The organism is Thermococcus pacificus, from assembly GCF_002214485.1.
In the GTDB taxonomy this organism is placed as follows: domain Archaea; phylum Methanobacteriota_B; class Thermococci; order Thermococcales; family Thermococcaceae; genus Thermococcus; species Thermococcus pacificus.
The window spans coordinates 1,044,002-1,264,461 of the sequence record NZ_CP015102.1 but is presented as its reverse complement, the minus strand read 5'-3'; the positions used below and the strand labels follow the sequence as shown (position 1 = coordinate 1,264,461).

General features: G+C 53.9%; 248 protein-coding genes, 1 tRNA gene and 3 pseudogenes (2 of these 252 running past the window's edge). 131 read left to right on the top strand and 121 right to left on the bottom strand.

The annotated features are described in order from the left end of the window. A protein-coding gene (locus tag A3L08_RS07030; RefSeq protein ID WP_088854342.1) for a glycosyltransferase crosses the window boundary here: on the bottom strand, positions 1-897 show its 5' portion. 153 nt of this gene lie to the left of the window's left edge; only the first 897 of its 1,050 coding nucleotides appear in the window; its start codon is at positions 895-897; its stop codon lies beyond the left edge, outside the window. 24 nt (positions 898-921) lie between these two features. Further along, on the bottom strand, positions 922-1,245 hold the full coding sequence (locus A3L08_RS07025) for a hypothetical protein (RefSeq protein WP_088854341.1): 324 nt from the start codon (positions 1,243-1,245) through the stop codon (positions 922-924). A 92-nt stretch (positions 1,246-1,337) separates the two neighbouring features. On the opposite strand from A3L08_RS07025, the gene A3L08_RS07020 reads away from it, so the two are divergent. Further along, positions 1,338-3,938 (top strand): ATP-dependent helicase, encoded by a 2,601-nt coding sequence (locus A3L08_RS07020; protein ID WP_088854911.1) that lies wholly within the window; start codon positions 1,338-1,340, stop codon positions 3,936-3,938. On the opposite strand, the gene A3L08_RS07015 is transcribed toward A3L08_RS07020, so the two are convergent. The 11 genes from A3L08_RS07015 to A3L08_RS06965 all read right to left on the bottom strand — a co-directional run bounded on the left by A3L08_RS07015 (position 3,930) and on the right by A3L08_RS06965 (position 20,119). Continuing rightward, positions 3,930-4,634: an RAD55 family ATPase gene (locus tag A3L08_RS07015; RefSeq protein WP_088854340.1), complete on the bottom strand. Its 705-nt coding sequence runs from the start codon at positions 4,632-4,634 to the stop codon at positions 3,930-3,932. The two genes, A3L08_RS07020 and A3L08_RS07015, sit on opposite strands and share 9 nt — an antisense overlap. Before the next feature lie 77 nt (positions 4,635-4,711). Next, complete coding sequence (locus A3L08_RS07010; protein WP_088854339.1) at positions 4,712-6,565, bottom strand: prolyl oligopeptidase family serine peptidase; 1,854 nt, start codon at positions 6,563-6,565, stop codon at positions 4,712-4,714. 285 nt (positions 6,566-6,850) lie between these two features. After that, positions 6,851-7,537 (bottom strand): SDR family oxidoreductase, encoded by a 687-nt coding sequence (locus A3L08_RS07005; protein ID WP_088854338.1) that lies wholly within the window; start codon positions 7,535-7,537, stop codon positions 6,851-6,853. 25 nt (positions 7,538-7,562) lie between these two features. Then, positions 7,563-10,754: a patatin-like phospholipase domain-containing protein gene (locus tag A3L08_RS07000; RefSeq protein ID WP_232461697.1), complete on the bottom strand. Its 3,192-nt coding sequence runs from the start codon at positions 10,752-10,754 to the stop codon at positions 7,563-7,565. A 39-nt stretch (positions 10,755-10,793) separates the two neighbouring features. Next, positions 10,794-11,816, bottom strand: a complete 1,023-nt coding sequence (locus A3L08_RS06995; RefSeq protein ID WP_088854336.1) for a glycoside hydrolase family 16 protein — start codon at positions 11,814-11,816, stop codon at positions 10,794-10,796. After that, positions 11,817-12,308, bottom strand: a complete 492-nt coding sequence (locus A3L08_RS06990) for a type II toxin-antitoxin system VapC family toxin (protein WP_088854335.1) — start codon at positions 12,306-12,308, stop codon at positions 11,817-11,819. A gap of 4 nt (positions 12,309-12,312) precedes the next feature. Beyond that, complete coding sequence (locus A3L08_RS06985) at positions 12,313-12,522, bottom strand: hypothetical protein (protein ID WP_088854334.1); 210 nt, start codon at positions 12,520-12,522, stop codon at positions 12,313-12,315. Beyond that, positions 12,519-14,027 carry a beta-galactosidase BgaS gene (gene bgaS, locus A3L08_RS06980; RefSeq protein ID WP_088854333.1) on the bottom strand — a complete coding sequence of 503 codons (1,509 nt, stop codon included), beginning with the start codon at positions 14,025-14,027 and terminating at the stop codon, positions 12,519-12,521. Before bgaS (A3L08_RS06980) ends, A3L08_RS06985 begins: the two co-directional genes overlap by 4 nt. A 2-nt stretch (positions 14,028-14,029) precedes the next feature. Further along, positions 14,030-15,526 (bottom strand): glycosyl hydrolase, encoded by a 1,497-nt coding sequence (locus A3L08_RS06975; protein ID WP_088854332.1) that lies wholly within the window; start codon positions 15,524-15,526, stop codon positions 14,030-14,032. A gap of 53 nt (positions 15,527-15,579) precedes the next feature. Beyond that, complete coding sequence (locus A3L08_RS10145) at positions 15,580-16,734, bottom strand: CGP-CTERM sorting domain-containing protein (protein ID WP_232461786.1); 1,155 nt, start codon at positions 16,732-16,734, stop codon at positions 15,580-15,582. A 184-nt stretch (positions 16,735-16,918) separates the two neighbouring features. Further along, positions 16,919-20,119: a tetratricopeptide repeat protein gene (locus A3L08_RS06965; RefSeq protein WP_157721595.1), complete on the bottom strand. Its 3,201-nt coding sequence runs from the start codon at positions 20,117-20,119 to the stop codon at positions 16,919-16,921. A gap of 372 nt (positions 20,120-20,491) precedes the next feature. Between A3L08_RS06965 and A3L08_RS06960 the strand changes: the two genes are divergently transcribed. Genes A3L08_RS06960 through bgaS (A3L08_RS06935) form a run of 6 tightly spaced genes read left to right on the top strand, consistent with a single transcriptional unit; the run spans position 20,492 to position 27,523 of the window. Beyond that, positions 20,492-22,327 carry an ABC transporter substrate-binding protein gene (locus tag A3L08_RS06960; protein ID WP_232461696.1) on the top strand — a complete coding sequence of 612 codons (1,836 nt, stop codon included), beginning with the start codon at positions 20,492-20,494 and terminating at the stop codon, positions 22,325-22,327. Between the two features lie 25 nt (positions 22,328-22,352). Next, on the top strand, positions 22,353-23,360 hold the full coding sequence (locus tag A3L08_RS06955; protein WP_088854329.1) for an ABC transporter permease: 1,008 nt from the start codon (positions 22,353-22,355) through the stop codon (positions 23,358-23,360). 9 nt (positions 23,361-23,369) lie between these two features. Next, positions 23,370-24,218, top strand: a complete 849-nt coding sequence (locus A3L08_RS06950) for an ABC transporter permease (RefSeq protein WP_088854328.1) — start codon at positions 23,370-23,372, stop codon at positions 24,216-24,218. A 4-nt stretch (positions 24,219-24,222) separates the two neighbouring features. After that, positions 24,223-25,245, top strand: coding sequence for an ABC transporter ATP-binding protein (locus A3L08_RS06945; protein WP_232461695.1), 1,023 nt, complete (start codon positions 24,223-24,225; stop codon positions 25,243-25,245). Continuing rightward, complete coding sequence (locus A3L08_RS06940; protein WP_088854326.1) at positions 25,238-26,056, top strand: ABC transporter ATP-binding protein; 819 nt, start codon at positions 25,238-25,240, stop codon at positions 26,054-26,056. The genes A3L08_RS06945 and A3L08_RS06940 overlap by 8 nt, the downstream gene beginning before the upstream one ends. 3 nt (positions 26,057-26,059) lie before the next feature. After that, positions 26,060-27,523, top strand: a complete 1,464-nt coding sequence (gene bgaS, locus A3L08_RS06935; RefSeq protein WP_088854325.1) for a beta-galactosidase BgaS — start codon at positions 26,060-26,062, stop codon at positions 27,521-27,523. Here the strand turns inward: bgaS (A3L08_RS06935) and A3L08_RS06930 are convergent. After that, on the bottom strand, positions 27,500-27,727 hold the full coding sequence (locus A3L08_RS06930; protein WP_088854324.1) for a hypothetical protein: 228 nt from the start codon (positions 27,725-27,727) through the stop codon (positions 27,500-27,502). The genes bgaS (A3L08_RS06935) and A3L08_RS06930 overlap by 24 nt on opposite strands. Before the next feature lie 555 nt (positions 27,728-28,282). Here A3L08_RS06930 and A3L08_RS06925 point away from each other — a divergent pair. Together A3L08_RS06925 and A3L08_RS06920 are read left to right on the top strand one after the other, a co-directional pair. Further along, the gene (locus A3L08_RS06925; protein ID WP_088854910.1) at positions 28,283-28,471 is read left to right on the top strand and encodes a hypothetical protein; all 189 of its coding nucleotides are present in this window, start codon (positions 28,283-28,285) and stop codon (positions 28,469-28,471) included. After that, positions 28,446-29,726 carry a sodium:solute symporter family protein gene (locus A3L08_RS06920; protein ID WP_232461694.1) on the top strand — a complete coding sequence of 427 codons (1,281 nt, stop codon included), beginning with the start codon at positions 28,446-28,448 and terminating at the stop codon, positions 29,724-29,726. The genes A3L08_RS06925 and A3L08_RS06920 overlap by 26 nt, the downstream gene beginning before the upstream one ends. Here A3L08_RS06920 and A3L08_RS06915 read toward each other — a convergent pair whose 3' ends face one another. The 4 genes from A3L08_RS06915 to thiC are packed head-to-tail and all read right to left on the bottom strand — an operon-like array spanning position 29,727 to position 33,188. Beyond that, positions 29,727-30,320 carry an IMP cyclohydrolase gene (locus A3L08_RS06915; protein WP_088854322.1) on the bottom strand — a complete coding sequence of 198 codons (594 nt, stop codon included), beginning with the start codon at positions 30,318-30,320 and terminating at the stop codon, positions 29,727-29,729. Continuing rightward, positions 30,284-31,249 (bottom strand): formate--phosphoribosylaminoimidazolecarboxamide ligase, encoded by a 966-nt coding sequence (locus A3L08_RS06910; RefSeq protein ID WP_088854321.1) that lies wholly within the window; start codon positions 31,247-31,249, stop codon positions 30,284-30,286. The genes A3L08_RS06915 and A3L08_RS06910 overlap by 37 nt, the downstream gene beginning before the upstream one ends. Next, positions 31,246-31,905, bottom strand: coding sequence for a phosphoribosylaminoimidazolesuccinocarboxamide synthase (locus A3L08_RS06905; protein WP_088854320.1), 660 nt, complete (start codon positions 31,903-31,905; stop codon positions 31,246-31,248). Before A3L08_RS06905 ends, A3L08_RS06910 begins: the two co-directional genes overlap by 4 nt. Further along, entirely contained in the window at positions 31,902-33,188 is a 1,287-nt protein-coding gene (thiC, locus tag A3L08_RS06900; RefSeq protein WP_088854319.1) for a phosphomethylpyrimidine synthase ThiC, read from the bottom strand. Before thiC ends, A3L08_RS06905 begins: the two co-directional genes overlap by 4 nt. Before the next feature lie 94 nt (positions 33,189-33,282). On the opposite strand from thiC, the gene A3L08_RS06895 reads away from it, so the two are divergent. Both A3L08_RS06895 and thiD read left to right on the top strand, forming a co-directional pair. Then, entirely contained in the window at positions 33,283-34,038 is a 756-nt protein-coding gene (locus A3L08_RS06895; protein ID WP_088854318.1) for a sulfide-dependent adenosine diphosphate thiazole synthase, read from the top strand. Between the two features lie 4 nt (positions 34,039-34,042). Further along, positions 34,043-35,329 (top strand): bifunctional hydroxymethylpyrimidine kinase/phosphomethylpyrimidine kinase, encoded by a 1,287-nt coding sequence (gene thiD / locus A3L08_RS06890; RefSeq protein ID WP_088854317.1) that lies wholly within the window; start codon positions 34,043-34,045, stop codon positions 35,327-35,329. Here thiD and A3L08_RS06885 read toward each other — a convergent pair. The 5 genes from A3L08_RS06885 to A3L08_RS06870 form a co-directional block, all read right to left on the bottom strand. Next, entirely contained in the window at positions 35,307-36,434 is a 1,128-nt protein-coding gene (locus A3L08_RS06885) for a hypothetical protein (RefSeq protein ID WP_088854316.1), read from the bottom strand. The genes thiD and A3L08_RS06885 overlap by 23 nt on opposite strands. Then, entirely contained in the window at positions 36,406-37,032 is a 627-nt protein-coding gene (locus A3L08_RS06880; RefSeq protein WP_157721594.1) for a hypothetical protein, read from the bottom strand. The genes A3L08_RS06885 and A3L08_RS06880 overlap by 29 nt, the downstream gene beginning before the upstream one ends. 25 nt (positions 37,033-37,057) lie before the next feature. Beyond that, positions 37,058-37,258, bottom strand: coding sequence for a heparan-alpha-glucosaminide N-acetyltransferase domain-containing protein (locus A3L08_RS10140; protein WP_232461693.1), 201 nt, complete (start codon positions 37,256-37,258; stop codon positions 37,058-37,060). A gap of 190 nt (positions 37,259-37,448) precedes the next feature. Then, complete coding sequence (gene mrtA / locus A3L08_RS06875; RefSeq protein ID WP_088854314.1) at positions 37,449-38,051, bottom strand: CPBP family archaeomyxosortase MrtA; 603 nt, start codon at positions 38,049-38,051, stop codon at positions 37,449-37,451. Between the two features lie 33 nt (positions 38,052-38,084). After that, positions 38,085-39,164, bottom strand: a complete 1,080-nt coding sequence (locus A3L08_RS06870; RefSeq protein ID WP_232461692.1) for an FKBP-type peptidyl-prolyl cis-trans isomerase — start codon at positions 39,162-39,164, stop codon at positions 38,085-38,087. 145 nt (positions 39,165-39,309) lie between these two features. Between A3L08_RS06870 and cysS the strand changes: the two genes are divergently transcribed. From cysS to A3L08_RS06855, 3 genes are all read left to right on the top strand, one after another. Further along, a complete protein-coding gene (cysS, locus tag A3L08_RS06865) occupies positions 39,310-40,740 on the top strand; it encodes a cysteine--tRNA ligase (protein ID WP_088854312.1) in 1,431 nt (476 codons plus the stop codon). Between the two features lie 89 nt (positions 40,741-40,829). Continuing rightward, on the top strand, positions 40,830-41,477 hold the full coding sequence (locus A3L08_RS06860) for a phosphoribosyltransferase (protein ID WP_088854311.1): 648 nt from the start codon (positions 40,830-40,832) through the stop codon (positions 41,475-41,477). Between the two features lie 12 nt (positions 41,478-41,489). Next, positions 41,490-41,825 (top strand): hypothetical protein, encoded by a 336-nt coding sequence (locus A3L08_RS06855; RefSeq protein ID WP_088854310.1) that lies wholly within the window; start codon positions 41,490-41,492, stop codon positions 41,823-41,825. Here A3L08_RS06855 and A3L08_RS06850 read toward each other — a convergent pair. After that, entirely contained in the window at positions 41,804-43,645 is a 1,842-nt protein-coding gene (locus A3L08_RS06850) for a DUF4932 domain-containing protein (RefSeq protein WP_088854309.1), read from the bottom strand. The two genes, A3L08_RS06855 and A3L08_RS06850, sit on opposite strands and share 22 nt — an antisense overlap. A 91-nt stretch (positions 43,646-43,736) precedes the next feature. Between A3L08_RS06850 and A3L08_RS06845 the strand changes: the two genes are divergently transcribed. Continuing rightward, the gene (locus A3L08_RS06845; RefSeq protein WP_088854308.1) at positions 43,737-44,723 is read left to right on the top strand and encodes a metal ABC transporter solute-binding protein, Zn/Mn family; all 987 of its coding nucleotides are present in this window, start codon (positions 43,737-43,739) and stop codon (positions 44,721-44,723) included. 62 nt (positions 44,724-44,785) lie between these two features. On the opposite strand, the gene A3L08_RS06840 is transcribed toward A3L08_RS06845, so the two are convergent. From A3L08_RS06840 to A3L08_RS06825, 4 genes are read right to left on the bottom strand one after another with little or no spacing between them, the layout of a single operon-like run. Beyond that, positions 44,786-45,679, bottom strand: coding sequence for an ABC transporter permease (locus tag A3L08_RS06840; protein ID WP_088854307.1), 894 nt, complete (start codon positions 45,677-45,679; stop codon positions 44,786-44,788). After that, a complete protein-coding gene (locus tag A3L08_RS06835; RefSeq protein WP_088854306.1) occupies positions 45,676-46,728 on the bottom strand; it encodes an ABC transporter permease in 1,053 nt (350 codons plus the stop codon). Before A3L08_RS06835 ends, A3L08_RS06840 begins: the two co-directional genes overlap by 4 nt. Then, positions 46,709-48,256, bottom strand: coding sequence for an ABC transporter ATP-binding protein (locus tag A3L08_RS06830; protein WP_088854305.1), 1,548 nt, complete (start codon positions 48,254-48,256; stop codon positions 46,709-46,711). Before A3L08_RS06830 ends, A3L08_RS06835 begins: the two co-directional genes overlap by 20 nt. Positions 48,257-48,302: 46 nt before the next feature. Further along, a complete protein-coding gene (locus A3L08_RS06825; protein ID WP_088854304.1) occupies positions 48,303-49,535 on the bottom strand; it encodes a BMP family lipoprotein in 1,233 nt (410 codons plus the stop codon). A 123-nt stretch (positions 49,536-49,658) separates the two neighbouring features. Here A3L08_RS06825 and A3L08_RS06820 point away from each other — a divergent pair, with 123 nt between their 5' ends. Beyond that, positions 49,659-50,108, top strand: a complete 450-nt coding sequence (locus A3L08_RS06820; protein ID WP_088854303.1) for a hypothetical protein — start codon at positions 49,659-49,661, stop codon at positions 50,106-50,108. A gap of 150 nt (positions 50,109-50,258) precedes the next feature. Next, positions 50,259-51,251: a signal recognition particle-docking protein FtsY gene (ftsY, locus tag A3L08_RS06815; RefSeq protein ID WP_088854302.1), complete on the top strand. Its 993-nt coding sequence runs from the start codon at positions 50,259-50,261 to the stop codon at positions 51,249-51,251. Between the two features lie 6 nt (positions 51,252-51,257). Here ftsY and A3L08_RS06810 read toward each other — a convergent pair whose 3' ends face one another. The 4 genes from A3L08_RS06810 to A3L08_RS06795 form a co-directional block, all read right to left on the bottom strand. After that, on the bottom strand, positions 51,258-51,710 hold the full coding sequence (locus A3L08_RS06810; protein ID WP_088854301.1) for a hypothetical protein: 453 nt from the start codon (positions 51,708-51,710) through the stop codon (positions 51,258-51,260). A gap of 103 nt (positions 51,711-51,813) precedes the next feature. Beyond that, positions 51,814-52,608, bottom strand: coding sequence for a 5'/3'-nucleotidase SurE (gene surE / locus A3L08_RS06805; protein WP_088854300.1), 795 nt, complete (start codon positions 52,606-52,608; stop codon positions 51,814-51,816). A 2-nt stretch (positions 52,609-52,610) separates the two neighbouring features. After that, positions 52,611-53,060 carry a type II toxin-antitoxin system VapC family toxin gene (locus A3L08_RS06800; protein WP_335755202.1) on the bottom strand — a complete coding sequence of 150 codons (450 nt, stop codon included), beginning with the start codon at positions 53,058-53,060 and terminating at the stop codon, positions 52,611-52,613. Then, entirely contained in the window at positions 53,024-53,242 is a 219-nt protein-coding gene (locus A3L08_RS06795) for an MraZ C-terminal domain-containing protein (RefSeq protein ID WP_088854298.1), read from the bottom strand. The genes A3L08_RS06800 and A3L08_RS06795 overlap by 37 nt, the downstream gene beginning before the upstream one ends. Before the next feature lie 97 nt (positions 53,243-53,339). Between A3L08_RS06795 and A3L08_RS06790 the strand changes: the two genes are divergently transcribed. From A3L08_RS06790 to A3L08_RS06750, 9 genes are all read left to right on the top strand, one after another. Then, positions 53,340-54,314 (top strand): archaeosine biosynthesis radical SAM protein RaSEA, encoded by a 975-nt coding sequence (locus A3L08_RS06790; protein WP_088854297.1) that lies wholly within the window; start codon positions 53,340-53,342, stop codon positions 54,312-54,314. A 150-nt stretch (positions 54,315-54,464) separates the two neighbouring features. Beyond that, positions 54,465-54,737, top strand: coding sequence for a 2-oxoglutarate ferredoxin oxidoreductase subunit delta (locus tag A3L08_RS06785; RefSeq protein ID WP_088854296.1), 273 nt, complete (start codon positions 54,465-54,467; stop codon positions 54,735-54,737). A 3-nt stretch (positions 54,738-54,740) separates the two neighbouring features. Continuing rightward, positions 54,741-55,931: a 2-oxoacid:acceptor oxidoreductase subunit alpha gene (locus A3L08_RS06780; protein ID WP_088854295.1), complete on the top strand. Its 1,191-nt coding sequence runs from the start codon at positions 54,741-54,743 to the stop codon at positions 55,929-55,931. Then, on the top strand, positions 55,931-56,785 hold the full coding sequence (locus tag A3L08_RS06775; protein ID WP_088854294.1) for a 2-oxoacid:ferredoxin oxidoreductase subunit beta: 855 nt from the start codon (positions 55,931-55,933) through the stop codon (positions 56,783-56,785). Before A3L08_RS06780 ends, A3L08_RS06775 begins: the two co-directional genes overlap by 1 nt. A 3-nt stretch (positions 56,786-56,788) precedes the next feature. Beyond that, positions 56,789-57,301 (top strand): 2-oxoacid:ferredoxin oxidoreductase subunit gamma, encoded by a 513-nt coding sequence (locus A3L08_RS06770; protein WP_088854293.1) that lies wholly within the window; start codon positions 56,789-56,791, stop codon positions 57,299-57,301. Then, a complete protein-coding gene (locus A3L08_RS06765) occupies positions 57,298-58,446 on the top strand; it encodes a 2-oxoacid:acceptor oxidoreductase subunit alpha (protein WP_088854292.1) in 1,149 nt (382 codons plus the stop codon). Before A3L08_RS06770 ends, A3L08_RS06765 begins: the two co-directional genes overlap by 4 nt. After that, positions 58,446-59,291, top strand: coding sequence for a 2-oxoacid:ferredoxin oxidoreductase subunit beta (locus A3L08_RS06760; RefSeq protein WP_088854909.1), 846 nt, complete (start codon positions 58,446-58,448; stop codon positions 59,289-59,291). Before A3L08_RS06765 ends, A3L08_RS06760 begins: the two co-directional genes overlap by 1 nt. Then, on the top strand, positions 59,288-59,848 hold the full coding sequence (locus A3L08_RS06755) for a 2-oxoacid:ferredoxin oxidoreductase subunit gamma (protein ID WP_088854291.1): 561 nt from the start codon (positions 59,288-59,290) through the stop codon (positions 59,846-59,848). The genes A3L08_RS06760 and A3L08_RS06755 overlap by 4 nt, the downstream gene beginning before the upstream one ends. A 51-nt stretch (positions 59,849-59,899) precedes the next feature. Then, complete coding sequence (locus A3L08_RS06750) at positions 59,900-60,388, top strand: DUF192 domain-containing protein (protein WP_088854290.1); 489 nt, start codon at positions 59,900-59,902, stop codon at positions 60,386-60,388. A 45-nt stretch (positions 60,389-60,433) separates the two neighbouring features. On the opposite strand, the gene A3L08_RS06745 is transcribed toward A3L08_RS06750, so the two are convergent. Continuing rightward, entirely contained in the window at positions 60,434-60,781 is a 348-nt protein-coding gene (locus A3L08_RS06745; protein ID WP_088854289.1) for a 6-pyruvoyl trahydropterin synthase family protein, read from the bottom strand. Between the two features lie 306 nt (positions 60,782-61,087). Here A3L08_RS06745 and metG point away from each other — a divergent pair, with 306 nt between their 5' ends. Further along, positions 61,088-63,322, top strand: a complete 2,235-nt coding sequence (gene metG / locus A3L08_RS06740) for a methionine--tRNA ligase (RefSeq protein ID WP_088854288.1) — start codon at positions 61,088-61,090, stop codon at positions 63,320-63,322. A 6-nt stretch (positions 63,323-63,328) separates the two neighbouring features. On the opposite strand, the gene A3L08_RS06735 is transcribed toward metG, so the two are convergent. The 5 genes from A3L08_RS06735 to A3L08_RS06720 are packed head-to-tail and all read right to left on the bottom strand — an operon-like array spanning position 63,329 to position 66,568. Continuing rightward, the gene (locus tag A3L08_RS06735) at positions 63,329-63,916 is read right to left on the bottom strand and encodes a helix-turn-helix transcriptional regulator (RefSeq protein ID WP_335755201.1); all 588 of its coding nucleotides are present in this window, start codon (positions 63,914-63,916) and stop codon (positions 63,329-63,331) included. A 10-nt stretch (positions 63,917-63,926) separates the two neighbouring features. After that, complete coding sequence (locus A3L08_RS10250; RefSeq protein WP_335755200.1) at positions 63,927-64,199, bottom strand: hypothetical protein; 273 nt, start codon at positions 64,197-64,199, stop codon at positions 63,927-63,929. Between the two features lie 29 nt (positions 64,200-64,228). Continuing rightward, entirely contained in the window at positions 64,229-65,446 is a 1,218-nt protein-coding gene (locus A3L08_RS06730) for a coiled-coil domain-containing protein (protein ID WP_088854287.1), read from the bottom strand. Positions 65,447-65,506: 60 nt separating this feature from the next. Further along, positions 65,507-65,788 carry a hypothetical protein gene (locus A3L08_RS06725; RefSeq protein ID WP_088854286.1) on the bottom strand — a complete coding sequence of 94 codons (282 nt, stop codon included), beginning with the start codon at positions 65,786-65,788 and terminating at the stop codon, positions 65,507-65,509. 45 nt (positions 65,789-65,833) lie between these two features. Beyond that, positions 65,834-66,568 (bottom strand): sulfite exporter TauE/SafE family protein, encoded by a 735-nt coding sequence (locus tag A3L08_RS06720; protein ID WP_088854285.1) that lies wholly within the window; start codon positions 66,566-66,568, stop codon positions 65,834-65,836. A gap of 70 nt (positions 66,569-66,638) precedes the next feature. On the opposite strand from A3L08_RS06720, the gene A3L08_RS06715 reads away from it, so the two are divergent. Next, positions 66,639-67,232 carry a hypothetical protein gene (locus A3L08_RS06715; protein ID WP_198362101.1) on the top strand — a complete coding sequence of 198 codons (594 nt, stop codon included), beginning with the start codon at positions 66,639-66,641 and terminating at the stop codon, positions 67,230-67,232. On the opposite strand, the gene A3L08_RS06710 is transcribed toward A3L08_RS06715, so the two are convergent. The 3 genes from A3L08_RS06710 to A3L08_RS06700 all read right to left on the bottom strand — a co-directional run bounded on the left by A3L08_RS06710 (position 67,149) and on the right by A3L08_RS06700 (position 69,988). Further along, entirely contained in the window at positions 67,149-67,913 is a 765-nt protein-coding gene (locus tag A3L08_RS06710; protein ID WP_088854284.1) for a sulfite exporter TauE/SafE family protein, read from the bottom strand. The genes A3L08_RS06715 and A3L08_RS06710 overlap by 84 nt on opposite strands. 67 nt (positions 67,914-67,980) lie before the next feature. Continuing rightward, entirely contained in the window at positions 67,981-68,976 is a 996-nt protein-coding gene (locus A3L08_RS06705) for a M42 family metallopeptidase (protein WP_088854283.1), read from the bottom strand. Between the two features lie 10 nt (positions 68,977-68,986). Beyond that, positions 68,987-69,988 carry a 2-hydroxyacid dehydrogenase gene (locus A3L08_RS06700; protein ID WP_088854282.1) on the bottom strand — a complete coding sequence of 334 codons (1,002 nt, stop codon included), beginning with the start codon at positions 69,986-69,988 and terminating at the stop codon, positions 68,987-68,989. 125 nt (positions 69,989-70,113) lie between these two features. Between A3L08_RS06700 and proS the strand changes: the two genes are divergently transcribed. The 3 genes from proS (at position 70,114) to A3L08_RS06685 (ending at position 74,536) form a co-directional block, all read left to right on the top strand. Continuing rightward, a complete protein-coding gene (gene proS, locus A3L08_RS06695; RefSeq protein WP_088854281.1) occupies positions 70,114-71,565 on the top strand; it encodes a proline--tRNA ligase in 1,452 nt (483 codons plus the stop codon). A 75-nt stretch (positions 71,566-71,640) separates the two neighbouring features. After that, complete coding sequence (locus A3L08_RS06690) at positions 71,641-73,272, top strand: carbamoyltransferase family protein (RefSeq protein WP_088854280.1); 1,632 nt, start codon at positions 71,641-71,643, stop codon at positions 73,270-73,272. 94 nt (positions 73,273-73,366) lie between these two features. Beyond that, a complete protein-coding gene (locus A3L08_RS06685; RefSeq protein WP_088854279.1) occupies positions 73,367-74,536 on the top strand; it encodes a pyridoxal phosphate-dependent aminotransferase in 1,170 nt (389 codons plus the stop codon). Positions 74,537-74,582: 46 nt separating this feature from the next. On the opposite strand, the gene A3L08_RS06680 is transcribed toward A3L08_RS06685, so the two are convergent. Both A3L08_RS06680 and A3L08_RS10295 read right to left on the bottom strand, forming a co-directional pair. Then, complete coding sequence (locus A3L08_RS06680; RefSeq protein WP_088854278.1) at positions 74,583-75,239, bottom strand: metallophosphoesterase; 657 nt, start codon at positions 75,237-75,239, stop codon at positions 74,583-74,585. A gap of 113 nt (positions 75,240-75,352) precedes the next feature. Next, a pseudogene (locus tag A3L08_RS10295) lies at positions 75,353-75,437 on the bottom strand (AAA family ATPase); the annotation flags it as partial. 126 nt (positions 75,438-75,563) lie between these two features. On the opposite strand from A3L08_RS10295, the gene A3L08_RS06670 reads away from it, so the two are divergent. Beyond that, complete coding sequence (locus A3L08_RS06670) at positions 75,564-75,785, top strand: hypothetical protein (RefSeq protein WP_198362100.1); 222 nt, start codon at positions 75,564-75,566, stop codon at positions 75,783-75,785. A 55-nt stretch (positions 75,786-75,840) separates the two neighbouring features. Here A3L08_RS06670 and A3L08_RS06665 read toward each other — a convergent pair whose 3' ends face one another. Beyond that, on the bottom strand, positions 75,841-77,058 hold the full coding sequence (locus A3L08_RS06665; RefSeq protein ID WP_088854276.1) for a methionine adenosyltransferase: 1,218 nt from the start codon (positions 77,056-77,058) through the stop codon (positions 75,841-75,843). Between the two features lie 327 nt (positions 77,059-77,385). Here A3L08_RS06665 and A3L08_RS06660 point away from each other — a divergent pair, with 327 nt between their 5' ends. From A3L08_RS06660 to A3L08_RS06640, 5 genes are read left to right on the top strand one after another with little or no spacing between them, the layout of a single operon-like run. Next, positions 77,386-78,024, top strand: coding sequence for a translin family protein (locus A3L08_RS06660; protein WP_088854275.1), 639 nt, complete (start codon positions 77,386-77,388; stop codon positions 78,022-78,024). 24 nt (positions 78,025-78,048) lie between these two features. Next, a complete protein-coding gene (locus A3L08_RS06655; RefSeq protein WP_232461691.1) occupies positions 78,049-78,642 on the top strand; it encodes an endonuclease V in 594 nt (197 codons plus the stop codon). Next, on the top strand, positions 78,639-79,277 hold the full coding sequence (locus A3L08_RS06650; protein ID WP_088854274.1) for a DUF120 domain-containing protein: 639 nt from the start codon (positions 78,639-78,641) through the stop codon (positions 79,275-79,277). The genes A3L08_RS06655 and A3L08_RS06650 overlap by 4 nt, the downstream gene beginning before the upstream one ends. Next, positions 79,274-79,801: a hypothetical protein gene (locus tag A3L08_RS06645; protein ID WP_088854273.1), complete on the top strand. Its 528-nt coding sequence runs from the start codon at positions 79,274-79,276 to the stop codon at positions 79,799-79,801. Before A3L08_RS06650 ends, A3L08_RS06645 begins: the two co-directional genes overlap by 4 nt. A gap of 41 nt (positions 79,802-79,842) precedes the next feature. Continuing rightward, on the top strand, positions 79,843-80,052 hold the full coding sequence (locus A3L08_RS06640) for a PRC-barrel domain-containing protein (RefSeq protein ID WP_088854272.1): 210 nt from the start codon (positions 79,843-79,845) through the stop codon (positions 80,050-80,052). Here A3L08_RS06640 and A3L08_RS06635 read toward each other — a convergent pair whose 3' ends face one another. Beyond that, positions 80,053-81,516, bottom strand: a complete 1,464-nt coding sequence (locus tag A3L08_RS06635) for a DHH family phosphoesterase (protein WP_088854271.1) — start codon at positions 81,514-81,516, stop codon at positions 80,053-80,055. Between the two features lie 111 nt (positions 81,517-81,627). Here A3L08_RS06635 and A3L08_RS06630 point away from each other — a divergent pair, with 111 nt between their 5' ends. From A3L08_RS06630 to A3L08_RS10000, 5 genes are all read left to right on the top strand, one after another. Further along, entirely contained in the window at positions 81,628-83,343 is a 1,716-nt protein-coding gene (locus A3L08_RS06630) for a hypothetical protein (RefSeq protein ID WP_088854270.1), read from the top strand. 198 nt (positions 83,344-83,541) lie between these two features. Beyond that, positions 83,542-84,411: a DMT family transporter gene (locus tag A3L08_RS06625; protein ID WP_088854269.1), complete on the top strand. Its 870-nt coding sequence runs from the start codon at positions 83,542-83,544 to the stop codon at positions 84,409-84,411. Between the two features lie 265 nt (positions 84,412-84,676). Then, positions 84,677-85,249 (top strand): CBS domain-containing protein, encoded by a 573-nt coding sequence (locus tag A3L08_RS06620; RefSeq protein WP_088854268.1) that lies wholly within the window; start codon positions 84,677-84,679, stop codon positions 85,247-85,249. A gap of 110 nt (positions 85,250-85,359) precedes the next feature. Further along, entirely contained in the window at positions 85,360-87,228 is a 1,869-nt protein-coding gene (locus A3L08_RS06615; RefSeq protein ID WP_088854267.1) for an ABC transporter substrate-binding protein, read from the top strand. A 57-nt stretch (positions 87,229-87,285) separates the two neighbouring features. Beyond that, positions 87,286-87,462 (top strand): hypothetical protein, encoded by a 177-nt coding sequence (locus A3L08_RS10000; protein WP_198362099.1) that lies wholly within the window; start codon positions 87,286-87,288, stop codon positions 87,460-87,462. A 460-nt stretch (positions 87,463-87,922) separates the two neighbouring features. Here A3L08_RS10000 and A3L08_RS06610 read toward each other — a convergent pair whose 3' ends face one another. The 23 genes from A3L08_RS06610 to A3L08_RS06500 form a co-directional block, all read right to left on the bottom strand. Continuing rightward, positions 87,923-88,753, bottom strand: a complete 831-nt coding sequence (locus tag A3L08_RS06610; RefSeq protein WP_088854266.1) for a Coenzyme F420 hydrogenase/dehydrogenase, beta subunit C-terminal domain — start codon at positions 88,751-88,753, stop codon at positions 87,923-87,925. Continuing rightward, the gene (locus A3L08_RS06605; protein ID WP_088854265.1) at positions 88,737-89,429 is read right to left on the bottom strand and encodes an NADH-quinone oxidoreductase subunit B family protein; all 693 of its coding nucleotides are present in this window, start codon (positions 89,427-89,429) and stop codon (positions 88,737-88,739) included. The genes A3L08_RS06610 and A3L08_RS06605 overlap by 17 nt, the downstream gene beginning before the upstream one ends. A 4-nt stretch (positions 89,430-89,433) precedes the next feature. After that, positions 89,434-90,612 carry a nickel-dependent hydrogenase large subunit gene (locus A3L08_RS06600; RefSeq protein WP_088854264.1) on the bottom strand — a complete coding sequence of 393 codons (1,179 nt, stop codon included), beginning with the start codon at positions 90,610-90,612 and terminating at the stop codon, positions 89,434-89,436. Between the two features lie 142 nt (positions 90,613-90,754). Continuing rightward, positions 90,755-91,999: an iron-containing alcohol dehydrogenase gene (locus A3L08_RS06595; RefSeq protein ID WP_232461690.1), complete on the bottom strand. Its 1,245-nt coding sequence runs from the start codon at positions 91,997-91,999 to the stop codon at positions 90,755-90,757. 222 nt (positions 92,000-92,221) lie between these two features. Further along, entirely contained in the window at positions 92,222-92,728 is a 507-nt protein-coding gene (locus A3L08_RS06590; RefSeq protein ID WP_088854263.1) for a 4Fe-4S dicluster domain-containing protein, read from the bottom strand. Position 92,729: 1 nt separating this feature from the next. Next, positions 92,730-93,788, bottom strand: a complete 1,059-nt coding sequence (locus A3L08_RS06585; RefSeq protein ID WP_088854262.1) for an FAD-dependent oxidoreductase — start codon at positions 93,786-93,788, stop codon at positions 92,730-92,732. Further along, the gene (locus A3L08_RS06580) at positions 93,785-94,108 is read right to left on the bottom strand and encodes a hypothetical protein (protein ID WP_088854261.1); all 324 of its coding nucleotides are present in this window, start codon (positions 94,106-94,108) and stop codon (positions 93,785-93,787) included. Before A3L08_RS06580 ends, A3L08_RS06585 begins: the two co-directional genes overlap by 4 nt. Continuing rightward, positions 94,109-95,641 carry a proton-conducting transporter transmembrane domain-containing protein gene (locus A3L08_RS06575; RefSeq protein WP_088854260.1) on the bottom strand — a complete coding sequence of 511 codons (1,533 nt, stop codon included), beginning with the start codon at positions 95,639-95,641 and terminating at the stop codon, positions 94,109-94,111. After that, positions 95,638-96,132 carry a Na+/H+ antiporter subunit E gene (locus tag A3L08_RS06570; RefSeq protein WP_088854259.1) on the bottom strand — a complete coding sequence of 165 codons (495 nt, stop codon included), beginning with the start codon at positions 96,130-96,132 and terminating at the stop codon, positions 95,638-95,640. Before A3L08_RS06570 ends, A3L08_RS06575 begins: the two co-directional genes overlap by 4 nt. After that, a complete protein-coding gene (locus tag A3L08_RS06565) occupies positions 96,129-96,512 on the bottom strand; it encodes a sodium:proton antiporter (protein ID WP_232461689.1) in 384 nt (127 codons plus the stop codon). The genes A3L08_RS06570 and A3L08_RS06565 overlap by 4 nt, the downstream gene beginning before the upstream one ends. Beyond that, complete coding sequence (locus A3L08_RS06560; protein ID WP_088854258.1) at positions 96,503-97,219, bottom strand: Na(+)/H(+) antiporter subunit B; 717 nt, start codon at positions 97,217-97,219, stop codon at positions 96,503-96,505. Before A3L08_RS06560 ends, A3L08_RS06565 begins: the two co-directional genes overlap by 10 nt. Then, the gene (locus tag A3L08_RS06555) at positions 97,220-97,468 is read right to left on the bottom strand and encodes a Na(+)/H(+) antiporter subunit B (protein WP_232461688.1); all 249 of its coding nucleotides are present in this window, start codon (positions 97,466-97,468) and stop codon (positions 97,220-97,222) included. Then, a complete protein-coding gene (mnhG, locus tag A3L08_RS06550; protein ID WP_088854256.1) occupies positions 97,455-97,787 on the bottom strand; it encodes a monovalent cation/H(+) antiporter subunit G in 333 nt (110 codons plus the stop codon). Before mnhG (A3L08_RS06550) ends, A3L08_RS06555 begins: the two co-directional genes overlap by 14 nt. Further along, complete coding sequence (locus tag A3L08_RS06545; protein WP_088854255.1) at positions 97,784-98,053, bottom strand: monovalent cation/H+ antiporter complex subunit F; 270 nt, start codon at positions 98,051-98,053, stop codon at positions 97,784-97,786. Before A3L08_RS06545 ends, mnhG (A3L08_RS06550) begins: the two co-directional genes overlap by 4 nt. After that, positions 98,046-98,240: a hypothetical protein gene (locus A3L08_RS06540; RefSeq protein ID WP_232461687.1), complete on the bottom strand. Its 195-nt coding sequence runs from the start codon at positions 98,238-98,240 to the stop codon at positions 98,046-98,048. The genes A3L08_RS06545 and A3L08_RS06540 overlap by 8 nt, the downstream gene beginning before the upstream one ends. Before the next feature lie 10 nt (positions 98,241-98,250). Further along, positions 98,251-99,012: an NADH-quinone oxidoreductase subunit B family protein gene (locus tag A3L08_RS06535; protein ID WP_088854253.1), complete on the bottom strand. Its 762-nt coding sequence runs from the start codon at positions 99,010-99,012 to the stop codon at positions 98,251-98,253. A gap of 2 nt (positions 99,013-99,014) precedes the next feature. After that, a complete protein-coding gene (locus A3L08_RS06530; RefSeq protein WP_335755222.1) occupies positions 99,015-99,500 on the bottom strand; it encodes a 4Fe-4S dicluster domain-containing protein in 486 nt (161 codons plus the stop codon). Beyond that, positions 99,497-101,131, bottom strand: a complete 1,635-nt coding sequence (locus A3L08_RS06525) for a hydrogenase large subunit (protein WP_088854251.1) — start codon at positions 101,129-101,131, stop codon at positions 99,497-99,499. The genes A3L08_RS06530 and A3L08_RS06525 overlap by 4 nt, the downstream gene beginning before the upstream one ends. A gap of 1 nt (position 101,132) precedes the next feature. Then, a complete protein-coding gene (locus A3L08_RS06520) occupies positions 101,133-102,014 on the bottom strand; it encodes a respiratory chain complex I subunit 1 family protein (protein ID WP_232461686.1) in 882 nt (293 codons plus the stop codon). Next, complete coding sequence (locus A3L08_RS06515; protein WP_088854249.1) at positions 102,011-103,792, bottom strand: proton-conducting transporter transmembrane domain-containing protein; 1,782 nt, start codon at positions 103,790-103,792, stop codon at positions 102,011-102,013. Before A3L08_RS06515 ends, A3L08_RS06520 begins: the two co-directional genes overlap by 4 nt. After that, positions 103,789-105,213 carry a hydrogenase 4 subunit D gene (locus A3L08_RS06510; RefSeq protein WP_088854248.1) on the bottom strand — a complete coding sequence of 475 codons (1,425 nt, stop codon included), beginning with the start codon at positions 105,211-105,213 and terminating at the stop codon, positions 103,789-103,791. The genes A3L08_RS06515 and A3L08_RS06510 overlap by 4 nt, the downstream gene beginning before the upstream one ends. After that, positions 105,210-105,704 (bottom strand): 4Fe-4S dicluster domain-containing protein, encoded by a 495-nt coding sequence (locus A3L08_RS06505; RefSeq protein ID WP_088854247.1) that lies wholly within the window; start codon positions 105,702-105,704, stop codon positions 105,210-105,212. Before A3L08_RS06505 ends, A3L08_RS06510 begins: the two co-directional genes overlap by 4 nt. Then, positions 105,701-107,572 (bottom strand): molybdopterin oxidoreductase family protein, encoded by a 1,872-nt coding sequence (locus tag A3L08_RS06500; protein WP_088854246.1) that lies wholly within the window; start codon positions 107,570-107,572, stop codon positions 105,701-105,703. Before A3L08_RS06500 ends, A3L08_RS06505 begins: the two co-directional genes overlap by 4 nt. Before the next feature lie 335 nt (positions 107,573-107,907). Here A3L08_RS06500 and hydB point away from each other — a divergent pair, with 335 nt between their 5' ends. From hydB to A3L08_RS06455, 9 genes are all read left to right on the top strand, one after another. Next, positions 107,908-109,011 (top strand): NADPH-dependent hydrogenase/sulfhydrogenase 1 subunit beta, encoded by a 1,104-nt coding sequence (gene hydB / locus A3L08_RS06495; RefSeq protein WP_088854245.1) that lies wholly within the window; start codon positions 107,908-107,910, stop codon positions 109,009-109,011. Next, complete coding sequence (gene hydG, locus A3L08_RS06490) at positions 109,008-109,895, top strand: NADPH-dependent hydrogenase/sulfhydrogenase 1 subunit gamma (protein ID WP_088854244.1); 888 nt, start codon at positions 109,008-109,010, stop codon at positions 109,893-109,895. The genes hydB and hydG overlap by 4 nt, the downstream gene beginning before the upstream one ends. A 10-nt stretch (positions 109,896-109,905) precedes the next feature. Then, entirely contained in the window at positions 109,906-110,703 is a 798-nt protein-coding gene (gene hydD / locus A3L08_RS06485) for an NADPH-dependent hydrogenase/sulfhydrogenase 1 subunit delta (protein ID WP_088854243.1), read from the top strand. A 2-nt stretch (positions 110,704-110,705) separates the two neighbouring features. Beyond that, a complete protein-coding gene (hydA, locus tag A3L08_RS06480; RefSeq protein ID WP_088854904.1) occupies positions 110,706-111,992 on the top strand; it encodes an NADPH-dependent hydrogenase/sulfhydrogenase 1 subunit alpha in 1,287 nt (428 codons plus the stop codon). Between the two features lie 47 nt (positions 111,993-112,039). Beyond that, positions 112,040-112,261, top strand: a complete 222-nt coding sequence (locus A3L08_RS06475; protein WP_232461685.1) for a hypothetical protein — start codon at positions 112,040-112,042, stop codon at positions 112,259-112,261. Continuing rightward, entirely contained in the window at positions 112,242-112,673 is a 432-nt protein-coding gene (locus A3L08_RS06470; RefSeq protein ID WP_088854241.1) for a type II toxin-antitoxin system VapC family toxin, read from the top strand. Before A3L08_RS06475 ends, A3L08_RS06470 begins: the two co-directional genes overlap by 20 nt. A gap of 81 nt (positions 112,674-112,754) precedes the next feature. Then, complete coding sequence (locus A3L08_RS06465; protein ID WP_088854240.1) at positions 112,755-112,970, top strand: hypothetical protein; 216 nt, start codon at positions 112,755-112,757, stop codon at positions 112,968-112,970. Next, a complete protein-coding gene (locus A3L08_RS06460) occupies positions 112,933-113,364 on the top strand; it encodes a type II toxin-antitoxin system VapC family toxin (RefSeq protein ID WP_088854239.1) in 432 nt (143 codons plus the stop codon). Before A3L08_RS06465 ends, A3L08_RS06460 begins: the two co-directional genes overlap by 38 nt. 4 nt (positions 113,365-113,368) lie before the next feature. After that, entirely contained in the window at positions 113,369-113,818 is a 450-nt protein-coding gene (locus A3L08_RS06455) for a hydrogenase maturation protease (protein ID WP_088854238.1), read from the top strand. Between the two features lie 42 nt (positions 113,819-113,860). Here the strand turns inward: A3L08_RS06455 and A3L08_RS06450 are convergent, their stop codons facing one another. The 3 genes from A3L08_RS06450 to lonB all read right to left on the bottom strand — a co-directional run bounded on the left by A3L08_RS06450 (position 113,861) and on the right by lonB (position 117,957). Next, positions 113,861-115,201 carry an SUF-like minimal system protein SmsB gene (locus A3L08_RS06450; protein ID WP_088854237.1) on the bottom strand — a complete coding sequence of 447 codons (1,341 nt, stop codon included), beginning with the start codon at positions 115,199-115,201 and terminating at the stop codon, positions 113,861-113,863. Next, positions 115,198-115,938, bottom strand: a complete 741-nt coding sequence (sufC, locus tag A3L08_RS06445; protein WP_088854236.1) for a Fe-S cluster assembly ATPase SufC — start codon at positions 115,936-115,938, stop codon at positions 115,198-115,200. Before sufC ends, A3L08_RS06450 begins: the two co-directional genes overlap by 4 nt. 114 nt (positions 115,939-116,052) lie before the next feature. Beyond that, positions 116,053-117,957, bottom strand: coding sequence for an ATP-dependent protease LonB (gene lonB / locus A3L08_RS06440; protein WP_088854235.1), 1,905 nt, complete (start codon positions 117,955-117,957; stop codon positions 116,053-116,055). Positions 117,958-118,072: 115 nt separating this feature from the next. Between lonB and A3L08_RS06435 the strand changes: the two genes are divergently transcribed. From A3L08_RS06435 to A3L08_RS06405, 7 genes are all read left to right on the top strand, one after another. Continuing rightward, on the top strand, positions 118,073-118,876 hold the full coding sequence (locus tag A3L08_RS06435; RefSeq protein WP_088854234.1) for a DUF2666 family protein: 804 nt from the start codon (positions 118,073-118,075) through the stop codon (positions 118,874-118,876). A 224-nt stretch (positions 118,877-119,100) separates the two neighbouring features. Then, entirely contained in the window at positions 119,101-119,499 is a 399-nt protein-coding gene (locus tag A3L08_RS06430) for a RidA family protein (protein ID WP_232461785.1), read from the top strand. Between the two features lie 45 nt (positions 119,500-119,544). After that, positions 119,545-119,916, top strand: a complete 372-nt coding sequence (locus A3L08_RS06425) for a Mov34/MPN/PAD-1 family protein (RefSeq protein ID WP_088854232.1) — start codon at positions 119,545-119,547, stop codon at positions 119,914-119,916. A 73-nt stretch (positions 119,917-119,989) separates the two neighbouring features. Then, complete coding sequence (locus A3L08_RS06420) at positions 119,990-120,367, top strand: ArsR/SmtB family transcription factor (protein ID WP_088854231.1); 378 nt, start codon at positions 119,990-119,992, stop codon at positions 120,365-120,367. A gap of 3 nt (positions 120,368-120,370) precedes the next feature. Continuing rightward, on the top strand, positions 120,371-120,685 hold the full coding sequence (locus A3L08_RS06415; protein WP_088854230.1) for a MazG nucleotide pyrophosphohydrolase domain-containing protein: 315 nt from the start codon (positions 120,371-120,373) through the stop codon (positions 120,683-120,685). A gap of 156 nt (positions 120,686-120,841) precedes the next feature. After that, positions 120,842-121,291 (top strand): Lrp/AsnC family transcriptional regulator, encoded by a 450-nt coding sequence (locus A3L08_RS06410; RefSeq protein WP_088854229.1) that lies wholly within the window; start codon positions 120,842-120,844, stop codon positions 121,289-121,291. Between the two features lie 76 nt (positions 121,292-121,367). After that, positions 121,368-122,081, top strand: coding sequence for a DUF92 domain-containing protein (locus A3L08_RS06405; protein WP_088854228.1), 714 nt, complete (start codon positions 121,368-121,370; stop codon positions 122,079-122,081). A 140-nt stretch (positions 122,082-122,221) separates the two neighbouring features. Here the strand turns inward: A3L08_RS06405 and A3L08_RS06400 are convergent, their stop codons facing one another. The 8 genes from A3L08_RS06400 to A3L08_RS06365 all read right to left on the bottom strand — a co-directional run bounded on the left by A3L08_RS06400 (position 122,222) and on the right by A3L08_RS06365 (position 128,303). Continuing rightward, positions 122,222-123,274, bottom strand: a complete 1,053-nt coding sequence (locus A3L08_RS06400) for an SPOUT family RNA methylase (RefSeq protein ID WP_088854227.1) — start codon at positions 123,272-123,274, stop codon at positions 122,222-122,224. A gap of 100 nt (positions 123,275-123,374) precedes the next feature. Next, positions 123,375-123,977: a 30S ribosomal protein S3ae gene (locus tag A3L08_RS06395; protein WP_088854226.1), complete on the bottom strand. Its 603-nt coding sequence runs from the start codon at positions 123,975-123,977 to the stop codon at positions 123,375-123,377. A 15-nt stretch (positions 123,978-123,992) separates the two neighbouring features. Beyond that, the gene (locus A3L08_RS06390) at positions 123,993-124,250 is read right to left on the bottom strand and encodes a KEOPS complex subunit Pcc1 (RefSeq protein WP_088854225.1); all 258 of its coding nucleotides are present in this window, start codon (positions 124,248-124,250) and stop codon (positions 123,993-123,995) included. After that, positions 124,240-125,667, bottom strand: a complete 1,428-nt coding sequence (locus tag A3L08_RS06385) for a DHHA1 domain-containing protein (protein WP_088854224.1) — start codon at positions 125,665-125,667, stop codon at positions 124,240-124,242. The genes A3L08_RS06390 and A3L08_RS06385 overlap by 11 nt, the downstream gene beginning before the upstream one ends. A 31-nt stretch (positions 125,668-125,698) precedes the next feature. Then, positions 125,699-126,154: a 30S ribosomal protein S15 gene (locus A3L08_RS06380; RefSeq protein WP_088854223.1), complete on the bottom strand. Its 456-nt coding sequence runs from the start codon at positions 126,152-126,154 to the stop codon at positions 125,699-125,701. Positions 126,155-126,221: 67 nt separating this feature from the next. Further along, positions 126,222-127,136: an LAGLIDADG family homing endonuclease gene (locus A3L08_RS06375; protein WP_232461784.1), complete on the bottom strand. Its 915-nt coding sequence runs from the start codon at positions 127,134-127,136 to the stop codon at positions 126,222-126,224. A 118-nt stretch (positions 127,137-127,254) separates the two neighbouring features. Continuing rightward, positions 127,255-127,332, bottom strand: a tRNA-Met gene (locus A3L08_RS06370). Between the two features lie 320 nt (positions 127,333-127,652). Then, the gene (locus tag A3L08_RS06365; RefSeq protein ID WP_157721593.1) at positions 127,653-128,303 is read right to left on the bottom strand and encodes a hypothetical protein; all 651 of its coding nucleotides are present in this window, start codon (positions 128,301-128,303) and stop codon (positions 127,653-127,655) included. Positions 128,304-128,975: 672 nt separating this feature from the next. On the opposite strand from A3L08_RS06365, the gene A3L08_RS06360 reads away from it, so the two are divergent. From A3L08_RS06360 to A3L08_RS06350, 3 genes are read left to right on the top strand one after another with little or no spacing between them, the layout of a single operon-like run. After that, the gene (locus tag A3L08_RS06360; RefSeq protein ID WP_088854221.1) at positions 128,976-130,136 is read left to right on the top strand and encodes an aconitase X catalytic domain-containing protein; all 1,161 of its coding nucleotides are present in this window, start codon (positions 128,976-128,978) and stop codon (positions 130,134-130,136) included. A gap of 9 nt (positions 130,137-130,145) precedes the next feature. Next, positions 130,146-130,547, top strand: a complete 402-nt coding sequence (locus A3L08_RS06355) for a DUF126 domain-containing protein (RefSeq protein WP_088854220.1) — start codon at positions 130,146-130,148, stop codon at positions 130,545-130,547. A gap of 40 nt (positions 130,548-130,587) precedes the next feature. Beyond that, positions 130,588-131,844 (top strand): site-2 protease family protein, encoded by a 1,257-nt coding sequence (locus A3L08_RS06350; RefSeq protein WP_088854219.1) that lies wholly within the window; start codon positions 130,588-130,590, stop codon positions 131,842-131,844. Here A3L08_RS06350 and A3L08_RS06345 read toward each other — a convergent pair. Further along, the gene (locus tag A3L08_RS06345) at positions 131,832-132,398 is read right to left on the bottom strand and encodes a BglG family transcription antiterminator (protein ID WP_088854218.1); all 567 of its coding nucleotides are present in this window, start codon (positions 132,396-132,398) and stop codon (positions 131,832-131,834) included. The genes A3L08_RS06350 and A3L08_RS06345 overlap by 13 nt on opposite strands. 282 nt (positions 132,399-132,680) lie before the next feature. On the opposite strand from A3L08_RS06345, the gene A3L08_RS06340 reads away from it, so the two are divergent. Beyond that, positions 132,681-132,866: a class III signal peptide-containing protein gene (locus tag A3L08_RS06340; protein WP_088854217.1), complete on the top strand. Its 186-nt coding sequence runs from the start codon at positions 132,681-132,683 to the stop codon at positions 132,864-132,866. A 47-nt stretch (positions 132,867-132,913) separates the two neighbouring features. After that, entirely contained in the window at positions 132,914-133,114 is a 201-nt protein-coding gene (locus tag A3L08_RS06335; RefSeq protein WP_088854216.1) for a class III signal peptide-containing protein, read from the top strand. On the opposite strand, the gene A3L08_RS06330 is transcribed toward A3L08_RS06335, so the two are convergent. From A3L08_RS06330 to A3L08_RS06310, 5 genes are all read right to left on the bottom strand, one after another. Continuing rightward, on the bottom strand, positions 133,115-135,322 hold the full coding sequence (locus tag A3L08_RS06330; RefSeq protein ID WP_157721592.1) for a glycosyltransferase family 39 protein: 2,208 nt from the start codon (positions 135,320-135,322) through the stop codon (positions 133,115-133,117). 1 nt (position 135,323) lies between these two features. Further along, a complete protein-coding gene (locus tag A3L08_RS06325; RefSeq protein ID WP_232461684.1) occupies positions 135,324-135,794 on the bottom strand; it encodes a class III signal peptide-containing protein in 471 nt (156 codons plus the stop codon). An 18-nt stretch (positions 135,795-135,812) separates the two neighbouring features. Further along, positions 135,813-137,321, bottom strand: coding sequence for a DUF2079 domain-containing protein (locus A3L08_RS06320; RefSeq protein ID WP_088854213.1), 1,509 nt, complete (start codon positions 137,319-137,321; stop codon positions 135,813-135,815). 140 nt (positions 137,322-137,461) lie between these two features. Next, a complete protein-coding gene (locus A3L08_RS06315; protein ID WP_198362098.1) occupies positions 137,462-138,277 on the bottom strand; it encodes a UbiA family prenyltransferase in 816 nt (271 codons plus the stop codon). Positions 138,278-138,457: 180 nt separating this feature from the next. Continuing rightward, a complete protein-coding gene (locus A3L08_RS06310) occupies positions 138,458-139,888 on the bottom strand; it encodes a B12-binding domain-containing radical SAM protein (RefSeq protein ID WP_198362097.1) in 1,431 nt (476 codons plus the stop codon). Positions 139,889-140,038: 150 nt separating this feature from the next. Between A3L08_RS06310 and A3L08_RS06305 the strand changes: the two genes are divergently transcribed. The 3 genes from A3L08_RS06305 to prf1 all read left to right on the top strand — a co-directional run bounded on the left by A3L08_RS06305 (position 140,039) and on the right by prf1 (position 142,159). Continuing rightward, the gene (locus A3L08_RS06305; protein WP_088854210.1) at positions 140,039-140,608 is read left to right on the top strand and encodes a hypothetical protein; all 570 of its coding nucleotides are present in this window, start codon (positions 140,039-140,041) and stop codon (positions 140,606-140,608) included. After that, on the top strand, positions 140,605-140,826 hold the full coding sequence (locus A3L08_RS06300; protein WP_232461683.1) for a hypothetical protein: 222 nt from the start codon (positions 140,605-140,607) through the stop codon (positions 140,824-140,826). The genes A3L08_RS06305 and A3L08_RS06300 overlap by 4 nt, the downstream gene beginning before the upstream one ends. Before the next feature lie 85 nt (positions 140,827-140,911). Next, positions 140,912-142,159, top strand: a complete 1,248-nt coding sequence (gene prf1 / locus A3L08_RS06295; protein ID WP_088854209.1) for a peptide chain release factor aRF-1 — start codon at positions 140,912-140,914, stop codon at positions 142,157-142,159. A 2-nt stretch (positions 142,160-142,161) separates the two neighbouring features. On the opposite strand, the gene A3L08_RS06290 is transcribed toward prf1, so the two are convergent. Both A3L08_RS06290 and A3L08_RS06285 read right to left on the bottom strand, forming a co-directional pair. Then, positions 142,162-143,043, bottom strand: coding sequence for a dihydrodipicolinate synthase family protein (locus tag A3L08_RS06290; RefSeq protein WP_088854208.1), 882 nt, complete (start codon positions 143,041-143,043; stop codon positions 142,162-142,164). A gap of 134 nt (positions 143,044-143,177) precedes the next feature. Continuing rightward, positions 143,178-145,106, bottom strand: coding sequence for an arginine--tRNA ligase (locus A3L08_RS06285; protein ID WP_088854207.1), 1,929 nt, complete (start codon positions 145,104-145,106; stop codon positions 143,178-143,180). Positions 145,107-145,178: 72 nt separating this feature from the next. On the opposite strand from A3L08_RS06285, the gene A3L08_RS06280 reads away from it, so the two are divergent. Next, positions 145,179-145,457, top strand: a complete 279-nt coding sequence (locus A3L08_RS06280; protein ID WP_088854206.1) for a lipoate protein ligase C-terminal domain-containing protein — start codon at positions 145,179-145,181, stop codon at positions 145,455-145,457. Positions 145,458-145,462: 5 nt separating this feature from the next. After that, positions 145,463-146,026 (top strand): stage II sporulation protein M, encoded by a 564-nt coding sequence (locus tag A3L08_RS06275; RefSeq protein WP_088854205.1) that lies wholly within the window; start codon positions 145,463-145,465, stop codon positions 146,024-146,026. Here the strand turns inward: A3L08_RS06275 and A3L08_RS06270 are convergent. After that, on the bottom strand, positions 145,958-147,088 hold the full coding sequence (locus tag A3L08_RS06270; protein WP_088854204.1) for a DUF354 domain-containing protein: 1,131 nt from the start codon (positions 147,086-147,088) through the stop codon (positions 145,958-145,960). The two genes, A3L08_RS06275 and A3L08_RS06270, sit on opposite strands and share 69 nt — an antisense overlap. Before the next feature lie 282 nt (positions 147,089-147,370). Between A3L08_RS06270 and A3L08_RS06265 the strand changes: the two genes are divergently transcribed. Next, positions 147,371-148,657, top strand: a complete 1,287-nt coding sequence (locus A3L08_RS06265) for a UDP-N-acetyl-D-mannosamine dehydrogenase (RefSeq protein WP_088854203.1) — start codon at positions 147,371-147,373, stop codon at positions 148,655-148,657. Beyond that, positions 148,654-149,787, top strand: coding sequence for a non-hydrolyzing UDP-N-acetylglucosamine 2-epimerase (gene wecB, locus A3L08_RS06260; protein WP_088854202.1), 1,134 nt, complete (start codon positions 148,654-148,656; stop codon positions 149,785-149,787). Before A3L08_RS06265 ends, wecB begins: the two co-directional genes overlap by 4 nt. Here wecB and A3L08_RS06255 read toward each other — a convergent pair. The 4 genes from A3L08_RS06255 to A3L08_RS06240 all read right to left on the bottom strand — a co-directional run bounded on the left by A3L08_RS06255 (position 149,773) and on the right by A3L08_RS06240 (position 153,070). Then, entirely contained in the window at positions 149,773-150,480 is a 708-nt protein-coding gene (locus A3L08_RS06255) for a hypothetical protein (protein ID WP_088854201.1), read from the bottom strand. The genes wecB and A3L08_RS06255 overlap by 15 nt on opposite strands. Further along, positions 150,477-151,058: a hypothetical protein gene (locus tag A3L08_RS06250; protein WP_088854200.1), complete on the bottom strand. Its 582-nt coding sequence runs from the start codon at positions 151,056-151,058 to the stop codon at positions 150,477-150,479. The genes A3L08_RS06255 and A3L08_RS06250 overlap by 4 nt, the downstream gene beginning before the upstream one ends. After that, on the bottom strand, positions 151,055-151,741 hold the full coding sequence (locus tag A3L08_RS06245; protein WP_088854199.1) for a hypothetical protein: 687 nt from the start codon (positions 151,739-151,741) through the stop codon (positions 151,055-151,057). The genes A3L08_RS06250 and A3L08_RS06245 overlap by 4 nt, the downstream gene beginning before the upstream one ends. A 69-nt stretch (positions 151,742-151,810) precedes the next feature. Then, positions 151,811-153,070, bottom strand: a complete 1,260-nt coding sequence (locus A3L08_RS06240) for a radical SAM protein (RefSeq protein ID WP_088854198.1) — start codon at positions 153,068-153,070, stop codon at positions 151,811-151,813. 188 nt (positions 153,071-153,258) lie between these two features. Here A3L08_RS06240 and A3L08_RS06235 point away from each other — a divergent pair, with 188 nt between their 5' ends. The 16 genes from A3L08_RS06235 to A3L08_RS06160 all read left to right on the top strand — a co-directional run bounded on the left by A3L08_RS06235 (position 153,259) and on the right by A3L08_RS06160 (position 165,262). Beyond that, a complete protein-coding gene (locus A3L08_RS06235) occupies positions 153,259-153,759 on the top strand; it encodes an ACT domain-containing protein (protein WP_088854197.1) in 501 nt (166 codons plus the stop codon). Between the two features lie 346 nt (positions 153,760-154,105). After that, entirely contained in the window at positions 154,106-154,636 is a 531-nt protein-coding gene (locus A3L08_RS06230; RefSeq protein ID WP_088854196.1) for a Na+/H+ antiporter subunit E, read from the top strand. Continuing rightward, complete coding sequence (locus tag A3L08_RS06225; protein ID WP_088854195.1) at positions 154,633-154,887, top strand: monovalent cation/H+ antiporter complex subunit F; 255 nt, start codon at positions 154,633-154,635, stop codon at positions 154,885-154,887. Before A3L08_RS06230 ends, A3L08_RS06225 begins: the two co-directional genes overlap by 4 nt. Further along, a complete protein-coding gene (gene mnhG / locus A3L08_RS06220) occupies positions 154,884-155,291 on the top strand; it encodes a monovalent cation/H(+) antiporter subunit G (protein WP_088854194.1) in 408 nt (135 codons plus the stop codon). Before A3L08_RS06225 ends, mnhG (A3L08_RS06220) begins: the two co-directional genes overlap by 4 nt. Then, positions 155,288-155,572, top strand: a complete 285-nt coding sequence (locus A3L08_RS06215; protein WP_088854193.1) for a DUF4040 domain-containing protein — start codon at positions 155,288-155,290, stop codon at positions 155,570-155,572. Before mnhG (A3L08_RS06220) ends, A3L08_RS06215 begins: the two co-directional genes overlap by 4 nt. 2 nt (positions 155,573-155,574) lie before the next feature. Beyond that, on the top strand, positions 155,575-156,282 hold the full coding sequence (locus tag A3L08_RS06210; protein ID WP_088854192.1) for a Na(+)/H(+) antiporter subunit B: 708 nt from the start codon (positions 155,575-155,577) through the stop codon (positions 156,280-156,282). Then, entirely contained in the window at positions 156,279-156,623 is a 345-nt protein-coding gene (locus tag A3L08_RS06205; protein ID WP_088854191.1) for an NADH-quinone oxidoreductase subunit K, read from the top strand. Before A3L08_RS06210 ends, A3L08_RS06205 begins: the two co-directional genes overlap by 4 nt. Continuing rightward, complete coding sequence (locus tag A3L08_RS06200; RefSeq protein WP_088854190.1) at positions 156,620-158,107, top strand: proton-conducting transporter transmembrane domain-containing protein; 1,488 nt, start codon at positions 156,620-156,622, stop codon at positions 158,105-158,107. Before A3L08_RS06205 ends, A3L08_RS06200 begins: the two co-directional genes overlap by 4 nt. Further along, the gene (locus A3L08_RS06195; protein WP_232461682.1) at positions 158,104-159,960 is read left to right on the top strand and encodes a proton-conducting transporter transmembrane domain-containing protein; all 1,857 of its coding nucleotides are present in this window, start codon (positions 158,104-158,106) and stop codon (positions 159,958-159,960) included. Before A3L08_RS06200 ends, A3L08_RS06195 begins: the two co-directional genes overlap by 4 nt. A 3-nt stretch (positions 159,961-159,963) precedes the next feature. Continuing rightward, positions 159,964-160,893 (top strand): respiratory chain complex I subunit 1 family protein, encoded by a 930-nt coding sequence (locus A3L08_RS06190; RefSeq protein ID WP_088854189.1) that lies wholly within the window; start codon positions 159,964-159,966, stop codon positions 160,891-160,893. Between the two features lie 11 nt (positions 160,894-160,904). Next, positions 160,905-161,486 (top strand): NuoB/complex I 20 kDa subunit family protein, encoded by a 582-nt coding sequence (locus tag A3L08_RS06185; RefSeq protein ID WP_088854188.1) that lies wholly within the window; start codon positions 160,905-160,907, stop codon positions 161,484-161,486. Positions 161,487-161,488: 2 nt separating this feature from the next. Continuing rightward, the gene (locus A3L08_RS06180) at positions 161,489-162,028 is read left to right on the top strand and encodes an NADH-quinone oxidoreductase subunit C (protein ID WP_088854187.1); all 540 of its coding nucleotides are present in this window, start codon (positions 161,489-161,491) and stop codon (positions 162,026-162,028) included. Positions 162,029-162,038: 10 nt separating this feature from the next. Continuing rightward, complete coding sequence (locus A3L08_RS06175) at positions 162,039-163,214, top strand: NADH-quinone oxidoreductase subunit D (RefSeq protein WP_088854186.1); 1,176 nt, start codon at positions 162,039-162,041, stop codon at positions 163,212-163,214. A 5-nt stretch (positions 163,215-163,219) separates the two neighbouring features. Next, the gene (nuoI, locus tag A3L08_RS06170) at positions 163,220-163,852 is read left to right on the top strand and encodes an NADH-quinone oxidoreductase subunit NuoI (protein ID WP_088854185.1); all 633 of its coding nucleotides are present in this window, start codon (positions 163,220-163,222) and stop codon (positions 163,850-163,852) included. A 122-nt stretch (positions 163,853-163,974) separates the two neighbouring features. After that, entirely contained in the window at positions 163,975-164,565 is a 591-nt protein-coding gene (locus A3L08_RS06165) for a DUF996 domain-containing protein (protein WP_088854184.1), read from the top strand. Between the two features lie 55 nt (positions 164,566-164,620). Then, positions 164,621-165,262, top strand: a complete 642-nt coding sequence (locus A3L08_RS06160) for a DUF996 domain-containing protein (protein WP_232461681.1) — start codon at positions 164,621-164,623, stop codon at positions 165,260-165,262. Between the two features lie 37 nt (positions 165,263-165,299). On the opposite strand, the gene A3L08_RS06155 is transcribed toward A3L08_RS06160, so the two are convergent. Together A3L08_RS06155 and A3L08_RS06150 are read right to left on the bottom strand one after the other, a co-directional pair. Further along, a complete protein-coding gene (locus tag A3L08_RS06155; protein ID WP_088854183.1) occupies positions 165,300-166,601 on the bottom strand; it encodes a uracil-xanthine permease family protein in 1,302 nt (433 codons plus the stop codon). Positions 166,602-166,687: 86 nt separating this feature from the next. Then, a complete protein-coding gene (locus A3L08_RS06150; protein ID WP_088854182.1) occupies positions 166,688-168,031 on the bottom strand; it encodes a leucine/methionine racemase in 1,344 nt (447 codons plus the stop codon). A 117-nt stretch (positions 168,032-168,148) separates the two neighbouring features. On the opposite strand from A3L08_RS06150, the gene A3L08_RS06145 reads away from it, so the two are divergent. From A3L08_RS06145 to A3L08_RS06135, 3 genes and pseudogenes are all read left to right on the top strand, one after another. Then, positions 168,149-168,610, top strand: a complete 462-nt coding sequence (locus A3L08_RS06145; protein WP_088854181.1) for an Lrp/AsnC family transcriptional regulator — start codon at positions 168,149-168,151, stop codon at positions 168,608-168,610. Between the two features lie 93 nt (positions 168,611-168,703). After that, positions 168,704-169,516: a hypothetical protein gene (locus A3L08_RS06140; protein WP_088854180.1), complete on the top strand. Its 813-nt coding sequence runs from the start codon at positions 168,704-168,706 to the stop codon at positions 169,514-169,516. 83 nt (positions 169,517-169,599) lie between these two features. Continuing rightward, positions 169,600-169,946: pseudogene (locus tag A3L08_RS06135) on the top strand (thioredoxin family protein). Here A3L08_RS06135 and A3L08_RS06130 read toward each other — a convergent pair. Then, positions 169,938-170,666, bottom strand: a complete 729-nt coding sequence (locus tag A3L08_RS06130; protein WP_088854179.1) for a cytochrome C biogenesis protein CcdA — start codon at positions 170,664-170,666, stop codon at positions 169,938-169,940. The pseudogene A3L08_RS06135 and the gene A3L08_RS06130 overlap by 9 nt on opposite strands. A 66-nt stretch (positions 170,667-170,732) precedes the next feature. Beyond that, positions 170,733-171,275, bottom strand: coding sequence for a glutaredoxin (locus A3L08_RS06125; RefSeq protein ID WP_088854178.1), 543 nt, complete (start codon positions 171,273-171,275; stop codon positions 170,733-170,735). Positions 171,276-171,390: 115 nt separating this feature from the next. On the opposite strand from A3L08_RS06125, the gene A3L08_RS06120 reads away from it, so the two are divergent. Beyond that, the gene (locus tag A3L08_RS06120; protein ID WP_088854177.1) at positions 171,391-171,855 is read left to right on the top strand and encodes a hypothetical protein; all 465 of its coding nucleotides are present in this window, start codon (positions 171,391-171,393) and stop codon (positions 171,853-171,855) included. A gap of 100 nt (positions 171,856-171,955) precedes the next feature. Then, positions 171,956-172,231, top strand: a complete 276-nt coding sequence (locus tag A3L08_RS06115) for a hypothetical protein (RefSeq protein WP_088854176.1) — start codon at positions 171,956-171,958, stop codon at positions 172,229-172,231. A 7-nt stretch (positions 172,232-172,238) separates the two neighbouring features. On the opposite strand, the gene A3L08_RS06110 is transcribed toward A3L08_RS06115, so the two are convergent. After that, positions 172,239-172,706 carry a YbhB/YbcL family Raf kinase inhibitor-like protein gene (locus tag A3L08_RS06110; RefSeq protein ID WP_088854901.1) on the bottom strand — a complete coding sequence of 156 codons (468 nt, stop codon included), beginning with the start codon at positions 172,704-172,706 and terminating at the stop codon, positions 172,239-172,241. 174 nt (positions 172,707-172,880) lie between these two features. On the opposite strand from A3L08_RS06110, the gene A3L08_RS06105 reads away from it, so the two are divergent. From A3L08_RS06105 to A3L08_RS06085, 5 genes are read left to right on the top strand one after another with little or no spacing between them, the layout of a single operon-like run. Next, positions 172,881-173,603 (top strand): SDR family NAD(P)-dependent oxidoreductase, encoded by a 723-nt coding sequence (locus A3L08_RS06105; RefSeq protein ID WP_088854175.1) that lies wholly within the window; start codon positions 172,881-172,883, stop codon positions 173,601-173,603. Positions 173,604-173,639: 36 nt separating this feature from the next. After that, a complete protein-coding gene (locus A3L08_RS06100; RefSeq protein WP_088854174.1) occupies positions 173,640-174,101 on the top strand; it encodes a DUF2284 domain-containing protein in 462 nt (153 codons plus the stop codon). A gap of 11 nt (positions 174,102-174,112) precedes the next feature. Further along, complete coding sequence (locus tag A3L08_RS06095; protein ID WP_088854173.1) at positions 174,113-174,565, top strand: hypothetical protein; 453 nt, start codon at positions 174,113-174,115, stop codon at positions 174,563-174,565. Then, the gene (locus A3L08_RS06090) at positions 174,562-175,047 is read left to right on the top strand and encodes a hypothetical protein (protein ID WP_088854172.1); all 486 of its coding nucleotides are present in this window, start codon (positions 174,562-174,564) and stop codon (positions 175,045-175,047) included. The genes A3L08_RS06095 and A3L08_RS06090 overlap by 4 nt, the downstream gene beginning before the upstream one ends. After that, on the top strand, positions 175,031-176,029 hold the full coding sequence (locus A3L08_RS06085; protein WP_088854171.1) for a PIN domain-containing protein: 999 nt from the start codon (positions 175,031-175,033) through the stop codon (positions 176,027-176,029). The genes A3L08_RS06090 and A3L08_RS06085 overlap by 17 nt, the downstream gene beginning before the upstream one ends. Here A3L08_RS06085 and A3L08_RS06080 read toward each other — a convergent pair. The 6 genes from A3L08_RS06080 to A3L08_RS06055 all read right to left on the bottom strand — a co-directional run bounded on the left by A3L08_RS06080 (position 176,024) and on the right by A3L08_RS06055 (position 180,094). Further along, positions 176,024-176,326, bottom strand: a complete 303-nt coding sequence (locus A3L08_RS06080) for a hypothetical protein (protein ID WP_088854170.1) — start codon at positions 176,324-176,326, stop codon at positions 176,024-176,026. The genes A3L08_RS06085 and A3L08_RS06080 overlap by 6 nt on opposite strands. Further along, positions 176,323-176,928 carry a hypothetical protein gene (locus A3L08_RS06075; RefSeq protein ID WP_088854169.1) on the bottom strand — a complete coding sequence of 202 codons (606 nt, stop codon included), beginning with the start codon at positions 176,926-176,928 and terminating at the stop codon, positions 176,323-176,325. The genes A3L08_RS06080 and A3L08_RS06075 overlap by 4 nt, the downstream gene beginning before the upstream one ends. A gap of 91 nt (positions 176,929-177,019) precedes the next feature. Continuing rightward, complete coding sequence (locus A3L08_RS06070) at positions 177,020-178,342, bottom strand: RuvB-like helicase (protein WP_088854168.1); 1,323 nt, start codon at positions 178,340-178,342, stop codon at positions 177,020-177,022. A gap of 157 nt (positions 178,343-178,499) precedes the next feature. Then, entirely contained in the window at positions 178,500-179,261 is a 762-nt protein-coding gene (locus A3L08_RS06065) for a 7-carboxy-7-deazaguanine synthase QueE (protein ID WP_088854167.1), read from the bottom strand. Positions 179,262-179,270: 9 nt separating this feature from the next. Beyond that, positions 179,271-179,531: a hypothetical protein gene (locus tag A3L08_RS06060; protein ID WP_088854166.1), complete on the bottom strand. Its 261-nt coding sequence runs from the start codon at positions 179,529-179,531 to the stop codon at positions 179,271-179,273. Between the two features lie 62 nt (positions 179,532-179,593). After that, positions 179,594-180,094 (bottom strand): hypothetical protein, encoded by a 501-nt coding sequence (locus A3L08_RS06055; protein WP_088854165.1) that lies wholly within the window; start codon positions 180,092-180,094, stop codon positions 179,594-179,596. A gap of 535 nt (positions 180,095-180,629) precedes the next feature. On the opposite strand from A3L08_RS06055, the gene A3L08_RS06050 reads away from it, so the two are divergent. From A3L08_RS06050 to A3L08_RS09905, 5 genes are all read left to right on the top strand, one after another. After that, entirely contained in the window at positions 180,630-180,890 is a 261-nt protein-coding gene (locus A3L08_RS06050) for a 50S ribosomal protein L37ae (protein WP_088854164.1), read from the top strand. Positions 180,891-180,917: 27 nt separating this feature from the next. Beyond that, positions 180,918-181,067, top strand: a complete 150-nt coding sequence (locus tag A3L08_RS06045; protein WP_014788082.1) for a DNA-directed RNA polymerase subunit P — start codon at positions 180,918-180,920, stop codon at positions 181,065-181,067. Positions 181,068-181,120: 53 nt separating this feature from the next. Beyond that, complete coding sequence (locus A3L08_RS06040; protein WP_088854163.1) at positions 181,121-181,768, top strand: ribosomal biogenesis protein; 648 nt, start codon at positions 181,121-181,123, stop codon at positions 181,766-181,768. Beyond that, entirely contained in the window at positions 181,705-181,989 is a 285-nt protein-coding gene (gene pcc1 / locus A3L08_RS06035; RefSeq protein WP_088854162.1) for a KEOPS complex subunit Pcc1, read from the top strand. Before A3L08_RS06040 ends, pcc1 begins: the two co-directional genes overlap by 64 nt. Before the next feature lie 125 nt (positions 181,990-182,114). After that, complete coding sequence (locus A3L08_RS09905; protein WP_157721591.1) at positions 182,115-182,264, top strand: hypothetical protein; 150 nt, start codon at positions 182,115-182,117, stop codon at positions 182,262-182,264. Positions 182,265-182,391: 127 nt separating this feature from the next. Here the strand turns inward: A3L08_RS09905 and A3L08_RS06030 are convergent, their stop codons facing one another. After that, complete coding sequence (locus A3L08_RS06030) at positions 182,392-182,811, bottom strand: hypothetical protein (RefSeq protein ID WP_088854161.1); 420 nt, start codon at positions 182,809-182,811, stop codon at positions 182,392-182,394. 303 nt (positions 182,812-183,114) lie between these two features. On the opposite strand from A3L08_RS06030, the pseudogene A3L08_RS06020 reads away from it, so the two are divergent. From A3L08_RS06020 to A3L08_RS05975, 12 genes and pseudogenes are all read left to right on the top strand, one after another. Next, a pseudogene (locus A3L08_RS06020) lies at positions 183,115-183,980 on the top strand (IS982 family transposase). Positions 183,981-183,983: 3 nt separating this feature from the next. Beyond that, positions 183,984-184,322: a hypothetical protein gene (locus A3L08_RS09900; RefSeq protein ID WP_157721590.1), complete on the top strand. Its 339-nt coding sequence runs from the start codon at positions 183,984-183,986 to the stop codon at positions 184,320-184,322. Positions 184,323-184,371: 49 nt separating this feature from the next. Further along, positions 184,372-184,725 carry a prefoldin subunit beta gene (locus A3L08_RS06015; RefSeq protein ID WP_088854159.1) on the top strand — a complete coding sequence of 118 codons (354 nt, stop codon included), beginning with the start codon at positions 184,372-184,374 and terminating at the stop codon, positions 184,723-184,725. Between the two features lie 33 nt (positions 184,726-184,758). Continuing rightward, positions 184,759-185,070, top strand: a complete 312-nt coding sequence (locus tag A3L08_RS06010; protein ID WP_088854158.1) for a DUF3194 domain-containing protein — start codon at positions 184,759-184,761, stop codon at positions 185,068-185,070. Between the two features lie 24 nt (positions 185,071-185,094). Continuing rightward, on the top strand, positions 185,095-185,274 hold the full coding sequence (locus A3L08_RS09895) for a hypothetical protein (protein WP_157721589.1): 180 nt from the start codon (positions 185,095-185,097) through the stop codon (positions 185,272-185,274). Next, complete coding sequence (locus tag A3L08_RS06005; RefSeq protein WP_088854157.1) at positions 185,267-185,482, top strand: HEPN domain-containing protein; 216 nt, start codon at positions 185,267-185,269, stop codon at positions 185,480-185,482. Before A3L08_RS09895 ends, A3L08_RS06005 begins: the two co-directional genes overlap by 8 nt. Then, complete coding sequence (locus tag A3L08_RS06000; RefSeq protein ID WP_088854156.1) at positions 185,479-186,462, top strand: DHH family phosphoesterase; 984 nt, start codon at positions 185,479-185,481, stop codon at positions 186,460-186,462. Before A3L08_RS06005 ends, A3L08_RS06000 begins: the two co-directional genes overlap by 4 nt. 1 nt (position 186,463) lies before the next feature. Then, a complete protein-coding gene (locus A3L08_RS05995; protein ID WP_088854155.1) occupies positions 186,464-186,805 on the top strand; it encodes a hypothetical protein in 342 nt (113 codons plus the stop codon). Positions 186,806-187,006: 201 nt separating this feature from the next. Beyond that, positions 187,007-188,110 carry a hypothetical protein gene (locus A3L08_RS05990; protein ID WP_232461679.1) on the top strand — a complete coding sequence of 368 codons (1,104 nt, stop codon included), beginning with the start codon at positions 187,007-187,009 and terminating at the stop codon, positions 188,108-188,110. Positions 188,111-188,218: 108 nt separating this feature from the next. Then, positions 188,219-189,412: a tetratricopeptide repeat protein gene (locus A3L08_RS10135; protein WP_232461783.1), complete on the top strand. Its 1,194-nt coding sequence runs from the start codon at positions 188,219-188,221 to the stop codon at positions 189,410-189,412. Further along, positions 189,318-189,995, top strand: a complete 678-nt coding sequence (locus tag A3L08_RS05980) for a tRNA-binding protein (protein ID WP_232461678.1) — start codon at positions 189,318-189,320, stop codon at positions 189,993-189,995. The genes A3L08_RS10135 and A3L08_RS05980 overlap by 95 nt, the downstream gene beginning before the upstream one ends. 551 nt (positions 189,996-190,546) lie before the next feature. Continuing rightward, positions 190,547-190,927 carry a hypothetical protein gene (locus A3L08_RS05975; RefSeq protein WP_088854153.1) on the top strand — a complete coding sequence of 127 codons (381 nt, stop codon included), beginning with the start codon at positions 190,547-190,549 and terminating at the stop codon, positions 190,925-190,927. Positions 190,928-190,967: 40 nt separating this feature from the next. On the opposite strand, the gene A3L08_RS05970 is transcribed toward A3L08_RS05975, so the two are convergent. Further along, complete coding sequence (locus A3L08_RS05970; RefSeq protein ID WP_088854152.1) at positions 190,968-192,824, bottom strand: aldehyde ferredoxin oxidoreductase family protein; 1,857 nt, start codon at positions 192,822-192,824, stop codon at positions 190,968-190,970. Continuing rightward, positions 192,824-193,660 carry an aldo/keto reductase gene (locus tag A3L08_RS05965; protein ID WP_088854151.1) on the bottom strand — a complete coding sequence of 279 codons (837 nt, stop codon included), beginning with the start codon at positions 193,658-193,660 and terminating at the stop codon, positions 192,824-192,826. The genes A3L08_RS05970 and A3L08_RS05965 overlap by 1 nt, the downstream gene beginning before the upstream one ends. Positions 193,661-193,754: 94 nt before the next feature. Here A3L08_RS05965 and A3L08_RS05960 point away from each other — a divergent pair, with 94 nt between their 5' ends. Continuing rightward, positions 193,755-194,360 carry an MBL fold metallo-hydrolase gene (locus A3L08_RS05960; RefSeq protein WP_088854150.1) on the top strand — a complete coding sequence of 202 codons (606 nt, stop codon included), beginning with the start codon at positions 193,755-193,757 and terminating at the stop codon, positions 194,358-194,360. A gap of 48 nt (positions 194,361-194,408) precedes the next feature. Next, positions 194,409-194,996, top strand: a complete 588-nt coding sequence (locus A3L08_RS05955) for an adenosylcobinamide amidohydrolase (protein WP_088854149.1) — start codon at positions 194,409-194,411, stop codon at positions 194,994-194,996. Between the two features lie 14 nt (positions 194,997-195,010). Here A3L08_RS05955 and cobT read toward each other — a convergent pair whose 3' ends face one another. After that, complete coding sequence (gene cobT, locus A3L08_RS05950) at positions 195,011-196,015, bottom strand: nicotinate mononucleotide-dependent phosphoribosyltransferase CobT (RefSeq protein ID WP_088854148.1); 1,005 nt, start codon at positions 196,013-196,015, stop codon at positions 195,011-195,013. A gap of 68 nt (positions 196,016-196,083) precedes the next feature. Between cobT and A3L08_RS05945 the strand changes: the two genes are divergently transcribed. Beyond that, entirely contained in the window at positions 196,084-197,535 is a 1,452-nt protein-coding gene (locus tag A3L08_RS05945; protein WP_088854147.1) for a cobyric acid synthase, read from the top strand. Here the strand turns inward: A3L08_RS05945 and A3L08_RS05940 are convergent. From A3L08_RS05940 to A3L08_RS05910, 7 genes are read right to left on the bottom strand one after another with little or no spacing between them, the layout of a single operon-like run. Beyond that, positions 197,532-197,975, bottom strand: coding sequence for a hypothetical protein (locus tag A3L08_RS05940; protein WP_157721588.1), 444 nt, complete (start codon positions 197,973-197,975; stop codon positions 197,532-197,534). The genes A3L08_RS05945 and A3L08_RS05940 overlap by 4 nt on opposite strands. A gap of 44 nt (positions 197,976-198,019) precedes the next feature. Then, on the bottom strand, positions 198,020-198,235 hold the full coding sequence (locus A3L08_RS05935) for a hypothetical protein (RefSeq protein WP_088854145.1): 216 nt from the start codon (positions 198,233-198,235) through the stop codon (positions 198,020-198,022). Next, entirely contained in the window at positions 198,232-198,771 is a 540-nt protein-coding gene (locus A3L08_RS05930; RefSeq protein ID WP_088854144.1) for an NTP transferase domain-containing protein, read from the bottom strand. The genes A3L08_RS05935 and A3L08_RS05930 overlap by 4 nt, the downstream gene beginning before the upstream one ends. Then, a complete protein-coding gene (cobS, locus tag A3L08_RS05925) occupies positions 198,768-199,463 on the bottom strand; it encodes an adenosylcobinamide-GDP ribazoletransferase (protein WP_088854143.1) in 696 nt (231 codons plus the stop codon). The genes A3L08_RS05930 and cobS overlap by 4 nt, the downstream gene beginning before the upstream one ends. Next, the gene (cobZ, locus tag A3L08_RS05920) at positions 199,460-199,876 is read right to left on the bottom strand and encodes an alpha-ribazole phosphatase CobZ (RefSeq protein WP_088854142.1); all 417 of its coding nucleotides are present in this window, start codon (positions 199,874-199,876) and stop codon (positions 199,460-199,462) included. Before cobZ ends, cobS begins: the two co-directional genes overlap by 4 nt. Next, a complete protein-coding gene (locus tag A3L08_RS05915) occupies positions 199,873-200,514 on the bottom strand; it encodes a PAB0415 family putative ATP pyrophosphatase (protein ID WP_088854141.1) in 642 nt (213 codons plus the stop codon). Before A3L08_RS05915 ends, cobZ begins: the two co-directional genes overlap by 4 nt. Next, positions 200,511-200,723 carry a hypothetical protein gene (locus tag A3L08_RS05910; protein ID WP_335755198.1) on the bottom strand — a complete coding sequence of 71 codons (213 nt, stop codon included), beginning with the start codon at positions 200,721-200,723 and terminating at the stop codon, positions 200,511-200,513. The genes A3L08_RS05915 and A3L08_RS05910 overlap by 4 nt, the downstream gene beginning before the upstream one ends. Positions 200,724-200,859: 136 nt before the next feature. Between A3L08_RS05910 and cbiB the strand changes: the two genes are divergently transcribed. Together cbiB and A3L08_RS05900 are read left to right on the top strand one after the other, a co-directional pair. Further along, positions 200,860-201,744: an adenosylcobinamide-phosphate synthase CbiB gene (cbiB, locus tag A3L08_RS05905; RefSeq protein ID WP_088854139.1), complete on the top strand. Its 885-nt coding sequence runs from the start codon at positions 200,860-200,862 to the stop codon at positions 201,742-201,744. Then, positions 201,729-202,709, top strand: coding sequence for an aminotransferase class I/II-fold pyridoxal phosphate-dependent enzyme (locus tag A3L08_RS05900; RefSeq protein ID WP_088854138.1), 981 nt, complete (start codon positions 201,729-201,731; stop codon positions 202,707-202,709). Before cbiB ends, A3L08_RS05900 begins: the two co-directional genes overlap by 16 nt. Positions 202,710-202,713: 4 nt before the next feature. Here the strand turns inward: A3L08_RS05900 and A3L08_RS05895 are convergent, their stop codons facing one another. Further along, the gene (locus A3L08_RS05895) at positions 202,714-203,949 is read right to left on the bottom strand and encodes a 2,3-bisphosphoglycerate-independent phosphoglycerate mutase (protein WP_088854137.1); all 1,236 of its coding nucleotides are present in this window, start codon (positions 203,947-203,949) and stop codon (positions 202,714-202,716) included. 91 nt (positions 203,950-204,040) lie between these two features. Here A3L08_RS05895 and A3L08_RS05890 point away from each other — a divergent pair, with 91 nt between their 5' ends. From A3L08_RS05890 to A3L08_RS05880, 3 genes are all read left to right on the top strand, one after another. Then, complete coding sequence (locus A3L08_RS05890) at positions 204,041-204,973, top strand: sodium:calcium antiporter (protein WP_088854136.1); 933 nt, start codon at positions 204,041-204,043, stop codon at positions 204,971-204,973. Between the two features lie 41 nt (positions 204,974-205,014). Further along, complete coding sequence (locus A3L08_RS05885) at positions 205,015-205,509, top strand: HIT family protein (protein WP_088854135.1); 495 nt, start codon at positions 205,015-205,017, stop codon at positions 205,507-205,509. Between the two features lie 73 nt (positions 205,510-205,582). Beyond that, entirely contained in the window at positions 205,583-205,807 is a 225-nt protein-coding gene (locus A3L08_RS05880; protein WP_198362096.1) for a TRAM domain-containing protein, read from the top strand. 5 nt (positions 205,808-205,812) lie between these two features. Here A3L08_RS05880 and A3L08_RS05875 read toward each other — a convergent pair whose 3' ends face one another. From A3L08_RS05875 to thyX, 3 genes are all read right to left on the bottom strand, one after another. Then, positions 205,813-206,499, bottom strand: a complete 687-nt coding sequence (locus A3L08_RS05875) for an STK_08120 family protein (RefSeq protein ID WP_088854133.1) — start codon at positions 206,497-206,499, stop codon at positions 205,813-205,815. Between the two features lie 93 nt (positions 206,500-206,592). Continuing rightward, entirely contained in the window at positions 206,593-208,287 is a 1,695-nt protein-coding gene (locus A3L08_RS05870) for a Na+/H+ antiporter NhaC family protein (RefSeq protein WP_088854132.1), read from the bottom strand. Between the two features lie 245 nt (positions 208,288-208,532). Further along, a complete protein-coding gene (gene thyX, locus A3L08_RS05865; RefSeq protein ID WP_088854131.1) occupies positions 208,533-209,270 on the bottom strand; it encodes an FAD-dependent thymidylate synthase in 738 nt (245 codons plus the stop codon). A gap of 242 nt (positions 209,271-209,512) precedes the next feature. On the opposite strand from thyX, the gene argF reads away from it, so the two are divergent. Together argF and A3L08_RS05855 are read left to right on the top strand one after the other, a co-directional pair. Then, the gene (argF, locus tag A3L08_RS05860) at positions 209,513-210,460 is read left to right on the top strand and encodes an ornithine carbamoyltransferase (protein WP_088854130.1); all 948 of its coding nucleotides are present in this window, start codon (positions 209,513-209,515) and stop codon (positions 210,458-210,460) included. Between the two features lie 199 nt (positions 210,461-210,659). After that, entirely contained in the window at positions 210,660-211,589 is a 930-nt protein-coding gene (locus A3L08_RS05855; protein WP_088854129.1) for an NOL1/NOP2/sun family putative RNA methylase, read from the top strand. Positions 211,590-211,591: 2 nt separating this feature from the next. Here A3L08_RS05855 and A3L08_RS05850 read toward each other — a convergent pair whose 3' ends face one another. Together A3L08_RS05850 and A3L08_RS05845 are read right to left on the bottom strand one after the other, a co-directional pair. Next, positions 211,592-212,566 (bottom strand): hypothetical protein, encoded by a 975-nt coding sequence (locus A3L08_RS05850; protein WP_088854128.1) that lies wholly within the window; start codon positions 212,564-212,566, stop codon positions 211,592-211,594. Beyond that, positions 212,566-213,144 (bottom strand): metallophosphoesterase family protein, encoded by a 579-nt coding sequence (locus A3L08_RS05845; protein ID WP_088854127.1) that lies wholly within the window; start codon positions 213,142-213,144, stop codon positions 212,566-212,568. The genes A3L08_RS05850 and A3L08_RS05845 overlap by 1 nt, the downstream gene beginning before the upstream one ends. 58 nt (positions 213,145-213,202) lie before the next feature. Here A3L08_RS05845 and A3L08_RS05840 point away from each other — a divergent pair, with 58 nt between their 5' ends. The 7 genes from A3L08_RS05840 to A3L08_RS05810 all read left to right on the top strand — a co-directional run bounded on the left by A3L08_RS05840 (position 213,203) and on the right by A3L08_RS05810 (position 219,753). Continuing rightward, the gene (locus A3L08_RS05840) at positions 213,203-214,291 is read left to right on the top strand and encodes a saccharopine dehydrogenase family protein (RefSeq protein WP_088854126.1); all 1,089 of its coding nucleotides are present in this window, start codon (positions 213,203-213,205) and stop codon (positions 214,289-214,291) included. Further along, positions 214,269-214,928 carry a 16S rRNA methyltransferase gene (locus A3L08_RS05835; protein WP_088854125.1) on the top strand — a complete coding sequence of 220 codons (660 nt, stop codon included), beginning with the start codon at positions 214,269-214,271 and terminating at the stop codon, positions 214,926-214,928. Before A3L08_RS05840 ends, A3L08_RS05835 begins: the two co-directional genes overlap by 23 nt. 99 nt (positions 214,929-215,027) lie before the next feature. Next, positions 215,028-216,407 (top strand): sodium-dependent transporter, encoded by a 1,380-nt coding sequence (locus A3L08_RS05830; RefSeq protein ID WP_088854124.1) that lies wholly within the window; start codon positions 215,028-215,030, stop codon positions 216,405-216,407. 70 nt (positions 216,408-216,477) lie between these two features. Then, positions 216,478-216,888 carry a translation initiation factor IF-5A gene (locus A3L08_RS05825; protein ID WP_088854123.1) on the top strand — a complete coding sequence of 137 codons (411 nt, stop codon included), beginning with the start codon at positions 216,478-216,480 and terminating at the stop codon, positions 216,886-216,888. A gap of 78 nt (positions 216,889-216,966) precedes the next feature. After that, positions 216,967-217,833, top strand: coding sequence for an agmatinase (speB, locus tag A3L08_RS05820; RefSeq protein ID WP_088854122.1), 867 nt, complete (start codon positions 216,967-216,969; stop codon positions 217,831-217,833). Positions 217,834-217,951: 118 nt separating this feature from the next. Next, entirely contained in the window at positions 217,952-218,446 is a 495-nt protein-coding gene (locus tag A3L08_RS05815; RefSeq protein WP_088854121.1) for a CBS domain-containing protein, read from the top strand. Beyond that, positions 218,434-219,753, top strand: a complete 1,320-nt coding sequence (locus tag A3L08_RS05810) for a cation:proton antiporter (RefSeq protein WP_088854120.1) — start codon at positions 218,434-218,436, stop codon at positions 219,751-219,753. Before A3L08_RS05815 ends, A3L08_RS05810 begins: the two co-directional genes overlap by 13 nt. Before the next feature lie 24 nt (positions 219,754-219,777). Here the strand turns inward: A3L08_RS05810 and A3L08_RS05805 are convergent, their stop codons facing one another. Next, positions 219,778-220,248: a hypothetical protein gene (locus A3L08_RS05805; RefSeq protein WP_088854119.1), complete on the bottom strand. Its 471-nt coding sequence runs from the start codon at positions 220,246-220,248 to the stop codon at positions 219,778-219,780. Between the two features lie 76 nt (positions 220,249-220,324). Between A3L08_RS05805 and A3L08_RS05800 the strand changes: the two genes are divergently transcribed. Then, positions 220,325-220,460: the 5' end (the start) of a chloride channel protein gene (locus A3L08_RS05800; protein ID WP_088854118.1), read on the top strand. The gene runs 1,583 nt beyond the window's last position; 136 of the gene's 1,719 nt are visible here — the first part of the coding sequence; its start codon is at positions 220,325-220,327; its stop codon lies beyond the right edge, outside the window.

The window sequence follows — 220,460 nt, the reverse complement described above, 5'->3', positions numbered from 1 at the left end:
GAACCACCAGAGGACGAAGAACTCCCAGAGACCGGTTAGGATGAGTATTGGGGGAATTAAAACGTCAAGGAATGCTATCACATCACCGAGGAGGAGAAAGGCCCAGTCCTTGGTGAAGCCGCCACCGAGGTTCTTAAGGTCACCTAGGAACCAGCGCTTCCTCTGGCGCCAGAGGGCTCCCAGCGACCTAGGCATCGTGGTCCAGACCCTGGCACTGGGGGCGTAGACGACCTTTCCAAACCCCTTCAGGACCTTCGTGGTGGCGTAGTCCTCAACCACGTCCTCAACGAAACCGCCTATCCTCTCAAAGGCCTCTCTGCGGAAGGCCGCTATCGGTCCCGGCGCGACGCTCAGGTCGTCGAGCTCTTTGGCCCTTCTAAACATCACTATCCTGAGGTGCTCCGCGTCCTGCGCTCTCTCCAGGAAAGAGCCCCCTTCAACGCGGACCTGCCCACCGACGGCGAGGACTTCTTCGGAATAAAACCTCCTCACGAGCTCTCTGAGGGCATCCTCCTCAAGGTAACTGTCGGCGTCGGTGGTGACTATCACCTCACCGGAAGCCTTCGAGAGGCCGAAGTTGAGGGCTCTTGCCTTCCCTCCGTGTTCCTTCCTGTAAACTTTCAGCCTCGGGTCGCTTACGGAGCTCGCGGCTTCGAACGTGCCGTCCCCACTTCCGTCGTCGATTACAATGACCTCGAAATCCGGATAATCCTGGGCGAGGGCGGCCTTTATCGCCCCCAGAATTCGCTCGCCCTCGTTGTAGGCTGGAATGAGGATGCTCACCTTCGGCTCCCATTCTCGAATTCTGTAATTCCTGAAAAGACTAATTATGTAATTGAAGAAGAAGTAGCCGTCCCAGAGGAAGATGGCGAGCAGTCCCAGGAGGAGCGGGTTCATGGGGAGAAATTCTCGGGAGGGCTTTTAACCCTTATCGGCCTTCCGCGGTATCGGGACGAGCATGGACTTTCTGCCCAGCCGGTACCTCACGACGTACCTTCCGTGCTCAAACTCGTCCTCTTCAGCCTCAATGACCTCGACCGGCTCGATTTCGAGTCCGAAGTCAAGAGCCTCCCACTTTATATCGTCGAAGTAGTCGTACAGCCCGCAGGTTGCGCAGAAGGAGCCCTCGAACTCGATAATGACCTCATTCCCGTCAACTGAGACTATACTTGACTCAGCCTCGCTGCCGTGGAGTCTGTTGAACTCGTCTATAACCCGCCGGAGCCTCTCAAACTTATCTCCCATCTCTCTCACCGTTTGGAGTTCATCCTCTGCACTTAAAAAGTTTGTTGGGGAAACCGAATAGTTTAAAAATCCAAGCCATGAAAGGAAGACCGATGAGCGCGGAGGGGATAAGGCGAGCCGAGCGCGAGTACACGGACGAGGAGATATTTGGGATACTCAGCGAGCCGGTTAGGGAGTGGTTTAAGCGGAAGTTTGGAACGTTCACCCCTCCCCAGCGCTACGCCGTTCTGGAGATACACAAAGGAGAGAACGTCCTGATTTCCTCCCCAACTGGCTCTGGGAAGACGCTCTCCGCTTTCCTAGCGGCGATAAACGAGCTCATTCTCCTCGGAAAGGAGGGGAAGCTTGAGGATAGAATCTACGTCCTCTACGTCTCACCTCTCAGGGCCCTCAACAACGACATAAAGCGCAACCTTGAGGGACCTCTGATGGAGATACAGGAAGTGGCAAAGGAGCTCGGCTACGAGCTTCCGGGGATAAGGGTCGGCATAAGGACGAGTGACACTTCCAGCTATCAGAAGAGCAAGATGGTGAAGAAACCGCCGCACATACTCATCACCACACCGGAGAGTTTGGCGATAGCTCTGAACGCCCCCAAGTTCCGCGAGAGGCTGAAGACGATTAGGTACCTCATAATCGATGAGGTTCACGCTTTGGCTGAGAACAAGCGCGGAACGCACCTTGCTTTGAGCGTCGAAAGGCTGGCGGAGATGGCGGAGGAGAAGTTCGTGAGGATAGGCCTGAGTGCCACAATCCACCCGCTTGAGGAGGTCGCCAAGTTCGTCTTCGGTTTCGACGATGAAGGGAAACCGAGGCCCGGCCTGATAGTCGACGTCAGCTTCGCGAAGGAGACCGAGATAAGGGTTGAAAGCGTTGTCGATGACCTCATCTACACCGATGCAGGAACGCTGAGCGAGGCCCTTTACAAGCGCTTAGCGGAGCTGATACGGGAGCACAGGACGACGCTTATCTTCACCAACACGAGGAGCGGTGCCGAGAGGGTAGCCTTCAACCTGAAGAAGCGCTATCCCGAGTTCGAAGGTTTGATAGAGGCCCACCACTCCTCGCTGTCCAGGGAGGTTCGTTTGGACGTCGAGGAGAGGCTGAAGAGGGGCGAGCTCAAGGCGGTTGTCACCTCGACGAGTTTGGAGTTGGGGATCGACATCGGTACAATAGACCTGGTTGTCCTCATCGGTTCGCCAAAGAGCGTGAACCGCGCGTTACAGCGCATCGGGAGGGCCGGCCACAGGCTCCATGACGTCAGCAAAGGGATCATCCTTGCCCTAGACAGGGACGACCTGGTGGAGGTAACGGTTCTGGCCCACAACGCGAGGAACAGACGTCTGGACCGCGTCAGGATCCCAAAGAACCCGCTCGACGTTTTGGTGCAACACCTTTTGGGAATGGCGCTCAACAAAGTCTGGGAAGTCGAGGAAGCCTATCGCGTCGTGAGGCGCGCTTACCCCTACCGCGACCTTCCCTTCGAGGACTTCATGAGTGTCCTCCACTATCTTGCTGGTGAATACGCCGGCTTGGAGGAGAGGAAGGTCTATGCGAAGATATGGCTCGAGGACGGTCGCTTCGGAAGGCGCGGCAAGATGACACGGGCGATATACTACATGAACGTCGGCACCATACCCGACGAAGCGAAGATACGCGTTTACACGATGGACAAACAGATGATCGGGACGGTTGAGGAAGAGTTTGCCGAGAGACTGATGCCCGGCGACATCTTCGTTCTGGCGGGCAGAACCTATGAATTCGTCAAGAGCAGGGGCAACAAGATATACGTCATCCCGAGGCAGGGCGCGAAGCCCACTATTCCGGCATGGTTCTCGGAGATGCTCCCACTGAGCTTCGATCTGGCCCTCGACATCCAGCGCTTTAGACGGGAGGTTTCCGAACTGGTCAACAACAGGAGAGCCAAGGACTTCCTGATGAGAAAGTACGGCATAGACGAGCGCGCCGCGAGGGCCATCCTGGCGTACTTCCGCGAGCAGGCGCGATACTCCACCGTGCCCGACGACGAGACGGTTCTCGTCGAGGTCGTCAGGGGAGAAAATAGGAACGAGTACTTCTTCCACACCCTCGTCGGCAGGCGGGCGAACGACGCGCTCAGCAGGGCCTTCGCCTATCTCGTGAGCCAGTGGAAGAGGTGCAACGTCGGTGTTGCGATAAACGACAACGGCTTCGCCCTTATCCTTCCGCCGGAGGCCGAGCTGACCGAGGACGAGATAAGGGGACTCTTCCAGGTTGAAGACCTCAGGGAGACGCTCAAGAGAGCACTCGACAACACGGAGCTCCTCAAGAGGCGTTTCCGCCACGTTGCCAACCGCGGACTGCTCATACTGAGACGCTACATAGGCAGGAGCAAGCGCCTCGGAAGGCAGCAGGTGATGGCGGTCGCTCTGCTCAAGGTGCTGAAGGAGAATCACCCGGACTTCCCGCTCCTGAAGGAGGTCTACCGCGAGATAATGGAGGACAAGATGGACGTGGAGAACGCGGAGCTGTTCCTGAGGTGGATCATGGAGGGGAAGGTAAGGGTGGTGGTTGAGGAGCATGACGTTCCGAGTCCCTTTGCATTCAACCTCGAGGCGATAGGTTCGAGCGATGTGGTGCTCATGGAGGACAGGCGCGAGCTGATAAAACAGCTGCACAGAAAGATAATGGAGATGATAGAGGCCTCAGGGTAACGAGATCATGCGGTCGTGGTAGACTACTATCCCCCTGTCCGTTATCTCGTAGGGCCTGATGGTGCCGTCGAAGCTGCTGCCGCGGAACTTGATTATCCTCACGCCCCGGGTCAGCCTGCCGCCGGCGTTAAAGGCCTTCAGCTCGATGACCCCGCTGACGAGGTACTCCTCTATGTCGGTCTTCTCGAGCTCGGAGGTCAGCAGGACTGTGGCCCTGAGGCGCATCATGCTCTTTATGAAGCTCAAAAAAGCCTTGCGATAGTCTATCTCCTTTGTGGCGGTCAGCTTGAGCATCGTTATCGGGTCTATGACTACCCTCGTATAGTTCCTCTCCTGGAACTGGCGCTTTATGGCGTCGGTCATCTTCTCGATGTTCCCTGCGAACTCCTCGAAGAAGTCCGTGATCAGGACGTAGCGCTCCGCTGTTGGGGTCGCATCGATGAGCGAGAACCTTGGATCGCGGAGGTTGAAGCCGAGCTTGCTCATATCGACCTTCAGGTTCTCAGCCGGCTCCTCAATGGTTACGTAGAGGACATCCTCACCGTTCTCAACGCCCGCCATCGCGAAGTGCATCGCCAAAGTGGTCTTTCCAGTTCCTGGGGCACCCTTAACTAGGTAAACCCTTCCGGGTATGAGACCCCCCTGGAGCATAACGTCAAGGCCCTGGATTCCGGTGGATATCCGTTGGATGGTCATGCTAACCCCTACATTAATTCGGCAATTTAATATAAGAACCTTTCGAGGAGGAGTGAGGGGCATAAAAAGGAAGAATACTAAGCCCCGAGGGTTTTCACAACGAATGCGAGCAGGTCAGTCAGCTCCCTCGCCCTCGTCTCCGGCGATGCACCCATGTGGCCACTCTTGGTCTCGACACGGAGGTAAACCGGTGCGCCGATTTCTTTCATCTTCATGAAAAACTTGAGGGCGTGCGCCGGATGAACCCTGTCGTCGTGCAGGCCCGTGTAGATGAGCGTTGGCGGGTATTTCTTGTTGGGGTCAATGTTGTGGTACGGTGAGTATTTAAGCAGAAACGCCCTGTCCTTCGGGTCGTCTGGGTTTCCATATTCGGGAACCCAGACGCTACCGATGTAGAGCTTGTGGAAGCGGAGCATGTCAATGACGGGGTAACCTATCAGTGCTGAGTCCATGACGTCGGGTCTCTGGGTAAGTGTTGCCGAAACCAAAAGCCCGCCGTTGCTCCTTCCCCACGCTGCAACCCTGTAGCCCTCCCCCTTAAGCTTGCTCAGGACGGCTATGAAGTCGTCGAAGACGTTCTGCTTGTTCTCCCTCATTCCAGCGCGGTGCCACTCCTCGCCGTACTCACTTCCACCGCGGAGGTTGGCCATCGCAAAGCTTCCGCCGCGCTTGATGAACGGAATCGCCTGCGGGAAGAAGCGAGGCGTCAGCGAGATGTTGAAGCCTCCGTAGCCGAAGACCCAGACTTTTTTCTCGTCCTCAGTTCCCTTCACGTGGAAGTAGTGGATTTTCGTGCCGTCCTTTGAGACCGCAAAGTCCTCCTCGACTCTGAAGTTGCCCTCAACTTCCTGCCTCTCGACGAGCTTAAGTTCCCCGTCGAACTCGTAGAGGCGATATGGTACTGTAAAGCTCTCGTAGCGGAGAAGGACCCTCTTCCCGTCGGTGTCGAGCGGGTAGACGCTTCCGGGGAGGTCGAAGGTTACCTCGTCGAGCTTTTCTCCGCTGAGTGAATAGACCTCCAGCCTGTGGCTCGCGTGCACGAGCCTGCCGGCGAGGATTTTGTCGCCAACGATTACCGCCCACTCCAGCGGGAACTCTCCTTCAGGAATTACCTCAGTGATGTTCTCCCCTTCGATGGCTATGACCTTCCCACGTCCTTTGCCCTCTCTTGTGAGGACGTAGAGCCTGCCGTTGACAACATCTATGGGCTCCGCCGGAACTTCAGCGGAGTAAACCTTCCCCCAGAGGTCGGGGGCGTCTATCGGTCCGATGTAGATATCCGCCTTGTTCCAGCCGAAGGTGACGGTGAGCATCGCCCACTTTCCGTCGGTGCTCTTCCTGAGTCCCATAAAGTAGCCCGAGCCAAGTCCCTTCCCAAAGACCATCCTCTCGCCGTTCTCGTCCTTCCAGAAGAGCCTAACAGCCGGAGCTTTAACCCCGTCCGGCGTCTCCCCGTGCCTGTAGAACCTGCTGAAGTAGTAGCCGTTCTCAAGGAACGTGACGTTCCAGACCGAGGGTTTAAACTCTTCCAGGATTTCGCCGGTTTCGAGGTTTACTATCCTGGTTATCCCCTCGTCTGCCCCTCCTATGGAAAAGCTGTAGGCAAGGAGCTTTCCAGATTTGTCCGCGGTGAACCCCTGGAGGAGAACCTCGTCGTTGAGCTCCTTCTCAAGTTCCTTTGAGTCGATTATGACATCTCCACCAAGCCACCTTATGACCTGTCTGTCTCGTTCCTTGTACATTGCGATTATGCCCTTATCGGTGAGCCTCGCGCCGTGAAGGGTCGGCATCGAGTAGTATTCCCAGACCTCCGGGAAGAGTTCGTCGCTGAGATCACCGATAAACTCCCTAAAGCGTTTGTTCTCCTCCTCAACGAGCTTTAAAACGCGCTCATCGTTGAGGTTCTCCATCCAGATATACGGGTCTTCCATGAAAATCACCGTCTTAACGTTCGAATGAGGGCATAAAAACTTTTTGTTGTTCCAAGTAAGGAACAAAAGATTTGAGGTTCTGGAACGAACTCCCACAACGTCCGCGAGAGGATCCAAAAGCTGAGAAAGAGACTTATGCCGTTAATGGGGGGCTTGGAAACGTAATCGCGGGTCAATAACATCTTTTTGTAATCACCCACTGACTTCCTCCCCGTCCTAAAGGGCGAGACTTTCAAAAGAAAAAAGTAACGGGGAACACCTAGAAAAATCAAAAAAGTGTTGGTGTTAGTAAATTGACCTGAACAGCACTTCCTCCACTAAAACGTGTTTTGGAAGCTTCAGCAGTGCCACAAGGAGCTCTGCAACATCTTCTGGCTTCATGAAGCCTTCCTCTATCTTCCTTCCTGGTTTGCCGTAGAAGTAAGTGTCCACCATGCCGGGGCGGAGTTCGATAAACTTCACTTCGGGGTTTTCCACCTGGAAGGTCTTCGTAAAGGCCCTCGCCGCCCACTTGCTAGCCACGTAGGCCCCTGCATTGGCCAGTATCATCGTTGAGATGTAGGACGTGACGACTGCTACTGTTCCCCGTCTCTCCTTTAGGCTCGGCAGGAAGAGTTTTATAGTCCTCCAGACACCGAGGGCGTTCACCTGGAAGACTCGCTCCATGTCCTCATCACTCACCTCGTCGAGCCTGCCGCCCATTGGTATCCCAGCGTTTACCACGAGAAGATCAACTCCCCTGAACTCCTCCAAAACTGCTTCAGCGAACTCCTTCAAGCTCTGGGGGCTTGAGACGTCCAGATAGCGGTGGAGGACTTTAACCCCGTGCTTTTCCTCCAGCTCCCTTGAAAGCCCTTCCAGGAGGTCAACGCTCCTCGCACCGAGGGCTAGGTTATAGCCCTCCCGTGCAAGGGCCTCCGCAATTGCCCTACCAATACCCTTTGAAGCGCCGGTAACGACGGCCACCTTCATTTTTCCACCTCCCAAAAATGGAAGATTAACTCGCCGGAAAATAAACGTCTATCGAGGCCACCTTTCCGTCCCTGACAGCCCTGGCAAGCTCTCCTCTAACCTTGTTGCCCTCTACCTCAACTTTCCTCCCGTCGTCGAGGTGGAGGAGGATCCTGGCTTTTCCGAGGTCCAGCTTCCACGTATCCACTTTGGCTGGGTTGTGGTAGGTAACCCTGCACCTCGAGAACAGCTTGAAGCTCACTTTCCCCTCCTCGTCAAACAGCCAGCCGGGAAGTGCGGGCCTGAAGGAGAGTACAAGCTCGCCGTTTTCTATATCGAACGGCTTCTCCCCTATGAACATGTTCTTCCAGATGCTCAGGAACTCCGCATTTGCCCCTGTAAGCCGGGCATAGAACCCCGCCCCGTGGAGGGACTCGTCAGGATAGGCGCTGCTGACTATGAAGGAGGTGTTTTCAAGGGGACTCCTTCCGTAAACGGCCGGGTCGAGGAAGGCAACGATGACGTTCCGGAAGTCCTCGTAAAACTCCTCGTAGAGTCCGCTCCTTATGAGTTCGAGCATGTATTTGTACTCCATGTGTAGCCAGATGGACTCGTTCTCAAGCCACCCCGGGGTGAAGGCCCTTGCCCTGCCTATCTCTATTGGCTGGTCTTTCAGGGAAGCGTTGAGCTTGTACATCTTCAACTTTTTGTCATAGAGGTCGCTCTCCTTGACCTTTTTGTAAACCTCCTTCAAAAGTTCCCTGTCATTCCTGAAGATTTTGAATTGCTTGACGGCACCTTCAAGGAAGAGCGGCATTCTCTTCTGCTCGAACTTTAGAATCCTGATCTCACCCTTTTCATTGACCTCATACTCCACCGGTTCATAGTAGAAATACATCGGCATTATGCCGCTGTTCTCCTCTATGGCCCTCTCGAGGCCTGCCCTGAGCTTATCACGGAGGAGCTTCAGACCATCGAGGAGTTCTCTGGCTTTAACTTCAACTTCTTTTCCGTCAAAACCGAGCCTTGTCCTATCCCTGTACCTTTCCCGGAGCTCTGAAAGGGACTCCCATAACCGGTGGTCCCTGTCTTCATCCTCCCTGCGGTTGTATTCTTCAACGAGCCTGGCTTCCTCCTCAAAGAGCTCCCATACCTCAACGGGGATTCTGAGCTCAATATCGGGAAACTCCTCAAGGGAATCTATTAAAAACTCAAAGAGCCTCACCAGCTCTGCAGCTTCTCCCACCGACGAGCCAAAGAGCCCCGGAAGCCCGTTGAGGGCATCGTACCAGCCCGGCTTCCCCGCTTCCATCTCTATTCCCATTCCAGCTGGATCGAGTGTCGCGAACTTGATGAATGCAAGGTTGAGGAGCTTGGTGATAAGGTTCGTGCGGTATACCTCTCCCCTTCCGTTCGCTGTTCTCATGAGGTGCCTGTACTCTTTCCGGGACTCAATGAGGGCCTTCTTCTCTTTGTCCTCGACGAGGGAGTTGTACTGTCTCACCCTGCCGTTTTCGAGCACGTACCTCTTTGACCTCGGGAGCACCACCATGGCGTTGTCGTAGTAGGTGTAGCTGTAATCCTCGAACAGAAGCTCCCTCTTCTTCTCAGGATACACTCCAAGGTAGCTCTCTATAAGGTCGAGGTTGTACGTCCAGTGGTCGCACCAGTAGCCCTCCCCGTGAACCGCATCAACCTCCTCCTCGCAGTGTTCGAGGACTCTGCGGAGGAACTCCTCTTCGGAGACCTTCAGCTCTATTCCCTTCTCCTCCACGAACATCATCAGTCTTCCGGGGGTGAACGGCTCCCTCAGGAACTCTTCAAGGGGTTCCGGATTGTCCACGAGCTCCTTCAGGAAGTCCGTCCTTTCGGTTTTCAGGCGGTATTTCACACCGTTGATCACGAGCGGGTTGTAGCCGTCGGCCTGTATGAGGTTCATAAAGAACTTGATGTCGTAGTCCCTTATCTCGGGGTGGAAGAAGACGTTCTCCCTCCTGTTCTGGTTAACGTCCCTGAAGTTCCCGTTTCCGGTAGAGTAGTACTCCGGAACGAGCACGAAGTAGTTGTAGTCCCTCTCCTGGTCGCCGTGCTTTCTCAGGTAGATGTAGTACACAAAGGGATTTTCTTCCTCAAGGAGCAGGGGATAGCCTCCCCTGAGGACGTTGTCAAGGTAGCACTGCTTCGAGTACTCGTCAAAGAGCTTGGAAGCGGTTTGCGTCCAGATGTCTTCAACAACCTCCTCTATTATCTCGCTGTTCTCGAGGTACTTCTTCTCAAGGTACTCCTCGCTGGCGAACTTCTTCTCGTATTCTTCGAGGAGGGCTATGTGTGGGACATAGCCTATAACGGAGTGTATTTTGACCTCCTCACCGGGCATGAGCTCTGTTTCGAGGGGCGTGAAGGCGGAGGGTATCTTGTTGAAGGTCACCTGCTTTTCACTGGCCAGCTCACCTAGGGGTTTCCTGATGAAGTTCTCAGGGGAGATTAACGAACTGTCAGTCCCGAAAACTATATCGGGGTCAACTATCGGCCTCACGAGCTCGCTCGTCTCACCCTTCTTCACGAGGGAGATGTAAAACGTCCCCTCCGTGAGCTCCGTGACCTTTGGGACGTCCTCCGTTGACGACTTCAGCTTGAAGAAGGGCATCTTTTTGTCGAGGTTGTAGACCTCCATCCAGGCCTTAACGAGCGTGTTCATGTGCTTTATGACGTAGTCGTTGACGCCATAGGGGATTATCATGGGCATTCCGTCAAGGAGCTCGATTCTTTTCGGGGAGTCGGAGATGTTCCTTATCCTGACCCTCCTGATGAGGGCGGGTATCCGCTCTCCTGGGAGCGTGTAGTAGAGCACGTTAATTTTGAGTCCCAGGTCTTTGTTTATCTCCTCTATTTCGAGCTCGTTTCTCCCTATGTACATCCTCTGCTTTACCCTTCCCTCCGAGGGAGTGAAGGCCTCGTAGGCAACCCCCTCATCCGGGAGCTTGATGAAAGTCCTGAAGCCGAGGGTTCTAACCGTCTGGTAGGCCCTTATCGCGGAGTTGAACTCCATTATCGGGTGATCCTTGTCCTGCACGCCAAAGGAGCTCACGCATTGTCCCCTGTTCACGTAAAATACCCACATGGGTATGCCTTTCTTCCCCGCTATTCCGGGTAAGAAGCTCGCGAAAGGCCTTAAGCGGTTGTAGTCCTCGATAACAAACCTGCCCTTTTCATCGAACCTGTACTTTTCCATGTCCATCACCTCCCGGGGTATTGAAAATAAAAAGGCGGAAGATATTCAGTCCTCAGCGAGCTTATAGACCCTCACGTAGTCAACGTACATCCTTGCCGGGAACTTTGTCGTGGCACCAGGCGGTCCCGGCCAGTTGCCCCCAACCGCCAGGTTCAGGATTATGTAAAAAGGCTTGTCGAAGACCCACTCCTTGCCCATGGCCTCGACCTGCTCCTTCGTGACCACGTGATAGAGTGTACCATCAACGTACCACTCTATCCTGTCCGGGAACCAGTCAATGGCAAAAACGTGAAAGTCCTCCGTGAAGTCCGGAACCCCTTCTGGAAGGGTATAGCTCTTGGTTATAGCGCGGCCTCCCGAGTATCCAGGCCCGTGGACGGTGCCGTGAACGGTCCTTGGCTCATGGCCGAGGAACTCCATTATGTCTATCTCACCGCACTGGGGCCATCCGACTTCTCTTATGTTGCTTCCCAGCATCCAGAATGCCGGCCAGAGTCCCTTGCCCTTCGGTAGCTTCATCCTCGCCTCTACTCTCACGGGCGGGGCAAATTCTGCCTTCCCCTCGGTTTTAAGCCTTGAGGAGGTGTACATATATGTGCCGTACTCGTCGGTAGCCCATTCCTTTCTGGCCTCTATCACGAGCATGCCGTTTTCTATCCTCGTGTTGTTTGGTGAGTAGTATTCGAGCTCGTTGTTTCCCCATCCAGGGATTCCGTATGCCCCTCCGTTCCCTATCTCGAACGTCCAGTAGTTTTCGTTTACCTTTTCACCCTCAAACTCATCGTGCCATATGAGTTTCCACCTTCTCCCATTCTCCTGGATTTCAGCGGGCACTTGTGCTGTGGAGGTGGTAGTCGTAGGGGTGGTTGTTTTGCTCGTTGTGGTAGTCGTCGCGGTAGTTGTGGTGGTCCGAGTTGTGGAACTATCTAAGGGAGCCATTGAGGTTGTTTGAGTGGTTGAGGTCCATGATGAAGAAGGTGTCGTCTGTGTTTCTCCCCCTATGCACCCGCTTATGAAACTGCCGAGCATCACGACCAGAATTAAGAGGCCCAGAAGTTTTTTGTCCATTCAAATCCCCTCCGAAAGCTGTTTTGAAATCGCCTCAGAGCTATCTTTTGAGAGCCCGAGGGCAAGCTGTTCAAGCTCCCCAATAAACTTCTCAGTGCTTATCACGTCCAGCCCGTATTTTTTGAGAGGATTATAATGCTCAGGGATGTCCGTTATCAGGAGGGCGTTTTTTACTATGGCCGTAACCCCGACGAGGATGTCGCTGGTGGCCATCTTAGTCCTGCTTTTCAGGAGGTTTTTCGTGATTATTGCGCTCTTGATGATTATCTCGTCATCTGGGGGAACTATATGGTAGAGCTCCTTTAACACGGCCATCACATGATCTGGATTTTTCCCCAAACATGCCTTCGTGAAGAGATATTCGTATACACTGATCTGCGGGACTAGGATTTCGAACCTCATCAGGGCAAGCTCGAGGAGGTCTTTGTTCCTTTTGGTGTGCATTCTCAGGAGGGCAGAGCTGTCGAGAATTATTCTTTTGGGCATTTTCATTACTTTATTCCTCCTTTAGCTTTTTCAGGATCTCCAGAGCAAGCTCGCTTTCCTCTTCGTCGAGACTTATTTCTCTGAGTTTTTTGTCCAGGTTCGTAGAGTGCCAGGTCTCTATCAGGATCTTGAGGACCTCGTCGTATGACCTTGCATCAAGCTTGGCCTTGAGCTTCTTTATCGCGTTCCAGGTCTCCTCATCGACGGCTATCGTCTTCACGGCCCCTCACCCCCGAGGTATTCTCTCCTAATCCTCTCGGTTAAGCCGCCGTTTTCAACAATCTCTCTGTAAACCCCCACGCTTTCCTTCCTCGGGATTCTCTCTTTTGTGATCATGTCAACGGAATACAGGCCAAACCTCATCCTAAAGCCCATCGCCCATTCGTAATTATCCGTAAGTGCCCAGTGGAAGTAACCCCTGACGTCGAAGCCAGACTCAAGAGCCCTCTCTATATAAGCCACGTGCGAGGCGATGAAGTAAGGCCTTAGCAAGTCTTTAGAATCGGCGATTCCGTTCTCCATTACATAAACTGGCTTTCCATACTCTAAAGCGGCCTTTATGCTGTTGTAGATGCCCTCCGGATACACTTCCCATCCAATGTCGCTCACGGGGTGCTCATCCTTTGAAAGCTCGTTTGGTGGACAGGAGTACCCATAGCCGGGAACACCCTTGAACCCCGTTATCGGGATTTCAGGGAATTTGGGCTTGGAATGGGTGACCACTTCCCTCGAGTAGTAGGTAATCCCTATCCAATCGAGCCTTTTGAGGTGAGGCACCTTTATCGTGGTCTCCATGTCGAACTCGATGTTGAGGTCACCCTTTGTTAATGCCTGGAGCAGGAGACCGCTGTGGAAGAAATCAGTCATCTGGGCCGCTTTAATGTCCTCAGGGTCATTGGGGTCCTTTGGATACGAGGTTCCAACGTTGTTGGCAATTATCCCGATAGGTGCTTCTTTCTTGAACTCCCTTATGGCGTCGTAGGCCCTTGCGTGGGCGTTTATTATGTTGATGATTGCTTCCTTTGCACGTTGCGGATTAACAACACCCGGGGGAAACCCTGAGTAGGGGGCAAGATATCCGAGCTCCACCATCACCATCGGTTCGTTAAAGGTCGCCCAGATGTCCACGAGGTGCCCGAACTTGTACGTGAGGTAGGCCGCAAACTTGGCGAACTCGAGAACGGACTTCTGGCTCACCCATCCGTTTCTCTCGTTTTGCAGGTTTGTATCGCGAGACGCGATGGGGTCGTGAAGCCATACGGGGTGGGTGTAGTGGGTAAGGGTCAGGGCGACCTTGAAGCCGAGCTTTTTCAGATTTGCAAGGACGCGCGTGTAGTGGTGGACCTCATTTTTGTTTGCTATCTCGTCAAGCTCCCTGAGGGTCTCCTTGGTTATTTTTACCCTCTTAATGAGTCCGTTGCCGTCGAGCTCGTAGTCAACTTCAACTCCATAGGTGGGGCAGGGGAATATCCTGCTCCACTCCAAGTTTAGAGAGTAGGCGTTGAGCCCGAGCTCCCTGGCCAGTGAATGGTCGAGAGGATAGAGTTCGTAGTTGTTGATGCCCTCCTCTGGCAGATCTCCACTTACAAGCTCTTTTTTCAGGTTAACGGGGTCTCTTACCCAGTGCCACCAGTCGCTTCTCGTGTCCAGGTTCCGGTTGAACCTGTCACCCATCTCAAACTGGAAACCCGATTGCGAAACTCCCCAGAGGAACTCCTTTTTCATTTCTAACCCTCCTCATAACCCTTCAGGTGTATCTCTTCAATGTTTCTATTCAGCTCGCTAAACATTCTGACCATTTCCTCGTAGGGCTCATCCTCGATGTTTACGAGACCGTAGTTGCTGTTTTCCCCGTCCCATCTCCCCTCTTTGGGCTGGTCAGACCATTTGAACCAGTGATATCCGACGGCATACGGAAGCTCCATAAAACTCTCTATGAAGCGCTTTGTGTATTCGGCCCTTTCTTTTTGAGTCTGAACGGTGATTCCTGCCCCAATAGTATTGGGAAGCCCGGAGTCCATCGCCCTGAACGAGAACTCGGTTATCATTATGGGTTTCCCCGTAATTTCATGTATGTGGTCCAAGTACTCCTTCGGTGCCACCTGGAAGTTATAGAGATTCAGTGAGATAACATCAACGTACTTTCCAGCGACTTCAAAGACAACATCGGGCGGCCTGATGAAAGGAGAAACCGCAAACCTCACTCCAAGTATTAGGTGGTTTTGATCTACCTTCCTTATGGCGGTTGTTGTCACGTTAAAATACCGCTCAGCGTATCTCCTCACAAACTCCTTTCTTGCTTCCATAAACAAGGGTGTTGATGGGAGGTCACCGGTATATGTAAGCAGGTCATCAAAAGATTCATAGCTTGTCTTGAGCTCCTCATTAACCCGGGTAATGTCTCCATTAAAGGTCTCTTTCAAAACTTCCACTGCCACTCTCTTTCCGGGGGCCTCAGGGGGTAACTTCATGAAATCATCCAAGAGGTGATTGCCCGACCTCCAGTCCGGCCCCCAGCGAAGTTCGTTGTCTGTAAAGAAGCCGATTACCATGGGGTTGTCCTTCAACGGTTCAACATTGAAGTACACTGCCTTTGCCACGTACTCCTCAAAATCATCCTTGAAAATGTCGGGCATGGTGCCGTGTTCCCAGTTAAACCCATATTTTGCCCCTATATCCAGAAGAACGGTATATGGGAAATATTCGTACAGTTCAGGAGAGGACCAGCTCCCCACAGTATTGAAACCCCACTCAACCATCCTATTAACTGTGACATTAATCCACACGCTTATGTCCCCATACTTCCTCAGTACATTGACGTAATACGGGGCATACCCTATTTTAGGAGAGTGATCACCCAGGTAATTTATAGCATTCACTCCCTTGGAGACAAAAAGGTAGCCTTCCGGATCAACAAGCCAGTATGTCCCATTCACAACTTCAACCCTAAAAAATCCTAACGATTCAACCTGCACCTTTTTCCATCCTCCAAAATCAGAATATTCCCCAGAAAAATTCGCTTTAGGTTTGGGGGAGTTGGTTACGGTAGATCCGGTGGGAGAGGGTGAATTCATACTCTCACTAGAATCGGTTGTGGCAGGTTGGGTGTAAGATGACGAATCTATACCCTCACTATTTGTCGGTGCGTTGTTTCCAATACATCCCAGGACCATTGTGGAAACAAGTATGAAACCAAGAACCTTGAGGAAGGACGTATTCCTCATCTTTTACCCCCCTTGGGCAAAATATAAAGCAAGGAAAATAAATAAAACTCAAATTAACGCCTCTTCCTGAGGAGGAGTGGGACTATTGCCAGGCCGATTATGGCTGCCGGGCCGCAGATTCCTCCACCGCCGGTGGTTTCGGTCTTAGTCTCTGTCTTGGTCTCCGTTTTTGTCTCGGTCACAGTTTCAGTCTTGGTCTCTGTTTTCGTCTCGGTTATGGTCATGGTCTCCGTTTTGGTTACGGTTTCGGTGGTTTTAATGATCTTGGGGGCCTCACTGGGGGACAGGATCCTTGCGTCGTGGAGTATCCAGCCGTAGTTGAAAGCGGTGCCTTCGCTTCCGCTGTAAGAGCCTATGGATATTGAAGTCCACTGCTGGCTGTCAACAGGTATGCCAAAGAAGCCATCGAGTTGTTCGATAACCTTGTCGATCATGGGCTTTATGTCAATTATGACTTCTCCGGAAGCTGGAAGCTGCTCCTGCGGCATGAAGAGAAGGACTCCCCATCCTCCTCCGGACAGAGCTCTCTGGATCGTGAATTTAATATTTTTCATCTCTCCGTTTAAGATCACTGTAGAGGTTACTTCTCCCACGTCTGTCCTGTCACCAACTATTCCTCCGAAGTCGTCAAAGAACGGAATGTAGATTTCCCCAATAGGTGCTCCTGAACCTTTGTCTTCAAACCAGATGTTTATACCGTATCTTACAAGAGTGTCATCTCTTCTGGCTACATCGTATTTCACTTTCACCCAGATGCTGTCGTGCGTGGATACATCAGAAGCTGGGAGCGGTAGCTGGAAGTGTGAATATCCCCCAACCGGTGGCTTGTCTCCCCACCACTGGGCCGGGGCCCTTCCATCTATAATAACCTCCGGTGTTGCCCAGGCTATTCCTCCCCACTGTGTCTGCACATCGCTTAGGTCAACGTAGAAAGCAACTTCTTCCGTGCTTTTAATGAACCTCATGTAAACTTCCCCTTGGCCGTCAACTATGTTCCAGAAGTTGGTCTGCATCCAGATGGTTCTTCCATCACTAAGCTGGATGGGGTTCTCAAGCCACTGGTCCCACCAGGTAAACTGAACATCACCCTCCTGAGCTGGAGCCGCTGCGATGCCCTTTATGTCTTCCAATGTCATTGCTGAAACAAACCCCAGAAACACTAACGACAGAACAAAGAAACTCACGGCTTTTATCATCCGTCTGCGCATGGAAATCACCAATCTGGAGTTGTGGATACAGTTATATATAAGCCTTTCGTCTTTTATATCCTTTCTTAAAATTATAAGGTATGAAGACAAATATAACCCCCACTACCGGGGCATTGGGACTTCAAGGGCATTCCCCACTATCCAACAGGAGGACAATAAATAGAGAAAAGAAAAAGTGTCTTACTCAGTCTAAGGTAGGTGCTTCTTCTGGGGGCAGGACTCTTGCGTCTTCGAGTATCCAGCCGTAGTTGAAAGCTGTACCCTCGCTTCCGCTGTAAGAACTTATGGATATTGAAGTCCATGTAATTTCTTGGTTGCTAAGTTGTCTGATGACCTCATCCACTACTGGCTTTATGTCAATTATGATTTCTCCGGAAGCTGGAAGCTGCTCCTGCGGTATGAACTCGAAGCTCCACCATTCCCCAGGGTTCCATCCTTTCTCGCCTTTCAAAGTGACCTCAAGGGTTTCTCCGTTGAGGTTAACCGTGGTATTGATTCCTCCAAGTGTTGTCTTATCACTGACCCCTACAAGCCCTCCAAAGTCGTCAAAGAACGGCACGTAGACTTCCGCAACCGGCCATCCCTCGGCATTCTCGAACCACAGGAGGAGCCCGAATCTTACTAAGCCTTCCTTCTTGACAACCTTATAGTCCGCCTTGACCCATATATGGTCATAATTGGAGATTTCGGACGATGGCATCGGGAGGTCAAAGAATCCGTAACCTCCGACTGGTGGTTTGTCTCCCCACCATACGGCGGGAGCTCTTCCGGCGATTATGACCTCCGGTGTTGCCCAAGCTATTCCGCCCCACTGCGTCTTTACATTTTCAAGATCAACGTAGAAGGCAAAGCTATCACTAGCATCGATGAACCTCATGTAGACTTCTCCCTGGCCGTCAACTATGTTCCAGAAGTTGGTCTGCATCCAAACAGTCGTTCCATCGCTCCTCTTTATGGGTTTCTCGAGCCACTGGTCCCACCAGGTAAACTGAACATCGCCCACGTCCTGTTCAGAAGCCAGATCTTTTATCTCTAGGACAGGTAGTGAAGTTATATAATCCCTTAGAATGCCTGTTGCATACTCTAGGAACCTGTAAGCTTCATTGACATGGTCTATTATCTCTGGATCCCCTGGTGGAAGCGAAAGGGCTTTTTGGTATTCATCCGCAGCTTTTTCCCCAGCATTCTCTGCCTCAGCGAGTACTTCATCACTCAAGTTCCTAGCTTTGGCTTCGTCTAAAAGTGCTTTGTATTCCTCTGCCAACTGTGAGTATTTTATAACTTTGTCAAGAATCTCTTCCGCATTTTTAATAGATAAATATGCTCTTCTAAGATATGCAAAGCTCCTTGGATTTGCAACCCCTCCGTAAAACGGCTGTGATGAAAGTTCAAACGCTCTCTGATAATCCTCTTCTGCACGGTTTCTAAGCTCTTCTGTAGTGTTCAATATGTTCTCTGGTATTTCATATGTAAGATTTGTAAGGAGTTTGTTATATGCCTCTCTTATTTTGTTATAGCGATAATAGTTATAATAGTTCCACATGACGTAGATCTTGTAAAAGATTTCTGATTCCCTCGATTCTACAGTTCCCTCAGATTTTGGAGGCAGAACCTTTGCCTCGTGGAGTATCCAGCCATAGTTGAAACCTGTGCCGTCGCTTCCGCTGTAGGTTCCAAACGCGAGAGAGCTCCATACTATGTCGTTCTCTGAATAGTCGGAGTATTGGTCGGCTATTATTTCCTCTATGACCTTGTCAACTATTGGCCTTAGGTCAATTGTGACATCTCCCGAGCCCTTTGCTATTGGTTCTGAGGGTATGAATTCAAAAGCGAAATTGTTCCAGTTCCACGCTTTCTGTACCGTGAACGTTACGTTCTTTTCAACGCCATTTATAGTTACGGTGGCTTCTATTGTTCCGACCTCCCAGGGGCCATATTGCGCACCTACTATTCCATTGTAATCATCAAAGAATGGGACATAGACCTCAGCCAGTTGGTAGTTGTCACTGCTCCTCTCGAACCACATTATAATCCCTGGTCTAACGAGGGTGCCTTCGCCTTTAACGAGTTCAAAGTCAATTTTGGTGAGTATCTTGTTGTAATTTGAAACATTCACGGCTGGCATGGGAAGTGAGAAGTAGTCATAACCGCCTGCTGAGGGTAATTCATTTCCATCAGTTACGCTTGGGGGCACCCTGCCAGCGAAAACCACTGCGGGGGTTGCCCATGCTATTCCTCCCCACCGTGTCTGCACGTTGCTTAGGTTAACGTAAAAGGCCACACTGTCCCCTGCTGAAATAAAGCGCATGTAGCTTTCACCGTCTCCTGAAACGATGTTCCAGAAGTTTGTCTCCATCCACAGAGTTGTCCCGTCTTCCCCGGTAACCAGCTCTCCTGGCCATGGATTATCAGGACTCCACTGAAGAACTATGTCTCCACTCTCAGCAGTGCTCGCAATTTCTTTTGCTACCTTGAGGGTTAGGGGGGACTCAACAAGCCTGGCGTCGTGGAGTATCCAGCCGAGTTCAAACTTGTCTGTGTTGCTTCCCGTGTAAGTTCCAAAGCCAATGGATGTCCACGTAATCTGGTCAGCAGTCCAAGAGGAGTAGGGGTCATCCACTATGCCCTGCACTGCCGCTTCTGCAAATTGTTTGACGTCAATGAAAATCGTTCCCTCAGGTATCTCCTGGTCAGGGATGAACTCAAGAACGAAATGGTCCCAGTTCCAAGTTCTCTGGATTTTGAAAACTACTTTCCTAGCCTGGCCGTTAATATACACTGTCTGTGTTATTGTCCCGATGTCCGTCGGGGGCCACTGAGTGTTCACGATTCCACCGTAGTCGTCCGAAAAGGCTATGTACACCTCGCCGAGGGGGGCACCGTTTGGCTGCTCGAACCACATTATTATTCCCGTTCTGGAGAGTGTTTCGGGACTTTTGGCGAGCTCGAAGTCAACCTTTGCCCAAACGCTACCCAGTGTGTTAATCTGGTCTCCCCCAAGCGGGAGGCTGAACCATGAGTACCCTCCCACTGTAGGCTTGTTCCCCCACCATTGGGCGGGAGCCCTTCCTGCAAAAATGACGTTTGGTGTGGCAAATGCGTTTCCGCCCCAGTTAGTGACAACGCCGCTCATATTGACGTAGAACGCAACTTCCTCTGTGTTTTTAATGAACCTCATGTAGTTTTCTCCACTACCCGATTGGATATTCCAGAAGTTTGTCTCCATCCACAGAGTTGTCCCGTCTTTCCTGGTAACCAGCTCTCCCGGCCATGCACCGGGAACCCACTGGAGGGCAACATCCCCACTTTCCGCATTGTCTGCAATTTGCCGAGCCTCAGGTAATGTAAGCCCCGAGACGTAGGTTCCCAGTATAATCAGTGCCATCCAAATTCCTAAAATCTTCCTAAAGTGTCCCATATAGCATCCCCGAGATATTTTTTGGGCTCTTAATATAAAACCTTTTTTGTTTTATAAAAATCCAATAAATTTATAAGGTCGTGCATAAATGATCATTACAGAAAATCATGTACACATGTACAGGGGGAAGCAAAGATGGTGAGCAAAAAGAAAATTAGCGGCATGTTTTTGCTTCTTGTTTTTGTGGGATCCTTTTGGGGACTCCAACCGGTAAGTGCACAGATTTCCCTTCCCAGAGAAGATACAGTCTTCGTAACCGGAGCCCAGTGGAGCCCGGCATCAACGTGGAACCTCTTTTCACCTTCCCAGACCTGGGGAACATACACCAGCGGAGGCTTCATGTACCTTCCACTATTCCAGTATATAGCCGGTCTGAACGTCTGGGTGCCGATTATAGGAGAAAGCTTTGAGCTTGTAAACGAGACCACTCTCATAATCCATCTGCGCCCAGAGGCCAAGTGGAGTGACGGAGAACCAATAACCGCGGAGGATGTAGTGTATACTTTCGAGCTTTCGAAGGAAGTTGGTTCCGGACCCGCGGCTGGTTCCGAGCCTTATATCGGGGACGTTAAGGCAATTGACCCACACACGGTTCAGTTTACAATAGGTCCTGAGAACAACCTCCCAATGTTCCTCCTCTATGCACTCCAGTTTGCCCCCGCTCCAAAGCACATAATCGAACAGGTTCATCAAAAAGTCGGAAACCAGATCATAGAGTGGAGGAACTGTGGTGGAACCTGTGACGATGTAATCTCTACTGACAGCGGGGACGTAACCATAAACGTTCCACAGGTGGTTTCTGGACCGTATAAGCTCTACTACTTCGACGAGCTCAGAATTGTTTACGAGAGGATAGACGACTGGTGGGGCAAGGACATCTTTGGCCTGCCAAGCCCAAAATACGTAGTTCACAGAATCTACCTGAGCAACGAACAGGCGTTGCTGGATCTCAGACAGGGAAACGTTGACTGGTCGGGTATATTTATCCCCAACGTTGGCAACTTTAAGGATATAGGAACATTCTACAAGGGCAAGCCCTATTTCAGGCCGGGAGCATTTGTCGTGCTTTACTTCAACCACAGGGAGCCGGTTCTCCAGGATCCCAATTTAAGAAAAGCTATTGCCTATGCAATAAACTACCAGGAAGTCCTCACAAAGGCATTCTATGACTACTCCCCACAACCCTCAATGTCACTGGTGTTTACGGTATTCCCCCACTACAGAACGTGGCTTAACACCACACTTGCCCAGGAGTACTTGGGGAACCCCGAGGGGAAGATGCCCTATGACCCAGAGCGTGCCAAGCAGATTCTTGCTCAGGCAGGATACAAAGATGTCGATGGAGATGGCTTCTTAGAGACCCCAAGCGGTGAGAAGATCGAGCTGAACATAATAATCCCGACTGGATGGACCGACTGGATGATAGCCGCAGACCTGATAGCCCACAACCTCCAGGAGATTGGACTGAACGTGGTGGCAAACCCCGTTGACTATGGCCAGTACTGGGGCATGATAAACGGCGCCGGATATACCCTTGCTCTGGGATGGACAAACTCACCGTCGTTCTACCACCCGTGGGACACGTACAGGTACGTCCTTGACCCGAGGCTCACACCCCCAACCGCAAACTGGGGCTTCTACAACAACTCCAAGGCCCTGGAACTTCTTGTTGAGGCAGCAAAGGCAAAGTCTTCCGAGGAGCTGATGAAGTACTACACTGAGATTCAGAAGCTCATATACGAGGATGTGCCAGTCATCCCAATTGCCTATTCAGTCCAGTGGTATGCTTACAGTGAGAAGTACTGGACTGGATGGCCCAACCAGGACAACCCCTGGTGGACGGAGGTGGCACCGTACAGGGAGTACTCCCTACCATTATGGCTACTCTTTGGACTCTCAAAGAAGGGAGAGCCCGTTAGCCCGCCGCAGTGGGCAAAGCCCAAGGACGAAGGAGGCATATTGATACCAAACAAGGAAGTTCTCTCCCAGCTCAGTGGAGCTTTCGTGCCCGAAGTCAACATAACCGAAACCTTCACAACTTCTTCAACCTCAGAAACTGAGACTCAGCCACAACCACAGGCACCAGCGAGCAGCTCAAGATTCATTGTTGGAATTTTGGGAATCGTAATAGCCGTTGTAGTCATTGTAATAGGAGCCAGAAAGCTGTCTAAGTGATAAATACCGGGGCAGGTGGTGAGGAATGCGACCAATATACAAATACCTCCTCATTAAACTTTCTTTTTTACTTGCTACCTACTTTGTGGCCGTCACAATAGCATTTGTCCTTCCCAGAATAGCACCGGGCAATCCAGTGCAGCAAATTGTGGCTGGACTTTCCCAGGGTTCGCTCTCTCCGGAGTTGCTGGACCAGTACCAAAAAAGACTTGTGGAGGAATTTGGATTAAACAAACCCCTCTACGTTCAATATTTGGAGTTCCTTAAAAATGCATTCTCAGGAGATCTTGGAACCTCCATCTCCTCTTACAGGCAACCGGTGACACAGCTGATAGCATGGCACCTTCCATGGACTCTGCTTCTCCTTGTGCCGGCTACTCTGGTTGCATGGACAATAGGAAATTACCTGGGTGCAAGGGCCGCGTACAGGAGAGGCACTCTCTTCGAGAAGACCGTTGTCTCAACGGGCATAATACTCTCCCAGATCCCCTACTACTGGATGGCGATGGTGCTCATATACGTCTTTGCAATTAAACTGGGTTGGCTCCCCTCCGGTTCGGCATATGATCCGACTTTAGCTCCTTCCCTCAACTGGGAGTTTATAAAAAGCTATCTGCGTCACTATATACTCCCCTTCCTTTCCATAGCCCTGGTTAGCACGGGCGGATGGATAATAGGAATGAGAGTCTTAGCGGCAATGGAGCTTGGGTCAACCTATGTCAAATTCTCCGAAATGCTCAATGTCGATGGCGAGATTATATTTAGGTATGTCCTCAGAAACTCCCTACTTCCGCAAGTGACAGGAATAGCTATTCAGCTGGGAACCGTCATGGCCGGACAGATAATCACGGAGCAGCTTTTCAACTACCAGGGAATGGGCATTTTACTCGCCAGAGCTCTCGGATCCAGGGATTATCCCATGATACAGGGAATATTCCTGATTCTCATTGGAACACTGCTCCTTGCCAACTTCATAGTCGAGTTCATCTACGTGCTGATAGACCCGAGAATACGCCTGGGGGCTAGGGAGTGAGGTGAGAACATGAACAAGGAAATATTTTATGTGCTCTTCAGGAACAAAAGGTTCGTGATAGGCTTCAGTATACTGGTATTCGAGATTTTACTGTCACTATTCGGGGCCTACCTCTATCCAGTTGACCCCTTTAGCCCCGCAGGGCCTCCGGCGTCTCCTCCAAACAGTTACTACCTCCTTGGAACGGACCAATTTGGTAGGGACATCCTTGCTCAGGTGGTAGTTGGCATTAGGAATTCCCTTTATGTGGGAGTACTGACTGGAATCTTTTCCATTGCCATAGGCCTTACAATAGGAACAATAGCGGGGATAAAAGGAGGACTCATAGATGAAAGTCTGATGGCATTCACCAACGTCGTCCTCACAATACCCAACGTGTTGCTGGCCATTATCATAGCCACCTACATGGGTCTTGAAAATGCGGGACTAACCCTTGTGGCAGTTATAATCTCCTTAACAGCCTGGCCATGGTTTGCAAGGGCAATAAGAGCGCAGTTCCTGAGCCTTAGGGAGAGGGACTTTGTGCATTTCTCCAGGATGACAGGATACGGAGACCTCAAGATAGCAGTTTTTGACCTGCTCCCCTACGTCACCACGTATACCCTAGTGTCGTTTGTGAATTTTATGAACATAGGAATAAACGCGGAAGTTGGCTTAAGCATACTGGGACTGACGCCAATACACATAATGACCCTCGGAAAAATGCTCTACTTCGCTGCAGTGACTCAATCATACTTCCTGGGCCACTGGTGGGTCTTCATACCTCCAGGAATTCTGCTCGTTGCGCTATCAACCTCCCTGCTTCTGATAGCCACCGGAATAGAGCAGGTGTTCAACCCAAGATTAAGGGAGATGTAAGGTGATGGCAATGAACAAAAGAATGGTGTTGGAAAATCTAAGGGCGTACTACCGACAGCTAAAGGGAACCACCGAGTATCTTGTAAAGGCGGTTGATGGCGTTAACCTGGAAATCTATGAGGGCGATATCTTGGGCTTAGTTGGTGAGAGCGGATGTGGAAAATCCACCCTCGCAAAAACCATGATGATGGACCTTACTCCTCCCCTGCAGTACATGGGAGGAAAACTACAGATTATAAGCAGGGATGGGACCGTATTCGACATAACCCAGTTTAAAAGTAAAGACCAAGTCAAGAGAACTTTATGGGGAAAGCACATAGCGTATGTTCCTCAGGATGCTTTGAACGCCCTTATGCCAACGATAAAAATTAAGAAAATAGCCTATGATGTCCTGAGGTCCAACGAGAGCGGCATTACCTTCCAAGAGGCTGTTAAAAAGGCAAAAGAAAGGCTAACCGAACTGGATCTCCCCGATTACGTGACCGAGCTTTACCCCTTCCAGCTAAGTGGAGGAATGAGGCAGAGGGCAGTGCTGGCTATGGCAACACTACTGAACCCCGAGATTTTGATAGTGGACGAGCCGACCTCGGCACTTGATGTGACGACGCAGAAAATAGTTCTGAAGTCTCTACTCAAGCTGAGGAAACTTGAACTCGTTGACAGCATAGTTTTCATAACTCACGATATATCCACGGTGAGGCAGATAGCAAACCGCATAGCCGTTATGTACGCCGGAAAAATCGTGGAGGCTGGGCCAACAGAATCAATCATCAAGGAGCCCCTTCACCCATATACCAAGGCCCTCATCGAGGCTGTGGCATCAATAGAACCGGAAGGGAGAGAAAAAGGCCTTTCTTACATTCCAGGACAGCCACCCAACTTAATAAATCCCCCGACAGGGTGCAGGTTCTATCCAAGATGCCCCTATGCCATGGAGGTTTGTAGAAAAGAGGAACCTGAGTTGGTAAAGATTGGTGAGACTCAGGTAGCCTGCTGGCTGTACAAAGGGGGTAGGGAAAATGTCTAAAGAAATGCTCGTCTGTGACCATGTCACCAAAATCTTCACTTCCGGTTTCATAAAAAAGATTGAGGTCAAAGCTGTTGATGACGTGTCCTTCACCGTGAGGGAGGGAGAGATAATATCACTAATAGGACAGAGCGGTTCAGGAAAAACGACCCTAGGAAAGATTATCCTCAGACTGATACCCCCTACTTCTGGAAGAGTGCTCTTCTACGGCAAGGACATATGGAAGGACATAAAAACAAAGGAAGAACGAAAAGAATACTGGAGACAGGTGCATGCAGTCTTTCAAAACCCCATGGGGAGTTTCAATGAGTTCTACAGGATAGACAGAGTTCTTGACCAGGCTTTAGAGCTTATAGGCGCTGACCCTAAATCAGAAGAGGGGATGCTATTAAAGGAAGAATCCCTAAAGGCAGTGGGCCTGAACCCCGATGAACTCCTGGGAAAATATCCCCACCAGCTTTCAGGAGGACAGCTCCAGAGAGTAATGATTGCGAGGAGCTGGATACTGAGACCCAAGCTCCTGATAGCGGACGAGGCAGTGTCAATGCTCGATGTCTCAACGAGGGGCAAGATAGTGGAAATTTTCAAGGAGCTCAGAAATAAGCTGGGAAGCTCCATCATTTTTATATCGCATGACATAGGCCTGTCTTACTTCATCTCGGACAGGATTTTCATAATGTACAAGGGGAAAATAATCGAAGAAGGGACTCCCCAGGAAGTAATTGACAACCCGAAGCACGAGTACACAAAAACCCTGGTGGAGAGTGTTCCGACGATATACAGAAAATGGGAGGACTTCCTGGAGGTGTGAAGAATGTATAAGTTTCCTAAAGATTTTCTCTTTGGATATTCCTGGTCCGGGTTCCAGTTTGAGATGGGACTCCCCGGGAGCGAGGTTCCAAACAGCGACTGGTGGGTATGGGTTCATGACATTGAAAACATAGCAACGGGTCTCGTTAGTGGGGACCTGCCGGAGAACGGGCCCGCTTACTGGGATCTCTATAAGAAAGACCACGATATAGCGGAAAGCCTCGGGATGGACGCGATTAGGGGAGGAATAGAGTGGGCGAGAATCTTCCCCAAGCCAACGTTTGACGTGAAAGCCCGCGTTGAGAAGGATGAAGAGGGCAACATAGTCTCGGTGGAAGTCCCTGAAAGTTCAATTAAGGAACTCGAAAAAATAGCCGACATGAAGGCCCTCGAGCACTACCGTGAGATCTACGCGGACTGGAAAGAGAGAGGAAAGACATTCATACTCAACCTCTACCACTGGCCATTGCCCCTGTGGCTCCATGATCCTCTTAAGGTAAGAAAACTCGGACCCGATAGAGCTCCAGCAGGATGGCTTGACGATAAGAGTGTTGTTGAGTTCGCCAAGTTTGCGGCATTCGTTGCATACCACCTCGATGACCTCGTTGACAGCTGGAGCACGATGAACGAGCCAAACGTCGTGTATCAGAACGGCTACACAAGGCCGACCAGTGGTTTTCCACCGGGATATCTGAGCTTTGAGGCCGAAAGAAAGGCAAAGATGAACCTCATCCAGGCCCATGCCCGGGCCTACGATGTTATCAAAGAGTACTCTGACAAAGATGTGGGGATAATATACGCATACACATGGCCCGACCCGCTCAGGGAAGAGGTCGAAGATGAAGTGCGGGCGATAAGGGAGAGGGAACTCTACAGCTTCGTTGATGCCGTCCACTTTGGGAAAGCCGCCGACATCGAAGAAAGGGACGACCTCCAGGGAAAGGTGGACTGGCTCGGCGTGAACTACTACTCAAGGCTGGCCTTTGACAGGGTGAACGGTCACGTCCTCCCTGTGTCGGGTTATGGATTCTCCGGAGAGAGGGGTGGCTACGCCAGGTCCGGAAGGGCCTGCAGCGACTTCGGGTGGGAGATTTACCCCGAAGGCCTTGAAAAGCTCCTTAAGGACCTTGCAAAAAGATACGGCCTCCCCATGATGATAACAGAGAATGGCATAGCCGATGCCGCTGACAGGTACCGCTCCCACTACCTTGTAAGCCACCTCAGGGCCGTTTACGAGGCCATGAAAGAGGGCGCCGATGTGAGGGGCTACCTCCACTGGTCGCTAACCGATAACTATGAATGGGCCCAGGGCTTCAGGATGAGGTTTGGGCTCGTATACGTGGATATGGGGACCAAGAAACGCTATTTACGTCCAAGTGCTCTTGTTTTCAGAGAAATAGCGACCAGAAAAGAGATTCCGGAAGAACTTGAGCACCTTTCCAGCTTAGACTTCCTCGTGAGGAGGTAGTCCAGCCATCTCTTCTCTTATCTTTCTCCGGATTTTTATCGCCGTCCCCACAATCCCCACCAGTGTTAGGAAAAATGTCGCCAGGGCGGCCTTGAAAGTCACTGTCCCGGTCTCTTCCCTCAATACTACAAGGGCAAACAGGCTCAGCACGAAAAACCAGGTCAGGAAAAAGAGCAGTTGTCTGTATTTATCAAATCCGTCCATAACTCTCCCCCGCAAGAGTTTAAGCATGGGAATATTAAACTTTCGATGTGTAGAGTGGTTGGGAAACAATTAAGGTCTGTCTGACTTTTTCCCTACCGTGAACGATGAGAATTCGGGCTTAACTCCTTCGCCAAAGGTGGAGATGTTGGGGGTAATCCTCACCACCCTCTTTGGAAGGGGTTCGGAGAACCCCTCTGGTCGGGGTTCTGAGCCAGTTACTCCTACCTCCCGACAATGCAGGGGGTCGAGATTATCGTTTTAACTGCCTTCATCAAAATATTTAAGGCACCGAGTAAGTCCGCTTTAACCACAAGCCCCTCCACGGAACACTTAAACCTTACGAAGGACATATACGAGCTCTACACGAAGGAATGCACCGGAATACCTTTCCCGCAACTGAACGTCCACGTGGAGGGGGATGTCAGCACCAGGGTATTTGCCATAGTGACAGATAACTGGAGGATCTTCTTATTTTTTTGCCACTTTTCCAATGATTTTGTGGAAAGATTTATATTCGCTTCCACATTCTTCCGGCGACACTCCGAGGTGTCGAAGATGGACGTGATGTGGACGACGATAGCGGTTTACATGGGAGCAATGCTAGCAGTTTCAGCATACGCGCGGAAGTACATCAAGACCTCGGCCGACTTCCTCCTTGCCGGAAGGAGGCTGGGACTTGGACTTACCGTAGGTACTCTGGCAGCCACCCACTACGGTGGTGGCTTTCATCCTGGGCGGAGCTAGCTGGGGAGCAACGTACGGGTTAGGTGGTATTTGGTACGGCTTCGCCTGCGGTCTCGGGCTTCTGGTCCTTGGACTGACGCTCGCGCGGCCAATGCGCGTTCTGGCCCGCTATACTGTCCCCGAAGTCCTTGAGATGCGTTACAAAAGCAAGGCGATCCGCCTGCTTGCGGCCGGCCTGTCCCTGCTCGCGCTCGTGGGCATTCTTGGGGCACAGGTCTGGGCGGCCTCGGCGGTGTTCGAGGCGATAGGCCTTCCGGGGACGGCTGGAGCTGTCTTCGCGACGCTCGTCTTCATAGCATACACTGCCCTCTCTGGACTGTGGGCTGTGGCGTTAACGGACTTTATCCAGATTATAATAGGGAGCATCGGAATATTCGTGGCGGTGGTCCTTGGCCTGGTCAAGGTTGGGGGTATCTCCGGCCTCAAGACGGCCCTGGACGGCATGAGCGGACTCCCGCAGCCTCCAAGCGAATACTTCAGCCTGACCTCGCTCGGCCTGTCACTGCTGGCGCTGACCCTGATAGCAACGGTCATGTACACCCTCATCGGCCAGGACTTCTACCAGAGGCTCTTCGCGGCGAAGGACGAGAGGACAGCCAGGAAGGGAGCGGTGTACGCGGGAGTACTGCTAATGGCGCTCTCGGTGCTGCCGGCCCTCGCGGGAATGCTGGCGGTGGCACTTTCGGGCAACCCCGAGGCGGTGATAGACTCGCCGAAGATCGCCGTCCCGATGCTGGTCATCTCGGTCTTCGATGGCACCGTGGGAGCGATATTCGTGGCGGCTGTACTTGCGGCCATCATGAGCACCGCCGATTCCCTGCTCTCCGCTGCGACCTCGCACATCGTTAAAGACTTCTACGAGGGAATCGTGGGGGAGAAGAGCGACGAGAAAAAGCTATTGAGGCTCTCGGTGCTCACCACGGTAGCGGTGGGACTCCTCTCCCTCGGGGCGGCGCTGGCGATCCAGGGCATAGTCGAGCTGCTCATCTACTCCTACGACGTCTACACCTCCGGGGTCTTCGTCCCCCTGGTGCTGGGCCTCTACTGGAAGAGGGCTACCAAGGAGGGGGCTCTGGCGGGGATGGTCGCCGGGTCGCTTGTGGCCATTTTAGGGGCCGCGGGAGTCCTGAACTTCCCGTACTGGGAGTACATCTACGTGAGCGGCGCACTGGTCTCGGCAATAGTCATGGTAATAGTCAGCGTCCTGACTGAAGTCGAGGAGATCGATGAGGAGCTTAAAGCGGCCTTCGGCTGATCAAGAGGCCGCTTCGATCTCCCACCCATCTTTCTTTTCTGCAATCCCTATTGAGATTATCTTGTGCTCAAAAGGAAGCTTAAGGATCTCTGTGGCGAGTTCTCTGGCAGAGCTGAAGTTGCTCAGACCGATTTTGATGAAGCCATCCACGTTGTATGTTGCCGTAACTAAGGCTTTGCCTTCCCTCAGCTCAAGCTCCCTCACCCAGAAGCCGTCCCTTCCGACGAAGCCGAGCCAGCCCCGCTCGCTCCCGCGCTCTACAACTCCGGCTATCCTCGGCGTGTTGTGGTCATCTCTCTCGTAGTCCATCGCGTCGAGAACGTGGATCAAAGCCTTCCTCGGCTTCTCCCATTCAAGGGCCTGGAAGATGAAGTCAGTGTGGAGGCCGTTGGTAACCACCGCGTACCTCTCGTTTACCCTAACCACTGGATAGCTCACGTAGGGGTTGTCCGTCTCGGTCTGGTTGATGATGTAGGCTGCATTTCCCCGAATCACGGCCTTCCTGTTCGGGAAGGAACGGGAGCAGAGGAGGTAGAAGGCGAAGGGCTTCCCGTTCATCAGGCCAATCCCGAGCGTCCTGCCTGTGTAGGCCAAGTTACCACCTCCTCAAGCCTCTCCTCCTCAAGGGCGAGCTTTATCTCCCGCGCTATCCTCCTTCCAGCGCTCATTGGCTCATCCCAGTAGAGCCGCCCGTACCAGTGGAGGGCGTTGCTCCCGCCGTCTATCCGCGAGGCGAAGCCGATGGCCTTGAACTCCCCGTCGTAGGCGAAGTGCAGGGCGAAAGGCCCGATTATCCCGGGCGGTTCAAGCTTTCTCATAGCCTCGACGAAGGCCAGGCCGTAGTCGTAGAGCCTCGGGAGGAGCGACTCCCTGAGGGCAACGCCAACGTTGCCAGCTATCGTGTAGGGAAGCGGTTTAACCGGCCAGCGAGCGTTTCCGTCCGCTATAACTACCCGCTCGTCCACGCCGAGGAGTTCGAGCCTATCCAAGATCGGCGAGTAGAAGAAGTGGACGTAGAGGTAAACGCCAGGAATAAAGCGCTCGACCCGGTAGTTCCCCTCAACTCTCTTCAGCCTTTCCTCAATCTCATCCCCACGGACGATGAAGTGCCCGCTGCCGCCCCTCGGCCCCTCAAGGCGGACGAAGTAGAGCTCATCTGACCTGATGTCCTCAGGCTCCACCACCTCAACGCGCGGTATCCCTGCCTTATCGAGGGCCCTGTCCTGCAGTTCAAAGGTCGTCTCCCACTTGAGGAAGCGCCTGTTGCCGAAGAACCTTACTTTTGCTTTTTCTATCGCCTCAAGGCCGAGGTAGGCAACGAAGGAGCCGTGCGGGACCACTATCCCCTCGTCGTTGAGTATCGCGTCCATGTTTTCGGTGACGACGAGCTCGTCGGCGAGCCTCGTCGAGGCGTAGAAGGCCTTTCTCCCGGGCTTCACGTAGAGCCTCGTCTTAAGGCCCTCGTCTTTAGCTCCAAGGAGAATCTGAAGGGAGGAGTGAGAAGCTATCGTTGAGATTATCATCCGACCACCTCCAGAAGCTCTTCCCGGGTTAGAATCCTCCCGTCTTTTGCAACGCGCATCGTGTCCCCGCTCAGCTCGTCTATAACCAGAAGCTCCCCGTTTAGTCTTCCAAACTCAAGCTTGAAGTCAACCAGCTGGAGGCCCTTCGATGCGAGGAATCCCCTGAGAATTTCGGCCACCTTCACCGTCGTTCTCTTCATCTCCTCGACCTCTTCCCTGCTCGCGATTCCGAGGGAACTTATAGCGTCTTCAGCTATCACTGGGTCGTCGAGGCGGTCGTCCTTCAGTGTGAACTCGACTATTCTTAGCCACTGAAAGGGCCTTACCCACCCATTGTATCTCCTCAGGAAGCTCCCGTAGGCCAGCTCCCGGTAGATCACCTCAAGCGGAATCCTCTCGGCCTTCAGGAGGCGGGCCTTCCTCCCGTCAATCCTCTCGACGAAGTGAGTCTTTACGCCGTTCTTTTCGAGCAGTTTGAAGAAGAACTCGGTTTGATCCAAAACGACGCTCCCCTTCCCGGCCTTTTCGCCAACAACCTCGTTGCCCCCGCTGTCCTCCTCGCCGTTCCTGCCGAGGACGGTGTCCTTGAAGTGAAAGATAAGATAAGGGCCGTCCTCGTAGACGTCCTTGGTCTTGCCGGAGTAGAGGAGCCTCATTCCTTCCCACCCGCGAGCATGTCGTTGATTATCTTTATCGCGCAGAGGTCGCCGCACATCGAGCAGGCCTCTGTCTTGGTCGGCCTCTCATTCCTTATCTCGATGAACCGCTCTTTGTCCTGGCTCAGCTCGAACTGCTCGGCCCAGTTGAGCCTTCCCCTCGCCAGGCTCATGAGGTAGTCTTTCCTGAAGTCGGCCTCGAAGCGGGTTAGGTTTACCGCGTGGGCCGCTATCTTCGCCGCTATGACGCCCTGGCGGACGTGCTCGACATCGGGAAGGCCGAGGTGTTCGGCCGGCGTTACGTAGCAGAGAAAATCCGCGCCGTTCAGGGCGGCTATTGCACCGCCTATGGCCGCGCTTATGTGGTCATAACCTGGAAAGATGTCCGTCACTATCGGCCCGAGGACGTAGAAGGGCGCGTTGTCCGTCGCCACCTTTGCCAGTTTCACCTGGGCCGCTATCTGGTCTATCGGCACATGCCCTGGCCCCTCGACCATCGTCTGAACGCCCGCTTCCCTCGCCCTCCTCACGAGCCTCCCGAGGGTGTAAAGTTCGGCTATCTGAAGCTCGTCGCCTGCATCTGGCAGTCCGCCGGGCCTCAGGCCATCGCCCAGGCTGAGGACAACGTCGTATTCCTTTGCAAGCTCGAGCAAATAGTCATAGTCCCTGTAGAACGGGTTCTCCTCTCCCCAGTGGAGTATCCAGGCCGCCAAAAACGTCCCGCCACGAGATACCATGCCGACTACTCTCTTTGTCCTCTTCATCTTCTCAACGACTTCCTTGGTGACGCCGACGTGGATCGTCGTGTAGTCAACGCCGTCCCTGAAGTGCTTCTCAACGGCCTTCCACATGTCGTCCTCGCTCATCTCGATGATGGCCTTTCCCTTAGCGAGCATCTCCTCCGCCGCCTGATAGATTGGGACAGTCCCTATCGGCACGTCAACGGCGTGCATTATGGTTTTTCTGATCTCGTCTAGGTCCCCGCCGGTGGAGAGGTCCATTATGGTGTCGGCGCCGTACTTAACTGCTACTTTGGCCTTCTCTATCTCGGCCTTGACGTCCACTATATCCCTCGACGTGCCTATGTTCGCGTTCACCTTGACCCTAACGACGTTGCCGACGGCGACGGGCTTAACCCAGTCGTGCCTCACGTTTCTGAATATGACGGTGTGGCCCTTCGCTATGCTCTTCCTGAGCTTTTCAGGGCTTATTCCTTCCCTTTCCGCGACGAACTTCATCTCTTCGGTTATCTCTCCCCTCTTCGCGGCTTCGAGCTGCGTCATGCCTATCACCCGGTTTTAAAACCCGTTTATAACAAAGTTTTTAAATCTCAAAACTCAGTTTTGAACGCGGCTTAAAAGGTTTTGGGTGGTGGCGATGCTGAAGGATGTGGAGATAAGCAGGGCAATAGTTGAGGCCTACTTCAACGACCTCCTTGAGAACCTCTCTTTGGATGTTGCCATAGTGGGAGCGGGCCCCTCCGGGATGGTCGCCGGCTATTATCTGGCCAAGAACGGGGCGAAGGTGGCCATCTTCGAGAAGAAGCTCTCCATCGGCGGCGGCATCTGGGGGGGAGCTATGGGCTTCAACAGGATAGTCGTCCAGGAGGAAGCTAAGGAAATCCTCGACGAGTTCGGGATAAGATACAGGCCCTTCAAAAACGGCCTCTACGTTGCCGACGCCATAGAAACGGCAACGACCCTCGCGAGCAGGGCGGTAAAGGCGGGAGTTAAGGTATTCAACATGATCGAGGTCGAGGATTTGGTTGTCAAGGAGAACCGCGTCGCTGGAATCGTCATCAACTGGACGCCTGTCAAGATGACGGGTCTTCACGTCGACCCCCTCACGGTCGAGGCCAAGTTCGTGGTGGACTCGACAGGCCACGGGGCACAGATAAGCCAGCACCTCCTCAAGCGCGGGCTCATTGAGAAGATCCCCGGTGAGGGGCCGATGTGGGCCGAGAAGGGCGAGGAGCTGACGGTAAAGCACACGGGGGAGGTGTTCCCCGGCCTCTACGTAACCGGAATGGCGGCGAACGCTTTAGCTGGAGCGCCGAGGATGGGGCCGATATTCGGCGGGATGTTCCTGAGCGGCAGAAAAGCGGCCCTCGAAATCCTTCAAAAGCTGGGGTGATGTGATGGCCGTTTTGATCGTAGCGGGCCTCGACACAGGAGGAGGTGCGGGCTTAAAGGCCGATATCGAGACTGTCTCCGCCTTAGGGGAGCACCCCCTCCCCGTTCTTACCTCCGTCACCTACCAGAACCCCTCGGAAGTGAGAGGTTATCACACCCTCCCGCCGGAGGTCGTGAGGGAGCAGATACGGGCAGTCAGGGGGAGCTTCAAAATCGGGGCCGTCAAAATCGGAATGCTCGGAAGCAGAGAGATTGCCGAGGCAGTAAAGCAGGAGACGGAGGGCCTAACGAGGGTTCTTGACCCGGTCATGGAATCAAGCACAGGAGCAAAGCTCGTGGACTCAGTTGAGTCCGTCAAGGTCCTCATCCTGGGTTCAATAGTAACTCCAAACGTCCCCGAGGCGGAAGCACTGAGCGGCCTAAAAATCCGCTCGATAGAGGAAATGAAAGAGGCGGCAAAAGTAATCGCCGAAGAACTGGGGGCAGAAGCGGTGGTCATTAAGGGCGGACATTTAAGCTACACCGACGTCCTCTACTGGAAAGGCAAGCTTTACGAGTTCCCCGGCGAGAGAGTGGAAGGCTTCACCCACGGGACAGGCTGTGTCTTTTCCTCTGCTCTGGCGGTGTTCCTCGCTAAAGGGTTTGAGCTTCCAGAGACCGTTGAGAGGGCAAAGCGCTTCGTCGAAGGCTCGATAAGGTTCTCGAAGGCTGAGGCCAGAGCGGTGAATCCCCTCTGGGAGCTTGAGAGGGACGCCCACCGCTGGAGAGCTAAGGGAGAGCTTGAGGAAGCCGTTAAAGAACTCATGGAGCTCGGAGAAAAGCTGAACCCGCACGTTCCGGAGGTGGGGACGAACTTCGCCTTAGCGACGCCTTTCAGCGAGGTCTTTGCCGTAAAGGGCAGGATAGTCCGATACGGTGGAACGATTAAGCCCGTCGGCCCGGTTGAGTTCAACGCCAGCGACCACCTTAGGAGGGCTTTGCTCAAGATGCGCGAGTTTTATCCAGAAGTTAGGGCCGTCCTGAACCTCCGCTATTCAGAAGAACTCGTTGAGAAGGCTAAAAAGCTCGGCCTCGTCGTTTCCTTCTACGACAGGAGGGAGGAGCCGGAGGACGTGAAGAGGGCCGAGAAGGGCACGATGGAGTGGGGCATCGAGAGCGCTGTGAAGAGGGTTGGAAAGAGGCCCGATTTAATCTACCACCTCGGCGATTGGGGCAAGGAGCCGATGGTTTTGATCTTCGGGAGGAGCGCAATGGAGGTCGTTGAGCGGGTCAGGGCCCTCTCCAGTCGATGAAAGTTCTCACATGCCTGGGGGCCATCTTCTTTATTTCTTCAGCCAGATCGGGCCGTTCGAAGTAAACTTTGAGGAGGACCTCTCCCTTGCGCCACCGGTTTTCGATCTTCTCGGCCATTTTTAGAGCGGCCTCGTGGAGTCCGGAGTCGATGAGTGCCACTGCGGCGGAGTGGTACGCCAAGTCGTCCCCGAGTTCTCTGGCCAGTTTGATCCCGCTACCGTAGAGTCCTCCCCAAGTAATTCTGTACACGAGATGCGCCAGAGCTCTCTCCCTGTGACCTGCCGGAAGGCGGCGGTAAAATTCCTCCACCACGTTGAAGGGCACGTCGGAACCTATCTCAAAGACCGCCGTGAGGAAGTGGTTTGGATTCTTGAGGGTCGAGATCACCTCCAAGGCCCCAGCAACGTTGCCCTTTAAGAGGAGCATGGAGGCGAGTCGCGAGATTTCCTCCACCTCCCAGGGGGCGTAGGCAGGCGGTAACGAGTCAATGTCAACTGGGTAAGCGTCGAGCAGAAGGCGCAGCAGGGCCTTAGCCCGGCCGAGGGCACGGGGATAGTTGGAGTAGCCGAAGCGGAGAAGGGTTTCCCTCATTGCCTCCATGTCCCTGACCGCCATCGCGATGAACCTGACCGTGCCGTCGAGCCACTCGTCGACGGGAATGACGTCGTAAATCCACTGGTGGGGGCCATACCACTCAAGCGAGAGGACGTGGATTCTTTCACCATCCAGGACGAGGTGGAGGTCTATGAAGGGATCGTAGGAACCAAGGCTGAGAACGGGGTGTTCCTCCAAGAACGGCCGGAGGTTCCCGTCGGTGAGGGCATCGAGGTAGGGTGAAGCCTCAACGCGCCCCGTCCGGAGTTTGACCGGCCTGATGGCCCTCCTCACTCCAAGGATGGAGAAATTAAACGCCGCCAGCTCCTCGATAGCCCTTAGAATTCCGCAGTCGGCGGAGAATATGGGAACATCTCTGGCGATGACGAGGTAGTCTCTGTCTTCCAGGACGTATGAGCGGTAATACTCAACGTCTCCCGTCGCAGAAAGCTCCCTCAGGTTGTTGAGGAGGGTTTCCCTGTCAGTCCCGAACTTCCAGTTTACCTCCATGGTCGATCACCTTGAAGAGCAGCCTGATCGGGGCCGTGTTGTGCAGGAACTCCCTTTCCAGCCTAGCGGAGGAGTACCTCTCCCAGAGTTCTTTCATCTGCCACGTGAGTGAACCCAGAAGGAAGTCCACCACCTTGTCCCTCACTTCGTTTAGGGGGACCTCCCTTTGGTCATCGTCCCCAGTGGCCACCAGAGAGTCACCCTTCACCGCGAAGGAAGTCCATCTTCCAGTGCCAAACCCGTGTACGAGCATGCCGCCCCTGATCCTGCCTGAGAGTTTCACACCTGTGATGCGGGCTATTTCCTGCGCCTCTCGAAACCGCCCATCGATCCACGCTATGAGGCAGAGCAGGCCCTCCAGAAAACCAAGGTAATCGGCCCTACCACCTGCAACAAGCCACCTCCCGAGGGAGAACTCGACCTCCGCCTTCGGCCTGGCGCATTCCCTTATCCTGTAGTTTAATCCGGGTGAAAAGAGCTTTCCAACAAAGTCACTCTCGTTCCGAGTCGCCTCGTCCACAAGGGCCTCCAGCGCGGCCTTCCGTATGCACTCTTCAAGATTGTCCTCATCCAGCATTGCCCTAATTTTCACTTCCATACGATTTGAAGTTGAAATTAACTTTTTAAGCTTTCCGGTTAAACTGACAGTCCGGGGAGCACCCATAGAAAAGCCTCAGCAGCCCCACGAGTACCGGCTGGTGAATGAGGTATATCAGCAGGGTATACCTGCCCGCGAAGGCTACGAAGTGGAGGAGGCCGCTGGTTGACAGCTCTATCCCGCGTTTCCTTCTCCCGTCGGGCAGAAGAGGGGCCCCAGCCGCCATTTCTAAGAGGTAGACGCCGAACCCGGGGGTATAGGGAAGTGGTCCGGCGCGAAGTAATGGGTGGGGGTTATTCCTATGGGCAGGAGGAACAGTCCGTCGTGGAGGTTCTCCACGGGAAGTAGCCGAGGAGAGCACAGGTCCATCACAAAGTTCGAGACGACCATCATAGGAACCCCAATAGGGCTTTCGGTTAAAAGATGACGCAGAGGACGTCAAAGAGAACGGAGCCGAGCCAGTGGAGGAGGAAGCTGGGCAGGAAGCTCTCACCCTTCAAATCCATCTTGGCGAAGATTATACCTGCCACAAAGGAGTAGGGCACCTCGATGCCGGGCTTTCCAATATGGGCGAGGGCGTAGGGAACGTCTTGGGCAAGGATGGCCAGCCACTCGTTCTTTTTCGCCAGCGGAAAGAGGAGCATACCGCGAAAGAAGGCCTCGTGGGCGAACATGATGGCCCCAACCGCGAGCTCCTTGACGAAGAAGTCACCCCATCCGGAGTACTCAAATATCGGGTAGTAGTCCTTCATCTCGGGCACGGTCGTGCCGTAGAGACTCAGAGGTATCGTGGCGATGAACAGAATCAGCGCCCACCTGTAGCTGGGGCCCTTTCCAATCTGAACCCCAAGTTCGTCCCTCCTGAAGCCCATAACCCTCCCGACCAGCAACGGAACCGCGAAGTAGAACAGCAGATTGTAGAGCGCCCAGCGAAAGACTCCGCCGTCGCTGTACCTGACGACGAGAATCAGCGGGAGCAGGATGAAGTAAAGGATGTAGGGGTTCCGCCTGAGCTCCATGTAGAAAAGTTGGGGAGGAGGGATAAAAGCTTTTCACTCCTCCTTGGGCTCTTCCTTCTTCTCAGATGCCTTGGTCTTCTTCTTGCTGGTGGTCTTCCTGGTGGTGGTTCTCCTCGTCTTCCTGCCCTTGGTGGTCTTCTTCTTGCCGGTCGTCTTCTTGGTCTTCTCCTCAGTCTTCTCCTCGGTTACTTCTTTCTCCTCTTCCTTGGCCTCGGCAGCCTCGGCCTTCTCTTCTTCCTTGGTCTCTTCCTCGGCCGGCTTCTCCTCAGCAGGCTTCTCCTCTGTATCCTCAGCAGTGGCCTCTTTCTCCTCGGTTTCCTCCGCCTTCTCGACGAGAGGCTCGCTGACCTCCTCCTCAAGCTCCACGACCTCTTTGGACTCCTCTTCTTCCTCAGGTGGCTTGAGCAGCTCATCAACGCTCGGCTTGAAGGTTATCTCCTCGTAACCGAGGAACTTAAGGTCGCTCTCGAGGATTATCTCACCAAGGATGAGGGTGTTCTTGTCAACCTCGCCGAGAACGGGGGTGAAGTCAACTGTGACGTCATTCTCGCCGACCTCGATGATGACCTTCTCCCTGTCAACGTTCGGCATGCGGAGCTCCATGAGGGCCTTGACCTTCTCGATCGGGTCGTCTATCTTCTCGACTACCTCGACCTCGTAAACGAGGTGCTTGCCGGCGTAGGGGTGGTTGAAGTCGACCCTGACGCGGCCGCCGCTGACGGTGAGAACCCTTCCCCTGAGCTTCCTACCGCCCTCGGTTTCTATCTCAACGGGCATGCCAGGGAACGGGTAGATGCCCTGCCTCCTGAACTGGCCGAGCGTGAAGGTCTTTATGAGCTTGGGGTCGCGCTTGCCGAAGCCCTTCTCGGGGGGGACGATTATCTCGTACTTCTCCCCGACCTCAAGGCCCTCCAGCTGCTCATCGAGACCCTTGAGGACGTGGCCGGCTCCAACGGCTATAGGAACCGGGCCGTAGATGCCCTTCTCGTTGTAAATTCCAGCCTCCTTGGCGACCTCCTCGTAGGTGGTGTCGAATACCTCACCAGTCTCCTTGACCTTCCCGGTGTAGTGGAGCCTTATGACGTCTCCCCTCTGAACCTTCGTCATGATCATTACCTCCTTTAACTCCTGAGTGGCATTCAAGGCCACCGTTTTTAAGCTTTTGCCGGCACCATGGGAAGTTCCGGTACACAGACCTGACCAAAGCGAAGGCGATAACCTAATAAAACGCCGCCATAAAGTTCTCCCGGTGGTGGAGATGGCTATAAAGATATACAACACTCAGACGAGGCAGAAGGAAGAGTTCAGACCGCTCAGAGAGGGCGAGGTGAGAATGTACGTCTGCGGGCCGACGGTTTACGATTACACCCACATAGGCCACGCGAGAACATACATAGCATTCGATGTGGTTAGGCGCTACTTCGAGCACAAGGGATATACTGTCCTGATGGTCATGAACTTCACGGACATAGACGATAAAATCATCAAGAGGGCGAACGAGACCGGTGAAGACCCGAAGAAGCTCGCCGAGAAGTTTCTGCGCTACTTCCTGGAGGATATGGCGGCTTTAAAGGTCAAGCCGGCCGACATATATCCCCGTGTCACCGAACACATCGAGGACATCATAGACTTCATAAGAAAGCTCCAGGAGAAGGGCTACGCCTACGAGGGGAGCGACGGGGTTTACTTCGAGGTTCGCAAGTTCAAGGACTACGGCAAGCTGAGCAAGATAAAGCTGGAAGACCTCGTCAAGGGCGCAAGGGTTGAGCCTGGCGAGGGGAAGAAGAACCCCGAAGACTTTGCCCTCTGGAAGAAGGCGAAGCCGGGAGAACCCAAATGGGAAAGCCCCTGGGGCGAGGGAAGGCCCGGCTGGCACATAGAATGCTCCACGATGAGCACCAAATACCTCGGTGAGAGCTTCGACATCCACGGCGGCGGCAACGACCTCATCTTCCCGCACCACGAGAACGAGATTGCCCAAACTGAAGCCTGCACCGGCCACGAGTGGGTCCGCTACTGGATGCACACGGGCTTCCTCATGGTCAACGGCGAGAAGATGAGCAAGAGCCTCGGGAACTTCATAACCATTAGGGAGGCCCTGAAGCGCTACGACCCCGAGGTGATAAGGCTCTTCGTGCTCCAGAGGCACTACCGCTCGCCGCTTGACTACACGGAGGAGGGCATGGAGCACGCGAAGAACAACCTTGAGCGCCTGTACAACACCCTCGAGAACATTCGCGTGGCGATGGAGAGGGCAGAGATTTCCTTCCGCTGGGAGGAGCCGGAGTTTGAAGCCTACGAGGCGGTAAGGGAGGCAAGGAAAAAGTTCTACGAGGCGATGGACGATGACTTCAACACGGCCGAGGCTCTGAAGGCCGTCTTCGAGGCATCGAACGCGGTCAACCGCTATTTAACCCAGGTGGAGACGCCGAAGGAGAGCATCCTAAGGAAGGCCTGGGAGTTCTTCAAGGTTGTAAGCGAGGTCTTCGGAATCTTCGAGGACTACTTCAAGGAGCAGAAGGCCGGTGAGGAGGAGGAACTAATAAAGCTCCTCGTAGAGGTCCGCGCCCAGCTCAGGAAGGAGAGGAACTTCGCCCTGGCGGACAAGATAAGGGCCGAGCTGAGGGAGCTTGGAATTCAGCTCGAGGATACGCCTCAGGGCACGGTGTGGAAGAGAGTAAAGGTTTGATTTCTCCTTTACTTTTGCCAAATTTCAGTCAAAACCGGGAGCAAAACCCTTAAATATAACCCCCCGTCCGCTTAGTTAAGGGAAATCCAATGAAGAAGTTTCCGGCGTATCTGGCTTCTTGGGACGATATTGAGAGATGGGCCAAGGAAGGGGCTTGGAAGGTACTCGAGGACGGCTGGATTCCCGACGTTGTCGTTGGGCTCGCAAGGGGCGGCTGGGTCGCCGCGCGTTTGTACTGTGACTACCTCGGCGTTAAGGACCTCGTCAGCCTCAAGGTCGAGCACTGGGGCGTTACGGCAACGCCAGATGGAAAGGCGAAGCTCAAGTACGGAAGCAACTACGACCTGAGCGGCAAGAAGGTTCTCATCGTTGACGACATCAGCGACACCGGCGAGAGCCTGACCCTCGCGAAGAACTACGTCGAAAGCCAGAAACCGGCGGAGATAAGGGTCGCCACGCTTCTCACGATCAGGGGCTCGCGCTTCAAGCCCGACTACTACGGCGAGGAGATCGACTGGGCCTGGATAGTCTTCCCCTGGAACTTCGTCGAGGACATGATAAACCTAGTAAACAATCTCTTCGAGGAGAAGGACGCTTTAACCACCGATGAAATCGTCGACCTGTTCAAGGAGCTTCACAATATGGACGTTCCTAAAGGCAAGCTCGAAGAGGCACTCCGCATGGCTGAGCGCAGGAAGGTTTTTAAGTTCCGTGAGGGAGCCTGGCGCAAAGCCTGAGGGAGTGGGAGCTTGGACAGGGAGAAGAAAGTCGAGGAAATCAAGAGCCACAGCGTCTACGCGAACGAGATATATGAGATGCACAGCGACAGCATCAACGAGGTGCTCGATAAATACGAGGGCCTCAAGGAGAGCTATCTCAACGACCACTCTCGCGCGAGAATCGTCAGGATCGTCTTCAACGAGGACAACGGCCTTCCACTCGCGATAGAGTTCAACAGGAAGGACGACAGCTTCAAGGGCTTCACGATAGCCATTGGAAAGCCCCACATAAAGAGCAATGGTGACGGAAAAGGGGAAGAGGAAGCAGAGGGGAACGTGCCCCCTCAGGAAGATGCCAGCGGCTGAACGTAGAAGCCCACCTCAATCTTCTTATATTCTTTGGAGTATACCTCGTAGCTGCTCAGGTAGTATGTTGGGTTCGTGAAAAGCCGGGTCAGGTTTCTGTCAGTGCCTGCTATCCAGACGATGTAATTTTCGGGATTGTTGGGGTTCCTTACAGCCATTATTAGGCTGGCATCCTCGGCAATCCCAAAGTGGCCTCTGATGATGGTGGAGTTAAAGGCGCGCCTGTAAGGAGAGTCGTCGGCAAGGATGATGAAGTAATCAGGCTTCCACCCGTACCACCAGCTCTCGTTTCTCCAGATGACCCATTTCCCGTCCTCTCTAACGAACCCGAAGGGGAAGTCCTTCTGCATGTCAGCCGCGATAGAGTTGGCAACCGGGCCACCGACGAGGACGAGGTTCCCGCTGAGGTCTTCGTCAGTCACGCTCACGTCCGCCTTAACTTCAACGTCCACATTGGCGGGCCAGGAGGAGTAGAACTTCCTGAGGTTCTCAGCTATTATATCCGCCGTTTCCCTGTCGTAATCGGTTCCGCTTGGATCTGGATTCCGCGTCCCGTAAACGACGATGACCTTTCCGGCCTGGGCGCCCCTATCAAAGGCCCTCAGTGGGGTCACAGGAACTTCCATCTCGTACACCGTGCTGACGTTCTCCGGGGAAGCAAAGCGCTGGAGGCTTCCCAGCAACCTGGGAACGCAGGCCGAGAAGTCGTCAACCTCCCCTGCCTTGACCGAGAGGGCACAGTCCTGAACGCCGTAGAACAGTCTCTCAATCCAGAACTCGCCCCAGGCTTTCTGCATCTCCATCGCCAGGCGGGTGTAGTTCCCGTCAACGTGCGCAAGTGCAAAGTCCTCCCACGCATCGGCAAAGCCCTCGTAGAGCATCCCGTCCTCGCTCCAGAAATGCATGTCATATCTGGCCAGATAGGGCATGTCCTCCTCTATGGCTTCCTGGAGGTAGGTCAGGTTCTGAACGGCGGCGTAGCTGGCGTATAGAGCGGGCAAAGTCACATCGTGGCCGAGTTCATGGTAAATGAAGCCGAGGTAGAGGAGCTCGTTGAGGTACGTGCTATTTATGATATCCCTGTTGAGGGGCAGGCCGAACATGGTGTCCCTGGCAGTTCTGTAGCTCCAGAGCGTCCTTTGAGGGGTTCTTCTGACGAGCGGGAGCATGCCACCGGCGCCCCATATCTGGGTTCCGTTTATCACAGGATTAAAGCTGTGGCCGTGGACTGCCACTAAGAACGGGTGCTCAAAGCGGTACTGAACCCCGGAGAAGCCGGAATAGTCCTCCATGAACCCGTCTGGAGGGAGCATGTGGAGGGCGCCGGTGTAGATGGTTAGGTCTTCCGCATAGTGATCCTCGTGGGAGGAGTAGAACTTCATGAAGCCGGTCTTCCTGGCAAAGTCCCTCAGTGCAGGCAGGAACTCGTCCTCAAACCACGGGAAGTTCGGGGGGACGAGGGGTTCAATCTCCGGTGGCCCAGAGCAGAGCAGGAGGTAGTACTCGATGAGCATGAGCTGATAGTCCCGATCGGGGATTGAGGTACGCCCCCCAAGGTAGTCTCTGAGAATCTTTACGGCCGGGTGGTCTCTGTAGGGGCCAAACCAGGCCTCAACGTCGTCGAGGTAGCTCCCCCGGTCTATCACGAAGGGATCGTCCCTGCCAAATGCGAGGTAGTAAACCACGCCCAAAAGCTCCGCGTTCGGGTCTATCTCGGCCACAACTTCTGAGTCCGCACTGTGCTGAGCTACCCCGGCAACTTCCGCCGGCGGGAGGACGATGAAAAGCAGGGTGATTATCAACGCAAACAGTCGCTTCATGACGACGCCCCGTAGTATCTATGGAGGGGGGCTTATAAATTTTCCGACAGCTTTTAAAGCCCCAGTTCTCCAGTTATTAGGGTGACCGAAAATGAAGGTGAAAGCTGTACTGTTCGTACTGCTCATTGCTGGAGTACTGTTCACACCAGGTGTTTCAGGGAGCGAGGGGAAGCCGCTGGTGGTGACCACCATCGGACCGCTGGCGGGGATAATCAGCGACGCGTTTGGGAACTCCGTTGACGTGGTCTACCTGATTCCGCCCGGAGCGGATCCACACGAGTACCAGTTGACGCCGAGCCAGATAGAACTCCTGAGAAAGGCAGACGTTATAGTCACGACCGGCGGGCATCTCCCAGTGGAGAAGAGGATAGCGGAGCTGAGGGAAGAGGGCACAATAACAGGGGAGGCCCTCTTCATTGAGGACTACAAAGCGAACGGGTTCCGCTACCTGAAGGAGCACTGGTACAGCGGCAAGGACAACCCCCACGGCGTCTGGCTCGACCCGACCAACGCACTCGCGATAGCTAGAGCCGCCGAAAGGGCACTGGAGAAAGCAGACCCCGGGAACGCTGAAGTCTACGCGGAGGAATACGAGAGATTTGAGGGGAGGGTGAAAGCAATAGCTGACTCTTACCGCGCCCTCGTCGGCCAGAACCACACCGCGGTTATCCAGATGCCCCCGGACCAGTACGCCATCGAGTGGCTGGGGATAAAGGCCGTCGCCTCGATAAAGCCCGAGGAGGAAGTTCCGGCTATAGGAGTCGATGACCTGGTTCCCACCGCGAAAACGGCCGACCTGATAGTCTACGGTATAGACAGTCCGGATCAAATGAAGAGGGCCGCCCTGGAACTGGCTTCCAAGAGCGGAAAGCCGGCCGCCGAGATAACCGTTTTCTGGAGCGACAGACCATACACGGAAGTCCTGATCGAGAACAGCGCCGCAGTGGTCAAAGCCCTCTCCGGAAACGCCCCAGTCGAGAAACCCGAAGGGAGGAGCGACGTTACACAATACGTTCTCATCTCCCTGGTCGTGGGAATAGTCCTCGGCACTGCCCTGGGCGTGGTACTCAAGAAATGAGCTTTTCTTTTCCAATTTTGTTCCTCGAAAGCCCAAAGCAAAAAAACAAGGAAAAGGGGAGCTCACTCCCTCTTGTAGGGCCTTCCATCGGCCTTTGGCGGCCTGGCCTTGCCGATGATTCCTGCCACAATGATGAGGGTCATTATGTAGGGCAGCATCAGGATGAACTGCCCCGGAATGATGTGCTTCGGTGCGAGCCAAGTGGCCAGTGCCTCGAAGAAACCGAAGAGCCAGCCGCCTATGAGCGAAACCAGCGGGTTCCAGCCGCTGAAGACCATGTTGGCAAGCGCTATGAAACCCCTTCCGCCGGACATCGTCTTGTGGACCAGTCCAAGCCAGTCGACGCTCATGTAGGCCCCTGCAAGGCCCGCGAGTGCGTGGCCATAAACGGCCGACCAGAAGCGGTACTTCTCAACGTTTATGCCGAGGGCGTCAGCTGCTTCGGGGTTCTCACCAACCGCCCTGACCCTGAGCCCGAGCGGGGTCTTGAAGAGCACCCACCACGTCACGAGGGCGATGAGTATGGTCACGAAGACCATGGGGCTGAGCTCCACGGTTGAGGTTTTTATGTGCCAGAGCTCCGCGTTGTCCGGGAGCTGGTGCTGGCCCGCGGTTCCCCAGTAGGCGAGGATGCCGAATGGGACGACACCCATCGCCAGGAGGTTGATGCCTATACCCGGGATGACGTGGTCTCCCTTGAGGTAGACCGTGAGTGCACCGTGGAGCATGCCCAGAAGCACTCCCGTCAGGACGCCCCCAAGGAGACCTATGGTGGCATGACCGCTCAGCTCCGCGAATATCGCCCCAAAGAAGGCGCTCATCAGGAGGACGCCTTCGTAGCCGATGCTGACAACACCGGCGCGCTCGCTCCACGCGGCACCAACGCTGGTCAGGACGATGGGAACCATGGCCATGAGGGAGGTTATGAGGATGGTAATCACGTCACCCGCGTTCATTGGGCAGCCCCCCTGTGGACGGCTTTCTTAACCAGGTCGTAGAGGCTCGGAATGGCTACTGCTATGACGATGATTCCCTGGATAACCTTGATGATTTCCAGCGGAACCTGGGCCCTGGCCTGCATCATGGCAGTTCCGGCGCGGAGCATTCCAAAGAACAGAGCCGAGAGAATTATTCCAAGCGGATGGTTCCTGCCGACGAGGGAAACGCCGATTCCATCGAAACCGAACCCGTAGATGTTGGCCCCGCCCTGGCTTATCGCGTATCCCGGCCCCTCACCCATTATCTTCATGGCGCCGCCGAGGCCGCTGAGCAGGCCGCCGATGATGAAGGACCACATGACGGCCAACTTAGGGTTCATTCCAGCGTAGCGCGCCGCTTTCTGGTTGATTCCACTTGCACGCATGCCGAAGCCCATCGTGGTGTGCCAAAGCAGGAAGTAGGTGAGGAGCGCCGCTATGACCGCGATGATTATCGCTATGGAGAGGCCGTAGCCTATCTCGGGAAGCCTGGCCGCTTCAGGTATCCTTATGGTCTTGTTGGGGTCGTTGGGGTTGGCGTAGGGGCCGACTATGAGCCAGAGGACGAAGAACCAGCCGATCCAGTTGAGCATGATGGTGGATATGACCTCGTGGACGCCGCGGTAGACCTTGAGGGCCGCCGCAGGGAGCGCCCACAGGGCTCCGAAGAGCATGCCCATCAGGAGGCCGAACCACATGTTGGCCCAGATGTTGGTGAAGATGACAGCCGCTATTGCGCCGAAGTAGAAGGAGCTCTCCGCACCGATGTTGAAGATTCCGGTCCTCGTGCCTATCGCGAAGGTCAAAGCCGTGAGCATTATCGGTGTGGCGTACTTGAGGGTTGATGCTATACCCCTGGCCGAACCCAATGCACCAGTGAACAGCCAGTAGTAAGCAGCCAGCGGGTCGTATCCGAAGGCCACGAGCACTATAGCACCGATTATGAAGCCGACGAGTATGGCTATGAGGCTCTCGATGAAGGGGCGGGGATTCAATGCTTTGGTCAGATCACTTCCTGATTTCTTCATAGCGTATTCCCCCCATCATCATTCCTATCTCTTCTGTGGTTACTTCCTCGGGCTTCACAACGCCCATGAACTCGCCCTCATAGATAATCCCCATCCTGTCGCTGAGCTGGAGGACCTCATCGAGGTCGGCCGAGACGAGGAGAACAGCTTTGCCCTCGTTCCTCAGCTTGACGAGGTAGTTCCTGATGTACTCCGTGGAGGCAACGTCAACACCGCGCGTCGGTTGTGCTGCTATGATGAAGACCGGCTCCTTGCTCACTTCCCTCGCAACGATGAGCTTCTGCTGGTTTCCACCGCTGAGGGACTTGACAGGGGCCTCTGTTCCTGGCGCAGAGATGTCGAACTGCTCTATGAGGGCCTGCGCATGCTTCCTGACCTTGCCCCAGTGGATAACCCCCTTAAAGCGCTGAAACTTCGGCCGCCAGTGCAGGCCGAGGACTGAATTCTCCGTAACGGTCATGTCCAGTATGAGACCCATATGCGTCCTGTCCTCAGGGACGTGGGCCATCCCCATGTCGTAGAGCTCCCGGGGGGTCTTCCCGGTTATGTCCTTTCCGTTGAGATAAATCCTTCCCCCACTCACCTTTCTGAGTCCGGATATGGCCTCTATAAGCTCGGTCTGTCCGTTGCCCTCAACGCCGGCTATGCCGAATATCTCGCCGGCGCGAACCTCGAAGGAGAGGTTTTTGACTGCCACCTCACCGCGGTCTCCCATGACCTTGAGGTTCTCCACCTTGAGTATCGGCTCTCCCGCCTCCTTTGGGGGCTTCTCTATCCTGAGGACAACGTCCCTGCCTACCATCATCCTTGCAAGGAGTTGGGGAGTAGCCTCATTCGTGTTGACCGTCCCCACGACCTCTCCCTTTCTGATTACCGTGACGCGGTCGGTGAGTTCAAGAACCTCGTTGAGCTTGTGGCTGATGAAAATTATCGTCTTACCCTCAGCCTTGAGCTGCCTCAGAACCCTGAAAAGCTCCTCGACCTCTATGGGGGTCAGCACCGCCGTTGGTTCGTCGAGAATGAGCACGTCGACGTCGCGGTAGAGCATCTTCAGTATCTCAATCCTCTGCTGGACGCCGACGGGGAGATCCTCAACGGGAATATCCAGCGGCACCTGAAAGTTCAGGTCGTCCATAAGCTTCTGGAGCTTTTTCCTTGCCCTCTCAACGTCTATCTTTGAGAACAGTCCGTGGCCCTCCATTCCGAGGATTATGTTGTGGAGGGCGTCGAAAACCTCAACGAGCGTGAAGTGCTGGTGAACCATGCCGATGCCCTTGGATATGGCATCGGACGGGCTCTTAAAGCGAACCTCCTCCCCGTTGATGAAAATTTTACCGGAGGTGGGTTGGAGCATACCAAAGAGGATCTTCATGAGCGTAGTTTTTCCGGCACCGTTCTCACCGAGGAGACCCAAAATCTCGCCTTTATTAACCGTAAGATCAACACCCTTGAGGGCCCTCGTGCCGTCAGGGTACACCTTAACTATTCCCTTCATCTCGATTATCGGCCTTCTCTCCGTTGTCCCCATTGCCACACCCCCTATGCTAAGAAAGTTGAGAGAAAAAAGTAAATGTTCACTGGGCGAGCTCTTGCATGTCCTGCCAGGTCTTGGCCTGCCTGACCTTCTCTATGCCGTCCTTGTCCATCGGGGCGGGAACCTTGATCTCGCCGCTGACTATCTTGTCCTGGAGCTGCTTGACGGCGTCCCATATCCAGTCAGGAACCTGGCCCCTGGTCTGCTCGAGGTACTGCTTGAGCTCGTCCCTGCTGTTGAAGCCGAGGTCCTTAAGCTTCTGCTTCTGGGTGTCTTCAGGGAGGGAGTCGAACATGGCCATGACGTCGTCGACGGTGCTGAGACCAACACCGCCCTCCTCGAGGCCAAGCTCGACAACACCGCCCTTGAAAGTGCCCTCAACGGCATCCTTAACGGCGGTGTACACACCGACGTCAACGCGCTTCGTCATTGAGGCGATTATAACGCCCGGCTTTATCCAGTCCTGGGCTGAATCGACACCGATGGCAAACGGCGGACCCATCTTCTTGTTCTGGGCCTTGAGGGCCTCTTCAACGGCATCGAAGACACCGAGTCCCGTTCCTCCAGCCACCTGGTAGATAACCCACGCACCCTGGCTGAGTTGAGCCTGGGCCGCGGCCTTACCCTTGGCGGCGTCTCCGAAAGAGCCGGTGTACTGGTAGAGGACGTCTATGTTAACGTCCTTGCCCTCCTTCTGCTTGTAGTAGTCCTCGGCCCACTTGACGCCAAAGCGGTAGCCGGCCTCGAACTTGTAGAGAACCGGAATCTCCATACCGAGAACTATTCCAACCTTGTCCTTACCGTCGTTGGCCGCGATAAGGCCTGCAAGGGCTCCGGCGAGGGCCGAACCCTCGTTCTCCTTGAAGAGGATCATCATAACGTTGTCGGGCATTTCGGGGTCAGAACCATCTATGATTGCGAACTTCTGGTCCGGATACTCGCTCGCAACCTGCTTAACGGCATCGGTCATCATGAAACCAACGGCGATGATAACGGCGTACTTCCCTTCGCTGGCAAGGGTGCGAAGGTTCTCGACGTAGTCATCCTCGCTGTTGCTCTGAAGCTCAACGAGGTCGAGGTTAAAGTCCTTGGCGGCCTTGCTGGCACCGAGATAGGCCATATCGTTGAAGCTCAGGTCACCCCTGCCACCGACGTCGTAAACGATGGCAATGGCACCCGTTTTGGACTCTTCTCCACCGGAGGAGATACAGCCGCTGGCCACGACGCTTATGGCCAGGAGGCCGATTAAAAACAGACTCAGCCACTTCTTCATAGTAACACCCCGCGAGTTTTCAAAAGGATACCCCCTGCATGGAATATATAGTTTGCGGTCCCCTGAAAACCGAAAATTTGGGAAAGGATTTTAACCATCCGGTAAAAGTTTTTTGTGATGACCATGCTGAAGGAACTAGCCGAACTGGATTCGGGAGCCGTTTTAATAACTGGAGACGGGAAGAGACTTGCGAGAATATACATCAATGCCTGGAGCAGGGGCGGAAGGCGCGTGCTTGCAGAATACCTGCCGTTTCAGGTGAACGGTGACGTCTACATCGGTTCGCCCTTTGAGAGCGACGACTTCGAGGTCTACCTGATAGTCAATCCCCTCTCGCGCCCGAAGGCGGAACGGGAGAAGCTCCACCGCTGGCTCGCGGGGCACAGGGACAAACTCATCCTCCTCTACGAGCAGAAGTATGTCAAGGACTCGATAGCGCGCTATGGAATTAAGGAATTCATCGATTATCTAATCGCATACAAGAGGGAGACCGTCGGTTTCGAGCAGGTGGATGTGATGCGCCTTGAGGAAGGGAAGGTCGTGGGGAGTAAAACCTACATCAGGAGATACTGACTGAAGCGGGAGAATTTATAAACCGCAGAGACAAGGTGGTTCGCCCGATGACGAGTGGCTTCGGGTCTGAGGTATGATGACACCAGCTATCGCCGAGGGCGTTCATAACTATTATATAGGAAAGAGCCGCCCGCTAATCAGGTGGTGAAGATGTTTGGAAAGCTCAGGGAGAAGCTCAAAAAGTTCACACAGACCGTCGAGGAGAAGATAGAGGAAGAGGAAAAGGTCGTTGAGAAGAAAACCCCCGAAGAAACTGAGGAGAAGAAAGGGTTCATAGAGCGGCTCCTCCAGGTCGAAATAAAGGAGAAGGACATCGAGGACGCCCTCGATGAGCTTGAGCTGGAGCTCCTCGAGGCGGACGTTGCCCTTGAGACGGTTGAAGCCCTCAGGGAGAAGATAAAGGAGAAGCTCGTCGGGAGAAAGGTAAGGGTCGGAACGAACAAGGGGAAAATCATCGAGGAGGCCCTCCGCGAGGCGATAACCGAGATCCTCACCCCCGAGAAGAGGATAGACCTCATTGAGATGATCAAATCAAAGGAGGAGAAGCCCTTCGTCATAGCCTTCGTCGGCTTCAACGGCTCCGGAAAGACCACCACCATAGCCAAGCTCGCCCACGGGCTCAAGAAGAACGGCCTTTCGGTCGTCATCGCGGCGAGCGATACCTTCAGGGCCGGTGCAATAGAGCAGCTGGAGGAGCACGCGAAAAGGGTTGGTGTCAAGGTCATAAAACACTCCTACGGCGCCGATCCAGCCGCCGTCGCCTACGACGCGATCCAGCACGCGAAGGCCAGGGGAATTGATGTGGTCCTCATCGACACCGCCGGAAGGAACGAGCTCAACAGGAACCTCATGGACGAGATGAAGAAGATAGCGAGGGTTACCAAGCCGGACCTCGTCATATTCGTCGGCGACTCCCTCGGCGGAAACTCCGTCGTCGAGCAGGCAAAACAGTTCAACGAGGCGGTTAGGATAGACGGCGTGATTTTGACGAAGCTCGACGCAGATGCCAGGGGTGGGGCGGCGCTGAGCATAAGCCACGCCATTGGAGCGCCGATACTCTTCGTCGGCGTCGGCCAGGGCTACGACGACCTAAGGCCCTTCGACGAGAAGTGGTTCGTGGAGAGGATTTTCGGGGAGGAGTGAAATATTTCACACCGAAACGGAGGTTCCACTCCATACCATAGTGCAGAGAATAAACAAGACTATGAGTGACGTGGCTATCCATATTGGCCTTTCCGCTCTTTTTATCCGTGGGAGGCTGTACAGGACCACCGAGACTGTTGCAGGCACGAGGAAGGAAATCAATGACCCATCGAAGAGATACAGGAGGATGACTGCTATTAAAACGAGGGCAAGCGAAGGGACTCCAAACGCCACGAGTTCACTCCATTCCTTCCAGAGGCCAAGGATAATTGAAATTAGAAACGGTGCTATTACGAGAAGGACAAAAGTTGCTGATGGGCTAAAGTGGAAGCTGCAGATTGGATAGGGATGAGTCTGAAGGCAAGAAGCCCCGACGTAGTATTCTGGGGGGAGCAAAATCATGAGCAGGAACTCCCATGCGGGAAAGATGAGAAGATAGAGGAGCGAGCGAAGCTTCATGGGTTCACATCCCCTGGGAATTACTGAACTCAATATGTGCAAAACTCCCTAAAAGTTTTTGTGAACTTTTATTAAGTTAAAGGGTTACTTTTTTCCGAAAGCCTCACCCTTCAGGGCCGGAGGAGATCAGATTTAATATTTCCATAACCATCCTAAAATCCACTTCCGCCGTCATATCTATGTTTATCGGCGTCACGCTGACCTTCCGTTCGACTTTCAGGGCGTAGGCGTCAGTCCCCGGCTCGAATTCGGTGGTTCTCTTTCCGACTATCCAGTAATAGGGGTGCCCCCGCGGGTCTATTCTCTCCTCAACCGTTGGACAGTAGCGCTTTCTCGCGAGCCTTGTTATCGTTATCTCAGTCTCTTCAGTTGCATCGCTCGGGACGTTAACGTTGAGCATGTCAACACCCTCTGGAAGGCCGTTCTCCAGTATTGCCCTGGCTATTTTCTTAAGGAAATATGCTGAAACCGAGAAGTCTATTCCCTCTCCCTCACCGAGCGTCTTCTTCCACTCAACCTCAAGGCTTATGGCAATGCTCGGAATCCCGTGAGTTGCTGCCTCAATTGCGGCAGAAGCGGTCCCCGAAACGGTTATTTCAGTGCTCAGGTTTTCCCCGAGGTTTATGCCGCTGACGGCGAGGTCAAAGTCTCCGAAGCGCGCTATGGCGAAGATGACACAGTCCGTGGGGGTGCCGTCTATCCCATAAGCGGCTTTAGCCCCTGGAAGCTCAATGCGCTTTGCCCTTATCGGTCTGTGGAGCGTCATCGCCCTCCCGCTGGCGCTCCTCTGGAAGAGCGGGGCGACAACATAGACCTCGCCGAGCTCGCTCAGGGCTTTCACTGCCGCCCTGATGCCGTTGGAGTAAATGCCGTCGTCGTTGGTTAGTAGGATTCTCATCGCTACTCCCTCACGATTTTCACATCGAGCTTTTCAAAATCCCTGTCAAAGGTGTAGATTTCATCAATACCAAGTTCCCGCATTTTAAGGTATGCGAGTGCATCGTTTATCCCCAGATTCCTTTCCTCAGCGATCAACGCCGCCCGGAGGTAATCCGCAGTTGAAACGTCAAGGACCCTGATATTTTGGGAGGTAAGCACTGAAAGAACGATTTCGGCTGCCTTCCCCTTTCCGGCTCTGCTTTCCACGACATTTGCCACTTCGCTGAGGTGGATCACAGTCGTAACGACTTCTTCACCATCGCTGACCCTCCTGAGAATCCCTTTGGCTTTCTCTTTGATGGCTTTGACGGTATCTGGAGGTTCTCTGCGAGGCTTGAGGAAGGCGTATATGAAGACGTTGGCGTCTATGAACCTCACCGTTCCCACAGCTCCTTCTTCAGCTCTTCCCATTCCTTCAGCTCCTCGACCTCAACCGTGTCGAAGAACCGTGTAAGGTCCCACTTTCTCCTCGGCAATATCTCAACCCTATCACCGAGATCAACGAGTATTACCTCCTCTCCGAGCTTTTCCCTAATCTCCTTTGGAAGGAGAATCCTCCCCTGAGGGTCTATCCTCTTCACCACAACTTCCATTCTCTCACCATTTTGGAATCTGCCCACCAGATATAAATAGCTTCCGCCAGCACTCACCTTTAAAAACCCTAACCACCAGCGGCCTTCAGGTGAGAAAATGACGTACTGGACGAGTGAGGACAACGTGGCCGGAAAGCCGGGAACGGCGCTCTTCATAATCCTGCCAACGATAGGCTGCTACCGCTTCCGCATAGGGGAAGCCTGCTACATGTGTGCCTATCCAACCGCCGCGCCTAAGATAAAGTGGAGTCAAGAAGCGATAGTGGACTACGTCCGCGAGGCATTGAAGAAGATTGAAGGAAAGAAAGGACCCTTCGCGGTGAGAATGTTTACCTCGGGCTCTTTCCTCGACAACGGCGAGCTGAAGCCGGAGACGAGGAGGAAAATCTTCGAGATTCTGGCAAAAATGGACAACGTTGAGGAGATAGTCATCGAGAGCAGGAGCGAGCTTGTGCGCTACGATGCGGTTAAGGAGCTCGCCGAGATAGTCCCGGACAAGCACTTTGAGGTTGCCATCGGCTTGGAGACCGCGAACGACGATATTGCCAACATCTCCATCAACAAGGGCAACACCTTCGCGGACTTCGTGAAGGCCGCTGAAATAGTCCACAAGGCCGGGGCGAAGGTCAAAACTTACCTTCTCCTCAAGCCAATCTTCCTGAGCGAGAGGGACGGGATAAGAGACGCAAAGGAGAGCATAATCAAGGCCGAGCCCTACACCGATACCTTCTCGATTAACATAACCGATATACAGAAGGGGACGCTCTATGAGAGGCTCTGGGAGAAAGGGGAGTACCGCCCGCCATGGCTCTGGAGTGCGGTTGAGCTTCTCATCTGGGCCAAGAGGAAGTTCCCGGAGAAGAGAATTCTCAGCGATCCGGTAGGAGCGGGTTCAAAGCGTGGACCGCACAACTGCCTCACCGATTACGACAGGGTTATTGGAAGGGCGATAAAGAAGTTCTCTGCCACCCAGGATCTCAGCCACATCGAGAGTCTCAAGCCCGAGTGTCGCGAGCGCTGGGAGTACATAGTTGAGAACGGCCTCCTTGACTGGCAGCTGGTGACCTGGTGAAGTTATTTCGTTTTTGAATGTATCTTCATGCTTTCTTTTCGCGGGGTTTATAACCCCCTCCGCGGTTCTTTGATGTTCAATTTTGGACATCCACGAAACCTTTAAATGTTGACAAACGTAAACGGGTTTAGCAAATCGCGGGTGATGGTTATGGCAGATGTCGAAGGGAAAACCACCGTTGAAAAGAACGGCTACCTCGTGGTCGGTAAGGCGGAGGGAATAGTTGAAATCGACGTCGACACTTTTCTCTGTAAGGGCTGCGGAATCTGCGTCGAGATGTGCCCGAGGAAGGTCTTCGAGTGGAGCAAAGAGCTAAGCGAAAAGGGTGTGCATTACCCTGTCCCGGTTCACGCCGAGAAGTGCGTCAAGTGCAAGCTCTGCGAGCTCCTCTGCCCGGACTTCGCCATCGCGGTAAGGTGGTGACGCATGATCATCCGCGGCGACGAGCCTGAACAGGTCAGGCTCATAAAGAAGCTCTACAAACCCGGCAACTACTTCATGCAGGGCAACGAGGCCGTTGCCTACGGGGCAATCTTCGCGGGCTGCCGCTTCTACGCTGGTTATCCCATAACGCCGTCGAGTGAGATAGCCGAGACGATGGCCAGGGAGCTTCCGAAGCTCGGCGGCTACTACCTCCAGATGGAGGACGAGATTGGAAGCATCGCCGCGATGGTTGGGGCCTCCTGGACCGGCTTCAAGGTCATGACCGCCACCGCCGGCCCCGGTTTCAGCCTGATGCAGGAGAACCTCGGCTACGCCGTGATGACCGAGACACCGCTCGTTCTCGTTGATGTCCAGAGGAGCGGACCCAGCACAGGACAGGCAACGAAGGGCGCTCAAGGAGACTTCTTCCAAGCCAGGTGGGGGACCCACGGAGACCACCCGATAGTTGCAGTCTCCCCCACCAGCGGGCAGGACGCCTTCTGGGAAACCATTCGCGCCTTCAACATCGCAGAGAAGCTGAGGACGCCCGTCGTTGTGCTCTTCGACGGCGTTTTAGCGCACACGAGGGAGCAGATAAGGATTCCCGACGTTGAGGAGGTCGAGATAGCCTACCGCAAGCTCCCTGCCAACGAAGAGGAAGCGAGACTCCCCTTCGGCGACCCGCACGGTGACGGCGTTCCACCAATGCCGCTTTTCGGCCACGGCTACTTCACCCACGTCACAGGTTCAACCCACAAGGAGAACGGACTGAGGGACGTTTACACCCCTGAGGTTCATGACAGGCTTGTCAGGAGAATCCACAGAAAGATAGAACAGAATAGAGACGTTTACGAAAAGTACGAGGAGCACTTCGCGGACGACGCCGAAATCCTTGTGGTCAGCTGGGGTGTAACTGCTCGCCCGGCCCTCGGAGCGGTTCTCAAGGCGAGGGAAGAGGGAATAAAGGCCGGCCTCTTTGTGCCGAAGACCGTCCACCCGTTCCCTGGTGAGAGGATGAAGCAGCTCGGAAAGAAGGTCAGGGCAGTCCTCGTCGCCGAGATGAACCTCGGACAGATGATCCTTGAGGTTCAGCGCTTTGTCAACGACGACGTTCTGCTTAAGGGCGTTAACAAGATAGGCGGCGTCCCGCTGACAGTTGAGGAAATCCTGCGCGAGATAAGGGGTGTTGCCTGATGGCCAAGGAGATTTACTCCAAGTATCCGCTCATCAAGTATCTGAGGAAGGAGGCCCTTCCCACGGCCCTCTGTCCCGGTTGTGGCGGTGGAACCGTCCTGAACGCCTTTGCCAACGCTGTTGACGGGCTCAAGATTGACCCGAAGGACCTGGTGGTAGTAAGTGGAATAGGCTGTTCCGCTTGGATAGCCTCGCCCTACTTCCTGGCTGATACACTCCACACGACCCACGGAAGGGCGATAGCCTTTGCAACCGGAGTAAAGGTTGGTCTGCCGGACAAGAAGGTCGTCGTCATAAGCGGTGATGGAGATCTGGCGAGCATTGGTGGAAACCACTTACTCCACGCCGCGAGGAGGAACATCGACATAACGGTCATCCTCGTTAACAACATGATATACGGCATGACCGGCGGACAGGTTGCTCCTACGACTCCTTTTGGGGCAAAGACCACCACCAGCCCCTACAGGAACATCGAGCACCCGCTCAACATAAGCGAGACAGTCGCAGCTGCGGGAGCGAGCTATGTTGCCAGATGGACTACAGCCCACGTCTACCAGCTCATAGAGAGCATCAAGAAGGCCCTTCAGGTCAAGGGGTTCTCGCTCGTGGAGGTCGTTTCCCAGTGTCCGGTCCAGTTCGGAAGGAGGAACAGGATGAAAGAGCCGGCCGAGATGCTCCGCTGGTTCCTCAAGAACAGCGTGCCGGTAAGCAAAGCCAAGAAAATGAAGCCGGAGGAGCTTGAGGGTAAGTTCGTCATCGGTGAGTTCGTCAACAGGGAGAGGCCGGAGTTCGTTACCGAGCTTAACAAGCTGATTGATGAGGTCCAGGAGCACTTCGGGCTTAAGGGGGAGTGAGAGATGCAGATTAGGTTCGCCGGTATAGGTGGCCAGGGCGTCGTCCTGGCCGGCGTCATCCTCGGGGAGGCCGCTGCCATAGAGGGCCTCAACGTCGTCCAGACCCAGGACTACAGCTCTGCCAGCAGGGGTGGTCATTCCATAGCTGACGTTATAATCTCGAAGGAGCCGATTTACGACGTTATCGTGACTAAAGCTGACGTTCTCGTGGCCCTTGCACAGCTCGGCTACGACACAGTAAAGGACGAGCTGAAGGAGGGCGGCCTGCTCATCATTGACACGGACCTGGTCAAGCCAGATAGGGACTACATAGGTGCCCCCTTCACGAGGCTCGCCGAGGAAACAACTGGACTTGCCCTGACGGTGAACATGGTGGCCCTTGGATATCTCGTTGCAAAGACCGGAGTCGTGAAGAAGGAGAACGTTGAAGAAGCGATAAGGAGGCGTGTCCCCAAGGGGACTGAGGAGATAAACATCAGGGCTTTTAGAGCCGGATTTGAGGAGGGATTGAAATGAGATACCCGTTTCCCGTCGGAAAATCTGACTTCATTCAAGGAGATGAGGCCATAGCGAGGGCGGCTATCCTTGCCGGCTGCAGGTTTTACGCCGGATATCCAATTACACCGGCCAGCGAGATATTCGAGGCAATGGCCCTTTACATGCCTCTCGTCGATGGGGTTAGCATACAGATGGAGGACGAGATAGCGAGCATAGCCGCGATAATAGGTGCTTCTTGGGCAGGGGCGAAGGCGATGACCGCAACGAGCGGCCCGGGCTTCTCTCTGATGCAGGAAAACATAGGCTACGCGATAATGACTGAAACGCCGATAGTCATCGTTGACGTCCAGCGTGGAGGCCCGAGCACCGGCCAGCCGACGCTCGCGGCACAGGGCGACATAATGCAGGCCATATGGGGAACGCACGGCGACCACAGCCTCATAGTGCTCTCCCCGTCCACAGTCCAGGAGGCCTTTGACTTCACGATAAGGGCATTCAACCTCGCCGAGAAGTACAGAACCCCTGTCGTTCTGCTCACCGACGCCGAGATAGCCCACATGCGCGAGAGAGTTCACATCCCGAACCCGGATGAGATTGAAATCGTCAACAGGAAGCTCCCGGCAAACGAGGAGGAGGCGAAGTACCCCTTCGGGGACATTCACGGCGACGGCGTCCCGCCGATGCCCGTCTTTGGAAAGGGCTACCGCACCTACGTGACCGGCCTCACCCACGACGAGCGCGGGAGGCCGAAAACCGTGGATGCTGAGGTTCACGAGAGGCTCATCAAGAGAATCATTGACAAGCTGGAGTGCAACAAGGCCGATATAATCACCTACGACGCCTACGAGCTTGAAGACGCTGAGATAGCGATAGTTACAACCGGAATAGTTTCGCGCTCAGCCGTAAGGGCCGTCAAGATACTCCGCGAGCGCGGTGTTAAGGCGGGACTTCTCAAGCTCAACACGATATGGCCCTTCGACTTCGATATGATCGAAGAACTGGCGGAGCGCGTGAAGAAGATATACGTCCCGGAGATGAACCTCGGACAGCTCTACCACCTCGTTAAGGAAGGAGCAAACGGAAAGGCAGAGGTCGAGCTGATATCGAAGATAGGCGGTGAGGTTCACACTCCAATGGAGATCGTTGAAAGGGTGGTGGGATGATGTACCTGAAGCCCGCTTACGAGATCCGCGAGAAGTACCTGAGGAAGGACATGCTTCCGACGATATTCTGTCCGGGCTGTGGAATAGGCTCGGCGTTACAGTACACGCTCCGCGCGATAGACGACCTCGGCCTCAACCAGGATGAGATAGTGTGGGTCAGCGGAATAGGCTGCTCCTCCCGCGTTCCTGGTTTTGTGAACTTCGACGGCCTTCACACCACCCACGGGAGGGCTTTGGCCTTCGCTACCGGGATAAAGCTCACCAACCCTGACCTCAAGATAATCGCCTTCATGGGCGACGGCGATGCCGCTGCGATAGGCGGAAACCACTTCATCCACGCCATAAGGAGGAACCTCGACGTTACGGTGATACTCATCAACAACTTCACCTACGGAATGACGGGTGGACAGGTGGCACCAACGGCCCTCAAGGGGCTCAAGGGCACCACCGCCCCTTACGGCCAGTTTGAGAACCCCTTTGACATAGCGGATTTAGCAGTCTCGGCTGGAGCCAACTACGTGGCAAGGTGGAGCGTCTTCAACTACCTCCAGGGCATCAACAGCATAAAGAAGGCCCTTCAGAAGGAGGGCTTCTCGCTCGTCGAGTTCCTCTCGCCGTGCCCGATCAGCTTCGGAAGGAGGAACAGGATGAAGACTTCGCCAGAGCTGCTCCGCTGGTACCAGAAGATAACCGTCCCGCTCGCAAAGGCCAAGAAGATGCCGCCGGAAGAGCTCGAGGGCAAGATAGTCATCGGTGAGTTCGCCGACAGGGACAGGCCCGGACTGGTTAGGGAGTACGAGGCCTATAAGAAGCGCGCCAAGAAGATGATGGGGTGGGAAGAATGAGAAAGGAAGTTCTCTTCAGCGGGTTCGGCGGCCAGGGAGTCATATTAGCGAGTGTCATCCTCGGAAGGGCCGCTGCCGTCTATGAGGGCCTCTACGCGGTCCAAACGCAGAGCTATGGCCCAGAGTCAAGGGGCGGTGCAAGTAAGGCGGAGGTGGTCATCAGCGACGAGCCGATAGACTACCCCAAGACTCTTGAGCCGGACTACGCGGTCTTCTTCTCCCAGGAGGCCTACAGCAAGTACCTCCACACGGTTAAGGAAGGTGCGAAGGTGATAATCGAGAAGGATCTCGTTCCCCACCGTGATCTTGAGTTCGAGAAGAAGCTTGACGTCATAGCCCTCCCGCTGACAGAGATAGCCGAGGAGACCACCGGGCTGAGCCTTACCATGAACATCCTGACCCTCGGAATTCTGACGGCGTGGACAGACGTTGTAAGCAAGGAGGCAATTGAGAAGGCCGTCCTCGACACGGTCCCGAAGGGCACGGAGGAGATAAACAAAAGAGCCCTCAAAAAAGGCTTTGAGATCGGGGAAAAGGCCAAGGCAGGGGAGCTCTGATTTTTTCTTCCCTCCCAAAACCTTATCAATCTATCCCCTCCATTTCTTACCATGATAACCAACGAGACCAAGGGCAGGGTCTGGCATGGGCCCGTCAGGATGGCGGACACTTTCTTCAAGCGCTTCAGGGGGTTAATGCTGGCCAAGAACATCAACTACGCCCTAGTCTTCGTTCTGCCAGCTGAAACAAAGGCCAACGCCTCGATTCACATGTTCTTCATGCTCTCGGAGATAGACGTCATCTGGCTGGACTCGGCGAGGCGCGTTGTGGACTTCAAGAGGGCCAAAAAGTGGCGGCTCTACTCCCCAAAGAAGGCCGCGAAGTACATCATCGAGGGCCCGGTCGGACTGATAAGGACGCTTGAAGTGGAAGAGGGCGACCTGATAGACTGGTCTCCAACAGAGGAGAAGGGAAAGGCCATTCCAGTTAAGTCCCTGCTTCCGGGAAAGATCGACCTGAACGGCTCTAAGAACGGCGTGGCGATGGTTGAAAGCGTGAAGGAAGTTAGAGCCGATTCACCCCGACCAAGAGAGGGTTAAAGGGCCGAAGAACTTTTTACCGTTGTATTCCAAACAGAATTTTTTTCAGAACTCAAACTCAACCCCGTTCTCGTCGCCCTCCCAGAGCCTCAAGCGGTGGAGCTTAACCCCCTCCGGCAGTCTCTTCTCAACCTCACCGGCAATCCAGAGGGCAATGTTCTCCGTCGTCGGATTATCGAAGAACGTGTTTAGATTTCTGTGATCGAGCTGTTCGAGGATATCCTCAACGATCGCCCTCAGCTGGAGAAAGTCGATGACGTAGCCGTTCCTCAGCGGACCTTCAACGGCTATTTCAAGCCGGAAGGTGTGTCCGTGTATCTCCTCCGCTTGGCCATCTATGACGACTGCGTGGGCGGCCTCAAATTTAAAGCGCTCTATGACGCGGGATTTCATTTTTCACACCGAAAATCAAATCAGCCCCAACGTCTTAAACTTTTAGGGTGGTGCCTGTGGGCTGCGGCATGACCGCCAGTGCCAACCGCGTTATAACCGCTGGGGTTCTCGTCTTCGTCGAGCCGGGGTCTTCAAAAAGTTCCTCGAGCTGAAGGAGAAGTCCCCTCGTAATAGTTGAAGAATCTCACTGGGGAGTGATTTTATATCAAAATCTACATATTTTCTCCACCGCTTAATAACTCACCGTAATGTTTAAAACCCGCAGGGCTTATAAGGGAGCAGAATCATTGGCGGACGGTGGTTAAAATGGTCAGGTACATGGTCACCTCGGCGTTACCTTACGCTAACGGGCCGATTCACGCGGGACACCTCGCCGGGGCTTACCTTCCAGCGGACATCTTCGTGCGCTATCTAAGGCTCAAGGGCGAGGAAGTGCTCTTCATCTGCGGAACCGACGAGCATGGAACCCCGATAACATTCCGCGCGCTCAAAGAGGGTAGGAGCCCAAGGGAGATCGTCGATGAGTTCCACGAGCACATAAAGACGACCTTCGAGAGGGCGAAGATAAGCTTCGATTTCTTTGGAAGGACTGAACTGCCCGTCCACTACAGGCTCAGCCAGGAGTTCTTTCTAAAGGCGCTCGAAAACGGCCACCTCGTTAAGAAGGTCAGCAAGCAGGCCTACTGCGAGCACGACAAGATGTTCCTGCCGGACAGATACGTCATCGGAACTTGCCCCTACTGTGGAGCGGAAAACCAGAGGGGAGACCAGTGTGAGGTCTGCGGCCATCCCCTCACGCCTGAGATACTCATCAACCCGCGCTGCAACATCTGCGGCAACCCGGTGACCTTCAAGGGCTCGGCTCACTACTACATAAAAATGCAGGACTTTCAGGAGAGGCTCAAGAAGTGGGTCGAGAGCCAGGAGCACTGGAAACCGAACGTTCGCAACACCGTCCTCGGCTGGATAAACGAGGGGCTTGAAGAGAGGGCCATGACTCGCGACCTCGACTGGGGAATCCCGGTTCCGCTCGACGAAGAGGACGTCAGGGGTAAGGTCCTCTACGTCTGGTTCGAGGCCCCGATAGGCTACATCAGCATCACCATCGAGCACCTGAAGAGGGAAGGAAGGGAAAACGAGTGGAAGAAGTTCTGGCTCAACCTCGACGGGCAGACTAAGGTCATCCACTTCATCGGCAAGGACAACGTGCCATTCCACGCGATATTCTGGCCCGCCTTCCTGATGGCTTACGGCAAATACAAGGATGAGGAAGTCGAGGCAGAGTGGAACCTGCCCTACGACATCCCGGCCAACGAGTACCTCAACCTCGAGGGCAGGAAGTTCTCGACGAGCAGGAACTGGGCGATATGGGTCCACGAGTTCCTGGATGCATTCCCTGCAGATTACCTGCGCTACTACCTCACAGCCATAATGCCGGAAACGAGGGACAGCGACTTCAACTTCGCCGACTTCAAGAGTAAGATAAATGAGGAGCTCGTCAACAACCTCGGAAACTTCGTGCACCGTGCAATGACCTTCGTGAACAGGTACTTCGACGGCATTGTGCCGGAGAGGGGAGAGCTCGACGACCTCGACAGGCAAGCCTTCGAGGAGATTGAGAAGGCGTTTGAAGAGGTCGGCGAGCTTATAATGAACTATCGCTTCAAGGATGCCCTTAAGCGCGTTATGGAGCTGGCAATCTTCGGAAACCGCTACTTCGACTACCAGAAGCCCTGGAAGACTGCCAAGACCGACCGCGAGAGGACGGCAACGACAGTGAACGTCTCGCTCCAGATCGTCAAGGCCCTTGGAATCCTCCTCGAGCCGTTCCTACCGGACGCGAGCGAGAAGATATGGCACCTCCTCAACCTTGAGGAGTCAAAGAGCTGGGAGTTCAGCGAGCTTAAAGCTGGCCACCGCGTCAGGAAGGCCTTCCCGATGTTCAGGAAGGTGACCGACGAGGAGATAATCCACTTCATCGTGAACTACATAGGAAGGGGCAACCCCGAGAGTGCCAAACTGCTCCTTGAGAAGTACTACAAGAAGGATGACGTCTTCAAGGTCATCCTCGAGCGCTTCGGTGAGGAGAGAAAGAAGGAAGCCCTTGCGCTCCTTGAGGCTATCTACAAGGAGGTTCCCGAGGTAAAAGGTGGAAAGGCCGAAAAGGCCAAATCTCCCGGAAAGAAGGAGAATGCAAAAAAGGAGGGTAAAAAGATGGAGTACATAAGCTTTGACGACTTTGCGAAGCTTGATTTGAGGGTTGGAAAGATAATCGAGGTCAAGGACCACCCCAACGCCGACAGACTCTACGTGGTAAAGGTCGACCTCGGAGACGAGGTCAGGCAGCTCGTCGCCGGGCTGAAGAAGTACTACAAGCCGGAAGAGCTGCTCAACCACTACGTCGTCATTATAGCGAACCTCGAGCCCAAGAAGCTCCGCGGCGTTGAGAGCCAGGGAATGCTCCTCGCTGCCGACGATGGAGAGAACGTCGCCCTGCTCATGCCAGACAAAGAAATAAAGCTTGGTTCAAGAATAAGGTGAGGGAGCTCAGAACCTGAGCTCCACCCAGTTCTCTTTCTTCCCCTTCAGTATCTTCACGAGGCCCTTTCTCTCGAGGCGCTTGAACATCCTCCAGGCGGTCGTCTTCGGCAGACCTATCGCTTCTCTGACCTCTGCCTGGCTCGCTTTTCCGCCCTTGTCAAACAGATACAGCAGGGCCCTCCTCTCTTCCTCTGTGAGGTCGAGGTTGGCCAGCTTTGCCTCAAATTCTTCCTTCGTCGGCATCTTGCCGCCGAAGCTTCCGGACTTCTTTTTCAGCCCGAAGTAAGCAGCCCCCACGGCGAGGGCGATAGCCACGATGACAAAGAGAACGGTAGCTGAGCCCCCGGTTGGCTCCCCTCCAGCTCCGCCGGTTCCGGACGTTGTCGTTCTCCCCTCTAAGGTATACGAAATGCTCTGGTTCCCTGGCGGCATGGTGATTGAGTTTCCGGCTATCTCAAGCGGGATGTCGCTCAGGTCAACGACTATCGCGCTCTCAGGGAGCACAACGGTGAAGGACTCGTTGGACGAAACGCTCAGCGTCCACACAATTCCCTCCTTGGAGGTCAGATCGGGGGTGTAGTAGGTGACGTTCACCAGCTCCGCGCTACCTGTTGTAGATGAGCAGCGTCCCGTTCTCAAGCCGGTAGTTCAGGGGCTCACCGTTCTCATCCTCCACGATAACGTTCTCATAGTAGGAGCCAAGCAGGGGGAGGACGATTTGAGATGAATAATCATCGGGGAGTATCTCATAGCTTACCTCAACGTAACCGTCCCCGTAAACGGTCAGAATGAGGGAAGAGACGGTATAAGCGCTAACCAGATGAGCAACTGGAATGAGCGCGAGCAGGAGGATAACAAACAATTTCAGCCCCTTCATTAACATCCCTCCGTAAAAAGAAGGAAAGGTCAGGAGTGGGCTAGTATGAACTCGTCGACGCGGCGGAGCATCTCCAGCACCACTGCAAAGTGCGCTCTAGCCCCTGCTGGCTTTTGAGCCTTGAGCAGCTCAACCCCTACCTTTAGCTCTTGGACAGCGACCTTAAGCTGAGCCTCTGCCCTGCGGGTATCAACACCCTGCCCCTTGAGCTCTCTGAGGGCCCTCGCGTCCTTCTGAATCCTCTCATTCATCTCCCTGAGGAACGCCCTCATGTCCGTAAGCTTCTCCTGGAGCTCCCTCTCGTGAACCTTCCTCATTATGAACTCTATCGCCTTGTGGAACTCCTCAATCGTCTCCCTGTTCTCCTGCATGACGCTCAGTGCCTCCTCCCACTGGCCCTCATCGGCCAGCTCCTTAACCTGGTTGTAGACGGCCGTGAAGGCGTTGAGCCTCTCCTGGAGTTCGGTGACGTTGTAGCCCTTCTCCTGACCGAGCTGAATGGCCTTCTCTGCCATCTCGATTCCTTTCTCTCCCTTCACGAGGAAGTCCTTGACAATCTTGTCGGCGTTCTTGTAGGCCAACTCCTCCCTTACCTTTCTTAGCTCCTCGTCGAGGAGGGCCTTCTTCTCCTGGGCCACCTCTAGGTCGGCCTTCGCCTTCTCGTAGTCCCCCGCATTCAGCTCTTCAAGGACCGTTCCGTAGGCTTCCTTTGTCTCGTTGTAGAGCCCGGTGAGGTTGCTAACGTCTATACCCCTGCTCTCTGCGATTCTGATGGTCTTCTCGACGAACCTGAAGTATTCCTGGAGCCTCTCCACTTCCATGCGGATGTGCTCCCTGATGTCCTGAGCCTTCTCCTTTCCTTCTTTGAGCCCCTCGAGTGCCAGCCGGTAGTAGTGCATTGCTGTGAGACTGTCGAGGATGGAGTTGTGGTAGTCGCCCGCGTTGTACTCCTCGATTGCCCTGTCCTTGAACTCCTCGGCGAGGCCGTAGTTCTTCAGTATGCTCGAGTTCTCGGGAAGTTTGTCCTTTATAGGTTCAATCTTATCTTCCGCTAACTTGCTGAGGTGCTGGAGCTTCTCAACGAGGTTGCCGGCTATAACCATCTCCCTGGTGCTGTTGTCAAGCATTCCAGTATAGGTCCCGGTGCTGTTGGAGGCGGTGCCGTTGCTCTTGGCCAGTCCGAGGGGCATCAAACTTCCAAGCAGCAACACTGCCAGGGCCAGTGCAAGGCCCTTCATCCCATTCATGGGCATCACCGATGTAGGGAGGCCCACATCTTATTTTAGGACTTCGGTGAAACGAACGTTTCAGAGCGTTCCATTCTTCTCAAGCTCCTTCACAAGGAGCGCTATGTTGCAAATGCCCTCCAGAACGCTTCCAAAGTTTGGATTCTCGCCGAACTGGGCGAATAAGGACCCGAAGGAGGGGTGCCATGCATCGACCTGCTCCCGTCCCTTGGCGGTGATGATGTAGACCACCCAGCCCTTCTCCTTGAGGGCCTCAACCAGCTTCCAGGCGTTAGTCATGTCGTTCTCATCGCGTATCTCAACGCCGTACTCTTCCTTCACCCTTTCGAATAGCTCGTTCATTCTCCCACCGGCTGAACTTGGACGTTGCCCTTTAAACACCTTCGCTCACAGGAGCATCTTAAGCGCTATTATCACGAGCAGAACCGCGAACAGGCGCCTTATTAGGGACGGTTCAACCCTGTGGACGGTTAGAGCACCGTAGTGCGCCCCCAGCATGAGGCCCGGGGCAAGGAGGAGGACCATATTGACGTCAACCTGTTCGAGGCGGTAGTGGGCAATGGTACCAGCTAAGGCAGTGAATAACAGAGAGAGGCTTGAGGTTCCGACGGAGTAGCGCATCGGAATACCAACGTAGGTGTGAAACAGCGGAACGTTCAGGATTCCTCCGCTTATGCCGAGCAGGCCGCTCGTCAAACCAGCGAGGATTCCAACGATCGGAACGCGGAGGTAGTTCACCTCCCCAGCGGACTCCTGGAGGGATTTCCCCCCGCTTCGCAGGAGGGTGTACGTCAGGTAAAGTAGAAGACCTGCAAAGATAAGCCGAAGCGCCCGCTCGGGCGTTACCGCGGAAAGGTAGGCCCCGATTATAGCGAAAGGTACTGAGAAGGCCTCTTTTATGAGGACGACCTTGAAGAGAACCGCCCCCCTGCGGAGATGCGTGTAAGCTGATGCAAGGGCGCTTATCGTTATGCAGGCCAAGCTCGTGCCTATCGCCAGGTGTATCGGCTCCCCAAGGAGAACTAAGGTCGGCACTATGAGGAAGCCGCCACCGACGCCGAGTAAACCTGCAATGAAGCCAATGCCAAGGCCGAGGATAAAATCGATGAAATAGGAGATCATAGGGGTGGATTAGGTAGGACTCTTAAAAAATTGACGAAAGTCTTTTGTGGATTGAATGATAACCTTGATTATGGAACACAGAGTTGTTCTCTACTGGCTCCTCGTCAGTCTGGCGTTTACCCTCACCCAGCCAGGGGCAATAACCTTCGCCAACTGGGACGCTCCCTACGGTTTTTACAAAGACCTCTCCACGTGGCTGAGTTGTGCCGGAGCCTTTCTCATCCTCATAACTGCCTACGGTATAATTGAGTGGAGAAGGGAGAGACTGAGGCCCATCCATCCCCTCGGTGCCGGAATTCTGAGCACGTTCACGATTCTCCTCGACTACTGGGCAGAGGGATTTATCAGGGGTGAGATGGGCTACGGGAGTTCAAACATTCTTGTTTTCATTATCGGAGGCTTTATCGGGCTTTTGCTGGCCCTGATGTTGCTCTTTCCAATGATAATCTATATCTTTGTAGAAGGACTGGACGGGTTTTACTACTCCTACGACATGCCCCTTATCGTTGCGTGGCTCGTCTCCCTGGCGGTTTCAGCAACGCTCCTGGTGATTTACGTAAAAATCAGAAGGGGAAGGAACTCACGGAACCGCGAAGCCAAGCCCCTTGAGCACCATCCTGATGGCCAGAAAGGCCAGAACAACGGCGAAAGCCTTGCCGAGTGAGGAAGCTTTGGTTCTCTTCGCTATCCTCGCACCGAGCTGGGCTCCGATTATGAGGCCCGGCACGAGGAGGAGAAGCCACTCCACCTCAACGTTGCCCATCATGTAGTGCTTCAAAGCCCCGCTCGTTGCCGTGAAGACTATTGCAAAGCTTGAAGTCGCCACCGCGTAGTGGATTGGCAGTCCCATCGCCGTCAGAAACGGCACGTTTATCGCTCCTCCCCCTATGCCTAAAAGCCCGCTGGCTATTCCCGCTATGAAGCCGCCAACCGGGATAAGCCTGTAGTCGAGCTCTACGTCCTCAAGCCTGACCTCGTGCGGCTCGGCGCTCTTCTTCCTGTAAATCCTTATCGCAACGAGGAAGAGGACTATACCGAAGATCACCTTGAGCTGGGAGGCGCTTATGTAGCTCGTCGCCCACGCGCCTATGTAGGCGCCGACCACGGCGGTTGAAGCGAGCAGGAGACCGGCTTTATAGTGGATTCTGCGCTGCCTGTGGTAGGCTATGGCCGAGCTGAGCGATGTGAAGACAACCGCCGCGCTCGAAGTTCCAACGGCGTGGTGTATCTCGACGCCGAGGAAGTTGAGGGTAGGCACTACCAGGAATCCCCCGCCGAGGCCGAACATCGCCGCAAGGATTCCGATGAAGATTCCAACGCCAAAGTAGCCCAGGTATTTAAGCAAACGACCACCTCCACTGTTCTCGTTGTTTCATCTCCATCCAAGCATGGAATTGAAAGGGGTTAAAAGACTAAAGCTCAAACGCTATTGCCTCGATGAGCTTTATCAGTGCCTCAAGGTCAGCCAAATGGAGCGTCTCGACCTCGCTGTGGAGGTACTTGATGGGCACGCTCAAAGCCAAGACTTCACTCTTGTGCTGGAAGACTGACGCGTCTGTCCCACCGCCGGTAACGCCGACCTGGAGAGGAATCTCGTTCCTGCGGGCGATTTCAGCGACCTTTCTTGCAAGGGCTCTGGTGTATATGGCCGAGTTGTCTACAGCCCTTATCACAGCGCCCCCGCCGAGCCTGACGTCGCCGGTTAAGTCACCACAGCAGGCGAAAGAATCCACTGCAAAGGCGTACTTGGGCGAGTACTTCTCCGCCAGAAAGCGCGCGCCCTTGAGGCCTATCTCCTCCTGGACGGTGAAGGCGAAGATGTAGCGCCCATCGAGGTCGTGGTCAACGAGGTCTTTGATTGCCTCAACGAGCGCCACAACGCCGAAGCGATCATCCAGCGAGCGGGTCGAGACGTAGCGGTCGTTCAGAACCGCGAAGTGCTTCTTGAAGACCGCGTAGTCGAGAACCTTAACGCCGAGCTTTTCAGCTTCTTCCCTGCTCTCCGCACCTATGTCTATGACGAGCTTGCTCCACGGAACCGTGTCGAACTTCCGCTCAAGGTTGAGGTGCACCGGAAGTGCCCCGATAACGCCGTCGAGCTTCCCGTTTTCAGTGATGACGTCCAAATGCCTTCCGTACAGAAGGCGGTCGTCTATTCCCCCGATTTTTCTAAAGGTCAGCTTCCCATCGGGCCTTATTCCCGTGATGAGCAGACCTATCTCGTCCATGTGGGCCATGAAGATGGCCTTAAGCTCGCCCTCGCCGAGCTCGACGACGAGGTTCCCGATGGTGTCAACGGTGTAGTCCGCGTAGGGCTCTATCCACTCGATGAGCTTTTCCCTGACCTTCTCCTCATAGCCGGAAATACCCGGAATCCGTGTAATCTCCCTAAGCTCCTCAACTAGCATCTCAACCGCCTCAGAGCATCTTGACTTCTTCGGGCGGGCGGATTTTAAGAACCTCACGGTTCACGAGGTCTTTCGGAACTTCGCCACGCAGAACCGCGAGGAGGTTCTTTACCGCCTGGAATCCCATGTCCTCCATCGCCTCCTTTGAGAGGCCAGCGTGGTGGGGCGTTAAGACGGTCTCCCATTCGTACTTGAAGAGTTCGTGCTCCTGGATGGGTTCCTTCTCGAAGACATCGGTGGCGTAGCCCTTGAGTTTGCCCTCCTCGATGGCCTTAACTACAGCTTTCTCGTCCACGAGGGTCCCTCTTCCAATGTTCACCAGATACTTGCCCTCGAGGAGCTTTATCCTCTCCTCGTTGATAATGTGGTAGGTCTCGGGCGTTGCGGGAAGCGCTAAGATCACTATGTCGCTCTCCCTCAGGACGTCCTCCAGCGGTTTGTAAACTGCACCAACATCCTTCTCGACATCCTCCTTCCTCGAGCGCGACCAGTAGAGGATTTCCGTTCCCATCGCCTTCATTCTCCTCGCTATCGCCTTCCCTATGGCGCCCATGCCGAGGATTCCCACCTTTTTGCCGTAAACCGTTTCTACGTCCTTGAAAGAGCTCCATATAATCGCCTGGTTCTCCCACTTGCCGGAACGGATGAGCTTGTCGGTGTATGCGATCTTCCTGAGGAGAGCAATGGTCAAGCCGACGGCGAATTCAGCAACTGCCTCGCTCAGAACTCCCGAAACTTTGGTAACGTAAATCCCGCGCTCTGTTGCCGCTTTCACGTCAACGTGGTCGTAGCCAGCTGAATGACAGCTTATGACCTTCAGCCTCCCTGCCCTCTCGATGACCTCACGGGGAAGCTTATTGAGGGGCGAGATTATTACGCCGTCGAACTCTCCTATGCGTTCTTTGAGCTCTTCAACAGTCGGATAGAGGATGAACTCGACGTCCGCGTACTTCTTTAGCTCCTCGGTCGGTTTGCTCTTCATCTTAAAAAGAACCGCTACCTTTGGCCTCATGTTATCACCTTAAGACGCTTATCGAAACGACCCTAATAAGGTTTTCCTTTACGGTTTGTCAAAAAGCCGGGCCACCTCCGGGAAAACTTAAAAACTTTTCCGGTTTCTCCCTTTAGGTGGTGCAGATGGGGGGTAAAGTTAAGAGGGAAAAGTGGAGCGAGAATTTCAGCGAGTGGTACAACGAGCTTATCGAGACCGCTGGAATCCAGGACAAGCGCTATCCGGTCAAGGGGATGAACATCTGGCTCCCCTACGGCCTCAAAATCATGCGCAACATCGAGCGCTTTATACACTCCGAGATGGAGAGAACCGGCCATGACGAGGTTCTCTTCCCCGCGCTCATCCCCGAAACTGAGTTCCAGAAGGAGGCGGAGCACATAAAGGGCTTCGAGGGCGAGGTTTACTGGGTCACACATGCCGGTTTAGATCCGCTCGACGTCAGGCTCATCCTCAGGCCCACGAGCGAGACGGCAATGTATTCGATGTTCTCGCTCTGGATTCGCTCCCACGCGGACCTTCCGTTCAAGGTCTATCAGATAGTCAACACCTACCGCTACGAGACCAAGCATACGAGGCCGCTCATCCGCGTGAGGGAGATAAGCCGGTTCTTTGAGGCCCACACAGCCCACGACAGCTATGAGGATGCCGAGAGGCAGATAAGGGAGGACCTTGAGATATTCGACAGGCTCGCGAAGTTCCTCGCGATTCCGTACATAGTCTCCAAGCGCCCGGACTGGGACAAGTTCCCCGGGGCCTACTACTCCCTCGGCGCGGAGGTCATGATGCCCGACGGCAGGACGCTCCAGATAGGTACGATGCACAACTACAGGCAGAACTTCGCTAAGGCATATAACATCCAGTACGAGACCGAGGAGGGCGAGCATGAGTACGTCCACCAGACGACCTTCGGAATGAGCGAGCGCCTTTTGGCTGCCGTCATGGCCATCCACGGCGACGACAACGGCCTCGTCCTGCCCCCGACGATAGCGCCGATTCAGGTGGTTATAGTCCCGATTCCGAAGAAGGATGCAGAGGTGGACGTCTTCGCCTACGCGAGGGAGATAGCGGAGGAGCTGAGGGACGCCGGAATCCGCGTCCACGTCGATGAGCGCGATATAAGGCCGGGCAGGAAGTACTACGACTGGGAGCTGAAGGGCGTTCCGGTGAGGATAGAGGTCGGCCCGAAGGACGTTGAGGGCGGAAAAGCCGTCATAGCTAGGCGCGACACCCTCACGAAGGAGGTCGTTGAGAGGGCTGAGATCGTTGAAGCCGTCAGGAGAACCTTCGACGAGATAATGGAGAACCTCTACAACCGCGCCAGGGAGTTCCTCGAGAGCCACATCAAGCGCGTTGACACGATTGAGGAGGCAAAAGGAGTCTTTGAGAACAGGCGCGGAATCGTGGAGATTCCCTGGTGTGGCGAGGAGGAGTGCGGCCTCAAGATGGAGGAAGAACTGGACGCCAAGATGCTGGGCATCCCCTACCCGGAGGAGACAGCTAAGGCACCAGAAGGGAAGAAGTGCCCGGTCTGCGGCAGGGAGGCAAAGTTCATCGCGCGCTTCGCGAGGACTTATTGATTTCTCTTTCCCTTTTGGGTAATTTACTCCTGAGTAAATTACTTACGGGTAAACTACAACCCGGGAGGCGCTCCCATGATACTCGGGATACACGACGGCCACGACGCAGGGGCGGTGCTGATAGACGGAGATAGGCTCTTCGCCGTGAACGAGGAGCGCCTGAACAGGGTCAAGAAATACCGCGGTTTTCCAGAGCTTAGCCTAAGAAAGGTTCTTGAAATGGCGAACGCCTCTCCGGAGGACGTTGAAATAATAGCTGTTGCCGGAGTTTTCAGAAAGCTTGCCCGCCTTAAGGAGCTTGAAACCAACCTCCGGGCCGTTTTTGGGCCGGACTTCAAGAGGAAGGTCCTCTTCGTCGAACACCACTTAGCTCACTCCGCTTCGGCTTACTACACCTCCGGCTGGCGGGATGCCTTAGCGGTGAGCATTGATGCCGCCGGCGACGGGCTGAGCTCGTCGGTCTACGTCGCGAGAGGGGGCGAGATGATAAGGATAGCCCAGAGCACCTACGTTGACTCCCTCGGCGACTTCTATGCTTCGGTTACCGAGCTGTTGGGTTTTAAGCCCATGCGCCACGAGGGCAAAGTGATGAGCTTAGCCGCCTACGGGAGGCCAAAGTACGATTTGAGCGCGATAATCGAGCTTAACGGTTTAACTTTTGAGAACCACCTCGGCGTCATCGGCGTCGAAGCCACGAGAAAGCTGGCGGAACTCTTTGACTACCCGCTGAGGCACGCAAAGGAGATAGCGAACCAGATGAAGCGCGGAAAGCTCGACGGAGTGCTGCAGAAGAAGGCCATCGAGATAGCGGCCAGCGCCCAGGCCCACCTTGAAAAGCTGATTGAAGAGCTGGGCCTCAGGCTGAAAAACCGTGCCCTTCCCGTGGCTTACGCTGGTGGAGTTGCCCAGAACGTCAAGGCAAACGCCGTTCTGAGGCACGTTCTCGGCGATGATAACCTGTGGGTCTTCCCAGCTATGGACGACGGCGGCCTTGCCTTCGGGGCGGCGGTTTTCGTCAAGGCCCAGATGGAGAGGCTGGACGGAAAGTGGAAGCCCTTCAGGCTCGAGCACGTCTACCTCGGACCAGGATACGGGCCGGATTACGTTGAGGACTTCCTGAGAAGCGAAGGGGTCGAGTACGAGGAGGTCGATGTTCCATCCTTCGTTGCAGACGCCTTGGAAGAAGGAAAGCTTGTCGGCCTCTTCCAGGGAAGAATGGAGTTCGGGCCGAGAGCCCTGGGCAACCGCTCTATCCTGGCCGACCCGCGCGACGATAGCGTGAAGGAGAGGCTCAACGTCGCGCTGAGGAGGGACGTCTTCCAGCCCTTCGCGCCGTCGATGCTCTGGGAAAGGGCCGAAGAATACTTAGAAGACCTTGGAGGAAGGCCCAACGAGTTCATGACGATGAGCTACACCGCGAGCGAAGAGTTTAGAAAGCTCGCTCCAGCGGTTGTGCACGTTGATGGGACGACGAGGCCCCAGGCTGTAAGGGAGGAAATTAACCCCACGTACTATCGCATAATTAAGGAATTCGACAAGAAAACTGGCATCGGCGCGGTGCTGAACACGAGCTTCAACATGCACGGCGAGCCGATAGTTTGCTCTCCAGCGGACGCTCTGAAGACCTTCAGGAACGCGAAGCTGGACGTTCTTGTTGTGGGGGGCTTCGCGGTTTTCGCGAGGGGACTGCCGGGCCAGCTCAGCTGAGCCGTGCTTTAATGTATTTTTCTGCGTTTTAATGTACATCTATTCGTTGAGGTAAGGTTATAAACATCGACACGAAGACCCTTCGGTGATGTTCATGGCGCTGAGCGACAGACTTGAGCTTGTCAACCCTTCTGAGATTAGAAAGCTCTTCGATTTGGCTGCCGGAATGGAAGATGTAATCTCGCTCGGAATCGGCGAACCGGACTTCGACACTCCTGAGCATATAAAAGAGTATGCCAAGGAGGCCCTCGATAAGGGCTACACCCACTACGGCCCCAACGCCGGCCTGCCAATGCTCCGCGAGGCTGTTGCCAGAAAGCTCAAAAAGCAGAACGGCATCGAGGCGGATCCAAAAACCGAGGTAATGATACTCACTGGTGCAAATCAGGCCTTCATAATGGGCTTCGCAACGTTCCTGAAGGACGGCGAAGAAGTTCTGATACCCTCTCCGATGTTCGTGAGCTACGCTCCAGCCGTTGTCCTCGCCGGCGGAAAGCCCGTTGAGGTTCCGACCTACGAGGAGAACGAGTTCCGCCTTTCCGTTGACGACCTTGAGAAGCACGTCACCGAAAAAACGAGGGCACTCATCATAAACACCCCCAACAATCCCACGGGTTCCGTTCTAACGAAGAAAGACATCGAGGAGATTGCCGACTTCGCGGTGGAGCACGACCTCATGGTCATAAGCGATGAAGTTTACGAGCACTTCGTCTACGACGGCGTTAAGAACTACAGCATCGCTTCCCTTGACGGCATGTTCGAGAGAACGATAACCGTCAACGGCTTCTCCAAGACCTTTGCCATGACCGGCTGGCGCCTCGGCTTCGTCGCCGCCCCTGACTGGATTATCGAGAAGATGACCCGCTTCCAGATGTACAACTCCACCTGTCCAGTAACGTTCGTCCAGTACGCCGCTGCGAAGGCCCTCGATGACCCGAGGAGCTGGGAGGCCGTCGAGGAGATGAGGAAGGAGTACGACAGGAGGAGGAACCTCGTCTGGAAGCGCTTGAACGAGATGGGCCTGCCGACGGTTAAACCAAAGGGCGCCTTCTACATCTTCCCGCGCATCAAAGATACCGGCCTCACCGACAAGGAGTTCAGCGAGCTGATGCTGAAGGAGGCTAAGGTTGCCGTCGTCCCCGGAAGTGCCTTCGGAAAGGCCGGCGAGGGTTACATAAGGATAAGCTACGCCACAGCCTACGAGAAGCTTGAGGAAGCGATGGACAGGATGGAAAAAGTCCTGAAGGAGAAGAAGCTGGTCTGACTGACCTCCTCCCGCCCTAAAGGGCGAGGCTTTCAGAAGAAAAAGGTCAAAGCTTTCTCAGCTCCACGTTTTTCACCCTTTTCTCCCCTTCATCGAACTCTATCACCGCGTAGTATCCCTTGAAGAGTGGGCCCGGATTAACGATGAAGGTTTCTCCAATCCTGTCAACGCTCCTGGCCTCGTGGATGTGGCCACAGATGACGAGGGGCGGCTGGTTTTTCTCTATGAACTCCCTGAGCGCAGTGCTCCCAACGTGAAGCCCCGAGTGAACCTTGTCGGCTTTTGTGTCCTTAGGTGGGACGTGGGAGAGGATTACGTCCCCTACCCGGTAGTTCCGCTCGAGGATTTCTTTTATCTCGTCCTCACTTAGCTCCCAAATGGTGTTGAACGGTGTTAGGTTCGAACCGCCGATTCCGACTATTCCTAACCCGTTTATCTCGACGCGCCGGCCGTGGGCACCTATTCCGAGCTCCCCAAGCAGTTCTGGAACGTCCCTGCCGTCGCAGTTGCCGTGGACCGCCACCACCGGTATGTCGAGGGCGAGGAGCGGCTTGAGAACCTTCCTGGCGGTGTTGGCGCTGCTAAAGTTCGTTATATCGCCGGCCACGAGCACAAGCTCCGGCTCAAGTCCCCCAAGGGCCGCGGTCAGCGTTTCTACCTTCTCCAGCCTTCCGTGAATGTCCGTGATGGCGAGGATGCGCATTCAATCACCCCCAAGCATCGAATAGGGCAGCACCTCGTCGTACGCGTCGCTCCAGTCAACGATTCCAGCACGCTTTTTAACGCCCCTCTCGATGGCAGATTCCTTTATGCCCGCATACCTGCAGCCGAGCCTCTCCGCGAGGAGTTTTGAGATCGTGGTCTTGCCCACGCCGGGAGTTCCGGTTACCACGATTATCATCCCCCACCGGAGTCTCTGAGCCACGCTGGTTTATAGGTATGTTCCTCGTCGATTGCCGAATGTATATGTAGCATTCAGCGAAAAACTTATAAGGTTTAGAGTCGCCTAAATAAAGCAGGTGATACTATGGAAAGGCTGAAATCCACCCTCCTCGAGAAGAGGCTTGAGGTTGTTAAGAAGAGGAAGGAACTCCTTGCCCTTGAAGAGGCCAGACTCGTGAGGCTTGCCCGCCAGAAGAAGGCCGCCGCTGCACAGCTCACTAAAGTCAAAAAGGAGAAGTTTGCCGTTATGATGGAAGAGGCCAAGCTTCTCAGGGCCCTGAAGCAGAACACCTACCCTGCACTCTGACCTGTTTTCAAAACTTTTAGAAGCGAACTGATTGCCAGAATTAAAAGGAAAAGGCTCAGAAGACGTTGAGCTTGTCCTCGAGGATCATCTTCTGAATCTTGTTTATGTCAGCTAGCCATGCATCCGCTATCTCATAGGCCGGCCTCTCGATGACGTCGAGTGAGTAGCCCTTCTTCGGTATTATCTGGACGCTTGCAACGAGCGGCTCGTCGATCGGCTTGCCTATCTGGCTCAGGATTCTGACGTAGACCTCCTCGACGCCCTCGACCTGCTCTGCTATGTCGTTTGCTATGAGCATCGAGAGGAGGTTGTATATCTTTCCAACGTGGCTGACCGGGTTCTTGCCGGCAGCTGCTTCCATGCTCATGTGCCTGTTCGGAGTGATGAGTCCGTTAACGCGGTTGCCCCTTCCAACGGAACCGTCGTCTCCGGCCTCTGCGCTCGTTCCGGTGACGGTGATGTAGTAGATGTCCTTCTTCGGGTCGTCGGCGGTGTTGACGTGTATGTTAACCTTCCTCTGGGTGTGGGACTCAACAACTTCCTTGGCAGCTTCGTAGATGGCCTCCTTGACAGCCATGTAGTCGTCCGGGTTGTCCACTTCACTGTCCACTATGGCGGCTGCTATTGTCAGGTCTATCTCGTCACCCTTCCTGAGGCCCATGACCTTGATGTCCTCGCCAACTGCCGGCCACTTCTTCTTGAACTCGTCGCTGTTGAGGAGCTTTTCGGTCTCATAAACGATCCTCTCGGTCTCGCTGAGCGGGGCGTAGCCGACTCCAAAGGAGGTGTCGTTGGCGAGCGGAATCGGGTTCTCCTTGGCCTTGTTGAAGACACCAACGAGATCAACGCTTCCCTGGCCGATGCGGGAGTCTATGATGACGTGGTGCTCCAGATCAAGGTGCCTGACGGCCTTCTTGAGGTACTCGCGGGCGGCTTTTATGGCTATCTCGTGAACCGGGAAGAACTCGCGGTCGACCATCTCTACGGCCCTTCCGGAGAGGAGGATGTAGATCGGCTTGATGACCTCACCACCGCCGAAGCGCGGGTAGGCCCTTCCGCCAACCACTTCGACCTGGTCGGTGTTGTGGTGGAGGATTATGCCGTATCTCTTGATGTACTCCCTGCTGAGAGCCCTGCTGACGGCCTCGGCTATGCCGTCGGCAATGCTGTCCGGGTGGCCTATACCTTTCCTCTCGACGAGCTCGACCTTCTGCATCTCGACCGGAGTCCTTACCATTTCCTCAACAACTATGTTCCTAACCTTCTCAGCCATGATCGCCACCTCTCGAAGTGTGTATGAGCGGGTCTGTTCATCGCTTTATATACTTTTCGGCATGAATCCGAAAGTTGAATATTCCTGCCGGTTATTGGTCTCGAAACCCTTAAAATTTCATTCGAAAATCCCCCGTATGCATCCGACGACGCCCGGTGGCCCGGGCCCGGGAGGGGGCTGAGCCGTCGATGATCGGGTGCGACGATGCCGGGCGGACAGGGCCCGCCCTCCGGACTGCCTGAGTGAGCCGTCGGGCGGTCGATGAGGGTGGGGGATCGGTCGGGCCCACATTTTTAAGGTTCTTTCATAACTCTCTTTGGTGAGAGTATGGAGCTAAAGGAAATAATAGCCGAGATAAGGAAAGTCCTCGACGAGAAGGACTCACTCCGGGAGGAGGCGCTCAGACTGACGCGCGAGATCGTGAGGCTCAGCGGGGATACGATAAAAGCCCTCCATCGCGGGGAGACCGAAAAGGCCCGCGAGAGACTGAAGGTAGCGCGCGAAAAGGTGGAGAAGCTGAAGGAAAAGCTAAGGGAACATCCCGACCTTTACTACACCGGCTACGTCCAGAGCGCCCACCAAGAGTTCGTGGAGGCGAGCCTGTTCTTCGCGTACATGACAGGGAGCGAATTCCCTTCACCTGCCGAGCTCGGCGTCCCTCACGCGGACTACGCCCTCGGAGTCGGCGACCTCATAGGGGAACTGAGGAGGCACTTCCTTCTCCTTCTGCTCGATGGAAAACTGGATGAGGCAGAGAAAACTTACCGCTTCATGGAGAGCGTTTACGAGGAGCTAATGACGCTGGAGTACCCGAAGGGCCTCGTCAACGTGAGGGGGAAGCAGGATCAGGCGAGGGGAATACTAGAGAGAACTCTGGAGGACCTAACGAGGGCGAAGCTCAACGCCAGGCTCGAGTCCCGGCTTAGGAATGCGGTTGAAGCTCTAGAGAATAGGGAAAACCAGTAGTTAACCACATAATTCGGTGATTACGTGATTAATGAATCAAAGAATTGCATAATTACCGAGAGAAAGCTCGAACTCATAGCCACCCTCCAGAGAAAGCTGGCGGGGCAGATAGTGGAGAGACCCCTCGACGTTTCCAATGTGAAAACAGTTGCCGCCGTGGACGTCTCCTACCGGGGAGATCTCGCTAGGGCGGCTTTCGTCCTCTGTTCCTTCCCCGAGTGTGAGCTTCTGAGGGCAAATGTCGTGGAGATCGAAGTGAGCGTCCCCTACATCCCCACCTACTTCTTCCTGCGCGAGACGAGGCCGGTTCTTCTGGCACTCCGCGGGGAGGATTTTGACGTTCTGCTTGTTGAAGGGCACGGGAGGGCACATCCGAGGGGATACGGTCTCGCGTCACACATAGGCCTTCTCACAGGGAGGCCGACGGTTGGGGTTGCTAAAAGGCCACTGAGGGGAGTTCCTGAGGAACTCTTCCGGAGGACGGGAAAAGCTTATGTAAGCGTCGGCAATCTAATCGACTTGGGATCTGCAGTGGGAATCGTCGAGCCTCTGCTCGAGGGAGGCTATCCAAAACCGCTTAAACTGGCTGACAGGCTGTCAAAGAGGGGTGAACAATGAAAAGGGTAAAGATGCTCATCCTGCTCGCCAGGAGGGATGCCATTGGTGAAAGGGTCAAGATAACGATGAGAGAGCTCGCCGACGAGCTGGGAATTTCCCCCCAGTCGGTTCTCAGGCTCCTCGATGAGATGGAAGGTGATGGACTCATCGAGAGGTTCGTTGAGGGCAAAAAGACCTACGTGGAGATAACCCCTAAGGGGCTGGCTTTTCTGGAGGATCTCTGTGATGCAATATCAGAGGTTCTCTACAACGGGGTCATAATCGGGGAAGTCATCTCGGGCATCGGGGAGGGTGCCTATTACGTGAGGCAGTATTCCCACCTCATCAAGGAGTACCTCGGCTTTGAGCCCTATCCAGGAACCCTGAACGTTAAGGTCATCTTTCCGAAAACAGTGTTTGATGCCCTCTGCAACGTCAGGCCCGTAATCCTGCCGGGCTTCGTAAGGGAGGGAAGGACCTTCGGCGACGTCAAAGCCTACCGCGTTAGAATCGGGAACGTCGAAGGGGCGATAGTGATACCCTCAAGGACCGTCCACCCGCCCAAGATAGCGGAGATAGTCGCCCCGGTGTACCTCAGGAAGGAGCTTGGCCTGAGGGACGGATCCAAAATAACCATAAGGGTCGTGAAAGAATGATGGTGAACTGGAAGTCTCTGCTGACCTGGGCAGGCGTTGGCTCTTTCGTCGGCTTCGCCATCGCCGTCTCGCTATACTCATCCAGCGGGGAGAACGAAAAAGCCGTGTACCTGATATATGCAGGACTTGTCGCGGGAATCCTGCTGAGCCTGAAGTACCGGCTCGAGCTGAGGGCCTCTGCCTCAGCTTTTCCCCTCGGCTTCCTCGCGACGTCGCTTCTGGCGGCCCTCTGGATGGTGACTAACGTTGACCCGGCCCGTATCTACGCCTTCATAGCCGTTGTGATGGCAGTTCTGATGACCATAGGACCTGAGAACTATCTGGACATGTTCCTCGCACCCCTGAGCTACTTTGGCGGCTTTGCAGTGGCGATGCTAACATTCAAAGGATACGAGCCCCTGCAGGGCACAGAGGGAGCCGTGATGAGCCTTTTCGTGGTCGGGGTAATGGGCGCGATACTGGTCTTCTTCGCGCTCTTCGCAAGGTGGGCCTTTGAGATGGCGAGGAACATCTCAAGGAGGTAACGTTTAAATACGTTCGCGGACAACTAAATCCGGTGATTAAAATGGTGATGCGCCTCTCAAAGCTCTACGGGAAGCAGATTTACAACACCAGGGGCTACTACGTCGGCTATGTCGACGAGATACTGATTGAAATCGACAGGGGCAGGGGAAAGGTACTCGCCCTTGGACTGCCCGGGGAGAAGGTCGGCGTGCCCTATGAGAGGGTTACAGCGATAGGGGATATAATACTGGTAAAAGCAAAGGAGGAGTAATCAGCCCTCTTTAACTTTTAACGCCTCGAGGAACTTTTCTGTTATTGCCTCTTCAACCAGTCTCAGGAGCGAATTCTTGTCCTTGGCGAGCTTGAAGATTCCGAGTGGAACCCTCGCACCACCGGACTGGGAATGACCTCCACCGCTGCCTATGTCGCCAAAGGCCTCCCGCAGAACAGCGCCAATGTTGACCCTAACATCGCGCGTTCTCGCGGACATCTCTATCCTGTCGTCCACGATACCGAAAACGAGGACGGTGGTTATGCCCTCGAGCCTCAGCAGGAAATCCGCCGATTCAGCTATTGCGTCGCGGTTCGTTATGAAGCCAACGTTGCTTATGACGACGTTCTTGTAGATGCGCCTGTTGAGGATGGCCCTCGCGAGTATCTCCGCGGTCTCGGTGCTGATGTCCGGGTGTTCTATCTTGTCGAGCAGCTCGTAGTCCACCTTACCTGCAAGGAACTCGATGGCCTTCAGGTCAACGTGACTGAGCTTGGAGAACTTCTTGGTGTCGATGTAGATGCCGTAGAACAGGGCCGTGGCGAGGAGGGGCGAGAGTGAGATGTTCAGCATTCTGAGGTACTCGGCGAGTATGGAGGATGAAGAGTGGACTTCCGGCCTTATGTCCAGGAAAGCGTCCTCCGGAATGAGCTCCTGGAGGTGCTGGAGTATCTGGTGATGGTCGATTATAACCTTTATCTTCTCGTAGTCCTCCTGTTCGAGCGTGGTGAGGTTGCCGTTGGGCTGGCAGTCGACGAGGGCGATGAACGGATAGCGCTTCAGCTCGTAGGAACCCCGGGAGACCTTTCTAAGCTCGACCCCAAGGAGGTTAACGAAGGCTCTGTTCTCGTGATGGGCTATTTCGCCTCCGTAAGCGACCTGGGTCTTGAAGCCGAGGGTCTGGGCTATGACGCTGAGTGCCGCGGCACTGGCTATCGCGTCCGGGTCGGGGTTGTCGTGCATCAGTATGAGGAGGGAATCATCCTGGGCCTTGAGCTCCTTGAGCTTCCTGACGAGGAGGTTTGCGCTCTTTTTCTCTCCCGTAATCTCAACGGTCTTGACTATCGCATCCCTGAGAGCACTCCTCGGGGAGATCGTGTAGTCGATCTTAACTTCCGCCTCGTACTCCTCGTTTATCTGGGAAACCAGATCCTCAAGGTTTACGTCATCCGGAAGAACCGTGAGTATTGGGACTTCCCGGTTGTTGGTTCTGATGACGTAAACCGTCTTCCTTATCGTGTCCAGGTCCATTGTCGTGATAATAACCAGTTCGGCCCGGTCGATGCCGGCCTTCAGGAGCGTCGCGGTGTAGGAAAAGTCTCCTTTGATGACCGTAAAGCCACTCTCCTCAAGGGCCTGGGCCCTTATCTCGTCCTTCTCGATTATCGTTACGTCGAATTCTCCCTTTAGCGACTCGGCCACCGAACGGCCGAGGGCACCTCCTCCCAACACCAGCACCCGCATAATTCCCACCTGCACAATAATGTTTAAATACAAGCGTCAGTATACTAAGACGATGAAACTCCTCTCGGGATTTCTTTGGTTGAGGGATATATATAGCTAATGGTGATGGGAATGCAACTGCCTGACAAGAGCCCGCTCCTGGAAAACATGGTGGTGACCTCTGCAGAGGAGCTTGCAGGACTCATTCAGAGGGCGTTATCCCAGGGGAATGGGGCATTTCTGAAGATATTCACCAAAGATGCAAAAGGGAAATACTACGTAACCGTCCTCCTCGACAGGTCCAAGGTGCTCGCGGCGGAGTGCCTCGTTCTTGACACCAAACAGAACCTCTCGGGGGAGGAAGCAATCAGAATGCTAAAGTCATTCATTGGCAAACCAATGGTCGTTGACGTTTACCCTCTCGATGAGCTTGAGCTCAAACTATCAGTGGCAGATAACGTTGATGTGTACGCTCAGACCCCCAAGACGCCCCTGGAAGAACTCCTTAAGGCTCACGAAGGAGGGCCTCCCTCAGGGGAAAAGAAGCCCGTGGAAGAGAAGGAGCCCGAACTGCCGAAAAAAGAGCCCCCCTCAGCGACGAGCACCAGTACCACCCCGACTCCCCGGCCACCAGCGGTGGTGGAAACTCCAGCGGAAAAGCCGAAGCCCGCCCCCTTCGGAAAGCCAGAGGTAATCATAAAGATGAGCGGGGGAAAGATGCCCGAGAAGGCGTTCCACGTGTACGCGGAAGACCTCCTCAAGGAGGCCAAGAGGATAAGGGGCCTGACAATAAACAGGATAGAGTTCGACGCAAACGTGGGTGATGGGGTAGTCTACCTTAACGTCCACATCTACGGAAATTCCACGGGTGGATCGAGGGACATCGAGATAGCGGAGAAGAGGATGCTCCACGCCGTCAGCAAGTACGCTCCTGTCCTCCTCAGGGAGGCCGAGATAAAGCCGATAATCAGGGACGTAAGCGTCATCATCGACGGTCAGGAGGTAAGGCCACAGGAGATAGTGGACAAGGACAAGAAGAAGACCGCCAACGTCACCAAGGACGGGAAGATAGTCCTCTCGGTCCTCGAGGACGTTTGGCCCTACTTCAGTGCATTCGCCAGAACCGTCGTGGCCGAAATAGAGAGCGCGGGCATAAAGGTCGACAAGGCCCACTTCGACATTAAAGGACGGAGGGAGTTCGAGATCAACCTCTCCATGGTGGCCGAGGCCAAGATGGCAGAGGACGAAGTCCAGAGAGTCGTTAGAGATGTTGTCGGCAGGCACGCCCGGGAGCTCGGGAGAACTCTCAACCGCTACATAACCGTCCACAACGTTGAGGTAAAAACAATAACCAAGACCGCACCCTCGACCACCACAAGGATTTCAGATGGCGTTGAGGCAAGCAGCAAGGCCGCGGAAATCCTTGCCAAGAAAGAACTCCTGGAGAAGGAGGTTGAACAGCTCCTCAAACAGGCTGGGATAGACGAACTCTCAACCCTCACCGAGGAGAAGAAGAAGGAGAGCGAGGAGACTGTGCTCAAGAGCCGCATAGAGCCCGCCATAGAGACCCTCAAGAACAGGGTGCACGCTGAGCTGAAGCTCGTGCCGAGGGTGACCTTCAAGTGGCTCAAGCTCAACCACGAGGTCAAAGGCTCAACGGTCTATGTTGACATTGAGGCCAGCTTCCTTAGAGAAAATGTCGGAGGCCTTTTCGGCTCGTTCTCCGGAATCTCCGACGAGAAGATAAAGAGAGACATAACTTCGACGATCCAGAGGGTCATCAAGGACGTGTCTAGGGAGTACGGCGTCAATATGAACCTCAAGAGGCTGAGCGTTATCCTTCGCTGATCACCGCCAAGCCCTCCTCTTTTCTACATCTTCCCATCATGACGTTCTAATCAGCACTCAAGATCGTCATCATCCTTGCGTCAGCTCTGCCGAGGTCATCATCGCCCCAAAGTTTGCAAGAGGATTAATAACTTTGGTGGCATTTCGTCAGGCATCTAAACGCTAAGTTTTTAAATTAAACATTCCCTTTCATCTCTCATGAGCACGCTCATCCTCGGAATTTTGGCGGCACTTATCTCGGCACTCTCGTGGGCAAGCTCAACGATCCTCCTAAAGGTGGGCATGAGGGACAGAACCCCGGTAGCGGTCAACATAATCCGCCTTTACATAGTTGCTGTGGCGTTTGCGGTGATATTCCTTGTGAACGGCACTTTCTCGCAGGTCCTAGCACTCTCTCCGGAACTGCTCGCCATAGCCTTCATCTCATCAATGTTCGGCTTTGTCATCGGGGACTACTTCTACCTCCACGCCCTCAACATGATGGGCGTCTCCAGGACGGTTCCTATAACATCTACCTATCCGCTCTGGGTGATACTGTGGGCCTTCCTCTTCCTCGGAAGGGAGATAAGCCCCCAGATACTCCTCGGAGCGGGGCTGGTTGTTTCCGCGATAATCCTGGTCCGCAGGGCAGAAGAAGAGGAGCGGGCCGATCCAAAGGGCTTCATCTTCGCAGTGCTTGCGCCAATCTCATGGAGTCTCGCTATATTCACAATGGACTGGCTGACCGGATACATAGACGTGCTGGCGCTCGCCGGGCTGAGGATGATGTCCGCGGCAATAGGGGTTTCGATTTTCCTCCCGAAGTACCTTCCGGAGCTCAGAAGGGTTACCCTGCGGGAGCTGGCGATCCTCGCCGGTGCCGCTCTCAGCGGCCTGCTAGTAGGCCAGTACTTCTTTGTGTACTCCGTGAGCAGCGTCGGTTCTCAGATAGCCGCACCAGTGTCGGCGATAAATCCCATCATAGCCTCTGCCCTCGCGATACTCCTCCTGAAGGAGCCCCCTAACAGGAAAATACTCGAGGGACTCCTTCTGGCGGTTGTGGGCGTCATCCTGATCTCGACCGCATGAAGGGGCAGGTTTTTAAATTTCACCACCAATTCTTAATCGCCGACAGTGAGGGGACAATAAGTCTCCTCGCACGGGCTCGGTTAACCCGCCTCCGCGAGGTATCGGGTTCCGTGAGCGGAGCGTGCTCACGCCGAGCCCACAGGGCCGGGAGCATCCACCCGCGCGAGCGATGACCGCGGGCCTCTGTGCCCGGCCCACATTTCGACGTGTTTCTACGGAAAGCTTATATCCCCCCAATACTGGAGTCAATAACCGGTGGTTATGTATGGTAGCAATACCCCGGCCGATAGACCCCAGAGAGATACGCCGAATTCGAAAGGAGCTGGGGATAACCCAAGAGGAGCTCGCGGAGAGGGCGGGGGTAACGCAGGCGTATATAGCCAAGCTTGAGACGGGTAAAGTCGACCCAAGGCTCTCCACGTTCAACCGAATTCTTCAGGCCCTTCTGGAATGCAAAAAGACCCAGCTCACGGCAAGAGACGTCATGTCATCTCCTGTTCTGTCAGTTAAACCATACGAGACCATTGAAAACGTTATTAAGCTCATGAACAAACACAACATCTCCCAGATCCCCGTGATAGCGGGCAACAAGGTTGTCGGCTCAGTCACCGAGAAGACCCTTGTAAGGCAGAGCCTCGAGTACGAGGACATCTACGATCACAAGGTCATGGAAGTCATGGAGGAGCCGTTCCCAATAGTCAGTGAGGACGAGGACCTTGAGGTAGTCAAGTACCTGCTAGAGGAACACCCGGCAGTTCTTGTCCAGGATCGGGAAGGGAGGATAGTGGGAATCATAACCCGCGTGGATATATTCAGGATTGGAAGGGGCAGGGACTGAAATCCCGGCATTCAACCTTTTCTCTCATTATGCCTCTATGGCCAAAATATCCAACAAGCTTATATACCCCCACCCCAATCACTAGTGGACAAATAATCCAGGTGGTTGAAATGAAAAGGACCGCACTCTTGCTCATTGTACTGTTTCTCGGGGCCGTCGTGGCCAGCGGCTGCATAAGCGGCGAAACCACTACTAAGACCCCATCACCGACTACATCCGTCCCGGAGACGACTTCCAGCTTTACACCAACTGAGACCACAACTACAAGCAGCCCCACGGCAACGGAGACTGAGAAGCCATACTATCCCCTGACTATCACTGACTTTTCCAACAGAACCGTTACGATAGAGAAAGAGCCCCGCAGGGTTGTCACGCTGGCCCCCAGCATAACGGAAGACCTCTATTATCTGGGGCTCTTCGACAGGGTCGTCGGTGTCACGCAGTTCGACGACTTCCCGCCTGAGGTCAGCAACGTCACCCGTGTCGGCGGCTACGGCAAGTACGCCAACCTCGAGATCATAGCCTCACTCAACCCGGACATAATACTCGTGGACAGCTATTCAATGGCTATTCTCGACGAGCTGGAGAAGATAGCGCCGGTTGTCGTCGTTGATCCTCACAGCATGGACGACATACCTCTGGCTCTCGAGCTTCTCGGCAAGGTGTTCAACGCGGAGAACAACGCCAGAAAAGTTATCAGTGAGTTTAAATCCAACATTGAAGCGATAAACTCCACCGTTAAGGGCTATCCAAAACTCAGCGTCTTCTACGTTGTCTGGAACAATCCGCTCATGACCGCCGGTGGGGGTACTTTCATAAGCGACGTCATCGAGCTCGCCGGCGGAAGGAACGTATTCAACGACACAACCGGGTGGCCCACAGTAAGCCAGGAGCAGGTGATTGAAAGGAACCCGGAGGTCATAATCCTCACCCCCCACTGCGGTATGACCGTCCAGGACGTTTACAACGGCCCGCTGGCGAACACCAAGGCCGCCAGAGATGGGAAGGTCTACGTCATCGAAAATGAGAACGACCTGATACACCCAAGCCCGAGGGTTTTAGAGGGGCTCAAGACCATCGCCGGACTCCTCCACCCCGAGGCGTTCAAAGTAAGCTACCCGCTGACGGTTACAGATTTCGAGGGCAGGACTGTAACCATAGACAAGGAGCCCCAGCGTATAGTCAGCCTCGCGCCGAGCATAACCGAAACCCTGTTCTACATAGGCGCCGGTGGCAAGGTTGTTGGCGTCACCGACTACGACGACTTCCCACCTGCGGTGAAGAACATCACCCGCGTCGGTGGATACGGCAAGTATGCCAACCTCGAGATCATAGCATCCCTCAACCCGGACCTCATCGTGGCGGACGACTTCTCGATGGGCATACTGGACAGCCTTGAGAAGATAGCACCGGTTATCATACTGAGTCCCAAGAGCATCGACGACGTCTACAGGAAAGTGGAGCTCCTTGGGAAGGTCACCAACCGCGAGGAGGGAGCCAGGGCAGTCGTTGCCGACATGAAGGCAAGGGTGAGCTACGTAACCTCCATGGTCGCTGGAAAGCAGAAGGTGAGGACCTTCTTCCTTCTGAGCTATTACAACGGCTACTGGACCGCAGGAAACGGCACGTTCATCAACGACCTCATAAGCCTAGCCGGCGGTGAGAACATCTTCGCTGACATCTCGGGATGGGGGGCCGCGAATGCAGAACAGATAATCAAGAGGAACCCTGAGGTCATAATAATCTCACCAAACGCAGGCATCAAGCCTGAAGACCTGTGCTCCGGACCTCTCTCAAACGTCGATGCAGTGAAGAACGGCAGGGTTTACATCATCAGCGATGAGAACCTCGTTGTAAGACCCGGACCGAGGATAGTGCACGGCCTCGAGGAGATAGCTGAATACCTGCTGCACCCGGAGGCCTTTAACTACCAGCCTCAGCCGCTGGTCTGCAACGCGACTTCATCAGCCTCCGGCTGATTTCCTATTTCCGGGCAACCGTTAAAAAGCCCCTTTCCAATTTTTTCCGGTGGGAGCATGGAGAAGAAAACCCTCTACAGAGTTCTGCTGGCGATAGTACTCGTCCTCACGGTGGTCTACACCCTTGGAATAATGGGAGCCATACCGTTCCAGTGGAGCTACTACATTACAATCTTCATGATAGTCCTGTTCTTCTACCTCAAGCTCGATAAAATGTCCAGAGGGGAACCCTAATACGCCCTCCTGAGCGCCCTGACCGGGAAGAGCAACGGCAGCGAGTAGAGCGGCGGGACTTCATCGTAGTAGCCGAAGCCGAGGCCCAAATCACACTCCTCGTTGAAGGCAACGGAGAACACTACGCAGTCGTCGTGGCAGTGCCGATTCCAGTGGGTTCAGAGAATACAGGATAGGAGTATATCATGAGCGCATCCAGAGCCATGAGGGCGAGCAACCTGCGCTTCATCTCTCACACCGCGGGAGGTATCTCCACTCCGCTTAAATGGTTAGTGGTTCAAGAACCTGCGCACAATAACTTGAGGAAGTCCTGCTCTTCGGTAAGTGAGAAGATTCAAACGAGAGGCCCCTCTGCGGGGGATAAACGGATCAAATACACGCCGAAGTGGAGCCGATAAGTCGAAGAGATAACCCAATGCACGACAGACCGGCGGCAGACTTCTAAGAAAGAAAACGGGCATTAGAACAGGTACATCATGTTCTTCTGGGATCTGGTGAGCTTTTCTCTGGCCCTGGTTATTACGTCCCCAATAAACGGGGAACCGTCTGTAACCTCTATATACCCGTGTTTTTTGGCATTTTTTATAAGCTCATCAGCCTTTTTGTTCCGGGCAATGAGCATCGTCCAGCCAGGTTTTGTCTCAACGATTCCGGCGGAGATATCACTCCAGTTGCCTGTGTAATCCGAGCATACCAAACAGCCAACTTGGAGATGCTGGTAAATATCCCTGATCGAGAGCCTCAGAACGCCTCCTGGATGGTGGACCTCTATAACATCCCCCCTGAGAATTATATCCTTCACGTCCCGTCCCCTTATGCCGTGATTCCGATACAGGTAGTTTGTGAACGTCTCAAAGGCAAAAGTACCCATACAGAACAGGCTTATTATGTATTCAATCCTCTCCCCGAAGTCCGTCTCCAGCATCGGAAAGTCCCTCATCTGACCGAAGAACTGTGCCTGGCAGGGCAAACAGACCACGGAGACTTGATTGAGGTCGTTTTCTTCTATTTTTGCCCTTATCCTGGATGCAAGGGGCACGATGCTCCATTTATTACCCACCGTTGCCAGGAGTTCTTTCCTGCTCCTTGCGACCACGGCTTCGCCCTCAAGTCCGCTGGTTCTTTTTGCGGTGACAACACCGTCTATAAGGCCCGTGTCAAGGGCATAGCTCAGGATTGCAGTCACGGCACCTCCGCTTGCCACTTTTGTGTTGATGACTTCCTCATCGGTACTCCTGGCAAGGTAAATACTGAATACATGACCCACAAAGGAGTTAGAGACGCTGATCACGGGAACCACCTCCAAGCGTTAAAATCTGAGTGGCCCGGGGGCACCTAATATAGCACGTCCCACACCGTATGCACCTTTCCTGAACGAGATTTGGCCGTTTATCCACAACCTGGAGGGCATGGGTGGGACAGGACAGTTCACATGCCCCACAACCGATGCAGAGGCCAGTAAGCACTACATCATCCAAAAGGTCAAAACCGCTTAGTTTCTTTATACTCCCGCAAATCCTAAAAAGCTCCAGTCTTCGTTCGTCTTCATCGAGATAAAATCTGAAAAAGGATTGGAGCATCAGCGGCGCTGGGGGACAGCCCGGGATGGAGTAATCCACCTTTATAACGCTGTTTATTGGCTGAAAGCTCCTGTGGTCTGGTCGAGGTTCTTGACCCCCACGACAGAATCGCAGGATTCCACCGAACGCGGCGCACGAACCGTAGGCAACAACAACATCGGAAATTTCCCGGATATATTTAAGTTTATCAAGCATCCACCCTTCGTTAACACATATGCCCCCTGTTATGATTGCAACGTCGTAGCCCTCCGATTGGAAGTACTTGTCCACCAGGTATGGAGTTTCCAGTTTGACTGTATCCTTTATTTCAGGATACGAACGCAAGATGCTCACACTGCACCCTGCACACCCGCCAAAATCGGCGTGGAGAACAGTAATCCTCCCCATGGTCTCACCGCCTTAGCCTGACAACGTGTGTTGTACATGGGATGCACGGATCATAAAGCCTCACAACAGCTTCAGCGGCCTTAACACTCAACCCTTTTACGGCTTCTTCAATGACTGGGATATTGAACATCGTAGGAACAACTATCCTCGAATAGAGTGTCCTTCCTTCCTCTCCAAGTTCAACAATATGCACCAAAGTTCCCCGCGGGGCCTCATAGACGCCAACGCCCTTACCCGGTCCAAAAACAATGTTCTGGTTCCTGAAGGGTTCCTTCATATCAAGGGAATCCAGGATACTGCTCAACCTGTGGAGCGCAATGCTGACGTCATCAACCCTCGCAGTGTGGAGGTCGTAGAGCGTCGAATAGCTCTTTTCCCGATAGGTACTGAGCCTGGCCCTGGGACCGACTTCAACGGGTTTTCCCTTGTACATCGCTATCATCGTAGTCGATTCCTTGGAACTGGGGTCATCTTTCCGGAATTCGTAGTATGGAATCAGCTTTATCTTGCCAACATCGATGTTGAACCTATCGCCATAGAAGAGGCCACTGGATAGATACCTGTTATCGTGTTTCTTTTCTCTCAGTTCACTTGCAACATCAGTTTGAATGTCTTCGTCAACTAGCAGGTGTGCCAGCTCATTCCATGAGCGGAGCATCTTGGGTAGTCTGGCCTTGAGGTTATTGAACACGCTCCACTTGGGAACGGGGTTTATGCCTCCAACCGTGATATTGGGTGGATGGGTCATGGCCCCCCCGAGTTTCAGCAGAAAGTCACCGATTTTTGTGTGAAAATCAATCAGCTCGAGGATTAACTTCTCCCGCTCTTCGGGCACCACCAAGTCGGGGACGACCATGAGGAACTCGAGTAGATGACTCTGAATCCTGTTGATGAGACCAAGTGCCTCCCTCAGGAGCACTCCGTTTCTGGGGGGAGTTACCCCAATTGCATTTTCTATGGCCTCCGCCGCGGCTATGCCATGGGAGGCGTGGCACAAGCCGCATATTCTCATAACAGCCTCCACAACAAAGAATGGGCTTTTCCCGATTACCATCTTTTCAAATCCCCTAACGGGGGCGGTGGATATGAAAAGAGCATCCTGGACTTCTCCCCCCTCTTCGTACATTATGAGTTTTGCATCCCCCGATATGCGACAGACTTTACCGAGCTCGATTTCCCCCAAATTAACCTCCCCCGGGTTCTTCTCAATCCGACCTTAAAATAGGCCAATAAAAAGATTTTTTGAACCAAAGGTTTAAAATAAATACCCACAAAGCAGACAGAATATAAAATGATTAAATCAAAAGGTAGAAGAAAGCGTCCACTCACTTTCTGCTAATAGGATAAAGCGAATCACGGTATATGGCCGCTATTCTCTCCCGGGTAGCCTCCACTGGAGCCATGGAGAGGAGCAGGTCAAGGCTTGGTGTTTTCATGGCCAGTTCAGTTAGCCTGTCCACATCCGTCTCAGTGAATCCGACATCCGCAAGCTTTTCAGTTATACCGATGCTGAAAAGCCACTCCTCTACCCTCCTGGCAACGAGTTCCACCTCTCCCGGAACACCTTTGGCCTCGGGAACGAGCGGCCGGTACACCTCGGCGAGTATCTTTGCGGTGGCTGGGTATATGTGCCTGATTACCGCCGGAAGGAGCATTGCGAGGCCAAGGCCGTGGGGGAGGTCTGGCTTGACTGCACTCAGTGGGTGCTCAAGGGCGTGCGTAAAGTGGAGCAGACCGTTGTCAAAGCTTATTCCGGCTATGGCAGAGGCGTAGAGCAGGGCATACCTTGCCTGCAGGTTGTCGGGGTGTTTGAGGGCCTCCGGGAGGTAGTCAAATATCAGCCTCGCGGCCTCTTTAGCGAGGAGTATTGAATATGGATTGGCCAGCCTGGTTGTAGCGGCTTCTGTGATGTGGTTGAGTGCATCGATAGTCACGTACAGGGTCTGCTCCCTGGAAAGCTTTACTGTCAGTGCTGGGTCATCAATTGCGTAAAGCGGGTAGATGCAGTCGTAAGCTATGGCCGGCTTGTACTCTTTCTCAGGAATCGTCGCCACTGCGAACCTGTCAACTTCAGTTCCGGTTCCATGGGTTGTGTTTATCGCTATTATCGGCTTGGCCTTTGTGGGGGTAAATCTGAACTCGTAGAGGTCCCTGGCGGTCTTGTCCGGGTACTCCAGCAGAATCGCAACACTCTTGGCACTATCGATAGGGCTGCCACCACCTATGCCCACTACAGCCTGGGCCCCAAACTCTCTCCCCATCTCGGCGGCCTCATCGATCATATCAACCGTTGGGTTGGCCCCCACCTTGTCGTAGTGGACATACTCGACTCCATTTTCCTCAAGGGCAGGCCTGACAACGTCCCATGCACCGCACTTCTTGTAGGAACTCCTTCCAGTAACGAGGATAACCTTGTCAACACCTTTCTCCTTAAGCTCCCGGACAATATCGTTAAACTTGTGTATGGCGCATAGGCCGAAGTAGTCTGTTGTCCTGCACCTCAGCTCAAAGACCCGGTTTATCGAAACGTGGGATTCCCACACCATAATGAACCCTCCAAATGTGCTCATTCATCTCTAGTAAAGGCCACATAAAAGGTTTTTTTGGACCAAATATGTACAACCATAAGTTTGTAACTTAAGGTGTAACATGTGGGCCCACAATCGCAATATCAGTAATGCATAACAGAATAAATGCTTATAAATGTTACGACAAGGTTGTCAGAAAGATGTTTTGTTTTCTTGGTACACAATTGGTAAATCATGTTATTTAACAAATTAAAAAATGGGCCATTAAAGCATTCTCCCCACCCCCTCCAAATTCATGGAGGATATCCTTTCCCTCGCTATCTTCTCCGCAGTTCTTCTCATTATCCTGTCCTCAATTTCCTCGGATTCACCGAAGAATATTGCCTCTGCCGGGCACATTTCCCCGCACGCTGGCTCCATGCCCTCTGCCCTTCTCTCGGCACACATGTCGCACTTTGTCACCACACGGATTCTGACGTCGAAGCTCGGAACTCCAAACGGGCAGACGGCAAGGCACATCAGGCAGCCTATGCACTTCCCGGGATCTATTATCACCGCCCCCTCGTGATCCTTGTATATCGCTCCAACGGGGCATATCTCAAGGCAGGGTGCCCTTTCACAGTGGCGGCAGTTTATGGGCACCGGAAGGCCCGAAACGGTGTAGTATATCCTTATGTTGGGCTTTCCATCGTGGATAAAATCACAAACCCCCTGGCAGGTTTCACAGCCAATGCAGAGGCTGTAATCAACGTGGAGTATCTTCTTTGTCAACTCACTCACCCCCCATCATCCACATGTGCATGCTTCTCGCGGCGTAGAGGCCATCTTTAACAGCCAGCCCTACCTTCGACGGGCCCGTGACGACGTCTCCCGCGGCAAATATGCCCTCAACGCTCGTCATGTGTCTCTCATCCACGACCACTCTGCCCTTTTTGTCCCTGGCTATCTCCAAGCCATCCCCGGCCGGCGGCGTGGGAGTCTGGCCTACGGCAAATATAACGTAGTCAACCTCCAGCGTGAACTCCGAGCCTTCGACGGGTACTGGCCTTCTTCTCCCGCTCGCATCGGGCTCACCGAGCTCCATCCTGACCATCTCGACGGCCTTTACTTTTCCATCACCTATGATCCTGACGGGCATGGTTTTTTCGAGCCACTTGACTCCCCTCTGGATGAGCTGGTGTATCTCATACGGGCCGGCGGGGGCTTCCTTTATGCTTCTCCTGTAGCTGAGGTATACCTCATCGGCCCCGAGGAGGAGGCTCTCAAGGGCCGCGTCCACAGCAGTGTGCCCCGCACCGACAACTAGGATTTTCTTGCCCTCCGGGTGTATTATGTCTGTCCACTTCATGTGTCCGAGCTTGGCGCTCTTTATCCTGAACAGGTATTCCAGCGCGGGATACACACCCTGAAGTTCAGAGCCTTCAACTTCGGGTTTCCAGGGTTCCCATGCTCCGGTGGCTATCAACACCGCGTCATAATTCTCCTTAAGCTCCGCCAGGTGCACCGTTCTCTCAACGAATTCGTCCCCTGCCTCACTTTCACACTCTCCGCAGACCACCTTGGTTCTGGGGAAAAACTTGACCTCGAAGAGGTCCTTGAGCTCACCACAGCCCTCTCTAACGCGGTATATCGGAATCCTGAACTCGGGAATTCCGAAGAGCATCAGCCCTCCCGGCTCGGGGAGCTTGTCGTAGACGTGCACCTCGTGTCCCTGACAGACGAGGTAGCCAGCGGCACTCAATCCTGCAGGCCCGGCCCCCACTATGGCCACCTTCTTCCCGGTGGGCTCTGGCCTGGACTTACACAGAAATGCAAACCGCATCCCACTCATCTTTTCACCTCCGTAACCTCAATGAGCTTCAGGTTCCACAACGTTGGGTAGGCGCCTCTCAGTTCCATAATCCTCTCGAGTGACCTGGAAACAATCCCCTCCGGGTCGTAAAGAACTTGAAAGTCGCCGAATACCTCGGGATGGATGTTGTGGATGGAACTCACCGGCACCGCAATCACGTCCAGCCCTTCCCACGTTTCGGCCGCATCGGCGAGCAACTCCACTTTGTCCCCCTCCTTCAAGACCACAAGCCATGTCTCGCCCAGGAGTGCAATCCCGAGCAGGTTTTCGCCGTAGTGTTTTCTGAACTCTTCAATCATCTACTTCACCCCCGTGGTGAGTGCAGCCCGTATGTAGCCCTCCACGTCCTTCAGCTGGGCCACGGCAGGGTTCACAACCCGGTCTACCAGAATTGGGGAGAGTACTCCAATGACCAGACACGCAATGGCCAGTATCACAAGCACTGCCACCATCGAACGTGGTTCGTGAGCCTCTCTCTTTTCATCTGGCTTTTTAACCCATAGCCAGTAAAGCACCCTCATATAGCTTACCAGAGCAAATAGACTCGATAACAGAAGTACTGCAACGAGGACTGGGCTTTTCTCTATGTAGGCCCTGTAAAGCAAAAGTTTGCTGAAGAAAACGTTTGTAGGGGGCAACCCTACAAGGCTCATCGTGGCTATCGCCAGGCTCACCGTGGTGAAGGGCATGTTCTTTCCAAGCCCCTTTAGCTCATCCAGTTTTCTGCTTCCTGCGGCGTGGATGAAGACACCCACGGCGAGGAAGAGGAGGGCTTTCGCTATCGCGTGGTTTACCATGTGAAACACTGCGCCGGCAGTTCCGGCCTCGCTGTTCACTCCTACTGCCATCGCCAGATAGCCCATGTTGAGTATTGTTGAGTAAGCGACTATTCTCTTGACATCGTCCTGGACGGTCATCGCGATGGAGGATAGGAGGGCGGAGATTGCCCCGAGAATGAGCAGCAGTGTGCAGATGATATCGCCGATACGGGAAACTTCCGGGACGTAAATCAAGCTGAGGAATCTCATAAATCCATAGCTTCCTGCGTTGACAACCAGACCCGACAGCACCGCTGAGACGGGACTTGGGGCCGCGGAATGGGCCCCCGGAAGCCAGAAGTGGTTCGGCATTATTGCGGCCTTTATCGTGAAGGCCCACGTTATCAGCGCCATTGAAATGGCGAGGATGGGCACAATGCTGTTTAAGGGTGTCGATATCGGGAATTCAATTCCGTGCAACTTCGCAGAGATGTCCGCAAAGTTCACCGTGCCGAGTCCACGGTAGATCAGCACGAGGGCAAGGAAGTAGAGGGTCGTCCCTATGGAGCTTATTATCGCGTACCTGAGGCCGGAATAGGCAGGATAGCCTTCCTCCGTGTAGAACATAACGAGGCCGTAGGAGGATATCGCCGTCACTTCGAGCATCACGAACAGATTGAACGCGTCGCCCGTCATGAATATGCCTAGGAGTCCCGCCTCAAGGCCAAGGTAAAGGGTGTAGAACCACTCCACACCGTCCTCGCGCTCAAGGTAGCGGACCGAGTAGACAGCCGTGAGGAACATAAGTGCGGCCGTTACGAGCACCATAACGGCTCCAAATCTGTCCACTTCATAGATTATGCCCACCGGTGCCTTCCAGCCCCCGAAGGAATAGGTCAGCGGGAGCTCGGAGGAATAGACCTGCCTGAAGAGCTCACCCCCCATCAAGAGCGTTATTCCGGTAACAAACAGGGCGTAGCCAAAGATAAAGCGCCTGTTCCTGATTACAGTGGAGAGCAACGGGAGTACAAAGGCAAAGGCCATTGGAATGACGGGCAGTATTAGAAGATTCATGCTCCTCCCCCCTCGAAAATTTTCTTCGCGTTTTCCTCGAACTCTTCAAGGATCTCCTTCCTGCGTTTTTCGGGATCGGATGTGGAGACGTTTATCCAGTTCACGTAGGCATAGCGGTCATCCATGTGAACCGTTACGGTTCCGGGGGTGTTGGTAATTGAAGCGGCAACAAGGAAACGGGCGTATTCGTCCCTCAGGTCGAGCGGCACTTTAACGATACCCGGCCTGACGTCCCCGCTAATTATCCTCCTGATTACGTCGGCATGAGCTTTCGCCTCGATTACCGTGATGTACTTGAGAAAGTAGAGTGCAAAGCGCCCCCATCTAACTGGGTTGAGGGCCTTGCGCGGGTTGCTAACGAGATGCCTTCCGAAGAGCAGTCCCGCCGCAAGGGCAGTTACTGCACCGGTGATTACGTCGTAAGCTGTTATCGAACCTGTTACGATGATGTAAATTATGAACGCCAAAATCATCACGGGGACAGACCTCATTCATCCCACCCCGCAAGCTTCCGGACATCAACCGTCCCATATTTCCTCTGAATGTGTATCACACCATAGGCCATGAGGACTGTAACGGCGAGGCCGATGACTATCGCGGTTATCGTCAGTGCCTGAGGAAGCGGATCAACGCTTCTCTCCACGAGCTTTGTCACACCTTCGCTCGAGTACTCGGTTAAAACCGGAGGAAGGGGGTTTTCGACGTCCCTGTAGCCAAGGAATATGACAAGGACGTTCACCATATCTGAAAACAGGGAAAGGCAGAGCACCTTCTTGACGAGGTTCGGCCTAACTGCCACTCCGTAGAGCGCTATTAGCATGGTAGCAACTGCCGCCGTTATCACAAGAGATGTTGCGAAGCTCATTGCCATCCCTCCTCCGGATTTGCAAGGAGGAGAAAGATTATCGTAAATCCTGCCCCTACTGCCAGGAACTCGGCCAGATTATAGGGAAGCAGGCTCCCGCTAACGAGGAGTTCTCCCACCTTGGCTGGATACACTGGCAGGTTCTGCATAAAGTGGAATCCCCTAAGTAGGGGGTACACCGCGACGCACACTATGATCAAGAGTCCCAAGGTTCTTATCCCGAGTGCCCGCGTCTTTGTTATTCCGTTCCTCTCAAGGGCCTTCTTGGAGAAGCCGGCTATTATGAGCAGGGCACTTACCGCCAGCATGGAGCCCCCCTGGAAGCCGCCGCCGGGAGTGATGTGTCCGTGGAACGCCACCGAAGCAGACGCCACGAAGGTGGTAAAAGCCACGAGCTTGACTCCCATCTTGACTATCTCTGTGAACCCGTCTCCCCGGAATTCCCGCCCTTTAAAGCTCCGGAACACGGAGACCGCACTTATTATGGCGAGAAAGAGCACTGCCGTCTCGAAGTACGTGTCAATGCCGCGGTAGTCCCAGAGGATCGACGTAACGACCTCAGGTGAGCCAGCAGAACGTTCGCCGAGGTAGCTGTTCTCAAGGTAGAACTCACCGAGTGTTCCGACGCCAACGATGTCCTCGACGTGGGACTGCAGCAGGTATGCGGCGGAGAGTGTAATCAGCATGATCACAAGAATTCCAGCGATCCTCAATCACACCACCTCTTCCCGGGTTGTTTTACTGACTAGGAACACCATTAGGCCTGTGGATAGAGCGACGGAAACTGCAACGTAGGCGAGTATTATGTCGGGTGCCATGAGGGTGTACGTTGCGATGATTACGAGACCACCAAAGATCCCCGTGTACAGGACTGCTTTCAGCAGATCCCTTTCAGTGACCACGAGGTATGCGAGTCCAAGGCAGCCGAGCAGGGCAAGGGCCGTTAGCTCAATCATCCTCATCCCCCCCGAGCTCGTCGTGCTCAATCTTCACAACCCCAGCCCTCTCGGCGGCGTATGCAAGTGCGTGGCTCCCAACGGATGTTGTTATCAACAGGGTGAATGCACTCAGGAAAGCCACCCCTGCTATGGGGAGCAGTCCTCTGTCGAGAGCTATCAGACCCACCCCTATGAGGGGGTAGAACTTCCCCCCTACCGTGCCAACGGTTGCGGCGTGGAGCCTCAGGTAGAAGTTTCCAAAGCGATGCATCCCGATGGCCCCGAATATGTCGCAGACCGCCCCCACGATGAGCAGTAGAGTCCCGATGAGTGAGAGTATCATACCCCCACCTCCCCTTTAACGAGGTACTTCGACGCGAAGATGTCAAGCACGAACGCCCAGAGAACGAGGAAGAAGGCTCCCCCCGCGAGCAGGTTGTTTTCGTAGTACACCGCTATGAGGAGTGCAATCAGTGCGACGTCAAGGCTTACACAGTCCCCTGCGAGTATTGAATCGAGAACCGTGGGGCCCAGTAGCACCCTTATGAAATAGATTACCCCAGCGACCCCGTAGAGCACCATCAGGAGGAGGATTGTATTCTCAAACATCGGGAACCCACCCCACCGTGATTTCTCCTTTCTTGATGGTCTCCAGGTGTTTTTTTACTACCTCCCTGTCCTCCCTGGGAAACGCTACGATGTCAAAGACCCCTTTCTCCAGCAGACTCGCGGTTTCGGGGCTTATCTCGCAGATTACCTCCTCGACCAGTGCGCTGGACTCGAAGTGGTCCAGCACCCTGGAAACTTCATTTTGGAAGCCTAACGAGCGCCCTCTTCGCAGCAAGTATGCTCTCATAGGTTCTCACCACCTCAAGGTAGTAGGAATAAAGCTTCTCAAGGCCGTATCTAAGTCTGGAATCACTCTCTTCACTTATGGCCTTCTGAACAAGCTTTTCCAGCTCTTCTTTGCTCTCTGAGCTTTCAACGAGTTCCATAAAGCGTCTGAGCAGCGGGTAACCGTCAAAATAGCCCAGCTCCTTCCTTATCCTGGCCCGGAGAAGAACCTCCACCCACGCGTTGAAGCTCTCCCTCGGAAGAACGAAGGCACTCTCACTAAACCAGCTTCCCCGAACTTTTTTCTCCACGATGTTTTTGAGGAGTGCAATGCCGTAGAGGATTTCTTCCGGCCTCGGGGGGCATCCGGGGATGTAAAGGTGCACCGGCAGGAACTCCGAGGCTCCACCCCTCAGAGGGTACTCAAAGGACTCTCTGTGCTCGCGCCTCAGGGCGTAGCTGTCGTGGAATATTCCGCCGGAACAGGCACAGGTTCCCACGGCTATGACGAGCCTCGGCTTTGGCGGCATGGCTTCATAGGCCATCCTGGCCGCGTGGTACGCCTGCCTCGTTAAGGGCCCTGTGACGAGGAGAGCGTGAGCATGCCTCGGCGTTGGGACGAGCTTTACCCCAAGTCTTTCCACATCATAGTAGGGAGTGAGAACGTCCAGTATCTCTATATCGCAGCCGTTGCAGGCCCCGGTATTCACGTGAAAGACCCAGAGGGATTTCATCACTACTCACCCTCCCCGAACTTGGTGGCGTTGAGTACCGTTAGTTTCAGCTTGCACTCTGAACAGAGGGGGAGTTTTTCCCTCACCCTGTCAAAGTCGAGGATTCCCCTGGGAATCAGAGACAGAACCTTCGCCACCTGTCTTTCAGTGTAGTGGGTATACCTCCCGCAGTTCCTGCACCTGGCGAGCTTCAGCTCAACGACCTCCACGTGATCACGCCTGTCATCTGTGGCGGCCTCAAACTCCGCGGTTAGTCTGGCCGCACCCGTCGGGCAGACTTCCTCGCAGCGGGCGCACCTTATGCACCTGCCCACGTCGAGAACTATCCTCCTCATCCCGCTTTCCGGGTCGTCTATCCTCAGTATCGCGTTCGGCGGGCAGGCGTTGGCGCAGGCGCCGCAGCCTATGCAGAGCACTGGGTCAATGCGGGGAATACCCCTGTACTCTGGGGGAGCCTCGGCAGGCTCGAATGGGTACATCTTGGTCACAGGCAAATTCCCACCCCCAGTCTCACCACCCTTGACTTTCCGCTCTCGATATCGACCACCTGAACCCTCTCGGTGCAGGAGTAGCACGGGTCGATACTGGCTATAATCAAAGGTGCGTCCGCTATAGTATACCCGACGAGCATGTCCGGCACGGCCTGCAGGTTGTTGTATGTGGCGGCCTTCACACGCCAGCGGTAGAGGGTGTTCCTGTCTCCTGTCAGGACGTAGTGCACGTTCTCACCTCTGGGGGCCTCCACGGCGGAGATTCCTTCTGCCCCCTCCGGGATGTCTCCGAAGTCCGCTAAGATGCTCCCACCGGGCATCGCGTCGAGAACCTGCTCGATTAGTGAAATACTCTGTTTTACCTCCTCTATCCTAACCTTGGCCCTCGCCAGAACGTCCCCTTCCTTCTCGAGGGGAACTTCAAAGCTCAAATCTCCGTATGCCGCGTAGGGAAAGTCCCTCCTGACGTCGTAGTCCACGCCGGAAGCCCTTGCAACCGGTCCGCACACGTCCCAGGCCCTTGCCTTTTCTTTTGGCAGCACTCCAACCCCTTCGCATCTTTTGATGAACCCCCTGGAGGACAATAGGAACTCCACAACATTGTCGAATTCCTTCTTCAGCACAGCGAGTTCCCGCTCTACGAGCTCTCTCCTGTAGTCAAGGAGGTCTCTCCTTACGCCTCCAACGACAACGAGCCCGTAGGTCTTTCTGTTCCCGGTTAACCTCTCGGCCAGCCACATGACCCTTTCCCTTATACGCCATACATCCATGAAGGCCGTGTCAAAGCCGACGAGGTGTGCTGCGACACCGATCCAGAGGAGGTGGGAGTGAAGCCGTTCGAGTTCGAGAAGCAGCGTTCTGATGTACTCCGCCCTCTCAGGGACTTCTATTCCTGCGGCCTCCTCTATCGCTTGAGCATAGACCGTTGAATGGGAGAAGCCACATATTCCGCAGATTCTCTCGGCGATGAAACATATCTGGTTGTAGTTCAGCCTGCCCCTCGCGAGCTTTTCAATCCCCCTGTGGGAGTAGAAGCCTCTGTAATCGACGCCTACGATTTCCTCCCCTTTGACAAAGAGCCTGAAGTGTGCGGGCTCATCAAGGGCGATGTGGTAAGGCCCTATAGCGTGGACACTCGAGCCCTCTGGAGGCCGGACGTAAGGATACTTCTTCTCGCCCGGCGGACTTTCCGAGTACTTGAAGTCCTCCCTGAGGGGATAGACCCCCTCCGGCCAGTCGTCGGGCAGTACTAACCTTCTCCGGTCAGGCAGGCCCTCCGCCTCAACGCCGAGGAGGTCCTGAACTTCCCTCTCGAACCAGAGTGCACCCTTGTGGAACTGGGCCACGCTCGGGAACACCGGCCTGTCCTCCGGGACGTATAGCCTCAAACCCAGAATTTCCCCCTTGGATGTGTCCGCGAACCAGTACGTTATGCTGAACGCATCTTCGACCGTCCTCTCGTCAGTCCCAACCATGGTAAAGAGCCTTACATTCTCCCCAGCGAGAAGGAACCTGACCATATCCGGAAAGTCTTCTGGCCTTGCCATTATCGTGTACAGCACTTTTTTCTCGCCAAGGGTTTTCTTTTCAAGGATTGGGCCAAACCGAGCCTCAAATTCTTTTATCATATTACCACCCCGTCCATGCAATAACCAGAATGAAAACTCCGAGGGTCAGGGCGATAGCCCCGTTCCTAACGGCGTGGTCTATACGGTAGCGGGCATTCATCGCCTCATACACAACCATCCCAAGGAAGATGAGTGCAAACGCAGCGCACTGGAAGAGCAACGCAGTAATGCCTCCCACGAATGGAAGGACGAGCATTGACGCCAGCAGCCATATCATGGCGAACCGCTTTATCTGGAACGCCCACAGCATAATTGCAAACAGTCTCCCGCTGTACTCTGCAAGGGGGCCCCCGAGGAGCTCCGTTTCAGCCTCGGCTATGTCGTACGGCACAAAACCGGCCTCAACGTACGTAAGGTAAACCAGCAGAAGGTATGCGCCCAGTACTGATATTGAGGGTTTTAACGCAGATGCCATGCCCTCTATGGTTAAAGCACCGGTTTTTATTGCAAATATTCCAATAACAACCGCAAAAAGGGGTTTGAACACTATGGATATCGTGACTTCCCTGCTGGCACCGGCGGATGTGTATGAGCTGGGGACGCTCAGAGCCCCCATCACGACGGCGGCTGAGAACATCGTGAATACGTAGATAAAGGCTATGATGTCCCCTTTGAATCCTAATGGAGCCTTTTCTCCGAAGGGCAGGAACAGAAGCATTCCTATTGCACTCGCAAAGGCGATGTAAGGGGCAAGCCTGAACGCCAGGGAATCCACGGGGGAGTTGCATTCTACCCTTAAAAAGCTCAGCAGGTCGTACCAGCTCTGGGCAATTGACGGGCCGACGCGCTTCTGAATCACTGCTCGAACCTTTCTCGCAACTCCATCAAGGAAGGGGACCAGTAAAGGCACGATGATTGGAGCGGCATCATGAACGTTCATCATATCACCCCCGCGAAGGCCAGGAACGCGATTACCATCGCCACGAGCACGAGGAAAGCTGTCGCCAGCATACCGTTCAGCCCTTTCGACAGTTCTCTGAGGTATGCACCGAACCCGTAGGAGAGCCTGATCAGCGGCATGAACAGTGCTTCGTCAATGTAACCCACTTCAGTCGAACGGTAGAGCCTGCCCATGGATAGCGCCAGTAGCTGAATTCTGCCTCCAGCCGCCGAGATACTCTGCACTGCCTCCGAAACGCCAGTGTACATGTGCTCCGGCTTTATCTCAAACTCCTCTACCGGTTCTCCGTTGGTCCAGATTCCACCTTTTCTCGCCCTTGGAGGCAGTGCCACGAGCAGGGACGCAATGAGCACAGCGATTACCAGGGCTAAGAGTGGGAGGTTAAGTTCGGCAGGATATGAAAGGCCCACTGGATGAAGGAACAGGCCTGGAACAACGCCACCCACAACACAGAGGGCCGCAAGAATCCCCTCGCCAAGGAGCATCGGTAAGGGCGCCTCTTCGGCCTCAACGTTCGGCTCACCGGTGAACACCCGGTAAAGCTTGAGGTAAGCCGCCAGCGTGAGCGCGCTCCCAAGGAGTGCGACTGCACCTCCGACAACCAGGAGGGGATCTTTCGACAGGAATGTTGCCCTGTAAATCAGCCACTTGCTCGCGAAACCATTCAGAGGGGGCACGCCCGACACTGCAAGGATTCCAACGATGGACAGCCCGAACGTGATTGGCATCTCCTTTGCGAGCCCCCTGATGCCGGTGTCCCTCCTCCCCGTTGCGTGGAGGATGTTGCCGGAGAGCATGAAAAGGAGGTTCTTGAACAGCATGTGGTTGAAGGAGTGTAGCAGGACTGCTGTCAGGGCCACCTCCTTGAGCTCCCCCGGAAGGAGCAGATAGGCCCCAATGGCGAGGAATATGTAACCCATGTTGTCGATGCTTGAGTAAGCCATCATCCTCTTAATGTCCTTCTGGTTGAGTGCCAGCAACGAGCCGAGGGCAATTGTGATGATTGAAAGCACCACAATCGGGACTGCTATTGAATCCACCCCACCAAACGTTTCCAAGGTTCTTAACATCCCGTAAACCGCCATTTTGAGCATAACTCCACTGAGGAGTGCCGAAACATTGCTCGGTGCAACGGGATGGGCCTCTGGGAGCCAGAAATGCATGGGGAAAATGCCCGCCTTTGCCAGGAACCCGATGGTCAGTGCCCATATAACCCATGAAGGAACCACGGTACCGCTCAGCGCCGAATAGTCGAGGGTTCCCGCGTGGCTGCAAACGTAGCCCAGCCCCATAATCAGGGGTGCGGTGTTCAGGGCGTGCATTGTAACAAGGTACACAACGCTTGCCCTCCGGGTTTCCTCTTTCTCGTAGTTGTAAACGATGAGGACGTAGGAAGCGGCCGTCATCAGCTCCCAGAAAATCAGGAGAGTAAGGAAATCCCTGGCAAGGACTATCAAGGCCATAGAAAGCACGAATAAAGGATACGCAACTGTCACAAGGTGCCTTCTGCCCATGTAGGAGAGCGAGTACACGGAGACCGCCGAGCCAGCCACACCCACAAGTATTGCGAAGAACCTGGACAGCTCATCGGTGGCAAAGGCAAAGGTGATTCCTGAGATGGAGGCGTGGAAGGTAATCCCTCTGGCGGCCTCGATCACAAGGGAGAGGGACGCGAGCGCTGAGAGGGCACTCACTACCTTTGAGTTCCTGAGCACCAGTCCTGTGATTATGGCCAGGAGAAATACAAGTGCGAATATCACTGTACCACCCCCAGGAGGGCGTAGCCGATAAAGGCGGAAATAAGGGAGAGGAGGATAAGCGAACACAGCGTCCCGCTTATAATTCCGTCCACCCTTTTTGGCTCTCCTTCACTGAACACCATGGAGTTGATGCTTTTCAGCGCTGAGTACAGGAGAACCACCGAGTCCGCGAGAACCACAAGGAGTAACAGGGCTCCAAGCGGGACACTGTACATCTCCCCTGCGTTGAGATATATGTAGAGCTTGCTGAAGAAGACTCCGAACGGGGGCAGGCCGGCCAGTCCAAGTAGGGCAAAGCTCCATGAGTACGCAAGGAGGGGGGTCTCCTTCAGGCCCTTTATCCGCCTCATGTCCAGAGTCCCGTAGTAGTATGTGAACGTTCCGGCCGTCAGAAACGCCAGCCCCTTTAGGTAAGCGTGGTTCATCAGCTGGAAGAGCGCGGCTTTAATTCCGAGGGGGTTTCCGAGGACGGCAATGGCGACACCGGTATACATTATAGCGCACTCGGCTATCGTGGAGTACGCCAGCAACCTCTTGGCATCGCTCTGCCTCGGATACTGGAGCATTGCAACAATGAGGGTTGCCACCAGAATCAACGCCATGGGGTAGAAAACGGTTACTGGAGGCTCCATGAACTGGACGACCCTTATCAGAAGGTAGACCCCCATCTCCACCATGGCCGCACCGTGGAGAAATGCACTCGCCGGAGTCGGGGCCTCCATTGCGTCCGGAATCCACGAATAGAGTGGGAACTGGGCACTCTTGGTAAACGCGGCCACCATAAGGCACAGGAACAGTATCACCTTCTCCATCTCTGGGAGTGCCCCCAGGAAGTCAAGCCCGAGGTTCCCGTATTTGAGGCCATACGCCACCGCCGTGTAGAAGCCGACTATAGCCCCGAAGTTGGGAATTAAGAGCGCCTTGAGCGCCGCCCGTTCCGCCCTTTTGCTGCCATAGAACCCTACGACACCCCAGCATGCGACGCTCATAAGTTCAAAGAATATCAGCATCTGGAGCACAGTGGATGAGTATATGAAAGCCAGGGTTGAACCGAGGAACAGCATCATCCACCCGTAGAACCTGCCCTTCTGCCCCCTGTGTGGGTGGCCGACGTTCTTGTCATCCATATAGCGAACGGCGTAGGTCAAAAACACCGCTCCCGCCGTTGAAACAACAAACGCCGTGAAGACGCTCGTGCCATCTACCCTGAGGCCGTAAACTTCACCGAGCCCATTCACTTCAAGGAACACCGCGTGAATCGGATTCGGAGATAGGTAAAACATCGCCGCAACAATGACCTGGAGCAGGGAAGACAGCCAGAGCAGGGGGAGCATTACCCTGTCTGACTTCCTGTCATCGAGCACAAAGCACACAACACCGAGGTAGGCGAGCACTATTGAAGAGATTATGAGGTCAATCATGGCCCACACCCCATTATGCCTCCAACTTTTCTGATGAACTCCTCCCTTCTGACGGCGGCCTCCTTCAGCTTCATCTCCACTATCTCCTCCTCGGTGGCCAGAATCAGCGCATCCATTGGGCAGGTCTCAACGCAGGCCGGGAGCTTACCCTCCGCCCTCCTGTTGGCGCAGAGGTCGCACTTCACCATGACCTTCAGGCGCTCGTCAAAACGCGGTGTTCCAAAGGGGCAGGCGATAGAACACAGCATGCAGCCAATGCATTCTTGGTATTTAACGCGAACTGCCCCGTCCTCGTCTCTGTAAAGCGCCCTTGCAGGGCAGACGAGCATGCAGGGCGCATTCTCGCAGTGGCGGCAGTTGAATGACATCATCATAAGTTCGGACGTCTGCACGATGAATATGTTCGGCTTCCCGTTGTGCTCCCTCGCGCAGGCCGCCTCGCAGGAGTGACAACCTATGCATTTCCTGAAGTCAATGAACACTTTCTTCACATCTCATCCCCCCGAATCCTGCAGGGATAGATCCTGGACACCAAACAGTTCTCAGAGGACTTCGCCGGCAATGCGGCCCGCACAAGGTCCCAGTGCACCACAGCAACTCCTTTGAGTGTGCGGTTTGAAACCTTGGCTCTCACGGTTATCCTGTTGCCATCCACTTCAATCGAAATCCTGTCGCCGTTTGAAACGCCGAGGCGCGATGCGTCTTCGGGGCTTATCAGGACAACATCGGTCTCCCCCATTTTTCCGGCAAGTAACTCGGGCATAAACCGACCAGAATGCCCCCGAATAAGAAGTACCTCCCCCTCGGGATGCTTGGCTGGTATTAGGGGGACAAACTTCCGCTTTACCCCGTTGGGTCTTTTGAGTAAAGCCCCCTCAGGACTTCCAACTAACTCCCTGGGCCCTGGATAATCAGGAATAAGAAGGCTGATCTCCCTAAGCACCTCTTCTGGGAAGGTGTAATTGAAGCCTGGGAGGTTTATGGCCTTTCCAACCTCCCCAAGAATCGAAACCGCACCCCTGGCTTCACCGGGGGGCCTTTTGGCTTTTTCACACCAAAGAACCCTTCGTTCGGAGTTCGTCGTTGAGCCGCCTTCCTCGTAGAGAAGGGCACTCGGAAAGATTATGTCGGCAAACTTGGCCGTCTCAGTCATAAACGAGTCCTGCATGATAATGAATTCCGCGTTTCTAAGTGCATCGAGGGCACCCGGAATATGGCGGATTAAATCTGCCCCGAGTAGATAGAACACGTTAATACCCCCGTCCAGCATCTCGGCAAGCGATTTTCCTGGGTTGGGATTCAAACCCTCAACGAGCCAAGCCTTCTGGAAGTCCCTCCCCTCACTGTAGGGCGTATAACCCGGGAGCAGGTCAGGGAGGAGCCCCATGTCGAGGACACCCTGGGAGTTTCCGTACCGTGAGATGGGAAGAAACTTCATTCCTGAAACGAACGCAAGCGTTATTATTGCCCTCACGAAGGAGGCACCGTTTTCATTCATTACGGCCCCCGAACCCAGGAGGATTATCCCACCGGAGGATCTGAGGATTTCGTGTGCAACGGCCTTTATATCCCTCTCCTGAACCCCTGTCAGTTCCTCACCATACGACGGAGGAGACCTCGATACGAGTTTTAGGACGTCCTCCGGGAGGACTGCCCCGAAGCGTTCGTCAGTTTTTACCAGATAGTTCATAATGGAGAGGGCAAGGAAGACGTCCGTACCCGGCAGAGGGCGAAGGTAGAAATCGGCAAATTTCGATGCCCTTCCATTTACAGGATCCACGAGAACTACCCTGGCCCCACGCTCCCTCGCCCTGGCAATCCTTCCGAGAAGTACGGGGTAGTTTCTCGCCAGGTCCGCTCCCCAAACTATGATCAGATCCGCTCCGTCGATGTCTGCAAAGTCTGCCCAGTGCTCCCACGCTCCCATATCAAGAACTGGCCTGATCAAAACCCCCTGGGAAAGGGAAGCAGTTGTATCAATGTTGTTGGTGCCGAGCAACCTGGCAAGCTTCTGAAATAGGTACGCCGACTCATTTGATACAGTTTCTCCTCCTATGAAACCAAGCATACTCGGGTCATCGCGGGCGTATCTGGATAGCTGAAAACTAACTTCACGAAGGGCGTCAGCCCAGCTGATTTCGACAAACTTTCCTTCTTCCAGAGCTTTCATGGGGCGTTTTATCCGCTTATTCTCAACAGTGGGTTCGAACATCAGATTTCCCCGCGAGCAGAGCTTGCCGTAGTAGTTGGGGACGTTTAAATCCCTGAGGTAGTTTATCTCATGAGGACGTGAACGTTTTTTCTTCACCTCCACCCGGCAACCAATGCCGCAGTGAAAGCACGTGACGATGGTGCGCATCCGGCTCCCTCCCAGTGATGAACACAGCAGATCATATCCTCATTTGTGTTCATCCAGAGATTACGAGAGCTTCTTTAAAGGGCTTTCCAAAACCGTATTTCCAAAACTAAAGGTTCTGGAGCCTTAAAATCACGAATGCGCACTCAAGTTCGGGTGTGACCAGAAAAAGGAACAAGCCCTTTTGTTTTATGATCTTATGGTACGAAAACAAAACCGTTTTAACCTCTGGTTTAGAATCTTTGGGTTTAAAAACGCTTTTTTACGTCCAAACCAACCCTCAATTGAGGGGATAGATATGGACATATGCATCTTTATGTTCACTGGAGGTGGTTGGGTTGAGATACGTTAAACTTCCAAAGGAAAACACCTACACCTTCCTCGAACGGCTCAAGGATTGGGGCAAGCTCTACGCCCCGGTTAAGATCTCGGAGAAGTTCTACGACTTCAGGGAGATAGACGATGTGAGAAAGGTCGAGTTCCACTACAACAGGACGATAATGCCGCCGAAGAAGTTCTTCTTCAAGCCGAGGGAGAAGCTCTTCGAGTTCAGTATAAAGGAAGCGGAATACAGGGAAACCATCGAGGACGTTGAGCCCTTTGTGCTCTTCGGCGTCCACGCCTGCGACATCTTCGGCCTCAAGATTATGGACACGATTTACCTCGACGAGCTCCCGGACAAATACTACAAGGTGAGGCGCGAGAAGGGTATCATCATTGGCATAAGCTGCATGCCCGATGAGTACTGCTTCTGCAACCTCAGGGAGACAGATTTTGCAGACGACGGCTTCGACCTCTTCCTCCACGAGCTTCCAGATGGATGGCTCGTAAGGGTTGGAACTCCCATAGGCCACAGGATAGTGGACAAGAACCTCAGGCTCTTCAAGGAAGTAACGACGGAGGACATATGCAACTTCCGCGAGTTCGAGAACAAAAGGAGTAATGCCTTCAAGTACCACGAGGACTGGAGCAACCTCCGCTACCTCCTTGAGCTCGAGATGGAGCACCCGATGTGGGACGAGCAGGCTGCCATCTGCCTCGCCTGCGGCAACTGCAACACCACCTGCCCGACCTGCCGTTGCTACGAGGTGCAGGACATAGTGAACCTCGACGGAAACACCGGCTACCGCGAGAGGCGCTGGGACTCCTGCCAGCTCAGGAGCCATGGACTCGTCGCTGGAAACCACAACTTCAGGCCCACTAAAAAGGCTCGCTTCAGGAACCGCTACCTCTGCAAGAACTCCTACAACGAGAAGCTGGGTATAAGCTACTGCGTCGGCTGTGGAAGGTGCACCTACTTCTGTCCGGCCGGCATAAGCTTCGTCAGGAACCTGCGCACGATAATGGGACTTGAGGAGAAATCCTGTCCACCTGAGATAACCGAGGAGATCCCGAAGAAGGGATTCGCCTACGCGACCGAGATAAGGGGTGAGGACCTATGAGCGAGCTGGTTCTCCCGAAGGAGATAATGATGCCCGAAGAGAACCCCTACGCTCTTCACAAAGCCAAGGTGCTTAAGGTTTACCCTCTCACCGAAAAGGAAAAACTCTTCCTGTTCCGCTTTGGGGATCCCGAACTGGCCGAGAAGTGGACTTTTAGGCCCGGACAGTTCGTCCAGCTTACAATCCCCGGAGTTGGAGAGGTGCCGATAAGCATATGCTCCTCAGCGATGAGGAGGGGGTTCTTTGAGCTGTGTATAAGGAAGGCCGGAAGAGTCACAACAGTCATCCACAGGCTTAAGCCCGGAGACACCGTCCTCGTCCGCGGTCCCTATGGAAACGGCTTCCCGGTTGACAAGTGGGAGGGCATGGACCTGCTCCTTATAGCTGCAGGTCTCGGAACGGCACCGCTTAGGAGCGTCTTCCTCTACGCAATGGACAACCGCTGGAAGTACGGCAATATAACTTTCATCAACACTGCCCGCTATGGAAAAGACCTCCTCTTCTACAAGGAACTTGAGGCGATGAAGGACCTAGCTGAGGCTGAGAACGTCAAGATAATCCAGAGCGTCACGCGCGATCCCGACTGGCCCGGTCTCCACGGAAGGCCCCAGAACTTCATTCCGGAGGCGAACACCGACCCGAAGAACACGGCAGTAGCCATATGCGGCCCGCCGAGGATGTACAAGTCTGTCTTCGAGGCGCTCATCAACTACGGCTACAAGCCGGAGAACATCTTCGTGACGCTGGAGAGGAAGATGAAGTGCGGAATCGGCAAGTGCGGCCACTGCAACGTCGGAACGAGCACGAGCTGGAAGTACATCTGCAAGGACGGCCCGGTCTTCACGTACTTCGACATAGTATCAACGCCGGGACTGCTGGACTGAGGTGGTGGAGATGGAAGAAAACGGAAAAGTTCGCATTGGGTTTTACGCCCTCACCTCATGCTACGGATGTCAGCTCCAGTTTGCCATGATGGACGAGATACTCCAGCTCCTCCCGAACGCCGAAATCGTCTGCTGGTACATGCTCGAAAGGGACAGCAAGGAGATCGAGCCCGTTGACATAGCCTTCATCGAGGGGAGTGTTTCAACCGAGGAAGAAGTTGAGCTGGTGAAGAAGATACGCGAGAACGCCAAGACTGTCGTTGCGGTCGGCTCGTGTGCGGTTCACGGTGGAGTTCAGAGCTGGGAGAAGGATAAGAGCCTCGATGAGCTCTGGAAAACAGTTTACGGCGACGGGACGGTCAAGTTCCAGCCGAAGATGGCCGAGCCGGTCGAGAAATACATCAAGGTTGATTACAAAATCTACGGCTGTCCACCGGAGAAAAAGGACTTCGTCTACGCCATTGGAACCCTCCTAATAGGCTCGTGGCCCGAGGACATTGACTATCCCGTCTGCCTTGAGTGCCGCCTGAACGGAAACTCCTGCGTGCTCCTTGAGAAGGGCGAGCCATGCCTGGGCCCGGTCACAAGGGCTGGCTGTAACGCTCGCTGTCCCGCCTACGGAATAGCGTGCATCGGTTGCAGGGGAGCGATAGGCTACGACGTTGCATGGTTCGACTCACTCGCGAGGGTCTTCAGGGAGAAGGGCCTAACTAAGGAGGAAATCCTTGAGCGCATGAAGATATTCAACGCCCACAACCCGAAGCTTGAGGAGATGGTTAACAAGATATTCGAGGGGGTGAAAGAATGAGCATGAAGAACCTCTACCTACCGATCACCATTGACCACATAGCGAGGATTGAAGGCAAAGGAGGAGTTGAGATAGTCGTCGGCGACGACGGCGTTAAGGAGGTCAAGCTCAACATCATCGAAGGTCCGAGGTTCTTCGAGGCAATATCCCTCGGCAAGAAAGTTGACGAGGCACTTGCAATCTACCCGAGGATATGCTCCTTCTGTTCCGCCGCCCACAAGCTTACCGCGGTCGAAGCTGCCGAAAAGGCCGTCGGCTTCACCCCGCGCGAGGAGATACAGGCTTTGAGGGAGGTTCTCTACATAGGAGACATGATAGAGAGCCACGCCCTACATCTCTACCTCTTAGTGCTTCCCGACTACCTCGGCTACTCCGGGCCGCTCCACATGATTGAGGAATACAAGAAAGAGATTGGCATAGCGCTCGACCTCAAAAACCTCGGCTCATGGATGATGGACGAGCTTGGCTCAAGGGCAATCCACCAGGAGAACGTGGTAATGGGCGGTTTCGGAAAGCTCCCGGACAAAAGTGTCCTCGAGACGATGAAGAAGCGCCTTAAGGAGGCCCTTCCGAAGGCTGAATACACCTTCGAGCTCTTCACCAAGCTGGAGCAGTACGAGGAGGTTGAGGGGCTGATAACTCACATAGCTGTGAAGCCGAGGGGAGACGTCTACGGAATCTACGGCGACTACCTCAAGGCGAGCGACGGCAACGAGTTCCCGAGTGAAGAGTATAAAGAGCACATAAAGGAGTTCGTGGTGGAGCACAGCTTCGCCAAGCACAGCCACTACCACGGGAAGCCCTTCATGGTTGGAGCCATATCGCGCCTCGTCAACAACGCAGGAACGCTCTACGGGAAAGCTAAGGAGCTCTATGAGGCCCACAAAGACCTGCTTAGGGCAACCAACCCATTCGCCAACAACCTCGCCCAGGCCCTCGAGCTCGTCTACTTCACGGAAAGGGCGATAGACCTCATAGACGAGGTCCTCGCGAAGTGGCCTGTAAAGCCGAGGGACGAGGTCGAGATAAGGGACGGCTTCGGCGTTTCCACAACGGAAGCACCGCGCGGAGTGCTGGTGTATGCTCTCAAAGTTGAGAACGGAAGGGTTTCCTACGCGGACATCATAACGCCGACAGCGTTCAACCTCGCAATGATGGAGCAACACGTCAGGATGATGGCCGAGAAGCACTACAACGACGACCCGGAGAGACTGAAGCTCCTCGCGGAAATGGTCGTTAGGGCCTACGACCCGTGCCTCTCCTGTTCTGTGCACGTGGCGAGGCTCTGACTTCTACTTCTCAACTTTTTTAAGGTTTAGCCGAGAAAATAAGTTGGGTGAGTGCTGAAGTGGCAGAAGAACTTGTTGATATTACGATTCATGTCAAGGTTCCCAGGGAGTACGCCGAGGAATTCAAGAGAGACGTTGAGGCGAGGGCGTGGTACCTCTCCCACAAGGGAGAGCTGTTCAAGAACCTGAAAAAGCTCAAGGGCATTCTAAAAACTGACAAATCGTGGAAGGAACTTAAGGAGGAGTACTATGAAGGACTTACTCGTTGACAGCTCCGTGCTCATTGAATACTTCAAGGGCAACGAGCGGGCCGTGAAGTTACTGGAGTCCTTCGAAAATGCCGACGTGGTGCTCCACATAAACGACGTGGTATTCAGTGAGGTTGTTTACATCCTCCTTGGCCACTATCTCGGGAGGTCTCCCAGAGCAATGAAGGGGAATCCAGAGAAGCTCCCTCCAGAAAACGAGGAGGTCTTTAAGGTTCTCAAGGCCTTCGGTTTTATCCCCGTGGAGCAGAGCACGGTCTTCAAGGCCATGACTCTAATCCAGAAATACGCCATGCTCCCGAACGATGCTCTAATTCTAGCAACGTGCGTAGAGCACGACTTTTCCTTGGTGACTCTCGACGAGGACTTTAAACTACCCTCGGAGAAAGAGGGTGTCCAGACAATAACGAGATAATTCACATGAATGTTTCATCTGCGTGCTAAACCCCCCAACTTTTTTAAGCCCCTTCCACCCCATTGAAACAGGGGAGAGAACATGGGAGAAGTTGTTATTCACGTCGTCGTTCCCGATGGTTATGAAGAGACCTTCAAAAAAGAGGTCGAGGAGATGGCTAAATACCTGCGAAACAAAGAGAAGCTGAGAAAGAACATGGAAAAGCTCTTTGGGGTGCTCAAGAGTGACCAAACGTGGAAGGAAATGAAGAGGGAGATGTATGAAGGGCGTCTTGCTCGACACCTCGATTCTCATTGAGCACTTCAAGGGAAATCTCAAAGCCAGGAACGTCCTCCTGAGCTTAATGGACTCCGATGTAGTCCTCTTCATTAACCCAATAGTCTTCAGCGAGGTCGTTTACTTACTTCTCGGTTTCTACTCCGGCGTATCTCCGAGAAGTTTGAAGGGAAAACCCGAAAAACTTCCAGGGGAGCTTGACCTGGTTTTTGAATCACTTGAGGAATACGCCTTTGTGGAACTTGGCGAAAAGACCTCCCGCATAGCCCGAGACCTCATCCGGAAATACGCCATGCTTCCGAACGACGCCCTGATTCTTGCCACTTGCATAGAGCACGGTTTTTCCCTGGCGACGCTTGATGAGGACTTCAAGGCTCCCGCCGGGAAAGAAGGTGTTCCAATCATAACGGGGTGAGAGCTTGCGAACCTTAATCCTTGCGCTCGGAAACGAACTCATGAGGGACGACGGCGTTGGGCTTAAGGCAGGCAGGATTCTCGCGGAGAAGGGCTACAACGTCCTGGAGGTCGGCACCGATATATTCAGGCTCGCAAGCCACTACCATGGGGAAGATAGGATTATCATCATTGACGCGATTTTGAGCGATAAGCTAAAGCCAGGCGAGATAATCCACCTGCAGGGCGATGATGTATGTGAGAAGCTGAAGGCCGAGATAAGGAGCGCCCACTTCATGGGTGCGATAGACGGGCTCAAGCTCCTGATGGCGCTCGATGAAAGGCTCGCAAAGGTGGATATCCACTTCATCGGCGTTGTTGCAAAGGAGATAGACCTCGGTATGGAGCTGAGCGATGAGGTTGAGAATGCCCTCCCAAGGGTCGTTGAGCTCGTCGAAAGCCTATGTAAAAACTGAATTCTGGAATTAAAGAACTGAAGGATCAAAGGCAGGCGGGGTTCACATGCCCCCGCTTACTGCCAACTCGATTATCCTCCGTATTTCCACGAGGAACTCCATCGGGATGTCCTTGAGCATCGGTTCGAGGAAGCCCTTGACGATTAGCTGGGTCGCCTTCTCCTCTCTCAGGCCGCGGCTCATGAGGTAGAACAGTTCCTCCTCGCGTATCTTTCCGATGGCAGCTTCGTGGCTCAGCTCGGCATCGTCCACCCTGCTGACCAGCCCAGGGTATGTCTCCATCACTGCTTTGTCGCTCATTAACAGGGCATCACAGCTTATGTGCCCCTTGGTCTTCGGTGCCTCCGCCTTTATGACTCCGCGCGTTATGACCCTGCTTTCGTCCATTATAACAGCCTTGCTCGCGTTTATTCCTGCCGCTCCCGGTCCCTGGAGGTACATCTCACCGCCGAGGTCAACGTACCAGTCCTTCTGACCGAGGAGGATTCCGTTAAGTTCCACGTAGCCGTTCTCGTCCACCCAGTACTTCGGATTCGCCACGTTGCTCCTACCGCTTCCAAGGCCGACGGTGGTGTTTATAAAGCGCGCACCCTTGCCTATCCTCGCCCTCGTCATGGGCCTCGTGTGCACGTATTCAGGCCAGTTTTGCAAAACCGTCAGCTGGGCCCTTGCCCCATCGTGGAGGTAGGCCTCCGTCATGTCGAGGTGGAGGGAGTGCCTAACGAGTATCGGCGCGGTACAGCCCTCTATGAGGTGGAACTCGCTGTTTTTCTCGGCGATGATAATTATGTGCGGCGCCTGCGCCAGGGCGCTCTCCTGAATGAGGAAGAATAGGTGAAGCGGGAAGGGAACCTTTAATCCCTCTTTGACGTAGAGGAAGATCCCGCCGTTCCATACGGCAGTGTGGTAAGCTGTTAGCTTGCTCTCATCGGCGCGGAAGAGCTTTAGGAAGTGCTGCTTCACTATGTCTGGATACTTCCTCACCGCCTCCTCCGTCGGGAGGACTATGAGGCCCTTCTTCGCCCACTCCTGGAGGAACTGGTTGTAGATAACGCCGGTATCGGTCTGGACGGCTAAACCGGCGATGTACTTCTGCTCGACCTCACTTATGCCCAGTCTGTCGAGTAGCGCTTTCATCTCCGGTGGAAGGTCGTCAAGGCTCTCGACCTTCTCAGGGAGTCCCTCTATCTCGGGCTTGGCTATGAAGTGGAGGAGCTCCTCCTCGCTTATGACGGGATCCCTGTGGGGTGCCCTCTCAAAGGCTTCCAGAGCTTTGTAGCGAATCCTCGTCATCCACTCGGGTTCCCTGTTCCTCTTTGCGAGTTCTTCAATCTGGTTCTCGATTATGGCCTTGGCATCGCTCAGGGTTATCGTTTCCGTCATGCTCCCACCTCCTCAAAGAGCTTGGCGAATCCTTCTTTGTCAATCCTGTCGACGAGGTCACCGCTTCCGGTCTTGACGATCCTGCCGTCCTTCATGACGTGGACGGTGAGCTTCTCCCTGTCGAGATGGCCGAGAATCCTGCCGTAGTGGGTTATGAGGAGTATAGCGGTTCCCCTTTTGTGAAGCTCCTCTATCTTTCTGCTGATGATGCTGAGCGAGTCAACATCAACGCCGCTGTCCGGCTCATCCAGGATGAGCAGCTTAGGCTCGATGAGCAAAGCTTGAAGGAGCTCAAGCCTTTTTCTCTCGCCACCGGAGAAGCCGACGTTGACGTAGCGGTGTAAATCCTCCTCCTTGAACCAGAGCTCCTTGGCCTTCTCGACGATCAGGTTGTAGGCCTCAGCCGGGTCGATGCCCCTTAGCTCCACCAAAACCTGTTGAAGGAACTCGATTATCTTTACTCCCTCGACCTCGGGCGGGACCTGGAAAGCCAATAGAATTCCCTTTTTGGCCCTCTCATCAGGGCCGAGTTCGTGAATCTCCTCACCCCCGAAGGTTATCTTTCCATCAGTGACCTTGTACTTCGGGTGGCCTGCTATCGTTAGGGCGAGTGTTGACTTGCCGGAACCGTTAGGCCCCATAACCACGTGAAATTCTCCCGGATTCACGGACAGGTTAACGCCCTTCAGTATCCCCTTGTCCTCGACTGAAACGTGAAGGTTCTCAACTTTGAGCATTAGCTCACCTCCATGGGTAGCGTTGATGGGACGTTTTTTAAGCATTTCTGGACACGGATGTGAACTCGATGACTGGGAAAACTCAGTGAAGAAACCAAGAAGAATAGAAGAGCTTCAAATAGAAAGTGGAAGGGCCTCCCTTATGCGTTTGAGGAGCTCCCTCTTCTTTTCGTTGTCCTCTAGGGCTATCTCGAGCACCTGGTCGATGGTCTCGACCGGGAATATCTCTATCCTCTCCGCCTTGTCCTTGCTGAGGAAGACATCCTTCTCATTTGCCTTGGGGATTATAACGGTCTTTATGCCCGCCTCGATAGCGGCCTCTATCTTCGGCGTCGCACCGCCTATCGGGAGTACCTCGCCGAGAACGCTCAGCGAACCGGTCATGGCAACGTCCTGTCTTATCGGTATCCCCTCGAGGGCCGAGATGACCGCGGTGGCGACGCTTATGCTCGCCGAGTCACCTTCAACGCCCTCGTAGGTCTGGAGGAACTGAACGTGGATGTCGTAGCGGCTTATGTCCTCGCCCTTGTAGCGCTTGATTATCGCCGAGACGTTCTGCACTGCCTCCTTCGCTATCTCACCGAGTTTTCCTGTTACTATTATCTTGCCCTCTTCCTTGCTCGCCGCCGGGGCAACGACTGCTTCAATGGGCAACACTATACCGCTCTGCTCACCTATGACGGCGAGACCGTTGACACGCCCTACCTGGCTTCCTTCGGTCCTAATGACCTGGTATTCCTTCTTGTTCTCGATGTACCAGTCGGCGAGCTGCTTTTCGAGCGGCTTTGCCATTCTGATTGCCTCGAGGACGTCCTCGCGCTCAACGTACTTCTTGCCCTTTTTGACGGCTATGTCCCCAGCGGCCCTGACGATTCCGCCGAGGTCCCTGAGGCGGAGCGTGAGGTGGCCCTTTCTTCCGGCCCTCTTCTGTGCTTCCCTCACGATTTCCTCAACGGCGTCCCTCGTAAAGTGCGGTATCTTGCCGTCCCTAACTACCTCCTGGGCGACGAACTGAACGAGCTTCTTCCTGTTCTCGAGCGTGTCGGGCATGGTTGTTCTCATGTAGACCTCGTAACCGTAGCCCCTAATGCGGGAGCGCAAAGCCGGGTGCATCTTGTCTATCGTGTCGAGGTTTCCGGCCGCGACGAGTATGAAGTCGCACGGAACCGGCTCGGTTCTCACCATGGCACCGCTCGACATCTCGCTCTGGCCGGTTATCGGGAACTTTTTCTCCTGCATCGCTGTGAGCAGGCTCTGCTGCATCTTGAGGCTGAGCGTCGCTATCTCATCGATGAAGAGGACGCCCTTGTGGGCGCGGTGTATCATGCCGGGCTCAACGCGCTCGTGGGCCGGCGTCCCGAGGCCACCGCTCTGGAACGGGTCGTGCCTGACATCGCCGAGGAGCGCTCCGGCGTGTGCCCCGGTTGCGTCGATGAACGGTGCCTTGGTTCTGCCGCAGTTGTCGATGAGGAGCTTTGGGATCAGAACCGAGTTCCTGAAGCGCATGTTGGAGAGGGCCACCATGGTCATGATGACGACGAAGATGCCCAGGAGGATGGTCGTGGCACTGGGTTCCATGAAGATGGCCATCATCACCATGAACATGACAAAGAGCAGGATGTAGGACTTGATGTTCTCCTGCCCCTTTGCCTTCTCGCGATACCTCTCGACTATCCTTCTGCCCTGGCAGGCCGGGACTGTCTTTATCTTGGGCATGTTCTCGTCCTCGGGGTTGGGGAAGACGAGCACGTCCTCAAGGTTCTCCGTTGGAAGGAGTTCCGCCATTGCCTGACCGAGCATCGACTTGCCCGTTCCAGGCTCTCCGATGAGAAGAACATGTCTCTTCTGATTGGCCGCGGTCTTTATGACCTCTACAGCGTGCTCTTGGCCGATGACCTGGTCTATGAGCTTCTCGGGAACCTTTATCTCCTCTGTGGTGCTGAACTCAACGCCCAGCTCCAGGCTCTCACCGTATTCCTTGGGGGCCAGTGCCTCTCCAACCTTTTCTTCGTCCCCCATTTTGCTTCCCTCTTTCTTTCTCTAAGTCTGGATGCTCGAGGCGATTTATAACTTTTTTGAGGACGCCAAGAAAAAGCTAAAATAGTTCGTTAATCAATGGTTGGTGGTGGAAGCGATGAAGGTTGAGGATCAGATAGTGTTTACGGCCCATCACGGGAGCTGGAAGGTGGCTGACAGGCTCCTCGACATGGAGGACGAGAAGGTTGCCCACTTTATAGCCAGCGTCGCCAACACGGTGAACGCGAAGATACCGGAGTACCTTACGGAGGTCATGAACGTCGCGGGCATAATGAGCCTCGCGGAGGAACTCGCCAAGAAGAACCTCGCCGACGCTGTGGTGGCGCTTAAGTCTCCGGGAACCGCGAGGAAACTCGGTGGGCTCGTCTTTGAAGAGGATAAGAAGCTCAAGAAGCTCCTCACTGACGTTGCCAAGGCCGTCCTCGCCAGAGAGGTTCTCTCGAGGAAAGTTCCTGTGGATTACCCCGAAGGGCCCCTCACGGAAGTCAGGATAGTCTTCCCCTACAGCGAGGACCACGTCAACTTCACTGCTTTCCATCTCAGCGCGGAGCACGGCCCGTGGAGGGCAGTCAGGAGGCTCATAATCGACGACAAAACGCCGATGGCCGACGTGGCGAGGCTCCTCGCTAGCATAAACGAGAGCATCACGCTCAAGCTGCCGGTCTACGCGGGCATCGATGTTGATGGTATCGACACCTGGTTCGGCGAGTTCAAGAAGGTCACAAAGGCCGACATCCCCACAGTCGTCGAGAAGTACAGGCACTTCCCTGCCGAGAACTACGCGCCCGACCACTTTATCGAGCACGCAAGGGTCTACGCCCTGAGAAAGGCCCTTGAGAAGGTAGGTATTCCGTTCGACGTTCCGGCCAAGAGCCTTGAGAAGTACCTTGAGAAGAAGTGAAAAGGCCCTGACGAACGTGCATGAAGCTGGGATGATGAGGCCGAGGACACCCGAGGGGAACCGATGAGGACTCTTCGCTTCGCTGACCCATTTGCATAAGCAACATGGGCCGGACGGCAGGTTGGATGGGCTTTCTTTTCGTCCTTTACTTATTCCCGGCTGGAGTTCCTGCCAGCACCTCGAAAGATTTTTAATAACTTTTGGTATATTAATTGGTGGAGGTGATGGCAATGGTGAAGAAAACTGTGGTGTATACTGAGAACGCCCCCAAGCCGATAGGGCCGTACAGCCAGGCGATAGCCGTTCACAACCCAGATAGACTCATATTCGTCTCCGGCCAGATACCCATCGACCCCGAGACCGGCGAGATCGTCAAGGGTGACATCAGGGAGCAGGCTAGGCAGGCCATAGACAACCTCGTTGAGGTGCTCGAAGCCGCGGGAGCAACGGTGGACGACGTCGTCAAGGTTACAGTCTACCTATCGGACATGAACGACTACGCTGAGTTCAACGAAATCTACGAGGAGTACTTCGGGCACTCAAAGCCCGCTAGAGCTGTGGTTGAGGTCTCAAAGCTCCCCAAGGGAGTTAAAGTGGAGATAGAGGCCATAGCAGCCCTGTGATACTGCACCTGTCATTTTGTTTTTCAAAACGAGGAAGGTGAAAGCGTGGATGTTGTGAGAATAAGAAGGGAACTGCTGGAATATCTGCTTGAGCTTGCCCGCGATTTCTATCCGAACGAGTTCGCGGGATTCCTCAGGGAGAAGGACGGTGTGTTTGAGGAGATCCTCATAGCCCCAAACCCACACTTCGGAAGGAGCTCTGCGTTCTTTGACACATGGATGCTCCCCTACGACGAGAGCATAAAGGGAACCGTGCACTCGCACCCGGGTCCAAGTCCCCGGCCCTCCAGGGCCGACCTGCACTTCTTCTCTAAGTTCGGCGGTGTTCACCTGATAATTGCATACCCCTTCACGGAGGAGGACGTCAGGGCATACCTCAGCAACGGTGAGGAGGTTAGGATAGAGGTTGTGGAGTAGTGCGCCGGCAAAAATGACCGTTCATATGAAAATTCTTAAAAGGTGAAAGTTGATAGGGTCTTGGGTGTTGAGCATGAAGGTGAGGGACATCCTTGAAAAACTTGATGAGAAGCAGAAGAAAACCGTGATGCGGTGCAAGGAGACCTGCGGCATACCCTGCATTGACAAGGAGATCGATGCTGAGGTTGAGGAAGACATTGTAAAGTTCCTGAAGGCGGTATCGAATCCCCTGAGGCTCAAGATACTCAAGCTCCTCAAGGACAACTGGCTGTGCGTGTGTGTAATAGCCTCGGCCCTCGATCAGGACCAGACCCTCATCAGCCACCACCTCAGAACGCTCCGCTCCCTTGGCCTGATCGAGGTGCGGAAAGAGGGCAAGATGCGCTTCTATAGAACAAACAAGGAGGTACTCGAAAGGTATCTCCAGAGGGTCACCTCGGAGCTGGTGTGAGTTATGAACGAGCACCAGGCCAAAGTTGACGAGCTGGTGAAGGAGCTGGGGGGCTACTGGAAGCCGTTCGAGATGCTTGCCGCGCTGGTGGAAGAAGTCGGGGAGCTGGCGGACGAGCTTTTAAAGGTCGAGGGGGTAAAGGGGGAGAGAAGCCCTGAGCACCTGAAGGAAGAGCTTGGGGACGTGCTATTTGCCCTAACGTGCATCGCTAACTACTACGGGGTCGACATCCTGGAGGCACTGGCGGAAAGCGTGGAGAAGTACCGCATCAGAGACAAAAATAGATGGGAAGAACGACATCAGGTTGTCCAGAGATAACTTCCCCCAATTATGTCATTTAGTTCTGGAGTATGGCCAAGTTTTAAGGGGGCAGGGTCAATTGGTGTGACCGAATGGTTAGAGATAGTCCAAAATATAGAAACATTTTTATAACTCGTCACTCAACTTGGGTTAAGAAATAGTGGGGGTGACAGGATGGCGGATAAAATAACCAGTATCGATATCCGCATATTGAAGCTCCTCTCGAGGAACGCCAGGCTTACTTACAAAGAGCTCGCCGAGATTCTCGGCACCACAAGGCAGAGGATATCGAGGAGGATGGACCGCCTCGAAAGGAATGGAGTCATAAAGAAATACACGGTCATCCCGGACTACGACGCACTCGGCTACATACATGTGATACTCGGGATAACGGTCAAGCCCACAGTCAACATAGACGAAATCATTCATATACTGGTTGAGGACGAGAACGTCAAGGTCGTCCAGCGCGCGCTCGGCACCCATAACCTCGTCATTCATGTTGTCGGCCCCAAGGACATGAAGGAGCTCGAGAAGATGATAGCTGAGGTCACCAGGAAGATCCCGGAGATAGATAAGCTCGATATTACCTTCATCACGGACACAGTCAAGTTCGAGGTTCTTTGATTTCCTTTATCTCCTTCGTCAACCGCCGAGGGAAAGAATAATAAGCGAGCCTCTGGAGTTCTCCCAGGTGACAGGAATGCTCGAGAGGATTGCCTTGGAAGTGGCAGTGGTTGCAGGGCTTGGGCTCAGTGCATACCGTCTCAGGGCCCTCGACGCCAGGGGTGCGGTGGCCGCGGCGGTTCTTGGGCTCGCCGTCATAGAGCTTGGCGGCGTGTACCCGTTTCTGGCCATGCTGGTCTTTGTGGTAGCAGGAGTTCTGGCTACAAAGTACAGGTTCAGGGAGAAAGCGAGACTGGGTGTGGCGCAGGAGGGAAACGGGGTTAGGAGCTGGGGCAACGTCCTCGGAAACGGTCTTGCCGCGGTTATTTTCCTGATCTTTGAGTACATCTCCCAGAGGGATGTGTTCTGGGCGGCTACATTCGCGGCCATAGCCACGGCCAACGGCGACACGCTAGCGAGCGAGCTTGGAAAGGTTTTCGGGAAGACCCCGAGGCTTATAACCGACCTCAGACCCACCAGACCTGGCACCAATGGGGCAGTCTCCTGGGCGGGAGAGCTGTTTGCCATAATAGGGGCGCTGATGATAGCGCTCTTAGCGCTCCCCCTGACCTGCTACAAAACCCAGATGCTCCTTGCGGTTACGGCAGGCGGCTTCCTCGGAGCCAACATTGACAGCATCATCGGTGCGACCCTGGAGAACAGGGGGGTGACGGACAACAACTCCACGAACTTCCTAGCCTCTCTCCTCGGCGGCATAATAGGCGCCGGCCTCTTTTATCTGATTGTGTGATGTTCCACCCCGAAGATGATCCCTTATCCGGCGGATGATGACTACGGCGGATTCCCGAGCGGTGAGGACGACCTTAGGGTCTGACGCCGGCTCAAAACTCCAATCATAGAACTGAAAATTAAAACTGAAGAGGCCAAAAATCACTCCTTCTCCCTGCTCCTCAAATACTCTTCATAGACTTCCCAGAGCGAGACCAGTGCCGCTGGAATGCCGTGTTCCGTTGCGAACGTCATATATGGAGCCAGGTCAACCACGTAGTCCGCGAACCGGAAGAGGCCGCGCGGGATGCCCTCCCGTGAACCAACGAAGACTATGATTTCCTTCGCGTGGAACATGTCCCTCGCGAGGTTATCCTTAACCTCGGCCAGCGTCGGCCCCTTGGGGTCTGTGATTATGAGCAGCCTCTTGGCCCTCCTCTTGTCGCGGACGACCTGGTAGAGGTCCCATACTGAAACCGGAACCTTCTCGACCTTCCAGGGGTAGGCCTCCCTCTGAATCTGGTGCCTGCTCTCCTGGCCGATCTTCACGCCCTTTATGAACTCCGCCAGTTCAAAGGCGTCCATTTTCTCCTTTGGTGCTATGATGAGCTCCTTGACCTCAAAGGCCTGTGCGGCCCTGCCTATCTTCTCGCCGAAGGAACGGCAGGCTTTATAGTCGCCCCAGTAGGGCATCTGGACTACAGTGAGCTTGCGGAAGAGCTCCCTGGCGTCTATCTTGTCGGGGGTAAACTTTCTGAACTCTTCACCTGGAACGACGGAGATGTAAGCTTTATCGCCGATTATCTCGACCTGAACCACCTTGTCCGGCCAGCTGAGGTTCACATCCGCACCGGTGAGCTCCTGAACCTTAGCGCCTAGGCTTCTGTTGACGTCGAGGCTCGAAAAGCCGTGCTTTCCACGCCTCTTGGTTTTCACGGCAAAGGTCTCGTTCTCACCTATGAACGGGGCAACATTCTCAGCGGCGTTTACTATCTCCTCAATCTCCGCCGGAACCTCGACCAGAACGGGGATAACACGCTCCACCTCGGGGATCTCAAGGATTTTCTCAACAGCGTTTTCATCGTCGCTCTCAACTATCACGAGTCCGTAGTAGCCCAGCGGCGATGCCTGAACCTTCGAATTGGGGAGAGCCTCCCTGATGTAGTTAGCGGCGACTCCTTCCATTCCCCTCTGCGTTTTCACGATGAACTTCATGACCGCACCTCCGGTAGGAAATTGGTGGGGGCTTTAAAAGCCTGCCGAGAAGAGGAGTTTAATAAAACTGTCGGGAGAGAATAGGGGAATTGAGAGGCCATCAGGCCTCCGGCTCGGCGAGGACCTTGATCTTCCTGATCTCGGCCCTCTTGATCGGGTATATCCTGCGGGCTTCCTTGGCGATCTCAGCCGCCATCTTGCCGCTGACGGCCTCGAGGACGAAGTCCTTGAAGTTCAGTTCGCTAGCCTTCTTGTAGATGATCTCCCTGATTATCTCGCGGATGGCCCTCTCCTGGCTGGTCTGTATCCTTCTGTAGGCGATGACCATGCCCATGACGCGGAGCTTGTAGCCATCCTTGGTGGTGACGTTGAATATGCCATCGACCCTCGTCGTCCTCCTCCTGACGAGTGAGCGGATGTAGCTTCTCGCGAGGTTGTGGCCCTTGAACTTGGTGTAGGCGTTCTGGCCCTTGACGTCGTAGATCTGGAAGTAGAGCTTGACCTGGCCCTTGGTGAAGTCGCCGGTGAGGTCCTTGAGGGTGGTCTCGATGACCCTTCCTATGACCTTCTCCGGCTCGTCAGCGGGGGTGAGTCCTATCTCCTTGCTCCCGAAGAAGTCCGGAGCGTAAACGATGTACCACTCCTTGCTCTTCCACTTATCCTTGGTAGCGGCAGCCCTCTTTCTCGGATTACCTTTCGCCATCTTAACACCTCCAGTTCACACGTTCAACGCTTCTTCAGCGATTTTGACCGCAAACACCAAATCGTCCAGCGCTTTGATGAGTGTTTCAATCTCACCCGAGTATTTAACCTTTGTTATGACGTCCCCATCTTCCGATAGGGACACCACATTTAAACTTTTCTTAAGGCCCGGCGGAATGCCCTCGTTGTCAACCTGTACTGCCCCGGCTATTGCCTCAGCTTTCACCGGGTCACCGTAGTGCCAGACTATCTCCGCCCTGGCCTCAATCCTCACTGCCTTCCCTCCCAACCTGCTTTGCCAGAGCCTCGTTGAAGAGCCGGATAAACTCGTCTATCCTGCCCTTCGGGAAGCGGATCCCGGCCGCTATGGCGTGTCCGCCGCCCTCCCCGCCGAGCTTTTCAGCGACCTCCTTAAGGGCCTCCCCAAGGTGGTAGCCTTTGGCGAGGGCCTTCTCGGTGGTCCTTGCGGAGCCTTTGACGAGGTTCTCGTCCTCCTCACTGTCCGCTATAACCACAACGGGCTTCTCGGGGTCGGCGAGGCCGGCGTTTATCGCTATGTTTGCCGCTATGCCCACGAGCGTATCGCGGATGTTCTTGCCGGCGTAGAAGACGTATGCGTGCTCACCTTCATCGGCCATGCTCCAGTTCTGGACTATGAACTTCCTGGCCTCGATCTGCTCCCTCTTGTAGTCGTCGAGCATCTTTTTAGCTTTCTTGTAGGCATCCTCGTCGCCGAGGCAGATTGCAACGCCGAGCGTCCCGGCGTTCAGTCTCCCGGTGGCGTTGAGGAGCGTGGCGAACTCCCTTGCCTCGTGCCTCGGGTCGCCCTCTGGGTATAGCGGGCTCACCACAACGTCGCCGATGAGCCTGTCAATGGCTTCCTTCGGGGCGCCGTGTTTTATGAGGTGAATGACGAGGGCGTCATGGAGCTTCCGCTTCTCCTCCTCGCGAAGCTGCCAGTAGTGAACGTCGGGATCGAAGCCTTTAGAGCGTAACCACTCTATGGCATTCCTCTCATCGCCTGTTATGCCTGGAAGTTCGGGGTTGGTGGAATAAGCCAACATCTGCCGGAGCGGCCTGCTCTCCCTGCCAAAAAGGCGAAGCTCCTTCCTGACCTCGAGTATTCCCAGTTCCTTGCCGTCCTCGATGATGTCAAGGTTCATGCCGTGGAAGGTGCCGTCGATCTCCTGCATGTCCCCGACGGAACCAACGAGAGCGATGTAAGCTAAATCCCTGTTCTTCTCGTTCATTTCCTTGGCAACGAAGTAGGCAACGCCCGAGCCGCTCAGATCGCGGACGCTGTTTGCCCCAAAGGGAACGGGATTGACGAGGACGTGGGAGTCGTTCGAAAAGCTCTCCTTCTCCGGCGGGTGGTGGTCGGCAACCACAACCGTTGCAAAGTCGAGGTGCTTCTCTATGAGCTCCATCGAGCCGCTTCCGAGGTCGCTGAAGACGTAGATCTCTCTCCGTTCCTCCGCGAGTTCCCTGATGAGGTCTTCACTGACCTGCTTGACGATGCTGAGCTGAAAAGTGCCGCCTTCCCTGGCGACGGCTTTGGCGAGAATGGCTCCGGCGGTGATGCCGTCCGCGTCGCGGTGGGAGATGAGCCTTATGGTGTGCCCTAACTCGATGTGCATCTTGATAAGCTCGGCGCCCTCCCTGGCCCGCTCCAAGAAGGCTCCCTTATCCACGGGGCATCACCGGTAAGAAGAAGGAAAGGGATCAGCGGACCAGGAGCTTGGCCTGCTCCGGATCGTAGCGCCACTTAGCCGGCAGCTTTCCGGTTCTCCTGTAGTACTTGACAAGTCTGCGGATCTTGCTCTCGGTGAGCTGGAGGCCCCTCATGGAGTGCTTGTCCTTCGGGTGCTGCTCGAGGTGCTTTCTCAGGTTGACCGCCTTCCTGATGAGGGCCATGAGATCCTCCGGAATGTCCGGGGCCAGGCCGTTCTCCTCGAGGATCTTGGTTATCTTCTTGCCGGTAATGAGCTTGACGCTCGGGATTCCGTACTGGTCCCTGAGGATCGTCCCTATCATGGCCGCGCTGTAGCCTTCCTTCCTGAGCTTGATAACGAGTCCCTCGACCTCCTCCGCCGTGTACTCCACCCAGGTCGGCGGAGCGGTCCTCGGTGGCTTCTTTGAGCCAGACTTACCCCTCTTTCTCGCGTGTATCCTTGCCATACGAACACCTCCCGGTGACGGCCAGCTCCCGCCAGCCGCCCCTTCGCGTTGGGAATTGGGGAGGGATTTAAAAAGGTTTGCCCCGCTTGACGTAGGTTCTTCCAACCTTCTCATATTCATTCAACCACAGCTTGACAGCTTCGGCAGACGGGTAGTTGCCCTTCAGCCCAATGGCCATTTGAAGCTTCTCAGACTTCCGGCTCGCGGTAAATCCGACTTTCTCCGCAAACAACTGGACATCGTTAAAATGGAAAATTCGCAGGATGAACATATCAACGTTTGACGAGTACTCCTCACCTCGGATAACCACCCTATGTCCCCTTGAGTACAGCTTGGATATCTTAGAGTTTATCCCCAACTCTTCCAGAGCCTCCTGAGCAAACTCCAAAACCTCCAAATCCGAGTTGACTGCAGCAACCTCCACTTTGAAAGATTTTCCAGCGGATATCACGGGGAATCCCTCACTATCAAAGAACCCCCTGAGAAATTCCCTCGGATATTTTCTCGCCAGAGAAAGCAGTCTCTTCCGAGAACCTGTTAAGAGTTGAAACAGGGATTTGTTACTTCCCTCAACGTAGTGCCTGTCCACGCGGGTAGAATCCCTTTCGAATCCTATAGTCACTCCAATTCCCAGCTTTTTCAAAGCGTTCGCAAAGGCTTCGGCGAATTCTTTATCAATGACTTTAAGTTTGACGACATACCTCCCATTGCTTTTTAGATGCACACTACCATCGCCCAAGTAGACACCAATAACATACGCGAGTTCAGGTGATGGCTCCAACGAAATATTACGAATCCTGTTGAAAGGATTATGCGTTCCCTTGCACCACCGAATGACAGTTGCCTTCGAGAGCTTAAGATTATGCTCGTCTGAGATGAACTTAACTATTTTCCCATAGCTGAGACCCTGGGAACGAAGAACCTTTACCTCATCCATTATCCTCTGAAGTTCCTCGATCGAAAGGTCTTTGATCTTCCTCATGACTACCAAGAAAGGTAATATAGAAAGCATAAAAAAGTTTTCGCTGTATATAAAACGTCCCAATGAACAACAAGAGACTTGGAAGAACACATGCGAGCTATAATGCACAGAAACAAGCTGGTAGCGGGGCGAGGATTTGAACCTCGGACCTCCGGGTTATGAGCCCGGCGGGCACTCCTAGCTGCCCCACCCCGCTGCTCGACCCGTTCTTAATGAGCTGGTGAGGGTTTATAAATCTTACGGATGCATGTGGGCTCCACTGGGGAATAAAAAACAAAACTGGAGAAAAGGGCTCACTCCTCGGGGGGTATGCTGATCACGATGTTCATGTCGTCGTTCTTCATCTCAAACCTCACAGGCCTTTCCATGGAGTCCACGAACATGTGCCACTCCCTGCTGGAAGTTAATAAGATTCTCTTTAGCAATTGACAACATAGTGACCAGATTGTGTGGAAGAAAATAGATATAGTGGCCTAAGCCACACTAAAGTCCTAAACTCAAAGGAGGGAATGTAGTTCAGCCAAGCGGCTGAATTTCCACCACGACCCTCGCAGTTTCATCATCCGAGACGAACTCCAGAGGCCTCCCCTCACTGTCCACGGTAAGCGTCCACATCCTTCCGGAGGATGTTTTTACACTATACACGTACGTTTTGTCTTCAAGACCTAACCCCTGAAGCACCCTGGTTGAGAGAGAAACGCCCTCCGAAACCATTCTTGCATCCTCAGAGTTCTCCAAAATTCTCCTGAGGGACACCAATGGGAAGTTTTCCCTGAACATGGCCAGTGCCTGCTCCCTTGACAGCCCGAAGTATTCCCTCCAGAAGGTCAGGACATCAACCTCGCTACCGTCTAACAGCTTGATGCTGCCTGAAACCTCTCCGGTCTTAAGGTCAACAACCACATGCCCATTCATGACCGCACTGCCGTTTACGTAGAATTTCTCCTCCTCTATAACCACGCCTTTATCCAAGTCAACCTGACCCGTCGCGGTGACCTTTCCTGTGTATGCGAAGGTTTTCTTGACTTCGCGAGTATTGTTTGTGTTGGTTGCATTCATATAGTACTGCCTGAAGGTTACGGTTCTTGTGAAGTTGTACCTGTGGATTTCGTCTATCGAGCGGATCACCTGCGCGGTGGAGGGGGGTTCCGCCAGCGCGTACGCCATTCCCAGCACTGCCCCAAGCACGACAAGGACAGTAAAGACCGATAAAACCGTCTTCATGCATCATTCCTCCTGTACGTTAACATAATGCCATCCGACTGTTAAATGCGAGGATGGGCCGCCTTCATTATCACGCGGGTAAGGGTAGTAAAAGCTATCCGTAAATCCCGGCTGAGAGTACGTTCTAAAGAGATCAAACCCGGCACTATTTGTCAAGTGTGCAGTAGCTATGTCAAAGGTGAATGTCCCTAAGAAAGGGATAACGAGAGAGCTGTACCCGGATCCCTCATACCAAGATGTCGAGAACGTCATTAATGTGCCGTCCATCTTGAAATGATATGTGAACGGCCAGATACCTACAGTTGTGGTTGCATAAAAGTCAGGCCCATTGTCTGAAAGCACCACATCATAACTTGGTGCATACGCTACCACACGGCCCGTGCTAACCGCGCTAGTTACTGCCACGGCAACAAAAAAAAACTGTAAACAATACCAACTTTGCAGTAGTCATCTAAATCACCATATTTAGTTGTCAATCTTCGAGTATTGTTCTTCTATATATAAAGCTTTCTGTCCCAATGCGGACATTTAACAGCCTAAAATCAACTTTATGTATCATTTTAATGGCTGGTGAAACCTTTAAAAAACCGGAAACCCATTCCCAATGGTGGTAGAATGTACCTCACGAAGGAAGAGGAACTTGTTCTCGCCGGTGAATACGGCTACGCACTGCAGAAGGCGATGGAAATACTCGTAGCCCTCGGGGATATTTACGGTGCGGACAGGCTCATACCCATCAAGAGCGCCCAGGTCGCGGGGGTTTCCTACAAGAACATAGGCGAAGCGGGGCTTGAGTTCCTGCGTGACTTTGTAAACGCCGGGGCGAAGGTGTCGGTCTATACAACCCTAAACCCCGCGGGAATAGGCGATGAGGAGTTCATGGAGAAGCAGGCGGAGGTTCTCAACCTCTACCGCGAGATGGGCATCGAGGTTACCTCAACCTGCACTCCCTACTACGGCGCGAACCTGCCGAAGTTCGGCGACCACATAGCCTGGAGCGAGAGTTCGGCGGTCATCTTTGCAAACTCCATAATCGGGGCGAGAACCAACAGGGAGGGCGGCCCATCGAGCCTGGCAGCGGCTATAGTCGGTAAGACCCCAAACTACGGCCTCCATCTGGAGGAGAACAGAAAAGCCACTGTCATAGTTGACGTCCAGGCAAAGGTGAAGACCTTCGTCGATTATGCGGCCCTCGGCTACCACCTTGGCAGAACCCTCGGAAACGACGTGCCCTATCTGCGCGGGATAAAGCCCGAAAAGACCGAGTTCCTGAAAGAGATGGGCGCAGCCATGGCCGCGAGCGGCTCGATAGCCCTCTACCACGTCGAGGGAGAGACGCCGGAGTACACGGGGGCGATAGTGGACAAGCTGGAAACCGTAACGGTCGAGGATGAGGATATCAGAGCTGTCAAGGAGCAGTTCAGCGACGACTGGAGCGGGATAGACATGATCCTGATCGGCTGCCCCCACGCCTCGTTGCCCGAGATAAAGGAGATAGCGGAGCTTTTAGCAATGCGCGGGAGGCCTCTGAAGATACCGCTCTTCATCACCGCGAGCAGGGCGGTTAAGGCTTTAGCGGACGCACTTGGCTACACTGAAACCATAGAGCGTTACAACGGGAAGATCATGGCAGATTCGTGCTTCGTTGTCTCTCCAATAAAGGGCTGGTACCGCGGAATAGCCACCAACAGTGGGAAGAGTGCCTTCTACTTCCGCTCCTTCGGGTTTAACGTGAGGCTGGACGACGCTGAAAACCTGATCAAAGAGGCCCCGTGAGGTGGGAGAATGAAGCTCAAAGGGAGAAAGATAGTCGGCGGAAAGGCCGAGGGAGAGCTTATAGTTTCGCAGAAGCCCCTCTCGTTCCTCGGCGGAGTTGACCCGAAAACCGGAATCATTACTGATGCCGAGAGCGATATAAGGGGGCAGAGCATAGCGGGGAAGATACTAGCGTTCCCAAGGGGCAAGGGCTCAACGGTTGGCTCCTACGTCATCTACGCCCTCAAGAAGAACGGGAAGGCGCCAAAGGCGATAATCGTTGGCGAGGCTGAAACCATAGTGGCAACAGGGGCGATAATCTCGGGCATCCCGATGGTCGATGGAGTAGATGTGTCGAAGCTGAAGAGCGGGGCCAAAGTTAGGGTAGATGCCGACAGGGGAGAAGTGGAGGTTATTGAATCTGAGGGATAGAGTTTTTAACCCCCTGCTCCCTTTCACTTTGGGAGGAGAAATGCCTAGGGGAATTTACGAGTGCGTTAACTGCGGGCACAGAGAGGTCATCGACTCCAACGAGCCGCTCCTTGAGAGGGCCTGCCCGGCCTGCGGCGGCGACATGGTTCTGGTCGGCTTCGAGGCAGAAATGCTGGAGGAGAAAGCACCGGAATGGGCGCGCATCGGTTTGTTCCTCCCTCCGGAGGTCGAGGCCAGGGTGCACTCGTTCTACAGCGTGGAGCCGCGCGGGAGCGAGGGGAACGTCTTCGTCTTCGAGGTGAAGGAGATACTCGAGCCGGACTTCGAGAAGGTTCTGCGCGAACTTGAGGAGCTTGGGTACTGGGCGGCGCTGAAGAAGCGCGGGGGTAAAGTTCTCCTCTACGTCTTTCCGGCCGGTGAGGTCAAGCCTGACAACCCCTGGCTGCCTTGGGCGTTCCTGATGGCCACGATCATCACGACCTTCCTGGCCGGCTACTGGCTCGCCCTCGGCTACATAGACCTGATCAACAGGTACAACCTGCCCGGAATAAGGAACCCCTACGTCAACGCCCTCGCTTTCTCGATAAGCGTCATGGCCATCCTCGGAACCCACGAGCTCGGCCACAAGATAGCCGCCGCATACCACGGCGTCCGCGCGACGATGCCTTACTTCATACCATTCCCCAGCATGCTCGGAACCCTCGGCGCCGTGATAAGGGTGAAGTCCCCGGTTCCAACTAGAAACGCGGCCATAGACCTCGGCGTCAGCGGACCACTGGCCGGAATCCTCGTCGCCATCCCCGTCACAGCGATAGGCCTAAGACTTTCAGCTGTCGTGCCCAGCTCAATGGTGCCTCAGACTGGAGAGGACCTCTACATGGGGACAAACCTGTTCTTTGGCGTTCTGGAAAAGCTAGTCCTCGGCATCGGGTCGGGGGAGGACTACACGGTTTTTCTCCACCCGGTGGCTATAGCCGGCTGGGTCGGCATACTCGTGACTTTCCTGAACCTGATCCCCGCGGCACAGCTGGACGGGGGACACATAGCGAGGGCCTTTATGGGGGAGAAGGCGCACAGATACTTCACATTCGCGATAGCCTTCGGCCTTCTGCTCATGAGCTACCTTTGGAGCGGGTGGCTGATCTGGGGGCTTCTTGTTCTCTTCATCGGAAGCGCCGGCAACCCCGGGGCCCTGGACGAGGTTTCCCCTGTTTCAACGGGCAGAAAACTGCTGGCCATAGTGGCCGTTCTGATATTCATCCTCTGTGCAACGCCGGTCCCGCTCTACGTCAAGTGATCCCCTTCCTTTTTCTTCTCCTCCAGGATCCTCTGGATGTCGTAGTAGATAGTATCCCTGGAGACACCAAAGACCCTGGCCAGCTCCGATATGTTCAGAACCTTGGGATTGTAGTCGAAGAGAGAAAGAACGTGGGCCAGTATCTTCCTCCTGTCGGCGGTTTCGGTAAGGGGGCCGTGGCTTCTGGGTGAGAGGTTGTAGACGGCGACGCCGACGGCGTAAGTCCTCCTGGTGACCGGCGTTGTATAGGTTTCAACCTTGAAAGAAACCACCTCTGCATCCTCAATAACCGGGTTGATTTTCTCAAGAACCCTCTGAATGGCATCCTCTCTGTTCCTGCCGGTGGAGTACTCAACGATCACGCCGCCGCCGGACCTGGAAGTGTCGACGAGGAGTATGGCAGAGAGGTGCATGAAGGCACCGAACGTAAGGTTAAGTTCCGCGGATTTTATATAACAGCCAGAAACGGGGAGAGATTCCTTTAGCTTCTTCCTGAAATCGTTTACGCAGTCTTCAACGCTGGCGGACTCGCAGGAAACATGGACCAGGCCCATGGCGGTTCCTCAAAAGCCTTTGGATTAAAAATATATAAACCTTGTCCGGCAAAGGTGTCAGGACGGTGGCAAAATACACCCCGCAGGGGGCTTTAAATCTGAATTGTATAAAATACGACCACCTTAGTGTTAGCTTGTATTTTCTCCAGTACTTTTACAGAGGGGTTAATGAAAATCACAGCACCCCCATTTTTGAGGGGAAATTCGACAAAATTAAGGAAAAAGGTATTTAAGACAAAAAACTGCTAAATTATATGAAGTAATCCTTTGGAGGTGGATAACATGAAGAGGAAAGCCCAGGGTGCGATTGAGTACCTGTTTATGATTGCAGCGGCCCTGATAATAATAGCCATTGTCATAAGGTACCTCAGGGGCGCAGGTGAGAGCACTGGTTCGACTATCAACCAGGGCCAGAGCGCAATTAACAGCAAGCTCAGTCAGGAGCTCAGCGAAGCTCTCAGCGACTGATGATAACTTCGAGTTGCTTTTTCTTTTCTTGTATTGGGGGCAAAGTTATGGGAAGACTAAGGGCCCAGGGAGCGGTGGAATACCTCCTTATTATGACACTGGTTCTGATTATCCTTGCGTGGAGTATCTACAACTTAAGGGTAGCTAAGCGGCAACACGAAAATCTTGCGGATTTCCTCTCGTCTTCTGAAGACCGCTTTAACGAAAAAATAAGGAGTGAAATCTCTTCAAGCCTGGACTCCAGCTGATTAATTTTCCGCCTCAATTCTGACCCCTCTGCATTGTAGAACAACTTTTGATGAAGTTACCACCATTATCGTGCCATTGCCTTCCACTGAAAAGCTCCCTTCGGGATAGAAAATCTCAAACTTGCCCCGGGTGCCTTCCCTGAGGAGCTTTCCGTCCTGAATGGCCACCGCATTCTCCTTAAACTCTATAGTCAGGTTCACAACCACAGGGAAAGACAGCGTTAGAGAATTTCCATCCCGGGAAAGACGAACTGCAATTGAATTCCCATCCTTGGAGTAATAAACGAGGTCGTACTCTCCGTTGGGGTTCCTCTTGATGGTTGCCCTCCACGAGTATGAGACGTTGCCGACTGAAGGATAGACGTAGGCAACCTCACTCCCATTTACCCACAGCTGGAGCTTCCCGCGGAAGGAAGAAAACCCTATCACGTGAGATTTCTCCCCGGAGTTGCTGAAGAGCTCTATGACGTCTCTTTTGCCGTAGCTCTCGGCGTAGAGGAGCGAGCCGTTCACGACTGCGCGTTCCTTCAGTTTTCCAAAGGTTTTCTCAAAAACTTTGGATTCCCTGCTTATTGCGTACATCCACGTGCTGAAAAGCATGTAATCGCTTTTATTCGCGGTCTCCCAAAGCCGGCTGGAGTTCCCCATATAGACGATCCCAAAGGTGTCAAGGCAGTACGGATCGATCCCGAGGTGTAGGTAGTAGGCGTTAAAGGGGTTAATCGAGAGATACGTCCCGTGCAGGTTTGTGTTTCGAATGTACTCGCCAAGATCGTCCCTGAGGTCTTTACTGTGGCCCGCCCAGGCGATGAGCAGTTTTCCATTCCGGTAGTTGTAGGCGACCCCATAATCAGCTACCCCAAAAACCAGAGCAATTGCAAAAGCTAGAGCAATGAGCTTCTTCCTCTCAAGCCTGTCCGGGAGAGATTCAAAAAACGCCAGGTATACCGTCAGCACCATCGGATAGAGGAACCTCATGTTCGGAATTACGGGGAAAGCGAGAAGGTACATAACGGAGGAGACAATTAAGAGAGGGCCTGCAACAGACGGCCTTTCTAGCTTCTCCCCTCTGCCGAAGTAAAAGAGCAGAACCGTGAAGATAAAGATTAGGGGAACGTAAAAAACAATGAAGTCCGGCTTTTCGTTCGTGAAGTCCTCAATAATACCCGCGAAAAGGTCAAAGAACCCCGCTAAGGGAATATACCTGGAACCCTGGGCAAGATATGTCTGGTTAAGGTAGTCCCCACTCACACCGAATCCCAGGATGCCCTCTATCACAACTTTGGGGAGCAGGAAAGCCAAAAGGTACTGAAGGGCTGTTCTTAAGTTCCTGAGAATCAGATGGACAGAGCGCACAAGTTTTCTGAGGTAAGATATCCTGAAGACGTAAAGGGTCAGAAAGCCCCAGATTACCAAAAAGATTCCAGCCGGAATGATGTGCCCAACAACGTCTATTCCATGCACCCCGGGGAGTATAAAGATGCGTCTCAGCTCATCTGATGGGTAAAGCATTACCGCGCCCACGACGAGGAGGGACATTATACCGTAGGCAACAAGAACAAGAAAAACCTGAACCCTGTTGAGCAGAACCCTGCCGAGGCCATCGAGGTAGGATTCGGTCTCGGCATCAATTAGGAGCATGAGAACAACGTAAAGGGCAGCTGCATAGGGTAGTATCGTGAACTTGGAAGTGCTTCCAACTCCCACCCAGAAGAGTGACCAGAGGGCATCCTTTCTGTTTCTATGCTTTACGTATCTGACGAAGTAGTAGAGGGAAAGCATAGTGAAAAGCTCAATCGTGGTCTCGTGAAACACGAGGCCGTTCATGTGAACCATTATGGGATCCATAACAACAACGGCCGAGAAGAGAACTCCAGTTTTCCAATCGCGAAGCTCTCTACCTACAAGGTAAGCAACTAGAACAGCCAGAAGTCCCAGAAAAACGGAGAGGAGCCTTCCAACGACGTAACTGTCTCCAAAAATGCGGAGCCAGAGGGCGAGAAGGTAATAATAAAAAGGTGGATGAACCGCGTAAATATCGCGGTAAGGCAGCACTCCGTGGTTGATGAACCTGGCTATCATGAGGTATGTGCCCTCGTCGTAGTCGAAATACTCGTTCATAGCAGACGAGATTCCCCAGAGGCGGGTCACGAGATAATAGGACAGGATAACTGAAAGGAACATCACACTCTTTTTTCTGTCCTTCATCTCATCTCCTCCACGCCATGATGGAGAGCGCACATGGGAAGTCATCCTCATGGAGGTAGACACCGTTTATTTTATTTTTGCCTTTGTCCTCTGGAAAGTTCCACTCACCGGTTGCACCGTTGCACAGGCGCACTCTTATCTTTTTGGTGTCGGCGGAATCTCCATTTGCATAGACCCAGAAACGGTATTTCCCCGTATCCGGATAGTAATGCAGGTTAACGGATACGTAGAAGTCACAGTTCTTCGTCGCCTCACACCCTAAAGGATATTTATAGACCACCCAAGTCACGGGATGATCGTATCCAGGTTTCTCAGGGGAAAGTTCGGGATCAATGTAAGTAATCCCCGTTATAGGGACGCCCTTCGAGGACGTATAGACGTAGTGGAATACAAGTGCAAGTAGTATCAACGCTACGGTGACCATTACAAGGTATTCAATGCTACCCTGCCCTTTTTTCATGTTAACACCCACTAATTTTCACGAGAAATATTAAAAACCTTTTCCATTGCGCTCTAAGCTTTGAAGTTTCCTAACCAGCTCCGTGGCCTGAGATGTTTCAAGGACGTCGTTTCTTATCCAGACCTCGATACCATCGTTTTCATAAACCTTAGTGTAGGCTCTAAGATGATCTTTTATGCGGTAGTTATACACCGAGTAAAGTAGAGTATTGTCCAAAAGTATAATGTCTGTCTTAGGTAAGGTGTTCCCGCAATATGAACTCCAAATTACATAGGTGCTAATCCTATTTGCAAGATGTGGAAAAATATCGTTTTGGGTGAGGACCGAAAAGTTTGTGCTGTCTACTACCTTAATAATATCGAGTAACAATCGATCGTGATGGGTAATAGGTTGGTAATAATGAGGCGGTACCAGAAGGTCCTTTTTAATTTCATTATCCAAAGGAAGAATGGGAGTTGTTAAAATAGAGAATAAAATACCCACAAGGACGCTAACAGCGAACACCTTCTTAAGGTTATTACTTTGAAGCTCTCTAATCGTGTAAATAACTGAAATCAAAGATAAGGGGAGTATCATGTATGGATACTGAAATCCAATCCTGAACAGGTTTTTCTCGCAAGATAGCAGAATTTCCAGCCAGGGGGCGAACGTTAATAAAAACGTGTACTTAGGACGCAAGAATGTTAACAATCCAAGGGTCAAATTTGCAACAATGAAGTACAGTATTTTCATGGGGATGTATTCTACACATGGAAATCTGGCATAATAGACTGCGGAAGTTATATGGACACCTGCTATATGAGGGATTATGACCCTCCATGAGATTAAAACCCACGATGTTGCAAGAACACCCATGATTAGGGCTGTCTTCTCGGAAGGATGAAGTTTGTTGGTGAGTATCTTCTCAAATAGTGACTTGTAAGTTTGAAGGGAAAACAGCTTGGAGTTTCTCAATAAATAGAACATGCTGAGGGACAGGATAGATAACCCAGCATCTTCCTTTACAAGGAGTACAAAGAACGAAGAAACCAATGCCTTGCGATATTCTCCCCTCTCAAAATATAATGCAGTCATAAATATGAATGGAAGCGCAAAGGGCGTCGCATGAAAATCGTAACCATTTATGCCATGCAGTAATGAATTCATTAAATATAGAACTACAATCGCCAAGGATAACCTCTCACTATGTAGTACTTTTTTTGATAACAAAAATAAGGGGTATGCTGATAATGCAATCACAAAAGTTTGGATGATTAACAGCGTCTCAGCATGGGGAAACACCTTATATATCGGAACCAGAACAAGTAGAATTGGAGAAAAATGTACCCCGAGGTGAGTTGTTACACAAACCTGATATTCTTCAATGGTATTATATAAAACCCTGAACCCGTTCGCTGTGGACCATATTGCCTGCATAAATATGCCCAGATCATAAGCATTGGTTCTGAAAGTATAATGTCTATTAACGGCTATAATGGATAGAAGTACAGAATATGAGAGTATAAGACCCCAAACAGAGTATGTAGTTTTTACCCTCATATTATACCTCCCATGTACCCAAAAAGGAGTTATATAAAAAATTTATGGAGTCAAGGGGAGATAACAATGAAAATGGAACAACGATTCGTAGACTTGAGGATATATTATCAGCCCCCGTATTTGGACTTCTAATTCTACTGCTACAGTAGATACAAGCTTATCACTACTAGTACAACCCAAGATATCAAAGTCGCAATGAGAGGCATATCTCGGAGGTACTGTGGTTCAAAATCAGTTTCACACTTTATGAGGAGATATTCAAGTCGAAATACACCATAGAACACTAGCGGAATCGTAAAAACCAATTTGGGATTAACCTCATTGATATATATCAGATAAGTCACTACCAAAGATGCCGTGGTCATGGTACTTAGGTTTATTATCAATCCTGGGGTGTACTCTCCTAGAGTATTCCTATGTTTAATAGAGCTCGGTACGTTTAATTCGCATCTTCTTTTATGGAATGCCAAAATCAATGCAACTTGAAAAACCGAGAAGACCAACCAGTTTGAGACTGGGACATCTATAACTTGTGCGCCTGCTATTGTTCTCAGCAGGTACCCAATCGATATAGCTATTACATCTATCAAGAAAAGCCTTTTTAAAAAATAAGAGTACATTATATTCAAAAGTAAATACAACACACCAACTAAAGCTACGTTACTAGATAGTCCAAAAAGGACAAACATTGATACTCCACCCAATAATATTACTAGCCCTTTAGCATAGGATCTAGATATCATACCTGAAGGAAGAGGTCTTTTTCTTTTTTTTGGATGAAATCTATCTACTTCAAAATCCCTCAGGTCGTTTATAATATACACCGTGCTTGACAGTAAACAGAAAGCTAGGAATGTTGCAATGACCAAAGCAACGTCTTTAGAATTAAATAGATTTCCCGAAAACAAAATGGGTAGGAATATCACGGTATTTTTGTACCATTGAGCAGGCCTCATAATTAGCACAGTTCCTTTCAGTAGGGATTTAGCGTTTCTTTGGGACATATACCACTACCCCCGGGTACACTTCTCACAAGTTTTTAAACAATAAAGACAAAAAGACCCCCCAATTGAAAGGCCAATGAGTACTGGGCTTATAATGGGGTAATATTTGTCATTCATAAGATTAACCCCCAATTAGAGCTTTAGTAGTCTAAGGCCATATTTTGCATAAGGTAATATTAACCTAGGCTGCTTTAGCATCTCGATAGCTTTTTTCTTGAGATATCTGGTCGATAGATAGGTCTCACGGATAGCTCTTTCTCTAAGCTCTTCTATCTCCTCAGGGGTTAGGTGAAGTGTTCGTATTGCTGGTTTTGAATGGTCGTATCCGGTCAAATCATCAACTACTAAAAGACCGAGTTTAACAATTTCATCGTATATTTCTGTACCTGGAAATGGAACCAACACATGGAACTCGTAAAAATCACCATCCAGTTCTTTTGCAAACTGAATCGTTTCTTCAACCTCTTTTCTTGACTCCCAGGGGAAACCAAGCATAAAAAACAGGTATGTTTTTATACCATGCTCCTTTAAAATTTTCACTGCGTTTCTTGCTTGATCCAAGGTTATTCCTTTTTTAATTCTGTTAAGGATCTCCTGGTTTCCACTTTCAATTCCCAGAGAGACTAACCAACAACCTGCTTTTTTCATCCATTTAACACGTTCCTCATCTATAGTATCTACTCTTGAATTCGTAACCCACTGGATTTTCTCGTGTAGACCCCTTTCAATAATCTCCTTCGATAACTCAATCACCCATTTTTTGTTAATTGTGAATGTATCAGCTCTAAAAAAGAAGTTCCTAATTCCAAATTTCTCATATACATGTTCTATTTCATCTACAACATTCTGAGGGCTCCTAAATCTAACTTTATTCCCATATACAACACGAGAAAGGCAGTATGTACACTTGAAGGGACAACCTCTGTGAGATTGTATCGTGGTTTGAGGTTCTCCTGTATCTGGACGTATGTACAGTTCGTTTCTTAAAAGAGATCGATCTGGAAAAGGAAGATCATCTAACGGCTCAAAGAACTCTCTGGGTGGTGTTCTAACAGCTCGTTGTGCATTGTGATCATAAAATATTATCCCCCTTATATTATAAGGGGATACGCCATTTTCTAATTTGCCAATTAGCTCAGAAGCAACAATATCCGTCTCCCCATAAACAGCAAAATCCACCTGGTATCTGGAGATTATATCTTCCCCAGTTGTATAGAAATGTGCCCCCTTAAGGACGAATATGGTCTCTGGAAAATCTTCCTTAAGCTGTTTTACAAGTTGAGCATCCTTTAAAATCGTTGGGGTCGTAGTTGATATGATCACATAATCAGGCTGTATCCGGTTAAAGTCCGCATATAGATCCTTAAACGTGCCCCCCTCCACGGGGTAATCTTTGATATATATATCTCGAACTCCGTACCATTCTTTAAGTATCCCTGCAATCTGAGCAAAGTCTATGGGAGGCCTTGGAGCCGTTGCAGTAAGACCTTTAACCGGAACTTGACATCTATCTTCCCCACGGATATAAAGGCCAGTGGGGGGATTGAACATAAAGACTTTCATTTTGTACACTCCTCCTAACTCTATTAACGGAAGTTCCATGTTGAGGATATATAGCCAACTAATTCAATATATCCCGAATCTCAATTTAAAAGTTTTTAGGACCAGGAACCTTTAAATTTCTGATGTGTGAAATATATCTCGGTGACCACAATGCCCTTCCTATCCTTCGGCTCCAAAAAGGGTAAAGTCAAAAAGATGTTTGAGAGCGACCAGCTCCAGCTTGTGGTGGAAGAAGCAACAAAGGACAAAAAGACGAGAGAGGCCCTCTTTGAGCTCCTTCAGGACGATAACCCCGGTGTTGTCGGTGATGCCCTTCTCACAATGGTCACATTGATGGACACTAACCCCGATGCAATCAGGCCCCACCTGAACGGCGATGCCATCAAAAAGCTTCTGAGCCTCGTGGAGTCAAGGAACCCCTACGTCAGGGAAAACGCAATGATCCTCCTCTACAGTCTCGCAAAGAGTCTCCCTGACCTGGCGGCAAAGTACCGCGGCCTTATCATAGAAGAGGCCGAAAGGGCCCTTGAAAGCGGCGACAAAAACCAGAAGGGCTTCATCCTGATCCTCATAGGCGAGCTCGGCTTGAAGGAGCTCGAACCCAGGGTCAGGGGCCTAGTCGGCGTGGAGGACAAGGTCATACTACCCTTCGAGGGCAGGAAGTGGGTGAAGCTGGGGGACATAGCCAGCGAAACCCTTGAGAAACTATCGGAGGCATGAAAGTGCTGGAACTCTTGATTTTTCTCATCCTCTTGATAGCAGTCGGCTACATGATCCTGAAGCTGACACTGGCGGTTCTCAAGTGGTTAGCCGTCAACGCGATAACCGGGCTTCTGCTCATCGGAATACTGAACTTCCTTGGGATCACCCACATCCAGCTTACCCCCATAAACTTTCTTATAATAGCCGTTGGAGGCGTGTTGGGGTTTTCATTTTAATTCTGCTGTCCCTCATCTAAGCTCCAAACCTTTATAAATTCCCCTTTTTATGCCTCTAACAGCGAGAAGTTTTGGGGTGATGCTAATGTCTCATAAATCCGCTGAGATGTACGAACTCAAGAAGAAAGTGGAGGAGCTCAAAAGCTATCGAGGTCGAGCAACCGAGCTGGTCAGCCTTTACATTCCTGCGGGCTATGACATAAATAAGGTCATGCAGCAGCTTAGAGAAGAGTACGGCACCGCCCAGAACATAAAGAGCAAGTCAACCCGAAAGAACGTCCTGGGCGCCCTGGAAAGGGCAATGCAGCACCTCAAGCTCTACAGGCAGACCCCGGAGAACGGTCTGGCGCTCTTCGTTGGAAACGTCAGCGAGCAGGAGGGAGTGAGCGACATAAAGCTCTGGGCAATAGTCCCGCCCGAGCCCCTCAAGGTCCGCCTCTACCGATGCGACCAGACCTTCGTCACGGAGCCCCTTGAGGAAATGCTCCGCGTTAAAGATGCTTATGGCCTCATAACCGTTGAGAAGAACGAGGCCACCATTGGTCTGCTCCGCGGGAAGAGGATAGAGGTAATCGACGAGCTCACCTCTAACGTCCCCGGAAAGACGAGGGCGGGTGGTCAGTCGGCCAGGCGTTACGAGAGGATTAGGGAGCAGGAGACCCACGAGTTCATGAAGCGCATAGCGGAGCACGCTAACAACGCCTTTCTCCCGCTCCTTGAGAAGGGCGAGCTCAGGGGCATCATTATAGGCGGCCCTGGCCCCACAAAGGAGGAGTTCATTGAGAAGGACTACCTCCACCACGAACTCAGAAAGAAAATCATCGGCGTCGTTGACATAAGCTACAGCGGCGAGTACGGCCTCAAGGAGCTCGTCGAGAAGGCCAGCGACATCCTCAAAGACCACGAGGCCATCAAGGAGCGCCACCTCATTCAGAACTTCTTCAGACACCTCGTCAAGGACACGGGAATGATAACCTACGGTGAGAGGGAAGTCAGAAAGGCCCTTGAGCTTGGGGCGGTAGACACGCTCCTCATCAGTGAGGGCTACGACCGCGTCAGGGTTCACGCGAAGTGCAACAACTGCGGCTGGGAAGAGGAGAAGACCATGAGCGAGCAAGAGTTCCATGTTTACAAGAAGAAGCTCACCCACTGCCCAAAGTGCGGAAGCCAGAACCTCAGCTTCGAGAAGTGGGACGTGGCGGAAGAGCTCATAAAAATGGCCGAGGAAGCGGGCTCAAACGTTGAAGTCATATCCCTCGATACTGAGGAGGGCCAGCAGTTCTACAAGGCCTTCGGCGGAATTGGTGCCTTCCTGAGGTATAAGATAAGGTGAGGTCAGCCAAGGATCTCTGCCAGCAGCTTCCCTATCTCTTCTTTCGTTTCCTCTCCATCCATGACGTATGGCGGTCTCAGAACTGGCTTTATCGAGAAGCCCCTGACGGACATTGCCAGCTTTATAGCCGAGCCGAAGGACGAAGCGAGGTCGTAAACCTTTGAGAGCTTCGCCAGCTTTCTCGCCCCCTCGAAGGCCTCTTCAAAGCGCTTCTCCTGAAAGGCCTTCCACACCGCGAGGTGTATCTCAGGGGCGAAGTTGGCGCAGGCCATTATCCCGCCGTCGCCGCCGAGGATTAGCGTGTTGAGGAAGTGCTGGTCAAGGCCCGTAAAGACCTTGAAATCCTTCCTCTCGCCTTTAACCTCGAGGATGACATCCCTGATGTGGTTTACGCTGTCTATCGTCTCCTTAACGCCCGCGATGTTGGAGTACTCAAGGGCGAGGCGTTTGATAAGCGGGACGCTCAGGGAGTTGGCGCATGAGGGGATGTTGTAAAGGATGATGGGGAGGTCCGTTTTCTCAGCCACCATTGAGTAGTGCTTGAATAGCGCCTCCTCGCCCAGAGGACAGTAGTATGGTGGCGCTATGACCACGTAGTCTGCACCTATGTCCTGAGCGTGCCTGGTAAGCTCGATGACCTCGAAGGTGTTCGAGGATGCCGTTCCCACGAGGTAGAAGGCCGAAGTGACCAGCTCACGGCCTTTCTCAGCGAGAAACTTCTTCTCCTCCGTGCTCAGGCTCGTAAACTCTCCAGTTGTCGCGTTGATAAATATGCCGTGAACGCCGGCCTTCTGGAGGTACTCAACGTGCTCCTCAAGCGCTGGAACGTCTATGGAGTAGTCCTCGTTGAAGGGGGTAACCAGAGGGACTATAACGCCGCGCATGGAACCACCGAAGGGTTTAGGCGAAGGGGGTATTTTAGGGTTGGGGTGTACGGGATGTAGATTCGAATTTAAGTACAGCCCCTAGTACTAGGTATCGGTACCGATACCCAAAGGAAGAAAGAAAGGAAAAGGGGTCACATTCTCTCCGGCGCCTCGATGCCGAGCAGTTCCAGGGCGTTCCTGAGGACCTGCTTTACCGCGAGCACGAGCAGCAACCTTTCCTCCACGATGCCCTCCTCGGCCTTCAGCACGGGGTGGTCCATGTAGAACCTGTTGAAGAGGCTTGCCAGCTCGTTGAGGTAGGCTGGAATCAGGTGAGGCTTGATGTCTCTTCCTGCCTGCTCTACAACTTCTGGGAACCTGGCTAGGAGCTTTACCAGTTCCTTCTCGCGGTTGGTGAGCTTCGAGAAGTCGGCTTTCTCAAGGAGGCTCTTCCAGTCTATGTCTATGCCGTTCTCCTCAGCCTTCCTCATAATCGAAGCACAGCGGGCGTGGGCGTACTGGATGTACGGGGCGCTTTCCCCTTCGAAGTTCAGAACGTCGTCCCAGCGGAAGGTGATTATCTTATCCGGACTGTACTTGACGAGGTTGAAGCGCACCGCGCCGACACCAACAGCCTCCGCGATGGTGTCCTTTTCCTCCTCACTCAGGTTCGGGTTCTTCTGTTCTACCAGCTCCCTCGCCCTCTGAACTGCCTCGTTGAGCACCTCGTCAACGGTGAAGCCGACCCAGGTTCCCTTCCTGCCCGAGAATGAACCCTCCGGCCTGACCACGTGCTCGTAAGCCAAGTGGTGGAAGTTCTTCGCTGAATCCTCAAAGCCGAGGAGCTGGAGGGCGTACTTTATCGCCATCTGCGGGTGCTTCTGCTCCGCTCCGATCACATTGATGACTATATCAGCCCTCCCGAACTTTCCGGGCATCTCCTTCCCGTCCGGGGCTGTCGTCCAGGTCTCGTGGTCATCCTTCCTATCCCACGGCTTGTAGAGCATGTCGGCCTTAACCTTGCCGAACTTCCAGAGGTGATAGGCTATGTCCTTGCCCGTGTAGGTTGCAGTCCCATCGCTCCTTCTGAGCACCAAAAATGGGTTCTTCATGTCCGGGAAGAGCTTTCTCAAATCCATCACGAAGGCTCCCTTGTACTTGCCCTCCTCAGCCCAGAAGAAGTTCTCGTTAGCCTCTATAAGCTCGTAGGCCTCGTTGAAAATCCCGCTCTTCATTATGTCGCTCTCCCAGCTGAGCAGGTCGTATGTTATTCCCATGCGGTAGGTTGTGAGCATCTGGGCCCTAACAACCCTCTCGGCCAGCTTCCTGCCTATTTCCGCTATCTCGTTGTCTCCCTCTTCCAGCTTCTTCATCAGCTCGCGGACTTCTTTATCTACCTCGGGGTTCTCCTCTATGCGCTTGTTCACCTCGACGTAGAGCAGGCCCATCACGTGGTCTATGAAGTCCTCCTTGAGGCCTTTCTCGCGGAGCTCAGCCTCAATCCTCTCAAACTCTTCCTTAAGGTTAAGGTAGCCCCAGAGAACCTGGGCGAACTGGACCCCAAGGTCATCTATGTAGTTCTGAACCTCGACGGTGTAGCCGAGCTTGCGCATGATCCTCGCCATAGTGTCGCCCAAAACAGAGTTCCTCGCGTGCCCCATGTGAAGGGGTTTGGTCGGGTTCACGGAGGTGTGCTCGACGATAACTTTCTTGCCTTTCCCGATCCCGCTCTCGCCGTAGGAGGCGCCCTTTTCGAGTATCTCGCTGACCAGCTCCTTGCCAAAGCGGTCGTAGTCGAGGTAGAAGTTTATGTAGCCGTTCACGGCTTTAACGTCGGCTATCTCCTCCGGGAGCTTTCCGTTAAGCCTTTCAACGATCTCCTCCGCTATGAGCTTCGGTGCCTTCCTGAAGACCCTCGCGAGCTGGAATGATACCGTCGTCGCGAAGTCGCCGAGCTCGATGCTTGGCGTTTCGTCGAAGGTTATCTCGCCGCTCCACTCCTTGCCTGCTTCGTTCAGCATTTCCTCAAGGACTTCCTGAAGGATGAGCCTGACGCGCTCCTTAACCTCTCCATAGCCCATTCACACCACCGCTCCCACTTGGACCCAACCTTTAAAAACTTCTCCCGTTAATTTACTCAGGAGGTGGGTAGGATGAAGCACCGCGTTGGTGAGCACAAGGCAAAGAAGGGGCTCATAAGGATAGAGTTCGACGAGGAGAACGGAATAGCGGAGCACGTCAGGATAACGGGCGACTTCTTCATGCACCCCGAGGAAGCGGTACACGAGCTAGAGCAGAAGCTCGAGGGGCACAGGCTTGAGGAGCTCGAAGGGCTGATGGACGAGTTCTTTGCCATGAGGATGGACATAGAAACGCCCTACGTTAACGTCGAGGACTTTAAGATTGCTCTCAAAAACGCCCTGAAGGAGTGATATCGATGAGGCTTCCGGAGATACCACGGAGAACCTTCGTCCTTCTCCTCATGGTGTTTATGGTCTTCTCCTTCGTAGGCTACGCAGCAGGAGCCGCCAACCCTGAGGCCGCCGTAGAGGCCGTAAAAAAGGTGATATCACAGATCGGACCCATATCCGATTCCAGCTTCCAGAACTTCATCAAGATATTCACGAACAACTCCCTGGTGGCGCTGTTTATGTTCATATCCGGGCTGTTCTTCGGCCTCGGGCCGTGGTTCATAATGGCTTTCAACGGGCTGGTTGTTGGGCTGGTGGTTCTGGCAGTCCACAGGACAGCCGGAATGCCGATGTCCCAGGTAATCCTTGCCCTTGTCCCCCACGGAGTCATAGAGATACCAGCGATAGCGATAGCCGGCGTCGCTGGAATAGTGTGGTACCGGGAGCTAGTAAAAGGAGAAGGCGAGCCGGCGGAGAGGTTCAAAAGGGGAATGATGGAGGGATTCAAGCTCTACCTTCTCTCAGTGGCGCTTCTCCTCGTTGCCGCCCTGGTCGAGGCCTACGTAACCCCCAAGGTTGCCGGCCTCTGACTGACCCTCAAGACCTGCCATGAACATCCCGGATTCCTCGTAGGTTTCTATTTCCTCAAGGATGACGTTCATTGGGTTCTCAAAGCCGCTCACGACGGAGCGGATGTAGGAGCGGTAGCTCCCATTAAGCTCCATCATGCGCTCGGCCATGGCGGCAACCTTGACCGGGTCGGTGGAGTGGAACTTGACGCCCTTCTCAACTAGCCACCTCGTTACCGCGAGGAGCCTTCCGGGATAGGTGGAGATTGTTGGCGTTCCAAGGGCTATGGCCTCCCTGTTCATCGTTCCCCCAGCGCCTATCATCAGCTTAGCGTAATGGAGCAGGCTGAGGCTGTCGACGGGCCTTTCAGGCATGATCACGTTGTCGAACCTCTCGAAGCGCGCCCTCTGCTCCTCCGTGCGTGGGAAGAGGACAATGGGCACATCGGGCAGGAGCGGGATGACGTCCTCCAGAACGCTCTTCTCCGGCCCGTTGAAGTAGTTGGCCTTCACAGGCTCGGTGCGCATCACTATGTAGCCGTGTCTCTTAACCCCGAGCTCCGTTAGAACCCGCCTGTCCGGCCTGAAGCCGTAGAGATGGGCCAGTTCCGAGAAGCCGTTGACAGGTCTCATCCCGTTCGGATCGGCGCCGCACTTGAGGAGGTCGTAAGCGTCTATGGCCTTGGGGAAGAGGAGGAGCTTTGTGTAGGGGAGGATGAGCTTGTTCTGGGCGATGGCCGTCTCGTTGTCAACGAATCCGATGGAAGGAATCTGGAGGCCAAAGGCGACCCTCGGGGCCTCGGCTGAGTGCTTGTAAATGGCAAGGTCAGGTTTTTCCTCCACGATGAGCTTGCTGAGCCGGTACATTCTCTCGGTTCCGGCTATGAGCTTGCCCTCGAGGGTGGCCCCTCCGTGCCTACCGACGACGTAGTAGTCGAAGCCGTACATGTCGAGTATTCCGGTAAGGCCGTCAAACTCCCTTGTGGTTACGAGAACCTCATGACCCGCCTTCTCAAGTTCCCTTATTACACCTTTGAAGAAGTGAACGTGAGGCGCGTTCGTGATGTCCACCCATACCTTCATTATACCCACCATACTACTGGACAGCTCTGTGCAATATAAGGGTTTCCCAAAAACGGTTGTGAAGCCTTCTTTTTAAAGCTTTAATAAAGGTGTTTTAACTGAAAGAACGTTTACAACGCTTTCTCTTTATGAACTGGTCAAGATATGCCGGCGTAGTTTATTTGAAAGGATAATCCCTCCACAGGCAAATCCAGAAAAGGTGACCCTCCAGGAAACGAATTTGAAACCGTTTTCTGGAAAAGGCTTTTATTGGGCCGGAGTGAGCGGTGATAGGTGGAACGAATGGAAGGGGGAATAGAAAAGAGGACTGCGGAGATAGCGGTCATCGGACTTGGATACATAGGCCTCCCGACGGCCATAATGTTTGCCAACGCGGGCTTCAATGTCACAGGTTACGAGATACGGAAGGAGGTAGTGGATAAAATAAACTCCGGAGAGGCCCACATCGTGGAGCCTGAGATAGACGAGCTTCTCAAAAATGCTGTCGAAAGTGGAAGGTTGAGGGCCACATCTGACCCGGAAGACATAAGGGGCAAAGACGTTTACATAATCTGCGTCCAGACGCCCCTCAACGAGGACAAAACACCTAACTTGAGCTACCTTGAGAGCGCGGTTAAAACCGTTGCAAAGGCCATGAAGAGGGGTTCACTGATAGTCATCGAGAGCACGGTTCCACCGCTCACCACCGTTAAGATGGCAAAGCTCATTGAGGAGATTACAGGTCTTAAAGCCGGGGAAGACTTCTACATGGTTCACGCCCCGGAGAGGGTGATGCCGGGCAGGATTTTCAAGGAACTGGTCTACAACTCCCGCATATTTGGGGGCATAACTCCGGAGAGTGCAGAGCTGGCGGAGAAGCTCTACCGCTCCTTCGTGAAGGGTCAGACGTTCAAAACGAACTCCACCGTCAGCGAGGTCGTAAAGCTCATGGAGAACACCTTCCGCGATGTTAACATAGCTTTAGCCAACGAGTTCGCCTACCTCGCCCACCAGTACGGCATAGACGCCTTCGAAGCGATAGAGCTGGCCAACACCCACCCACGCGTTAAGATTCACGTGCCTGGAATCGGTGTCGGTGGCCACTGCCTTCCGAAGGACCCCCACCTCCTCGTCTGGCCCGCAAGAGACGATTTCGGGCTGATAAGGCTCGCGAGGGAGGTAAATGACGGCATGCCCCTCTTAGCCAAGGACCTCCTTTTCGAGGCGCTGAAAACTGTCAACCTGCCGCCGGAAAAGGCGGTCGTGGCAGTTCTTGGACTGGCATACAAGGGCGACAGCGACGACACGAGGAACTCTCCAGCCAAAGCCTTCGTGGAGGCCGTAGAAGAAGATGTGGCGGAGGTTAGAACCTACGACCCCTTTGTTGAAGGGACCCATGGAAGCATCGAGGATGTGCTGGAAGGCGCGGACGCGGCCGTTATAGCAACCGACCACTCGGAGTTCAAATCGCTCAACTGGGAGGAACTGGGAAAGCTTATGCGCACGAGGATCATCATCGATGGAAGACACGTGGTGGAGATGCCGCCGGAAGGCTTCATATTCAAGGGCATTGGGAGGGGGGAGTATTGAGACCGGCTTTCGTCTTCGGAACCCGGCCGGAGATAATCAAGCTCTCACCCGTCATAAGGGCGTTCATTAAGAGGGGGGTTGAGCCGCTCCTGATCCACACGGGCCAGCACTACGACTACGAGATGAGTGCGGTCTTCCTGGAAGAGCTTGAACTGCCTGAAATCGATTACCACCTTGAGGTCGGCTCTGGAACCCAGGCAGAACAGACCGGACTGGCTATGATGAAGATTGAGAAAGTTCTAATGGACGAAAAACCAGACGTAACCCTTGTGCAGGGGGACACCAACACGGTTTTGGCGGGAGCGCTGGCAAGCGTCAAGCTCAAAATCCCCGTGGCCCACGTTGAAGCCGGCCTGAGAAGCTTCGACAGGACGATGCCGGAAGAGATAAACAGGGTTCTGGCCGACCATGCGAGCGAGGTTCTCTTCCCGCCGACAGAAGAGGCGAGGAGAAACCTGGAGCGCGAGGGGATAACAGAGAACGTCTACGTTACTGGAAACACCATCGTGGATGCGGTTCTTCAGAACGCTGAGATGGCTGAGAAGAAGAGCGACGTTTTGGAAAGGTTCAGCCTCAAGCCAGGGGAGTACATTCTGATAACCGCCCACAGGGCCGAGAACACCGACAGCAGGGAGAACTTAGAAAAGTTAATCGAAATCCTAGAGAGCCTTCCTATGAGGGCCATCTACCCGATGCACCCCAGGACGAAGAATCGGCTGAAGGAGTTCGGACTGCTGGGGAAGGTCGAGGGAATAGAGAACCTAATCGTGACGAAGCCGCTCGGCTACCTCGATTTCCTGAAGCTGGAAAGGAACGCCTTCGCGATAATGACCGACTCAGGCGGAATTCAGGAGGAAGCTATAATCCTGAACGTGCCGTGCCTGACGCTCAGGTACAACACTGAGAGGCCGGAGACGGTTGAAGCTGGAGGAAACGTCCTCGTTGGCCTTGAAAAGGAGCGGGCGCTAAATTACATCAACAAATTGCTGAACGACGCGGAATTCTACAGGAAGATGGCGAGTGCTCCCAATCCATTCGGGGATGGAAAGGCAGGAGAAAGGATAGCGGAGATACTACTCAAGCTCCACGAAAGAGGAGAACTGAAGGTCAGGAGCTCAAGGTTCATCTGAGTAGTCGAGGGTGGAGGCCCATTCGTCCACTTCCTTTACTATCTCTCCCGTAAGCATTTCCCAGCAGTTCTTCCCGCTGAACTTCCCCGTTCTCACCTCGAGGACGTTCCAGTAGACGACCTTGAGGGAGTAGTCCCCGGTCGAATTCCCTCTGGCGCGGGCGGTCTCGTAGAGATCCCGGGCAAAGTTGGAGAGGTCGTCCGTCTTGCTGGAATCCTCCGAGTACTTCCTCTCAACCGAGAGATAGCTCCCAACATCGCCGTTGGAGTTCATGTAGATTAAGACACTAGCATAGCAGCTTTCGTAGTAGAATCTGTTCTCACGGCCCTGAAAGTTCGTGAAAATCACTACAACCGGGGCATTAACCCTATCGGGTGGAGAATCGCCCGGGAGAACCACAACCGGACGGACGTGGGTGAAGTCCGGCCAAAGGTTGTGGGAGATGAGGACTTCCTCAATGGCATTTCGCAGGAAGCTTTTAAACTCATCATGGCCGAGTTCTGGGTAGACATCATACATCAATTCGAGTTCTAAAGGTATGTCAACGAAAACCCTTCCTGAGTAACTGACGTTCGAGAGGGCGTTAAATTCACCTTTTGACTCCCAGGAAACGCTCGTCGAAAGCAAAAAGTAGCCGACAATGAGATAAACGGCTCCGATGAGGATCACAAGGGCCTTGGCCGAGCCCCTCATCCCTCTTCACCCGAAGGAAACCTGAGGACGGAGCTGGCTATTGACTTGGCGGCACTCCTCATGAGGTGCTTGGCGTAGCCCCGGAATCCAATGATTCCCTTCGAACTGTCCGAGACGGTGATGCGTAGATAGCCACGTATCTGAGGGGTCGAGGTTTTCTCAAAGTTAACTAGGGCCGCTTCCTTGTCGGTGGCGTTTCTGTACCCGAGGTAGTGGCTTGGGTCGCCGGCGCTTGAGTATATCGCGCCAACCCTGATGGAGCCCTCCGCGTAGAGTGGGGTGTAGCTAGCGTTGATCCACTCTACCCACACCGCGAGAAACTGGCCGTCGCACTCCACAGGGGCCCCTAACAGGAGTACCTTGTACCCCCTATTCCTGAGCTCTTCAGCGACCATCTTTCCGAAGGGTGAGTCCGGATAAACGCAGAAGCCCGAATTAACGGTGGCGTTGGTGCTGACGTCTGAACCAAACTTCACACTGCTTGTCGTCTTCGAAGATGCAAAGGTAAAGTCCCCCCAGTAGAATGCGATTGAGAGTGCAACAACCACCACCAGAGCCAGAGCGTAGGCGCGCCTCATTTTGAATCCCCCACAGATCGCATTCCACTGATGATTTCATCCGCTATATAGTCGGCGAGCATCATGTATGGATCAGAATTCGCGAGGATGCCTGACTTGGCCTTCAATCCCTCCCAGTACATGAAGACGGCATCTCCAGGGATTCTCTTTGTGTCCATGTTCGCCTCCGTTTCGTGTGATACTATCTCCATCAGCCTCTCGGTGTCTGAGGATGAAACCCCCTTGCTGCACTTCTGGAGGGCGCTCAGGAAGTCAACGATGTCGCCTGCTGTGGAGTAGTAGGCAATGGCATCCACGGTGACAATTCTCACGAGGAAACCGTCCTTCTCATTGAGTGAGGAAACGTAGACGAAGAGAACCCGGCCTTTGAGCTGAACCTTTGGCAGATCACCGACTTCTACCACAATGGGCCTCAAGCCCCTCTCGCGAACCCGCTCGGAGAGGCGGTTTTCAAGGAGGGACTTCAGGGGCTCGTCGGCCTGGACGGCTATGTAGACCGTGCTGGACTTTGGTGGAGTGGCGAGGCTGATGCTCTCGTTCGATTCATAGACGACGGGATAGCTTGAATGAGCCGTTGTTCCGGAGTACTCCGCGAGTACGGAGTTTTCAGACGCGATTACCAGCGAAACGACGAGCAGCAGGGAAATCACGACCCCGGCAACCAAAAGAAGTTTCCTCCTCATAACCACTACCCAAAGTATCCAGTGACAGAGGGGGTTAAATAATTTTCGGTGGGGGGATTCGTCAGAAGCTCAAACAGGGGTGGCGATGTATATCCCGTGTCTCGTCCTGACGATCCTGACCCCTATTACATCACCTACTTCGGCGTTTGTGTTTATGACTTCTATGAGCCGGTTCCTGGCCTTTGCAAGCATCTCGCCCTTTATCCTTCCCGGGAGGACGACCTCAGCCTTAACGACCTCCCCAGGCCTGAAAGCGAGGGGTATGAATTCCCTCTTTTCCATCCCAAAGTGACTGGGCTTAAGGACCAACGGCCTCATGCCAGTTTTCTCTTCAAGGGCCCTCAGCCACGCGTAGAACTCCTTGAAGGGAACTACCTTTGCGATAGTAGGGTTCCTGCCGAACTTGTAGGGGACGTAGTTCTGGAAGCCAAGGGCGGGCCAGCGCTTTCCGGCACCTATTTTTCGAGCGAACTCGATGAAAGCTTCAGCCTCGTCGTCATTTATCCCAAAGATTATAACCGGCGCGAGGAGGACGTCGATTCCCGCGTTTACTAAGGCTTCGGCCATGTCAAGAACGTGCTCAAGGTCGTAGTCCTTCCTTCCCATGAGCATCCTGGCCTTGTCTGGGTCGAGGGAGTGTATCGAGAGATTTACCCTGTCGAGGCCAGCCTCCGCCAGCTCCTCAACCAACTTGTCATTCAAGAGGGTCCCGTTGCTCTGCATCGAGATGACGGAGACGTTCGGGTGCTCGCGGAGGGCCTGAACGAGCTCGACGCGGAAGGGATAGATGAGAGGCTCACCCTGGCCGTCGAGGTGGGCCTCAAGGCCTTTCCCCTTTATCTTGGCCACGTCGTCGAACCACTTCATAAGGTAGTCGATGTCAACCACGTAGTCAAGCTTCCTCGTTCGCGAATAGGGGCCCTCATCGACGGAGCAGAAGACGCAGCTCAGGTTGCAGCCACTGACGCCCCTCACCTGGAGGAGGTTTGTTCCCCTGTCAATCAATCCAAAGGCGTTGTAACCGAGAAGAGGAACATCCATGCCCTCATGGATGTAGAGGACTTTTCTACCGGTGTAGCGGTTCCTTAAAAGCGCGCCGAGGTTATTCTGGATGTAGAGGGCGATGTAGCCTTCAACCTTGTCGTAGTCTGTGTCGATTAAAAGAGCACCGTCTCGGACGGTTATCTCAGGTGAGACCCTAAACTTTCTCCAGATGGCCCTCTCAAGCTCGCCCTTCTCAAAGTCGGCGTAGAGAGTCTCGCGCCAGATGAGCCTGATCCTGTCTCCGAGATCCTGGAATGTAACATGGGGAAGGCGGACTTCAATCATGTTTGCAGGTTTTGGAGCACGGCTTAAAAAGCCGACGATGGATAAAAAATCCGACCATGAGAGTGCTTTAAGCTACCCTCGTGACCAAAGATTTTTAAAGGGAGGTTCTTTGGCATCATGCGGGCATGGAAACATTTTAATATTATTGGATTAAAGAGTCTAGTGATGGACTAATATGGGTGAGGATGATGTGGGGAAAGATAGAGCATTACTTTGACGAATATCCCGTAAGGAAGCAGATAGCCAAGACGCTATTAAAGTACGGCCTCAAGGTCTCCGATGACCTCAGGATAAAGGCCGGTGACATTGAGGTTCCGTACACCAAGATAGCCAAGGCCCTCGACGTTGACAGACGCGTTGTGAAGGAGACCGTTGGCATGATACTCAAAATACCGGAGCTGAAGGAGATATACACCAACCTCGAACCGACCGTCCACATGAAGTACGTGGGGAGGCACGTTGGGTACGGTGTCATCGAGATCGAGCCCGAGCCGAGGGCAGTTGGAATACTGGCGAAGATAGCCCAGAAGATAGCAGACAGGGGCGTAAACATCGTCCAGGTCGTCGCCGAAGATCCCGAGCTCTACCCCGAAGCGACCCTAACGATAATCACCGAGAAGCCTATTCCTGGCGATCTCATCAACGAGCTCTCCAAACTTGAGGGCGTCAAGAGGATCTCAATTTACTGAACACTTCTAACTTCTATTTCTTCTTAAATTTGGACTTCCGAAAACCCGTGATGCACTCGGATCTTTATCCACATTTTACTTTTTTTCTCTCGAAAGTCTCGCCCTTTAGAGGGAGGAGGTCAGAAACATCAAGTAACCAAAGTTGAGAAGTGCCGCCTTCAATAACGCAGTGAACCACGAAGAACCCTTTTCATCATTAAAGAACAAATCTGGTGCCTCTATTTTAACCAAAGGTTTTAAACCTTTGTTCTTCAGAGATAACGTTTATAAGTTATTGTTAAAAACCAAAGATTAGCCTTGCTTAACTCTGTCTGGATATCCCCACCAACCACTGGAGGTTGATGATATGGAAGAAGCAAGCAAAATAAGCAGGTACCTGTACACGGTAATCGTGCTGTTCTTGATATGGCTGTTACTAACGGCCAGTTTGGACCCGCAGGAGCTCGGATTCGGGCTGATACTGTCCCTCATCGTGGCAGCGTTTACCTACGAGATATTCAGCACGGGTGGGCTGGCCAATCTCCACCCGAAGAGAGTAGCGTACGCGATAGCTTACGTGCCGTACTTCCTCTGGGCCATGATCATGGCCAACCTCGACGTTGCATACAGGGTTCTCCACCCCAAGAGGCCCATAAGGCCTGGAATAGTCCGCTGCAAAACCGTTCTCAACAGCGACGTTGGAAAGCTCGCCCTCGCGAACTCGATAACCCTCACCCCTGGAACCATAACCCTCGACGTTGATGGCGACAACTACTTCATACACTGGATATGGGTCCCCGACGAGGCCATGACCGAAAAGGAAGAGGAGCACGTTAAGGCCGCCTCGGAGGGTATAACGGTTCCCTTTGAAAAGTTCCTGAAGGTGATCTTCGGATGATAGGGATAAACGTTTATCTCGCCCTGATAGCAATAGCAACCCTTCTCAGCATGTACAGGGTCTTCAGGGGGCCGACGACAGTCGACAGGCTCGTCGCGGTCGACATCATGACCACCATAACCACGGGCCTCATGGTTCTCTTCGCACTCTACTACAAGCGCATGATATTCCTTGACGTGGCCCTCGTCTACGCGATACTCGCCTTCGGAGGAGTCATAGCCTTCGCAAGGTACCTGGAGGGAGGCCTATGAACGCGCTGACTGCAATTGGAGAAGTTCTCGTACTCATAGGAACGTTCTTCTACCTCCTCTCAGCCCTGGGTCTCATAAGAATGCCCGACGTCTACAACAGGATGCAGACCTCGACCAAGAGCGCAACACTCGGTTCGCTCGGTGTTATGATCGGTGTTGGAATCTGGGCTCTCGGCGAGGACTTCGGAAGCGTCGCCTGGCTCACGAAGACCATTGTCATCGCACTCTTCCTACTGCTGACAAACCCAGTTAGTGCCCATGCCCTTATAAGGGCAGCATACAAGAGCGGCATTCCCCTCTGGGAGGGCAGCGTGATGGACAAGTACCGCGAGTACATTGAATCCAAGACCAGGGCCCCCGAAAGTGAAGAGGGTGAAACACCGGAGGAAGGTGGTGAGGAATGAACTGCATTACCTGCGTTGAGTACATAATAGTCGCCCTTATGATCCTGTCAGCGATCCTGGCCGTCGAGTGGAGAGACCTCCTCGCGGCAGTGGTCGGCATGGCAGCGGTTAGTCTCTTCGCCTCGATCCTGTTCTTCATGCTCCAGGCGCCGGACGTTGCGATGACCGAGGCCGCCATAGGGGCTGCACTCAGCGGTGCAGTGTTCATATTCGCCATCAAGAGAACCCAGCGCTTTGAAACCGAGGAAGAGGAGAAGCCCGGCTGGTGGGTGAGGTGGTGAAGATGCTCAAGCGCGCACTCGCGATAATCTCCCTCCTGATAATCGGCTACTGGCTCGCCCAGGGATTGGCTGGAGTCCCCTTCGGTCAGGACAGGATGCTCGTCGGCCAGTACTACCTCGACCACGTCAAGGAGCAGACCGGCGCGGTCAACGCCGTTACAGCCGTCGTCGTCAACTACCGTGGATTCGATACCCTTGGTGAGGTCACCGTCCTGTTCATAGCCTCAACGGGTGTTGGAGCACTCCTCTGGAGGAAGAAGAGGGAGAGGACGGCCAAGACCGAGGGTTCAATAGTCCTCACAACCGGAACCAGGCTTCTTGCGCCGTTCATCATGCTTTTCGGTGCCTACATATTCATCCACGGACACCTCACTCCGGGTGGAGGTTTCCCAGGAGGAGCGACCATAGCAACGGCCTTCCTGCTGCTCTACATGGCCTTCACCGTCTACGAGATACCGCACAAGGCCTTTGAGAAGGTCGAGGGAGCGGTCGGAATGAGCTACGTCCTCGTTGGCCTCATTGGTCTCGCCATCGGCGGCTACTTCCTCTTCGACTGGATATGGCAGACCTGGGGATGGGGACACAACAACATCGGCAGGCTCTTCAGCGGGGGCTTCATACCGGTCATTTACACCGTAATCGGCATCAAGGTCGGCACCGAGCTCAGCGGCATCGTTGATAACATGCTCAAGGAGGAGGTGAGAGAATGATCAGCGTCTACTACTTCGGTGCCATCGCACTCATACTCATAGGACTTTACGCCGTCCTCGTGAAGAAGAACGTGCTTAAGATGCTCATAGGTCTCAGCATAATGGAAACAGGAGTCAACCTTCTCCTCGTGAGCGTCGGCTACATCTCCGGAAGGAGCGCCCCGATACTGAGCGAGGGAATAGGCCCGAACGGGGCAGTTGATCCGATACCGCAGGCCCTTGTGCTAACGGCAATAGTCATAGGCGTTGCAACTACTGCCATGGCCCTTAGCGTCGCCATACTTATTCACGAGAAGTACGGTACGCTCAACGTTGAGGAGATAAGGAGGTTGAGAGGATGAACGGACAGTACGCTTCGCTCCTCATAGCTTTACCGCTTATCAGCGCGTTCTTCGTCCCCCTGATAAAGGGGTTCGGTAAGAAGGCTATCAAGTACTACCTGGTGCTCATAACTGCAATCCAGACTGGGATAGCGGGATGGGTATTCAGCGAAGTCTACTCAACCGGAAAGCCGATAATCGTCATTGCCGGTGGCTGGAGGCCCCCCGTTGGAATCAACCTCTACCTCGGCCACTTCGCGGCGCTCTTCGTTTTCATAGTCGCTCTGGTAAGCTTCTTCATGGCAGTGTTCAGCGTAAAGGCCATTGACGTGGAGCCGATAGACAAGTACGCCATGCTCTTCCTGCTCCTCATGCTCGGAGCAACGGGAATGATAGCAACGGGAGACCTCTTCAACCTCTTCGTCTTCATGGAGATAACCGCAATAAGCGCTTACGCTCTGACTGCGTACAACAAGACCGGCGAGGCAGCTGAAGCTTCGCTCAAGTACATAGTCCTCGGTGGAATAGGCTCCAGCTTCTTCCTCGTCGGCGTAGCACTCCTCTACGGCTCCCTCGGAACCCTCAACCTCGCCCACATAGCCCAGCTTGCAGGAGGCGTGAACGCCACCGTGGCTCAAGTTAGTCTCGCGCTCATAATCTTCGGCCTCGCCGTCGAGGCGGAGCTCTTCCCGCTCAACGCGTGGGCGCCCGATGCTTACCAGGCTGCACCGCACCCGATAACGGCCATGTTCTCGGCCTTTGTCGTCAAGGCGGGCCTCTACGCCATGGCGAGGATCCTCTACGTCCTCAGCGCTGCCTCAGGATGGGCGAACATCGCGAGGCTCCTCGTGATAATGGGCACCCTCACGGTTATCGTGGGCGAGCTCTCAGCGTTGAGGCAGAGGGACGTCAAGAGGATGATAGCTTACTCAAGTATTGCCCAGGTCGGCCTCATAGCGGTGGCCCTTGCCCTCGGAACAGCAGACGGCGTCAGCGCCGGCGTCTTCCACATGGTCAACCACGCCATAGTGAAGGCCCTCCTCTTCCTCGCGGTCGGCTACGTCGGGATAACCCTCGGCGGGACCGCGGTGGAGAACTTCGAGGGCCTCGGAAAGAGGATGCCGCTCACGGCCTTCAGCATAACCGTCGGTGCAGTAGCTGTCATGGGCATACCGCTCTTCAACGTGTTCTGGAGCAAGATGAGGATAATCCTCGCGGCGATGGGCGCTGGTTACGCCTGGGTGGTCGCCCTCGTCCTCGCGGCAAGCGTCGTGGAGGCGGTCTATTACATAAGGCTCATCCACACCATGTGGTTCACCGGCGAAGGGGAAAAGCTTAACGAGAACCTCGTCTTCGGCGTGATAATGCTCCTCCTGGTGGTGGCCATCATCGTCATAGGCATCTACCCGGAGCCGCTCTGGGACATTGTACAGAAGGCTGGAAACGACATAGTTAACGTGGCCGGCTACATCAAGAACGTTCCACTGATGGGGGTGGGAGCATGATTAACGAACTCGCTCTTATCGTCTTCACTCCCCTCCTTGCGGGAGTGCTCGCGTGGCTTCTCGACATTAGGGGACTCAGGGAAGCCATAGGGGTCATCGGCGCGGCTGTGCCGCTGGCCTACGCGGCAATGCTCTACGAGAGGGCCGCCGAGGGGCTCTCCTTTGCCATCAACCTCGGCGTCTTCAACATAACCTTCGCCCTGAGCCAGCTCAACTGGTTCTTCGTCGGCATAGCCGCCCTTGTTGGCTTCAGCGCGATCCTTGGACTTGCCTCAACGGCGAAGGACAGCTATGAGTGGCTCTTTGCCCTGATGAGCCTCACCGGAGTGCTCGGAGTTTTCCTCGCCTCGGACCTCATGACTTTCTTCATATTCTGGGAGGTCATGACCTTCGCCAGCTTCATGATGGTGCTCCACTATAACAAGCAAGCATCTCTCAAGTACTTCCTGCTGAGCGTCGCCGGGGCCTACGCCATGCTCATAGCCATAGCCTTCATATACGTCAAGGTCGGGAGCTTTGACTTCGGCGCGGTCCAGGCCGCCCTCACGCAGGATGCCTACGCGAAGATGCTCGGCGGCCAGGCCACCTTCAGCTCAGGGGAGCTAATGGCACTCTTCGGTCTCTTCCTCGTAGCATTTGGCGTTAAGGCAGGGCTCTTCCCGCTCCACGTGTGGGCGCCCGATGCCTACAGTGAGACCAACCAGAGCTACACCGCGATGTTCAGCGGTGTGCTGAGCAAGGCCGGCGTCTACGGCTTCATACTAATGTACCTTCTCATAGGCACGAGGCTGGCCGTAGAGTTCGGCGCCTTCAGGAGCGCTCCAAAGTTCGGCTACATAATAGCCTTCCTCGGAGGCCTCACCATAATAGTCGGCGGTCTTTTAGCGGCCCTCCAGGAGGACATAAGGAAGCTCTTCGCATACTCGAGCATAAGCCAGGTCGGCTACATCCTCGTGGGTATCGGTGTGGGCACAGCTTTAAGCATGCAGGCCGCGATGTTCCACGCCCTCAGCCACGCCCTGTTCAAGGGCCTGTTCTTCCTCATAGTGGCCACCATCCTGCACCGCACGGGCAAAACAACTTTTGCCGACATGGGAGGCCTGGCGGAGAAGATGCCCTTCACGTTCGCGATGGCGTTCGTGGCGATCCTCAGCCTCGCGGGAATACCGCCGCTCGTCGGTTTTGCCAGCAAGTGGGTTCTCTTTGAGGCCGTGATAAGCCAGAACCTGCCCATACTCGGCGGCATGGTGTTCTTTGGAAGTGCCATAGGTTTCGTCTACCTCATAAGGTTCACCTACGCCGTGTGGTTCGGACAGAGGCCGACTGACCTCGACGATACAAAGGACGCACCGCTCCCGCTGGCGGTGGCGATGGCCATACTGGCTTTCTTCAACGTCGTGTTGGGTATAGCCCCCGGCCTCGTCGCGAGGGAGCTCAACAAGATATTCGGCAGTGATGTCATAGGCGGCGACCTCTTCATCCTCGACCTGGGCTTCGGAAAGTACAACGCGCTGGCAATACTCACATACCTCATAGCCGGCATTGCGGTGGCCGCGGTGATCTACTTCCTCGGTGCAAAGGTCAGGAAGGTTCCGGTCACGGACACCTACCAGTCGGGTAACCCCGTCACCATGGACTACAACCTCACCATAAGAAGGAACTTCTTCCTCCCGCTTAAGGAGACCCTCTCGGGCTGGCTCAGGATAAGCTTTGACAGAACATACCGCGACATTGGGGCATGGGTTGAGGACTTCGGAGAAGTTATGCGCAACTACGTCTACAATGGAAACGTCCAGAGCTACGCCTGGTACCTGCTCCTGATACTCCTAATCCTTGCAATGTGGGGGGTGTGAAAGATGATCGAGACGGTACTCAAGGCTCTCTTTATACTTCTTTATGCGACGTTTGTGGGCTTCATGTTCATGGGAATAATCAGGATAGTGACGGCCAGGATACACAGAAGGGTCGGTCCTCCAATCTACCAGCCCATCCTCGATACCATCAAGTTGCTCTCGAAGAAGAGCAACATAACCCACGGCCTCATCTACGACTTTGGAATCCTCTACGCTGTCGGAGCGACGATACTCGCGGTGATGTTCATACCCCTTGGAAGCATCGGTGTGCTCAGGGCCTACGGTGACCTCGTCCTCATCACCTTCCTCCTCGAGATACCGATGCTCGGTATAATGTTCGCCGCAATGAGCTCTGGAAACCCGTACGCGGGTATAGGTGCCCAGAGGGCCCTGCTTACCATGCTCGCCATACAGGTTCCGCTCGGCTTTGCGATAGTGGCCCTCGCTGAATACTACGGCACCTTCAGCACCTACCAGATAGTCATGGCCCAGCAGGTAAGCGGTTGGAGCATTGCGCACCTCCCGCTCCTGCTCGCGGCCATAGCGTACGACCTCGTCCTGCAGGCGATGTTTGGAAAGGAGCCCTTCGACATCATGATCGCACCGGGTGAGATATCCCTCGGTCCGATGGTCGAGTTCGGCGGCAAGCACATGGGCCTCCTGAACATCCAGCACGCCATAGCGCTCTTCGCGGAGACGCTGTTCTTCAGCAACATATTCCTCGGCGGCGGCGTGGTCACGGCCTTCTCAAGCTCAGTGCTCAACACAATAGCAAGCCTCGGAGTCCTCCTCGTCAAGCAGATAGCCGTGCTCCTTGTGGCGACTTTCATGGCGGCAATATTCCCGAGGTTCACAATAGACCAGGCGGCGAAGTTCTACTGGAAGTGGCCGACCATAATAGCGGCGCTTGGAGCCATCTTAGCAAGTCTGTGAGGTGATGAGAGATGGTCGATTGGAGACTCTTTGAACCCCTCTTTGAATACGCGAGAAAGAGGAGCATGTGGATTGTTTCATTTTGTACGGGGTGCGGCGGTATAGAGATGCCGCCCCTCGCCACCTCAAGGTATGACTTCGAGCGTTTCGGTATAATGCCCAACCCCTCCCCAAGGATGGCCGACCTGTTCCTCATCACGGGCTACGTTACGCCAAAGACACTCAAGAGGATTATCATAACCTACGAAATGCAGCCCGACCCGAAGTACGTTTTAGCCCACGGCTCATGCCCGCTCAACGGTGGCATCTACTGGGATGGCTACAACGCAATAAAGCATCTCGACAAGTACATTCCCGTGGATGTGGCCATAGCCGGCTGTATGCCGAGGCCCGAGGCAGTGATGGACGGGATTCAGAAGATGATGGAGCTCATAGAGACGGGCAAAGCCGACGGCTGGAAGCGCTACAAGGAGAACTACGAGTACTACAAGAAGAACCAGGACGAGCTCTTTGGAGAGGGCTGGCGCGAGAAGACCGCCAGGAGATGGATACCCTGGGTGCTTGGCAAGGATAAGGGAGTGAGGGAGGAGTGAATATGGCAGAAGAGGTTAAGGTCACCTGGCCCAAGGGAGAAGAAATCGTGAGCACGCTCCTTGAGAAGGCCCCCTACGCCGAAGGGAAGGTCAGAAGGGAGAGGAGGCTTGAGTTCAGGGTTCCGGCTGACAGGATAGTGGACTTCCTCCGCACGGCGAAGGCCCACGGCTTTGAGCTCCTCCTCCAGATAACCGCGGTTGACTGGCCCAAGGAGGGCGAGATAGAGCTCGTTTACCAGCTCTTCAGCGTGAGCCACGGCACCCACGCCATGGTCAGGACAAGGGTTCCCAGGGACGACGCCAGAATCTCAAGTGTCATGGACATCTATCCCGTTGCGGAGACCTACGAGAGGGACGCTCACGAGTTCTACAAGGTCGTCTTCGAGGGCAACCCCAAGCTATCCATGCCTTGGATACTCGAGGACGAGGACAGAGAAGCAGGAGTCTCACACAGGAAGGACTTCGACATGCTCTCCTACGTGAAGAAGAAGTACAAGATCCTCGACAGGTTTGATGAGGATAAGGAGAACTACGTGATATGAGGTGATGATAATGGTCTCACAGGAAGAGCTCATTAGGGAAGCGAGGGCCAATGGAATGGACCTTCTCCCGCTGGAGAAGGACACCTACGAGCTGTTCTTCGGGCCACAGCACATGGCCACCGAGAACTACAGCTTGATCCTCAAGATGGACGGCCACAGGGTCGTTAAGGCCATAGCCAACCCCGGTTTCCTCCACAGAGGCTTTGAAAAGCTCGCCGAGTACAGGCCGTGGCACACCAACATAGCCCTCCTCCTCAGGATATGTGTCCCCGAGCCCGACGTTCCGGAAGCGATATACTCAATGGCGGTGGACGAGATAATGGGATGGGAAGTCCCCGAGAGGGCCCAGTGGATTAGGACTACCGTGCTGGAGATGGCGAGGGTTAGCGCCTACCTATTCTGGATTATGGGACTGAGCTTCAAGCTCGGTGTCTACACCGCCGGACAGTGGGCCGCTGCCTACCGTGAGAGGTTCATGGCACTCTTTGAGCAGCTGACCGGAGCGAGGGTCTACCACATCTACACCATCCCTGGAGGAGTGAGGAGGGACATACCGGGTGATAAGTGGCTCCGCCAGCTTAGGGACACCGTCGAGTACTTGAAGGGCAAGCTCAAGGACTTCGACAACATCCTCTTCGAGAACTACATCACCTACAGGAGGCTTGAGGGTATAGGCGTCATGGACAAGAAGTTCGCCCTTGAGGAGGGCGTGACGGGGCCCAACCTCAGGGCCACAGGCGTCCCCTACGATGTCAGGCGCGTTGACCCGTACCTCCTCTACCCGGAGCTTGACTTTGAGGTTCCGGTCCTCAGGGAGGGCGACGCCCTCGCGAGGGCTCTCATCAGGCGCTTCGAGATAGAGCAGGACCTCTACATACTCGAGCAGCTCCTCGACATGGGGCCGCCGAGCGGGCCCTACAAGGTGGATCACCCAGGTTTCAAGGCCCTCCCCAGGCTCAAGGTTCCTGCGGGGGATGCCTTCGCCCACGTCGAGGCCACCAAGGGCGACTTTGGTGCCTACGTAGTCAGCGATGGAAAGAACAAGCCGTACAGAGTCCAGATAAGGGGGCCGAGCATAGCCCATGGCATCAGGGTCATAGAGCAGCTGCTCGTTGGCGCGAGAATTGCCGATGTGCCCGTCATATTGATGAGCCTTGACAACTGCCCGCCGGACATAGACAGGTGATGAAGATGGAGGAGATTACCTTTAAGATCGCCCAGGAGAGTAAGATCAGGAAGAAGCCATCATTCCTCAAGCCCTGGATGAGCCTCAAGTACCTCTTCAAAAAACCTGTCACGATAAAGATACCCTACGAGACGATAGAGCCGGCGAAGAACTACAGGGGCTTCCACACACTCAACTGGAAGACCTGCATAGGCTGTAACATGTGCGGGCAGATATGCCCCGCTAGAGCAATAGAGATGACGTGGATAGAGGGCCAGAAGAGACCCCGTCCAAAGATAGACTACGGAAGGTGCACCTTCTGCCAGTTCTGTGTTGAGGTCTGCCCGACGAACGCGCTCGGCTTCGTTGAGAGCTACATGCTCACGACGGAGTGGAAGGAAGAGGAGCTCCAGCTCTTTGACTGGGTGCCCATACCCCCGGAGAAGTTCAGGGAGATACAGGAGACCTACAGGGACTGGAAGTTCCCGGTGGAGAGGATGAAGTTCAACAAAGAGACCAAGGAGGTAACGTACTACCTCAGGGACGGAACGGAGTTCAAGTTCAAGATCCTGGGCTACGGCCTTAAACCGCCTGCCGCCGCCAAGCCCAAACCCGCCGAGAAGAAAGAAGAGCCCAAGGCCGAGGAAAAGAAGGAGTGAACCTTTTCCTTTCTTTAATCCCTTAGCTTTTCTGGAACCAGAGTTCCCGGATCACGTGTTGGCACCGCCCAAAATCGCAACTTTTTAAAGTAGACGTGATTAACACCTGCCGAGGTGATCCAATGACCGTGAACCTGAGGAGTGAACGGAATCTGGGATTGATCGGCTCGGTGCTCGTCCTGGTGGGGGGCTTCCTAGGAATAATCCCCTACATCGGTACTTTCCTGGGAACTGCCTCGCTGGTGGGTCAGATACTAATCCTCATCTCGCTCCACGGCATCGGAAACAAGCTCGGCGATGACAGGCCCTTCAGGTACTACCTGTACTCGATAGTGGTGGTCATCGGGGCGTTGATTATTGCCGCTGTAATGGCCCTGGTGGGAATTCTGACGGTCCCCTCCTTCGTGAATAATGGAGACTGGACAGGGTTAGTAGGAGTAAGCATTATTGGCATGGCGGTTCTTCTCCTGCTCGCGGCCCTCATCATTGGTATATACTTCGACATCAAGGCCTGGCGCGCAACCTACGAGATCACCGGCGTCGAGGAGTTTGACAAGGTTGCGACCTGGACGATGTGGGGAGCGATAACGCTCATAATACTCGTCGGTGCCATACTCCTACTCGTTGCCACAATCTATCAGATAATAGCCTTCGCGAACCTCCCTGAGGAGCTGGAACCCAAAGAAAAGGCAATATCCAGTCCAATAGCCTGACCTTCTTCCCACCTTTTTGGGTAAAGTTTTTTAGGATTCGGGTGAATTTTTTACGGTGGTCGACTTGACCGTGAACGTGAGGAGCGAAAAGAACCTCGGAATGTGGGGCTCAATCCTGGCTCTCCTTGGTGGGTTCGTACCCTACATCGGGAGCGTGCTGGCTCTAGTCGGGTCGATACTCGTTCTGGTAGCACTCCACGGAATAGGCAACGCGGTCGGTGACGACAGGCCTTTCAAAAACTATCTCTTCGCATTCATCGTAGGGATAGCGGTTCTGGTGCTGTTCATCTTCGTGATATTTGCGACATTCGGACTCACCATGTCCGGCCTCAGCGTCCACGAGGAGTTCTCCGGCCCGATAACAGCAGCCCCGAGTGAGAGCATGAGCATAACCAATGAGTACACGGAAGCCTTGCCCCTGATGATAATCTCAGGGGTCTTTCTGCTGGTCGTCCTCATAACCGTTGTCAACGCTTACTTCGAAATGAAGGCGTGGAGCGCAATGTACGAGATAACCAGGACGAAGTCCTTCGAAGACGCCGCCAACTGGTTCAAGTGGGGTGCCATAACTGCAATCGTGCTCGTCGGCTTCCTCCTGATCTTCATAGCCAGAATATTCGTCATCCTCGGCTTCAGCAACATGCCCGACGAGCTGGAGGAGAAACCCCAACTTCCGCTCGATTCGCATATAGCATGACTTTCTCTCTTCCTTTTTTTAAAAATAAAGAGAAGGCTCAGAGGAGCCTGTCGAGGATTATCGCCGTTAAAGCTCCAACGGCCATCCCCGACTCAAGAATGCTGGCTATGAGTTTTGGGAAGTGCTCCAGGAACTCTGGTGGGAGCTGCGGTGCCCCGAGGCCCGCTATCAGCGCCGCCGCGAGAATTAGCGTGTTCCTGTCGGTGAACTCGACCTTCTCCTTTATCAGCCTCAGCCCCGTGACGCTTATCATGCCGTAGAGGGCAAGAGTCAGCCCACCGAGGACGGGAGCCGGCATCGAGGCGAGTATTCCGGCGAACTTCGGCAGGAGGGAGAGGAATATCAGCATCACCGCGCCCACCTGCACCACGTGCCTACTGCCAATCTTTGTGAGTGCAACGACGCCGATGTTCTCGGAGTAGCTAGTCGTTCCGCAGGCGCCAAGGAGGCCGGCTATCGAGCAGGCCAGGCCCTCGCTCCCTATGCCCCTTGCGATGTGTTCTTCTGTTATCTCCGAACCTGTTACAGTGGCTATAGCATGGTAGTCGCCGACGCTCTCGATGATGCTCACCATGAAGGCGAACAGAAGGAGGGCTATGGCGCTGGCATCGAAGACTGGTGCCCCCCACGGGAAGATAGAGGGAACACCAAGAACCGGCAGGCTCTTCACGAGGTCGAAGTCAGTTAGGCCGAACGGGACGCTGATAAGGTAGCCGACGAGAGCACCCACCACTACGGGCATGGCCTTCAGGCTTCCCTTAGCCCTAAGCGCCACGAAGACAGTTGTGAGGAATGTTACCAGGGCCACAGCGCTGGACTTCACAAGTGTTTCGCCGGCCGGGTCGGCGTAGAAGTTGAAGAAGTTCTTTATCGCGACGTCTGCCAGGCTGAAGCCGATGAGGGTTATCGTCACGCCTGTAACCAGGGGAGTAAAGAGCTTCCTGACCTTTCCTATTATCCCGAGCCAGCCGATCATGGCCTCAATCAGGCCACCGATGAGCAGCGCACCCTGGACGGCGGCCATCCCGAGGGAAGAGCCTATCGATATAAGCCCCGGGATGAAGGCAAAGCTCGACCCTTGGACTATTGGGTAGCGGGACCCTATCGTCGTCTGGAGTAGCGTCGCTATGCCCATCGCCAGCAAGACCGCCTGTATCATGAGGGCAATCTGGTCGCCGCTCAGTCCTATGGCTCCGCCGACAACGAGCGGCACTGTCACGGTCGCTCCAAACATCGCAAGAACGTGCTGAAGGCCAAAAACCAAAGCCTTCGCGGGCTCAACCTTTTCCTCAATTCCAACCTTCAAAACCGGCTTTTCCATTACCTCGACGTTCTCCATTAAAGCCCGCTCAACCTGTGTAGGAGTTTGTTTAAAAAGTTTTTGGAGGGTGACAAAATCCACAGAAAAATGTCAAAAACTTAAGCTCACCAGCCCTGAACCTTTGCCAGAACGCTATCCGGAACCTTCCCCTCTTCGACGTCAGCTATAGCCTTCTCAAGCCGGTTCAGCCCCTCGTCGAGGAGCTCCTCCTCTATCGTGAGTGGGGGCTGAATCCTGAGCACGTTGCCCTGAAGGAACGCGAGGACGAGGCCGAGCTCGTAGGCCCTCCAGACGACCTTTCTTGCCTCTTCGTAGGCCCGCTCCTTCGTCTCCCTGTCCTTGACGAGGTCGACGCCGAGCATAAGACCGAGGCCGCGGACGTCTCCTATGAGCTCGTGCTCCTCTTTCATCTCCTCAAGCCTCTTCTTCGTGTAGGCTCCGAGCTTCTCTGCCCGCCTGAGGAGCCCTTTCTCCTCTATCTCCTCGATGACCGCCAAAGCAGCCCTGCTGGCAACGGGGTTTCCGCTCAGGGTGAAGGTGTGGCCCAGCGGCGGGAGGGAGTCCATTATCTCCCCCCTTCCGATTATTGCGCTTATAGGAAGGCCTCCTCCGAGGGGCTTCGCAAGGGTTATTATGTCCGGCTCAACGCCGAAGTGCTCTATCGCGAACCACTTTCCACTCCTGCCCATACCGCTCTGGACTTCGTCGACAACGAGGAGTATCCCATGCTCATCAAGTATCCTTTTGACCTTCCTGAAGTAGTCCTCTGGAGGAACCACCATTCCGGCGTCGCCCTGTATTGGCTCGGCGAAGAGTGCAGCAACTCCGTCCGCGTAGACCTCACCTTCGAACTTCTCCTTCAGGTAACTCACGCACTCCATTTTGCAGCTCTTCGGCTCCTTCCCAAAGGGACAGCGGTAGCAGTTGGGGTAGGGGATGTAGTGGACGTCGCTCAGCTCTCCAACTACAGAGCGAACCTCAAAGTCAAGGCCGGTTATGCTCATCGAGCCGTAAGTGGCCCCGTAGTAGCTCCGAATGTAGCTCAGAATCGTCCTCCTCTTAGTGTAGGCCCTCGCGAACTTTATCGCCCCATCGTTGGCGTCGCTCCCACTCAGGCCGAAGCTGACCTTGGGAGCCCTGATTGGGGCAATCTCAGCAAGCTTTTCCGCAAGGAGGAGAGGCTCGACCGGGAAACCATAGATGAAGGTGAAGTGAACCAGCCTCTCGGCCTGTTCCCTTATGGCCTGCACAACGCGGGGGTTGTTGTGGCCAACGTTCTGAACGGCGGCATCGCTGAGAAAATCAATGTACTCCCTACCCTCGATGTCCCAGACACGGGCGTTTTCCGCCCTCACGGCAGCTATCGGGGCATAGGTTACCCGGGCAGACCTGGGAAAAACGCGGGAATAGCGCTCCACTACCTCCTCCTTACTCCTTGGGTACTCCATGCTCTCACCATACTGCTATATGTATTTGAAACTAATAGAGATTTCGCCCAAATTTTGCTAATTCCGTAAAAATCTTTAAAAATAATTGGACAATAAAGCAAAAATCGAGGTGATATAATGCGGAATCAGGGAAAGCTTGACGGCCTCGACAGGATGATACTCCATATCCTCCAAGAGGACGGGAGGGCAAGCTACTCGGAGATAGCGAGAAGGCTGAAGGTGCCGGAATCAACGGTCAGGCTCAGGGTGAAGAAGCTGGTCGAGAGCGGAGTCATAAGAAAGTTTGCTGCCCTGATAAACCCGTTCAAAGCAGGCTATTCGATAGTCGCGTTCATAGCGGTCGACGTAGAGCCAAGCAGGGTGAAGAATGCCGCTGAGGAGCTGAGCAAGCTCCCTGAAGTGGACGTCCTCGGCATAGCCACGGGGGCACACGACATCCTCATGCAGGTTACAGTTAGGGACCTCTACGAGCTTGAGAACTTTCTCATCGAAAAATTGGGGAAGGTAGAAGGGATAAGGAGCACAGAAACCTCTATATTGACCAGTGTCCGCAAGTGGGGCTTCGCGAGAGTGTTTTGAGGCCCCTTTGGTTTTTGGGCTCCCTAAGGCTTCTCGGTTCCTCTAAGGGAAGGTTTAATACCTTTCGACACCCATTTTATCCTGGTGATCCAGATGAAAAGGGCACTCGTCACTTTAACGCCCCCGGAAAGCAAGCGCCTCATAGCGAAAGCCGTCGCCGCCATGCCCGAGGTTCAGCACGCCCTCAAGCACGGCTTCGTTTACGTCGCCACGGGGACAACTGCCGCCTATGTGGCCGAGGAGCTCCTCGGAGAGAAGATAGAGAAGGAGAAGTGGACAGTTGGGATTATAAGCAAAGGAAGAACCTGCGTTACGCCAAAGGCAACATGGCCGAAGCACCTCGTCCTCTATAAGGGCGAGCCCTTTGACGACCCCCTCGAGGCGCTCAAACGGATGGGGCCGAAGGATGTGTTCATCAAGGGGGCCAACGCGATAGACATCAACTGGAACGTGGCTGTCTTTGCTGCCGCTCCAGACGGCGGGACGATAGGCAAGACCTTCGGGTGGACGATAACGAAAGGGGTCTTCACGATAACGCCGGTGAGCCTTGAGAAGTTCGTGCCGACACCGGTAGAAGAGAGCGCGAAGCTGACCGGCATATACTCCTTCGACTGGGGGACGGGGCTTTACGCGGCGCTCGTGCCGATACCCCACGCCCACCCTGTGACCGAGGTTGAGGCCTACAGGATACTCGCGGGGGTTGAGGCGATTCCGATAGCCGCTGGCGGCGCTGGAGGGGCTGAGGGGAGCGTGACCCTCGTCCTTGAGGGGGAAGATGAGGCAATGGAAAAGGCCAAGGAAATAACGAAATCCATCAAGGGTGAGCCATATCTCAAGCCCTACACCGAGGACTGCTCCATCTGCCCCTTCGCAAACATCTGCGGCCTTGGAGGGGGCGATTTTTGATTCTCTTTTCTCTCTTTTCTATGAACTCTCCATCAAAGATGAATTTTTAAACCTCCGTTTTGCTCCCCCATTCGGGTGAGAGGATGGACGAGCTGGAGATGATAAGGAGAAAGAAGATGCTCGAGCTCATGAATGGGCCGCAATGATTGAGGTCAAACCCCGGGAGCCAAAGGTCGTCATGGAGGTCATAACCCCAGGTTGCCCCTACTGCCCAATGGCGGTCGTGATGGCCAGGGAGCCGGAGAGAAAGTAAGAGAGGGTCGTTGCGAGAGAGCTCAGCGTCGCAACCCTGGAGGGACAGAGGAAGGTGGTGGAGCACAACATCCTCGGAACACCCACGGTTCTCATAGACAATCGGATGGAGTTCATAGGCGTCCCGAACTTCGTGGAGTTTGAGAGGAAGGTGAGGGAAAGGCTCAGCTCAAAGTGAGACTCCCGTTAGAACCCAGATTCCAATGGCTATCAGCAGTATCCCTGCTATAACGGAGAGCTCCCTGCTGTGCCTCACCATAGCCTGAGAGAACCTCTTGCTCTCCGTCACACTGCCCATAGCCACGAGTATCATGACCAGCGGCAGGACGAAGATCAAGTTGTAAAGCCCCAGCAGGAGAAACGCCATAGCCCTGCTGGTGTGGGCGATTATCGTGGCGTAGACGAGGTAGCTGCCGGCCGAGCAGGGGAGGAGCGTGGTTGAGACAACTATGCCGAGGAGAAACGCGCCGGCGAGCGTCGCGTCGCTGCTGAATATCTTTCTCCGGACCTTGCTCTTTCCCCCAACCCTCGATCTCTCCATCAGCCCTGTGGCTATTGTGTACAGGCCGAAGGCCACCGCGAAGACTCCTGCGGCCCAAAGGGGGATATAAGACCCGAGGTACAGCAGACCGACGCCGAGGAGGTAGTAGGAGATGTAGACTGCCACTACGAAGGACATACCCACAAGGTAAAGCCGTCTGCGCGAGATTTCCCTGACGGAGAGGGCTATGAGGAGCATGGTGTATATGACAAAGGTGCAGGGGTTTATCGAGTCCGTCAGCGCCAGCGTGAAGAACGTCGGCAGAAAACTCACCATATCCAGCGCCCAGAGCGCCAGTGAGCTTATCCCGAAGGACACAAGAAGTATTATTGCCAGGCCTTTGAGCTCGCTCCTCATGATGAAAAGTATGCCGAGCCCTTTTTCTGCGTTTCTAAAACAAAAGGTTGAGAACAGGAGGTTCTATCATCCGGTTTCGTTTTCAGGGAGCCTGTGCTCGATGTATATGGCCTTTAAGGTGCTTATTATAGTCTGGTTCTTGAGCAGGTAGGCCTTGCCGCCGACGAAGAGTACCACCGCCCTGTTCTCCATCGAGGTGTATATTATTTTGGGTGTGGCGGAGACGTTGTATTCGCCCTCAATGATGGCCGTAAGGTTCCCACCGTAGGCTATGGCTATCGCGGGGACACCGCTTATCCCGGTGTAGGTGTACTGCGTCTCAAAGAGCTTCATGTTCGTCTCGTTGTTCATGAGCTCGTAGTATGTCAGGCTGTCATTGCCGTAGACCTTGGGTATCTCCTCCTTCATTGCCCTGCAGTGGGGGCAGGTCTTCAGGCCGTACATGTAGAAGTGTATCTGATTGAGATAGATCTTCGTCCCGTTGATGACCACGTACTCGGGGCCCGTTGAGGTCGTCTGGGACTGTGTGGAAGTGTTTGAATTCGAGATGCAGCCCGCCGCAAAACCGATGAGGAGCATGAGCAAAAGCACCATTCCAAGTTTTTTCATCCATATCACCTCTTAGAGGTTCTCGGCATGGGTTATAAACCCTGCTCCTTGGAGCGGCAAAATAATAGAACAGAAGCCTTAAATCCAGGGGGATGAAATAACCTTGGGGGTCACCATGCAGGAATGGTACCGTTCCCGGGCTCTCTACGAGGCCGTCATGAAGCTGGTCGAATCCGGGAAGATAAACGAAGCCCTCGCCATGGCGGACGGAATACCCGACAGAGTGATACGCTCGAAGGCTTTCTCGAACATAGCGGTCGAGGTTGCAAAGTCCGGGAGGGATTATTCAGACGCGCTGGAGAGGGCTATAAAGGCCGCCCTCGACATAGATAGCAGGGAAGAGAGCACAAAGGCGCTCATGAGTCTGGCCTTCGAATTCCTGAACATGGGCAACCCGGAGGAGGCGCTTCGCATAGCGGGCTACATAACGGACCTCTCGAACAAGTCCAAGGTCGAGGCCGAGGTGGCACTGGCCCTCGCGAAGAGGGGGAACGTCTCAGAGGCAATGGAGATAATCAACGGCATAATGGACGATGACGTGAAGACCTGGACCATGTCGCGGCTCGCAAGCCAGCTTTAGCTTAAACCTGTCTATTTTCTCCTTTCAGCACCATGGTTTTAACACTAACCACGCCACAAGGCTTTTTTATGCCCCCTCGTTCCCCGTCCGGGTGAGAGAAATGAACGGTGGAGAGATAATAGGACTCATTGGAATGCTATTGCTGGTCGGTTCATGGGTTCCCCAGACCCTGGAGACCGTGAGAAAGAGGCACTGCCCGCTGAACCTAGAGTTCATCGTGATATATGTGACCGCGGCGAGCATGCTGACAGTGTACTCCTACATAATCGGGGACTGGATATTCTTCACGCTGAACTTCCTGTCGGCGCTCCAGAGTGCGATAAACCTCGTGGTAAAGCTCATGGAACTGAAGGGAAAGATAAAATCCTCCCATTAAGGGAGAATCACTTCCTCTCGTAGAGCCCCACCAGTTCTCCCATCTGAATGATGTGGCCTTCCATGGCCTTTTCCAGTTCTTTTCTGCTCGTCCCGGGATCGAGCTCAAGAACCGTGTCTAGGGCGTAGATCTTGAAGTGATAGTGGTGGACGCCGTGCCCCTTCGGGGGGCAGGGACCGCCGTAGCCGATCTTTCCGAAGTCGTTCCTTCCCTGAACCATCCTCACGGGAGCCTCTACGACGCCCTTCGGAGGAACGCCCTTCGGAATCTCCCCGAGCGGCGGGATGTTCCACGCTATCCAGTGGGTGAACGTACCCATTGGCGCATCCGGGTCGTCCATTATGATGACGAGGCTCTTCACGTTGGGGTCGATGTGCCCGATGAATATCGGTGGGTTCACATCTTCCCCGTCGCAAGTGAACTCGACGGGTATGTAGTCACCGTCGTGAAATACCGAACCTATCTCCAAATCCATCCTAACCCCTCCTTTCTCCTTCTCCGACCCAATGCAGCCGGAGACCACCATCCCAAAGGCCAAGAGCAGCACTACCAGGACACGCTTCATATGAATAGATGGTTTTTCAAACGTAAAAATATTTCGGCGTTAGGCTTTATTAACCGAAGGGCATAAGTTTAACCGGTGGTTCCCATGGAGCTGGCCGGAAAGGTTGCCCTCGTTACCGGAGCTGGGAGAGGAATAGGGAGGGCCATAGCGGTTGCCCTTGCCCGGAAGGGGGCAAACGTGGCTGTAAACTACGCCCACAGCGCGGAAGGGGCCTGGAAAACCGTCGAGCTCTGCCGTTCCCACGGCGTCGATGCCATCGCAGTTAAGGCGGACGTTAGCAACCGGGAGGAAGTCAGGAAGATGGTGGAGGAGGTCGTTGGGCACTTTGGGAGGATAGACATACTGGTGAACAACGCCGGTATACTCGGGAAGGCCCTGAGGCCGATGGAAGTTACCGATGAGGACTGGGACGCGGTTCTTGGAGTAAACCTCAAGGGGGCCTTCATAGTGACGCAGGAAGTTCTGAGGTACATGAAGAAGGGCAAGATAGTCAACATAGCCTCCATAGCCGGGAAGGATGGAGGAACCGTTGGGCCCCACTACGCAGCCTCGAAGGGCGGCCTCATAGCCCTCACCTTCAACCTCGCGAGGCACCTGGCGCCGGACATACTCGTCAACGCTGTCGCTCCCGGCCCGGTAGACACCGAGCTAATAAGCCCCGACATAAAGGAGAAGCTCAAGAAACTGTCCCTGACGGGGGAGATAGCCAAGCCGGAGGAGATAGCCCACGCGGTGATTTTCCTGCTGGAGAACGACCACATAACCGGAGAACTCATAGACGTCAACGGTGGAAGGCTCATGGATTGATTTTTAAGGATTCTTTCCTTCTCTTCTTGATGCCCCATGAGAGTGCTCTGGGAAAGGGAGATTGACGCCTCGGAAATAGTCGTCTCGCCGAGGCCCGTCTGGAAGTGCCGCGCCTGTCCGATGTACGGTAAGAGACCGAGCTGCCCGCCCTATGCTCCCAACTGGAGGGAGGCGAAGGACTGGGTGGGACACTTCAGGAGGGCCTTTCTGATAAAGTTCGAGATAGACATGGAGAACTTCGAGGGGGAAAAGAGGAAGGCACTCCTTTATCTGCTCAAAAGGGAGGAGGAACTGTTCAAGGAGGGCCACATGTACGCGATGGCGCTCTTCCCCGGCAGCTGCAACCTCTGCGACGACTGCCCCTTTGAGCACGGTCAAGCATGCAGGTTCCCGACCACGGTGAGACCGAGCATCAACGCGATCGGAATAGAGATAGGCAAGTTGGTGAAAATCGACTTCTCCGAAAGCGTTTTGTACGGGATGGTGCTAATAAACTAACGGTGCGGAACGTGAAAGAGAACATCACCCCCGCCCAGATGAAGTGGGGGGTTTCCCTCATAATGACCCTTGCCTATGCCTTTGGGGCGGCCTACTTCTACTACCTCCCCTCGAGAGGGGAGCCCGGCCTTGAGGTGGGGTTCTGGCAGCTGCTGCTCCATTTCCTTGTCCTGAGCTTCCTCTTCTGGCTGGTTCTAATCCCTGAGGGGAGTTCCGCGAAAGCTGCTGATTTGCTAATGCTGACAGTTTTAACGGTTCCTGCTGGGGTGGCGGGAGCTTTAATCTCCCTCTTCGCCGTGACGGGGATCGGGATAGGAGAGACCCGGGGGTTGGAATACTTAGTCATGGCCCTCATACCCTACACACTCGCATACAAGGCGGTTCTGGGAAAGGCCGGCTGGAGGCCAGCTATCCTCGCAGCCACCTACTGGATTATTACTTACCTCTGGGGGAGTTTAACATGACGAAGGTTGCTTACATAACCCTGCTGGGCCGCTTTCCGTGGGCGGTCGTGAACACTTATTACAAGCTTTTAACGATGGGCAAGAAGGCGGACAGGATATACGTCTTCACGGAGGAGAGGTACAAAGACAACCTACCCAAGGTGGTGAAGGCCCTCGAGACAATTTCAAAGGCATACAACTTAGATCCGATCATAGAGACGGAAGTAGTGCCCAACTACGGCTTCTTCGTGGCGGATAAGAAGTTTCGAGAGCTATTCTCAAGGCTGGAGCGGGAAGGCTACAGGATAGGGCTGGACATAACCTCTGGGAGAAAGGCGCTTGTAGCGGCAGCGATAGTCCAGGTAAGGAAGTTCCCCGTGGAGTTCATAGTCTACATGGGGCTCCTCGATCCGGACTTCCCGGACAGGCCCTACATGATGATACCGACCCACATGCAGCCGATTAAGAACTTCCTCGGTGATGGGGATGTGGGGAACCAGTGAGGTCATAGAGAAGCCTGAACTCCAGATACTGCTCAACCTTCTGCCCGAGATAAGGGTGAGCTATCCTCTCTACGGCCTCCAGCTACTGAGGGCAAAGCCAATAGAGACCGGCTACAGGGTCAGCGTGACAGTGAACCGACACGAATTCAACGAAAGGGTTCCGGAGCGCCTTTCAAACGAGCTTCCAACGTACACGGACTTCTACGAGTGCTTCATATCCTCCGGCATAATCCGCTACGAGAACGTTGATGAGTTCGCTCAGAACCTTGAGCTTTATGAGAGGCTGAAGAAGGGCGTTGTCTTCGCCCCAGATACGAACCTCTTCTACCACCGCTTCATTTCCTCGTTCCGGCCCCTCAACGGCTACCAGATAGTCGTCGCCGAGGGCGTGAAGAAGGAGATAGAGGACGCGATGAACTACAAGTACAGGAACAAACAGCTGGATGATATGAGGCGCGAGGTAAGAAACGCCGCCCTCCTGAGGGAGTTCAGCAACAGGAGGACGAAGAAGAGCCGGAAGGCGGCATACATAGCCCTTAAGGAGTTTGAGGCCCTGAAGAGCAGGATAATCATAGCCGAGAGCGTCAATGAGCCTGCCCACAACAACGACGAGATAATCGTGAAAAGTCTGAAGCGCTACGACAGGATGACGCCGACGCTCCTGGTTTTCCTGACCGCTGACATAGCTGTTACAGATGTCGCCGAGATGGAGGGGCTGGAGTACTTCCTGTTCAAATACCCGAGGGAGAAGCTCGGACGGCACGATGTCTCTGCCTACCAGCTGAGGACGCTCCTCTTCAACCTCGCGGCGGTCTTCGGCGTCATCGAGGTCAACGGGATTCTAATATTCGGGGAGTTCAGGGGGAAGCAGGGGCTGAACGAGCTCAAGGTGGTCTTTCCTGCCGAGAGCAGAACCTACCACGAGTTCGAGTTCCACCTCAAGCTGAGCAGGAAGCTGATGGAGATAATGGGGGGCTTATGAACCCCTCACTTTCAACTTAAAGAACGCTGCGGTGAACTCAAGGAGGAAGAGCGAGAACGCCTCAACAACGGCGAGCACCCTAAACAGCTCCTCTTCTAAGACTATCAGTGCAGAGGACGTCACCAGACCAACAACTACCAGCTCTTCAGCCTCTTTTGACTCCCCACCGCATCTGTATTCCAGAAGGAACGTCCCCCAGTTAAGGAGCGTTACAACCAAGGCCGGAAGTGTGAGGCTCCAGAAGAGGTAAGCCGCCAGGAAGAGGCGGAACGGAACTGCCCAGTAGAGCCGCCTCATGACGTATTCCCCTCGAGTATTAGACCGTCCCTGCTGATCTCGAGGTTCTCCGGTTCCTTAACGATCACGAAGTCATAGTGGCCGGGTTCCACAACGTCGACCACCAGCGTCAGACTGTCGACTTTGAGGAGCCTGCTGCCATTTGCACCGCCGAGGTATTCCTCACTCCATTCTCCGAAGGATCCAACGCTCCTCGTCGGGCGGACGGTGAGAACCGACCGATAGCTGTGCCCCATGTACCTAACGCTGACGGGTATGCCCTCGGCATAGGGGACGTAGGTGGTTCCGTTAACAGGGTGCGCGTTTATGATTATCTCAAAACCGTCCGGGTCAAAGGGAGGGGTAACCTTTAGGGCATAGGTGGTTATGCTGGCGTTCATCTCCCCGACGACCTTTGCTTCAAAGCTATAGAGGGTAGCGTTAACATTCGAGAAATAGTCCTCAACCTCGTCCGCTATTGTGGAGGGCACCACCATCCCCCCTGAGAAGGTACCGTTGACCTGAACGTAAGTGACTGAGGGGCCTGTCCCCCACAGGAGTCCCAGAATCGCCAGTGCGGCCGGAAACGTGAAGAGGGCTTTCCAAGGTGGAGTCTTCCCCATATTCCCACCGACAGAGGTTAAAACACCAAAACTTAAAAAGGTTGTGGGCTGAATTCGTAGGGCTGACAATGAAGAAAAGGGGGAGAACCGTTTACTGCAGCATTCCCTCGAGCTTCTCCACAAACTCAGTGCTCCTCCTGAGGTCGGCGAAGTACTCTTTGGCCTTCTCAACGTGCTCCCTCTCAACTCTTCCGCCCCTGGCCAAGACGCTCGCCGGTGCCAGGAGCTGGACTGCATAGCGCAGGCTGGTCTTCTCGCCGAGTTCAGCCAGATACTCTATCGCCTCATCGCTGACCTCTATCTTCTCCTCCTTTGCGCGGATTTTGACGATCTCGCGTATCTCCTCTTTCTTGTAAGGCTCAGTGTTGATGATCAGCAGCCTGTCAAGCATGTCGATAGGCATTCCGTGCGGGGCTTCAATGTCGGTTCCCCTTATCTTTGTCCTTCCACGGTTGGTTGCCAGGATAAGTATCGGTGCCAGCTCGCTCTCCATAGCCCTCGCGAGGAATGAGAACGCCTCAATGTCGAGCATGTGGACCTCATCGATGAAGAGAACTCCCGGGACGAGCGTGGCCTTGCCTTCCTCGATCCACTGCTTGACCATCTCATCAACGCGCTGCCTTATCTCGTCGCTTATCTCCGCGCCGGTGCTGAAGAGCAGGCCGAAGATGTTTCCGCGGGCGTTGGCAACGTCCAAGTCGTGAAGGGTAACTGTGTAGGTGAACTCCTTTATCTTGAGCACCGGCCCGCTCGGAAGGTTGACCTTCCTCTTGAAGAAAAGCCCCTCTTCTTCCTTCGTGGTGCCGACCTTGGAGATCCTGCCGGTTTCGGCGTCGATCTGTATGACGTCGCCCTCCTCTACACCAAGCTCCATGAGCTGGTAGGCTATCTCCCTGCCGGCCCTGACGGTCTTCTCGTCGTCTTTCGTGCGGAGGGTTATGAGAACGCTCTCTGGAACCTCGACATAGGGGTTGAACGGGTGCTTCGTCTTGTTGATCTTGACCTCCTTGACCTCGCCCTCGTAGACTTTCCTCTCCTCGCTTATCCTGACACCTATGGCCCTCCTGAGGGCCTCCTTGAGGAATTCGGTCTTGTTTATCTCAGCTGAATAAATCTCACTGCCCGCTATCTGGACGAAGGGGACGTCCTCACCAAGCTCCCTCGCTATGCCCATAGCGATGGCAGTTTTACCACTGCCGGTCGGGCCGACGAGGAGGATTCCCTTTCCGGCGAGCTTGCCGCGCTTGATGAGCTCGACCGCTATTCCAGCCGCTTCCCTCGCCTTGACCTGTCCGACCATGCCGTCGGCCATGAAAAGGGCCTTCCCGTTCTCGTCGAGTCCAAGGCCCTTTATGTGGGAGTGGCTTCCAATCCTCTCAAAGGTCCTCTTCGCAACCTCCTCGATGACCGGCATGGACTCACCCCCAGCGCTTAATCTTTCCGAAGGTTACTAAAAGAGGAGGATTTAAAAATTTGACGGAGGCTCAGGCCGTCGATCCCGGGCATCACTCACCCCAAAGGCCAATGTCATCATCGCCAGGAGGAGTTGGAAAAGGGGCTTAAAAACCCTCTCAAAGAACGTTGAGGTACTTATGCACCTGGAAGCTCAGGCCGACGTTCTTCCTGCCCATTATCCTGGCCGCCTCGCCGTAGAACTCCATAAGCCTCTCTTGGGGGACATCGATTGGCTCCCTCGGCTGGATGACGAGCGGGGCCAATCCATTTAACAGTTCCGCGTACCAGCGGACGTTTTCGAGCTTCGTTTCGGAAGTAACGACGAGCTTGGCGTAGGTCTTCGCGCCGGCTTCCTTCAGGATTCTTATGCTCTCGACCTCCCTAAGAACGAGGTCTTTCCAGTCATCTGTTGCTCCGGCACTCTCGTCCTTTATGTCCACACTCGCGTAGTTGACGAGGTGAGCGACCTCTTTAATCAGCTCCGGAAGGCCGCCGTGGGTTTCAAGAAAGTTGTCAAAGCCCAGCTCCTTCATGCGTTCCATGAGGGCCTTCAGCGGCTTCACTTGGAGGGTCGGCTCGCCGCCGGTGTAGCTTATCGAGTGTATGTCCCCCGTATCAAGCCTCAGAACGGCGTCAACGACTTCATCAACGCTCGCAGGGTTTGGCCTGTACTCGAACTTCCCTGTGAAAGGCTCGACCTCGTAGCGCCAGCGGGAGACGCGGGATGCATCGATGTACTCCTTGGAGTCGCACCACTGGCAATGAAGGTCGCAGCCGGCGAATCTGACAAAAATCTGCCTTCTCCCAAAGGCACTCCCTTCAACGCTTCCCCCTTCGCCCTGCCAGCTGTTGAAGACCTCGGCCATTATGAGCCTCACTCTACCACCTCACAGTTCCTCCACGTTAAGCCCCTTTACCCTATCGCTCACAAAACCCTCGAGTACCTCGACCTTAACGCTCCTGTCCTCGCCGGTCATGTCCGCCATGAGTTGAACCGCCCTTGCATAGTCCCAGAGGCGCCTTTTGGCCTCGGCAGTGACGCTCTCAGCCATCACTATAAGCTCCCGTTCCTCCGGGTGAGTGCTCATCCACTCCACCACTTTCCTCGCGTCCTCCTCCGTAAAGACGCCCCTCTTCTTGAAGAGCACGTTCTCACCCCCAATTAAGTAATCACATAATTACCGAATTGCAGGTTTAAGCACTTGTCCAATTACACATATCTCATCAGCAGCTCGACGGCCTCCTCGAATATCTCCCTGTCCCTCCCGTCAAGGACGCTCTCAAGGTAGTGGAGGTTGGCGATGTTGAGGATTATGTAGGCCGTGTTCCTGTCCAGACCGAGGTCGTAGGCCTCGTAGTAAACGCGCTCCTCTCCCAAAGCCTCGTTGAGCATCTCGACGAAGTAGGCTATGTCCTCAACGCGGAGCTCGTCCCACTTGCTCTCCATCTCGTCGAAGTAGCGCTCCATAACGCGGAGAGTTTCGAGGTCGACCTTCAGGGTGCCCTCGAAGTAGGGGAACTCACCAACACGGAATATCTTTATGCCTTCCTCGTCACGAACCCCAACGTAGTCCCACAGAAGAACACCCTCGATGGGGTTGTGGCCGTACTTGCTCGCCAGGTAGGAGAAGCGCTCCATAGCCGCACTCATGTCGTCGAGGAACTCCTCTTCATCGTGAAAGTGGATTATCTTGCTTACCGTTCCAGTCATCTTTCGCACCATTAGGGGGTTGGGTTAAGGGTTATAAGGCTTTGCGAGTAAGGCCAAACGCCCGACGAGTATTGGGTTGCGATGACGTCGGGACCCCCAGGGGGCCGACATCCTCAATGGCCCCCTTTCAGTCCTTTGCTTCGCATGTTGAGACACGGTCTCAACACGTCGGGAAGCTTAGCTTCCCACGAAGCGCTGGCGGAAAATTATGTACTTTCTTATAATGTCCAAATTTTGGAAGGGGTTTTACTCACTTGCCCCTTTGGTGAGTGTTTCGCTGCACAAACGGCGTCCAAAGGACGCCAAAGATATAAGTGGAAACAGTGGAAACCAAAAGATGAAGTAGGCGTGCATAACAGAGAACCCACAGAAAGCTTTAAATTCTCGGGGTGCACGCACCCGGTTTGGAGTTTAAATGGCCTAAATCCCTTTGGTCAAGCTTTGCGTCAGCAAAGCTTGTTATGCAAAGGTTTATAAAACGTCTCCGGAAACACTTTCCAGTCGTGAAAATCGCTGATAATTAGGGGTGATGCTCATGGGAAGGACTACTAAGGTCGGTTCCGCTGGAAGGTTCGGTCCGAGGTATGGTCTCAAGATAAGGAGAAGGGTTGCGGCCGTTGAGGCCAAGATGAAGCAGAAGCACGTCTGCCCGGTCTGCGGAAGGAATGCCGTCCGGAGGATAAGCACAGGAATCTGGCAGTGCCAGAAGTGCGGTGCCACCTTTGCCGGCGGTGCCTACCTGCCGACCACTCCGGCAGGCAAGGTCGCCAAGCGCGTTACGGCCTCCAAGGCCTGATCCCTTCCTTCTATTCAGGTGATAGTTATGGTGATGGCCGTTTACCGCTGTGCAAAGTGCGGAAGGGAGGTCGAACTCGACCTCGAGAACACCAGGGAGGTTCGCTGCCCCTACTGCGGCAGCAAGATACTCTACAAGCCCAGGCCAAGGGTGGCCAGGCGCGTTAAGGCCATCTGATTCTTTCGTTTCGAAAGCTTTTTAGTGAGCAAAGCGGGTTTTGAGTGAGGGCTATGATGCTGATAACGACTTCCCACCGACCGACGAGGAGGACGAGGAGCTTCGGCCACGATCTGGAGAAGGTCTTCCCCAATTCGCTCTACTTAACCAGGGGAAAGAAGACCGTCCAGGACCTTCTCATGGAGGCCTACGACAGGAACTACGAGCGTCTTCTGATAGTCAACGTCTGGAAGGGGAACCCGCTCAAGATGACGTTCATCAAGGTCGACCCCGAGGACTGGGGCTACATGGGCTACCTCTATCTCCACGGCATAAAGCTCCAGCGCGAGATGGGGTACAGGGATATAAGGCCCATCCGTGAGGAGATGCCTTTCGTGGTTACAACTGCAAAGCGCGTTGGGCTCGACCACGTCGCCTTTGCCCAGGCCTTTGCAGAACTCACCGGCGGAACATTCGTCCCGAGACGGGAGCGCTCCCTTCACGGCATAGCCGACAGGTACAACACGGACGTCCTCGGCGTTATCGAGAGGCACCCGCGCGGGATGGCGGTCAACTTCTATCGCTTCGATGTTGATAAGGAGAACCCGGTCGGCCCGCTCATAAGCGTCAAGATATGGATAATGGAGGACGGTCGGAGATGGGACTACAAGGAGGCCTTGGGGATAAAGGCGCAGAGGAGACCTGGCCCATCGAGGGAGTGATAGAGCTTTCTTTTCCGGACGAAGAGACCGCCAGGGTCGTTTACGAGAGCGTTCTCTACGAGCACGAGAGCGTTCCTTACAGGAGGAGCAGGATTGAGTTTCTGAGGGATGGAAAAAAGGTAGTAATCCGCTTTTTAGCAAAGGACAACTCCGCCCTTAGAGGAACGCTGAACTCGTATCTCCGGTGGATTAAAGTGGCTATAGATTCGCTGGAAGTTTAGTTTTTTGGTCGTTGGATGCATCGGTTTGCAGTGGATAACTTTGCATTGGGTTCCCCCGATTTCTGACGGCCCTTCACACACCTATCGAAAGAACAGATCTTATAAGAGAAGTTGCGTGATAATTAGTGGGAAAGGAAATGGGGTTTGGATTCCCCCGCTCAACTCCAGTCTTTGCCCTGACCATATATGGCCGGTATTTAATCGTTATATTCGGGCTTATTCGCCTTCCCCTCTCCGGTGAGGAGCCCAGTTTGATAATAGCCCTAATTCCATAGCGATGTTTCGGCCTGCCCATGCCTACTTATTGCCCTATTCATCTTCCCAGGGAAATATTTTAAGGACCTTTTTAGAGAGACTTTCTACAGTGAACTGCAAACTTTTCAAAGAAAAAATAAAACACCTCTAGCCACCAAGTGCGCTTTTGACGTCTAACAGTATTTCCACAATCTGGTCAATCAAGTCCCCAAGGCCAAGCTCCTGAAGTGTCTTCTCGATCTTAACCTCCATGTGGACCGGCACCTTAAAGGTCTCATCAAATGGAACGACCACCGTTTTGTTTATAGGGACTTCAACGGTCATGTCCAAGGGCACCGTCACCGGGAAAGTGTCCTTGAAGTGGACTCTTACCTCTGTGTCAATGGGGACGTCAACATAAGTGTCCAGGGGCACAATGATCTCTTTCTGCTCCCCATTTATATCAACAGTGGTTGTTATATTTTGAACAACTCTGGCCCGTGTGACGAGCTTCACTGGAACCGTAACGTAGGTATCTAGTGGCACTTCCGTCTCGATCTCTTCATGAATGGGCACATCTATGACCATGACAATTGGAACCTCCAGTTGCTTGCTTATAGGTACCTCGTCTCCTGATCTACTGGATAGTCGAATGTTATCTTCTGCTCCTTCACACCCTCAACCATCTCAACTACGTTGTCTATCTCCCTCGTTGCAATGTTCCTCACCTGAAACAGCGCATATAACAAAACCCCATTGAGCAATAGTGAGATAATCACCAGCACCAACAAGACATAAGTCAGTTTGGACTCCATTGCAACCACCAAAGAGCAAATGGAATCTAAAGTATATAAGCAATGTTATTAAGTTCTTGAGTTTTTTGACTGATTGGTGGTTGGGATGGACTTTCAGGAGGAACTCATGATCATAAGACTCTGAGATCTGTCCAATAATCAGCAAACACTACCCGAAAAACACCCGCAGGGAAGTACTTAGCCTCTACGACCTGATAACATTTGCAGTACTGACACACCTGCACTTTGGGGAGTTTACAAGCCCGCTTACAGGGTCTTAATTGAGGAAATGAAACTCTTCCCAAAAATCAGGCACAGCAAACTAACAGAACGCTTGAACAGGCATGAGAAACTCCTGCTCCTGGCGCAGGAAAGACTATTCAAAAACCACGCTGGAGAACACGTCAGAATACTGGACTCGAAACCCATCCCGACGAAAGAAGTGGCCAGAAAACAGGAAACAAAAGAAGGGTTCTTCAAAAGTCATAAATGGAAACCTGCAGTTGGTTTTGTCCCATCTAAAAAGCACTGCTACGGTTACAAGCTGACCTGTTATTCTGACGGGAATCTTCTGGCCGTACTGTCCGTTGATCCAGCGAATAAGCATGACGTGAAGGTCGTCAGGGAGAAATTCTGGGGAATTGTTGAGGATTTCACTGGTTGCTTCCTGCCCTGGATAAGGGGTATATGAGTGGAGAACTTGGGGAGGAGTTTTTGAGGTTTGGGGTTGTTTATGTTCCGGTAAAGAGGGAGAATCAGATTAGTAATCTGGGAGAGAAGAAGTTCTACAAGTACCTCTCTGATTTCAGGAGGAGGATTGAAACACTGTTTTCGAAGTTGGATGCTTTTCTGTTAAGATCCAGTTGGGCCGTTAGTCTGAAGGGTTTAGCCGTCAGGATTCTAGGAGCAATTCTAGCGGTTAATCTTGATAGACTGTACAACCTCACAGGTGGTGGGAACTAGGGTTTGATAATAAACTTCTTACCCGTTATCCTCGGGGTTGTCGTGCCGGCAATCCCCACGTTCATCTTCCTCAGGAAAAAGAAAATGCCTCCGGGGCTTTTCTGGGCAATCTCAATGGCTACCGTAACATTCGTATCCATCGCCACCTATCCACTCTTCACAATAAACTGTACCCCCACAATCTGTGACGATGAGGTGGTATGGTTCATCCCAACGGCACTGGTCATCTTGGGCTTCCTGGCTGGAGCCGTGATATGTAGGTTGACTGGCAGACCCCATTCAGTAATTAATTTATTCATCAGGGTGATTTTTGACTTGTTATCCCCCACCGAAACTATTTAAAGCCAGCCCCTTATTCTAACCCGGAATTACGATTACGGAGGTGTTTGGGATGCAGAATATTCCGCCGCAGGTTCAGGCCATGCTCGGCCAGCTTGAGAGCTACCAGCAGCAGCTCCAGCTCGTTGTCCAGCAGAAGCAGAAGGTCCAGCTCGAGCTTACCGAGGCAAAGAAAGCCTTGGAGGAGATCGAGAAGGTCGATGACGGAACGACCATCTACAAGACCGTTGGGACGCTTATAGTCAAGACCGAGAAGGCGAAGGCCGTTGAGGAGCTCAAGGAGAAGGTCGAGACCCTTGAGGTTCGCCTCAATGCCCTCGAGAGGCAGGAGAAGAAGCTCAACGAGAAGCTCAAGGAGCTCACCGCCCAGATCCAGAGCGCCCTCAGGCCGCCCACCGCGGGCTGATTTCCCTTTTCTTCATTTGGAGGTGAGTGAGCGGTGGCAGAGGGTAAAAGGGTAATTCACATAGGTCTTCCGGAGCTGGGTGAGGAGGAGCTTATTGAAATCGGCGAGCTTGCACAGGAGACGATAATAAAGGAAGTGTTCGACGTCCTCAACAGGAGCGACGTCAAGGACATCGAAGTTACAACGAGGATAAACCGGGATGAGACCCTCGACCTTGAAATCGAGGTCTACCTTGAGGTTCCCATCTTCGTCAAGGCCGACGTCGATGAGCTGATAGATAAAGCCGTTGAGAAGGCCTACGAGGTTGTTGAGAGAAGGTTGAAAGGGCTGGCCGCAAAGGATTAAACCTTCAAGGTCTAAATTTATCCGGTGAGAGGGATGGATTATCGCGAGGTGGCGAGACGCTTTGCAGAGGACGTTAAAAAACGTCTGGGCTACGGTGTTTACGTGTCGGCCAAGGTCCTAAGCGTCGAGGAGTTTGAGCTGATGAAGAACCTCAACACCGCGTTTTACAGGAACATCCAGCGGGAGGGAGTACTCATTGGATGATGAAATAAGCCTTCTGCTCAGCAATTCCCACGAGTCCCTTGGTGCGGCGGAGCTTCTGCTTGAAAAAGGGTTCTTTGCAGAGAGCCTTAGGGAGAGGGCCGACTACGATGCCACGTTTCAGCCTGGTGAAGAGGAAGCTAGGGAGCTCGTTGAGGATGCCAAGGCCTTCGTGGAGAGGATTGAAAAAGCCCTGGAGGAACTGAGATGAAGGGTAAAATCAAGCTCAGGCGCTTCCTCGAAAGTTCAAGGGGCAGATCCTTTCTCCTCCTCTGCCACCACAACGCCGACCCGGATTCCCTCGGCTCGGCCATAGCCTTCGCCATCTACCTCAAATCGCTCGGTGTTGAGGAAGTTAAGATAGGCGTTGCCCAGAGCGTCTCCTCCTACGCGAAGAGGCTTCTCACCTTCTCCCCGGTCCCCGTTGAGAGGGATCCTGTTGTTAAAGAAGACGTTGTGATGATTTTCGACACGTCATCGCTCGAGCAGCTCGAGCCGATTGAGATTCCCAGGGGAAAGACGGTGATAGTCATCGACCACCACGTCGAGAAGGAAAAGCCAATTAAAGCCCAGATAGCAGTGGTTGATTCCTCCAGAACTTCGACGGCCGAAATAGTTTGGGAGCTTTTCAAATACCTCGGCTTCTATAACGAGACCGCTGTCAAGGCCCTACTCGCTGGAATCGTTACCGATACTGCAAACTTCCGCTTCGCCAATGCGAAAACATTTAAGGCCGTCTCCGAGATGCTCGAGCGCTTCCCGCTCCAGATGGGTGGGATATTCCAGCTAGTCGCACCCGTGAGCGACGAGAACATTGACCAGGCGAAGAGGATGGCAATGCTGAAGGCCTGTCAGAGGCTTGAGATCAAGAAGTTCCGCAGGTACATCATAGCGGTCTCAAAGGTTTCTGCCTATGAATCACTCGCCTGCAAGACGTTCCTCAACCTCGGCGCGGATGTGGCAATAGTGGGGAGCGAGAAGAAGGGAGTCAGGATATCAGCGAGGGCAAAGGAGAGCCTCGTTAAGAAGGGTCTCCACTTGGGAAGGATTATGGAGAAGGTGGGGCCGATTATAGAAGGCTCCGGTGGCGGACACGCCGGTGCCGCCGGTGCTAACGGGAAGAAGAACCTCGACGAGGCTATTAAAGTCATACTGAAGGAGATTGAAAAGTTTTTGAGGGAGGTAGATTGAAGTGGCCAGGTGTCCCCTCTGCGGAAAGTCCCTCGACTGGGGCGAGCTTATTGAACAGATGATTGAGGAGAAGGGCACGGAGATGCGCGAGCTTCTCTTGGACAGGGAGCGCTTCCTCAGCGCCTTCCGGGAGTTCGTCTTTAAATGCCCCCACTGTGGCGAGGAGTTCTACGGCAGGAACCTTCCTGAGAAGGAAGCAGAGAAAGTCTTCGAGCTTCTAAACGATTTCAAAGGCTCGATAGACTGGGAGAACAAAAAGGTCCGCCTCAGGCTCAACAGCCTCCTTGCCCTCGATACGCTGCTCGAGCAGTGGGATGAGAAGGTGACGCGGAAGAGAGCGTAGGAGAGGCCCGCTAATTTTTCACATTTCCTGGAACTGAATGTGCAGGTTAAAATGGTGATTAGCCCCAAATGCCCGACATTCCAAAAAATTAATATAAAAGTTCATGGGATATTTCTGTTGGTGATACTATGAAAAAAGTAATTCCTGCAATGCTTCTGGTGGGTTTGATTTTTGTTTGGCTTTTTCGTAACAGCGAGTGATGTGCAGCTGCCGTATTTCAGGAACCTGGCAAGTGTGAACATCCAGAATGCAGGGGAGGCACACGTCTTTGTTTCGGCCCTTTATCCCGAAGGGTTCAGACAGATTGCCGAATACGACATCAAAAACAGCGGGAGGATCACACTAAACCTCGGCGACCTCAGGAAGGCCTGGGATGATGAGTATAGGAAAAACAAAAGGCTGTCACAGCCGCTTATTCTTCTCACAATAGTCACGAAAGACGGAAACGTTTCCATCGAGAGCGTCGGCTTTGAGTGGGACAGAATGCCCCAGTCCTGGGTGGTGACTCCAAAGTTCAGGACATTAAAGAACGCCGTGAAGACGTCCTCCAAGCAGACAAACGACGTGCATCCCCTCTACTATTACAGCCGCACGTTGGTGGACTCCTACGAGTGGACGGCACCAACCATAGTGGCCCAGGTAATCCCGGACAGTTCAACTAAGGGGTACATCTCATACACATACTTCATCAACAAGAAAGTTGGGTTCAGCATCAACGCGTTTGTGGACACAGACTGGACCCGACTGACTTCGTACAACATAATTCAGAAGGATGAGAGTGGCAAGCATGCTAGCGGTTTTTCAGTGGGTAGCCCGTATTACATCTGGATGAACGTTACGTACCGTTACGAGAGATGGAGGGTTTACAGCGCCGGCTGGGTGTGGTACGAGGAGTATGTGTACGTTAAGGACTTCTATCCCAGCACGATAAGCGGGGGAACGTCAAAACCATCGAACGCTCAAGTTCCGCCGATTGATAGATGGATAGATGAGGGAGTTTATGAATCCACAGGGGACATTGGGTATTATGCGTTTCACATATGGGATTTAGATACGAGTGATTTTGCGATGGACGTCCTGAAGTTCATCGATGTCCTTGAACTAATGGGGAAAATCAGCGAAACTGCGGCCCAGAAGGCGACTCTCATCGGCCTCTTTATCGATGTGGGCTTTGAATACGACAACATGAAAGCGTTCGACTTTGACCTTTCTCTAGACTCGGGTGTGCAAACAAGCCACCACGTCTGGAGGGGGGAGAGCACGGACATATCTACGGTACCTGTTCTGTATTTTAACGTTGATTAGCACTCCCTTTTAATTTTCATTATGAAAACATGCAACCACCGCACGGTTTGATTAACATGCCATGCTGGCGATAGCCTTTTTACTTTACCAACATATTCTTAGCGGTTGGTGGTTCTCGTGGAGGCCGTGGAGCTTTACCTGTCAAAGGGAGACTATAAAAACGCCTTGAATAACGTACTGAGGATAGAAGATCCAATTAAGCGCCTCCTGGCACTCACGGAGGTTCTGACGGCCTTCCCGAGGGATGAGGTTCTCGCACGCATGTTTGAAACTCTGAACTCGATCAGGGGAAAGCCTGAGAAGGCCGTGGCTTACTCCGTCATCGGCCGCGCACTCTACTCCCTTGACCGCGACAGGGAGGCAGAGGTGTACTTCGAGAGGGCGCTTGAAACGGCCCAATCGCTCAGGTCGCCGAGGGTTAAGGGGGAGGTTCTGGCTGCAATAGCCCGGAACCTCGTTCTTTCAGAGAGGTACGGGGATGCCCTCAAGCTTTTCAGGCACTCTGTTGAACTCCTCCAAACGGCGAGGGGGCTTTCCTCCTACGCGACGGAGGCGCTGATTAAGGTGGCAAGGCTCGTCGAGAGGAGCGCCGATGAGATACCAAACGAGAGGGCGCTGGACTTCTACAGACTCGCACGCGACATCTACTCCTCGATCTTTTTCAGCCTGCAGGCCAAGCACCTTGAGAACAAGATAAAGCTCGCCGAGGAAGTTCTGAAGCGCGGGAAACCGGCAGTGGAGGGACTGATAGAGACCGGCGAGGTTGAGCTTGCCATCGAGATGGCCCGCTTCCTTCCGCTGGAAGAGAGGGCAGTGGTGATGCTCGAGCTTTCCTACTGGTTCCACCTCCACGAGCAGCCCAAACTTGGGAGCAGGGTTTTTGACGACGCCCTCGAGATGGTCTTAGTTGGGAAGTTCAAACCCTGGGACGGCGAGATAGCCGCGATAGCGAGGCGCTTCCTCAGGATAGGCTCCCTTGAGGAGCCCCTCACCCTGGCAGGGGTTATCAGGGATGAGAAGCTGTCCTCCGAACTCCTCGGGGAGGTTGCCCTGGCCTACGCCCGCTGGGGCGATAAGGCAAAGGCCCGCTCGATAGCCGAGGGCATAATGGACGAAAGCGTTAAGAACCGCGTTTTAAAGGAACTGGAGGGTGGGAGTTATGTGGGACACGAGCAAGGATTACCGCTTACTGGTGGCGGAGAAGAGCGTGGAGCTTTTCCTGAAGACGATAGAGCACGCGAAGTTCAAGGGGAAGTGGAACAAGAAGGGAGCACAGCAGCTGGCGAAGGAGATGCTCCCTGAGATACAGGCGATGAGGTATTCCTACGTCGAGCCCAAGGAGCTGATTGAGACTCCGCAGATGAAAGCCTTGAAGGAAAAGGCCAATGGCATAATCGAGGCCCTTGGTGGGGAAGACTGGCACCACAAGTTTCTCAGCTTGGCCGATAAAAGCGAGCGCGAGAAGGTTGAAGAGGCTGTCGCTAAGGTTCGCTTCTTTCTCAACACGATACTCGGCCTCGACAGACGCTTAGCCCTTGGAAAGATAAACGACCCGGTCATAGCGGTGGACATAAAAGTCGGTGAAGTGATGAGCGTCGCCAAACACCCGAACGCTGACCGCTTGCTCGTCACGAACGTCAACATCGGCGACAGGGCTATCACCGTCGTCACCAACGACCTCACTGTGAAGGAAGGCAACCGCGTGGCAGTCGCTTTACTCCCGCCGGCGAACTTCCGCGGAATAGTCAGCGAGGGAATGTTCCTCGGTGCTGGAGAAGGCGTCCTCAAGGATGTCAAGGGAGAAATCGGCGGCCTGCCTAAGGGAATCCCGCTTGAGGCCTTCAACGAGACGCGGAATTTGGTCGAGGCGTTTCTGAAGGGTTGAAGTTTGGGGTTAACCCCCACTCTTTTTGCCCCGCTTCTGGTTCCACTGATGGTTTGACCTAACTATATATCCAACTGGCTGTAAATATATCTTAATGTCATACGAATTACTAAACCAACGGAGTAAGATGTCTGGCTGGAGGGATCCCCGTGAAGCGTTCCCATGTCGTTCTGGGTTTCCTGCTCACCGTTATCATAGGGGTGCTCGCGGTCCATTATCATGGTTCTGGAGGGGAAAACGGCTCAAACTTACCCCCCGCCCAAAACGACAGTTCCGTGCAGTGCCCCTCAACGGCCTTCAGCGGTTAGAGATTCTTCCTCAGCTGGGGCACCGTGTTTCTTGAAAACGCCAGTGATGTTAGAAGCGATCCCTTCGTGAAGTTCAGCGTTGACATCCACGGCAGAACCAACGTGAGCACGGAAGAATTAACCGCCGAGGTGCCGTTGTGGTTTTATGCGCCAGGGGCCTCGATGGGAAGCCCCTCTGGAACCTTACGTTCTCAGGCGACTACCTTTACGCTCTCGTTTATCAGACAGCACCGAGGTTCTATCTTGAATTCAGAAACTAACGTCCCGGACGACTACTTCTACGTCCTCGGAAGAAACGGAACGGTTAGAAAGTTTGATCTCGGACGGGGCTTCCTTTCCCTCAGAAACGCGTTCCTCGTCTCTAACGGTAGCTATGTCCTCACTGGCTTTGAAAGGCCTCAGCCAGATGGTTCTCCAATGTCCGGCTACGTCATGATTCTGAACGGAACCAAGGTCGTCTGGAGCAGAACCTTCCAGATTAACGACCCAAGCTGTCTCTGCTACATCATCCCAGGCTGGGGGAAAATAGATGGAAACGGCTGTGCGACATTTGGGCTGTACGATGGCTACGCCACCTACTGCAACGGGAAGCTGACGTTTCACAAAGAGGACAATAACCCCTGATCAACTGAAACAACAGAAAATAAAGAATGGGGTCACTACATCAAATCCCCATCCTCTTCTTTACAACTTCCAATGCTTTCTCCGCATCTTCCTTAAACTCCGGGAGGCTGAGCTCTTCCATCGTCTCCGGCAGTGGGACGCCGAGTTCCTCGTGCCAGCCCCTCAGCCTGTAGAATTCCCTTCTCGCCTCGAGGAAGTCGTTGTAGTCTATGAAGGCCGCGTTGCCCTTTGCAGGCCCATCCGACTCCGGTTCCCACCAGCGCGGTGGAATTGTGTCGTCGAGCGGAGGCGTAACCCAGTCGAGGGCGTTGTGTATTCTGGCGATGCTTTCAACGCCCCATGCCCTTCTGCGAAGTTCTTCAACCGTCCACTCCTCGCCGGTCACGATGCTGTAGAGCCTCGCGAGGTCTTCGAGCTTGTAGGGCACGAACTTACATGTCCCAAGCATATCGGTGATGTAGCTCTCGTCCCTACCCTCTATGAGGGAAGGCACGAGTTCCTTTGCCGGCCCCTGGTTTGGCAACTGGTGCGGCCTCGGCCAGCCGCGGAGGTGGGAAGCGCCAACGTCGGCTGTCGCGTAGCTCAGCGCGTATGTCCTCCTACCGCGCGGGTCCCAGGCGGGGCTTTCCATTCCCTTGACGTGGACGGCGAACTCACATCCCCTGCCAAGCCTCTCGCAGGCCCTCTTCACGCCGTCGGCAAGGATTGCACCGATGCCCTTCCGCTCTGCCATTAGTTTGATAAGCTTCTCCTCTGCTTCCTCGTCGCCAAAGCCCTTTACCGGAAAGCCTATCTCGTCTTCGCCAATAAGACCGCGCTCCACCATCTCGAAGAGCCAGGCTATCGTTGCTCCGGTCGCTATGCTGTCCAGGCCGAGGTTGTTGACGAGCCAGTTGAAGTAAGCAACCGCTGGAAAGTTGAAGACTCCAGTGGCAGCGCCGAGCATGGCTATGCTCTCGTATTCTGGCTTTACGCGGATTTTCCTGCCTTTATATTCCACCTCAACGTAGCGGGCGCACTTTATCGGGCAGCTCTTGCCGTGGACGAACCATTCCGGCTCGACCTCATACTTCTTGACCTCGTCGCCGGCGAGCTTTGAGGCGAGCTCATCCGGAATGTAGGGCCTTGAGAAGTTGTAGGCCGGACTCATTCCAACGGAGGCGGAGCCCCTCATGCCGTCAGTGGTTCCATAGTTCCTCGTGTGTTCGTACTTTGGATTCGTCGCGAACTCGTTGTAGTACTCTTGCCACAGCCTTTGGAACTCCTCGGGGTTGGCCACCTTCGGCTTCTCCCCCGGCTCAACGACGACGGCTTTGACTTTTTTACTACCTAGAACCGCACCGAGTCCACCTCTGCCGCTCGCCCTCTCCGTGTCGTAAACAACGTTGGCTATCCTGCTCAGTTTTTCGCCGGCTGGTCCTATCATCGCCATGCTCGCCTTCGGGTGCTCCTTCCAGATTTCCTTGGCGACCTCGTAGTTGCCCTTTCCCCAGAGGTGCTCAGCCGAGAGAATCTCAACCTTTCCGTCGTGGATGTACAAATAGACCGGCTCCTCGGCTTTGCCCTCGATTATTAGCGCGTCAAAGTGTCCCTTCAGCTTTGGACCGAAGGCATCGCCGCCGCTGGAGTCGCTGATGAGCCTCGTCTCCGGGCTCTTGCTCACCGCTATTACCTTGCTCGAACCCGGAACTAAGCCGGCCATTCCACCCGGTGCGAAGACGAACTTGTTGGCCGGGCTGAGGGGGTCTGTCCCCGGCGGAACCTCGCGGTAGATAAGGTAGTAGCCGAGGCCCTTTCCGCCTATGAACTTCCTTATGACCTCGTCCGGCAGTTCTTCGTATGTAACCTTTCCTTCAGTCAGGTTGACACGTGCAATCCTGTTGTGGTAGCCGTACATCAGACACACCTCCTTGCCTTTTCCCTATCCTCCTTCGAGAGGCGCCATCCCATAGCACCGAAGTTTTCCTCGAGGTGGGCCTTGCTTCCGGCTTTTGGTATCGCAACAACGTTCTCCTCCCATATCAGGTAGTTGAGGGCCACCTGAGCGGCCGTTTTTCCGTAGGCTTTCCCAATCTCGGCGAGGCATTCATTCCTTGCCAGCGTCCCCTTCTCCAACGGGGTGTATGCTATCAACGCCATCTTCTCCTTCTTCATGTAGTCGAGAAGGCCACTTGTCTCGGGCCAGCGGTCTTTGAGGGAGTACTTGACCTCGTTGGCCACAATCTCGTATTTTTTCATCGCCTCCTGAGAGCGCTTGAGAAGTTCAAGGTCGAAGTTGCTCACGCCTATGTAGCGTATGAGCCCCTCGTCAACGAGTTCCTCCAGCGCGTGGAGGGTCTCCTCTATCCTCCTGAAGTCCTCAACGGGCCAGTGGAGGAGGTAGAGGTCTATGTATGTTCCCAGCCTCTTCGTGCTCGCCCTCGCTGCCTTCTTCGCGCTCTCATAGCCGAAGTGAGTCGGCCAGACCTTGCTTATGATGAATATCTCCTCGCGTTCAAAGTCCTTTATGGCCTCTCCGACGAGCTCTTCGCTGTGGCCGGCCCCGTAGAACTCAGCGGTATCGATGAGGTTTATTCCGAGTTCAAGGCCGTGCATGAGGACTTCAACGCTCTCCTTATCCCTCGAGTAGTCGGGGCTCTCATAGCCCCCTATTCCCCACGTGCCCATGCCTATGGCGGTAACCCTATCATCGCCTATTCGCTTGAGGTCGTCAAAAATGGGAACATGCTTCATACTATCACCTACAAATAATTTCGAAGTGTGGCTTAATAAGTTTATCCGAAAATGATTTTAGGGTTAAGATGAAAACCTGAATGAGGTGGACTTCATGCATGAGGAAGTCCTTCCCGGAATTCACAGGATATTCGACAAGTTCGTTAACGTTTACCTCGTTGAGGGGGGAGACCACCTCGTGGCTGTGGATACAGGCGTAGACACCACCTGCGGGAAGATACTCGATGCCGTTGAGGAAATTGGAAAGCCCCTGACGGCGATAGTCCTTACCCACGGCCACCTCGACCACACCGGCTCGCTGAAGTGCTTGAAGGAGAGGACAAACGCCATTGTAGCCGCCCACGTGGACGAGGTGGAACTCATAAAGGAGAAGACGGGACTTGAGCCCGATGTGAAGCTCAAGGATGGGGATGTCTTCGAGGATTTTAGGGTTCTCCACAAGCCCGGCCACACGATGGGGAGCATCTGTCTCCTCGATGAAAAGAGCAAAAGCCTCTTCGTCGGCGACCTCGTCGTAGAGCGCGGGGGAAAGCTCGAGGAGGTGCCGCACCAATATTCTCTCGACCCGGAGATGAACAGGATAAGGATAAAGGAGCTCCTCGAGGTTGACTTCGAGAACCTCTTACCGGCGCACGGAGAGCCTCTGTTAGGGAATGGGAAAGAAAAGCTTAGGGAGCTCGTGGAGCGGCTTGGCCTTTGAGGGGCCATTGCCGCCTCCCAGGACATTTAAGGCAAAGGGGGAGACGTAGTGAAGTTTAAGCACTTCATCCTTCCATTTGGCCGTCTAATGCTTTCACTCAGCAACGCGCCCCATAGGGGAGGCCTAACCAGAGCCGACGGATTCTTCTTCATGATGGTCCCGAAGAACTACTCCGGCGACTACAAGGCGGACTGCCTGGCCTTTGAACGGGAGCAGGGGTTAAAGAACTTTGTTGGCTTTATGACTGCCGCGGACATAGGGGCGGTCCTTTCCACTGCCAAAAGCGGGAGCGTCTCTGCCTACATAACAGCGGGAATAACCAACCCGGCGATAGCGGGAGAAGTCCCACCGCCGTGGAGGCCGGGAACAATAAACATTGCCCTCGTCATTGATGAGGGCTTAACGGTCGGCGCGATGGCCAACGCGATAATGACTGCAACTGAAGCCAAAACTTACACCCTTTTGCGGCTCGGCTATAAAGCCACCGGGACAACTAGCGATGGCATTGGAATTTTTGCCTTTGAGGGGGAGAAGGAGTGGGCGGGAACCGCAACGGAACTCGGGATAAACATTGGCAGAGCCGTGAGGAAGGCGCTGGAAGAGAGTTTAAGGAAATGGGAAAAGACGAGAGCCTGAGGAAGGGCTGGGCTTTACGACTTCATCCCCATTAATCTCCGGTAAAGCGCCTCCACCTTTTCACTCACTTCCTCCGGCGAGAAGCCGGCCTTAATCGCGAGCCAAGTAGCCCCTCCAGCACCGACACCTTCCTTGACGTAACCGCGCTCGTAGTCCCTCAAACCCTTGAATTTGCTCTCCGAGAAGTCCAGATCTGCGGCGTAGGTTATTACCCCTATCTCCTTAGCCGTGTCGAGGAACGTGGCGCTCCTGTCTTTAACCACCCACTTAGTCGTTGCTATCATGAAGCGGCTCAGATCTTCGTCGAGGGCTTTCAGAAGGGCTGCAACGGCGAGCATCTGAGTTCCGCCTGCCAGAACTATATCCTTCCTGAAGCCGAGGGATAATCCAACCACAGTCGCCATCATCGGGTCGCCGAACTGTCTCAAGGCCTCGAGCGGGTTGTCCCTCAGCTGGCCCTTTTCTATTCCTGCCCTCTGAAAGGCCTCGGTAATTACCATCCCCTTGAGGCTCTGCGGATTGTCTGGCGACGCCGAGGAAGTTTTGGCATCGTAGCCGAACGCCCAGAGAACCGCTTGGGCGGTGGTAGTCCCGCCGGGGGTAGATTCACCTATGACAAGCTCTTTGATTGGCAGTTTGTTAAGCTCCTCACCAAAGAGTTTTGCGCGCTTGATTATCTCGCCGAACTCCGGCAAAGCCGGTCCTTTCCTGAAGTCCCTCCCGACGGCGTTGCTGATGTGGACGTGCGGGACGAGCGGGGCTAAATAAGTCCCGCCCCTCACAACCAGAACCGGAAAGTTTGCCAGCTCCTTCGCGGCCTTTGTGATTATGGCAGGAGTCGGATGGCCCTCGGGCGTTACAGGAATTACGTCAATGGTCAGGGGCCTCTCGTGGAAGAGGTACTCGGCATCGGCGACCGGGGTGAGCTTAGTCAATTCAGGCGTTGCCCCGGCGACGCTAATTCCCGGAACGGTGCTTATCTCTGCGTTCCCCAAAACGAGCAGGAAGAGGCTCTCCATTCCAACCACCGCTGGAGGTTTTATCCAAGGGTTTATATGGCCTTCGACGAACGTTCCCCGGTGGGAAGATGGGGAAAGCGTTGATGGTTCAGGGGACATCATCAGGGGCCGGCAAGTCTCTCCTCGTTACCGCACTCTGTAGAATCTTCTCGAACCTCGGCTACGACGTCGTTCCCTTCAAGAGCCAGAACATGAGCCTTAACTCCGCTCCGAGCATCGAAGGCGGCGAGATAAGCCGTGCCCAATACCTCCAGGCGATAGCCTGCAGAAAGAGGCCGAGCGTGAAGTTCAATCCGATTCTGCTCAAACCCGAGGGAAAGATGAGAAGCCAGGTAGTCTTTATGGGAAAGCCCATCGGAAGCGTCTCCGCCAAGGACTACATGCTCTCGCGGAAGGAGGAGCTTTTCAAAAAGGCCATGAAGGTCCTAGATGAGCTGAAGGAGGGGCATGACCTCGTCATAATCGAAGGCGCCGGCAGTCCGGTCGAGATAAACCTGAAGGACTACGACATAGCCAACATGCGCGTGGCAAAGCACGCAGACGCTAAAGTAATCCTCGTCACCGACATAGACCGTGGCGGGAGCTTCGCCTCGATAGTCGGCACGATGGAGCTTTTGAGCGAGGAGGAGCGGGAGCTCGTTATGGGCTTCGTCTTCAACAAGTTCCGCGGCGACGCTTCCCTCCTAAGGCCGGGCTTCGACTACCTTGAGAAACGCTACGGAAAGCCGACCCTCGGCGTTGTCCCCTACGTCGAGCACCGCCTGCCCGAGGAGGACTCTTTAGCAGAGTTCCCGAAAGTTAAGGGCGAGCTGCACATTCAAATAATCAAGCTCCCCCACATAAGCAACTTCACGGACTTTGAGCCGCTCCACTGGGCCAACGGCGTTGACTACGTCACAAAGGCGGAGGAAATAACTGGAGACGTCATCATAATTCCCGGAAGCAAGAACACTGTCGAGGACTTACTCTGGATGCGCGAGAACGGAATTGAAGACGCCATCCTTCAAGCCCACCGCGAGGGCGCTTTCGTCGTCGGTATCTGTGGGGGCTTCCAGATGCTCGGGAGGGAGATCATAGACGAAGTCGAGTCGAAGCGCGGGAATGTAAAGGGTATCGGTCTTCTTCCGGCGAAAACGGTCTTCACGAGGAAAAAGCGAACGAACCATCTCAAAGCAAATGTCCTCTGGGGGCCAGCTGGGGGTATGGGCGTGGAAGGCTACGAGATAAGAATGGGCCGTTCCCTCTCGGAGAGGCCCTTCTCAGTCATAACGTCCGTGAACGGAGCAAAAACCTTCGAGCCAGAGGGAGCAATCGGCGAGAGGGCCTTCGGAACCTACCTCCATGGCATCTTCCATAACTTCGCTTTCACAGAGCGGTTCCTCAACTTTCTGAGGGCTGAAAAGGGCCTTGAGCCCCTCTCGATAGAGGGCTGGAGCATAGAGGAGGAAATCGAAAGGTTCGCAAGGGTTGTGGGGGAGAACTTCGACGTGGAGAGGATTTTAGGTGAACTCAGCCTTTAGCCTCTCACCTTTATCTCAGTCTTTCCGGGGCCACCCCTGAGGGCCTTTAGGACGTCGTCTACCTTCTCGAAGGCGAGGTAGTATCGTTTGCCCCTCACATCGGTCACGAGAAGGCCCTTCCTCGAGACCGCGTAGGATTTGACGTAGCCGAAGGGACCTTTGTACTCCCCGAGCTGATAGCGGCCGAAGCCCAGCCCGTTTATCCTCACTTCAAGTACCTCAGAGGACTCTTTAACATCAAAATCCCTGACCAAAATCTCCCTTTCTCCCGCCTTTGTCTTTATGATCAACCGGACGGTTCCGTTCTTGGCCACCACTATGCTCCAGGGGACGTAGGCATCCATATAGCCCTTTATCTTCACGGCCACTACTAAGGCGATGACTACTATTGGAGTCAGGACTACCACCAGCGGAAACCAGCCCCCCATGAGAACCTCCATCCAAAGTTCCTGCCTGAGGATTTAACCCTTTCCTAAACCAAAAGTTAAAAGAGGTAATCCTCCGGCCCCTCAAGCTCCTTCGGCGGGTGCTTCCTTACCCACCAGAGCTTCAGGCGGAGGTAGGCGTAAAACCCAAGGAAGAGGAGAAGACCCGCTAAAATCAAGGCCAGCGCTATAACGAGGAAGCCGAAGAAGAACAGAAGGCCAAGTATTAAAATACCCACGAAGGCAAGGGCGCCCTTTATTTCCCCTCCTTTCATCTTCCCACCAGCTTTGCTATTCTCTCCGCGAGCTTTAAATCCTTCGGCGTGTTCACGTTGAGGGCTAAAAGGGGGTTGCTAAGCTCGAAAAAATTCTCCCCCTCAGCCCCAACGGCGTTCAGTCCGACTACTGCATAGCCCCTGTAAACGACAGGCTTCAAATCCCCCGGAACCCTTTCAAGGGGGAGGACGCCGGTTAAGCTCGTCTTCCCGTCGAAGGCTTTGGCGATTGAGCCAATATCGGAGGCCCTGACGAAGGGCAGGTCTGAGGAGACACTCACGAAGGGCCCGAACTCCCGGAGGAGCCACCTAACGTCCTCAACGTAGCCCCGCCCAGGCGTTTCAACGAACGGAATTCTTTCCCTGAGGCACCACTCTTTAGTCTTCGGCGTGTTCCTCGAGAGGGTAACGAGGGTTTCTCCAGCCTTTTCGGCCTCGCCGTAAACCCTGAGAAGCATCGGCTTTCCTCCAACCCTCAGGACGGGCTTTTCCTTCCCCATGCGCGTTGATCTTCCGCCAGCCATGACAATTATCACGCCCACCACCGCGCAAACGCCAGAACGAGCAACGTCCCGGCCCTCGTTATCTCCGCTATGGCTCCAAGACAGTCCCCGTTTATTCCGCCAAAGTTCTCAAGGGAGAGCTTTATGACGTATGCGGCAAAGAGAAGGCCCGCCAACCCAATAACCGCCGGAGGGTTGTAGAGCGCAACCGGGAGGTAGAGGAGCGCGTAGAGGGTTGTCCCGGTGGCGAGCTGTTTTCCATTCATCCCCTCCATGAAATAAGTCCCCAATCCTCCCCCCAGCGGCCTCTTCGTCGAAAGCCCGAGGAGCATGGCGAACTTCGAGTTGAGTTCTGCGAGGTAGATTGAGTAGAAGGGAACCAGCGGAAGAGAGTAAACCTGGAGGAAGAGAACCATCACGACGGCGAAGAGGCCCGCTATCCCGGTGTTTAAATCTTTCATGGCCTTGATTTTTCGCTCGCGGTCGCCTTTGACCATTATTCCATCGGCCCAGTCAGCCAGGCCGTCAAGGTGGAGGAGGCCTATCGTGAAGTAGAGCTCCAGAAGGGCGAGGACGTTGGCCAGCGGTAGCTCAAGGTAGAGAATGGCAGAAGGAAGGACTGAGCTGACCAGAGCGACAAGCGGAAAGGCCCAGAGCTCTTTGCGGGCCTTTTCAAAGTCCCCCTTAACTGGAATTCTCGTCAGGAACGGGAGGATGTTTTTCATCCGACGCCCTCCTGGAAGAGCTTCGTCATGCAGCCGGCTATAAACCCCCCTATCGCGTCATCGAGGAAGGGCGGAAGCTCGGCCAAGATTCCGGGCTTTTTCGTGTCATAGTAGAAGAAGTTGAAGAGCGCCATCTTTCCGCCGATGTACTCAGCTATGTCTATTCCAATCAGCTCATCGGCGACGAGGTTCACGGGGTCGCCCTCGACCTTAAAACTCTCCTCGAGCAGTAAAGCCGCCATGAGGAGAGACTGGACGTTGATGTCTCCCAAATAGTGAAGCATCAGCCTTCCGAGCATTTCCCGGGCTTCCTCTGGGTTGTCACCGATGTAGAGCCCCATCGCGGTGTCGAGCATCTTCTCCAGCGTTATGCCGTGTTTTTCAAGCCTTTGGAGGAGTTCTTCGGCTTTCATGCTCTCACCAGCCCAAAGCGGATCCAGTGGTACCTCTCGCTCTCCTCGACGGACTTCACCTCAAGCTCAAAGCGCCCTTCGAAGATGGGTGAGGCCAAAACCACCGTGTGGAACTCGCCGAACTCTCCCACAGGAGCAACGCCAGGGTAAGCCTCCAAAAAGTTATCCAGGTCTTCTTGTGAGCGGAATGTGTAGGCCAGCGCTTCTTTTGGTAGCTTCTTCTTGTCAACGGCTATTACCGCCCACTCAAAGCCCTCCCGGAGCATTTCTCTGGCCAGCTCAAGGGTATTCCTTCCCCAGAGCGGTTCGAGGGCCTCAACCCCTGCTTTCTCCGCAAGCCATTCAACCCACTTTTTGTGATCTTCGAGGAGGACGTCACCAGCTATGAGATAATCTACGCCGAGAGAAGCTATGAACTCGGCCAGAGCGTCGCTTCCGCGGGACATATCAAAGGTAAGCAACTCCTTTCCCATCGCTTCGGCGAGTGTTTTTAAGGCATCTAAGTTCTCCCAGTGCGGTGAGAGGCCGATGGTTGTTTTTAAGGCCAAAAGATAGGGAACTTTAATTCCCGATTTTTCGGCGAGGTAGAGTGCATAGAACCCGTCCTTGCCGCCCGAGAAGAAGGCGACCCCTTTCAAAGCGTGTCACCCGTCTTGGCCCTCTCATACTCTTCCCTTATCCTCTGGAGTTCCGCTTCCTCCACGTAGGGTAAGACAACCCCGCAGTCAAGGCAGAGCCAGGGGTAGGCGGGAGCGGGTCCTTTCAGTGCGGCCTTTATACCGTGCTTCCAGGGGGCCTCCCAGAAGTACCTGGCGTATCCCGACTGGTAGTTCTTTCCCCTTATCATGGTTCCTCCACAGAGGGGGCATTTTCTAGTCTCCACCAGCGACCACCAAAGATATAAACTCCATGGACTTTTTATCCATTATGCTCCTGAGATTTGAAAGGCTCAAGCTCTCGGCGATAAAGGAGGTCTCTGGAGAATGGACGCTTTAATCGTCTTTGCTCTGGCCCTCCTCTGGGATCTGCTTTTGGGAGAGCCGCCGGTGCTGGCCCATCCCGTCGTGTGGTTCGGGAAGCTCGCGGGATTAATAGATTTTCGCTACAAAAGACGCTCTCCAGCACTTGATTTTCTGGCCGGGACGGTTACGGGTTTGCTGGTCGTAGCCTTCGCGTTTCTTCTTTCCATCTTACCGTTCTTTGTCCCTTATCCCCTGAACTACCTCCTCGCGGTTTACTTCCTGAAAAGCTCTTTCGCGGTGAGGAGTTTGCATGAGCACGTAGCGAGGACGATAACTGGGGATGTTGAAGAAAAGCGGAAGGCCGTCTCGATGATCGTCAGCAGGGACGTTAGTAAGCTCGACGAGCCCCACCTCAACTCCGCAGCAATAGAAAGCCTCGCAGAAAACCTCAACGACAGCGTTGTAGCGCCGCTCTTCTACTTCATCCTCTTCGGCCTGCCCGGTGCTTTGGTCTACCGCGCCATCAACACGCTCGACGCGATGTTAGGTTATAGAAACGAGCGCTACGAATACTTTGGGAAGTTCTCGGCAAGACTTGACGACGTTCTCAACTTCATCCCTGCCAGGCTGACGGTTCTTCTCTACCTCCCCCTCGGCGGGAGGAATGTTTTCCGTTACTACCGTCTCGCCAAGTTTAAAATAAACTCCGACAAGCCGATAGCGGTGATGAGTGCCGTTTTGGGCGTCTGGCTTGAGAAGCCCGGCGTTTATCGTTTTCCAGGCAGAGCACCAAGAGACAAAGATATTAAGCGCGCTCTAAGAGTCTACTGGATTGTCGTTGCCGAATGGGTGGTAATCCTCTCGCTACTGCTCGCAACGGAGGTGTGTCCATGCTTGAGCCCGTAAAGTTCTCCACATACCACGGAGGTGCCCGGGAAGAAGGTCTGCTCGACTTCTCGGCATCGCTCAACCCCTATCCTCCCGAATGGCTCGATGAGATGTTTGAGCGTGCTAAGGAAATAAGCGACCGCTATCCCTACTACGAAAAGCTTGAAGAGGGCCTTTCGGAGCTAATCGGCGAGGAAGTCACCGTAACGGCTGGTATTACCGAAGCCCTTTACCTCCTCGGAATCCTCGCGCTCCGCGGGAGGAAGGTGGTAATTCCAGAGCACACCTACGGCGAGTACGAGAGAGCCGCGCGCATCTTCGGGGCGAAAGTGGTCAAGGGTCCGAACGGGCCTGAAAAGCTGGCCGAGCTTGTTGAGAGGGACTCGGTGGTCTTCTTCTGCAACCCAAACAACCCTAACGGGAGGTTCTACCACGTTAGGGAGCTTAAGCCTCTTCTAGATGCGGTTGAAGATAAAAACGCCCTACTTGTTTTGGATGAAGCGTTTATTGACTTCGTTAAGAACCCTGAAAGCCCAGAAGGGGAGAACGTTGTGAAGCTCAGAACCTTCACCAAGAGCTACAGTCTGCCGGGAATAAGAGTCGGTTACATAATCGGCTTCCCGGAGGCTTTCAGGAGCGTTAGAATGCCCTGGAGCATAGGCTCGACCGGCCTTGCTTTCCTTGAGTTTTTGCTGGAGGACGGCTTCGAGCATCTGAGGAGAACGATGCCGTTGATCTGGCGCGAGAAGGAGAGAATCGAGAGGGCCTTGGGTGTTAAAAGCGACGCCAACTTCTTCATCAAGCGCGTTGGAGATGCCAAAAAAGTCGTCGAAGCCCTCAAACGGCAGGGAATCCTCGTGAGAAACTGCGAGAGCTTCGGCCTGCCCGAGTACATCCGCTTCTCGGTGAAAAGGCCAGAGGAGAACGAAATGCTTGTTAGGGCGCTGAAGGAAGTTGAGGACAAAATGGAGAATGGGAGATAGGCCTTCAGGCCCCGAACTTCTCGCTCCTGTTCATCAGATCCATCATAATCGGAACGATGTCGTGGCCCTTTATCCTTCCGAGGCCGCCGCGCATGCACTCGCGCTCGCCAAAGGCCTCCGTCGAGTCGGGCCTGACGCCGCCGCCAGCGATAAGGAGCGGAACCGGGTCACCGCTGTGGTTCATCACTTCGCACGGCGTTGAGTGGTCGCCGGTTATCGCTATGACGACATCTTCAAGGTCGATGTTGTCCATGATGTAGCCTATCATCCTGTCGGCCTTCTCTATCATCTCAGCCTTAAGCTTGGGGTTGTTGTCGTGGCCGGCCGCGTCGGTCGGCTTGAAGTGGAGGAACACGAAGTCGTAGTCCTTGAGAAGCTCGATGACCTTCCTCGCCTTGGCCATCTCGTTGGTGTTGTACTCGCCCGTTGCTCCCTCCGGCGTGTAGACGTCGAAGCCTATGGCCCTGGCGACACCCTTGACGAGCGAGACCGCTATAACCGCTCCCGCCTTAACCTTCCACTGCTCCGTGAACTTCATCGGTATGCCTGGGTAGGTGCCAGCACCCCTAATGAGGAGGTAGTTGGCAACCGGCTTCCCTTCCTTCCTGCGCTTCTCGTTTATCGGGTGCTTGTCGAGAACCTCGTGGGCCTTCCTGACGAACTCCTCAAGGATTTCCGCCACTTTCTTACTTTCCTCATCCTCCCAGTTGAACCTGTGCGGCGGCTTGCCGGCCTCGTGCGGATCGTTCTCTCCGACGCGGTAGCCTTTGGCCATGCCCTTGAGAACGAGAACGGCCCTGTGACCGGTTGCTCCGACGAAGATGAAATCAACCGGTATCTTGACGTTCTCTTGGATGGCCTTGGCCAGCTCGTGGGCCTCCTCCGTGCTTATCCTGCCGGCGCGCCTGTCGGTTATGATGCCGTTCTCTATGGTGGCGAAGTTGACGCGGAAGGCCAGGTCGTCCTCGCTGAGGTCGAGGCCAACACCCATCGCCTCGAGGTACCCCCTTCCCCTGTAGACCTTGTAGGGATCGTAGCCGAAGATGCTGAGGTGAGCGGTATCGCTTCCCGCCGGTTGTCCGGGCTTTATCGGGTCCTGCTGGCCCAGGATTCCCATCTTGGCGAGCCTGTCCATGTTCGGCGTGTTGGCGTATTCAAGCGGCGTCTTCCCGCCGAACTCCTTGATCGGTCTGTCTCCGAGTCCGTCGAGAATTATGAGCAGTCCTTTCCTCTGCTTCATGTCTATCACCATGAGTGAGTATGCACTGTTGGTTAAAAGATTTGTTGGAAACTTTTTAAAGGCCCTTTGAAAGGCAATTCTGGGGGAGAAAATGCTCGAGTTTGCATTATGGTCGCTATCAATCCTTGCCGGTATCGCCATCCTGGTGGTAGTTGGCGATAAACTCTCGGACAAGATAGTGGAGGTCGCCAGAAAGGCAGGTATCTCCACCCTGGTGATAAGCATCGTCCTCGTTAGCCTTTCAACGACGCTACCCGAGATAACTACCAGTGCCATTGCGAGCTACCAGGGGGCCAACGGAATAGCCCTCGGGAACGCCCTTGGGAGCATATTTGCCAACATAGCCCTGATTCTGGGCCTGGCATCCATGATTAGGCCGCTGAAAGCGGGCCGTTCCGCTTACGAAAATTCCCTTATAATGCTCGCATCCCTCGTTTTCCTGATACTCCTCTCCATCGATGGAACGTTGAGCAGGTTGGATGGTCTCCTACTTCTCCTCGCCTACGCGGTCTACCTCCGCTGGCTGTTGAAGAAGCACGCGAGGAGTGAGGTTGAGTGGGAGCCGAGCGGAGACGTTAAAGTCCTCGATTACATCATCCTAATAGCCCTCGGCCTCTTCCTCGTGGGCGGTGCCGAGATGGTCGTCTTTGGCGGTAAGAACATAGCCCGGGCCCTTGGTATATCGGAGTTCGTTATAGGGGCCACGGTTGTTGCGATAGGGACGTCCCTGCCGGAGATGACGAACGCCCTCTATGGGGCAGTGAGGGAACGCGGGAGCATAAGCGTGGGCAACATAATAGGGGCGAACATCATGAACGCGCTCGTTGTTCTCGGCATTGCCTCACTGATAAGGCCCCTCCCCACAGACGCTTCCGTTCTGACGGTCGTTTTGGTACTCTTTGCAATGATTCCCATGATAGCCTCGCTGAGAAAAGCTGGGGGAATAGACAGGCGCGTTGGTGCTTATTTCCTTGCCCTCTACGTCCTCTATCTGGTTCTGATTTTCTCTGGGGTAAAGCTGTAAGATTTTTAAACCCCCCTCTCTCTCCCCCTCTGGTGGTGAGAATGAAGGTCCTCTGGGCACCGTGGCGCATTGAGTATATCCGCTCACCAAAGCACAAAGGCTGCATATTCTGCGACTTTCCAAAGGAGAACCGGGATAAGGAGAGACTCATCCTCTACCGCGGAAAGCACAGCTTCGTGATAATGAACAACTACCCCTACAACCCTGGCCACGTCATGATAGCCCCTTACAGGCATGTGGGGAAGTGGGAAGACCTCACCGACGAGGAACTCCTCGAGATTATGAAGCTCTCCCAGCTAATGATAAAGGCCCTCAAGAGGGCCATGAACCCGGACGGCTTTAACCTAGGAGTTAACCTCGGCCGCGTTGCCGGGGCCGGCATAGACGACCACGTGCACCTCCACATAGTGCCAAGGTGGAACGGAGATACGAACTTCATGCCGGTTATAGCTGACACGAAGGTCATCCCAGAGTCCCTAGAAGAGGCCTACAACGAGCTGAAAAAGGCAATAGAAGAAGTTGAGGGCGAGATTTAACGCCTTCTCTTGGTTCCTTTTAAGGGCAAGCTTTTTATACCCATAACTTCCTTTTCTTCCTGATAACTCCCTGGTGGTGTCTGAGTTGGAGAGGAAAAGCGTTCCCTCCAAGAAGCCCCCCGTAAGGAGGGGTGAGCGCTACAAGGTCCGGATTGAGACCCTCGGTAAGGGCGGTGACGGCATCGCCCGGATTAAAGGTTTTGTGATTTTTGTGCCGAAGACGAACGTGGGAGACGAGGTTCAGATTGAAATAAAAAACGTGAAAGAGCGCTTTGCTTTCGGGGAGGTCGTTGGCTGACCTCCCTACATCTTTCTTACCATTATTTTGAACTCCTTCTCCAGTGGAAGACCCTCAAAGAGTTCGCTCCCGAGCTCAACCACGGGGACATCTGCCTCTATTACCGACTCACCCTTGTCCGTCCTCACCTTGAGGCTCTTCAGCCTTCCACCCTCTATTCTTGCCGAGAGATAAGTACCATCCTCGGCCCTTCCCTCAATGACGAAATCCGTCCCTAGCTCGACGACAAGCCTTTTGAGAAACGCTGGCGCCGTCTCGGGTGTAATGTGCTCAACTTCTCCGCTTTCGCCCTCAATCTTCACGCCGGGACACTTCATAGAAGAGCAAAACTCCTTTATCGCTTCCGCTATGCCTTTGGCAAAGTTCTCCAGGGGCTTTCCCATCAAAGCTTCCCCGAAGCCCGCCCAGCTGGCCGTTACCCTGAGCTTCTCCCTGATCATCTTGAAGGTAACCGTGAGGATACCGCGCTCCCCTCTGAAAGTGTATATTGCTTCCCTTTCTCCAAAACCAACGTCAAACTCGAACTCGTAGCCAAAGTTGAAGACGAACCTCGGGACTTTAAAGCGAACGACGTCACCCTCTATACTCCCGAAGTACGGGAAGAACGGCAGGGTCTTTTTGGGGTCGCTGAGGATCACTCTGAGTGTCTCCCAGTCAGCGGAAACTTCAACTTCCCAGCTCCTCGTTTTCATGCCTGTCCACCGATTTAGAAAGAAAAGTGCCTCAAAAAAGCGTTTCTTAAACCTTGGGTTTAGAACTGAAAAAACTGTAAAAGGGGCACAGGGCTACTCCACGGCATAGGTGAGGGCTCCTCCCTCACTTTCCGTTTCTTCCCCGAGTGTCTCCCCGTAATCATCTCCAACCACGTAGACTGGTACTCTGCCCCCGGGAATGCCGATCCTCGCCCCATACCATTCACTGAGGAGGCGATGGAACACTACTAAGAGCGGCACCGCCATGGCAAGGAGTAACCAGCCGTTCTGAAGTCCCGCGGCAAAGAGGAGTAACATTATGACGCTGACGACGCCAGCGGTGAGGGCGTAAGGTATCTGGGTGTTAACGTGATCCAAGTGGTCACAACCGCTGAACATGGAACTCATGATGGTCGTATCGCTTATCGGGGAGCAGTGATCGCCGAGGACTCCCCCTGAGAAGACTGAGGCTATGCTGGCGTAGACCACGGGGCCGAATTCACCGCTGAGATTGTAGGCGAGCGGAACCGCTATTGGCATCATTATGGCGAAGGTTCCCCAGCTCGTTCCCGTCGTAAAGGATATGAACGCCGCCACAACGAACACCACTAATGGAACCAGGCTTGGGGAAAGGACATTGGAGGCAACCCTCACTATATAATCGGCAGTTCCAACAGCATCACACGCTCTCTTGATGCTCCATGCAAGGATTAGTATCATCATGGCAAAGTGCATCTGCTTCATACCCGAAACTATTGTGCTCTCCACCTCTTCGAGGCTCATTATCCTCCGCCCGAGGATCAGGGCCATTGCCACTACAAGCATTGAGAAGGAACCCCAAACGAGAGCCCACGTCGAGTCCGCATGGGAGAGAACCTCCTGGAAGCCACCCTGCGCGTAGGTGGCGCTTCCACCACCGGTGACCCACAGGCCCAGGAAGGTCATGAGGATCAGCGTTAGGACGGGAAGCACAAAGACCCACACGTTTTCCTTGCCCTCAATCGGCATTCCGACATCTACCTCTGTAGTCATCATCGGCTGGGCACCATCACGTAGAACCTTACCGGTAGTGCGCGCGCGGTATTCTGCCCGAAGCATTGGGCCGTAATGTCTGCCAGTAACTGCAACGATGTAGACCAGAAGTACCGCCAGAATCGGGTATAACCTGTAAGGCCAGCTCGCAAACCAGGCAGAGTAGGCGCTTATGCTCTCCCCCACGCTCGCTATCGCGTCCTTCAGGAGGCCAAGCTCGTAGCCTATCCACGTCGAGACCACCGCAAGAACCGCCACGGGCGCGGCAGTGGAATCATCGGCGTAGGCAAGGAACTCTCTTGAAACCCTAGCCCTATCCGTTATCGGCCTCATTGTGTTGCCTACTATAATGGTGTTGGTGTAGTCGTCGAAAAAGATGAGCGTACCGAAGACGGCCGCCATGAGCGAGGCTGCCCTGCTGGTTCTTATCTTTCGCGTCACGGCCTTGGCTATGGCGTTCATCCCACCGGCTTTGTATATGAGGGCAACCCCTGCTCCAATCAGAGCATCAAATACGAGAATCCTAGTATTCCACAGGTCGGTCACAAGGTGGCCGTCTTCCTCCCATGCCGCCGCTATGTTGAGGACTATCCATTTCAGCGTTTCTGTGGTAGCCTCTATGGGGTTGCCACCGGCCACCAAAAGTCCGCCAACCCACACCCCAGAAAACAAAGCGAGCAGAACCCTTTTGGTTACTATCGCCAAGCCAATCGCCACCAGAGGGGGCAGGAGGGAAAGTATACCATAGTCCGTCATGTTCTAAACCTCCCCATTGTACCTTGCTGTGCCTTAAAGTGACATCAGTCACCATAGTTTCTCCGTCCATATATAAAAGCCTTTTTAGAACGTTTTTGCACTTCTTTATCCATGTATTGTGACGAATTGCTACACAATGGGTCGGAAAGTAACTAAAGCAACATTAGCGTAATCTTTGGACGTGTGTTACCCAAGTATTTTTCCTGGTCTTGAGTGTTCTGCCCCAAAAATTTATGAAAATAGGTTCACTCTTTGGCTACATTCTTCCACTTCTCCCTCGTCCTTTTCCAGCAGCCGGGGGGCATGAGCTCACCCTCTGGACAGTAGCCGATCTGGATGCACCGCGGTCCCAGCTTGGCCCACTTTATAATCGGCCTAAGCTCCTCGTTCTTCGCTATCTCCTCCAGCATCTTCCAAGCTATCTCCCTTATCTCCCACTGGGCCCTCTCGCAGGCCCTTAAACCAAGGAAGTGCTTGAGCTCGCGGAGGTTCATCGTGACGACGATTTTTGTCCGGACTGCTTGAGGCAGGATAAAGCGCGCGTCCTCCTGGTGGATTCCGGCCTTGTAAGTTTCTTCATAGAGCTCGATGGCGTTTTTCATGAACTCCTTCCACTTTTGGTAGAGCTCGGGCTTTTCCTTGACACTCTCGGGGATCACGAAGGTCTCTTCCACATCATTTGGGTTTAATTTGATATAGCGCTGTGACTGCTGGGTGTAGCTCGCAAGCCTGTGCCTTACAAGTTGATGACTGCAAACGCGAGAGCAGCCCTCTATTGCGAAGGTCAGCGTCGCGTGCTCCAGAATAGACTCGTGGCCGTAGCCGAGAACCCTCGGCAGGTGCATCTCGACGTCCTTCTCACCCATCCGCTCGAAGGCCTCTGTCTCCCATCCGTCCCAGTAGCTTATCAGAGCCGCCCATGTGACAGTTTCGAGCGGTTTTTTTGTATAATTGACAAGAGTCACGCGGATTTTATCGTTCATATTCTTCACCGCATCTCAAGGTGCCCCCACTCTTATTATGATTTCTGCCCCACTTTTGAACCACTGACAGGAAGTGTGGGTTTGATGGTCTGATGTGCAAAACCATAACCGGGAACCTTGCCACACTGTCCTTACGTTTGGAAACATTATTGGGCCTTTGAGTTAAAACTCTCCAGTGTTCAGGTTATTCTGCCGACGAAAGGGTTATTAAATTCGCCCCCCAGCTTTAGACGGTGATGCACATGGTGGTTAGCCTCGCAGGAAGGGATGTTCTCTGCCTTCAGGACTTCACAAGGGAAGAAATTGAAACTATTCTCAAGACGGCCGAGATGATGAAGATATGGAACAAGATAGGCAAGCCGCACCGTGTTCTTGAGGGCAAGACCCTCGCCATGATATTCCAGAAGCCCTCGACGAGGACGAGGATTTCCTTCGAGGTCGGCATTTATCAGCTCGGCGGCTACGGCCTCTACCTCAACGCCCAGGACCTTCAGCTCAGGCGCGGTGAGACGATAGCCGATACCGCCAGGGTTCTCAGCCGCTATGTGGATGGGATAATGGCGAGGGTTTACGCCCACAAGGACGTTGAGGACCTCGCAAAGTACGCGAGCGTTCCGGTCATAAACGGTCTCAGCGACTTCTCCCACCCGTGCCAGGCCCTCGCTGACTACCAGACCATACTCGAGAAGAAGGGCAGGATTGCTGGTCTTAAAATCGTCTACGTCGGTGACGGAAACAACGTGGCACACTCCCTCATGATAGCCGGAACCAAGCTTGGGGCTAACGTTGTTGTCGCCACGCCGGAAGGCTATGAACCCGACCCGAAGGTCGTCAAGTGGGCGGAGCAGAACGCGGCCGAGAGCGGCGGAAGCTTCGAGCTTCTCCACGACCCCGTCAAGGCCGTCAAAGATGCAGACGTCATTTACACCGACGTCTGGGCGAGCATGGGCCAGGAAGCCGAGGCCGAGGAGAGGAGAAAGATATTCATGCCCTTCCAGGTCAACAGGGATCTCGTCAAGCACGCCAAGCCAGACTACATCTTCATGCACTGCCTCCCGGCCCACCGCGGGGAAGAGGTCACGGATGATGTCGTTGACAGCCCGAACAGCGTTGTCTTCGACGAGGCCGAGAACAGGCTCCACGCCCAGAAGGCCCTCATGGCACTGGTTATGGGTGGAATTAAGGTCTGAGGGCTTTTCTTCTTCCTTTGTTTCCGTTCAATATTCTGGCTTGTGCGAAAGCCTGTTTTCATAGGTGTACCCGTGTTTGTGAAAGGTCTCTTTCGTAAAGTGGCAGTTTATGAAAACGGGTTTTCATAAATCGGGCTTTTTGTGAAAGTGAACTTTCACAGACGGAGAACCTTTTAAACCCCTCCCCCAAACCCCAACCATGCTCGAAAAGCTCTTCAGCCTCGGCTACTCCAAGACCTTCGCGGAGCGCTATTACGAGCTCTGGGGTGAGAGGGCACTAGCGATAGCCGAGGCCATGGAAAAGCCCCTGCCAAGGTGCTTCCGCGTAAACACGCTCAGGATAGAGGTTCCAAAGCTCACCAAGCTCCTCAACAAGAAGGGCTTCCAGTTCAGGCGCGTCCCCTGGGCCAGGGAAGGCTTCTGCCTCACGCGCGAGCCCTTCTCGATAACCTCAACGCCCGAATACCTAAGCGGCCTCCTCTACATCCAAGAAGCGAGTTCGATGTATCCCCCAGTGGCTCTGGAACCAAAGCCCGGTGAGACCGTTGCCGACATGGCGGCAGCGCCGGGAGGAAAAACCTCCTACCTCGCCCAGCTGATGGAGAACGAGGGAATAATCTACGCCTTCGACGTTGGGGAGGAGAGGTTGAAGGAGACGAGGCTCAACCTTTCCCGCCTTGGCGTTACGAACATCGTCTTAATCCACAGCTCGTCCCTCCACATAGATGAACTCGGCGTGGAATTCGACAAAATCCTTCTCGACGCACCCTGCACTGGCTCCGGAACGATACACAAGAACCCGGAGAGGAAGGCCAACAGAACGATGGATGACGTTAAGTTCTGCCAGGGTCTCCAGATGAAGCTCCTTGAGAAGGGGCTGAGCGTCCTCAGGAAGGGTGGAACCCTCGTCTATTCCACCTGCTCTCTCGAGCCGGAGGAGAACGAGTTCGTGATCCAGTGGGTTCTCGATAACTTCGATGTAGAACTGCTCCCGCTCCGCTACGGAGAGCCTGCATTGACTAGGCCCTTTGGAATCGAGCTGAGCGAAGAAATAGCGAAGGCGAGGCGCTTCTATCCCGACAGGCACGGGACGAGCGGCTTCTTCGTTGCAAAAATAAAGAAGCTGTGAGTTTAGCCCTTTGACTCGGCTACGAGCTTTTCTTCGAGCTCTCTAAGCTTTTTGAGAACGTCCTCGCTGAGGTGCTTCTCCAGCTCTTCTCTGGCTGCCTTCGCCAGCTCGAACTTCGAGTCGTACTTTCCCAGGGAAGTCCAGTGGATCTTCTTGCCCTCAACAAAGACGTCTATGTCGCACAGACGCTTGTAGCCGACGTACTCGATTCCCTTGAGGAGAAACTTGACGCGCTCGGGCTTCTCCCACGTCAGGAGCTTCAGCTTGTAGACCGGAACCCTCATGAAGGGCCTCGGGTAGTCCCAGTCCCAGCCCTCCCCAACGACAAAGCCGAGGTCGAGGTCTTCAATCACCATCATCAGCCGCTCGATGTTCTCCTCGTAGCGCTTCTCCGTGTCGTAGATTTTGATGGTCAACTCGTTCCACTCGGGCATCAGCTTGAGCAGGAGGAGCGGGGCATCAAGGAGGAGCTCCCTGTAAACTTCGAGGAAGCTGCGCCTTACGAGAACGGCCCCCTCTATCTCCTCGGGTCCTATTGGGCAGGTGAGCTTCTTCCGGGTGATCCCTATTATGGTATCGCCCGCCTCTCCCTCATCGAGGGCGTTCCTGATGTCCATCACTTCGCCGCCGTACTTGTGAGCGAGGAATTTCAACGCCTCATCCGTTTTCTCTGGGACTCTGAAAAATATCAAGGTGCTCTCAACGTGAACTTTTTCAACGGGAAAACCGTTGTTTATGACCTGACTTAAGACAAAGGGTGCATGGGCCTTTATGAGAAAACCGGACTGCGGGGGCAGGGTCTTTTTCTGCCACTCATCGGTCACGAAAAGAACGGTCTCAAACTCGCTGCTTTCCCTTATAGCCCTCTCAGTGTCTACCTCATCAACACCAAAGACATCCTTTATGGCCTCTTTAACAGCCTCAAGATGAGCCGTCCTCAGGAACACTATCGACGGCCCAAAGCGGATGACCTTCATCACAGACCCCTCCACATCTTATAGCCCCTATCAAAATCCGTCCCTCCAGGGTATTTGACCCGGTATGTCCTCCTGCTCGGGAGGAGGACAAAGTTGACGCCGAGGACGCCGTTCAGTCCCCTGTCTATCAGCTTGAAGTTGTGACCGTAGAGCCTGAAGTCAGCATCTTTATCCACCACGTCCTCCCAGGTATGACCGAGGGCGAACCTGACGCCTTCGATCTCAATGACGCTCCCCGGTTCAACAACGGCATCCCCAAAGAACTCCCTCACCAGCTCCGGGTCGTCCTCGTTGCCAGGAACCACGTAGAGCTTTGCGCCAGAGCCTTTGAGAACCCGTGCGAGCTTTCTAAGAGCTCCCCTGTAGATGGGCAGGAGGTCGGGCCGGCGCTCCAGCTTCACGTTGTCCACCAAATCCCCGGTGTGTATTATGTAGTCCGGGCTCGTTTTATCGATTAGGTCTTCGATGAAGCGGTACGAGCTCTCCGGGGTATCGCTTATGTGCATTACCTTGGTCTCATCGGTCGAGGCCAGCAGTCCCAGGACTTTCTTGCGGAATATGGGAAGTTTCAGGGGCATTGTTGGGGGTAGGAGCAGGGCTTATATATACCTTCGCCAAGTAAACCAGGGTGTTATCATGAAGGTTCTCGTTCTTGGAGCTGGAAACGTTGGGAGGGCAATAGCCTGGGATTTGAGGGATGAGTTCGAAGTCTACGTGGGTGACGTCAGCGACGATAGGCTAAAGACCGTTTCCGAGTTTGCCACACCACTGAAGGTCGACGCTTCTGACTTCGATGAACTCGTTGAGGCCATGAAGAACTTCGAGCTCGTCGTAGGTGCACTGCCGGGAAGATTTGGCTATCAAGCGGTGAGGGCGGCGATAAAGGCCGGCGTTGACATGGTTGACGTATCGTTCATGCCGGAGAACCCCCTGGAGCTGAGGGACGAGGCTGAAAAGGCCCAGGTAACGGTCATATTCGATGCCGGTTTCGCCCCGGGGCTGAGCCACATGCTCATGGGCAGGATATGGCAGGAGATGGACGAGCTGAAAGAGGGCTACATCTACGTTGGCGGCCTTCCGAAGGAGCCGAGGCCTCCACTTTATTACAGAATTACATGGTCGCCTAAAGACTTAATTGAAGAATACACGAGGCCAGCGAGGGTTATACGGGAAGGCGAGGTTAGAGCAGTTGACCCCTTCGAGAGGATGGAGCGCGTTGAAGTTCGCGATCTTGAGTTCGAGGCCTTTGTGAGCGACGGCCTGAGGAGCCTCCTGGAGAGCGTGAAAGCTGAGAAATTGGAGGAATGGACGCTCCGCTGGCCAGGGCACCTTGAGAAGATGAAGGTTCTCAGGGAGCTCGGCTTTTTCAAGCCGGAGCACGTTGACAAGACCCTCGAGGTCATAACACCCTTGATGACGTACGAGAGCCCGGACTTCTCGGTGATGAAAGTCATCGGAAGGGGAACCATCGATGGGGAGCCCAAGGAGATAGGCTACCTTCTCTACGACGAGGAGAGGGACGGCTTCACATCGATGGCCCGCGTTACGGGCTTCACTGCGGCGATAGTTGCGAGGCTCGTTGCCGAGCAGAACTGCATATACGGAGTTATTCCCCCGGAGATACTCGGAATGCGCATTGACACGTTCACGAGGATAGGCGACGAGCTGGCCGATAGGGGCATAACTCTGGAGAGGTGGGAGAATGCTCCACCTGGTGATAGCTGAGGCGGAGATTGAGCTCGTTCCGGAACCTATACGCGACCATCCGGCCGTGGTTAACTACGCGAGGAAGAGGGGCAAGAGGCCGGACGAGGTGCTCCTGGACAGCACCTACCACCACGCGGCACTCAAAAAGCTCACCGACGGCGAAAGGCGCGGGAGGCCCGACATAGTCCACATCTGCCTGCTCAACGCCCTGGAGAGCATCGCCAACAAGGAGGGAAAGCTCCGCGTCTATGTGCACACAAGGAACGATGAGGTAATTTACATAAAGCCCGAGACGAGGATTCCGCGAAACTACAACCGCTTCGTCGGGCTTATGGAGAGCCTCTTCAAAAACCGCGTCGTTCCAAAGGACCTGGGGCTTCTCCGCATGGAAGAGAAGAGCTTGGAAGCGCTCATCAAAGAGATAAACCCCGATGGTGTCTTCGTCATGCACGAGAAGGGAACCTTCACAAAGCCAGTCGACTTCGGGAAGAGGCTGGCATCGCTTGAGAATCCCGCCGTAATCGTCGGCGGGTTCCCGCACGGGGAATTCAAGGGCAAAATACTGGGGGAGAAGATAAGCATTTACAAGGCCTCGCTGATGGCTTGGACAGTTGTAAACGAGACGATCATCAACTTTGAGCACTGGGTTCCTTGAAAAAACGAAGGGAATACATAATGTTTATATTTTGTTCTTGTTTAATTCTTTCAATGTGGTACTGAAACATGCCACACGACCACTGGGGGTGTGCATTCCATGAGAAAAATAAGCTTCCTGATGGCATTTTTAATAACGGGTTATATCCTCGGAATATGGAACTTTCTGGTCCTGCCCAAGTATTACATAGCCTTCGGTCTCAAGGGCTTCCTCGTATCACTGATTCCAACGCTGGCCGCGATGTACCTGATATACAGCGAGGCAGAGAGCACGAAGAAGACTCGCTACCTGATCTACGAACTGTTCTTCAAGGTATCCAGAACCCCTGCGCTGATATTCACCCTGCTGATATTCCTCGTGATAATGCTCGGTATAACAACTTATTATTCAGCCTACGGCCTCGCCTTCATAGTAGGGGGCAGTTCCAGTTACATTTTGGCAATGGCGATAGGAACCATCCTCCTCGCGGTTGTGCTCCTCATGATGGCAAAGGGCAGAACCCTCGAGTTTATCTCAGTCATGTCGATACTTTTCATACTCCTCGCCATCTCCGCCGCGTTCCTCATCAGGGAGCAGGCACTGAGCACCGTTACGTCGCCCCAAGCAGCCCAGTACATGGATAAAGCTCTCTCGTCAATAACCTCCTTCAACCTGCCGCTGACGGTCAAGGGAGTCCTGTACTTGGTAGTCTCAACCTTCATCTCCCTCGGCCTCGGTGCAGGGGTTTACTACGTTATAGGCAGCTTCACCCCAGAGGAGCTCGACCTCAAGAAGGTTCTCGCAGGGGTTTTCATACTCCAGATAATCATTAGCTTTGCGGCCGCTTTCACCGTTGGTTACTCCCTCGGTGCTGCCTACGAGGGTTTCCAGAAGGCGTTCCAGAATCCAAACATTCCAGCGGAGGAGTCGATGAAACTCTTCATGAAGTTCAACGACCTCAAGGACTACGCCACCAACAGCGAAAAAAGTCCGATGGACTCCATTGAGGTCTTTTACTCAATACCTCAGATACTCAAGGGCAACGTGGCCAATGACACGAGCCTCATAGTGCTCCTCATGCTGTCGCTATACCTGGCCGGTCTCACGACAATAATAGTCCTCATCGAGATGGGCAGTCAGATACTTTCGGAAGTCATGCAGTTTGGCAGGAATCAGAGCCTTGGCTTCGTGGGTCTCATAGGTATGGTCATCGCGGGGGCCATGATAATCGCCGACATTAGGACAATGTTCGTCGTAGTCCCCTTTGCTGTAGGGGCGCTCGTTGCGGCAGTGGAGACTTACCCGCTCCTCTCGTCGGAGCTTGCCCACAACAAGGCTGTGGTGACGGGGATACTGCTCCTGCTCGTCGCTACGGGACTGGCCACCCTCTACAGCAGCCTCACAGCCTCCGCGACGACCGTCAAGATAGGGGCGTTGCTGGGAGTTGTACTCTTCGTGCCAGTATTAATGAACGGCATGCTCCTGAAGTCCCGCCACTGATTTTCACTTTCAAAAATTTTTTAAAGACCCCTCCCAATCGGTCTTAGAACGCTTATAGGAGGTTTGAAAAATGGGAGACAAGACCAAGGTTCAGGTCAGCAAGCTCAAGCCGGGAAGGTACATCCTCATCGACGGTGAGCCCTGCAGGATAGGCAACATAACCGTCTCCTCGCCGGGCAAGCACGGCTCCGCCAAGGCCAGAATTGAGGCCGTTGGAATCTTCGACGGCAAGGTCAGGAGCATCGTCAAGCCCACCAGCGCTGAGGTTGAGGTTCCGATCATCGACAAGAGGACTGCTCAGGTTATCGCCATGACCCCGGACACCGTCCAGATCATGGACATGGAGACCTACGAGCTCTTCGACGTCCCGATCGAGACCGGTGTCGCCGACGAGATCAAGGACCAGCTCAAAGAGGGCATAAACGTTGAGTACTGGGAGACCCTCGGCAGGATAAAGATCATGAAGCTCAAGGGCGAGTGATCCCTTCTATTCTCTATTTAATTCCCTGATTCTGAAACCTTTTAAGGAGTCTTCTCTACCTCAAGAGGAGGTGAGACTGTGGACTTCCTTTATACTTACGAGACGCTTAAGCTTGAGTTCCCCCTGGTCGAGCCGGAAAGTGCTGATTTCATAATCGTGGGCGTTCCTTTTGACGGTACCACCAGCTTCAAGGCTGGAGCCCGCTTTGGCCCGACTCTCATCAGGCACGCGACGCTGAACCTCGAGAGCTACATCCTCGACTACGACATCGATATAGCTGAGCTTCCGATAGCGGACATAGGTGACGTTGCAGTTGTTGCAGGTGATCCCAGGAAAACCGCTGATAGGGTGCGCGAGACGATTGAAGAGATAAAGAGGGCCAATCCAAGTGCCCTTCCCATCCTTCTTGGCGGTGAACATTCACAGACCCTCGGTGCCGTTGAAGCGTTAAAACCGAAGAGCTACGTCGTCTTCGACGCTCACCTCGACCTCCGCGACAGCTACGAGGACAACCCCCACAACCACGCCTGCGTTGCCAGGAGGATAAGCGAGCTCGGCGTTAAAGAGGCGATGTTCGGAATAAGAAGTGGGACGAAGGAGGAGGTGGAGTTCGCCGAAAAGAACGGAATACGGTGGGTTCACGCGAGGGACTACAGCTTTGATGCCTTCGTTGACCTGGTCTCTTCCCTCCCGGACCCGGTTTACCTCTCCGTTGACATAGACGCCTTTGACCTCTCGATGGTTCCCTCAACCGGAACGCCCGAGGCCGGTGGCCTGGCTTTCTGGGATGTCGTTGAGGCCATTGAGTGGCTTGCCGAAAAGAAGAGAATAGCCGGCTTTGACATAATGGAAGTAGCCGGCGAAGGGCTGGGGGACCCCACCGCGCTAACCGCCGCGAAGCTGCTTTTCTACTTCATCGGTGCCGTGGCCAAATTCGGCCGCTAGCTTTTCTTTTTACTGGTCACGCATCCGTTGAAGGGTGAATTCTTCTGTGCTTTTCTGTTTTTTAGGATTCAGAAACCCTTAAGAGGACTTTTTTCAAATTTTTAGCCCGGTGGTGATTATGGACGTTGAGGCAGCACTTGAAAAGTTTCACTCTATGAAATTGGCCGAGATAATACCCCCAACGACTATGATGCCCATCGTCACTGCAGATTCTGACCTTCTAAGCGTTCTAAAAGTCCTAAGAGCCAGGCACCACGTGTGGGTCGTCAAGGACAGGGAGAGCATGGAACTGGTCGGAGTTATAAGGTATCTTGACGTAATCGACATACTCCTCCCCCCCGAATCCCACAGGTTCAAGCTTGGGATGACGAGCAAAAGCTTGAAATCCCTCCTCGGAGGGGCCGCCAAGGCTGAGGACGTCGCCGACAGGCACCCGCTCACGATAGAAGAAGACGCCACAGTGCTTGATGCCCTCAACAAAATGAGAAGGTATAAGGCCCAGGTTCTGGCGGTTGTTGAGGGAGAAAAGCTGGTCGGTGAAGTGAGCCTGAGGATACTGATAGACGAGTTCTTAAGGCTCTTGAGGGTGGGTGGTGCCCAATGGAGGGAGTAGCATGGCTTCTGGCGACGATCGGTATTGCCCTCATCCTGGCTAAAATAGGGGACAGCATAATTGAACGTTTTGAGCTCCCCGGCGTTCTCGGCGAGCTGATAATGGGTATGCTCCTCGGAAACCTCGTTTACTTCGGTTTCGTTGCTCCCCAGTACCTGCCCATCGTCAGCGGCCAGGCTTTTACCACAGATGTCTCCCAGATATCCGAGTTCCTGGCAAAGCTGGGAATAATATTCCTTCTCTTTCTCGGTGCCCTCGATACCGACGTAGAGCAGCTGAAGAAAACCGGCGTTACCGCAACCGTATCCACCCTCCTGGGAGTTTTCGTTCCGTTAATCCTCGGCTGGTACGCCCTCATAGCCATGGGCTATCCGAGTAGAGAGGCCTTCGCCGGCGGCGTTCTCCTGACTGCCACGAGCATAGGCCTGACCGTCAGGGTGATGATGGACTTAGGCGTTCTCAGGAGCGAGGTTGGAGCGGCTTCCCTCAGCGCGAGCGTCATGGACGACTTCCTCGGCATAGCCCTGGTTATCTTCGCGGTTGGAAGCGGCAGTTTGATAGACCTGAGCGTTAAAATCGTGGCCTTTTTCATAATAACCGGCGTCCTTGGGTGGTATTTCATAGACTACTACATCAGGTTTGCCGAGAGGCTCCACGTCGAGAAGGGGATCCTTGGAATGACCATTGGAATGATGTTCCTCTTCGCGGCTTTAGCCGAGGGCTGGTTTGCGGCGGCCATTGAAGGTGCCTTTATGATGGGCCTTATCCTCTCCAAGCTCCCTGAGGGAAAGCGCCTCATGGAGGACGTCAGGGCAATAGGCTACGGCCTGCTGATACCGTTCTTCTTCGTGCACACCGGAGCGATGCTCAACCTGACTGTCTTTGAGAACGCCAACGCGCTGATACTGGCCGCTGTTATGACTACCATAGCGGTGCTCGGAAAAATAATTGGCAGGGGCTTTGGAGCCTGGATAACAGCCTGGGGCCGCGGAAAGGACTTTCTCTTCACGAAAGAGAACTTCTGGATGTCGCTCCAGATGGGCATAGGTTCGGTCCCGAGGACTGAGGTTGCACTCGTTGACCTGATGGTGGCCATCCACGGTGGTGCCATAAGCCCAGACCACGCGCAGGAGTTCATAGCGGCGACGCTGATGTTCATTACAATATCAGTCCTGATAACACCGCCTCTCCTTAAGTGGGCCTTCAGGAGGGAAATCGAGGAAGCAAAAGCGACGAAAGCCAGCAAGAAAGTTGAGAGAATCCAGGAAACCAAGGAGAAGATAAAGGAGCTAAAGGGCTCCCAGTGAGCCCCTGTTTCTATATTATTCCCTTCACCCGAAGAAGGCCCCCATCATGTCCATCTGCTCTTCGCTCATGCTCTTTATTTTGAACTCCGGCATCTCGGGGAGAAGCTTCTCGTACTCCTCCGTCGTTATCTCCTTCGCGTCACCGTTCTCGACGAGGTAGAAAATCCCGTAGTCCGGGTCGCGGTATGCAACCAGGAACTTCTCAACCTCGATGTCGTCGAAGTTCACAAAGATGACGTTTCCACCGGTGTAGGGCCTCTTGCACTTGAAGGGGAAGCTTGACGAGTTCAGCATCGCATCGCCGAGGGCCTGGTTGGCCTTCTCGCCGTTTATCTCGGTCCAGAACTTCCTCCCCTCGAAGTCGCCCTCGACAACGATGAGGAACCTCTGACCGTCGAGTTCCACAATCGGAGCGCCCTTCTCCCCGAGTATCTTGAACAGCTCGCCAATTGTCTCGGCGTTTTTGAGAGAGGCAACGAATCCTTCAACCTTCACAGCGTTCACCGTCCCTAGTTTGGATGTCGGGTATAAAAGCTTAAGTATTCCCATCGTATCCCATTGGGGAACTTCGATGGCCCGGAGGAAACACTACCTCAGGAAATGGGCGGAGGTTCTGGTGTTCTCGTTCATGGCAGGCCTAATCGGCGGGCTTGGAGCGGTAGCTTTCAGGTTCCTTATCTCCCTCACCCATGAGTTCTTCTTTGGTA

Coding starts and splice junctions, on each gene's coding strand:
- A3L08_RS07025 (WP_088854341.1), bottom strand. CDS start 1,245: ATGGGAGATAAGTTTGAGAGGCTCCGGCGGGTTATAGACGAGTTCAAC.
- A3L08_RS07020 (WP_088854911.1), top strand. CDS start 1,338: ATGAGCGCGGAGGGGATAAGGCGAGCCGAGCGCGAGTACACGGACGAG.
- A3L08_RS07015 (WP_088854340.1), bottom strand. CDS start 4,634: ATGACCATCCAACGGATATCCACCGGAATCCAGGGCCTTGACGTTATG.
- A3L08_RS07010 (WP_088854339.1), bottom strand. CDS start 6,565: ATGGAAGACCCGTATATCTGGATGGAGAACCTCAACGATGAGCGCGTT.
- A3L08_RS07005 (WP_088854338.1), bottom strand. CDS start 7,537: ATGAAGGTGGCCGTCGTTACCGGCGCTTCAAAGGGTATTGGTAGGGCA.
- A3L08_RS07000 (WP_232461697.1), bottom strand. CDS start 10,754: ATGGACATGGAAAAGTACAGGTTCGATGAAAAGGGCAGGTTTGTTATC.
- A3L08_RS06995 (WP_088854336.1), bottom strand. CDS start 11,816: ATGGACAAAAAACTTCTGGGCCTCTTAATTCTGGTCGTGATGCTCGGC.
- A3L08_RS06990 (WP_088854335.1), bottom strand. CDS start 12,308: ATGAAAATGCCCAAAAGAATAATTCTCGACAGCTCTGCCCTCCTGAGA.
- bgaS (WP_088854333.1), bottom strand. CDS start 14,027: ATGAAAAAGGAGTTCCTCTGGGGAGTTTCGCAATCGGGTTTCCAGTTT.
- A3L08_RS06975 (WP_088854332.1), bottom strand. CDS start 15,526: ATGAGGAATACGTCCTTCCTCAAGGTTCTTGGTTTCATACTTGTTTCC.
- A3L08_RS10145 (WP_232461786.1), bottom strand. CDS start 16,734: ATGCGCAGACGGATGATAAAAGCCGTGAGTTTCTTTGTTCTGTCGTTA.
- A3L08_RS06965 (WP_157721595.1), bottom strand. CDS start 20,119: ATGGCACTGATTATACTGGGAACCTACGTCTCGGGGCTTACATTACCT.
- A3L08_RS06960 (WP_232461696.1), top strand. CDS start 20,492: ATGTACCTTCCACTATTCCAGTATATAGCCGGTCTGAACGTCTGGGTG.
- A3L08_RS06955 (WP_088854329.1), top strand. CDS start 22,353: ATGCGACCAATATACAAATACCTCCTCATTAAACTTTCTTTTTTACTT.
- A3L08_RS06950 (WP_088854328.1), top strand. CDS start 23,370: ATGAACAAGGAAATATTTTATGTGCTCTTCAGGAACAAAAGGTTCGTG.
- A3L08_RS06945 (WP_232461695.1), top strand. CDS start 24,223: ATGGCAATGAACAAAAGAATGGTGTTGGAAAATCTAAGGGCGTACTAC.
- A3L08_RS06940 (WP_088854326.1), top strand. CDS start 25,238: ATGTCTAAAGAAATGCTCGTCTGTGACCATGTCACCAAAATCTTCACT.
- bgaS (WP_088854325.1), top strand. CDS start 26,060: ATGTATAAGTTTCCTAAAGATTTTCTCTTTGGATATTCCTGGTCCGGG.
- A3L08_RS06930 (WP_088854324.1), bottom strand. CDS start 27,727: ATGGACGGATTTGATAAATACAGACAACTGCTCTTTTTCCTGACCTGG.
- A3L08_RS06925 (WP_088854910.1), top strand. CDS start 28,283: ATGGACGTGATGTGGACGACGATAGCGGTTTACATGGGAGCAATGCTA.
- A3L08_RS06910 (WP_088854321.1), bottom strand. CDS start 31,249: ATGATAATCTCAACGATAGCTTCTCACTCCTCCCTTCAGATTCTCCTT.
- A3L08_RS06905 (WP_088854320.1), bottom strand. CDS start 31,905: ATGAGGCTCCTCTACTCCGGCAAGACCAAGGACGTCTACGAGGACGGC.
- thiC (WP_088854319.1), bottom strand. CDS start 33,188: ATGACGCAGCTCGAAGCCGCGAAGAGGGGAGAGATAACCGAAGAGATG.
- A3L08_RS06895 (WP_088854318.1), top strand. CDS start 33,283: ATGCTGAAGGATGTGGAGATAAGCAGGGCAATAGTTGAGGCCTACTTC.
- thiD (WP_088854317.1), top strand. CDS start 34,043: ATGGCCGTTTTGATCGTAGCGGGCCTCGACACAGGAGGAGGTGCGGGC.
- A3L08_RS06885 (WP_088854316.1), bottom strand. CDS start 36,434: ATGGAGGTAAACTGGAAGTTCGGGACTGACAGGGAAACCCTCCTCAAC.
- A3L08_RS06880 (WP_157721594.1), bottom strand. CDS start 37,032: ATGGAAGTGAAAATTAGGGCAATGCTGGATGAGGACAATCTTGAAGAG.
- A3L08_RS10140 (WP_232461693.1), bottom strand. CDS start 37,258: ATGGCGGCTGGGGCCCCTCTTCTGCCCGACGGGAGAAGGAAACGCGGG.
- mrtA (WP_088854314.1), bottom strand. CDS start 38,051: ATGGAGCTCAGGCGGAACCCCTACATCCTTTACTTCATCCTGCTCCCG.
- A3L08_RS06870 (WP_232461692.1), bottom strand. CDS start 39,164: ATGATCATGACGAAGGTTCAGAGGGGAGACGTCATAAGGCTCCACTAC.
- cysS (WP_088854312.1), top strand. CDS start 39,310: ATGGCTATAAAGATATACAACACTCAGACGAGGCAGAAGGAAGAGTTC.
- A3L08_RS06860 (WP_088854311.1), top strand. CDS start 40,830: ATGAAGAAGTTTCCGGCGTATCTGGCTTCTTGGGACGATATTGAGAGA.
- A3L08_RS06850 (WP_088854309.1), bottom strand. CDS start 43,645: ATGAAGCGACTGTTTGCGTTGATAATCACCCTGCTTTTCATCGTCCTC.
- A3L08_RS06845 (WP_088854308.1), top strand. CDS start 43,737: ATGAAGGTGAAAGCTGTACTGTTCGTACTGCTCATTGCTGGAGTACTG.
- A3L08_RS06840 (WP_088854307.1), bottom strand. CDS start 45,679: ATGAACGCGGGTGACGTGATTACCATCCTCATAACCTCCCTCATGGCC.
- A3L08_RS06835 (WP_088854306.1), bottom strand. CDS start 46,728: ATGAAGAAATCAGGAAGTGATCTGACCAAAGCATTGAATCCCCGCCCC.
- A3L08_RS06830 (WP_088854305.1), bottom strand. CDS start 48,256: ATGGGGACAACGGAGAGAAGGCCGATAATCGAGATGAAGGGAATAGTT.
- A3L08_RS06825 (WP_088854304.1), bottom strand. CDS start 49,535: ATGAAGAAGTGGCTGAGTCTGTTTTTAATCGGCCTCCTGGCCATAAGC.
- A3L08_RS06820 (WP_088854303.1), top strand. CDS start 49,659: ATGCTGAAGGAACTAGCCGAACTGGATTCGGGAGCCGTTTTAATAACT.
- ftsY (WP_088854302.1), top strand. CDS start 50,259: ATGTTTGGAAAGCTCAGGGAGAAGCTCAAAAAGTTCACACAGACCGTC.
- A3L08_RS06810 (WP_088854301.1), bottom strand. CDS start 51,710: ATGAAGCTTCGCTCGCTCCTCTATCTTCTCATCTTTCCCGCATGGGAG.
- surE (WP_088854300.1), bottom strand. CDS start 52,608: ATGAGAATCCTACTAACCAACGACGACGGCATTTACTCCAACGGCATC.
- A3L08_RS06800 (WP_335755202.1), bottom strand. CDS start 53,060: ATGGGAAGAGCTGAAGAAGGAGCTGTGGGAACGGTGAGGTTCATAGAC.
- A3L08_RS06795 (WP_088854298.1), bottom strand. CDS start 53,242: ATGGAAGTTGTGGTGAAGAGGATAGACCCTCAGGGGAGGATTCTCCTT.
- A3L08_RS06790 (WP_088854297.1), top strand. CDS start 53,340: ATGACGTACTGGACGAGTGAGGACAACGTGGCCGGAAAGCCGGGAACG.
- A3L08_RS06785 (WP_088854296.1), top strand. CDS start 54,465: ATGGCAGATGTCGAAGGGAAAACCACCGTTGAAAAGAACGGCTACCTC.
- A3L08_RS06780 (WP_088854295.1), top strand. CDS start 54,741: ATGATCATCCGCGGCGACGAGCCTGAACAGGTCAGGCTCATAAAGAAG.
- A3L08_RS06775 (WP_088854294.1), top strand. CDS start 55,931: ATGGCCAAGGAGATTTACTCCAAGTATCCGCTCATCAAGTATCTGAGG.
- A3L08_RS06770 (WP_088854293.1), top strand. CDS start 56,789: ATGCAGATTAGGTTCGCCGGTATAGGTGGCCAGGGCGTCGTCCTGGCC.
- A3L08_RS06765 (WP_088854292.1), top strand. CDS start 57,298: ATGAGATACCCGTTTCCCGTCGGAAAATCTGACTTCATTCAAGGAGAT.
- A3L08_RS06760 (WP_088854909.1), top strand. CDS start 58,446: ATGTACCTGAAGCCCGCTTACGAGATCCGCGAGAAGTACCTGAGGAAG.
- A3L08_RS06755 (WP_088854291.1), top strand. CDS start 59,288: ATGAGAAAGGAAGTTCTCTTCAGCGGGTTCGGCGGCCAGGGAGTCATA.
- A3L08_RS06750 (WP_088854290.1), top strand. CDS start 59,900: ATGATAACCAACGAGACCAAGGGCAGGGTCTGGCATGGGCCCGTCAGG.
- A3L08_RS06745 (WP_088854289.1), bottom strand. CDS start 60,781: ATGAAATCCCGCGTCATAGAGCGCTTTAAATTTGAGGCCGCCCACGCA.
- metG (WP_088854288.1), top strand. CDS start 61,088: ATGGTCAGGTACATGGTCACCTCGGCGTTACCTTACGCTAACGGGCCG.
- A3L08_RS10250 (WP_335755200.1), bottom strand. CDS start 64,199: ATGAAGGGGCTGAAATTGTTTGTTATCCTCCTGCTCGCGCTCATTCCA.
- A3L08_RS06730 (WP_088854287.1), bottom strand. CDS start 65,446: ATGAATGGGATGAAGGGCCTTGCACTGGCCCTGGCAGTGTTGCTGCTT.
- A3L08_RS06725 (WP_088854286.1), bottom strand. CDS start 65,788: ATGAACGAGCTATTCGAAAGGGTGAAGGAAGAGTACGGCGTTGAGATA.
- A3L08_RS06720 (WP_088854285.1), bottom strand. CDS start 66,568: ATGATCTCCTATTTCATCGATTTTATCCTCGGCCTTGGCATTGGCTTC.
- A3L08_RS06715 (WP_198362101.1), top strand. CDS start 66,639: ATGGAACACAGAGTTGTTCTCTACTGGCTCCTCGTCAGTCTGGCGTTT.
- A3L08_RS06705 (WP_088854283.1), bottom strand. CDS start 68,976: ATGCTAGTTGAGGAGCTTAGGGAGATTACACGGATTCCGGGTATTTCC.
- A3L08_RS06700 (WP_088854282.1), bottom strand. CDS start 69,988: ATGAGGCCAAAGGTAGCGGTTCTTTTTAAGATGAAGAGCAAACCGACC.
- proS (WP_088854281.1), top strand. CDS start 70,114: ATGGGGGGTAAAGTTAAGAGGGAAAAGTGGAGCGAGAATTTCAGCGAG.
- A3L08_RS06690 (WP_088854280.1), top strand. CDS start 71,641: ATGATACTCGGGATACACGACGGCCACGACGCAGGGGCGGTGCTGATA.
- A3L08_RS06685 (WP_088854279.1), top strand. CDS start 73,367: ATGGCGCTGAGCGACAGACTTGAGCTTGTCAACCCTTCTGAGATTAGA.
- A3L08_RS06680 (WP_088854278.1), bottom strand. CDS start 75,239: ATGCGCATCCTCGCCATCACGGACATTCACGGAAGGCTGGAGAAGGTA.
- A3L08_RS06670 (WP_198362100.1), top strand. CDS start 75,564: ATGGAAAGGCTGAAATCCACCCTCCTCGAGAAGAGGCTTGAGGTTGTT.
- A3L08_RS06665 (WP_088854276.1), bottom strand. CDS start 77,058: ATGGCTGAGAAGGTTAGGAACATAGTTGTTGAGGAAATGGTAAGGACT.
- A3L08_RS06660 (WP_088854275.1), top strand. CDS start 77,386: ATGGAGCTAAAGGAAATAATAGCCGAGATAAGGAAAGTCCTCGACGAG.
- A3L08_RS06650 (WP_088854274.1), top strand. CDS start 78,639: ATGAAAAGGGTAAAGATGCTCATCCTGCTCGCCAGGAGGGATGCCATT.
- A3L08_RS06645 (WP_088854273.1), top strand. CDS start 79,274: ATGATGGTGAACTGGAAGTCTCTGCTGACCTGGGCAGGCGTTGGCTCT.
- A3L08_RS06640 (WP_088854272.1), top strand. CDS start 79,843: ATGGTGATGCGCCTCTCAAAGCTCTACGGGAAGCAGATTTACAACACC.
- A3L08_RS06635 (WP_088854271.1), bottom strand. CDS start 81,516: ATGCGGGTGCTGGTGTTGGGAGGAGGTGCCCTCGGCCGTTCGGTGGCC.
- A3L08_RS06630 (WP_088854270.1), top strand. CDS start 81,628: ATGCAACTGCCTGACAAGAGCCCGCTCCTGGAAAACATGGTGGTGACC.
- A3L08_RS06625 (WP_088854269.1), top strand. CDS start 83,542: ATGAGCACGCTCATCCTCGGAATTTTGGCGGCACTTATCTCGGCACTC.
- A3L08_RS06620 (WP_088854268.1), top strand. CDS start 84,677: ATGGTAGCAATACCCCGGCCGATAGACCCCAGAGAGATACGCCGAATT.
- A3L08_RS06615 (WP_088854267.1), top strand. CDS start 85,360: ATGAAAAGGACCGCACTCTTGCTCATTGTACTGTTTCTCGGGGCCGTC.
- A3L08_RS10000 (WP_198362099.1), top strand. CDS start 87,286: ATGGAGAAGAAAACCCTCTACAGAGTTCTGCTGGCGATAGTACTCGTC.
- A3L08_RS06605 (WP_088854265.1), bottom strand. CDS start 89,429: ATGGGGAGGATTACTGTTCTCCACGCCGATTTTGGCGGGTGTGCAGGG.
- A3L08_RS06595 (WP_232461690.1), bottom strand. CDS start 91,999: ATGAGCACATTTGGAGGGTTCATTATGGTGTGGGAATCCCACGTTTCG.
- A3L08_RS06585 (WP_088854262.1), bottom strand. CDS start 93,788: ATGAGTGGGATGCGGTTTGCATTTCTGTGTAAGTCCAGGCCAGAGCCC.
- A3L08_RS06580 (WP_088854261.1), bottom strand. CDS start 94,108: ATGATTGAAGAGTTCAGAAAACACTACGGCGAAAACCTGCTCGGGATT.
- A3L08_RS06575 (WP_088854260.1), bottom strand. CDS start 95,641: ATGAATCTTCTAATACTGCCCGTCATTCCAATGGCCTTTGCCTTTGTA.
- A3L08_RS06570 (WP_088854259.1), bottom strand. CDS start 96,132: ATGAGGTCTGTCCCCGTGATGATTTTGGCGTTCATAATTTACATCATC.
- A3L08_RS06565 (WP_232461689.1), bottom strand. CDS start 96,512: ATGGCAATGAGCTTCGCAACATCTCTTGTGATAACGGCGGCAGTTGCT.
- A3L08_RS06555 (WP_232461688.1), bottom strand. CDS start 97,468: ATGAGGATGATTGAGCTAACGGCCCTTGCCCTGCTCGGCTGCCTTGGA.
- mnhG (WP_088854256.1), bottom strand. CDS start 97,787: ATGATACTCTCACTCATCGGGACTCTACTGCTCATCGTGGGGGCGGTC.
- A3L08_RS06545 (WP_088854255.1), bottom strand. CDS start 98,053: ATGTTTGAGAATACAATCCTCCTCCTGATGGTGCTCTACGGGGTCGCT.
- A3L08_RS06535 (WP_088854253.1), bottom strand. CDS start 99,012: ATGAAATCCCTCTGGGTCTTTCACGTGAATACCGGGGCCTGCAACGGC.
- A3L08_RS06525 (WP_088854251.1), bottom strand. CDS start 101,131: ATGATAAAAGAATTTGAGGCTCGGTTTGGCCCAATCCTTGAAAAGAAA.
- A3L08_RS06520 (WP_232461686.1), bottom strand. CDS start 102,014: ATGATGAACGTTCATGATGCCGCTCCAATCATCGTGCCTTTACTGGTC.
- A3L08_RS06510 (WP_088854248.1), bottom strand. CDS start 105,213: ATGATTGACCTCATAATCTCTTCAATAGTGCTCGCCTACCTCGGTGTT.
- A3L08_RS06500 (WP_088854246.1), bottom strand. CDS start 107,572: ATGCGCACCATCGTCACGTGCTTTCACTGCGGCATTGGTTGCCGGGTG.
- hydG (WP_088854244.1), top strand. CDS start 109,008: ATGAGCGAGCTGGTTCTCCCGAAGGAGATAATGATGCCCGAAGAGAAC.
- hydD (WP_088854243.1), top strand. CDS start 109,906: ATGGAAGAAAACGGAAAAGTTCGCATTGGGTTTTACGCCCTCACCTCA.
- hydA (WP_088854904.1), top strand. CDS start 110,706: ATGAAGAACCTCTACCTACCGATCACCATTGACCACATAGCGAGGATT.
- A3L08_RS06470 (WP_088854241.1), top strand. CDS start 112,242: ATGAAGGACTTACTCGTTGACAGCTCCGTGCTCATTGAATACTTCAAG.
- A3L08_RS06465 (WP_088854240.1), top strand. CDS start 112,755: ATGGGAGAAGTTGTTATTCACGTCGTCGTTCCCGATGGTTATGAAGAG.
- A3L08_RS06460 (WP_088854239.1), top strand. CDS start 112,933: ATGAAGGGCGTCTTGCTCGACACCTCGATTCTCATTGAGCACTTCAAG.
- A3L08_RS06450 (WP_088854237.1), bottom strand. CDS start 115,201: ATGACGGAAACGATAACCCTGAGCGATGCCAAGGCCATAATCGAGAAC.
- sufC (WP_088854236.1), bottom strand. CDS start 115,938: ATGCTCAAAGTTGAGAACCTTCACGTTTCAGTCGAGGACAAGGGGATA.
- lonB (WP_088854235.1), bottom strand. CDS start 117,957: ATGGGGGACGAAGAAAAGGTTGGAGAGGCACTGGCCCCCAAGGAATAC.
- A3L08_RS06435 (WP_088854234.1), top strand. CDS start 118,073: ATGAAGGTTGAGGATCAGATAGTGTTTACGGCCCATCACGGGAGCTGG.
- A3L08_RS06430 (WP_232461785.1), top strand. CDS start 119,101: ATGGCAATGGTGAAGAAAACTGTGGTGTATACTGAGAACGCCCCCAAG.
- A3L08_RS06420 (WP_088854231.1), top strand. CDS start 119,990: ATGAAGGTGAGGGACATCCTTGAAAAACTTGATGAGAAGCAGAAGAAA.
- A3L08_RS06415 (WP_088854230.1), top strand. CDS start 120,371: ATGAACGAGCACCAGGCCAAAGTTGACGAGCTGGTGAAGGAGCTGGGG.
- A3L08_RS06410 (WP_088854229.1), top strand. CDS start 120,842: ATGGCGGATAAAATAACCAGTATCGATATCCGCATATTGAAGCTCCTC.
- A3L08_RS06405 (WP_088854228.1), top strand. CDS start 121,368: ATGCTCGAGAGGATTGCCTTGGAAGTGGCAGTGGTTGCAGGGCTTGGG.
- A3L08_RS06400 (WP_088854227.1), bottom strand. CDS start 123,274: ATGAAGTTCATCGTGAAAACGCAGAGGGGAATGGAAGGAGTCGCCGCT.
- A3L08_RS06395 (WP_088854226.1), bottom strand. CDS start 123,977: ATGGCGAAAGGTAATCCGAGAAAGAGGGCTGCCGCTACCAAGGATAAG.
- A3L08_RS06380 (WP_088854223.1), bottom strand. CDS start 126,154: ATGGCAAGGATACACGCGAGAAAGAGGGGTAAGTCTGGCTCAAAGAAG.
- A3L08_RS06375 (WP_232461784.1), bottom strand. CDS start 127,136: ATGAGGAAGATCAAAGACCTTTCGATCGAGGAACTTCAGAGGATAATG.
- A3L08_RS06365 (WP_157721593.1), bottom strand. CDS start 128,303: ATGGCGTACGCGCTGGCGGAACCCCCCTCCACCGCGCAGGTGATCCGC.
- A3L08_RS06360 (WP_088854221.1), top strand. CDS start 128,976: ATGTACCTCACGAAGGAAGAGGAACTTGTTCTCGCCGGTGAATACGGC.
- A3L08_RS06355 (WP_088854220.1), top strand. CDS start 130,146: ATGAAGCTCAAAGGGAGAAAGATAGTCGGCGGAAAGGCCGAGGGAGAG.
- A3L08_RS06350 (WP_088854219.1), top strand. CDS start 130,588: ATGCCTAGGGGAATTTACGAGTGCGTTAACTGCGGGCACAGAGAGGTC.
- A3L08_RS06345 (WP_088854218.1), bottom strand. CDS start 132,398: ATGGGCCTGGTCCATGTTTCCTGCGAGTCCGCCAGCGTTGAAGACTGC.
- A3L08_RS06340 (WP_088854217.1), top strand. CDS start 132,681: ATGAAGAGGAAAGCCCAGGGTGCGATTGAGTACCTGTTTATGATTGCA.
- A3L08_RS06335 (WP_088854216.1), top strand. CDS start 132,914: ATGGGAAGACTAAGGGCCCAGGGAGCGGTGGAATACCTCCTTATTATG.
- A3L08_RS06330 (WP_157721592.1), bottom strand. CDS start 135,322: ATGAAGGACAGAAAAAAGAGTGTGATGTTCCTTTCAGTTATCCTGTCC.
- A3L08_RS06320 (WP_088854213.1), bottom strand. CDS start 137,321: ATGAGGGTAAAAACTACATACTCTGTTTGGGGTCTTATACTCTCATAT.
- A3L08_RS06315 (WP_198362098.1), bottom strand. CDS start 138,277: ATGAGGCCTGCTCAATGGTACAAAAATACCGTGATATTCCTACCCATT.
- A3L08_RS06310 (WP_198362097.1), bottom strand. CDS start 139,888: ATGAAAGTCTTTATGTTCAATCCCCCCACTGGCCTTTATATCCGTGGG.
- A3L08_RS06305 (WP_088854210.1), top strand. CDS start 140,039: ATGCCCTTCCTATCCTTCGGCTCCAAAAAGGGTAAAGTCAAAAAGATG.
- A3L08_RS06300 (WP_232461683.1), top strand. CDS start 140,605: ATGAAAGTGCTGGAACTCTTGATTTTTCTCATCCTCTTGATAGCAGTC.
- prf1 (WP_088854209.1), top strand. CDS start 140,912: ATGTCTCATAAATCCGCTGAGATGTACGAACTCAAGAAGAAAGTGGAG.
- A3L08_RS06290 (WP_088854208.1), bottom strand. CDS start 143,043: ATGCGCGGCGTTATAGTCCCTCTGGTTACCCCCTTCAACGAGGACTAC.
- A3L08_RS06285 (WP_088854207.1), bottom strand. CDS start 145,106: ATGGGCTATGGAGAGGTTAAGGAGCGCGTCAGGCTCATCCTTCAGGAA.
- A3L08_RS06280 (WP_088854206.1), top strand. CDS start 145,179: ATGAAGCACCGCGTTGGTGAGCACAAGGCAAAGAAGGGGCTCATAAGG.
- A3L08_RS06275 (WP_088854205.1), top strand. CDS start 145,463: ATGAGGCTTCCGGAGATACCACGGAGAACCTTCGTCCTTCTCCTCATG.
- A3L08_RS06270 (WP_088854204.1), bottom strand. CDS start 147,088: ATGAAGGTATGGGTGGACATCACGAACGCGCCTCACGTTCACTTCTTC.
- A3L08_RS06265 (WP_088854203.1), top strand. CDS start 147,371: ATGGAAGGGGGAATAGAAAAGAGGACTGCGGAGATAGCGGTCATCGGA.
- A3L08_RS06255 (WP_088854201.1), bottom strand. CDS start 150,480: ATGAGGGGCTCGGCCAAGGCCCTTGTGATCCTCATCGGAGCCGTTTAT.
- A3L08_RS06250 (WP_088854200.1), bottom strand. CDS start 151,058: ATGAGGCGCGCCTACGCTCTGGCTCTGGTGGTGGTTGTTGCACTCTCA.
- A3L08_RS06245 (WP_088854199.1), bottom strand. CDS start 151,741: ATGAGGAGGAAACTTCTTTTGGTTGCCGGGGTCGTGATTTCCCTGCTG.
- A3L08_RS06240 (WP_088854198.1), bottom strand. CDS start 153,070: ATGATTGAAGTCCGCCTTCCCCATGTTACATTCCAGGATCTCGGAGAC.
- A3L08_RS06235 (WP_088854197.1), top strand. CDS start 153,259: ATGTGGGGAAAGATAGAGCATTACTTTGACGAATATCCCGTAAGGAAG.
- A3L08_RS06230 (WP_088854196.1), top strand. CDS start 154,106: ATGGAAGAAGCAAGCAAAATAAGCAGGTACCTGTACACGGTAATCGTG.
- A3L08_RS06225 (WP_088854195.1), top strand. CDS start 154,633: ATGATAGGGATAAACGTTTATCTCGCCCTGATAGCAATAGCAACCCTT.
- mnhG (WP_088854194.1), top strand. CDS start 154,884: ATGAACGCGCTGACTGCAATTGGAGAAGTTCTCGTACTCATAGGAACG.
- A3L08_RS06215 (WP_088854193.1), top strand. CDS start 155,288: ATGAACTGCATTACCTGCGTTGAGTACATAATAGTCGCCCTTATGATC.
- A3L08_RS06210 (WP_088854192.1), top strand. CDS start 155,575: ATGCTCAAGCGCGCACTCGCGATAATCTCCCTCCTGATAATCGGCTAC.
- A3L08_RS06205 (WP_088854191.1), top strand. CDS start 156,279: ATGATCAGCGTCTACTACTTCGGTGCCATCGCACTCATACTCATAGGA.
- A3L08_RS06200 (WP_088854190.1), top strand. CDS start 156,620: ATGAACGGACAGTACGCTTCGCTCCTCATAGCTTTACCGCTTATCAGC.
- A3L08_RS06195 (WP_232461682.1), top strand. CDS start 158,104: ATGATTAACGAACTCGCTCTTATCGTCTTCACTCCCCTCCTTGCGGGA.
- A3L08_RS06190 (WP_088854189.1), top strand. CDS start 159,964: ATGATCGAGACGGTACTCAAGGCTCTCTTTATACTTCTTTATGCGACG.
- A3L08_RS06185 (WP_088854188.1), top strand. CDS start 160,905: ATGGTCGATTGGAGACTCTTTGAACCCCTCTTTGAATACGCGAGAAAG.
- A3L08_RS06180 (WP_088854187.1), top strand. CDS start 161,489: ATGGCAGAAGAGGTTAAGGTCACCTGGCCCAAGGGAGAAGAAATCGTG.
- A3L08_RS06175 (WP_088854186.1), top strand. CDS start 162,039: ATGGTCTCACAGGAAGAGCTCATTAGGGAAGCGAGGGCCAATGGAATG.
- nuoI (WP_088854185.1), top strand. CDS start 163,220: ATGGAGGAGATTACCTTTAAGATCGCCCAGGAGAGTAAGATCAGGAAG.
- A3L08_RS06165 (WP_088854184.1), top strand. CDS start 163,975: ATGACCGTGAACCTGAGGAGTGAACGGAATCTGGGATTGATCGGCTCG.
- A3L08_RS06155 (WP_088854183.1), bottom strand. CDS start 166,601: ATGGAGAACGTCGAGGTAATGGAAAAGCCGGTTTTGAAGGTTGGAATT.
- A3L08_RS06150 (WP_088854182.1), bottom strand. CDS start 168,031: ATGGAGTACCCAAGGAGTAAGGAGGAGGTAGTGGAGCGCTATTCCCGC.
- A3L08_RS06145 (WP_088854181.1), top strand. CDS start 168,149: ATGCGGAATCAGGGAAAGCTTGACGGCCTCGACAGGATGATACTCCAT.
- A3L08_RS06140 (WP_088854180.1), top strand. CDS start 168,704: ATGAAAAGGGCACTCGTCACTTTAACGCCCCCGGAAAGCAAGCGCCTC.
- A3L08_RS06130 (WP_088854179.1), bottom strand. CDS start 170,666: ATGAGGAGCGAGCTCAAAGGCCTGGCAATAATACTTCTTGTGTCCTTC.
- A3L08_RS06125 (WP_088854178.1), bottom strand. CDS start 171,275: ATGAAAAAACTTGGAATGGTGCTTTTGCTCATGCTCCTCATCGGTTTT.
- A3L08_RS06120 (WP_088854177.1), top strand. CDS start 171,391: ATGCAGGAATGGTACCGTTCCCGGGCTCTCTACGAGGCCGTCATGAAG.
- A3L08_RS06115 (WP_088854176.1), top strand. CDS start 171,956: ATGAACGGTGGAGAGATAATAGGACTCATTGGAATGCTATTGCTGGTC.
- A3L08_RS06110 (WP_088854901.1), bottom strand. CDS start 172,706: ATGGATTTGGAGATAGGTTCGGTATTTCACGACGGTGACTACATACCC.
- A3L08_RS06105 (WP_088854175.1), top strand. CDS start 172,881: ATGGAGCTGGCCGGAAAGGTTGCCCTCGTTACCGGAGCTGGGAGAGGA.
- A3L08_RS06100 (WP_088854174.1), top strand. CDS start 173,640: ATGAGAGTGCTCTGGGAAAGGGAGATTGACGCCTCGGAAATAGTCGTC.
- A3L08_RS06090 (WP_088854172.1), top strand. CDS start 174,562: ATGACGAAGGTTGCTTACATAACCCTGCTGGGCCGCTTTCCGTGGGCG.
- A3L08_RS06085 (WP_088854171.1), top strand. CDS start 175,031: ATGTGGGGAACCAGTGAGGTCATAGAGAAGCCTGAACTCCAGATACTG.
- A3L08_RS06080 (WP_088854170.1), bottom strand. CDS start 176,326: ATGAGGCGGCTCTACTGGGCAGTTCCGTTCCGCCTCTTCCTGGCGGCT.
- A3L08_RS06075 (WP_088854169.1), bottom strand. CDS start 176,928: ATGGGGAAGACTCCACCTTGGAAAGCCCTCTTCACGTTTCCGGCCGCA.
- A3L08_RS06070 (WP_088854168.1), bottom strand. CDS start 178,342: ATGCCGGTCATCGAGGAGGTTGCGAAGAGGACCTTTGAGAGGATTGGA.
- A3L08_RS06055 (WP_088854165.1), bottom strand. CDS start 180,094: ATGACTGGAACGGTAAGCAAGATAATCCACTTTCACGATGAAGAGGAG.
- A3L08_RS06050 (WP_088854164.1), top strand. CDS start 180,630: ATGGGAAGGACTACTAAGGTCGGTTCCGCTGGAAGGTTCGGTCCGAGG.
- A3L08_RS06045 (WP_014788082.1), top strand. CDS start 180,918: ATGGTGATGGCCGTTTACCGCTGTGCAAAGTGCGGAAGGGAGGTCGAA.
- A3L08_RS06040 (WP_088854163.1), top strand. CDS start 181,121: ATGATGCTGATAACGACTTCCCACCGACCGACGAGGAGGACGAGGAGC.
- pcc1 (WP_088854162.1), top strand. CDS start 181,705: ATGGGACTACAAGGAGGCCTTGGGGATAAAGGCGCAGAGGAGACCTGG.
- A3L08_RS06030 (WP_088854161.1), bottom strand. CDS start 182,811: ATGGTCATAGATGTGCCCATTCATGAAGAGATCGAGACGGAAGTGCCA.
- A3L08_RS06015 (WP_088854159.1), top strand. CDS start 184,372: ATGCAGAATATTCCGCCGCAGGTTCAGGCCATGCTCGGCCAGCTTGAG.
- A3L08_RS06000 (WP_088854156.1), top strand. CDS start 185,479: ATGAAGGGTAAAATCAAGCTCAGGCGCTTCCTCGAAAGTTCAAGGGGC.
- A3L08_RS05970 (WP_088854152.1), bottom strand. CDS start 192,824: ATGTACGGCTACCACAACAGGATTGCACGTGTCAACCTGACTGAAGGA.
- A3L08_RS05965 (WP_088854151.1), bottom strand. CDS start 193,660: ATGAAGCATGTTCCCATTTTTGACGACCTCAAGCGAATAGGCGATGAT.
- A3L08_RS05960 (WP_088854150.1), top strand. CDS start 193,755: ATGCATGAGGAAGTCCTTCCCGGAATTCACAGGATATTCGACAAGTTC.
- cobT (WP_088854148.1), bottom strand. CDS start 196,015: ATGGAGAGCCTCTTCCTGCTCGTTTTGGGGAACGCAGAGATAAGCACC.
- A3L08_RS05945 (WP_088854147.1), top strand. CDS start 196,084: ATGGGGAAAGCGTTGATGGTTCAGGGGACATCATCAGGGGCCGGCAAG.
- A3L08_RS05940 (WP_157721588.1), bottom strand. CDS start 197,975: ATGGAGGTTCTCATGGGGGGCTGGTTTCCGCTGGTGGTAGTCCTGACT.
- A3L08_RS05935 (WP_088854145.1), bottom strand. CDS start 198,235: ATGAAAGGAGGGGAAATAAAGGGCGCCCTTGCCTTCGTGGGTATTTTA.
- cobS (WP_088854143.1), bottom strand. CDS start 199,463: ATGAAAAACATCCTCCCGTTCCTGACGAGAATTCCAGTTAAGGGGGAC.
- cobZ (WP_088854142.1), bottom strand. CDS start 199,876: ATGAAAGCCGAAGAACTCCTCCAAAGGCTTGAAAAACACGGCATAACG.
- A3L08_RS05910 (WP_335755198.1), bottom strand. CDS start 200,723: ATGATAAGGGGAAAGAACTACCAGTCGGGATACGCCAGGTACTTCTGG.
- cbiB (WP_088854139.1), top strand. CDS start 200,860: ATGGACGCTTTAATCGTCTTTGCTCTGGCCCTCCTCTGGGATCTGCTT.
- A3L08_RS05900 (WP_088854138.1), top strand. CDS start 201,729: ATGCTTGAGCCCGTAAAGTTCTCCACATACCACGGAGGTGCCCGGGAA.
- A3L08_RS05895 (WP_088854137.1), bottom strand. CDS start 203,949: ATGAAGCAGAGGAAAGGACTGCTCATAATTCTCGACGGACTCGGAGAC.
- A3L08_RS05890 (WP_088854136.1), top strand. CDS start 204,041: ATGCTCGAGTTTGCATTATGGTCGCTATCAATCCTTGCCGGTATCGCC.
- A3L08_RS05885 (WP_088854135.1), top strand. CDS start 205,015: ATGAAGGTCCTCTGGGCACCGTGGCGCATTGAGTATATCCGCTCACCA.
- A3L08_RS05875 (WP_088854133.1), bottom strand. CDS start 206,499: ATGAAAACGAGGAGCTGGGAAGTTGAAGTTTCCGCTGACTGGGAGACA.
- A3L08_RS05870 (WP_088854132.1), bottom strand. CDS start 208,287: ATGACGGACTATGGTATACTTTCCCTCCTGCCCCCTCTGGTGGCGATT.
- thyX (WP_088854131.1), bottom strand. CDS start 209,270: ATGAACGATAAAATCCGCGTGACTCTTGTCAATTATACAAAAAAACCG.
- argF (WP_088854130.1), top strand. CDS start 209,513: ATGGTGGTTAGCCTCGCAGGAAGGGATGTTCTCTGCCTTCAGGACTTC.
- A3L08_RS05855 (WP_088854129.1), top strand. CDS start 210,660: ATGCTCGAAAAGCTCTTCAGCCTCGGCTACTCCAAGACCTTCGCGGAG.
- A3L08_RS05850 (WP_088854128.1), bottom strand. CDS start 212,566: ATGAAGGTCATCCGCTTTGGGCCGTCGATAGTGTTCCTGAGGACGGCT.
- A3L08_RS05845 (WP_088854127.1), bottom strand. CDS start 213,144: ATGCCCCTGAAACTTCCCATATTCCGCAAGAAAGTCCTGGGACTGCTG.
- A3L08_RS05840 (WP_088854126.1), top strand. CDS start 213,203: ATGAAGGTTCTCGTTCTTGGAGCTGGAAACGTTGGGAGGGCAATAGCC.
- A3L08_RS05835 (WP_088854125.1), top strand. CDS start 214,269: ATGCTCCACCTGGTGATAGCTGAGGCGGAGATTGAGCTCGTTCCGGAA.
- A3L08_RS05830 (WP_088854124.1), top strand. CDS start 215,028: ATGAGAAAAATAAGCTTCCTGATGGCATTTTTAATAACGGGTTATATC.
- A3L08_RS05825 (WP_088854123.1), top strand. CDS start 216,478: ATGGGAGACAAGACCAAGGTTCAGGTCAGCAAGCTCAAGCCGGGAAGG.
- A3L08_RS05815 (WP_088854121.1), top strand. CDS start 217,952: ATGGACGTTGAGGCAGCACTTGAAAAGTTTCACTCTATGAAATTGGCC.
- A3L08_RS05810 (WP_088854120.1), top strand. CDS start 218,434: ATGGAGGGAGTAGCATGGCTTCTGGCGACGATCGGTATTGCCCTCATC.